Annotated in this window: 214 protein-coding genes, 1 pseudogene and 1 riboswitch (2 of these 216 running past the window's edge); of the genes and pseudogenes, 68 read left to right on the top strand and 147 right to left on the bottom strand. The window is 71.8% G+C overall.

Annotated elements, in window-relative coordinates:
• The 4 genes from ABR738_RS25715 to ABR738_RS25700 all read left to right on the top strand — a co-directional run.
• Positions 1–197, top strand: the end of a protein-coding gene (locus tag ABR738_RS25715; protein WP_053728283.1) for a gamma-glutamylcyclotransferase family protein. Its footprint begins 241 nt before the window's first position; the window shows 197 of its 438 coding nt (coding positions 242–438); the start codon falls outside the window, past its left edge; its stop codon occupies positions 195–197.
• Between the two features lie 222 nt (positions 198–419).
• The gene (locus ABR738_RS25710) at positions 420–1,244 is read left to right on the top strand and encodes a purine-nucleoside phosphorylase (protein WP_350232312.1); all 825 of its coding nucleotides are present in this window, start codon (positions 420–422) and stop codon (positions 1,242–1,244) included.
• A gap of 52 nt (positions 1,245–1,296) precedes the next feature.
• The gene (locus tag ABR738_RS25705; protein WP_350232311.1) at positions 1,297–2,958 is read left to right on the top strand and encodes a phospho-sugar mutase; all 1,662 of its coding nucleotides are present in this window, start codon (positions 1,297–1,299) and stop codon (positions 2,956–2,958) included.
• Positions 2,959–3,130: 172 nt separating this feature from the next.
• On the top strand, positions 3,131–4,354 hold the full coding sequence (locus ABR738_RS25700; protein WP_502964139.1) for a putative hexosyltransferase: 1,224 nt from the start codon (positions 3,131–3,133) through the stop codon (positions 4,352–4,354).
• Positions 4,355–4,384: 30 nt separating this feature from the next.
• On the opposite strand, the gene ABR738_RS25695 is transcribed toward ABR738_RS25700, so the two are convergent.
• From ABR738_RS25695 to ABR738_RS25685, 3 genes are all read right to left on the bottom strand, one after another.
• Positions 4,385–5,020 carry a PH domain-containing protein gene (locus ABR738_RS25695; RefSeq protein WP_350232310.1) on the bottom strand — a complete coding sequence of 212 codons (636 nt, stop codon included), beginning with the start codon at positions 5,018–5,020 and terminating at the stop codon, positions 4,385–4,387.
• A gap of 37 nt (positions 5,021–5,057) precedes the next feature.
• Positions 5,058–5,681: a class F sortase gene (locus ABR738_RS25690; RefSeq protein WP_350232309.1), complete on the bottom strand. Its 624-nt coding sequence runs from the start codon at positions 5,679–5,681 to the stop codon at positions 5,058–5,060.
• Between the two features lie 83 nt (positions 5,682–5,764).
• The gene (locus ABR738_RS25685) at positions 5,765–6,886 is read right to left on the bottom strand and encodes a hypothetical protein (protein ID WP_350232308.1); all 1,122 of its coding nucleotides are present in this window, start codon (positions 6,884–6,886) and stop codon (positions 5,765–5,767) included.
• 243 nt (positions 6,887–7,129) lie between these two features.
• Between ABR738_RS25685 and deoC the strand changes: the two genes are divergently transcribed.
• The 3 genes from deoC to ABR738_RS25670 are packed head-to-tail and all read left to right on the top strand — an operon-like array spanning position 7,130 to position 10,479.
• Positions 7,130–8,086 (top strand): deoxyribose-phosphate aldolase, encoded by a 957-nt coding sequence (gene deoC, locus ABR738_RS25680; RefSeq protein ID WP_350234740.1) that lies wholly within the window; start codon positions 7,130–7,132, stop codon positions 8,084–8,086.
• A gap of 11 nt (positions 8,087–8,097) precedes the next feature.
• Complete coding sequence (locus ABR738_RS25675) at positions 8,098–9,564, top strand: aldehyde dehydrogenase family protein (RefSeq protein WP_350234739.1); 1,467 nt, start codon at positions 8,098–8,100, stop codon at positions 9,562–9,564.
• Positions 9,565–10,479: an aldehyde dehydrogenase family protein gene (locus ABR738_RS25670; protein ID WP_350232307.1), complete on the top strand. Its 915-nt coding sequence runs from the start codon at positions 9,565–9,567 to the stop codon at positions 10,477–10,479.
• Positions 10,480–10,591: 112 nt separating this feature from the next.
• Here ABR738_RS25670 and ABR738_RS25665 read toward each other — a convergent pair whose 3' ends face one another.
• Positions 10,592–11,002 carry a hypothetical protein gene (locus ABR738_RS25665; RefSeq protein WP_350232306.1) on the bottom strand — a complete coding sequence of 137 codons (411 nt, stop codon included), beginning with the start codon at positions 11,000–11,002 and terminating at the stop codon, positions 10,592–10,594.
• Between the two features lie 67 nt (positions 11,003–11,069).
• Here ABR738_RS25665 and ABR738_RS25660 point away from each other — a divergent pair, with 67 nt between their 5' ends.
• On the top strand, positions 11,070–11,765 hold the full coding sequence (locus tag ABR738_RS25660; RefSeq protein ID WP_350232305.1) for a uridine kinase: 696 nt from the start codon (positions 11,070–11,072) through the stop codon (positions 11,763–11,765).
• A gap of 124 nt (positions 11,766–11,889) precedes the next feature.
• On the opposite strand, the gene ABR738_RS25655 is transcribed toward ABR738_RS25660, so the two are convergent.
• Entirely contained in the window at positions 11,890–12,681 is a 792-nt protein-coding gene (locus tag ABR738_RS25655) for a SigE family RNA polymerase sigma factor (protein WP_350232304.1), read from the bottom strand.
• Positions 12,682–12,874: 193 nt separating this feature from the next.
• On the opposite strand from ABR738_RS25655, the gene afsQ1 reads away from it, so the two are divergent.
• From afsQ1 to ABR738_RS25630, 5 genes are all read left to right on the top strand, one after another.
• Positions 12,875–13,552, top strand: a complete 678-nt coding sequence (afsQ1, locus tag ABR738_RS25650; protein ID WP_189762146.1) for a two-component system response regulator AfsQ1 — start codon at positions 12,875–12,877, stop codon at positions 13,550–13,552.
• A 40-nt stretch (positions 13,553–13,592) separates the two neighbouring features.
• On the top strand, positions 13,593–15,098 hold the full coding sequence (locus ABR738_RS25645) for a sensor histidine kinase (protein ID WP_350232303.1): 1,506 nt from the start codon (positions 13,593–13,595) through the stop codon (positions 15,096–15,098).
• A complete protein-coding gene (locus ABR738_RS25640) occupies positions 15,095–15,718 on the top strand; it encodes a hypothetical protein (protein WP_350232302.1) in 624 nt (207 codons plus the stop codon). Before ABR738_RS25645 ends, ABR738_RS25640 begins: the two co-directional genes overlap by 4 nt.
• 127 nt (positions 15,719–15,845) lie before the next feature.
• Positions 15,846–16,397, top strand: coding sequence for a VanZ family protein (locus tag ABR738_RS25635; protein WP_502964138.1), 552 nt, complete (start codon positions 15,846–15,848; stop codon positions 16,395–16,397).
• Positions 16,398–16,490: 93 nt separating this feature from the next.
• Positions 16,491–16,694, top strand: coding sequence for a PspC domain-containing protein (locus ABR738_RS25630; RefSeq protein WP_350232300.1), 204 nt, complete (start codon positions 16,491–16,493; stop codon positions 16,692–16,694).
• Between the two features lie 57 nt (positions 16,695–16,751).
• On the opposite strand, the gene ABR738_RS25625 is transcribed toward ABR738_RS25630, so the two are convergent.
• The 3 genes from ABR738_RS25625 to ABR738_RS25615 all read right to left on the bottom strand — a co-directional run bounded on the left by ABR738_RS25625 (position 16,752) and on the right by ABR738_RS25615 (position 19,099).
• Complete coding sequence (locus tag ABR738_RS25625) at positions 16,752–17,444, bottom strand: hypothetical protein (protein WP_350232299.1); 693 nt, start codon at positions 17,442–17,444, stop codon at positions 16,752–16,754.
• 76 nt (positions 17,445–17,520) lie between these two features.
• Positions 17,521–17,820 carry a hypothetical protein gene (locus ABR738_RS25620; RefSeq protein ID WP_350232298.1) on the bottom strand — a complete coding sequence of 100 codons (300 nt, stop codon included), beginning with the start codon at positions 17,818–17,820 and terminating at the stop codon, positions 17,521–17,523.
• Positions 17,821–17,944: 124 nt separating this feature from the next.
• Positions 17,945–19,099 (bottom strand): adenosine deaminase, encoded by a 1,155-nt coding sequence (locus ABR738_RS25615; protein ID WP_350232297.1) that lies wholly within the window; start codon positions 19,097–19,099, stop codon positions 17,945–17,947.
• A gap of 129 nt (positions 19,100–19,228) precedes the next feature.
• On the opposite strand from ABR738_RS25615, the gene ABR738_RS25610 reads away from it, so the two are divergent.
• Complete coding sequence (locus tag ABR738_RS25610) at positions 19,229–19,993, top strand: alpha/beta hydrolase (protein ID WP_350232296.1); 765 nt, start codon at positions 19,229–19,231, stop codon at positions 19,991–19,993.
• Positions 19,994–20,021: 28 nt separating this feature from the next.
• On the opposite strand, the gene ABR738_RS25605 is transcribed toward ABR738_RS25610, so the two are convergent.
• Positions 20,022–20,927: a LysR family transcriptional regulator gene (locus tag ABR738_RS25605; RefSeq protein WP_350234738.1), complete on the bottom strand. Its 906-nt coding sequence runs from the start codon at positions 20,925–20,927 to the stop codon at positions 20,022–20,024.
• 120 nt (positions 20,928–21,047) lie between these two features.
• On the opposite strand from ABR738_RS25605, the gene ABR738_RS25600 reads away from it, so the two are divergent.
• Positions 21,048–22,331: an MFS transporter gene (locus ABR738_RS25600; protein WP_350232295.1), complete on the top strand. Its 1,284-nt coding sequence runs from the start codon at positions 21,048–21,050 to the stop codon at positions 22,329–22,331.
• Between the two features lie 92 nt (positions 22,332–22,423).
• Complete coding sequence (locus tag ABR738_RS25595; protein ID WP_350232294.1) at positions 22,424–23,425, top strand: sigma-70 family RNA polymerase sigma factor; 1,002 nt, start codon at positions 22,424–22,426, stop codon at positions 23,423–23,425.
• Positions 23,426–23,579: 154 nt separating this feature from the next.
• On the opposite strand, the gene ABR738_RS25590 is transcribed toward ABR738_RS25595, so the two are convergent.
• Entirely contained in the window at positions 23,580–24,908 is a 1,329-nt protein-coding gene (locus ABR738_RS25590) for an NsdA family TPR-like regulatory protein (protein WP_502964137.1), read from the bottom strand.
• 139 nt (positions 24,909–25,047) lie between these two features.
• Here ABR738_RS25590 and ABR738_RS25585 point away from each other — a divergent pair, with 139 nt between their 5' ends.
• Both ABR738_RS25585 and ABR738_RS25580 read left to right on the top strand, forming a co-directional pair.
• Positions 25,048–25,299 carry a hypothetical protein gene (locus ABR738_RS25585; RefSeq protein ID WP_350232292.1) on the top strand — a complete coding sequence of 84 codons (252 nt, stop codon included), beginning with the start codon at positions 25,048–25,050 and terminating at the stop codon, positions 25,297–25,299.
• Entirely contained in the window at positions 25,296–25,625 is a 330-nt protein-coding gene (locus tag ABR738_RS25580) for a hypothetical protein (protein ID WP_350232291.1), read from the top strand. Before ABR738_RS25585 ends, ABR738_RS25580 begins: the two co-directional genes overlap by 4 nt.
• A gap of 544 nt (positions 25,626–26,169) precedes the next feature.
• Here ABR738_RS25580 and ABR738_RS25575 read toward each other — a convergent pair.
• Both ABR738_RS25575 and ABR738_RS25570 read right to left on the bottom strand, forming a co-directional pair.
• Entirely contained in the window at positions 26,170–26,490 is a 321-nt protein-coding gene (locus tag ABR738_RS25575) for a hypothetical protein (RefSeq protein ID WP_350232290.1), read from the bottom strand.
• A gap of 100 nt (positions 26,491–26,590) precedes the next feature.
• Positions 26,591–27,412: an NAD(P)H-binding protein gene (locus tag ABR738_RS25570; protein WP_350232289.1), complete on the bottom strand. Its 822-nt coding sequence runs from the start codon at positions 27,410–27,412 to the stop codon at positions 26,591–26,593.
• Positions 27,413–27,499: 87 nt separating this feature from the next.
• On the opposite strand from ABR738_RS25570, the gene ABR738_RS25565 reads away from it, so the two are divergent.
• A complete protein-coding gene (locus ABR738_RS25565) occupies positions 27,500–27,919 on the top strand; it encodes a winged helix-turn-helix transcriptional regulator (protein ID WP_350232288.1) in 420 nt (139 codons plus the stop codon).
• Between the two features lie 110 nt (positions 27,920–28,029).
• Here ABR738_RS25565 and ABR738_RS25560 read toward each other — a convergent pair whose 3' ends face one another.
• The 14 genes from ABR738_RS25560 to ABR738_RS25495 form a co-directional block, all read right to left on the bottom strand.
• Positions 28,030–28,356 (bottom strand): STAS domain-containing protein, encoded by a 327-nt coding sequence (locus tag ABR738_RS25560; RefSeq protein WP_350232287.1) that lies wholly within the window; start codon positions 28,354–28,356, stop codon positions 28,030–28,032.
• A gap of 30 nt (positions 28,357–28,386) precedes the next feature.
• A complete protein-coding gene (locus ABR738_RS25555; protein ID WP_350232286.1) occupies positions 28,387–28,710 on the bottom strand; it encodes a hypothetical protein in 324 nt (107 codons plus the stop codon).
• A 145-nt stretch (positions 28,711–28,855) separates the two neighbouring features.
• Entirely contained in the window at positions 28,856–29,443 is a 588-nt protein-coding gene (locus tag ABR738_RS25550) for a Uma2 family endonuclease (RefSeq protein ID WP_350232285.1), read from the bottom strand.
• A gap of 109 nt (positions 29,444–29,552) precedes the next feature.
• A complete protein-coding gene (locus tag ABR738_RS25545) occupies positions 29,553–30,830 on the bottom strand; it encodes a thymidine phosphorylase (protein WP_350232284.1) in 1,278 nt (425 codons plus the stop codon).
• A gap of 140 nt (positions 30,831–30,970) precedes the next feature.
• Complete coding sequence (locus ABR738_RS25540) at positions 30,971–31,363, bottom strand: cytidine deaminase (RefSeq protein ID WP_350232283.1); 393 nt, start codon at positions 31,361–31,363, stop codon at positions 30,971–30,973.
• Positions 31,360–32,649, bottom strand: a complete 1,290-nt coding sequence (locus ABR738_RS25535) for an ABC transporter permease (RefSeq protein ID WP_350232282.1) — start codon at positions 32,647–32,649, stop codon at positions 31,360–31,362. Before ABR738_RS25535 ends, ABR738_RS25540 begins: the two co-directional genes overlap by 4 nt.
• Positions 32,646–33,770 carry an ABC transporter permease gene (locus ABR738_RS25530; protein ID WP_350232281.1) on the bottom strand — a complete coding sequence of 375 codons (1,125 nt, stop codon included), beginning with the start codon at positions 33,768–33,770 and terminating at the stop codon, positions 32,646–32,648. Before ABR738_RS25530 ends, ABR738_RS25535 begins: the two co-directional genes overlap by 4 nt.
• Entirely contained in the window at positions 33,767–35,302 is a 1,536-nt protein-coding gene (locus ABR738_RS25525) for an ABC transporter ATP-binding protein (protein WP_350234737.1), read from the bottom strand. The genes ABR738_RS25530 and ABR738_RS25525 overlap by 4 nt, the downstream gene beginning before the upstream one ends.
• Before the next feature lie 256 nt (positions 35,303–35,558).
• On the bottom strand, positions 35,559–36,623 hold the full coding sequence (locus ABR738_RS25520) for a BMP family lipoprotein (RefSeq protein WP_350232280.1): 1,065 nt from the start codon (positions 36,621–36,623) through the stop codon (positions 35,559–35,561).
• Positions 36,624–36,763: 140 nt separating this feature from the next.
• On the bottom strand, positions 36,764–38,020 hold the full coding sequence (locus ABR738_RS25515; RefSeq protein WP_350234735.1) for an amidohydrolase: 1,257 nt from the start codon (positions 38,018–38,020) through the stop codon (positions 36,764–36,766).
• Between the two features lie 227 nt (positions 38,021–38,247).
• Entirely contained in the window at positions 38,248–39,324 is a 1,077-nt protein-coding gene (locus tag ABR738_RS25510) for a hypothetical protein (RefSeq protein ID WP_350232279.1), read from the bottom strand.
• Between the two features lie 26 nt (positions 39,325–39,350).
• A complete protein-coding gene (locus ABR738_RS25505) occupies positions 39,351–40,310 on the bottom strand; it encodes an N-acetylneuraminate synthase family protein (RefSeq protein WP_350232278.1) in 960 nt (319 codons plus the stop codon).
• Positions 40,311–40,362: 52 nt separating this feature from the next.
• Positions 40,363–41,574 (bottom strand): cytidylyltransferase domain-containing protein, encoded by a 1,212-nt coding sequence (locus tag ABR738_RS25500; protein WP_350232277.1) that lies wholly within the window; start codon positions 41,572–41,574, stop codon positions 40,363–40,365.
• Complete coding sequence (locus ABR738_RS25495; RefSeq protein WP_350232276.1) at positions 41,574–42,947, bottom strand: DUF6716 putative glycosyltransferase; 1,374 nt, start codon at positions 42,945–42,947, stop codon at positions 41,574–41,576. The genes ABR738_RS25500 and ABR738_RS25495 overlap by 1 nt, the downstream gene beginning before the upstream one ends.
• 188 nt (positions 42,948–43,135) lie before the next feature.
• Here ABR738_RS25495 and ABR738_RS25490 point away from each other — a divergent pair, with 188 nt between their 5' ends.
• Both ABR738_RS25490 and ABR738_RS25485 read left to right on the top strand, forming a co-directional pair.
• Positions 43,136–44,119: a glycosyltransferase family 2 protein gene (locus ABR738_RS25490; protein WP_350232275.1), complete on the top strand. Its 984-nt coding sequence runs from the start codon at positions 43,136–43,138 to the stop codon at positions 44,117–44,119.
• Positions 44,119–45,492, top strand: coding sequence for an alpha-2,8-polysialyltransferase family protein (locus tag ABR738_RS25485; RefSeq protein WP_350232274.1), 1,374 nt, complete (start codon positions 44,119–44,121; stop codon positions 45,490–45,492). The genes ABR738_RS25490 and ABR738_RS25485 overlap by 1 nt, the downstream gene beginning before the upstream one ends.
• Positions 45,493–45,514: 22 nt before the next feature.
• Here ABR738_RS25485 and dnaN read toward each other — a convergent pair whose 3' ends face one another.
• Positions 45,515–46,690, bottom strand: coding sequence for a DNA polymerase III subunit beta (gene dnaN, locus ABR738_RS25480; protein ID WP_350232273.1), 1,176 nt, complete (start codon positions 46,688–46,690; stop codon positions 45,515–45,517).
• A gap of 289 nt (positions 46,691–46,979) precedes the next feature.
• Between dnaN and ABR738_RS25475 the strand changes: the two genes are divergently transcribed.
• Complete coding sequence (locus ABR738_RS25475) at positions 46,980–48,161, top strand: acyltransferase family protein (protein ID WP_502964136.1); 1,182 nt, start codon at positions 46,980–46,982, stop codon at positions 48,159–48,161.
• Here the strand turns inward: ABR738_RS25475 and leuE are convergent.
• Together leuE and ABR738_RS25465 are read right to left on the bottom strand one after the other, a co-directional pair.
• Positions 48,148–48,810: a leucine efflux protein LeuE gene (gene leuE / locus ABR738_RS25470; protein ID WP_350232272.1), complete on the bottom strand. Its 663-nt coding sequence runs from the start codon at positions 48,808–48,810 to the stop codon at positions 48,148–48,150. The two genes, ABR738_RS25475 and leuE, sit on opposite strands and share 14 nt — an antisense overlap.
• A 340-nt stretch (positions 48,811–49,150) precedes the next feature.
• Positions 49,151–50,731: an acyl-CoA mutase large subunit family protein gene (locus ABR738_RS25465; protein WP_350232271.1), complete on the bottom strand. Its 1,581-nt coding sequence runs from the start codon at positions 50,729–50,731 to the stop codon at positions 49,151–49,153.
• A 197-nt stretch (positions 50,732–50,928) separates the two neighbouring features.
• On the opposite strand from ABR738_RS25465, the gene ABR738_RS25460 reads away from it, so the two are divergent.
• A complete protein-coding gene (locus ABR738_RS25460; protein ID WP_350232270.1) occupies positions 50,929–51,864 on the top strand; it encodes a L,D-transpeptidase family protein in 936 nt (311 codons plus the stop codon).
• A 376-nt stretch (positions 51,865–52,240) separates the two neighbouring features.
• On the opposite strand, the gene ABR738_RS25455 is transcribed toward ABR738_RS25460, so the two are convergent.
• The 3 genes from ABR738_RS25455 to ABR738_RS25445 all read right to left on the bottom strand — a co-directional run bounded on the left by ABR738_RS25455 (position 52,241) and on the right by ABR738_RS25445 (position 56,135).
• On the bottom strand, positions 52,241–53,269 hold the full coding sequence (locus ABR738_RS25455; RefSeq protein WP_350232269.1) for a hypothetical protein: 1,029 nt from the start codon (positions 53,267–53,269) through the stop codon (positions 52,241–52,243).
• The gene (locus tag ABR738_RS25450) at positions 53,269–53,931 is read right to left on the bottom strand and encodes an RNA polymerase sigma factor (protein ID WP_350234733.1); all 663 of its coding nucleotides are present in this window, start codon (positions 53,929–53,931) and stop codon (positions 53,269–53,271) included. The genes ABR738_RS25455 and ABR738_RS25450 overlap by 1 nt, the downstream gene beginning before the upstream one ends.
• Positions 53,932–54,572: 641 nt before the next feature.
• A complete protein-coding gene (locus ABR738_RS25445; protein WP_350234732.1) occupies positions 54,573–56,135 on the bottom strand; it encodes a beta-N-acetylhexosaminidase in 1,563 nt (520 codons plus the stop codon).
• Between the two features lie 681 nt (positions 56,136–56,816).
• Here ABR738_RS25445 and ABR738_RS25440 point away from each other — a divergent pair.
• The 5 genes from ABR738_RS25440 to ABR738_RS25420 all read left to right on the top strand — a co-directional run bounded on the left by ABR738_RS25440 (position 56,817) and on the right by ABR738_RS25420 (position 61,044).
• On the top strand, positions 56,817–57,446 hold the full coding sequence (locus tag ABR738_RS25440) for a 2-oxo-4-hydroxy-4-carboxy-5-ureidoimidazoline decarboxylase (RefSeq protein ID WP_502964243.1): 630 nt from the start codon (positions 56,817–56,819) through the stop codon (positions 57,444–57,446).
• A gap of 167 nt (positions 57,447–57,613) precedes the next feature.
• Positions 57,614–57,994 carry a succinate dehydrogenase, cytochrome b556 subunit gene (sdhC, locus tag ABR738_RS25435; protein WP_350232268.1) on the top strand — a complete coding sequence of 127 codons (381 nt, stop codon included), beginning with the start codon at positions 57,614–57,616 and terminating at the stop codon, positions 57,992–57,994.
• Positions 57,995–58,002: 8 nt separating this feature from the next.
• Positions 58,003–58,482, top strand: coding sequence for a succinate dehydrogenase hydrophobic membrane anchor subunit (locus tag ABR738_RS25430; protein ID WP_350232267.1), 480 nt, complete (start codon positions 58,003–58,005; stop codon positions 58,480–58,482).
• Positions 58,483–58,513: 31 nt separating this feature from the next.
• The gene (sdhA, locus tag ABR738_RS25425; RefSeq protein WP_350232266.1) at positions 58,514–60,268 is read left to right on the top strand and encodes a succinate dehydrogenase flavoprotein subunit; all 1,755 of its coding nucleotides are present in this window, start codon (positions 58,514–58,516) and stop codon (positions 60,266–60,268) included.
• Positions 60,268–61,044 (top strand): succinate dehydrogenase iron-sulfur subunit, encoded by a 777-nt coding sequence (locus ABR738_RS25420; RefSeq protein WP_350232265.1) that lies wholly within the window; start codon positions 60,268–60,270, stop codon positions 61,042–61,044. Before sdhA ends, ABR738_RS25420 begins: the two co-directional genes overlap by 1 nt.
• Positions 61,045–61,155: 111 nt before the next feature.
• On the opposite strand, the gene ABR738_RS25415 is transcribed toward ABR738_RS25420, so the two are convergent.
• Positions 61,156–61,608, bottom strand: coding sequence for an Lrp/AsnC family transcriptional regulator (locus ABR738_RS25415; protein WP_350234729.1), 453 nt, complete (start codon positions 61,606–61,608; stop codon positions 61,156–61,158).
• A gap of 85 nt (positions 61,609–61,693) precedes the next feature.
• On the opposite strand from ABR738_RS25415, the gene ABR738_RS25410 reads away from it, so the two are divergent.
• Both ABR738_RS25410 and ABR738_RS25405 read left to right on the top strand, forming a co-directional pair.
• Positions 61,694–62,620 (top strand): SMP-30/gluconolactonase/LRE family protein, encoded by a 927-nt coding sequence (locus ABR738_RS25410; protein WP_350232264.1) that lies wholly within the window; start codon positions 61,694–61,696, stop codon positions 62,618–62,620.
• A 142-nt stretch (positions 62,621–62,762) separates the two neighbouring features.
• Positions 62,763–63,470 carry a TetR family transcriptional regulator gene (locus tag ABR738_RS25405; RefSeq protein WP_502964242.1) on the top strand — a complete coding sequence of 236 codons (708 nt, stop codon included), beginning with the start codon at positions 62,763–62,765 and terminating at the stop codon, positions 63,468–63,470.
• Positions 63,471–63,522: 52 nt separating this feature from the next.
• On the opposite strand, the gene ABR738_RS25400 is transcribed toward ABR738_RS25405, so the two are convergent.
• From ABR738_RS25400 to ABR738_RS25390, 3 genes are all read right to left on the bottom strand, one after another.
• Positions 63,523–65,745: an alpha-N-acetylglucosaminidase gene (locus ABR738_RS25400; RefSeq protein WP_350232262.1), complete on the bottom strand. Its 2,223-nt coding sequence runs from the start codon at positions 65,743–65,745 to the stop codon at positions 63,523–63,525.
• Between the two features lie 171 nt (positions 65,746–65,916).
• Complete coding sequence (locus ABR738_RS25395; RefSeq protein ID WP_350232261.1) at positions 65,917–67,479, bottom strand: ABC transporter substrate-binding protein; 1,563 nt, start codon at positions 67,477–67,479, stop codon at positions 65,917–65,919.
• Positions 67,480–67,611: 132 nt separating this feature from the next.
• A complete protein-coding gene (locus ABR738_RS25390) occupies positions 67,612–67,884 on the bottom strand; it encodes an SCO4848 family membrane protein (RefSeq protein WP_350232260.1) in 273 nt (90 codons plus the stop codon).
• A gap of 188 nt (positions 67,885–68,072) precedes the next feature.
• Between ABR738_RS25390 and ABR738_RS25385 the strand changes: the two genes are divergently transcribed.
• Complete coding sequence (locus ABR738_RS25385; RefSeq protein ID WP_350232259.1) at positions 68,073–69,311, top strand: D-alanyl-D-alanine carboxypeptidase family protein; 1,239 nt, start codon at positions 68,073–68,075, stop codon at positions 69,309–69,311.
• On the opposite strand, the gene ABR738_RS25380 is transcribed toward ABR738_RS25385, so the two are convergent.
• Genes ABR738_RS25380 through ABR738_RS25365 form a run of 4 tightly spaced genes read right to left on the bottom strand, consistent with a single transcriptional unit; the run spans position 69,280 to position 72,168 of the window.
• Entirely contained in the window at positions 69,280–70,197 is a 918-nt protein-coding gene (locus tag ABR738_RS25380) for a YihY/virulence factor BrkB family protein (RefSeq protein WP_350232258.1), read from the bottom strand. The two genes, ABR738_RS25385 and ABR738_RS25380, sit on opposite strands and share 32 nt — an antisense overlap.
• Positions 70,185–70,679, bottom strand: a complete 495-nt coding sequence (locus tag ABR738_RS25375; RefSeq protein ID WP_350232257.1) for a GtrA family protein — start codon at positions 70,677–70,679, stop codon at positions 70,185–70,187. Before ABR738_RS25375 ends, ABR738_RS25380 begins: the two co-directional genes overlap by 13 nt.
• A complete protein-coding gene (locus ABR738_RS25370; protein ID WP_350232256.1) occupies positions 70,676–71,632 on the bottom strand; it encodes a decaprenyl-phosphate phosphoribosyltransferase in 957 nt (318 codons plus the stop codon). The genes ABR738_RS25375 and ABR738_RS25370 overlap by 4 nt, the downstream gene beginning before the upstream one ends.
• Positions 71,629–72,168, bottom strand: a complete 540-nt coding sequence (locus ABR738_RS25365; protein ID WP_350232255.1) for a phosphatase PAP2 family protein — start codon at positions 72,166–72,168, stop codon at positions 71,629–71,631. Before ABR738_RS25365 ends, ABR738_RS25370 begins: the two co-directional genes overlap by 4 nt.
• Positions 72,169–72,456: 288 nt before the next feature.
• On the opposite strand from ABR738_RS25365, the gene dprE1 reads away from it, so the two are divergent.
• A complete protein-coding gene (dprE1, locus tag ABR738_RS25360; RefSeq protein WP_350232254.1) occupies positions 72,457–73,866 on the top strand; it encodes a decaprenylphosphoryl-beta-D-ribose oxidase in 1,410 nt (469 codons plus the stop codon).
• Positions 73,867–73,961: 95 nt separating this feature from the next.
• Positions 73,962–74,717 (top strand): decaprenylphospho-beta-D-erythro-pentofuranosid-2-ulose 2-reductase, encoded by a 756-nt coding sequence (dprE2, locus tag ABR738_RS25355; protein WP_350232253.1) that lies wholly within the window; start codon positions 73,962–73,964, stop codon positions 74,715–74,717.
• Positions 74,718–74,723: 6 nt separating this feature from the next.
• Here dprE2 and ABR738_RS25350 read toward each other — a convergent pair whose 3' ends face one another.
• The 3 genes from ABR738_RS25350 to glyA form a co-directional block, all read right to left on the bottom strand.
• The gene (locus tag ABR738_RS25350) at positions 74,724–75,302 is read right to left on the bottom strand and encodes a 2'-5' RNA ligase family protein (RefSeq protein ID WP_350232252.1); all 579 of its coding nucleotides are present in this window, start codon (positions 75,300–75,302) and stop codon (positions 74,724–74,726) included.
• Positions 75,303–75,447: 145 nt separating this feature from the next.
• Entirely contained in the window at positions 75,448–76,515 is a 1,068-nt protein-coding gene (gene trpS / locus ABR738_RS25345) for a tryptophan--tRNA ligase (protein WP_502964135.1), read from the bottom strand.
• 567 nt (positions 76,516–77,082) lie between these two features.
• Positions 77,083–78,345 carry a serine hydroxymethyltransferase gene (gene glyA, locus ABR738_RS25340; RefSeq protein ID WP_350232250.1) on the bottom strand — a complete coding sequence of 421 codons (1,263 nt, stop codon included), beginning with the start codon at positions 78,343–78,345 and terminating at the stop codon, positions 77,083–77,085.
• Between the two features lie 28 nt (positions 78,346–78,373).
• Positions 78,374–78,463, bottom strand: a riboswitch (ZMP/ZTP riboswitch).
• Positions 78,464–78,554: 91 nt separating this feature from the next.
• Here glyA and rocD point away from each other — a divergent pair.
• Positions 78,555–79,790: an ornithine--oxo-acid transaminase gene (gene rocD / locus ABR738_RS25335; protein WP_350232249.1), complete on the top strand. Its 1,236-nt coding sequence runs from the start codon at positions 78,555–78,557 to the stop codon at positions 79,788–79,790.
• A gap of 9 nt (positions 79,791–79,799) precedes the next feature.
• On the opposite strand, the gene ABR738_RS25330 is transcribed toward rocD, so the two are convergent.
• From ABR738_RS25330 to ABR738_RS25310, 5 genes are all read right to left on the bottom strand, one after another.
• Positions 79,800–80,780, bottom strand: a complete 981-nt coding sequence (locus ABR738_RS25330) for a serine/threonine kinase C-terminal domain-containing protein (RefSeq protein WP_350232248.1) — start codon at positions 80,778–80,780, stop codon at positions 79,800–79,802.
• 7 nt (positions 80,781–80,787) lie between these two features.
• Positions 80,788–81,192, bottom strand: coding sequence for a hypothetical protein (locus ABR738_RS25325; RefSeq protein WP_350232247.1), 405 nt, complete (start codon positions 81,190–81,192; stop codon positions 80,788–80,790).
• 1 nt (position 81,193) lies between these two features.
• Positions 81,194–82,951: an AbeC-like domain-containing protein gene (locus ABR738_RS25320; protein ID WP_350232246.1), complete on the bottom strand. Its 1,758-nt coding sequence runs from the start codon at positions 82,949–82,951 to the stop codon at positions 81,194–81,196.
• Between the two features lie 250 nt (positions 82,952–83,201).
• Entirely contained in the window at positions 83,202–84,386 is a 1,185-nt protein-coding gene (locus ABR738_RS25315; RefSeq protein ID WP_350232245.1) for a glutathionylspermidine synthase family protein, read from the bottom strand.
• 106 nt (positions 84,387–84,492) lie between these two features.
• Positions 84,493–84,759, bottom strand: coding sequence for a hypothetical protein (locus ABR738_RS25310; protein WP_350232244.1), 267 nt, complete (start codon positions 84,757–84,759; stop codon positions 84,493–84,495).
• A gap of 198 nt (positions 84,760–84,957) precedes the next feature.
• On the opposite strand from ABR738_RS25310, the gene ABR738_RS25305 reads away from it, so the two are divergent.
• The gene (locus ABR738_RS25305; protein WP_350234728.1) at positions 84,958–85,806 is read left to right on the top strand and encodes a hypothetical protein; all 849 of its coding nucleotides are present in this window, start codon (positions 84,958–84,960) and stop codon (positions 85,804–85,806) included.
• Between the two features lie 18 nt (positions 85,807–85,824).
• Here ABR738_RS25305 and pdxR read toward each other — a convergent pair whose 3' ends face one another.
• Positions 85,825–87,240, bottom strand: a complete 1,416-nt coding sequence (gene pdxR, locus ABR738_RS25300; protein ID WP_350232243.1) for a MocR-like pyridoxine biosynthesis transcription factor PdxR — start codon at positions 87,238–87,240, stop codon at positions 85,825–85,827.
• Between the two features lie 47 nt (positions 87,241–87,287).
• Here pdxR and ABR738_RS25295 point away from each other — a divergent pair, with 47 nt between their 5' ends.
• From ABR738_RS25295 to ABR738_RS25285, 3 genes are read left to right on the top strand one after another with little or no spacing between them, the layout of a single operon-like run.
• Positions 87,288–87,800: a carboxymuconolactone decarboxylase family protein gene (locus ABR738_RS25295; protein ID WP_350232242.1), complete on the top strand. Its 513-nt coding sequence runs from the start codon at positions 87,288–87,290 to the stop codon at positions 87,798–87,800.
• Complete coding sequence (locus ABR738_RS25290; RefSeq protein ID WP_350232241.1) at positions 87,797–88,282, top strand: carboxymuconolactone decarboxylase family protein; 486 nt, start codon at positions 87,797–87,799, stop codon at positions 88,280–88,282. The genes ABR738_RS25295 and ABR738_RS25290 overlap by 4 nt, the downstream gene beginning before the upstream one ends.
• Entirely contained in the window at positions 88,279–88,998 is a 720-nt protein-coding gene (locus ABR738_RS25285; protein WP_350234727.1) for an isocitrate lyase/PEP mutase family protein, read from the top strand. The genes ABR738_RS25290 and ABR738_RS25285 overlap by 4 nt, the downstream gene beginning before the upstream one ends.
• 51 nt (positions 88,999–89,049) lie before the next feature.
• Here the strand turns inward: ABR738_RS25285 and ABR738_RS25280 are convergent, their stop codons facing one another.
• Both ABR738_RS25280 and ABR738_RS25275 read right to left on the bottom strand, forming a co-directional pair.
• Positions 89,050–89,556, bottom strand: a complete 507-nt coding sequence (locus ABR738_RS25280; protein ID WP_350232240.1) for a hypothetical protein — start codon at positions 89,554–89,556, stop codon at positions 89,050–89,052.
• The gene (locus tag ABR738_RS25275; protein ID WP_328310759.1) at positions 89,553–89,798 is read right to left on the bottom strand and encodes a helix-turn-helix transcriptional regulator; all 246 of its coding nucleotides are present in this window, start codon (positions 89,796–89,798) and stop codon (positions 89,553–89,555) included. Before ABR738_RS25275 ends, ABR738_RS25280 begins: the two co-directional genes overlap by 4 nt.
• Before the next feature lie 64 nt (positions 89,799–89,862).
• On the opposite strand from ABR738_RS25275, the gene ABR738_RS25270 reads away from it, so the two are divergent.
• Entirely contained in the window at positions 89,863–90,198 is a 336-nt protein-coding gene (locus tag ABR738_RS25270) for a hypothetical protein (RefSeq protein ID WP_350232239.1), read from the top strand.
• A gap of 72 nt (positions 90,199–90,270) precedes the next feature.
• Here the strand turns inward: ABR738_RS25270 and ABR738_RS25265 are convergent, their stop codons facing one another.
• From ABR738_RS25265 to ABR738_RS25240, 6 genes are all read right to left on the bottom strand, one after another.
• Entirely contained in the window at positions 90,271–91,260 is a 990-nt protein-coding gene (locus ABR738_RS25265; protein WP_350232238.1) for a malate dehydrogenase, read from the bottom strand.
• 185 nt (positions 91,261–91,445) lie between these two features.
• A complete protein-coding gene (locus ABR738_RS25260) occupies positions 91,446–92,390 on the bottom strand; it encodes a helix-turn-helix domain-containing protein (RefSeq protein WP_350232237.1) in 945 nt (314 codons plus the stop codon).
• Positions 92,391–92,496: 106 nt separating this feature from the next.
• Positions 92,497–93,162, bottom strand: a complete 666-nt coding sequence (locus tag ABR738_RS25255; protein WP_350232236.1) for a response regulator — start codon at positions 93,160–93,162, stop codon at positions 92,497–92,499.
• A complete protein-coding gene (locus ABR738_RS25250) occupies positions 93,159–94,325 on the bottom strand; it encodes a sensor histidine kinase (RefSeq protein ID WP_350232235.1) in 1,167 nt (388 codons plus the stop codon). Before ABR738_RS25250 ends, ABR738_RS25255 begins: the two co-directional genes overlap by 4 nt.
• 140 nt (positions 94,326–94,465) lie before the next feature.
• Complete coding sequence (locus tag ABR738_RS25245; protein WP_350232234.1) at positions 94,466–94,933, bottom strand: DUF3017 domain-containing protein; 468 nt, start codon at positions 94,931–94,933, stop codon at positions 94,466–94,468.
• Between the two features lie 18 nt (positions 94,934–94,951).
• Positions 94,952–95,809 (bottom strand): bifunctional methylenetetrahydrofolate dehydrogenase/methenyltetrahydrofolate cyclohydrolase, encoded by an 858-nt coding sequence (locus ABR738_RS25240; protein ID WP_350232233.1) that lies wholly within the window; start codon positions 95,807–95,809, stop codon positions 94,952–94,954.
• Positions 95,810–96,015: 206 nt separating this feature from the next.
• On the opposite strand from ABR738_RS25240, the gene ABR738_RS25235 reads away from it, so the two are divergent.
• Positions 96,016–96,621 (top strand): hypothetical protein, encoded by a 606-nt coding sequence (locus ABR738_RS25235; RefSeq protein ID WP_350232232.1) that lies wholly within the window; start codon positions 96,016–96,018, stop codon positions 96,619–96,621.
• Between the two features lie 133 nt (positions 96,622–96,754).
• Here the strand turns inward: ABR738_RS25235 and purH are convergent, their stop codons facing one another.
• On the bottom strand, positions 96,755–98,398 hold the full coding sequence (purH, locus tag ABR738_RS25230) for a bifunctional phosphoribosylaminoimidazolecarboxamide formyltransferase/IMP cyclohydrolase (protein WP_350232231.1): 1,644 nt from the start codon (positions 98,396–98,398) through the stop codon (positions 96,755–96,757).
• Positions 98,316–98,930: a phosphoribosylglycinamide formyltransferase gene (gene purN / locus ABR738_RS25225; RefSeq protein WP_350234726.1), complete on the bottom strand. Its 615-nt coding sequence runs from the start codon at positions 98,928–98,930 to the stop codon at positions 98,316–98,318. Before purN ends, purH begins: the two co-directional genes overlap by 83 nt.
• Positions 98,931–99,370: 440 nt before the next feature.
• Here purN and ABR738_RS25220 point away from each other — a divergent pair, with 440 nt between their 5' ends.
• A complete protein-coding gene (locus ABR738_RS25220; protein WP_350232230.1) occupies positions 99,371–100,291 on the top strand; it encodes a hypothetical protein in 921 nt (306 codons plus the stop codon).
• Between the two features lie 19 nt (positions 100,292–100,310).
• On the opposite strand, the gene ABR738_RS25215 is transcribed toward ABR738_RS25220, so the two are convergent.
• Positions 100,311–102,164, bottom strand: coding sequence for a cell division protein PerM (locus ABR738_RS25215; protein WP_502964134.1), 1,854 nt, complete (start codon positions 102,162–102,164; stop codon positions 100,311–100,313).
• A gap of 155 nt (positions 102,165–102,319) precedes the next feature.
• On the opposite strand from ABR738_RS25215, the gene ABR738_RS25210 reads away from it, so the two are divergent.
• Positions 102,320–104,107, top strand: coding sequence for a helix-turn-helix domain-containing protein (locus tag ABR738_RS25210; protein WP_350232228.1), 1,788 nt, complete (start codon positions 102,320–102,322; stop codon positions 104,105–104,107).
• Between the two features lie 100 nt (positions 104,108–104,207).
• On the opposite strand, the gene sucD is transcribed toward ABR738_RS25210, so the two are convergent.
• The 5 genes from sucD to ABR738_RS25185 all read right to left on the bottom strand — a co-directional run bounded on the left by sucD (position 104,208) and on the right by ABR738_RS25185 (position 111,569).
• Entirely contained in the window at positions 104,208–105,092 is an 885-nt protein-coding gene (gene sucD / locus ABR738_RS25205; protein ID WP_120721826.1) for a succinate--CoA ligase subunit alpha, read from the bottom strand.
• Positions 105,093–105,114: 22 nt separating this feature from the next.
• Positions 105,115–106,308 carry an ADP-forming succinate--CoA ligase subunit beta gene (gene sucC / locus ABR738_RS25200; RefSeq protein ID WP_350232227.1) on the bottom strand — a complete coding sequence of 398 codons (1,194 nt, stop codon included), beginning with the start codon at positions 106,306–106,308 and terminating at the stop codon, positions 105,115–105,117.
• Between the two features lie 232 nt (positions 106,309–106,540).
• Positions 106,541–107,710: a VWA domain-containing protein gene (locus tag ABR738_RS25195; RefSeq protein ID WP_350232226.1), complete on the bottom strand. Its 1,170-nt coding sequence runs from the start codon at positions 107,708–107,710 to the stop codon at positions 106,541–106,543.
• Positions 107,707–110,343 (bottom strand): DUF5682 family protein, encoded by a 2,637-nt coding sequence (locus ABR738_RS25190; protein WP_350232225.1) that lies wholly within the window; start codon positions 110,341–110,343, stop codon positions 107,707–107,709. The genes ABR738_RS25195 and ABR738_RS25190 overlap by 4 nt, the downstream gene beginning before the upstream one ends.
• Entirely contained in the window at positions 110,340–111,569 is a 1,230-nt protein-coding gene (locus ABR738_RS25185) for an ATP-binding protein (protein ID WP_350232224.1), read from the bottom strand. Before ABR738_RS25185 ends, ABR738_RS25190 begins: the two co-directional genes overlap by 4 nt.
• Before the next feature lie 137 nt (positions 111,570–111,706).
• Here ABR738_RS25185 and ABR738_RS25180 point away from each other — a divergent pair, with 137 nt between their 5' ends.
• Together ABR738_RS25180 and ABR738_RS25175 are read left to right on the top strand one after the other, a co-directional pair.
• Positions 111,707–113,068: an SWIM zinc finger family protein gene (locus ABR738_RS25180; RefSeq protein WP_350232223.1), complete on the top strand. Its 1,362-nt coding sequence runs from the start codon at positions 111,707–111,709 to the stop codon at positions 113,066–113,068.
• Between the two features lie 139 nt (positions 113,069–113,207).
• The gene (locus ABR738_RS25175) at positions 113,208–114,827 is read left to right on the top strand and encodes a DUF5691 domain-containing protein (protein ID WP_350234725.1); all 1,620 of its coding nucleotides are present in this window, start codon (positions 113,208–113,210) and stop codon (positions 114,825–114,827) included.
• A gap of 715 nt (positions 114,828–115,542) precedes the next feature.
• Here the strand turns inward: ABR738_RS25175 and icmB are convergent.
• On the bottom strand, positions 115,543–115,947 hold the full coding sequence (gene icmB, locus ABR738_RS25170; RefSeq protein WP_350232222.1) for a coenzyme B12-dependent isobutyryl CoA mutase small subunit: 405 nt from the start codon (positions 115,945–115,947) through the stop codon (positions 115,543–115,545).
• A 346-nt stretch (positions 115,948–116,293) separates the two neighbouring features.
• Between icmB and ABR738_RS25165 the strand changes: the two genes are divergently transcribed.
• Both ABR738_RS25165 and ABR738_RS25160 read left to right on the top strand, forming a co-directional pair.
• Positions 116,294–117,172 (top strand): alpha/beta hydrolase, encoded by an 879-nt coding sequence (locus tag ABR738_RS25165; protein WP_502964133.1) that lies wholly within the window; start codon positions 116,294–116,296, stop codon positions 117,170–117,172.
• 323 nt (positions 117,173–117,495) lie between these two features.
• Entirely contained in the window at positions 117,496–119,112 is a 1,617-nt protein-coding gene (locus tag ABR738_RS25160) for a M23 family metallopeptidase (RefSeq protein WP_350232220.1), read from the top strand.
• A gap of 13 nt (positions 119,113–119,125) precedes the next feature.
• Here ABR738_RS25160 and pcrA read toward each other — a convergent pair whose 3' ends face one another.
• A complete protein-coding gene (gene pcrA / locus ABR738_RS25155) occupies positions 119,126–121,597 on the bottom strand; it encodes a DNA helicase PcrA (protein ID WP_350232219.1) in 2,472 nt (823 codons plus the stop codon).
• 201 nt (positions 121,598–121,798) lie between these two features.
• Here pcrA and ABR738_RS25150 point away from each other — a divergent pair, with 201 nt between their 5' ends.
• Entirely contained in the window at positions 121,799–122,653 is an 855-nt protein-coding gene (locus ABR738_RS25150) for a C40 family peptidase (RefSeq protein ID WP_350232218.1), read from the top strand.
• Between the two features lie 40 nt (positions 122,654–122,693).
• Here the strand turns inward: ABR738_RS25150 and ABR738_RS25145 are convergent, their stop codons facing one another.
• Positions 122,694–123,047: a hypothetical protein gene (locus ABR738_RS25145; RefSeq protein WP_350232217.1), complete on the bottom strand. Its 354-nt coding sequence runs from the start codon at positions 123,045–123,047 to the stop codon at positions 122,694–122,696.
• A gap of 368 nt (positions 123,048–123,415) precedes the next feature.
• Here ABR738_RS25145 and ABR738_RS25140 point away from each other — a divergent pair, with 368 nt between their 5' ends.
• Entirely contained in the window at positions 123,416–124,471 is a 1,056-nt protein-coding gene (locus ABR738_RS25140) for a C40 family peptidase (protein WP_350232216.1), read from the top strand.
• 30 nt (positions 124,472–124,501) lie between these two features.
• Here the strand turns inward: ABR738_RS25140 and ABR738_RS25135 are convergent, their stop codons facing one another.
• The 4 genes from ABR738_RS25135 to ABR738_RS25120 form a co-directional block, all read right to left on the bottom strand.
• Positions 124,502–125,638: an alpha/beta hydrolase gene (locus ABR738_RS25135; protein WP_350232215.1), complete on the bottom strand. Its 1,137-nt coding sequence runs from the start codon at positions 125,636–125,638 to the stop codon at positions 124,502–124,504.
• 81 nt (positions 125,639–125,719) lie between these two features.
• Positions 125,720–126,931 (bottom strand): alpha/beta hydrolase, encoded by a 1,212-nt coding sequence (locus ABR738_RS25130; protein ID WP_502964241.1) that lies wholly within the window; start codon positions 126,929–126,931, stop codon positions 125,720–125,722.
• Between the two features lie 80 nt (positions 126,932–127,011).
• Positions 127,012–127,692 (bottom strand): LuxR C-terminal-related transcriptional regulator, encoded by a 681-nt coding sequence (locus ABR738_RS25125; protein ID WP_350232213.1) that lies wholly within the window; start codon positions 127,690–127,692, stop codon positions 127,012–127,014.
• Positions 127,689–128,966, bottom strand: a complete 1,278-nt coding sequence (locus ABR738_RS25120; RefSeq protein WP_350232212.1) for a PspC domain-containing protein — start codon at positions 128,964–128,966, stop codon at positions 127,689–127,691. The genes ABR738_RS25125 and ABR738_RS25120 overlap by 4 nt, the downstream gene beginning before the upstream one ends.
• A 134-nt stretch (positions 128,967–129,100) precedes the next feature.
• On the opposite strand from ABR738_RS25120, the gene ABR738_RS25115 reads away from it, so the two are divergent.
• The gene (locus ABR738_RS25115; protein WP_350232211.1) at positions 129,101–130,390 is read left to right on the top strand and encodes a PspC domain-containing protein; all 1,290 of its coding nucleotides are present in this window, start codon (positions 129,101–129,103) and stop codon (positions 130,388–130,390) included.
• Positions 130,391–130,546: 156 nt separating this feature from the next.
• Here the strand turns inward: ABR738_RS25115 and ABR738_RS25110 are convergent, their stop codons facing one another.
• The gene (locus tag ABR738_RS25110) at positions 130,547–131,065 is read right to left on the bottom strand and encodes a DoxX family protein (RefSeq protein WP_350232210.1); all 519 of its coding nucleotides are present in this window, start codon (positions 131,063–131,065) and stop codon (positions 130,547–130,549) included.
• Positions 131,066–131,319: 254 nt separating this feature from the next.
• Between ABR738_RS25110 and ABR738_RS25105 the strand changes: the two genes are divergently transcribed.
• Both ABR738_RS25105 and ABR738_RS25100 read left to right on the top strand, forming a co-directional pair.
• The gene (locus ABR738_RS25105) at positions 131,320–131,928 is read left to right on the top strand and encodes a TerD family protein (protein WP_350232209.1); all 609 of its coding nucleotides are present in this window, start codon (positions 131,320–131,322) and stop codon (positions 131,926–131,928) included.
• 132 nt (positions 131,929–132,060) lie between these two features.
• Complete coding sequence (locus ABR738_RS25100) at positions 132,061–132,408, top strand: hypothetical protein (RefSeq protein ID WP_350232208.1); 348 nt, start codon at positions 132,061–132,063, stop codon at positions 132,406–132,408.
• A 71-nt stretch (positions 132,409–132,479) separates the two neighbouring features.
• On the opposite strand, the gene guaA is transcribed toward ABR738_RS25100, so the two are convergent.
• Positions 132,480–134,069, bottom strand: coding sequence for a glutamine-hydrolyzing GMP synthase (gene guaA / locus ABR738_RS25095; RefSeq protein WP_350232207.1), 1,590 nt, complete (start codon positions 134,067–134,069; stop codon positions 132,480–132,482).
• Between the two features lie 321 nt (positions 134,070–134,390).
• Between guaA and ABR738_RS25090 the strand changes: the two genes are divergently transcribed.
• Complete coding sequence (locus ABR738_RS25090; RefSeq protein ID WP_350232206.1) at positions 134,391–134,726, top strand: chorismate mutase; 336 nt, start codon at positions 134,391–134,393, stop codon at positions 134,724–134,726.
• A 324-nt stretch (positions 134,727–135,050) separates the two neighbouring features.
• Here the strand turns inward: ABR738_RS25090 and ABR738_RS25085 are convergent, their stop codons facing one another.
• From ABR738_RS25085 to ABR738_RS37775, 8 genes are all read right to left on the bottom strand, one after another.
• Positions 135,051–136,238, bottom strand: coding sequence for a hypothetical protein (locus tag ABR738_RS25085; RefSeq protein WP_350232205.1), 1,188 nt, complete (start codon positions 136,236–136,238; stop codon positions 135,051–135,053).
• A gap of 280 nt (positions 136,239–136,518) precedes the next feature.
• Entirely contained in the window at positions 136,519–138,354 is a 1,836-nt protein-coding gene (locus ABR738_RS25080) for a GMC oxidoreductase (protein ID WP_350232204.1), read from the bottom strand.
• Positions 138,355–138,444: 90 nt separating this feature from the next.
• On the bottom strand, positions 138,445–140,073 hold the full coding sequence (locus tag ABR738_RS25075) for a succinic semialdehyde dehydrogenase (RefSeq protein WP_350232203.1): 1,629 nt from the start codon (positions 140,071–140,073) through the stop codon (positions 138,445–138,447).
• Between the two features lie 147 nt (positions 140,074–140,220).
• Positions 140,221–141,876 (bottom strand): serine/threonine-protein kinase, encoded by a 1,656-nt coding sequence (locus ABR738_RS25070; protein ID WP_350232202.1) that lies wholly within the window; start codon positions 141,874–141,876, stop codon positions 140,221–140,223.
• A gap of 86 nt (positions 141,877–141,962) precedes the next feature.
• Complete coding sequence (locus tag ABR738_RS25065) at positions 141,963–143,834, bottom strand: serine/threonine-protein kinase (protein ID WP_350232201.1); 1,872 nt, start codon at positions 143,832–143,834, stop codon at positions 141,963–141,965.
• A gap of 97 nt (positions 143,835–143,931) precedes the next feature.
• Positions 143,932–145,605 carry a serine/threonine-protein kinase gene (locus ABR738_RS25060; protein ID WP_502964240.1) on the bottom strand — a complete coding sequence of 558 codons (1,674 nt, stop codon included), beginning with the start codon at positions 145,603–145,605 and terminating at the stop codon, positions 143,932–143,934.
• Positions 145,606–145,859: 254 nt separating this feature from the next.
• Complete coding sequence (locus ABR738_RS25055; RefSeq protein WP_350232198.1) at positions 145,860–148,634, bottom strand: serine/threonine kinase C-terminal domain-containing protein; 2,775 nt, start codon at positions 148,632–148,634, stop codon at positions 145,860–145,862.
• 192 nt (positions 148,635–148,826) lie between these two features.
• Positions 148,827–151,733, bottom strand: coding sequence for a serine/threonine-protein kinase (locus ABR738_RS37775; RefSeq protein ID WP_502964132.1), 2,907 nt, complete (start codon positions 151,731–151,733; stop codon positions 148,827–148,829).
• A 313-nt stretch (positions 151,734–152,046) separates the two neighbouring features.
• Between ABR738_RS37775 and ABR738_RS25045 the strand changes: the two genes are divergently transcribed.
• Positions 152,047–152,760 (top strand): serine hydrolase domain-containing protein, encoded by a 714-nt coding sequence (locus tag ABR738_RS25045; RefSeq protein ID WP_350232197.1) that lies wholly within the window; start codon positions 152,047–152,049, stop codon positions 152,758–152,760.
• A gap of 393 nt (positions 152,761–153,153) precedes the next feature.
• Here ABR738_RS25045 and ABR738_RS25040 read toward each other — a convergent pair whose 3' ends face one another.
• On the bottom strand, positions 153,154–154,860 hold the full coding sequence (locus ABR738_RS25040) for a glycerol-3-phosphate dehydrogenase/oxidase (protein ID WP_350232196.1): 1,707 nt from the start codon (positions 154,858–154,860) through the stop codon (positions 153,154–153,156).
• A gap of 235 nt (positions 154,861–155,095) precedes the next feature.
• On the opposite strand from ABR738_RS25040, the gene ABR738_RS25035 reads away from it, so the two are divergent.
• Complete coding sequence (locus ABR738_RS25035) at positions 155,096–156,340, top strand: nucleotide sugar dehydrogenase (protein ID WP_350232195.1); 1,245 nt, start codon at positions 155,096–155,098, stop codon at positions 156,338–156,340.
• Positions 156,341–156,454: 114 nt separating this feature from the next.
• On the top strand, positions 156,455–156,970 hold the full coding sequence (locus ABR738_RS25030) for a hypothetical protein (RefSeq protein ID WP_350232194.1): 516 nt from the start codon (positions 156,455–156,457) through the stop codon (positions 156,968–156,970).
• A gap of 93 nt (positions 156,971–157,063) precedes the next feature.
• Here ABR738_RS25030 and ABR738_RS25025 read toward each other — a convergent pair whose 3' ends face one another.
• The 4 genes from ABR738_RS25025 to ABR738_RS25010 form a co-directional block, all read right to left on the bottom strand.
• On the bottom strand, positions 157,064–158,188 hold the full coding sequence (locus ABR738_RS25025) for a GuaB3 family IMP dehydrogenase-related protein (RefSeq protein WP_350232193.1): 1,125 nt from the start codon (positions 158,186–158,188) through the stop codon (positions 157,064–157,066).
• Between the two features lie 107 nt (positions 158,189–158,295).
• Positions 158,296–159,801, bottom strand: coding sequence for an IMP dehydrogenase (gene guaB, locus ABR738_RS25020; RefSeq protein WP_350232192.1), 1,506 nt, complete (start codon positions 159,799–159,801; stop codon positions 158,296–158,298).
• 187 nt (positions 159,802–159,988) lie between these two features.
• Complete coding sequence (locus ABR738_RS25015) at positions 159,989–160,573, bottom strand: sigma-70 family RNA polymerase sigma factor (RefSeq protein WP_350232191.1); 585 nt, start codon at positions 160,571–160,573, stop codon at positions 159,989–159,991.
• A gap of 254 nt (positions 160,574–160,827) precedes the next feature.
• Positions 160,828–161,439: a response regulator transcription factor gene (locus ABR738_RS25010; protein ID WP_003948568.1), complete on the bottom strand. Its 612-nt coding sequence runs from the start codon at positions 161,437–161,439 to the stop codon at positions 160,828–160,830.
• 427 nt (positions 161,440–161,866) lie between these two features.
• Here ABR738_RS25010 and ABR738_RS25005 point away from each other — a divergent pair, with 427 nt between their 5' ends.
• The gene (locus ABR738_RS25005; RefSeq protein ID WP_350232190.1) at positions 161,867–162,193 is read left to right on the top strand and encodes a WhiB family transcriptional regulator; all 327 of its coding nucleotides are present in this window, start codon (positions 161,867–161,869) and stop codon (positions 162,191–162,193) included.
• 127 nt (positions 162,194–162,320) lie between these two features.
• On the opposite strand, the gene ABR738_RS25000 is transcribed toward ABR738_RS25005, so the two are convergent.
• The gene (locus tag ABR738_RS25000; RefSeq protein WP_350232189.1) at positions 162,321–163,214 is read right to left on the bottom strand and encodes a LysR family transcriptional regulator; all 894 of its coding nucleotides are present in this window, start codon (positions 163,212–163,214) and stop codon (positions 162,321–162,323) included.
• An 80-nt stretch (positions 163,215–163,294) separates the two neighbouring features.
• On the opposite strand from ABR738_RS25000, the gene ABR738_RS24995 reads away from it, so the two are divergent.
• Together ABR738_RS24995 and ABR738_RS24990 are read left to right on the top strand one after the other, a co-directional pair.
• Positions 163,295–163,963, top strand: a complete 669-nt coding sequence (locus tag ABR738_RS24995) for an MOSC domain-containing protein (protein ID WP_350232188.1) — start codon at positions 163,295–163,297, stop codon at positions 163,961–163,963.
• Positions 163,964–164,138: 175 nt separating this feature from the next.
• The gene (locus tag ABR738_RS24990) at positions 164,139–164,912 is read left to right on the top strand and encodes an SDR family NAD(P)-dependent oxidoreductase (RefSeq protein WP_350232187.1); all 774 of its coding nucleotides are present in this window, start codon (positions 164,139–164,141) and stop codon (positions 164,910–164,912) included.
• Between the two features lie 204 nt (positions 164,913–165,116).
• Here ABR738_RS24990 and ABR738_RS24985 read toward each other — a convergent pair whose 3' ends face one another.
• Positions 165,117–166,973 carry a DUF2264 domain-containing protein gene (locus tag ABR738_RS24985; protein WP_350232186.1) on the bottom strand — a complete coding sequence of 619 codons (1,857 nt, stop codon included), beginning with the start codon at positions 166,971–166,973 and terminating at the stop codon, positions 165,117–165,119.
• Between the two features lie 208 nt (positions 166,974–167,181).
• Here ABR738_RS24985 and ABR738_RS24980 point away from each other — a divergent pair, with 208 nt between their 5' ends.
• From ABR738_RS24980 to ABR738_RS24960, 5 genes are all read left to right on the top strand, one after another.
• Complete coding sequence (locus ABR738_RS24980) at positions 167,182–168,378, top strand: substrate-binding domain-containing protein (RefSeq protein ID WP_350232185.1); 1,197 nt, start codon at positions 167,182–167,184, stop codon at positions 168,376–168,378.
• 139 nt (positions 168,379–168,517) lie between these two features.
• Positions 168,518–169,846 carry an ABC transporter substrate-binding protein gene (locus ABR738_RS24975; RefSeq protein ID WP_350232184.1) on the top strand — a complete coding sequence of 443 codons (1,329 nt, stop codon included), beginning with the start codon at positions 168,518–168,520 and terminating at the stop codon, positions 169,844–169,846.
• 139 nt (positions 169,847–169,985) lie between these two features.
• A complete protein-coding gene (locus ABR738_RS24970; protein WP_350232183.1) occupies positions 169,986–170,846 on the top strand; it encodes a carbohydrate ABC transporter permease in 861 nt (286 codons plus the stop codon).
• Positions 170,843–171,769, top strand: a complete 927-nt coding sequence (locus ABR738_RS24965; RefSeq protein ID WP_350232182.1) for a carbohydrate ABC transporter permease — start codon at positions 170,843–170,845, stop codon at positions 171,767–171,769. The genes ABR738_RS24970 and ABR738_RS24965 overlap by 4 nt, the downstream gene beginning before the upstream one ends.
• Before the next feature lie 58 nt (positions 171,770–171,827).
• Positions 171,828–172,856, top strand: coding sequence for a hydroxyacid dehydrogenase (locus ABR738_RS24960; RefSeq protein WP_350232181.1), 1,029 nt, complete (start codon positions 171,828–171,830; stop codon positions 172,854–172,856).
• A 154-nt stretch (positions 172,857–173,010) separates the two neighbouring features.
• Here ABR738_RS24960 and groL read toward each other — a convergent pair whose 3' ends face one another.
• The 4 genes from groL to ABR738_RS24940 form a co-directional block, all read right to left on the bottom strand.
• Complete coding sequence (gene groL / locus ABR738_RS24955; protein WP_350232180.1) at positions 173,011–174,639, bottom strand: chaperonin GroEL; 1,629 nt, start codon at positions 174,637–174,639, stop codon at positions 173,011–173,013.
• A gap of 145 nt (positions 174,640–174,784) precedes the next feature.
• Positions 174,785–175,093, bottom strand: a complete 309-nt coding sequence (gene groES, locus ABR738_RS24950; protein WP_309053476.1) for a co-chaperone GroES — start codon at positions 175,091–175,093, stop codon at positions 174,785–174,787.
• Between the two features lie 328 nt (positions 175,094–175,421).
• Positions 175,422–176,273, bottom strand: a complete 852-nt coding sequence (locus ABR738_RS24945; RefSeq protein WP_350232179.1) for a polysaccharide deacetylase family protein — start codon at positions 176,271–176,273, stop codon at positions 175,422–175,424.
• 19 nt (positions 176,274–176,292) lie between these two features.
• A complete protein-coding gene (locus ABR738_RS24940; RefSeq protein ID WP_350232178.1) occupies positions 176,293–177,198 on the bottom strand; it encodes a polysaccharide deacetylase family protein in 906 nt (301 codons plus the stop codon).
• 113 nt (positions 177,199–177,311) lie between these two features.
• On the opposite strand from ABR738_RS24940, the gene ABR738_RS24935 reads away from it, so the two are divergent.
• Positions 177,312–178,496 carry a THUMP-like domain-containing protein gene (locus ABR738_RS24935; protein ID WP_502964131.1) on the top strand — a complete coding sequence of 395 codons (1,185 nt, stop codon included), beginning with the start codon at positions 177,312–177,314 and terminating at the stop codon, positions 178,494–178,496.
• A 45-nt stretch (positions 178,497–178,541) separates the two neighbouring features.
• Here the strand turns inward: ABR738_RS24935 and ABR738_RS24930 are convergent, their stop codons facing one another.
• The 10 genes from ABR738_RS24930 to tsaB form a co-directional block, all read right to left on the bottom strand.
• Positions 178,542–178,907 carry a hypothetical protein gene (locus ABR738_RS24930; RefSeq protein WP_350232177.1) on the bottom strand — a complete coding sequence of 122 codons (366 nt, stop codon included), beginning with the start codon at positions 178,905–178,907 and terminating at the stop codon, positions 178,542–178,544.
• Positions 178,908–178,973: 66 nt separating this feature from the next.
• The gene (locus ABR738_RS24925; protein ID WP_350232176.1) at positions 178,974–179,606 is read right to left on the bottom strand and encodes a hypothetical protein; all 633 of its coding nucleotides are present in this window, start codon (positions 179,604–179,606) and stop codon (positions 178,974–178,976) included.
• A gap of 124 nt (positions 179,607–179,730) precedes the next feature.
• Positions 179,731–180,207, bottom strand: coding sequence for a VOC family protein (locus ABR738_RS24920; protein ID WP_350232175.1), 477 nt, complete (start codon positions 180,205–180,207; stop codon positions 179,731–179,733).
• A gap of 485 nt (positions 180,208–180,692) precedes the next feature.
• Positions 180,693–181,049: a YciI family protein gene (locus tag ABR738_RS24915; RefSeq protein WP_350232174.1), complete on the bottom strand. Its 357-nt coding sequence runs from the start codon at positions 181,047–181,049 to the stop codon at positions 180,693–180,695.
• A 161-nt stretch (positions 181,050–181,210) separates the two neighbouring features.
• Positions 181,211–183,379 (bottom strand): RNA polymerase recycling motor ATPase HelR, encoded by a 2,169-nt coding sequence (gene helR / locus ABR738_RS24910; RefSeq protein ID WP_350232173.1) that lies wholly within the window; start codon positions 183,377–183,379, stop codon positions 181,211–181,213.
• A gap of 199 nt (positions 183,380–183,578) precedes the next feature.
• A complete protein-coding gene (locus ABR738_RS24905) occupies positions 183,579–184,430 on the bottom strand; it encodes a polysaccharide deacetylase family protein (protein WP_350232172.1) in 852 nt (283 codons plus the stop codon).
• Between the two features lie 87 nt (positions 184,431–184,517).
• A complete protein-coding gene (locus tag ABR738_RS24900) occupies positions 184,518–184,778 on the bottom strand; it encodes a hypothetical protein (RefSeq protein WP_350232171.1) in 261 nt (86 codons plus the stop codon).
• Entirely contained in the window at positions 184,775–185,917 is a 1,143-nt protein-coding gene (gene tsaD / locus ABR738_RS24895; protein ID WP_350234720.1) for a tRNA (adenosine(37)-N6)-threonylcarbamoyltransferase complex transferase subunit TsaD, read from the bottom strand. Before tsaD ends, ABR738_RS24900 begins: the two co-directional genes overlap by 4 nt.
• Positions 185,914–186,396 (bottom strand): ribosomal protein S18-alanine N-acetyltransferase, encoded by a 483-nt coding sequence (gene rimI, locus ABR738_RS24890; RefSeq protein WP_350234719.1) that lies wholly within the window; start codon positions 186,394–186,396, stop codon positions 185,914–185,916. Before rimI ends, tsaD begins: the two co-directional genes overlap by 4 nt.
• A 65-nt stretch (positions 186,397–186,461) precedes the next feature.
• A complete protein-coding gene (gene tsaB / locus ABR738_RS24885; protein ID WP_350232170.1) occupies positions 186,462–187,115 on the bottom strand; it encodes a tRNA (adenosine(37)-N6)-threonylcarbamoyltransferase complex dimerization subunit type 1 TsaB in 654 nt (217 codons plus the stop codon).
• Between the two features lie 91 nt (positions 187,116–187,206).
• Here tsaB and ABR738_RS24880 point away from each other — a divergent pair, with 91 nt between their 5' ends.
• Positions 187,207–187,806, top strand: a complete 600-nt coding sequence (locus ABR738_RS24880; protein ID WP_350232169.1) for a hypothetical protein — start codon at positions 187,207–187,209, stop codon at positions 187,804–187,806.
• Between the two features lie 65 nt (positions 187,807–187,871).
• Here the strand turns inward: ABR738_RS24880 and ABR738_RS24875 are convergent, their stop codons facing one another.
• From ABR738_RS24875 to glmS, 9 genes are all read right to left on the bottom strand, one after another.
• Positions 187,872–188,057 carry a hypothetical protein gene (locus ABR738_RS24875; RefSeq protein WP_350232168.1) on the bottom strand — a complete coding sequence of 62 codons (186 nt, stop codon included), beginning with the start codon at positions 188,055–188,057 and terminating at the stop codon, positions 187,872–187,874.
• Positions 188,058–188,209: 152 nt separating this feature from the next.
• Entirely contained in the window at positions 188,210–188,719 is a 510-nt protein-coding gene (gene tsaE, locus ABR738_RS24870; protein ID WP_350232167.1) for a tRNA (adenosine(37)-N6)-threonylcarbamoyltransferase complex ATPase subunit type 1 TsaE, read from the bottom strand.
• Positions 188,688–189,923: an alpha/beta fold hydrolase gene (locus ABR738_RS24865; RefSeq protein WP_350232166.1), complete on the bottom strand. Its 1,236-nt coding sequence runs from the start codon at positions 189,921–189,923 to the stop codon at positions 188,688–188,690. The genes tsaE and ABR738_RS24865 overlap by 32 nt, the downstream gene beginning before the upstream one ends.
• 31 nt (positions 189,924–189,954) lie before the next feature.
• Entirely contained in the window at positions 189,955–191,124 is a 1,170-nt protein-coding gene (alr, locus tag ABR738_RS24860; protein WP_502964130.1) for an alanine racemase, read from the bottom strand.
• Positions 191,125–191,181: 57 nt separating this feature from the next.
• Positions 191,182–192,243, bottom strand: a complete 1,062-nt coding sequence (locus ABR738_RS24855) for a L,D-transpeptidase family protein (protein WP_350232165.1) — start codon at positions 192,241–192,243, stop codon at positions 191,182–191,184.
• Positions 192,244–192,324: 81 nt separating this feature from the next.
• A complete protein-coding gene (locus ABR738_RS24850) occupies positions 192,325–193,764 on the bottom strand; it encodes an NAD(P)H-hydrate dehydratase (RefSeq protein WP_350232164.1) in 1,440 nt (479 codons plus the stop codon).
• 205 nt (positions 193,765–193,969) lie between these two features.
• A complete protein-coding gene (locus ABR738_RS24845; protein WP_350232163.1) occupies positions 193,970–194,101 on the bottom strand; it encodes a hypothetical protein in 132 nt (43 codons plus the stop codon).
• Positions 194,102–194,164: 63 nt separating this feature from the next.
• Positions 194,165–194,533, bottom strand: coding sequence for a holo-ACP synthase (locus ABR738_RS24840; protein ID WP_350232162.1), 369 nt, complete (start codon positions 194,531–194,533; stop codon positions 194,165–194,167).
• Between the two features lie 58 nt (positions 194,534–194,591).
• Positions 194,592–196,439: a glutamine--fructose-6-phosphate transaminase (isomerizing) gene (gene glmS, locus ABR738_RS24835; RefSeq protein WP_350232161.1), complete on the bottom strand. Its 1,848-nt coding sequence runs from the start codon at positions 196,437–196,439 to the stop codon at positions 194,592–194,594.
• A 637-nt stretch (positions 196,440–197,076) separates the two neighbouring features.
• Between glmS and ABR738_RS24830 the strand changes: the two genes are divergently transcribed.
• Positions 197,077–198,201: a PLL family lectin gene (locus ABR738_RS24830; protein ID WP_350232160.1), complete on the top strand. Its 1,125-nt coding sequence runs from the start codon at positions 197,077–197,079 to the stop codon at positions 198,199–198,201.
• 193 nt (positions 198,202–198,394) lie between these two features.
• Entirely contained in the window at positions 198,395–199,384 is a 990-nt protein-coding gene (coaA, locus tag ABR738_RS24825) for a type I pantothenate kinase (RefSeq protein ID WP_350232159.1), read from the top strand.
• 90 nt (positions 199,385–199,474) lie between these two features.
• On the opposite strand, the gene glmM is transcribed toward coaA, so the two are convergent.
• From glmM to ABR738_RS24805, 4 genes are all read right to left on the bottom strand, one after another.
• The gene (gene glmM / locus ABR738_RS24820) at positions 199,475–200,833 is read right to left on the bottom strand and encodes a phosphoglucosamine mutase (RefSeq protein ID WP_350232158.1); all 1,359 of its coding nucleotides are present in this window, start codon (positions 200,831–200,833) and stop codon (positions 199,475–199,477) included.
• Positions 200,834–200,954: 121 nt separating this feature from the next.
• Positions 200,955–201,473 (bottom strand): 30S ribosomal protein S9, encoded by a 519-nt coding sequence (rpsI, locus tag ABR738_RS24815; protein ID WP_350232157.1) that lies wholly within the window; start codon positions 201,471–201,473, stop codon positions 200,955–200,957.
• A 44-nt stretch (positions 201,474–201,517) separates the two neighbouring features.
• Complete coding sequence (gene rplM / locus ABR738_RS24810; RefSeq protein ID WP_350232156.1) at positions 201,518–201,961, bottom strand: 50S ribosomal protein L13; 444 nt, start codon at positions 201,959–201,961, stop codon at positions 201,518–201,520.
• 273 nt (positions 201,962–202,234) lie between these two features.
• Complete coding sequence (locus tag ABR738_RS24805) at positions 202,235–203,854, bottom strand: ABC-F family ATP-binding cassette domain-containing protein (protein ID WP_350232155.1); 1,620 nt, start codon at positions 203,852–203,854, stop codon at positions 202,235–202,237.
• Between the two features lie 56 nt (positions 203,855–203,910).
• Between ABR738_RS24805 and ABR738_RS24800 the strand changes: the two genes are divergently transcribed.
• Positions 203,911–204,753, top strand: coding sequence for a hypothetical protein (locus ABR738_RS24800; RefSeq protein WP_350232154.1), 843 nt, complete (start codon positions 203,911–203,913; stop codon positions 204,751–204,753).
• On the opposite strand, the gene truA is transcribed toward ABR738_RS24800, so the two are convergent.
• From truA to rplC, 31 genes and pseudogenes are all read right to left on the bottom strand, one after another.
• Positions 204,724–205,596 carry a tRNA pseudouridine(38-40) synthase TruA gene (gene truA / locus ABR738_RS24795; RefSeq protein ID WP_350232153.1) on the bottom strand — a complete coding sequence of 291 codons (873 nt, stop codon included), beginning with the start codon at positions 205,594–205,596 and terminating at the stop codon, positions 204,724–204,726. The genes ABR738_RS24800 and truA overlap by 30 nt on opposite strands.
• An 86-nt stretch (positions 205,597–205,682) precedes the next feature.
• Entirely contained in the window at positions 205,683–206,153 is a 471-nt protein-coding gene (rplQ, locus tag ABR738_RS24790; RefSeq protein WP_350232152.1) for a 50S ribosomal protein L17, read from the bottom strand.
• A 144-nt stretch (positions 206,154–206,297) separates the two neighbouring features.
• Entirely contained in the window at positions 206,298–207,320 is a 1,023-nt protein-coding gene (locus ABR738_RS24785; RefSeq protein ID WP_010473911.1) for a DNA-directed RNA polymerase subunit alpha, read from the bottom strand.
• A 136-nt stretch (positions 207,321–207,456) separates the two neighbouring features.
• Complete coding sequence (rpsK, locus tag ABR738_RS24780) at positions 207,457–207,861, bottom strand: 30S ribosomal protein S11 (protein ID WP_003956432.1); 405 nt, start codon at positions 207,859–207,861, stop codon at positions 207,457–207,459.
• A gap of 69 nt (positions 207,862–207,930) precedes the next feature.
• Positions 207,931–208,311: a 30S ribosomal protein S13 gene (gene rpsM / locus ABR738_RS24775; RefSeq protein WP_053727621.1), complete on the bottom strand. Its 381-nt coding sequence runs from the start codon at positions 208,309–208,311 to the stop codon at positions 207,931–207,933.
• Between the two features lie 189 nt (positions 208,312–208,500).
• Positions 208,501–208,614 (bottom strand): 50S ribosomal protein L36, encoded by a 114-nt coding sequence (rpmJ, locus tag ABR738_RS24770; RefSeq protein WP_003956441.1) that lies wholly within the window; start codon positions 208,612–208,614, stop codon positions 208,501–208,503.
• Positions 208,615–208,674: 60 nt separating this feature from the next.
• Positions 208,675–208,896 carry a translation initiation factor IF-1 gene (gene infA, locus ABR738_RS24765; RefSeq protein ID WP_003956442.1) on the bottom strand — a complete coding sequence of 74 codons (222 nt, stop codon included), beginning with the start codon at positions 208,894–208,896 and terminating at the stop codon, positions 208,675–208,677.
• A 186-nt stretch (positions 208,897–209,082) separates the two neighbouring features.
• Positions 209,083–209,238: pseudogene (locus ABR738_RS24760) on the bottom strand (type I methionyl aminopeptidase); the annotation flags it as partial.
• Positions 209,239–209,335: 97 nt separating this feature from the next.
• Positions 209,336–210,181, bottom strand: a complete 846-nt coding sequence (gene map / locus ABR738_RS24755) for a type I methionyl aminopeptidase (RefSeq protein ID WP_350232151.1) — start codon at positions 210,179–210,181, stop codon at positions 209,336–209,338.
• A 583-nt stretch (positions 210,182–210,764) separates the two neighbouring features.
• Positions 210,765–211,421 (bottom strand): adenylate kinase, encoded by a 657-nt coding sequence (locus tag ABR738_RS24750; RefSeq protein WP_350232150.1) that lies wholly within the window; start codon positions 211,419–211,421, stop codon positions 210,765–210,767.
• The gene (secY, locus tag ABR738_RS24745; protein WP_350232149.1) at positions 211,421–212,734 is read right to left on the bottom strand and encodes a preprotein translocase subunit SecY; all 1,314 of its coding nucleotides are present in this window, start codon (positions 212,732–212,734) and stop codon (positions 211,421–211,423) included. Before secY ends, ABR738_RS24750 begins: the two co-directional genes overlap by 1 nt.
• A 248-nt stretch (positions 212,735–212,982) precedes the next feature.
• Positions 212,983–213,438, bottom strand: a complete 456-nt coding sequence (gene rplO, locus ABR738_RS24740; protein ID WP_350232148.1) for a 50S ribosomal protein L15 — start codon at positions 213,436–213,438, stop codon at positions 212,983–212,985.
• Between the two features lies 1 nt (position 213,439).
• A complete protein-coding gene (gene rpmD / locus ABR738_RS24735) occupies positions 213,440–213,622 on the bottom strand; it encodes a 50S ribosomal protein L30 (protein ID WP_053682614.1) in 183 nt (60 codons plus the stop codon).
• Positions 213,622–214,224, bottom strand: coding sequence for a 30S ribosomal protein S5 (rpsE, locus tag ABR738_RS24730; RefSeq protein ID WP_350232147.1), 603 nt, complete (start codon positions 214,222–214,224; stop codon positions 213,622–213,624). Before rpsE ends, rpmD begins: the two co-directional genes overlap by 1 nt.
• Before the next feature lie 46 nt (positions 214,225–214,270).
• The gene (rplR, locus tag ABR738_RS24725) at positions 214,271–214,654 is read right to left on the bottom strand and encodes a 50S ribosomal protein L18 (protein WP_114037183.1); all 384 of its coding nucleotides are present in this window, start codon (positions 214,652–214,654) and stop codon (positions 214,271–214,273) included.
• A gap of 3 nt (positions 214,655–214,657) precedes the next feature.
• On the bottom strand, positions 214,658–215,197 hold the full coding sequence (gene rplF / locus ABR738_RS24720; RefSeq protein WP_350232146.1) for a 50S ribosomal protein L6: 540 nt from the start codon (positions 215,195–215,197) through the stop codon (positions 214,658–214,660).
• Positions 215,198–215,217: 20 nt separating this feature from the next.
• Positions 215,218–215,616: a 30S ribosomal protein S8 gene (rpsH, locus tag ABR738_RS24715; protein WP_003966947.1), complete on the bottom strand. Its 399-nt coding sequence runs from the start codon at positions 215,614–215,616 to the stop codon at positions 215,218–215,220.
• A 223-nt stretch (positions 215,617–215,839) separates the two neighbouring features.
• Positions 215,840–216,025 carry a type Z 30S ribosomal protein S14 gene (locus ABR738_RS24710; RefSeq protein ID WP_003948630.1) on the bottom strand — a complete coding sequence of 62 codons (186 nt, stop codon included), beginning with the start codon at positions 216,023–216,025 and terminating at the stop codon, positions 215,840–215,842.
• 5 nt (positions 216,026–216,030) lie between these two features.
• A complete protein-coding gene (rplE, locus tag ABR738_RS24705) occupies positions 216,031–216,588 on the bottom strand; it encodes a 50S ribosomal protein L5 (RefSeq protein WP_053727613.1) in 558 nt (185 codons plus the stop codon).
• Entirely contained in the window at positions 216,588–216,911 is a 324-nt protein-coding gene (gene rplX, locus ABR738_RS24700) for a 50S ribosomal protein L24 (protein WP_053727612.1), read from the bottom strand. Before rplX ends, rplE begins: the two co-directional genes overlap by 1 nt.
• Before the next feature lie 2 nt (positions 216,912–216,913).
• Positions 216,914–217,282, bottom strand: a complete 369-nt coding sequence (gene rplN, locus ABR738_RS24695) for a 50S ribosomal protein L14 (protein WP_053727611.1) — start codon at positions 217,280–217,282, stop codon at positions 216,914–216,916.
• Positions 217,283–217,395: 113 nt separating this feature from the next.
• Positions 217,396–217,680 carry a 30S ribosomal protein S17 gene (rpsQ, locus tag ABR738_RS24690; protein ID WP_100578124.1) on the bottom strand — a complete coding sequence of 95 codons (285 nt, stop codon included), beginning with the start codon at positions 217,678–217,680 and terminating at the stop codon, positions 217,396–217,398.
• Positions 217,680–217,904, bottom strand: a complete 225-nt coding sequence (gene rpmC, locus ABR738_RS24685) for a 50S ribosomal protein L29 (RefSeq protein WP_100578218.1) — start codon at positions 217,902–217,904, stop codon at positions 217,680–217,682. Before rpmC ends, rpsQ begins: the two co-directional genes overlap by 1 nt.
• Positions 217,904–218,323, bottom strand: coding sequence for a 50S ribosomal protein L16 (rplP, locus tag ABR738_RS24680; protein WP_053727610.1), 420 nt, complete (start codon positions 218,321–218,323; stop codon positions 217,904–217,906). Before rplP ends, rpmC begins: the two co-directional genes overlap by 1 nt.
• Positions 218,324–218,328: 5 nt before the next feature.
• The gene (rpsC, locus tag ABR738_RS24675) at positions 218,329–219,171 is read right to left on the bottom strand and encodes a 30S ribosomal protein S3 (protein ID WP_053727609.1); all 843 of its coding nucleotides are present in this window, start codon (positions 219,169–219,171) and stop codon (positions 218,329–218,331) included.
• A complete protein-coding gene (gene rplV / locus ABR738_RS24670) occupies positions 219,171–219,518 on the bottom strand; it encodes a 50S ribosomal protein L22 (protein WP_030359020.1) in 348 nt (115 codons plus the stop codon). The genes rpsC and rplV overlap by 1 nt, the downstream gene beginning before the upstream one ends.
• A gap of 41 nt (positions 219,519–219,559) precedes the next feature.
• Positions 219,560–219,841, bottom strand: coding sequence for a 30S ribosomal protein S19 (gene rpsS / locus ABR738_RS24665; protein ID WP_053727608.1), 282 nt, complete (start codon positions 219,839–219,841; stop codon positions 219,560–219,562).
• A 12-nt stretch (positions 219,842–219,853) separates the two neighbouring features.
• The gene (gene rplB, locus ABR738_RS24660; protein WP_350232145.1) at positions 219,854–220,690 is read right to left on the bottom strand and encodes a 50S ribosomal protein L2; all 837 of its coding nucleotides are present in this window, start codon (positions 220,688–220,690) and stop codon (positions 219,854–219,856) included.
• 39 nt (positions 220,691–220,729) lie between these two features.
• Complete coding sequence (gene rplW, locus ABR738_RS24655; protein ID WP_053727606.1) at positions 220,730–221,044, bottom strand: 50S ribosomal protein L23; 315 nt, start codon at positions 221,042–221,044, stop codon at positions 220,730–220,732.
• Positions 221,044–221,694 carry a 50S ribosomal protein L4 gene (gene rplD, locus ABR738_RS24650; RefSeq protein WP_100578119.1) on the bottom strand — a complete coding sequence of 217 codons (651 nt, stop codon included), beginning with the start codon at positions 221,692–221,694 and terminating at the stop codon, positions 221,044–221,046. Before rplD ends, rplW begins: the two co-directional genes overlap by 1 nt.
• Positions 221,695–221,698: 4 nt before the next feature.
• On the bottom strand, positions 221,699–222,295 hold the 3' portion of the coding sequence (gene rplC / locus ABR738_RS24645) for a 50S ribosomal protein L3 (RefSeq protein ID WP_120721902.1). It continues 48 nt past the right edge of the window; only the last 597 of its 645 coding nucleotides appear in the window; its start codon lies beyond the right edge, outside the window; it ends in the stop codon at positions 221,699–221,701.

The raw sequence follows: 222,295 nt of genomic DNA, 5'->3' as shown, positions 1-222,295 counted from the left end.
TCGGGCTCGACATCTACCGCCGGATGCGGGTGCGGGTGCACACCCTGGACGGCGAGGACGCGGCCTGGCTGTACGTCCTGAACGGGTACGAGGGCGGTCTGCCCTCGGCCAGATACCTCGGTGAGCTGGCCGACGCGGCCGAGTCGGCGGGCGCGCCCCACGACTATGTGATGGAGCTGCGCAAGCGCCCCTGCTGAGCCGCGCCCCAGGTCAGGGGCGTCCGGCGGCGGCGCGGGACCGGGCTTTGGTGCGAAGCCACAAACGGATCCGGCGAGTCCGTTATCCTCGGACATCTACGCGCGTAGGACTTCAGCGGTTACGCTCGTGCGCGTACTTCTTCTTTACCGGGGGAAAACCCCCCGGACCCGGCCGGACAGTCACCGGGCGGGACGACGTTCCTTCGCGAGGCGAGAGACCCAGTGAACGCATCTGCCACCCCGGACCAGCTCCAGGACGACCCTTACGCGGCCGCCGACGCCGCCGCCGCGCGCCTGCGTGAGCTCACCGGCGCCGAGACCCACGACGTCGCCCTGGTGATGGGCTCCGGCTGGGCCCCCGCCGTCGACGCCCTTGGCTCCCCCGAGGCCGAGTTCCCCGTGACCGAGCTGCCCGGCTTCCCGGCCCCGGCCGTCGAGGGCCACGGCGGCAAGATCCGCTCGTACAAGATCGGCGCCAAGCGCGTCCTGGTCTTCCTCGGCCGCACCCACTTCTACGAGGGCCGCGGCGTCGCCTCCGTCTCGCACGGCGTGCGCACCGCCGTCGCCGCCGGCTGCCGGACCATCGTGCTGACCAACGGCTGCGGCGGTCTGCGCGACGGCATGCGCCCGGGCCAGCCGGTCCTCATCAGCGACCACATCAACCTGACGGCCACCTCGCCGATCGTGGGCGCCAACTTCGTGGACCTCACCGACCTGTACTCGCCGCGCCTTCGCGCGCTGTGCAAGGAGGTCGACGAGACGCTGGAAGAGGGCGTCTACGTCCAGTTCCCCGGCCCGCACTACGAGACCCCGGCCGAGATCAACATGGTCCGCGTGCTCGGCGGCGACCTCGTCGGCATGTCCACCGTGCTCGAAGCCATCGCCGCGCGCGAGGCCGGCGCGGAGGTCCTGGGGATCTCGCTCGTGACCAACCTCGCCGCCGGTCTGACCGGTGAGCCGCTCAACCACGAAGAGGTGCTCCAGGCCGGCCGTGACTCGGCGGCGCGCATGGGTGAACTGCTCACCCGGGTACTCGACCGCATCTGAAATCCCTTCACAAGCCCTCCCCCCCGAGCCCCCTCCCCGAAAGGCTGACATCGTGACGCAGGACCTGATCGCGCGGGCCGAGGCCTGGCTGGCCGAGGACCCGGACAGCGAGACGCGCGAGGAGCTGGCCAAGCTCATCGAGAGCGCGTCCGACGCCGGGCACGCCGCGGACCTCGCCGCGCGGTTCAGCGGCACGCTCCAGTTCGGCACCGCGGGGCTGCGCGGCGAGCTGGGCGCCGGGCCGATGCGGATGAACCGTTCGGTCGTCATCCGCGCCGCCGCCGGGCTCGCCGCGTACCTCAAGGCCAAGGGGCAGGGCGACGGGGTCGTCGTCATCGGCTACGACGCCCGCTACAAGTCCGCGGACTTCGCGCGGGACACCGCGGCGGTCATGGTCGGCGCGGGGCTGCGGGCCATGCTCCTGCCCCGGCCGCTGCCCACGCCCGTACTGGCCTACGCCATAAGGCACTTGGGCGCCGTCGCCGGTGTCGAGGTCACCGCGAGCCACAACCCGCCGCGTGACAACGGCTACAAGGTCTACCTCGGCGACGGCTCCCAGATCGTGCCGCCGGCCGACGCGGAGATCGCCGCCGAGATCGCCGCCGTCGCCTCGCTGCACGACGTGCCGCGCCCCGAGAGCGGCTGGGAGGTGCTGGGCGAGGAGGTCCTTGAGGCCTATCTGGCGCGTACGGACGCCGTCCTGACCCCGGGCTCCCCGCGCACCGCCAACGTCGTCTACACGGCGATGCACGGCGTCGGCAAGGACGTCCTGCTCGCCGCGTTCGCCCGGGCGGGCTTCCCCGAGCCGGTGCTCGTGACCGAACAGGCCGAGCCCGACCCGGCGTTCCCGACGGTGGCCTTCCCCAACCCGGAGGAGCCGGGCGCGATGGACCTGGCGTTCGCCACCGCCCGCCGCGTGGAGAGCCGGGACGGCGGGGTGGACCTCGTGATCGCCAACGACCCCGACGCCGACCGCTGCGCCGCCGCCGTCAAGGACCGCGACGGCCAGTGGCGGATGCTGCGCGGCGACGAGGTGGGCGCGCTGCTCGCCGCCCACCTGGTCGCCAAGGGCGTGAGCGGCGTGTTCGCCGAGTCGATCGTGTCGTCCTCGCTGCTCGGCCGCATCGCCGAAGCGGCCGGGCTCGGGTACGAGGAGACGCTGACCGGGTTCAAGTGGATCGCCCGCGTGGAGGACCTGCGGTACGGCTACGAGGAGGCGCTCGGCTACTGCGTCGACCCCGAGGGCGTGCGCGACAAGGACGGCATCACGGCCGCCCTGGTCTTCGCCGAGCTGGCCTCCGTCCTGAAGGAGCAGGGCCGCACGGTCCTGGACCTGCTCGACGAACTGGCCCTGGCGCACGGCCTGCACGCCACCGACCAGCTGTCGGTGCGCGTGGAGGACCTGACGGTGATCTCCGACGCGATGGCGCGCCTGCGCGAGCAGCCGCCCCTCTCGCTCGCCGGCCTCGCGGTGACGAAGGCCGAGGACCTGACGGAGGGCACCGAGCACCTGCCGCCCACCGACGGCCTGCGCTACTACCTGGAAGGCGCCCGTGTGATCGTGCGCCCGAGCGGCACCGAGCCCAAGCTCAAGTGCTACCTGGAGGTCGTCGTGCCGGTCGCGTCGGCCGACGAGCTGGACGCGGCGCGCGCCAAGGGCGCCGAGCTCCTGGCCGGCATCAAGAAGGACCTCGCGGCGGCCGCCGGCATCTGACGGCGCGGGCGAGGAACGCAACCGGGGCGGTGGTCAAGGGACCACCGCCCCGGTCCTGCTTTCGGGTGATTTCGTACGGCGGTTGACGCAGCGGTGCCGCAATCGGCGGGGGCGCGCGCGAAAGGGTGGCATCCACCCCCTCGCGCCCTGTCCGAGCCAAGGAGCTGTCGCAGTGCCCCCGACCGCGCCGTCCCCCGCGACGACCACGGGCCGTCGCGGGCCCGTACCCGCCGCCCGCAGACGACCGGGACCGCGCGGCACACCCGGCCGGCCCCCGGCCACCGCCCTGGCCCGCGCCGCCCTCGCCCACGCGGGCCCCGCGCTCGCCGGCTACCTCGCGGTCCGCCTCCTGGGGACGCTGGTCCTCGCCAAGTGGGCGCACGCGCGCCACCACGGCCTGTGGCCGGTGCTCGCCACGTCCTGGGACTCCAACTGGTACCTCGGCATCGCGGCCCACGGCTATGTGCTGCCCGCCGACCCCAAGGAGACCAGCAACCTCGCCTTCTTCCCGCTGTACCCGGCCCTGGAGAAGGCGGTCGCGGCCGTCACGCCCGGCTCACGTGCCGGCGTGGGGCTGCTGCTGGCCGTGGGCTTCTCGCTGGTGGCCGCGTGCGGGGTGTTCGCGGTCGGGAGCCGGCTGCACGGCCGGCGCGCCGGCACCTGGCTCACGGTGCTGTGGGCCGCGCTGCCGGTCGGGGTGGTGCAGTGGATGGGCTACACCGAGTCCTTGTTCACCGCCCTGACGGCGTGGGCGCTGCACTGTGTGCTGGCGCGGCGCTGGGTCCTGGCGGGCGCCCTCGCGGCGCTCGCGGGCCTGACCCGGCCCACCGGGGTCGCGCTCGCGGCCGCCGTCTCGCTGGCCGCGCTCGCCGCCCTCGTACGCGGCCGCCGCGTGGAGTGGCGCACGGCTCTGGGGGGCCTGCTCGCGCCGGCCGGCTGGTGCGGCTACGTGGCCTGGGTGGGGCTGCGCGTCGGACGCTGGGACGGCTACTTCGCGGTGCAGAAACGATGGGACAACCAGTGGGACGGCGGCATCGGCACCCTGCGCGACATCCGTGAGCTGCTGGTGTACGCCCAGCGCCCGCCGCTGTTCCTGGTCCTGGTGACCCTGGTCCTGATCGGGTCCTGCGCGCTCTACCTGCTCTGTCTCGCCGACCGCCAGCCACTGGTGCTGCTCGTGTTCACCGGGGCGCTGCTCCTGGTCGTGCTCGGCAGCGGCGGGGTCTACTTCCCCCGGGCCCGCTTCCTGGTCCCGGCCTTCCCGCTGCTGCTCCCGGTCGCGCTCGCGCTCGCGAGGGCCCGGCGGGCGCCGGCCCTTGTGGTGCTTGCCGCGGCCGCCCTGTCCTCGGCGTGGGCCGGCGCGTACATGCTGCTCGTGTGGCCGGGCCCGCCGTGAGCGGCCCGGCCCGCGCCCGGCCCCAAGGCCTCAGCCGATGGCGAGCAGTACGGCGAACACGAGCGCGCCGGCCACGGCGGGCGCGATGACCTCGTACGCCCAGCGGACGCTCACGGTGCCCTGCGCGCTCTCGCGGGAGGCGCCCTGTTCGGCGAGGTCGCGCAGGTCCCGGATGGACTGGTCGGCGGCCGCCAGGCGCGCCTTGTCGTCGGTGACGTCGGCGCTCACCGAGGCACCGCGCCGGTCGCCGAGCGCGGCCGCCCTGGCCTGCTGGCGGGCGGCCCGCTTGCGCCCGCGCAGCGACACGGGGATCGCCCACATCTGGTACTTGCGCCCCGAGTGCGCGTAGACCTCGCTCGAATACCCGGCCCGCACGTCCGCCACCGCCGACCAGGGCAGCGTGATCGTACGGAAGGGGTTGCGCACCAGGAGCCGGTCGGCGCTCGCGAACACCGCCGGGCGCAGGCTGAAGGCGACGATCAGCGGCACCACGCACAGCAGGACGGCGAGCGCCAGCCAGGGGGCGTTGCCGTGGCCTTGGAACACGGCGTCGATGCCGAGCCAGAGGCAGAGCGCGAGCAGCAGCGCGCCACCGGCGATACCGGCGGATGAGCGGTAGGTACGGTCGGCGTAGGCCGGCTCGGCGGGCGGCGTGGGGCTCGTCATGGCCCGATTCTGCCTCACACCTTCGGGGGCGGCCGCGCTAGCCCACCAGATCCGCGTACACGATGATGTTGTCGGGCCGGTGCCCGCCGGTCAGTTCGCCGCCGCAGGTGACGATCCGCAGTTCGGGGCGGTCGGTGTTGCCGTAGACCTTCTGCGTCGGAAACGTCTTCTTGTCGACCTGTTCGAGCGCGCGGACCTTGAACTGCGCGGTCTTCCCGTCGGCGCGCTCGACCGAGACGGTGTCGCCCGCCTTGATTTTGGAGACGTTCTTCAGGACCGCGGGCCCCTGGACCGTGTCGAAGTGCCCGATGAGCACGGCGGGCCCGGTCTGGCCCGGGGTCACGCCCTTGTCGTACCAGCCGATCTTGTCGGCGTCGGCGACGGCGGGCACCTCCACGGTGCCGTCGGCGGCGAGTCCGAGGTCGAGAACCGGACTCGCGTCGACGCCGGCCGCCGGGATCCGTACGCGTACCGGCTTGGAGGCGGGCAGGGCGGTCGCGGGGGCGGAGGAGGCGGCGCTGGGTGCGGCGCTGGCGGACACGATGTTCGGGGGCGGGGTGGCGGGCTTCGCGGCGCTCGCGCCACAGCCGGTGACCGAGGCGCCGAGCGTGAGCAGGAACAGAGCGGCGGCGGCCGAACGGGCCACGCGGGTGCGGGACATGGGGCGCTCCGGGAGACGGAAGAGGGGCGGGCCCACTGGGGGCCCGCCCGGGGCGAGACGGTATGAGTGACGGCAGGAGACGGTCAGACGCGGCCGGCCGCGCGCCGGCGCAGCGCCACGAACCCGATCCCGCCGGCTACGGCGGCCGTCGCCGCCCCGCCCGCGACCAGGACACCGGTGTCACTGCCACCCTGCTGGAACTCGGCGCCGGCCGCGACGGCGCCCTTGGGAACGACGGTGGTCTGGCCGCCGTTCTGGACCGGTGCGTTGGCCGGGGTCTTGGCCGCCGCGGCGGTGGCGCCGGTGGCCGCCTTGGCGGGCGTGCCGCTCGCGCACCCGGCCGGGAGCTCGGGGAAGGCGCTGTAGGTGTAGGGGGCGCTGCCGCCCTGGGTGCGCTGGCCGAGCTTGGGCGTGGCGGACTTCGCGCCCTCGATGATCACGCCGGCGCCGAGGTCGCTGGGGTGGGCGCGGTCGACGGTGGCCCCGGCCTTGAGCGCGCTGTCGCGCAGGACCGCCTTCGGACCCTCGGGGCCGATGGTGAGCTTCACCGAGCCGCCGTCGTGGAAGACGCTGGTGACGACGGTGCTGACAATGCAGCCGGAGCGGCTGTCGGTGTACTCGGAGTACACCTGGCCCGTCTTGGAGCTGAGGGTCACGTGCATCCCCCGGTAGAACCCGTCCGCGTCCCATCCGGTGGCCCGGGTCTGAAGGACCGTCACGGACTTGCCGCCGGCGGCGGCCACGGCGCTGTACTGGCCAGGACCGGACTTGGTCACCTTCACCGACTCGCCGTCGACCAGCTTGTACGTCACGCCCGTCTCCGTGCAGGACTTGGGCAGCGCGGGGAAGGCGTGCGACTGCCAGGCGGTGTCGCCGCCCTGGGAGCGCTGGTAGAAGACGGGCGCGCCGCCCTTGGGCTCCTCGATCTTGATGCCGTCGGCCAGATCGGTGGGGTGGGCCCGGTCCACGGTGGCGACCGCCTTGCCGTCCGCGTCCCGGAGCACCGCGATCGGGCCGGTGCCGGGGTCGCTGGTGAGCGAGACGGACATGCCGCCGAAGGCCGAGGGGATCTTTTCGGTGACCTGGCAGGGTCCGGACTGCGCGAAGGCGGTCGCCGGGGTGAGGAGGGCCCCGGCGACGGCGGCGGTGGCGACGGCACCGGTGGCGATCGCGGCGCGGAGCGAGGTGCGGGTGTAGGTCGACATGAACGACTCCATGACGCAGGCCGGCCGAGCGGCCGGAAGAGGAAGAAGCGGAGGTCGCATGCCGCCTCCTCTGCCGGGTGGGGCCGCTGAGGCTGGGCGGGGCTGCAAGAAGAAACTTATGGAGCAGCTGTGCGAGAAGCGTCCGCCCCGTGTCACGGGCGTGTGACAGGCCTCACCGGCAGCCACCTGCGCCCGGAGGGCTGTACAGGAAGCTACGCGCGTAGATATGCTCATCTGGTGACCATGCCCACCAATGCACCTTCTGCTGCCCTCGCCGACGCGACCGCGTCCGACGGCGCGCTGCGTCGCTTCCTCCACGGGCTCCCCGGCATCGACCCGGTGGGCCTGGAAGCGCGTGCCGCGTCCCTCGGCACCCGCTCGATCAAGACCTCGGCCAAGGCCTACGCCATCGACCTGGCCATTTCGATGATCGACCTGACGACGCTGGAAGGCGCGGACACCCCGGGCAAGGTCCGGGCGCTCGCCGCCAAGGCCGTCAACCCCGACCCGACCGACCGCACCACCCCGCACACCGCCGCCGTCTGTGTGTACCCGGACATGGTGGCGACCGCCAAGGAGGTGCTGAAGGGCTCGGACGTCAAGGTCGCGTCCGTCGCCACCGCCTTCCCGGCGGGCCGCGCCGCGCTGGCGGTCAAGCTCGCCGACGTACGGGACGCGATCGCGGCCGGCGCCGACGAGATCGACATGGTGATCGACCGGGGCGCGTTCCTGGCCGGTCACTACCTCAAGGTCTACGAGGAGATCGCGGCCGTCCGCGCCGAGTGCGGCGACAAGGCCCGCCTCAAGGTCATCTTCGAGACCGGCGAGCTGTCGACGTACGACAACATCCGCCGCGCCAGCTGGCTCGGCATGATGGCCGGCGCCGACTTCATCAAGACGTCGACGGGCAAGGTCGCCGTCAACGCCACCCCCGCCAACACCCTGGTCCTGCTCGAAGCCGTACGCGACTTCCGCGCCCAGACCGGCACCCAGGTCGGCGTGAAGCCGGCCGGCGGCATCCGCAACACCAAGGAAGCCATCAAGTTCCTGGTCCTGGTCAACGAGACCGTGGGCGAGGGCTGGCTGGACAACCACTGGTTCCGCTTCGGCGCCTCCTCGCTGCTCAACGACCTCCTGATGCAGCGTCAGAAGCTGGCGACCGGCCGTTACTCCGGCCCCGACTACGTGACGGTGGACTGATCACCATGGCAATGGAAAAGCAGAAGGCCGCGTTCGACTACGCGCCCGCTCCCGAGTCCCGCTCGGTCGTCGACATCGCGCCGTCCTACGGCCTGTTCATCGACGGCGAGTTCACCGAGGCAGCCGACGGCAAGGTCTTCAAGACCGTCTCGCCCTCCACCGAGGAGGTCCTGTCCGAGGTCGCCCGGGCCGGCGCCGAGGACGTGGACCGGGCCGTCAAGGCCGCCCGCAAGGCGTTCGTGAAGTGGTCGGCGCTGCCCGGCTCCGAGCGCGCCAAGTACCTGTTCCGCATCGCCCGGATCATCCAGGAGCGCAGCCGCGAGCTGGCCGTCCTGGAGACCCTGGACAACGGAAAGCCGATCAGGGAGACCCGCGACGCGGACCTCCCGCTGGTCGCCGCGCACTTCTTCTACTACGCGGGCTGGGCCGACAAGCTCGACCACGCCGGGTTCGGTGCGAACCCGCGCCCCCTCGGCGTGGCCGGCCAGGTCATCCCGTGGAACTTCCCGCTCCTGATGCTGGCCTGGAAGATCGCCCCGGCGCTCGCCACCGGCAACACGGTCGTCCTGAAGCCCGCCGAGACCACCCCGCTCTCCGCGCTCTTCTTCGCCGACATCTGCCGCCAGGCGGGCCTGCCCAAGGGCGTCGTCAACATCCTCACCGGTTACGGCGACGCGGGCGCGGCCCTGGTCGAGCACCCGGACGTGAACAAGGTCGCCTTCACCGGCTCGACCAACGTCGGCAAGGCCATCGCGCGTTCCGTCGCGGGCACCGACAAGAAGGTCACCCTGGAGCTGGGCGGCAAGGGCGCCAACATCGTCTTCGACGACGCCCCCATCGACCAGGCCGTCGAGGGCATCGTCACCGGCATCTTCTTCAACCAGGGCCAGGTCTGCTGCGCGGGCTCGCGCCTGCTGGTGCAGGAGTCGATCCAGGACGAGCTCCTGGACTCGCTCAAGCGCCGCCTGTCCACGCTGCGCCTGGGCGACCCGCTGGACAAGAACACCGACATCGGCGCGATCAACTCCGCCGAGCAGCTCGCCCGTATCACCGCGCTCACCGCGACCGGCGAGGCCGAGGGCGCCGAGCGCTGGAGTGCCCCGTGCGAACTGCCGTCGGCTGGTTACTGGTTCGCGCCGACGCTGTTCACCAACGTCACCCAGGCGCACACCATCGCCCGTGACGAGATCTTCGGCCCGGTCCTCTCGGTGCTGAGCTTCCGCACCCCCGACGAGGCCGTCGCCAAGGCCAACAACAGCCAGTACGGCCTCTCCGCCGGCATCTGGACGGAGAAGGGCTCGCGCATCCTCGCGGTCGCGGGCAAGCTCCGCGCCGGCGTGGTGTGGGCCAACACGTTCAACAAGTTCGACCCGACCTCGCCGTTCGGCGGCTACAAGGAGTCGGGCTTCGGCCGCGAGGGCGGCCGGCACGGCCTGGAGGGCTACCTCGCCCCGTCGAGCCCGGAGGGTGAGCGCTAAATGAGCACCGTTGACAAGAGCCAGAAGAGCGAGCCGACGCGGCTGAGCGTCTTCAAGACCTACAAGCTGTACGTGGGCGGGAAGTTCCCGCGTTCCGAGAGCGGCCGGGTGTACGAAGTGGTCGACAGCAAGGGCACGTGGCTGGCCAACGCTCCCCTGTCCTCCCGCAAGGACGCGCGGGACGCGGTCGTCGCCGCCCGCAAGGCGTTCGGCGGCTGGTCGGGCGCGACCGCGTACAACCGCGGCCAGATCCTCTACCGCGTCGCGGAGATGCTGGAGGGCCGCAGAGGCCAGTTCGTGCGGGAGGTCGCCGACGCCGAGGGCATCTCCAAGCACAAGGCCGCCGCCGTCGTGGACGCGGCGATCGACCGCTGGGTCTGGTACGCGGGCTGGACCGACAAGATCGGTCAGGTCGTGGGCGGGGCCAACCCGGTCGCGGGCCCCTTCTTCAACCTCTCCACCCCCGAGCCGACCGGCGTTGTGGCGGTCCTGGCCCCCCAGGAGTCGTCCTTCCTCGGCCTGGTCTCGGTGATCGCGCCGGTCATCGCGACCGGCAACACCGCGGTCGTCATCGCCTCCGAGAAGGCGCCGCTCCCGGCGCTCTCGCTCGGCGAGGTGCTGGCCACGTCCGACCTGCCCGGCGGCGTGGTCAACGTCCTGTCCGGCCGCACGGCGGAGATCGCGGCGCCGCTGGCCGCGCACCAGGACGTCAACGCCATCGACCTGACGGGCGCGGACGCCGATCTCGCGCGCGACCTGGAGATCGCGGCGGCGGACAACCTCAAGCGCGTGCTGCGCCCGGGCCCCGTGGACTTCACCGCGGACCCGGGCACCGGCCGCCTCACCGCGTTCCTGGAGACCAAGACGGTCTGGCATCCGACGGGTTCGCTCGGCGCGTCCGGCTCGGCGTACTGAGCCGGCGCGTCCTCGCGCACGTCACACGGAAGGGCCCCGCCGGCGCCGGCGGGGCCCTTCTCGCGCCCTCCCGTGGCTTCCCCGCATCTCCCCCGTACGTTCCCCGTGTCCGTCAGCGCGGGAGCGCGCCGACCGCCGTGTCCACCACGGGCAGGTCCTTGAGGGCGGCGCCGCTCGTGAGGACGCCGGTGGCCGAGGTCGTCGAGACAGGCTTGAAGTCGGCGATCTGGGTGCCCACTCCATTGGTCAGCGGGTCGACGCCGGTGTTGGCCAGCGGGTCGAGCCGCAGGCCCGCCACGGGGCCGACGGTGTGGCCGACCGCGCCGGTCAGGCCCTGGGCCGCGGCCGTGAGGTCGTCGGCGCCCGCGTCGCGGCCGAGGGCGGGCGCGGGCATCGGCAGGGCCTGGGCGGCCTGGCCGGCGCCCACGAGGGCCACACCGGCGGCGGTGACGGTGAGCCCGGCGCGCAGCAGCGCCCTGTGACGCCGGGTGCCGGCGACGCCGGGGGCCTCGTGATGTGCCATGGGTTCCCACTCACTCTCGTAGCGTTCGAAGCGTAATCAGGCGAACACGAAGCGTAGTTGAGATGTGATGCTCGATACCACCGGCCTCCCCGATGGATCCCACTCCCGGGTGCATGGCCCACACTGGTGTCCCGTGAGCTCTTCTGCCGTGGCGACGCGCGTCGTCCTCCTCTCGGGGCCCTCCGGCTCCGGCAAGTCGTCCCTCGCCGCCCACACGGACCTGCCCGTGCTGCGCCTGGACGACTTCTACAAAGAAGGTGACGACCCGACCCTGCCGGTGGTGGCGGGCAGTTCGGACATCGACTGGGACTCCCCGCTGTCCTGGGACGCCGACGCGGCGGTGGACGCCATCGTGGAGCTGTGCCGCACGGGCCGCACCTCGGTGCCGCTCTACTCGATCGCGACGAGCTCCATCACCGGCACCACCACGCTCGCCATCGAGCGCACCCCGCTGTTCATCGCGGAGGGCATCTTCGCCGCCGACATCGTGACCCGCTGCCAGGAGCTCGGTGTCCTGGCCGACGCGATCTGCCTGCGCGGGCGGCCGAGCACCACCTTCCGCCGGCGCCTCCTTCGTGATCTGCGCGAGGGCCGCAAGTCGGTGGCGTTCCTGCTGCGCCGCGGCTGGCGTCTGATGCGGTCCGAGCGCGCGATCGTGGCCCGCCAGTCGGCCCTGGGCGCGCACCCCTGCGGCAAGCAGGAGGCACTTGGCCGCATCGCGGGCGCGGCGGCGGGCCGCTCCCGTACGGCCGCGGCGGCCTGAGCGGGCCCGGCGGGCGGCACACAACAGAGCGGCGGGGCCGATGGCCCCGCCGCTCCCCCCGATCCCCCCGGGGGTCCCCGTGTCCCCCGTGGACCCCCGTTTCCCTTTCCCCTCCCCCGGACCTTCAGGCCACCAGCTCGCCGAAGGACTCCTCCTCGTCACGGCCGAAGCTGAGGACGTCGTCCTCGCGCAGCCGGCGCAGCGAGCGCCAGATGCTTGACTTCACCGTGCCGACACTGATGTTGAGTATGTCCGCGATCTCCGGGTCGGTGCGGCCCTCGTAGTAGCGCAGGACCAGCATCGTGCGCTGCGTCTCGGGAAGGCGGGCCAGCGCCTGCCAGAGCACGGCGCGCAGTTCGGTGCCGCGCATCGCGTCCGTGTCGCCCGCCGTCTCCGGCAGTTCCTCGGTCGGGTACTCGTTCAGCTTGCGCCGCCGCCAGGCGCTGATGTGCAGATTGGTCATCGTGCGGCGCAGATAGCCGCCGACCGCCGCCTTGTCGCTGATGCGGTCCCACGCCCGGTAGGTGGAGAACAGCGCGCTCTGCAACAGGTCCTCGGCCTCGAAGCGGTCGCCGGTCAGGTGGTAGGCGGTGGCGTAAAGGGAGGCGCGGCGCTCCTGGACGTAGGCGGTGAACTCCGCCTCCGACAGGCTCGCCGGCTCCCCCGAGCCCTCCCGGTACGCCGCTTCTCCGCCGGTTCGCCACGCGTCGCCCCCGGACGGAACCGAAGGGGCCTCCACCACCGTCATGTAGGGCAGCGTCATGCGAGGGTCCTGCTGCGCGGAGGGCGTGTGCTGACGCCCGGCGCCGCGAGCGCACCCCCGCATGCTCGCGGCACCGGACTTCTCGGTGCTCCGTACGACGTCGTGGAGACGCGTCACAACTGCGCTGGAGTTGGTGCTGTGCAGTGCTTTCATCTCGCGCCCCCCGTCGGGTGGAGTCTGTGTTTCATCGGCGTGCTCGGTTACGAGGAAGAGCCTGCCCGGGCAGTTTCATGGGGTTGTCCTGCGACTGTCACAGAGGCGTCACAGCCGTCGTGGCGCACGTCCGCGCGGTCCGGGGGCAGGACGGGGGTCGTACTCCTTCCCCCCATGGGCCAGAATGACCTCTGTGCCTTTCCTGTTGCTGATCGAGGACGACGACGCCATCCGCACGGCCCTCGAACTCTCCCTGTCACGCCAGGGCCACCGTGTGGCCACCGCGGCGACGGGAGAGGACGGCCTGAAACTGCTGCGCGAGCAGCGGCCGGACCTGATCGTGCTGGATGTGATGCTGCCCGGGATCGACGGCTTCGAGGTGTGCCGCCGCATCCGGCGCACCGACCAGCTGCCGATCATTTTGCTGACCGCGCGCAACGACGACATCGATGTGGTGGTGGGCCTTGAATCCGGGGCCGACGACTACGTTGTCAAGCCGGTCCAGGGCCGGGTGCTCGACGCCCGGATCCGGGCGGTGCTGCGTCGCGGCGAGCGGGAGGCCACCGACTCGGCGGCGTTCGGCAGCGTGGTGATCGACCGGGCCGCGATGACCGTCACCAAGAACGGCGAGGACCTGCAACTCACCCCCACCGAACTGCGGTTGCTGCTCGAACTGAGCCGCCGTCCCGGACAGGCGCTCTCCCGCCAGCAGTTGCTGCGGCTCGTGTGGGAGCACGACTACCTGGGCGATTCCCGGCTCGTCGACGCCTGTGTGCAGCGCCTGCGCGCCAAGGTCGAGGACGTGCCGTCCTCACCGACGCTGATCCGTACGGTCCGTGGCGTGGGCTACCGCCTGGACACCCCCTCGTGAACCTGTCACACCGTCCCCGTACCCCCCAGAAGCAGGGCAAGTGAAGCGAGCTGTACTCGCCGGTCTGCGCTGGACCAGTCTGCGGCTGCGGCTCGTCGTCGTGTTCGCACTCGTCGCGCTCACCGCCGCCGTCTCCGCCTCCGGCATCGCGTACTGGCTCAACCGCGAGGCCGTGCTGGTGCGCACCCAGGACGCGGCCCTCAACGACTTCCGCCAGGGCATGCAGAGCCGGGCGGCGTCCTTGCCGTTGCAGCCGGCCGAGCACGACCTCCAGAGCGCCGCCCAGCAGATGGCGGACAGCTCCAACTCCCGGTACAACGTGGTCCTCGTGGATGAGCGCGCCCCGGGCAAGCCGATCGTGGGCGCGTCCGACCTGGACGTCTTCACGCTCGATGACGTGCCCGCCTCGCTCCAGGACGCGGTCACCAAGAAGCAGAAGGTCACCCAGACCAACGCCTACCCGTACCACCTCTTCTGGCAGCGCGTCACGCTGCACGGCCATCCCTACCTGGTCGGCGGCACCAAGGTGATCGGCGCCGGGCCGACCGGCTACATGCTGGCCCCGCTGGACCAGGAGCGGCGCGACCTCAACTCCCTGGCCTGGTCGCTCGGCATCGCCACCTTCCTCGCGCTGCTCGCCTCCGCGCTGCTCGCGCAGGCCGCCGCCACCACCGTGCTGCGGCCGGTACGGCGCCTCGGGGACGCGGCGCGCAGGCTGGGCGAGGGCAAGCTCGACACCCGGCTTCGAGTGTCCGGCACGGACGAACTCGCCGATCTGTCAAGGACGTTCAACCGCACGGCGGAGGCTTTGGAGAAGAAGGTCACCGACATGAGCGCGCGCGAGGAGGCGAGCCGCCGTTTCGTCGCCGACATGTCGCACGAGCTGCGTACGCCGCTGACCGCGCTGACGGCCGTCGCCGAAGTCCTCGACGAGGAGGAGGACAGCCTCGACCCGATGATCGCGCCCGCCGTGCGGCTCGTGGTCTCCGAGACGCGGCGCCTGAACGTCCTGGTCGAGAACCTGATGGAGGTCACCCGCTTCGACGCGGGCACCGCGCGTCTGGTCCTGGACGACGTGGACATCGCCGACCAGATCACCGCGTGCATCGACGCCCGGGCCTGGCTCGACGCCGTCGAACTGGACGCGGAGCGCGGCATCATGGCCCGCCTCGACCCGCGCCGCCTGGACGTGGTCCTGGCCAACCTGATCGGCAACGCGCTCAAGCACGGCGGGTCCCCGGTGCGGGTCTCGGTGCGGGTGGAGGGCGAGGAGCTGGTCATCGCGGTACGCGACCACGGGCCCGGCATCCCCGAGGACGTACTGCCGCACGTCTTCGACCGGTTCTACAAGGCCAGCGCCTCACGGCCGCGTTCGGAGGGCAGCGGGCTCGGTTTGTCCATCGCCATGGAGAACGCGCACATCCACGGCGGCGACATCACCGCCACCAACTCCCCCGAGGGCGGCGCCGTGTTCGTGCTGCGCCTGCCGATCGACGCCACGCCGCCCGCCGGCCCCCGGACGCCGGAAGGAGACGCGGCGCAGTGAGAGGACCCCTTCACCGGCCGGCCGTCGTGCTGGCCGGGCTCATGACGCTGGGCGCGGCCGCGTCCGGCTGCGGCATCCGTCCCACGTCCGTCCCCGTCGACGCGGGCCCCGCGCCGTCGCGGGTGGCGTGCACGGTGTCGCAGGACGCGCTGACCCCGCAGTTCGAGGGCGTCACCGTCCAGGTGTATCTGGTGTGCGGCGCCCAGCTGGTCACGGCCGAGCGTTCGGTACGCATCCCCGAGAGCAAGGGCGCGGCCGACCGGGTCCGTTTCGCGCAGGCGCTGCTCGACGCGCTCATCGCCCCGGCGTCGGGCGAGGAGAAGGACGCCGGGTACACCACGGCCCTCAAGGGACCGCTGACCGTCTCGGCGGCCCGCCCGGGCGACCCGGCGGGCACGCTGCGCCTGAGCCGCGAGCCCGAGGCCCTGTCCGCCCGGGCGCTCTCGCAGGTGGTGTGCACGTTCGCGGAGAACACCCCGGCCGCGCCTGACGCCCAGCAGATCCTGCTCGGCGGGCCTGGCGGGGATCCGGCGCGCGGCTACAGCTGCACCTCCGAGATGAAGTCGCGCCCCGACAGCACGGCCACCCTCGGCGAGATCGCCCCCTCCCCGCGGGCCTAGGGGGTGGCTGGTGGATCAGGGTCGGCACCCCCGGCCATGGTCCACCAGAGACCCCCTAGAGGAGCACTCGGGGGAATCACCCGGCCGAGGCGGAACCGTTCCCGCCGCCGTCCGCGTCTTGGGCAGCGTGCAGCAGCGTGAAGGTCAGGGCGGCGACGCCGTCATCCGGTTCCGCGTGGTGGGATGCGTGCTCCTCCTCGCGCATCTGCTGCTCGTGGCATGGGTCACCCTGCGTCCACGGGACGTGCTGTGGGTGACCGCCACCAATCTGACCCCGCTCGCCGGCATCAAGGCCGATCTGGCGCTCGGCCCCCTGGAGGCCGCCCACCGGATCGGCGAGGGGCTTCTGCTGCTGGCGCCGCTCGGGATACTGCTCCCGCTGGCCGGCGGCCGCCTCTGGGTCTCCCCGCTCGCCTCGCTGGTCCGCACCGTCCTGGCGGGCGCGCTGATCTCCCTCGGCATCGCCCTGCTCCAGACGGCCGTGCCCGGACAGGTGCCCGATGTCGACGCGCTGCTCCTGAACACCACCGGAGTGGCCCTGGCCCACCTCGCGGTGGTACCGGCGGGCCGGCGCGGCATACGCCGCAGGAACCAGCGCGTGGGCCCCGCCCCCGTCCTTCGGGAGGACTCCGCTCAGGGGCGCACCCCGACGATTCCCAGGGTCGGGATCGCCCCGTAGCCCGAGGCCGCGCGCCGCGCCGGGCTGGACCATGGAGACATCACGAGGGAGCCCACGCAGAGGGCTCCCCGCCCGCTCCCGAAGGAGCCTTCCATGAGCGCCTCTCTCGTCCGACCCACCGAAGGCCGCATGATCGGCGGGGTGTGCGCCGCACTCGCACGGCGTTTCGGCACCTCCGCGTCCACGATGCGCGTGATCTTCCTGGTGTCGTGTCTGCTTCCGGGGCCGCAGTGCGTGCTCTATCTGGCCCTGTGGGCCCTGATCCCCGGCGAGAAGTCACCCCGCGCCGCCTGGTAGATCACCGCCGACAGGTCAGCGCCGGCAGGTCACCGCCGGCAGGTCAGCGCCGGCAGGTCAGCCGGTCCCGGACCTGGCCAGTTTGGCCAGCTGTACGTCGGCGATCTCGCGGGGCACCCGCACCGCCGGGGCCCGGCGCCCGGACAGGTCGATCGCCATGAACCGCACGATGGTGGCACCCCGGCGCACGACGACGATGTGCACCGGCGCGGGCGCCTGCCGGCTCGGCGCGGTGGCCGTCCAGCTGACCGATTCTCCGCCCAAGACGTCGTAGGGCACCGCCCGCACGTCCTGATAGGTGGCCTCGCGGCCGTCGAGCAGGGTGGCGAAGTCTGTCCCGCAGCGGGTCAGCGCGGTGCGCAGCCGGATCATCAGGTCCCGCGCGTCCGGCTCGGCGTAGGCCGAGAGCGACGCGGACACGGCGAGGCCGGGCACGCTGCGGGAGCCGAGGCCCCGGTTCACGGTCGCGCGGGCGCGGTCGTCGGGGCGTTCGCCCATGACTTCGGCGAGCGGCGCGCAGGCGGCCCGGTCGGCGTGCGGGGTGCCGCGGGTGTCGTCGGGCGAGGGGTCGCCCGACACCTGGTAGCCGGGCACGTCGGCGGCCGCGAGCGCGGCGCGCGCAAGGGCGGCGCGCATCGGGGAGGAAGCGCCCGCGAAGCCGTCGGGCCCACCGCGCGGTCCGGCGCAGGCCGCCGCGGCCACCGCGGTCAGGGTGAGCACCGCCGCTCGGGCGTACGCCGTCGGACGCATGATCCGGACCCTACTCGGACACCCGAGGGGCGCGCACCCGGCTCACGGGTGCCCGCCCCTGGCGGGCCGGTCCAGGTCAGCCGGAGAGACCCGGCAGTCCGCCAGTGTTGAGGCTGCCGGCCACCGGCCCTGTGGGCAGTCCGCCGAGGAGCCCGGCGACCGGGTCGGAGCTGGTGCCCTTCTTCTGGCCGGCCAGCGCCTCGGGGGAGGCCGCGGGCACCGCCCGGGCGACGACGCCGAGCGGGGTGCCGGCGGTCAGGCTCGACACCGTTCCCATCGGAAGCGCGGGGGCGGCGGAGGCCGTACCGGTACCGACGGCAGCGAGGGCGGCGGCGCCGAGGGCAACGACACCGATCGTCTTGGGGGACTGCTTCATCAGAGGTTCGTCCTTGGGAAGGGGAGGGTGGGCGGCTCGCCAAGGTAGTCACGCCGGGACCCGGGGGCAAACACCCGAAAACGGCCGGGCGTTCGGCCACCCGGCCGTTCCCGTCCGCCGGGGATCAGCCGCTCGCGGAGGCGGAACCGCTGGTCGTGGCCGTCTGCTGGAACAGCCATTCGGATTTCAACTCGGCATAACCGGGCTTGATCACCTCATTGATCATCGCGAGCCGTTCATCGAAAGGAATGAACGCGGATTTCATCGCATTGACCGTGAACCACTGCATGTCGTCGAGCGTGTAGCCGAACGCCTTCGTCAGGTGCTCGAATTCCTGGCTCATGCTGGTCCCCGACATCAGCCGGTTGTCGGTGTTGACGGTGGCCCGGAAGTGCAGTGTGCGCAGCAGCCCGATGGGGTGGTCGGCGTACGAGGAGGCGGCGCCGGTCTGGAGGTTGGAGGTGGGGCACATCTCCAGGGGGATCCGCTTGTCGCGCACGTACGAGGCGAGCCGGCCGAGCTTCACGCCGCCGTCCTCGGTGACCTCGATGTCGTCGATGATGCGGACGCCGTGGCCGAGCCGGTCGGCGCCGCACCACTGGAGCGCCTGCCAGATCGACGGCAGGCCGAAGGCCTCGCCTGCGTGGATGGTGAAGTGGTTGTTCTCGCGCTTCAGGTACTCGAAGGCGTCGAGGTGACGGGTGGGCGGGAAGCCCGCCTCCGCGCCCGCGATGTCGAAGCCGACGACGCCCGAGTCCCGGTAGGAGTTGGCCAGTTCGGCGATCTCCAGGGCGCGGGCGGCGTGCCGCATGGCGGTCAGCAGCGCGCCCACCCGGATGCGGTGGCCGCCCGCGCGGGCCCGCTTCTCCCCTTCGCGAAAGCCCTCGTTGACGGCCTCGACGACCTCTTGGAGGGTGAGGCCCCCCTCCAGGTGCTGCTCGGGCGCGTAGCGCACCTCGGCGTAGACGACGCCGTCCTCGGCCAGGTCCTGGGCGCACTCGGCGGCGACGCGGACGAGCGCGTCGCGGGTCTGCATGACGGCGCAGGTGTGCGCGAAGGTCTCCAAGTACCGTTCGAGGGAGCCCGAGTCGGCGGCCTCGCGGAACCAGATGCCGAGCTTGTCGGCCTCGGTCTCGGGCAGGCCTTCGTACCCGACTTCGCGGGCGATGTCGATGATGGTCCCGGGGCGCAGACCCCCGTCGAGGTGGTCGTGGAGCAGCACCTTCGGGGCACGGCTGATCTGATCCGGGGTGGGCACGGATGCGGTCTGGCTCGTCATCTGCGCACTCTAGCCCCTACGCGCGTAGATCGCCGGGTGTCGGGCGTCCGGGCGCCCAGGCGTCGTCGATACGTAACAGTGACCGTGCGGACGGGTGGCGTACACCCGGGCTTCTGAGACTGTTCTGCCATGGCACAGCAAGCGATTCCCCTGCCTGCTGCCCGGCTGGGACGGGCCGTCGGTGCGACCGGCGCCGGCGCGACGGTCAGCGGTGTGGTCCTCGTGCTCCCGGACGGCGACCCCGTCTCGGCACGCCGGCCCTCCCCCTTCTCCTACGCGGCCGCGCTGCCCCTGGCCCGCAGGCTGGCCAGGGACGGCCGCGCGGCGGGCCTGGTGGCGCACGGCGTGCACTACCGCGCGGGCGGCTGGAACGGCGGCGACGCCCGGCTCGCCCTGGACGCCGAGTGGGCGGCCGACGAGGCCGTACGCCGCTACGGCGATGTCCAGGTGTGCCTGGCGGGACACGGCATGGGTGCCCGCGCGGCGCTGCGCGCGGCGGGCCACCCGGCGGTCAACTCCGTTCTCGCGCTCGCCCCTTGGATCCCGCCGGACGACGTGACGGCCGATGGGGAGCCGGTGAAGCAGCTCGTGGGACGGCGGGTGCTCATCGTGCACGGCACCAATGACGCGCGCAGCGACCCCGAGCTCTCCTACCGCCTCGCCGAGCGCGCCAAGAAGGCCAACCGGGACACCTGCCGCTTCGAGGTCCACTCCGACGGCCACGCGCTGCGCCAGCACCGCCCCGAAGTGCACGCGCTCGCCGTGGACTTCGTGCTCGGGACCCTGTGCTCGCGCCCGTACGCCCGCCCGGTCGAGGACGCCTTCGCCGCGCCGCCGCCGCTGGGGCTGCGCATGCCCCTGGCCGCGGGGTTCGGCAAGTCCCTGCACCCGTAAGGGAGTTGCTGGGCCTCGGTCCGGGAACTCACTGCGGGATCAGCTTGCCGCGCCGGGACAGCAGGAAGGCCTTGAAGGCGGCCACCGGCGGGGTGTCGGGGTGGCCGTCGAGCCAGGCCACGCCGATCTCGCGCACCGCGCGCGGCGCGGTGACGGTCAGCTCCACGACCCCGGGCCTGGCCACCGCCGGTGGCGGCAGCAGCGCCACGCCGAGCCCGGCGGCGACCAGACCGCGCAGCGTCTCGGCCTCCTCGCCCTCGAAGGCGATGCGCGGCGCGAACCCGGCCTTGGCGCACAGGTCGTCGGTGATGCGCCGCAGACCGTAACCGGGCTCCAGCGTCACGAAGGTCTCATCGGCGGCCTCCGCGAGCCGCACCCGCTTGCGCCCCGCGAGCCGGTGGTCCTCGGGCACCACAAGACGCAGCCGCTGCTCGTCCAGGCGCCGGGCCACCAGGTCGGGCGCGTCGGGCACCGGCGAGGTCAGACACAGGTCGAGTTCACCGGCCCGCAGCCGCTCGATCATCGCCTCGCCGTAGTTCTGTACGAGGGTGAAGCGGATCCGGGGATGATCGGCCCGGAAGGCGCGGATGAGACCCGGCACGGTCTCGGACCCCATGGTGTGCAGAAAGCCGAAGGCGACCTTTCCGGTGCCCGGGTCGGCGTCCGCGCGCACCGACTCGGCGGCCCTGCCGACCTCGGCCAGCGCCCGCTCGGCCGAGCCGAGGAAGGCGCGGCCCGCGGCGGTCAGCGCCACGGTGCGGCCCTTGCGCGCGAACAGGGCGACGCCCAGGTCCTCTTCGAGACGGACCATGGCGCGCGAGAGGGTCGACTGCGGCACGCCCAGTTCGAGCGCGGCGCGTGTGACGTGCTCGTGGCGGGCCACCCCGACGAAGCAGGCGAGGCGCGGCGCGAGCGCCATCGCGGCGCCCTCCATGGATTCTACGTAACTGTTCAATGACACGCGCGCCTCTGACCTCGGCTGATGCAGGAGTGGATTGATTGTCCCCCATCTGTGCATTGGACGCATCAACGAAGGCGGGCCTACGGTCTTGGCATGCCTCCCGCCAGTACCGGGGCGTCCACCACCGTGGCCGCCTCGACCTCGTCGTCCCCGCTCCAGCTCGCCCCGGGCGCCGCCGGTTACCGCCGGATGAGCTTCGCGCTCTTCGCCGCCGGTGTCGCCACCTTCGCCCTCCTCTACTCCACCCAGGCCCTGCTGCCCCTGATCTCCGCCGACCTCGGGGCCACGGCGAGCGCGGCCAGCTGGACGGTGTCGGCGGCCACCGGCGCGCTCGCCCTGTTCGTCCTGCCGCTCAGCGCCCTGTCCGAGCGGTTCGGGCGCACCCGGATGATGACGGTGTCCCTGGCGGTCGCGGTGGCGGTAGGCCTGTTCGTGCCGTTCGCGCCGAACGTGACCTGGCTGGTGGCGCTGCGCGCCGTCCAGGGCGCGGCGATAGCGGGACTTCCGGCGTCGGCGATGGCGTACCTGGCGGAGGAAGTGCGGCCGAAGGCGCTGGTCGCGGCGATCGGCCTGTTCGTCGCGGGCAATTCGATCGGCGGCATGAGCGGGCGCATCCTGACCGGCTGGGTCGCCCAGGCCCTCGGCTGGCGCGCGGCGCTGCTCGCGGTGGGCGTACTGGCGGCGGTGTGCGCGGTCGCCTTCAAGGTGCTGCTGCCCAGCGCCCGCAACTTCCAGCCGGGTTCACTGAACCCGCGCGCCCTGGCCCACACGGTGCGCGGCCACCTCACCGACCCGCTCCTGGTCCGGCTGTATGTCATCGGCGCGCTGTTCATGACGGTGTTCGGCGCGGTCTACACGGTGATCGGCTACCGCCTCACCGCGGCCCCCTTCCATCTGCCGCAGGGCCTGATCGGCTCGATCTTCCTGGTCTACCTGGTCGGTACGGTCTCCTCGGCCACGGCCGGCAAGCTGGTGGCCCGGGTGGGCCGCAGGGGCGCCCTGTACCTGGCGGTGTCCACGACGGCGGCGGGCCTGCTGCTCTCACTCGCGAGCTCCCTGCCGGCGATCCTCGCGGGCCTTGTCCTGATCACCGCGGGCTTCTTCATGGGCCACTCCGTCGCCTCCTCCTCGGTCAGCCACACCGCCAAGCAGGGCCGCGCCCAGGCGTCCGCGCTCTACCAGTCCGCGTACTACCTGGGCTCCAGCGCGGGCGGCACGCTCGGCGCGGTCGCCTTCCACGCGGCGGGCTGGCCGGCCACGGTGGCGCTGGGCCTCGTCGCGGTCGTCGGCGTCGTATCGGTGACTCTGTACGGCACCCACGCGGCCCGCGCCGAGCGCCGCGTCCAGCGCCTGCGCTTGGCACACGCCCGCCCCTGACCTGCGCTTTCTTCGGTTAAGCGCGCGATTGTCAGTGGGGTCGGGTAGCTTCGCGAGTGCTGGTAGTGCACGGTGCGACACGGGGTGGACCGATGAGTGATCTGGCAGCGGCGGCGGACCTGGACGTACGCCTGGAGGAACACCGCAGGGAGCTGACGGGGTACTGCTACCGCATGCTCGGCTCGGCCTTCGAGGCGGAGGACGCGGTGCAGGACACGCTGGTGCGGGCGTGGCGGAGCATCGACAAGTTCGAGGGCCGCTCCTCCCTGCGCTCGTGGCTGTACCGCATCGCGACCAACGTGTGCCTGGACATGCTGACGGCAGGCAACAAGCGGGCCCGCCCGATGGATCTGACGGCGGCCACCCCGGTGGCCAACGCCCAGCTCAACTCCCGCCCGGAAGTGACCTGGTTGGAGCCGGTGCCGGACGGCCGGGTGCTGCCCACTGTCGAGGACCCGGCGGAGGCGGCGCTGGCCCGCGAGTCGGTGCGGCTCGCCTTCGTCGCGGCGCTCCAGCACCTGCCGCCCAAGCAGCGCGCGGTGCTGATCCTGCGCGAGGTGCTGGCGTGGAAGGCGGCGGAGGTCGCCGAGCTCCTGGACACGACGGTCGCCTCGGTCAACTCCGCGCTCCAGCGCGCCCGTTCGACGCTGGCCGAGTCCGACCCGAAGCAGACGGACGCGGCCGACCCCCTCGACGAGGAGCAGCAGAAGCTCCTGGACCGCTATGTGGCGGCCTTCGAGGGCTACGACATGACGGCCCTGACCGCCCTGCTCCACGAGGACGCGACGCTGTCGATGCCGCCGTACGACCTGTGGCTGCGGGGCCACGACGACATCGTGGGCTGGATGCTGGGCGTGGGCTCGGTCTGCCGCGGCTCCCGCCTCCTGCCGACGGTGGCCAACGGCACGCCGGCGTTCGCCCACTACCACCCGGACCCGGCGGGCGGGTTCGCCCCGTGGGCCCTGATGGTGCTGGAAACGACCGGGGGCAAGGTCTCGGGCATCACGTCCTTCCTGGACACGGAACGCTGGTTCCCCTTGTTCAACCTCCCGGCCCGCCTTGACGCGGAGGGGTACGCGGTGACGGCCGACTGAGGGGGGCAGCCTCTCGGTGCGGGGTGCGCGGAGCTGTGCCTTTTGCGACGCGGCCCCACCGCGACCGCCGTGGCCCCGGCACCGGGTGCTCCTACGGCGCCGGGGAAACCGCGCGGGACGCGAACAGCCGGCACCGAGACCCGGGCCACGACCCCTACCCGTAGAGCCGGCCCGGCATCACCGCACGCGCGCGGTCGAGCAATTCGCGGGCCACCGCGTTCTTGGCATGGGGCCGCAACATCCCCGCCATGCGGGACATCCGGTCATCCGCTCGCCCGGACTGCACCAACGGGTAGTCGTCAAGCGCCAGACCCCAGGTATGGCAAGCCGCTTCAAGGTGTCCGACCTGCAACTGCCGTTCGGCCAGAAGCCCCCGGCGGTGCACACGAGAGCGCCGGTAGACATTGTGCCGCGTCCGATCGGACTCCAGCATCGCCTCGACCGCGCCCGCCACATCACCCAGCTCATAGCGGACCTGGCTCACGTGGTAGTGAAGGGAAGCGGGATCGTACGAGCCGAAGGCCTTCCCCCGGGATTCGGCTCGGTCCATGGCGACCTCGGCCTCACTCATGTACCGCAGCGCGCCGACTCGGTCTCCGGTCTGCGCGGCGGCATGAGCTTGCTGTCCGGCCAGGAAGGCCCGCATGCGCGGCCCTGCGGCAGGCGAGGCCGCAGCTGCCGAGTCGGCCAGCCGCGCCGCCGTTCGGCCGTGCCCCAGATCGACGGCTTGAACGCTCATCCCCCGCAGCGTGGTGCAGTAGGTCAGGTGATCGTCGGCCGCCCCCGCAAGCTCAAGAGCCTTCACGTAGTAGCCCTGCGCCAGCCCGTGCAGGCCCTCGTCCACCGCCATGTATCCGGTTAGGTAGCAGAGGTCCGATGCGGCCGACCGCATGGCGTTCTTGACCGCTTCGGAGCCATCGGCGCGGAGAGCGGGAGCCACCGTGTTGACCAGAAAGGCGGCAGCCATGGGGCGTGCGTACCGTCCTCCGAACTCGTCGTCCAGATCGGAAACGCGCTCGGTCATGGCGACGACCATGTCGACGTCGTGCGGGCCGATACGCGTGGTCTTCCCTGACTGCAGAGCTTCCGCACGACCTACGACGTCCGGCCATCCGGGGATCGTGAGGGCCACGGAGAACAGGCCCGCACCGAGCACGCCTCGCCGTGACGGGCCCATGTCCCCCCTCCCCAACTCGACCAGCCCCTCCACCGCATCGGGCACGGGTGCAGACGGGGCCGAGCAACGCCCGAACCCCGCCTCGGCGTGGGTCACGGGACGCTGAAGCCGTCGCGACAGCGCTTCGACGATGAAGCCCCGCACCCGGTCCCGGGGCGTCGTACCCCCGAGCCAATGATGTGCCGCGGAGGCGATGTATCGCAGGGGCGTGCCGTTCTCGCTCCCGACCAGGTTCACGGCGCGCGCCCATTGGCTGAGCGTCCAGCCGCTTTCCGCGAACAGTCGCCGCAGGTGATCGTTCGGCATGCCTGCCATCGTCGCCAACTCCCCTCGCCAGTAAGCGATTTAAACGTTATAAATCCGCCGCGCCGCATCCACGGTACCGCTGAGCGTGGTCATGCGGTTGCTTAGAGACAGGAGAGACCACCGAGGAAGGAACCGCGCCATGGACGTGGACAGCACCATGCACCGGGCCGAGGACGCCACCGAAAGCACCGCCGAATACGCGGTGGACACGGCGAACGACAACAGAATCGGCGTCGTACAGGAACGCTTCGAGGGGAGCGTGTACCTTCGGCCGCCGGGTGGCGGAGTGGAGTGGACCACCCGGCCCGAGGCCCTGCGCCACCCCTCGGCCACCGAACTCGTCCAGGCACACGTCCTCGACACTCCCGTCCAGGGGCGACGGAACCGATGAGCATCAGGAGCGCCGCACGGTTCGTGCGCTACCGCGTCATGGCCCACCCGGACGGACCCTTCAGCATCTCGGCTACGTGCGTGAAGGGGGCCTGCCACTTCGTGGTCCTTCCGACGGACCAGGTCGACAAGGCGAGCCAGGCCATGCGGCAGCACACGGCGAACACCGGCCACGCCGTCTTCACCCGCACGGTCCAGGACACGGCCGTCGTGGTCCTGGCCGACCGGGCCGAACAGGAACGACGGGCCCAGGCCAACGCCTTGGAATACAGGCACCTCGGCGGCGCCGCCGAGGACGCGCGGGCCGACACCCGAAGCATTGAGTAACCCCCAGACCGCGTCCAGTACCGGTCGCAAGGGGGCCGAACTGGCGGGCACGGTCGGCGCGTTGCTCACCGGACAGTGGCGCACCGCCCACGCGGGAGGCCCACCGCGTGGCAAACGAAGCGAAAGCGAAGTAAAAAAGGAGGGTCAACTGGCATGGAAGGCGTGTCCGGCACCGAGACAGTCCGGTTCGAGTACGTGACCTACACCGCGAGGCGCGAAACGTGCCCGGCCTGTCGCGAACCCATCCCCTTGGACCTGCCCGCCCAGCGAGGGACGCGCGCTCACGGGGACGGAACGCGTCGTATCGCCCATTGGCACCTTCGGTGCGTCAAGGCCGGCGAGACCCGGCCTAGGGTTCCGTAGTACGGCACGCCGAACACCGAATCATCCCGGCGCGGGAGCCCCGCACCCACCGTGGTGGCGAGCTCCCGCCACAAGGACTGGGCAGCCAGTGCCGAGCAGTTCAACCGACTTCCGGTCGGCGATGGCCGTCTGCCATCGACGCGCCCCGCCACTTCGGCGGGGTGGGATGGCGGGCCTCCCCTCACCCCTGGATCTCACGCATGAGCATGCGCAAAGTGAGGCTGTGCTTCTCGGGCAGCAATGCGTCCATGGCCGCCAGCGCGTAAGCGGCGCCTCCCTGCCGGTCTCCGGCACGCGCCAGCATCAAGCCCCGGTGCATATCCAGATGCGTGGCGGAGCGTGGCAGAGCCGGGGGGAGCTCCGCGCGGACCGCGTCCTGTGCGGCGACCGCCCCTGGCTCATCACCGAGCCGGGCCAGCAGCAGGGAACGGAATACGTTCAGCCGCGCCGGATCGCCCCGCAGGGCCGGAGCGTTGACCGGCGGGCGGTACCCACCGTGCATGGAGGAGGCCAACCGTGCGGCGACATGGGACGCAGGTTTCCGCCGTTCGACCTGCGTCCCACCCGTACGGGGAGTTCACTGATCAGCACGGGGTGCGGTGCTAGAGGCTTGCCTCTGCCCGTGTGGCGGACGCGACGGCGACCGCCGTGGTCAACGGGTCGCGGGCCGGGCGGCCGAGAAGATGCGCGAGGTCGGGAGTGGTGCCGTTCAGGAAGCCGTGGCGGATGCCCGTGGCGATCGACGCGAGCATGGGGGGCTGGAACGGCAGGAGCCCCGGCGTCTCATCGAGAAGCCTTCGGCGGTACTCGCCCAGGCCGATGGTGTGGTGCGGGACGCCGAGTTCGTCCGCCACCTGCCCCGCCGTGATCGGCGTGCCGACGAGGTCGTAGACCATGCCGTCGTGCCGCGCCGGATCCGCCGCCACGTTCGCCGCGGCATCGGCGAGGTCTTCCCGCGCGACCGCCGCCAGAGCGCCCTCTGCGAACGGGGATTCCACCGCGTCACCGGCCCACATCAGCAGGCCGCCGAAGAGCTCGGCGTACAGGCCGTTGCGCAGGATCGTCCACGGCAGGCCGCTCGACCGCACCAGGCGCTCGGTGGCCCGGTGTGCCAGGGCGAATCCGAGGTGGTCGCCGGCCGTGGTCAGGCTCGTGTACACGACGTGGCGCACGCCGTCACGGACGGCGGCGTCCAGGACAGCCGTGTGCCGGCCGACGACCTGATCGTCCTCGCCGTAACCGGCGGAAATCAGCACCAGGGTCGACACCCCGGTGAGATCGAGGCTCGCCGGATCGTCGAAGTCGAGGTGCCGCGTTCCCTCGCCCGGCGTGCGGCTGCCGCCCGTGGCGGTGGCGCCGCCCGCACGCAGCGCCGCGAGGGTGGCCGCGCCGAGGTTCCCGTTTGCGCCCGTCACCAAGATCATGTGATTCGCAGTCTTCCGTCGTGGTTCTCATCAGTAACTACGCTTGATCCTTCATCGCACGCCCACCCGCCACAAGAAGGCACTTTGATGTCAGCCACGCACACCGGGGTAACCACTCCTGCCGCCCTTGGCCCCTGTGGCCGCGAAGACCACCCCGACTGCGGGATCCGGGACGTCCTGGACCGCATCGGCGACAAATGGTCGGTGCTGGTGATCGTCGAACTCGCGGGCGGGCCGCGCCGGTTCCGCGAACTGCAACGCGCCGTCGACGGCATCTCCCAGCGCATGCTCACCCTCACCGTCCGCAGACTCGAACGTGACGGCCTCGTACTGCGCACCGTGTATCCGACCGTCCCGGCGCAGGTCGACTACCGGCTCACCGAGACCGGAGCCGGCCTGACCCACCTGGTCAAGGCACTCGCCGACTGGTCTCTGGCCCACCGGGGCGCCATCGCCGAAGCCAGGCAGGCGTACGACCGGACGCACCCCGACCACGACATTCATTGACATTGACGAGGAAGGCCGTCATCGCACGTCGGCCGTCCGCTCGCCGGACCCCGTGTCGGGACGTCCACCGGGCCCCGCACCGGGACGTTCGGCCGCGTGCGGCCCGGGTGTTACGGGGAGTCCAGCCCCAGCCCCGCCAGATCGAGCAGCGCCACCAACCCCGCCCCCGCGTTGCGCAGCACCACCCGTCCCCCGGCCCGCCGAGCCGTGAGCCGCAGCCGGGCCACGGCCTCGACCACGGCCAGGTCGGCCCGGGTCACCGCGCCGAAGTCGCACACCACCTCCCGCGCCCCGGCCCCGTACAGCCCACGCAGCCGCTCGCACAGGAGGGGTACGTCGGCGAAGGTGAGGGGGTCGGGCACGCTGAGGACGGCGGGCCGCTCCGGGGGATCGATGGGTTCCACACCGATGAGACCCCGGCGGGTCGCGGAAGTCATCGGTAGGCCGGAGCGAGCGGCCCGCCCCGCCTAGAGGACCGGGAATTCCCCGGTGTCGACTTCCAGGTCGAAGGGTGCTGGAAGCGTCAGCTTCGCGCCGTACTCGACGATGTCGAGGACCCGGTAGGTGCCGTGTTCGGGCGCGCGGTAGAGCGTCGGGGCCGGCCTGTCCGAGTGCCAGGGGTCGAGGAGCACGGCGTCGACGTGTCCCCCGGACGGCATGGGCGCCACGGTGATCACCCCGTCAAGGATCTCCACCTTCCGGCCCTCGGGTGCGTCCGTCCCCTCCCAGGTCCGGAGGACGTCGTCCCACTCATCGCCACTCCCCGAGTGATCGACGGCAATCGCGCCCACGGCGGCCCCCTACGTCGGTTCAACACGCAGTCCAGCACGCCGAACGGGACGATGACGGGTGCACGATCTCGTTCACCCGGACGTGGCCTCACAGTGCGTCGCGGTCCCAGCAGGGCCGTGGCCCCGGTCCTGCTGGGACCGGCTCCTAGTCGACAGGAAAAGCCCCCGTGTCCAGCCCCGGTCCGAACGGCGCGGGCAGCCGGATCACCTCACCGAACTTGACCGTCTCCAGAACCCGGTAGACATCGCCCTTCGGCTCGCCATAGAGCGTGGTCATGGGGCCGGCCGGAGCCCAGCGGTCGATGAGGAGGTAGAGCGGAACGCCCGCGGAGGCATAGCCCGCCGCCTTCGTCACGCGGTCGTGGACCGCGTTGGCCTTCGAGGTGATCTCCACGACCAACTCGGCTGCGGCCGCCGAGATGTAGCTGCCGGACCCTTCGTGCAAGAGGCCCTTCGGCACCACGGCGAGGTCGGGGATGTACAGACTGCTGCGGGAGGGCACTGCCGCTCCCAGCGTCTGATAGATCCCCCAGTCTTCGGGGATGGCCCCGTACAAGCGCCGCTGAACACTGTCGGCGATGTCGTTGTGGGCATTGGACGGCGGTGGTGACACGGTGACGATCCCCTCGATGATCTCCACCTTGCAGCCCTCGGGCCAGTCCGTCCCCTCCCAGAGGCGGACGACGTCGTCCCAACCCTGGCCGGGGTCGTGGCCAACCGTGAGTGCGCTCATGGCGGTCTCCCTACGTCGGTTCGTCACGCAGTCCAGCATGCCGAACGGGACCGGCGATGGTCCACCGGTCCCGTTCACCCATACGAGGGCGTCAGCCCAAACGCGCAGGTCAAGCGATACGTTCCCGCACGATCGGGGTCGCCGAGAAGGCCGTTCCCGCCGGCGCCACGTCGTAGGAGCCACCCAACGACTCCAGCGCGTACGCGAACTTCTCCGGCGTGTCCGTGTGCAGGGTCAGCAGCGGCTGGCCGGCCGTCACCGTGTCGCCGGGCTTGGCGTGGAGCTCGACGCCCGCGCCCGCCTGCACCGGGTCCTCCTTGCGGGCGCGGCCCGCGCCGAGGCGCCAGGCGGCGACGCCGATGTCGTACGCGTCCAGGCGGGTCAGGACGCCCGAGGAGGGCGCGGTCACGACGTGCTGCTCGCGCGCCACGGGGAGCTTCGCGTCCGGGTCGCCGCCCTGCGCCGCGATCATCCGGCGCCACACGTCCATCGCGGAGCCGTCCGCGAGGGCCTTGGCCGGGTCGGCGTCCTTGATGCCCGCCGCGTCCAGCATCTCGCGGGCCAGCGCGATGGTGAGCTCGACGACGTCGGCGGGGCCGCCGCCCGCCAACACCTCGACGGATTCCCGCACTTCCAGGGCGTTGCCCGCCGTGAGGCCGAGCGGGGTGGACATGTCGGTGAGCAGGGCCACCGTCTTGACGCCGCTGTCCGTGCCCAACGCGACCATCGTGGAGGCGAGTTCACGCGCGTCCTCGATGGTCTTCATGAACGCGCCGGTGCCGACCTTCACGTCCAGGACGAGGGAGCCGGTACCCTCCGCGATCTTCTTCGACATGATGGACGAGGCGATCAGGGGGATCGCTTCCACCGTGCCGGTCACGTCGCGCAGCGCGTACAGCTTCTTGTCCGCCGGGGCCAGGCCGTCGCCCGCCGCGCAGATGACCGCGCCGGTGGTGTCCAGGACGTTCAGCATCTCCTCGTTGGAGAGCAGCGCGCGCCAGCCGGGGATGGACTCCAGCTTGTCCAGGGTGCCGCCGGTGTGGCCAAGACCCCGGCCCGAGAGCTGCGGCACGGCCGCGCCGCACGCGGCGACCAGCGGGGCGAGCGGCAGGGTGATCTTGTCGCCGACTCCGCCGGTGGAGTGCTTGTCGGCGGTCGGGCGCGAGAGGGAGTCGAAGTTCATGCGCTCGCCGGAGGCGATCATGGCCGCCGTCCAGCGGGCGATCTCCTTGCGGTTCATGCCGTTGAGGAGGATCGCCATGGCCAGGGCGGACATCTGCTCATCGGCGACCACCCCGCGCGTGTACGCGTCGATGACCCAGTCGATCTGCTCGGGAGACAGCTCGCCCCGGTCTCGCTTGGTGCGGATGACGGAGATGACGTCCATGGCATTCCTTCCGGCTTGGTGCAGGTGGGTACGTACACACACGTTGGTACGTCCGCACACATGGGTACCTACGCGACTCTACGCGCATAGAGGGGAGTTGAGAGTGCGGCCCCCGCACGCGTGGTGCGGGGGCCGCGAGGTTACTTCAGGTGGTCCGGGCCGAAGGCCTGGGGCAGCATCTCGGCGAGCGTGAGCACACCCTTCGGGGTCTCCAACAGGAGGTCCGGGCCGCCGAATTCGAAGAGCAGCTGACGGCAGCGGCCGCACGGCACCAGCACGTCGCCGTGGCCGTCGACGCAGGTGAAGTGCGTCAGGCGGCCGCCGCCGGAGAGCTGGAGCGCCGAGACGAGCCCGCACTCGGCGCACAGGCCGATGCCGTACGAGGCGTTCTCGACGTTGCAGCCGGTGACCGTGCGCCCGTCGTCCACCAGGGCCGCCGCGCCGACCGGGTAGCCCGAGTACGGCGCGTAGGCGCGGGACATGGCCTCGCGCGCGGCCGTGCGCAGGGCCTCCCAGTCGGGCGTGGGCGTCATTTGCCCTGGCCCTTCCGGTAGCGCATGCCGTCCGCCTTGGGCATCCGCAGGCGCTGGGCGGAGAGCGAGAGGACCAGCAGCGTCACCACGTAGGGCGTCGCGCCGACGAAGTCGCCGGGCACGTCGTCGGTGACCAGGTACCAGACCAGGATGAGCACGGCCATCACCGCGCTGATCGCGGCCTGGATCATGGCCTTCTTGTACGCCTTCCAGCCCGCCAGCGCCGCGAGCAGCACGACGAGCAGGAGCAGCAGGGCGTGCACCGTGGGGCCGCCATTGCGCAGCTGGAGCGCGTCGGAGAAGCCGAACAGGCCCGCGCCCATGGCGAGTCCGCCCGGCCGCCAGTTGCCGAAGATCATCGCGGCGAGGCCGATGTAGCCGCGGCCGCCGGTCTGGTTCTCCAGGTAGATGTGCGAGGTGACCAGGGCGAGGAAGGCGCCGCCGAGGCCGGCGAGGCCGCCGGAGACGGCGACCGCCGCGTACTTGTAGGAGTACACGTTCACGCCGAGGGATTCGGCCGCGATCGGGTTCTCGCCGCAGGAGCGCAGACGCAGGCCGAAGGCCGTCTTCCACAGCAGCCACCAGGTGCCGACGAACAGCGCGACGGCGATGACGGTGACCCAGGAGACGTCGGTGAGCAGGCCGCCGATGATGCCGGCGAGATCGGAGACCAGGAACCAGTGGCGGTTCTGGATCGATTCCAGGCCCGAGGACAGGCCCGGGACGCTGAAGCTGGGCAGGGGGTCGGCGGGCGGCGACTGCTTGGGGTTGCCGCCCTTGACCTGGGCCTCGCCACCGTTGAAGAACAGCTTGGCCAGGTACTGCGTCACGCCGAGCGCGAGCAGGTTGACCGCGACACCGGAGACGATGTGGTCGACGCCGAAGGTGATGGTGGCGACCGCGTGGATCAGGCCGCCGAGGACGCCGAAGCCGATACCGGCGAGCAGGCCGAGCCAGGGGCTCGACTGCCAGCCGACCCAGCCGGCGCCGAACGTGCCGAGGATCATCATGCCTTCGAGGCCGATGTTGACCACGCCGGCCCGCTCCGACCACAGGCCGGCCAGGCCCGCGAGCCCGATCGGCACGGCGAGCCCGAGCGCGGCGCTGATCTGGCCCTCGCTGGTGAGCTGTTCGGCGCCGGTGATGACGCGTACGGCGGAGACGAGGATCAGCGCGCCCGCGATGATCATCAGGACCTGCGCGAGGGAGAACTTGCGCGTGGCGTTGCCCCGCTTGACCCCGGCCGGAGGCGGTGGGGTCGTGGTCGTGTCGGTCGTGACGCTCATGCCGTCACCTCCGTCTCGGTCTTGGCGGCCTGGGCCGCGAGCTCGGCGCCGACGCGCTGCTGCTGGCGCTTGAGGCCGTAACGGCGGACGAGTTCGTAGGCGATCACGACGCACAGGACGATGACGCCCTGGATCACGCCGAGGATCTCCTTGTCGTAGCCGATCACTTCGAAGTGTCCTGTGGTGCGCTCCAGGTAGCCCCAGAGCAGGGCGGCGAGCGCGACGCCCACCGGGTGGTTGCGGCCGAGCAGGGCGATGGCGATGCCCGTGAAGCCGAGGCCGAGCGGGAAGCTGTTGTCGAACTGGTGGCTGTCGTTGAGCAGCGTCGGCATGCCGACGAGACCGGCCACGGCGCCCGAGATGATCATGCTGGTGACGATCATCTTCTTGACGTCGGCGCCGCTGGCGGCGGCGGCCGACTCGGACTGGCCCACGGCCCGCAGGTCGAACCCGAAGCGGGTACGGCCGAGGGTGAACCAGTACGCCACGCCGACCAGGACCGCGACGACGATGAAGCCCCACAGCTGTCCGGCCGGGCCCATGTCCAGGGTGAAGAACCACGACGAGCTGGGCAGCGGCTTGGTGGAGACCAGGGTGCCGGCCTGGTCGAGCTGGCCGAGCCGGTCGGGCTGGAGCAGATAGGCGATGATCGCGGTCGCGATGGCGTTCAGCATGATGGTCGAGATGACCTCGCTGACGCCCCGGGTGACCTTCAGGACGCCCGCGACCGCCGACCACATCGCGCCGACCAGCATGGCGACGACGATGATGACCGGGATCTGCACGATGCCGGGCAGGTTCAGCGCGCCGCCGACCACCGCGGCGAGGAAGGCCGCGAGGCGGTACTGGCCGTCCACACCGATGTTGAAGAGGTTCATCCGGAAGCCGATGGCCACCGCGATGCCCGCGAGGTAGTACGTCGTCGCCTTGTTGAGGATGTAGACCTGGCTGTCGCTCGCCGAGCCGTACGACAGCATGTCGTTGAAGGCCGGGAACGGGTTCCTGCCGGTGGCGAGGATGATCAGGGCGGTGACGACAAGGGCCGCGACGAGCGCGAGCAGCGGCGCCGCGATCGCGAGGAGCAGCTTCTCCTTGTCGATGCGGGAGGTGAGCTTCTTCATCGGTCCTCTCCCCCAGTGTTGTGCTGGTGCTCCAGGTGGCCGCTGGCGGCACCGGTCATGGCGGAGCCCAGTTCCTCGGGGGTGATCGTGGCGGGGTCGGCGTCGGCGACCAGACGGCCCCGGTACATCACCCGCAGGGTGTCGGACAGGCCGATCAGCTCGTCCAGGTCGGCGGAGATCAGCAGGACGGCGAGGCCTTCACGGCGGGCCTCGCGGATCTGGTCCCAGATCTGCGCCTGGGCGCCGACGTCCACGCCCCGGGTCGGGTGCGCGGCGATCAGCAGCTTGGGGTGGTGGCTCATCTCGCGGCCGACGATCAGCTTCTGCTGGTTGCCGCCGGACAGGGACGCCGCGGTGACCTCGATGCCGGGGGTGCGCACGTCGTACTCGCGCACGATCCGCTCGGTGTCCTTGCGGGCGGCCCCGTTGTCGAGGAGGGCGCCCCTGGAGTTGGGCTTCTCGGTGACGTGGCCGAGGATGCGGTTCTCCCACAGCGGCGCTTCCAGGAGCAGGCCGTGGCGGTGGCGGTCCTCGGGGATGTAGCCGATGCCGCCCTCGCGGCGCTTGCGCGTGGGGGCGGTCGAGATGTCGGCGGTGTCCAGGGTGATGACGCCGCCGTCGGGCAGGCGCATGCCCATGATGGCCTCGACCAGTTCGGCCTGGCCGTTGCCCTCGACGCCCGCGATGCCGAGCACCTCGCCCTTGTGGATGGTGAAGGACACCGAGGACAGCACCTCGCGCACCACGCCGTCGGGGTCGGTGGCCGCCAGGCGCAGGTCGCTGACCTGGAGCATGGGCACCGTGGTGACCGTCGACTCGCGGGTCTCGGGCGAGGGCAGCTCGCTGCCCACCATGAGCTCGGCGAGCTGCTTGGTGGTGGTCGTGCGGGGATCGGCGGTGCCGACCGTGGTGCCGCGCCGGATCACCGTGATCTCGTCGGCGACCGACAGCACCTCGCCGAGCTTGTGCGAGATGAAGATGACGGTCAGACCCTCGGCCTTGAGCTCGCGCAGGTTGTCGAAGAGGGCTTCGACCTCCTGGGGCACGAGGACCGCGGTCGGCTCGTCGAGGATGAGGGTGCGGGCGCCGCGGTAGAGGACCTTCAGGATCTCCACGCGCTGGCGGTCGGCCACACCCAGGTCCTCGACCAGGACGTCGGGTCGCACGCCGAGGCCGTACGCGTCCGAGATCTCCTTGATCTTGTTGCGGGCCTTGGAGCCGATGCCGTACAGCTTCTCGCCGCCGAGGACGACGTTCTCCAGGACGGTCAGGTTGTCGGCCAGCATGAAGTGCTGGTGGACCATGCCGATGCCGAGCGCGATGGCGTCCGCCGGGCCGGCGAAGGAGGCCTGGGTGCCGTCGATGGTGATGGTGCCCTCGTCCGGCTTCTGCATGCCGTAGAGGATCTTCATCAGGGTCGACTTGCCGGCGCCGTTCTCACCGCACAGGGCGTGCACGGTGCCCTTGCGGACGGTGATGTCGATGTCCTTGTTGGCGACGACACCGGGGAATCGTTTGGTGATGCCGCGCAGTTCGACGGCGGGAGGGCTGGACGCGTTGATGGCGCACTCTCCTCGTGGGCAGGAGCAGGGGGGCGGGGAGCTTCCGGGGAAGCCGGGAAGCGTACTGGTGTGCCACGCCGGGTCCCGGCGTAGTAGTTCAGCACACTCACGGCGCGCCAACTCCGGCCTACGCGCGTAGAGTTGACACTTCGTTACGGCCCGGTGGGCAGGGCGGTCCCTGCCCACCGGGCCGGTTCGTGACGGGGCGGTCAGCGACCGCCATGGATCACGGGGTGGTCTTGACCTTGATGGTGCCGTCGACGATCTTCTTCTGGGCCGCGTCGAGCTGCGGCTTCAGGTCGTCGATGAAGCCACCGCTCGTGGCGAGCGAGACGCCGCCCTTGGCCAGCGGGTAGCTGTTGGTGCCGACCAGCGGCTTGCCGTCCTTGATCGACTTGATCAGGTCGTAGACGCCGATGTCGACGTTCTTGACGACCGAGGTCAGGATCGAGTTCTTGTACTTGGACAGCGAGGCCTGCTGGTACTGGTCGGAGTCGACACCGATCGCCCAGGCGCCCTTCTTGCCCGCGACGGCCTCGATCGCGCCGGTGCCGGAGGAGCCGGCCGCCGTGTAGATCACATCGGCGCCGTTGTCCAGCATGCCCTGCGCGGCTTCCTTGCCCTTGTCGGGGCTGGCGAAGCCGGAGGTGTCCGAGCCGTGCGACAGGTACTGGTTGTCGATCTTGACGTCCGGCTTGGTGTCCTTGACGCCCTGGTTGAAGCCCGCCTCGAACTTCTTGATCAGGGGGACGTCCACACCGCCGATGAAGCCGACGTGGCCCGTCTTGGACTTCAGCGCCGCGGCGACACCCGCGAGGTAGGAGCCCTGCTCCTCGGTGAAGACGATGTTGTCGATGTTCTTGGGGCCCTCGACGACGGAGTCGACGATGCCGAAGGTGGTGTTCGGGTACTTGTCCGCCACCTTCTTCATCGAGGTCGCGTACGCGTAGCCGATGCCGATGACCGGGTTGTAGCCCGCGCCCGCCAGGTCGGTGAGCCGCTGCTCGCGGTCCGCCTCGGTGTCGGTCGTCTTGGCGGTCAGCTCCTTCACGGAGCCGCCGAACTCGGACTTGGCCTTGTCGATGCCGCGCGCGGCGGAGTCGTTGAACGAGTGGTCGCCACGGCCGCCGACGTCGTACGCGACACCGATCTTGACGCCCTTGCCGCCCGTGGAGGACGACGAGGAGGTGCCCGAGTCCTTCTGGGAGGACGTGGAGCCACAGGCGGTGGCGGAAAGCGCGAGCGCTGCGGTGGCGACACCCGCGGCAGCGATCTTGGATACCCGGCGCAAGAGGAGGTCCCTTCAAACCTGAACCGAGGCGCCCCTACCGGCGCTGGTTTCGCGTCGGATCGTAACGCGCGTAGATGTCGCGTAAAGCCCTGTTCGGAAGCCGTTATCGGATCGTCGCGAACAGGGGATGAAGTGTCCGGTTACGAGCGGTTGCCATCCAGGAGCGCGGCGGCGGTGAAGAGCTCCACCCCGACCTTGATCGCGGCTTCGTCCGCGTCGAAATCACCCCGATGGAGGTCAAGCCGGGCATGGGAGCCGGGCGTACGGACCCCGAGCCGGGCCATCGCCCCAGGTACGTGCTCCAGGTACCACGAAAAGTCCTCGCCACCCAGTGACTGCTCCGTGTCCTCGACCGAGAAGGCGCCCCGGCGGGCGGTCATGGCGTCGTGCAGCAGTTCGGTGATGGCGGGATCGTTGACGACCGGGGGCACCCCTCGGACGTAGTTGATCTCCGATTTGGCCCCGTGCAGGGTGGCCACCTCGTCGATCGCGGCGTGTACGAGGTCGGGCGCGTCGCGCCAGGCCGCGAGGTCCAGGCAGCGCACGGTGCCGGCCAGCTCGGCGTGCATCGGGATCACGTTGCAGGCGTGGCCCGACTCGATGCGGCCCCAGGTCAGGGCGAGGCCCGCGCGGGCGTCGACGCGGCGGGCGAGCAGCGCCGGCACGTCGGCGGCGACCCGCGCGACGGCGGTCACCAGATCGGTGGTCAGGTGCGGGCGGGCGGTGTGTCCGCCGGGCCCGTCGAGGGCGACCTCCAGGCGGTCGCAGGCGGAGGTGATGGCGCCGGTGCGCAGCCCGATCCGGCCGGCGTCCACGCGCGGGTCGCAGTGCACGGCGATGATCCGGCCCACCCCGTCGAGGACGCCCGCCACGATGGCGTCGGCGGCGCCGCCCGGCAGCACCTCTTCTGCGGGCTGGAAGAGCAGCCGTACGGGCGCGGGGAGGCGGCCCTCGCGGTGCAGGGCGGCCAGGACCAGGCCGGCGCCCAGGACGGTGGTGGTGTGCACGTCGTGACCGCAGGCGTGCGCGCGGTCGGGCACGGTGGAGCGGTAGGAAACGCCCGCCTTGGCGTCGGGGATGGGCAGGGCGTCGATGTCCGCGCGCAGGGCGAGCATCGGGCGGGGGGCGCCGCCCTTGCTCGCGCCGCCGCCCTTCGGCCCGGTCGCGGTCCCGATGTCACAGATGAGTCCGGTGCCGCCCGGCAGGACGCGGGGTTCCAGGCCGGCCGCTTCGAGGCGGGCTCTGATCGCGGCGGTGGTCCTGAACTCCTGATTGCCCAGCTCGGGATGCATGTGCAAGTCCCGGCGGAAGGCGATGAGTTCGGCACACAGGGCCTCGCTCAGCTCGCCGGGCAGCGGTGCTTCGCCGGGCAGATCGGCTTCGGACTCACGGGACATCAAGTGGTTCACTCGTTGAGGGTAGGCCTTTTCGAGGGTCAACTCGCTCGCGATCAACAAAAGTTCAGTCGCATAGGGGAAAGAAAGCGGGTCACCTGGCGCATGGCGATCGCGTCGCCTGGGTACTGTATTTCGTCCTTTTGCCCGATGCCCGGGGCCGGCCCTCCCCTTCGCGCACAGCCTCGGCGCACAGCCTCCGCGTGGAGCCGGGCCGGTGCGCGCAAGATTCAGGCCGCCACCGTCGCGAGCCCGTGGGCCTTGCGCGCCGCCCCCGTCACGCCGTCGAGGAAGCCCTGCGCCCGGGGGGACGCCCGCTCGGTCAGCCAGCGCGGGTCGATGTCGCAGACCACGACGGACACGCCCGTGCCCGCGAGCGCGAGGGGCAGCGTGTGGACGACGGTGGAGGGAAAGCTGAGGACCGTACGGCCCACGGGCCCGCGCCGGGCTATCAGTTCGAGCGGCAGATCGGGCCGGACTATTTCGAGGCCCGTGCGGGCGTGCAGGGCGTGCAGTTTGTCCGCCGACTCCCTGCGGTGCGCGAAGTAGCGGGTCACCCCGTGCCTGGCGGCCAGCTGGCCGACGGCGTCGAGATAGCTCCCGGGGTCCACGACGCCGGTCTCCACCAGCGAAGTCCCCACCAGATCGGCCCCCTTGGTCAGCCTCGGCGGCCCGAAGCGCGCACGGGTCCAGCCGAAGGTGTTGGCCGTGACCGTGACCCCGTCGGGCGCCTCTATGGGCATCGCGCTGAACACTTCGACGCCGTGCCGCGCCCCGGGGGTGAGCCGGCGCCGGGCGGCGGCGGAGACCGGCGCGAACACCAGGTCGCGCGCGCCGGCCCTGCTGCCGCGCCGGTGCCAGCGCACCAGGCGTTCTCCGCCCGCGAGTTGGGAGACGAACTCCATCGTGGCCGTGCCGTCGTCGACGACCACCAGGTCGCGGGCGCCGGCCACGGTCAGGAGCAGTTGTACATAGCGCGAGAAGGGGTCGCCGATGACGATCCGCTCCGCGCGCCGCAGCGTCGGGGTGAGCCCGGCCACCGTGTGCAGCGGCGCCGTGAGACCGCCGCGCGCCTCCTCCCACCGCACCGTCGCGCCCGCGTCACGGGCCAGTTCGGCCATCCGGCGCAGCTGGCCGCGTGACATGGGGTCGGTCGGCGAGAGCACCACGACGGTCAGGCCCGCCAGGTCCTGCGTGGCGCGCTGCTGCACGGGCACGCCGTCCAGCAGCGGCCCTGGCGCGTGCGCCCACTCCAGGACGTTGAGCAGCTGGACCGGGCTCTCCACGAACGCGACGGTGGCGGCCATCTCCCGGGGCACGGTGGGCGGCCCGCTCAGACCGCGGCCGGAGCGCGGTCCTCGGTGGCGCTGCCGGCCCGCTCGGCGTCCTGGTCCGCTTCGGTCTGGGCGACGACACCGGCGACGCGGCGCAGCTTCTTCATCGGGGCGAGCTCGGAGTCGTAGACCTTCTTGACGCCGTCGCCGAGCGCCGCCTCGATGGTGCGGATGTCGCGGACCAGGCGGGCCAGGCCGCCGGGCTCGACGGAGGCGGCCTGGTCGGAGCCCCACATCGCGCGGTCCAGGGTGATGTGGCGCTCTACGAAGGTGGCGCCGAGGGCGACGGCGGCGAGCGTGGTCTGGAGGCCGGTCTCGTGGCCGCTGTAGCCGATCGGCACGTTGGGGTACTCGGCCATCAGGCTGTTGATCACCCGCAGGTTGAGCTCTTCGGCCTTGGCGGGGTAGGTCGAAGTGGCGTGGCACAGCAGGATGTTGGCGCTGCCGAGCACTTCCACCGCATGCCGGATCTGCTGCGGCGTGGACATGCCGGTGGAGAGGATGACGGTGCGTCCGGTGGCCCGCAGGGCACGCAGGAGCTCGTCGTCGGTGAGCGAGGCGGAGGCCACCTTGTGGGCCGGCACGTCGAACTTCTCCAGGAAGGCGACGGCCTCGGTGTCCCACGGGGAGGCGAACCAGTCGATGCCGCGCTCCTCGCAGTGCGCGTCGATGGCGCGGTACTCGTCCTCGCCGAACTCCACCCGGTGGCGGTAGTCGATGTACGTCATCCGGCCCCACGGGGTGTCGCGCTCGATGTCCCACTGGTCGCGCGGGGTGCAGATCTCCGGGGTGCGCTTTTGGAACTTGACCGCGTCGCAGCCGGCGTCGGCGGCCGCGTCGATCAGGGCGATCGCGTTGTCCAGGTCACCGTTGTGGTTGATGCCGATCTCGCCGGTGATGTACACGGGCCGGCCCGGACCTGCGGTGCGGCTGCCGAGGGTGCGCAGACGGTTGCTCATGAGGGCGTTTCCTTAGCTGTGCGGGGTGGGGTGTGGCTGGGGGTGCGTCGGGTCACGGGGTGGATGAGATGGCAGGTGAGGGGGTGCGGTCGAGCTCGGGTCCCAGGAGCCAGGCGGCGATCTCGCGGACGGCTCCCGCGCCACCGGGGGTGCGGGTGACGGCGCGCGCGGCGGCGCGCACCGAGTCGTGGGCGTCGGCGACGGCCACGGGCCAGCCGGCGAGCGCGAAGCAGGGCAGGTCGTTGACGTCGTTGCCGGCGTAGAGCACGCGCTGTGGATCGACGCCCTGCTCCTCGCACCACTGCTTGAGGGCGAGGTCCTTGCGGTCGATGCCGTGCAGGACGGGGATCTTCAGCTTGCGGGCGCGAGCGGCGACCACGGGGTTCTGCTCGGTGGACAGGATGAGCAGCTTCAGGCCGGCCCGGCGCAGGGCGGCGACGCCGAGCCCGTCGCCCCGGTGCACGGCGACCAGTTCGCGTCCCTCGGAGTCGATGAGCACCCTGTCGTCGGTCTGGGTGCCGTCGAAGTCGAGGACGACCGCGTCGACGTCGTCGAGTACGGGGGTGGTCGCGGGGTCGATGAGGGGGGCGAGCGCGCGGGCCCGCGCCAAGTCGTGCGGCTCGTCGATCTCCAGGACCCGCGCGGGGTCGGTGCGCACGAGCGCGGTGCGGCCGAAGAAGCGGTGCTGGTGCTTGCGGAAACCCGCGGCGTCCATGGCGTAGGCGGCGCCGGTCTCCAGGAAGTCCTGGGGGCGGTCCTGGCGGCGCGGCCGGAACGCCTTGTCGTGGCCCATGCCCTGGCCGCCGCCGAGTTCGTCCTCGCGCCACAGGAAGCCGTGGAAGGGGGCGACGGTCACCGCGCTGTCGGCGCCGTCCTCGACGACCGCGGCCGCCACGCCCTCGACGTCCTCGCGGGCCAGGAAGGGGCTGGTGCACTGCACGAGCAGCACGACGGCGGTGGAGGGGTAGGCGTCGAGGGCGTGCAGGACGGCGGCCTCGCTGCTGGCGGTGTCGCCCGCGATGGCGGCGGGCCGGACGACCACGTCGGCGCCGGCGGCGCGGGCCGCGGCGGCGATCGCCGGGTCGTCGGTGGAGACGGCGACGTCGGTGACGTGGCGCGCGGCGCGGCAGGCCAGCACGGCCCGTACGACGAGCGGGACACCGGCGACGGGGGCCAGGTTCTTGCCGGGCACCCCCTTGGAGCCGCCGCGCGCGGGGATCACCGCGAGGACCCTGGTGGCCGGGGTGGCCGTCGCTGGACTCATCACAGTTCTCCCATCCGGCGGATCACGGGCGCGATCCGCTGTACGCCGTGGCGGTAGGCGCCGCGCGCCGCGTCGCGCACGGCGTCCCTGAACACCCGGCGCAGCCCGTTCGGCTCGCGCGCGGGGGCCGCGCCGGGCAGCGGGGTGCCGTCGGGCGCGAGGTGGTGGCGGGCGAGGACACCGGGCAGATAGCCGGGCGCGGTGGCCGGGGTGTAGTACGGCGCGATGGGTGGCAGGCTCCGGCGCGTGAGCAGGCCGTCCAGGCGCTCTCGTACGCCGTCGAAGGCGCGCTGGTGGGCCTCGCCCGGCGCGACGCCGTGGGCGGCGAGCCAGCCGGCGTCGGGCGCGGGCCGGTGCCCGGCGTCGAGCCGGTCCCAGGAGGTGAGGCAGCCGGAGCCGACGAAGTGGTGGTTGCCGAGGTTTTCGCGTACGCCGAGGTCGGTCAGGACGGCGGTGGGGACCGAGCGGTGCAGGGACTCGAGGGCGGCGGTCGAGGAGACGGTCACCAGGAGGTCGGTGCGGTCGAGGACCTCGCCCATGTTTCCGTACGCCAGGCGGAAGTTGGGCGGCAGGTCGACACCGCGGGCGAGCTTTTGGAAGGGGTGCTCCTCGATGTGGGTGGTGTGCTCGCCGGGCTGTGAGCGGAGCTTGAGCACGACCTCGCGCCCGGGGTGGCGCCGGGCGTGCGCGACCAGGCGCCGCAGCAGGTACTGGCGGTCGGCGCGGGACTCCGGCACGGAGGGCTGGGCGGCGAAGACGACGGTGTCGCGTCCTGGTTCGGCGCGGTGGGGGGCGCCGCCGAGGAAGGGCAGCGCGGCCTCGGTGACCGCGCCGGCGTCGGCGCCCACTCCCTCGTACACGGCGCGGAAACGCTCCGCGTCGTGGCGGGAGTTGGCGAGTACGATGTCCGCGCCGTGCCGCAGGAGCAGGCCGTCGGCCAGCTTCTCGTAGACGACGCCGACATAGCCGGTGACGACCACGGGCCGGCGCGCGCGTCCCCGCCACCGGGCGGCGAGTCCGTGCAGCGCCGCCTGGGCCGCGCCGCCGACGAGCGCGAGCACGATCACGTCGTACGCGGGCTCCTCGGCGCACCCTGTGGCCGACTTGGCGGCCCTGTCCAGGAAGTGAGCCATCGTCAGCTCGACCGGCGCGCCCGTGTCCGCGCCGACCTCGGCGAGCTGGCGTGAGGTGGGGGTGGCGCGGCCGCGCAGCAGGAAGCCGTCGAGGTCACAGGCGGCGGGCCGGGACGCGTCGGCCTCGGATCCGGGCATCTGTCCGGCGAGGCGGCGCGCGGTGAGCGCGCCCCATTTCCACCGGGTGTCCGAATCCGCGAGGACCGCGATCCGCAGCCGTGAAGGTGTACGTGATGGCACGCCGTAGAAACTAGGAAGCCCGGCGGATTCGCGGCCCAACTCGGCCGCAACAAAGGGTTAACAGCGTGACTACGAATGGCGCCCGGTGCATACGGACGGACCGGTTAACGAATTCGCCGTCCGTCGTTCATCCGGCATCCGGCCGCCGGACAGGACGAAGGACGCGCGGCGCGCCTAGCGTCACGGCCGTGGTCAAGCTCTCCGTCATCGTGCCGTTCTACAACGTGCGCGCCTACGCACCCGACACCCTGCGAAGTCTGCGCGCGAACACCCGCGACGACTTCGAGTTCGTGCTCGTCGACGACTGTTCGTCGGACGGCACGATCGAGCTGCTCGAACGCGCCGAGCGCGAGCTGCCAGGGGCGGTGCTGCTCAGACACGAACGCAACGGCGGTCTGGCCACGGCGCGCAACACGGGTCTGAACGCGGCGCGCGGCACCTATCTGGCCTACCTGGACGGCGACGACTGGGTGGCGCCGGGCCACTTCGCTCAACTCCTCTCCTCCATCGAGGAGTTGGGCTGCGACTTCATACGCGCCGACCATGTCCAGGTGACGGGGCAGGAGCGTACGGTGCACCGGGTGCCGCACGGGCGGCGCGGCGAGGTGATGTCGCCGCGCGAGGCGATCCTGCCCGCCACCCGCTCCACCTCGGTGGACTACGCCTTCGCGTGGGCCGGGATGTACCACCGCAGGCTCGTCGACCAGGGCCTGCTGCACTTCACCGACGGCCTGCGCACCGCGGAGGACCGGCCGTGGATCTGGCGGCTGCACCGCGAGGCGCGGACGTTCGCCGTCACGGGCGCGCTCGGCGTCTTCTACCGGCGCGGCGTGGCTTCCTCGCTCACGCAGATCGGCGATGTCCGGCAACTCGATTTCATTCGCGCATTCGACCAGGTAATAGAAGAGACGGCAAAGGACCGAAATGCGGCCGATCTGCTCCCGAAAGCGGTACGGACGTACTGCGCGATCATTTCCCACCATATGAGCGGCATCGAAAGGTTCGAACCCGCCGTGGCCAGAAAGCTGCGGGCCCTGAGCGCGGACGCCCTGAGAAGGCTGCCGCAGGACCATCTCAGGGACGCGCTGGACTCCATGGACTCCCGCCGCGCCGCCCGGCTGCGCAGGCTGCGCCGCCGGCCGGCCACCGTCTCGGCGGGGGCGGCCGCCTGATGCCCACGACCCCGGCCGTACGCACCACGCAGATCTTCGCCGCGTCCACCCTGTACGGGGTGGCCACGCTGGCCGCCGCGCTCGACAGCGGCTGTTTTCCGGCGGCCGACCGCCGGCTCCTGCTGATCAGCAACAACGCGCCCGTGCCCGAGACGTCGGCGCCGCTGGACACCATGCCGGGCTTCGAGCCGCTGCGGGAGCGCTTCGACGGTGTGCTCTCCTGGAACGCCACCATCGCGCCCTTCCACCCCGGCGGCTGGTCCCCGAGGGCCGACGATGTCCCGCTGTGGGAGCGGCAGTTGAGAGCCCTGTGGGGGCTTGGCGAGGACCGGATCGAGCTCGCCGTCGAATCCATCCAGGTGAACCCGGCCCAGGCCGTGGCCCAGCTCTTCCCCGACGCGCCCCTGACCGTCTACGCGGACGGCCTGATGACGTACGGCCCCACCCGCAACAAGCTCGACCCGCTGATCGGCGGGCGGGTGCGCCGGGTGCTCCACCTCGACCTGGTGCCGGGCCTGGCTCCGCTGCTGCTCGGCGAGTTCAAGGTGCCGTGCGAGCCGGTGCCGACGGCCGCGTTTTTGAAGGTGGCGAGCGAACTGGGCGCCACCGAGGGCGAGTTGGGGGCGGTTGCCGGGGGCGAGCCGGTGGCGCTCCTGCTCGGCCAGTACCTGTCCGCGCTGTCCATCCTCACCCCGGAGCAGGAGGAGGAGCTGCACCTGCGGATGCTGCGGGGCGCGGCGGCGCGCGGGCACCGTCACATCGTGTTCAAGCCGCACCCCTCGGCGCCGCTCGCCGGAACGCGGGAACTCGTGCTTGAGGCGGACGCGCTTGGCGTCCAACTGACCGTCGTTGACCGCCCGTTGCTCGCCGAGGTGCTGTACGAGCGGCTGTCCCCCGCGCTCGTGGTGGGCTGCTTCTCCACCGGTCTGCTCACCGCGTCGGCTTTCTACGGCATCCCCACCGCCCGGGTCGGCACCGAACTCCTTCTCGACCGGCTCGCGCCCTACCAGAACAGCAACCGGGTGCCGGTGACCATCGTGGACGCGCTGGTCCCGCCCCTGGAGAAGGAGCCGGCGCCCTCCGTCGACCTGCCGGAACTCCTGAGCGCGGTCGGCTACGCGATGCAGCCCGAGATCCGCCCGGATCTGCGGGGCGCGGCCGAGCGCTACCTCGCGGGGTCGCTCGACGCGTACACGTGGCGCTACTTCAAGCGGCGCCGCCTGACCGCGCTCGCCCTTCCGGGCGCGATACCCGGGCGGCTCGCTTTCGTGCCGCGCAACGCGACGGTCCGCAGACTCGCCCGCCGAGCCCGCGCCCTGACCCGCACCCGCACCGTGACCCGAGCGCGCACCCTGGCCCGCCGCCGCGCCTGAGCGGGGGGCGGCCGGAACGGCGTCAGGCCAACTGCCGTACGGACATGAGCAGATGGCGGTGTTCGCCCGACGCCGGGGCCACCGCGCCGTCCGCCCGGCTCGTGCCCTCCGCCGCCGGGGCGCCGCTGAGCAAGGCCCGCTGTCCGGGGCCCAACAGTTCGAAGCGGACCCGGGGCGCCCGCAGCGAGGTGAGGGCGTCCAGCAGATAGGCGGGATTGAAGGCCACGGTCAGGTCGTCGGCGCCGGTCAGCGCGCAGGGCAGGCGCTGCGCGGCGATGTCGTCCTCGTAACCCGCCTGGAGGAGCACCGTCTGGTCGGCGCGAAAGCCGAGCCGGACCGGGCTGTTCGGCTCCGCGACGACCGCGACCCGGCGGACCGCCTCGGCGAGCATTTCGCGTCCGGTGACGGCGACGGCCGGGTCCGCGAGCGCGAAGAGCTTGTCGTAGCGCGGCAGCCGGCCGTCCAGGAGGCGCAAGGTGGTGCGCGCCCGGGAGCCCTCGAAGGCGATCAGGCCCCGGCCCGAACCGCCGCCCCCCACAGGTGCGTCCAGACCCACCGTGAGCGTTCCCGCCTTCGCCAGGGAGCGCGAGAGCTCGGCGAGCCTGCGGCCCGGGATCACCACCTGGGCGGGCTCCGGGTCCGGCCGGTCGGGCCGCCACGGCAGGGTGCGCACGGCGTACCGGTAGCGGTCGGAGGCCGCCAGGGTCATCGAGGCGCCGTCCAGACGGAGCTGGATGCCGCTCAGGACGGGCAGCGCCTCGTCGCGCCCGGCCGCGACCGACACCTGGGCGACGGCCGTCGCGAACGCCGCCGCGTCCACCGACCCGCGCCGCGCGGGCAGCGCGGGCAGCGCCGGGTACTCCGCCACCGGCAGGGTGGACAGACCGAAGCTGATCCCGCCGCCCTCGACGGTGAATCGGGAGCCCTCCATCGCGCAGGTCAGCGTCGCCTCCGGCAGCACCTTGCAGATGTCGAGCAGCCTGCGGCCCAGCACGAGGACCTGCCAGGCGGCCCCGGTCCCGGCCGCGACCTCGATGTGCGCGGACGCCTCGTGGTCGAACCCCGACAGGGCGAGCCGCCCCTTCCCCGCCGTCAGGAGCAGCCCGCCGAGCACCGGCACCGGTGAGCGCGCGGGCAGCGATCCGGCCGCCCACGCCACCGCGTCGGCCAGCACGCCCCGTTCGATCCGGAACTGCATCCCGTCGTCCCCGTTCCTCGCCGTTCGTGGTCCGCGCACGCTATCGGCCGCCACTGACAACAAGCCCCCGCCACAGGCCCGTCGGTCCCGTCCGCGCGCCCGTCGGCCCGGTGCCGCCGCTGGTGCCCCTGGAATCGACGCCCAGGAGAACGCGCCGGGGCGTGAGATGAACATGCCGCGTCAAGCGTGGGAACTCCCGGGCGGTGGGCCTTTTTTCGGCGTTCGGCGGTTCTACGCTGTCGACGCCGAGGCCCACCGGGCCGCAGGAGAACCGGGCCAGAGGAGAACCGTGACCAACACCCTGCCGGTGGCCGGCGTCGCCGCCGGCCGTCCGACGCACCGGCCGACTTCCGCGAGAGCGCCGGTGGCGGCCCCGGTCTCGCGGCTTCGCGCGCTCGACGGACTGCGACTGATCGCGGCCCTGATGGTCGCGCTCTACCACTACGGCGGCCGCTCGGGCGACATCAGCAGGGGCTGGGGCGCCTCCCCCAAGAAGCTGTTCCCGGACGCCCACGAGTGGTTCTCCTACGGCTGCCTCGGGGTGCAGATCTTCTTCGTCATCAGCGGCTTCGTCATCTGCATGAGCGGCTGGGGCCGCCCGCTGCGCTCCTTCTTCGCCTCCCGCGTCTCGCGGCTCTACCCGGCGTACTGGGCGGCGCTGATCATCGTCACGGCGGTGTTCGCGCTGCCCTGGGTGGTCTACAGGACGGTCACGCCCAGCGAGTTCGTGGTGAACCTGACCATGCTCCAGATGCCGGTCGGCGTGCACCGGGTGCTCGGGGTGTGCTGGACGCTCTGGGCCGAGCTGCGTTTCTACACGCTGTTCGCGCTGTGTGTCGTACTGCCCGGCGCGACCCGGCGCCGCGTGGTGCTGTTCTGCGCGGGCTGGACGCTGGCGGCCGCGCTCACCTCGACGGCCAAACAGCCTTTCCTGGACGCGGTGTTCATGCCCGAGTACGCGTCCTTCTTCATCGGCGGCATGGGCCTGTACCTGCTGCACCGCAACCGGCGGGACGTGACCGCCTGGGGCATCGTCGCCGTCAGCTGGGCCATCGGCCAGCACTGGGCGGTCGCGGGCCTGTGGCACAAGCCGAACCCGGCGGCCTTCTCCAACCGGCACGTGTGGGTGATCGTCGCGATCGTCACGCTCGGCTTCCTGCTCGTCGGCGCGATCGCGCTGGGCCACCTGCGCTGGGCGAACTGGCGCTGGCTCACCGTGGCGGGCGCCCTCACCTACCCGTTCTACCTGGTGCACGAGCACCTGGGCTGGGTGGTGGTCGGCGTGCTCCACCGCGAGCTGCACGTCCCCGCGCCTGCCACCTTCGCCCTGACCATCGCGGCGATGCTGCTCCTCGCCTGGCTGCTCAACCGCTATGTGGAGCGCTGGGCCACGCCGTTGCTGCGCCGGGCGCTGACAGTCCGGCCCGCCACACCCCGGCCCGTCACACCCCGGACCGTCACACCCCGCTGAGGGACAGCTTCACCGCGAAACCGAGGAAGAGCGCGCCCGCCGCCGACGCCGCGCCCGCCGAGAGCCGCTTGCGGCGGCGGAACGCGGCCGCGAGGCGGGTGCCGCTGAATATGAGCGTCGACAGATACAGGAAGCTGCCGAGCTGGAGCAGCGCGCCGAGCACCAGGAACGACAGGGCGGGGTAGGCGTAGTCGGGCGACACGAACTGTACGAAGAAGGAGATCATGAACAGGATCGCCTTCGGGTTGAACAGGCTCAGCATCAGCGCCCGCCGGTAGGGGCGCTCACCCGCCGCGCCCGCCGCGTCCTGCGCGGGGGCAGCGGACTCCTGCGCCTTGTCGTGCCGTGAGCGCCACATCGCCACCGCCTGACGCAGCATGCCGAGCGCCAGCCAGCTCAGATAGCCCGCGCCCGCGTACTTGACGGCGGCGAACAGCAGCGGCGTCGTCTGGAGCAGCGAGGCCGCGCCCAGCGCGGACAGCGTCATCAGCACCGTGTCGCCGGTGAACACCCCGGCGGCGGCCGCGTACCCCGTCCGCACCCCGCGCCGGGCGGCGACGGACAGCACGTACAGCGAGTTCGGCCCCGGCAGCAGGACGATCAGCGCCACGCCGGCGAGATAGGTCGGAAGATCGGTCACACCCAGCATGGGGGTGAGTCTCGCACGGGGGTACGACAGCGGGCACGCGCGTTTCACAGAGCGGAACACACCCCTCCGCCCGGGCCCGCATCCCCGCCTTCGGGGCTGGTCCCTCCGGCCGGGGCTCGGCCCCTCGGCCCGGGGGCCGGATCCCACCGGCCGGGGGCCGGGTCCCACCGCCCGGGGCTGGTCCCTCCGGCCGGGGCCGGTCCCACCGCCCGGGGCCGGTCCCGCCACCCCGGCCCGTCCCACCGCCCGGGGCCGGTCCCGCCACCCCGGCCCGTCCCACCGCCCGGGGGCCGGCCCCACCGCCGGGGCCCGGTCCCGCCGCCCCGGCCCGGTCCCACCCTCAGAACGCGTCCGTGGGCACATACGTCCCCCACACCTCGCGCAGCGCGTCGCACACCTCGCCGACCGTCGCCCGGGCCTTCAGGGCGGTCTTCATCGGATACAGGACGTTGTCCTCGCCCATGGCCGCCTGCTTCAGCTCCGCCAGGGCCGCGTCCACCGCCGCCCGGTCGCGGCCGGCCCGCAGCGCGGCGAGGCGGGCCGCCTGCTGGGCCTCGATCGCCGGGTCCACCCGCAGCGGCTCGTAGGGGTCCTCGGTCTCGGCCCGGAAGCGGTTGACGCCGACCACGACGCGCTCGCCCGCGTCGGTCTCCTGCGCGACGCGGTAGGCCGAGCGCTCGATCTCGCCCTTCTGGAAACCCCGCTCGATCGCGCCGACCGCGCCCCCCAAGTCCTCGACGCGCCGCATCAGTTGGAGCGCCGCCTCCTCCACCTCGTCCGTCATCCTCTCGACCGCGTACGACCCGGCGAAGGGGTCCACGGTCGCGGTCACATCGGTCTCGTAAGCGAGGACCTGCTGGGTGCGCAGGGCAAGGCGCGCGCTCTTGTCCGTCGGCAGCGCGATCGCCTCGTCGAAGGAGTTGGTGTGCAGCGACTGGGTGCCGCCGAACACGGCCGCGAGGCCCTGGACGGCGACGCGCACGAGGTTGACCTCGGGCTGCTGCGCGGTGAGCTGCACGCCCGCGGTCTGGGTGTGGAAGCGCAGCATGAGCGACTTGGGGTTCTTCGCGCCGAACTCCTCGCGCATCACCCGGGCCCAAATCCGGCGCGCGGCACGGAACTTGGCGACCTCTTCGAGGATCGTGGTGCGGGCCACGAAGAAGAAGGACAGGCGCGGCGCGAAGTCGTCCACGTCCATTCCGGCCGCGACCGCCGTGCGGACGTACTCGATGCCGTCGGCCAGTGTGAACGCGATCTCCTGCGCGGGCGAGGCGCCGGCCTCGGCCATGTGGTAGCCGGAGATCGAGATCGTGTTCCACTTGGGGATCTCGGCCCCGCAGTACTTGAAGATGTCGGCGATCAGCCGCAGCGAGGGCTTCGGCGGGAAGATGTAGGTGCCCCGCGCGATGTACTCCTTCAGGACGTCGTTCTGGATCGTGCCGGTCAACTGGTCGGCAGTTACGCCCTGTTCCTCGCCGACCAGCTGGTACATCAGGAGCAGCAGCGCCGCCGGGGCGTTGATCGTCATGGACGTCGACACCTTGTCGAGCGGGATGCCGTCGAACAGGACGCGCATGTCGTCCAGGGAGTCGATGGCGACGCCCACCTTGCCGACCTCGCCGGAGGCGATCGGCGCGTCGGAGTCGTGGCCCATCTGGGTCGGCAGGTCGAAGGCGACCGAGAGGCCCATGGTGCCGTTGGCGATGAGCTGCTTGTAGCGGGCGTTGGACTCGGTTGCGGTGCCGAAGCCCGCGTACTGGCGCATGGTCCAGGGGCGGCCGGTGTACATCGACGGGTAGACGCCACGGGTGAAGGGGTAGGCGCCGGGCTCGCCCAGCTTCTCGGCGGGGTCCCAGTCGGCGAGGGCGTCCGGCCCGTAGACCGGCTCGATGGGCAGACCGGATTCAGACTCGCGCGCCATGTGCAGTGCCTCCCGTTGAAGCCGTATTACTCGCTGGTACCCGACCCTCGCGACGGACTGTAGCGGCGAGGGCGCGCGGGGTGGGCGGACGCGCGCTGGGAGCTTGCTCACAACGCGCCCGATGCGGACGGGCGCTTTTGCAACCGTTCGCGCCGGGAAACTGTCTAGGGGGACACCAGAGAATCAGGGGGCGACGCATGCGCCGGAACCACCGCACCACTCTCATAGCCCAAACCCTCACCGCGACCGCCGTCATCGCGGCGGCCGTGGGATGCGGTCCACAGAGCGCCGGGGCCGGCGCGAAAGCTCCGGCCGCCCCGGGCGCACCCTCGGCGCCGTCCACCGCGCCGTCCACACCCGCGCCACCGGCCGCGTCCGCGTCGGCGGCCACCGACGACAAACCCGCGACTCCGGCCGGGGCCGTCGCCGAACCGGCGGCGGAGCCGACGGCCAAAGCGGCGGCCAAACCGGCGGCCAAGGCCGACCCCGAGCCCGCGCCCAAGGTCTTGATGGCGAACGGCTCCAAGGGCGCCCAGGTCAAGGAGCTCCAGGCCCGGCTCGCCCAGATCGGCTGGTTCGACGACACCCCGACGGGCACATACGGCGCGGCGACCACCGCCGCCGTCAAGGGCTTCCAGGGCAAACGCGGGCTCCCGGCGACGGGCAGCACGGACAGCGTGACCTGGGCCAAGCTGCTCGGCATGACGACCGAGCCGACGGCCGGGGAGCTGGCGGGCCGCGCGGTCAACAAGCCGGCCGTCAAGCTCGACCCGCGCTGCCTGACGGGCCACGCGATCTGCATCAGCAAGACGAGCCGCACCCTGTCCTGGGTGGTCGACGGCACGGTGCGCTCGACGATGGACGTGCGTTTCGGCTCGCAGTACACGCCGACCCGCGAGGGCGTCTTCAAGGTCTTCGAGAAGAGCCGTGACCACGTCTCGACGATCTACCACACGGCCATGCCGTACGCGATGTTCTTCAGCGGCGGCCAGGCCGTGCACTACTCGTCCGACTTCGCCGCCCGTGGCTACAACGGCGCCTCCCACGGCTGCGTCAACGTCCGGGACAAGGCGAAGGTCGCGGCGCTGTTCGACCAGGTGAACATCGGCGACAAGGTCGTCGTGTACTGGTAGCGGCGCTCGGGCTCGGCGCGCGCCCGACGGTCACGAAGGGGGGCGCGGGCGGGACCGGGGGAACGTGTCCCGCCCGCGCCATTCGCGCGGAGCCGTGGGTACGGGGGGAACCCCGGCTCTTCTGCGCCGCCGATGACCAGTCGGCTCACTCAGTACTGCGCCGGCATCCCGAAAAACGTTACTGCGGGTTCTGGGAGGGGTTCTCGGACCGGTCCCGGGCCTGTTCCAGGCCGGCGCTCGGAGTGATGTCCGGTCCGGCGCTCGGACCGGTCCCGGGCCGGTTCCAGACCGGCTCGGACTGATTCCCGGACCGGCGCTCGGATTGGTCCCGGGACTCGGTCCGGCGCTGCGGCCAGGGCCACGTGTGCCCCGCCCCTCAGGTGCCGGCCGCTGTGCCGAGCGTGGGCGTGAGCAGGCCGAGGAGCGGACCCGGGCGGGCCATCGAGTTCTGCTTGCCGCCGCCACCGCCGCCGTTCTTGTTCCCGGCGCCGTCACCCTTGCCCTTGCCGCCGTCCGCTCCCCCGTGCTTGCCGCCCTTGCCACCGTCACTGCCGCCGCCGCTGCCGCCCTTGGCGCCACCGCCGCCCGCGCCGCCCTTGTCGTCGAGCAACAGGTCGCAGAACGCCTTCACGGCGGCCGGCCCGTGCGCGGCGGACTCCAGGTCGCGGCGCTTGTCCTGGTCGAGCCGGCCCGAGCGGTAGTCGCGGCAGTCCTCGGCCGTCCTGGCGAGCCACTGGCCGCCGCCCGCGTTCTCGTCGCTGTCGCCGGAGCCGCCCTGACGGGTGCCGTCGTCCGTTCCCCGGTCCGGGCTCGCGGCGGCGCTCGGCGCACCCTGGGTGCCCGAGGGGCCGGCGTCGTGCGTGGGCGCGGAAACGGAGGGCGTGGGCCGGCCCGGCGCCGGGGAGCCCGAGGGCAGCGGGTGCGAGGGGGAGGCGTCGAGGGGGCTGGGGGTCAGGTCGGCGGAGACGGTGGACGCGGGGGTGGGGTCCTGCTCGTCGGAGGCGAACGGCCCCGGCAGCACCCCGGTGCCCGCGGCGACGGCGACCCCGCCGAGCGTGCAGCAGGCCACCGCGGCGGCGATGCCGAGACGTACCGGCGCGAAGCGGCGCCGGCGCGGCGCGGCCACACCGGCGCCGTCCTTGACGTGTCCGATCCGCACGACGCCGAGGGCTTCGCCGGCGGTCGCGCTCGCGCTCCCGGCCCGGGCTTCGCGGAAGGCGGCGAGGGCGGCCGCCTCGCCGGGGAGTTCGGTGGTGGCCTGCTCGGGGCCGCGCAGGGAACGCAGCAGCCCGGCGAGCTCGGCGGCCTCGGCGCGGGCCCGCTCGTCGCCGGGCTCGGCTCCTTCGCCGCGCAGCAGTCGCTCGGCGGCATCCCCGTCAAGCCACTCGTGCCGCTCGTCAGCCATCACATGTCCTTCTGCGTCCGGGCCCGCGATTGCGTCACACCGCGTTCCGGCGCACGCTGCGACGGCACGGCACCCAGCTCCTCCGCGTCCTGGGCCACATCCCCCGGGGGGCCGTCCGCGCCGAGCAGTTCAGCAAGCCGCTTCAGGCCCCGGTGCGCGGCGGTCCGCACCGCGCCGGGCCGTTTGCCCAGGGTCAGCGCCGCGCTCTTCGCGTCGAGGCCGACCACCACGCGCAGGACCACGGCCTCGGCCTGGTCCTGCGGGAGCTGGGCGATGAGCGCCATCGTACGTCCGGTGCCGAGCGCTTCCATCGCCTCGTCGGCGGTGTCCGACTCCGCGGGCCGGTTGGCCAGCTCGCTCTCGTCGCCGCCGCCCGCGGGCCTGCGGCCGCGCATCCGGATGTGGTCGAGGGCCCGGTTGCGGGCGATGCGGGCGGCCCAGCCCCGGAAGCGGTCGGCGTCGCCCTCGAAGCGGTCGAGGTCGCGCGCGATCTGGAGCCAGGCCTCGGAGGCCACGTCCTCGGTGTCGGGTTCGCCGACCAGTGTCCGGATGTAGCCGAGCAGGCGTGGGTGCACAGCGCGGTAGACGGTACGGAAGGCTTCCTCGTCCCCGTCCTGCGCCCTGAGCACCGCGGCGGTCAGCTCCGCGTCGTCCCCCAGCAATCCCTGCACCTTGTCCTGGCCGACTTTTCCGATGTCACCGCTGGTCGTCACGGCCGCGTCCCCGAACGCGAATCTGCACGCTACGGCCTCGGCGCCCCATAAGTCCACGACTTGTACAAGCTGCAACCAACCCGACAACCCGCTGTCACGACCCGCTGTCACAGCGCGCTGTGACAGAAAACGCACGCACGGCGCTGAAGAGAGTACGGGGTCGCCACAACGGCCCCGCCGGACGACGGCCGGGGCCTCTCCTGTGGGGGGTGGCGGCCCCGGCCGTCCTCCGGGCTCACCTGCCCTGACCTGGGGCGATGCATGCTTGCTGAGGTGAGTACCGACCTGCCCCGGCAGCGATCTCTGCCGACACGGCTCGAACCGAGCCGGCACGGCCTGGTCCAATACCGGCCGCCGCCGGCCACCCAATCCAACAGCAGTCAGGAAAAGTCAGGCCGGGCAGCAGGGCGTAGCGGCGGGTCCTCGCGCAGCGGGTACTCGGTCTCGGTGCGCGAATACACCGCCCGCCCCGGGTCCAGCGGCGTCCGGGCGCCTGTCAGGGGCCATCCGCAAAGCCCGGCAGGCCAGGGTCGGCGGGTCCGATCGTCGTCCTTGGGCCGGGCTGCCCGGGCTGCCCGCGCTGCGCGGGCTCAGCCCAGTCGGTCCGCGAGGGACTTGAATTCCTCCCAGGCCATGGCCGGCGGGCGGGTGTCCCAGAGCTTCTGGGCCGTCGCGCGCAGCGGCATCCGGATGCCGCGCGCCACCTGTTCCTCGGTCTGGGCGCCGGGGATGTCGCCCCAGACCGCGAAGCGGCCGCCCAGGATCTGGCCCGCGTACTTGGCGTCCACCGGCTTGGTCCCGCGCAGGACCAGCGGGGTCCACTCCTCGTAGATCCGCTTGCCCGTGGGGTACTTGAACGTGTTGGGCTCACCGAGCACGTAGTACAGGTACTCGTCGTTGAGGTTGACCATCCGGCGGCCCTCGGCGAGGAAGTCCTCGGGCGGGCGCGCCCCGTTCTCCTTGCCCGTCCAGTACTCCACCTCGCGGCCCTGGTCCGCGGCCACCTGGCCGTCGGGGAAGAAGCCGTCGTTCCACGCCTTGAAGGTGAGCCCCGCGTCGGCCGACCGCAGGGTCTCGGCGCGGTCGTTGAGCCAGCCCGTCGCCAGGTCCTTGATGTCCGCCTTCGGCCCGTACTTGTCACGGGCCGCGGCCGCGAGACCCGGATAGGTGGTTTCGGGAGTGGCCGGGGCCCGCACCACCAGCGCCTGGTACTCGTCACCGCCCAGATGCCAGTACGGCCCGGGGAAGAGATCGGCGTACTCCCGCAGCAGGTCGTCGACGATGCGCGCGGACGCGGGGTTGGCGATGTCGATGGCGCCCTTGACCGCCCTGCCGTCCTTGTCACGCAGCTGGAGGTCGGGGTGGGCGGCGATCACCGCGCCCAGGTGGCCCGGCGAGTCGATCTCGGGGACCACCGTGATGTGCAGCTTGGTGGCGAGCGACACGATCCGCTGGACGTCGCGCTTGCTGAGGTGGTCGCGCGAGACGATCTCGGGGTGGCTCTCGGATTCGATCCGGAAGGCCTGGTCGTCGGAGAAGTGCAGCCCGAGCTGGTTCATCTTCAGATCGGCCATCTGCCGCAGCTGGCCCTCGATCCAGGTCTCGGTGTACGGCTTGCGCGCGATGTCGAGGTTGAGGCCGCGCTGCGGCTTGTCGGGCCGGTCCTTGACGACGCCCTCGGGCATCACGCCGCCGCCCTTGAGCGCCTGCTTGAGGGTGCGGGTGCCGTAGAAGACCCCCGCGTCGTCGGCGCCCGTGATCCAGGCCCGGCGGTCGTGGGTGGTGAGTGTGTACGACTCGGGGACCACCTGCTGGCCGGCGGGCGGCGGGCTCAGGGAGAGCTCGATGTCCCCCGCGCGGGGCTGCCCGCCCAGCGCGTATGCGGCGCCCAGCTCCTGCGCGAACAGCTTTCCCTCGTCGGCGAGGCTTTCACTGCCGACGGCCACGATGACCCGGGACGAGCCGCCCGGCCGGAAGCCGGGGCCCCGGGCGGCGCGGTGCTCGCGCACCGAGGGGATCGTGCGGGGCGGGGAGGAGATCGGGTAGATCGAGGGCGTGGGCAGCGCCGACGCGAGGCTTCCGCTGTCGATGGGCCCGCCGTGGCCGCCCTGGGTGTCGTCGTCCGGCCAGACCGCGACGATCAGGGCCAGCATCGCCAGACAGACCAGAGCCACCCGAAGGACCAGCGCGCCGCGCCCCCGGGGCCGGTGCAGCCAGGCGGGCCTCGACCATGGCGCCCGGGGCCGGGAGGCGCGCACCCGGGACGGCGTGGGCGCTCGCTCGGGACCCCGCGACCACGGCATCCGGGGCCGTGACATCCTGAAACGCGACATCACTCAGAAACCTCCCGTCCTGCAAGAGTAAGGGCGGAACCGGCTCCGCCGGATACGGAACCGGCGTCCCCGGACGTGGATCCGGTTGCCCCGGATGTCGATCCGGCGTCCCCGGACATGAATCCAGTCGCCCCGGATGTCGTTCCGGCGTCCCCGGACGTGAATCCGGTCGCCCCGGGCTTGGGTCCGGCGTCCCCGGACGTGGATCCGGGCGTCCCAGGCATGAATCCGGCGTCCCGGGCATGGATCCGGTTGTCCCGGTCCCTGCCCGTACTGCCGGGCGGTGCTGGAATGCCGTGCCGGGAAGCTCGTCCACCGCGCGTCGCCCGGTTTTCACGTCCGGGTGAAATTTCGCGCAACAGTCGGGCGTCTCCCGCTCCACGTGGATAGCGTGGCGGCACTCCCACCTCTCGCGCCACTCCAGTCCCGCGGTCCGAGCCCGTCCGTCCCGCACCGCACCGCCCGCACCGCACCGTCCCGCGTGCATTCGAGGAGCCCACGCTGTCCAGCGATTCCCACCCCGGTCCCCGGAAGCGACCGCCGCCACTCCATCACACTCCTCGTGCCCAGGGGTGCGCGGCCATACCGCATCAGGTCCGTGGCACATCCGTTCCGCCGGCCCCGCAGCGCCCCGGCGGGCTCGACCGGTTCAACCACGCGGCACCCGGCGCCGCCGAGACCGCGCTGCTCGCCTGCTGCGCCAGCCGCCGCTGGGCCCTGCGGATCGCCGCCCACCGCCCCTACCCCGACCTGGACTCCCTGCTCGCCGCCGCCGACGAGGCCAGCTACGACCTGAGCGCGGCCGACCTCGCCGAGGCCCTGGCCGACGAGGTCTCGCCCTGCCTGCACGACAGCGCCCCGCAGGCCGCCCAGACGGCGCTCGCCGCGGCGCACGCCGCGTACGAGAGCAGCTTCCGGCACGCCTTCGTGATCTGCCTGGACGGCGTCGAGGCGGCCGAACAGCTGGACCGGGTGCTGACCGGGATCCGGGTCCGGATGAACAACGAACCGGACGAGGAGCGCTCGATCGCCGCCGACGAGCTGCGCCGCCTCGCGCGGGCCCGGCTCGCCCATCTCGTGGCATCCCATCCCGAACCCGGCACGGCGAGCACGGCCCACCGCGTCCTTTAGGCCGTACGAGGCTGTTTGATTGCCTGTTTGATCACACCTATGGACCCGGCGCGAGGGAACCGACATCGCGTCGCTACGATGACCGGGGCCGGTGGACCGTACCCGGCCGGGTCAGACCGACACTGAAGCCGGCCGACCCTCGAATACCGCTCCCGGAGGGTTCTTCCGTGCCGGCTGGAACGCTGTACCGCGGCCGGGAAGGAATGTGGTCCTGGGTGGCTCATCGAGTCACCGGCGTCCTCATTTTCTTCTTCCTGTTCGTCCACGTCCTCGACACCGCTCTCGTGCGCGTCTCCCCCGAGGCGTACGACAAGGTCGTGGCCACCTACAAGACGCCCATCGTCGCGTGTCTGGAATACGGCCTCGTCGCCGCCATCCTGTTCCACGCACTGAACGGCCTCCGCATCATCGCCGTCGACTTCTGGGCCAAGGGCCCGCGCTACCAGAAGCAGATGCTCTGGACCGTCGTCGGCGTCTGGGTCGTGCTGATGATCTGCGCGATCCTGCCGGTGCTCGGCCACGCCGCTCGTGAACTGTTCGGGAGCTGAGGACTGAGATGTCTGCCGAAACCTCTTCCGCCGCGATCGGTGAAGTCGAGGGCGCGAGCCTGTACGACGCCGAGCACCCGGCCCCGCTCATCGAGGCCCCGCGCCAGCGCACCAGGAAGACCCCGAAGTCGACCCGTACGAACTTCGAGCTGTACGGCTGGATGTTCATGCGGCTGTCCGGCATCGTGCTGGTCGTCCTGGTCCTTGGCCACCTGCTGATCCAGCTCGTCCTCGACGGCGGCGTCACCAAGATCGGCTTCGCGTTCGTCGCGGGCCGCTGGGCGTCCCCGTTCTGGCAGGTGTGGGACCTCGCCATGCTGTGGCTGGCCATGCTGCACGGCGCCAACGGCCTGCGCACCGTCATCAACGACTACGCGCAGCGGGACAACACCCGCTTCTGGCTGAAGATGCTGCTCTACACCGCCACGGTGTTCACCGTCCTGCTGGGCACGCTGGTGATCTTCACCTTCGACCCGAACATGCGCTAGTCCACGGGCTGAGGGACTGAGGAATTCAACGATGAAGATCCACAAGTACGACACCGTCATCGTCGGCGCCGGCGGCGCCGGTATGCGCGCGGCCATCGAGTCGACCAAGCGCAGCCGCACCGCGGTGCTGACCAAGCTCTACCCCACCCGCTCCCACACGGGCGCGGCGCAGGGCGGCATGGCCGCCGCGCTCGCCAACGTGGAGGAGGACAACTGGGAGTGGCACACCTTCGACACGATCAAGGGCGGCGACTACCTGGTCGACCAGGACGCCGCCGAGATCCTGGCGAAGGAGGCCATCGACGCCGTCCTCGACCTGGAGAAGATGGGCCTGCCCTTCGGCCGTACGCCCAAGGGTGAGATCGACCAGCGCCGGTTCGGCGGTCACTCCCGCAACCACGGCGAGGCCCCGGTCCGCCGTGCCTGCTACTCGGGCGACCGCACCGGCCACATGATCCTCCAGACCCTCTACCAGAACTGCATCAAGGAGGGCGTGGAGTTCTTCAACGAGTTCTACGTCCTCGATCAGCTCCTGGTCGAGGAGGACGGCGTCAAGAAGTCCGCCGGCGTCGTCGCCTACGAGCTGGCGACCGGCGAGATCCACGTCTTCCAGTCGAAGTCGGTCATCTACGCCTCCGGCGGCACCGGCAAGTTCTTCAAGGTGACGTCCAACGCCCACACCCTGACCGGTGACGGCCAGGCCGCGTGCTACCGCCGCGGGCTGCCCCTGGAGGACATGGAGTTCTTCCAGTTCCACCCGACGGGCATCTGGCGCATGGGCATCCTGCTCACGGAGGGCGCCCGCGGTGAGGGCGGCATCCTGCGCAACAAGGACGGCGAGCGCTTCATGGAGAAGTACGCGCCGGTCATGAAGGACCTCGCGTCCCGTGACGTCGTCTCGCGCTCCATCTACACCGAGATCCGTGAGGGCCGCGGCTGCGGTCCCGAGGGCGACCACGTCTACCTCGACCTCACGCACCTGCCGCCGGAGCAGCTGGACGCCAAGCTCCCGGACATCACCGAGTTCGCGCGCACCTACCTGGGCATCGAGCCGTACACGGACCCGATCCCGATCCAGCCCACCGCGCACTACGCCATGGGCGGCATCCCGACCAACGTCCAGGGTGAGGTCCTCAGCGACAACACCACGGTCGTGCCGGGTCTGTACGCGGCCGGCGAGGTCGCCTGTGTCTCCGTGCACGGCGCCAACCGTCTGGGCACCAACTCGCTCCTGGACATCAACGTGTTCGGCAAGCGCGCGGGCATCGCCGCCGCCGAGTACGCGCACACCGCGGACTTCGCCGAGCTTCCGGAGAACCCGGCGGCCATGGTCGAGGCCCAGGTCGCGAACCTGCTGTCGGCGACCGGCACCGAGCGCGTCGCGGTCATCCGCAAGGAGCTCCAGGAGACCATGGACGCCAACGTCATGGTCTTCCGCACCGAGCAGACGATCAAGACGGCGGTCGAGAAGATCGCCGAGCTGCGCGAGCGCTACAAGAACGTGTCCGTCCAGGACAAGGGCAAGCGGTTCAACACCGACCTCCTGGAGGCCATCGAGCTGGGCAACCTGCTCGACCTGGCCGAGGTCATGGCCGTCTCCGCCCTGGCGCGCAAGGAGTCCCGCGGCGGTCACTACCGCGAGGACTACCCCAACCGCGACGACGTCAACTTCATGCGCCACACCATGGCGTACCGCGAGGTCGCGGACGGCGGCAAGGACTCGATCCGACTCGACTACAAGCCCGTCGTCCAGACCCGCTACCAGCCGATGGAGCGTAAGTACTGATGGCAACCCCGACGATGGACAAGCCCGCCGCGGCCGGCGCGCCCGAGCCCGGCTTCGCCGACTCGCCGTACATCACGGTCACCTTCCGCATCCGTCGCTTCAACCCGGAGATCTCCGAGGAAGCGACGTGGGAGGACTTCCAGCTGGAGATCGACCCGAAGGAGCGCGTGCTCGACGGTCTCCACAAGATCAAGTGGGAGCTGGACGGTTCGCTGACCTTCCGTCGCTCGTGCGCCCACGGCATCTGCGGTTCCGACGCCATGCGCATCAACGGCAAGAACCGGCTCGCCTGCAAGACGCTGATCAAGGACATCAACCCCTCCAAGCCCATCACCATCGAGGCCATCAAGGGCCTCACGGTCCAGAAGGACCTGGTCGTGGACATGGAGCCGTTCTTCCAGGCGTACCGCGACGTGATGCCCTTCCTCATCACGAAGGGCAACGAGCCGACGCGCGAGCGTCTTCAGTCCCCCGAGGACCGCGAGCGCTTCGACGACACCACCAAGTGCATCCTGTGCGCGGCGTGCACGTCGTCCTGCCCGGTGTTCTGGAACGACGGGCAGTACTTCGGCCCGGCCGCGATCGTGAACGCGCACCGCTTCATCTTCGACAGCCGTGACGAGGCGGGCGAGCAGCGCCTGGAGATCCTGAACGACAAGGACGGCGTGTGGCGTTGCCGCACCACGTTCAACTGCACCGACGCGTGCCCGCGTGGCATCGAGGTCACCAAGGCCATCCAGGAAGTCAAGCGCGCTCTGATCACGCGCCGCTTCTGATCCCTGTACGGCTCGACGAGGGCCCCGCACCCGGGAGTTCGCTTCCGGGGGCGGGGCCCTCGTGCGTGCGACGGGTGCGCGCGGAGGGCGCCCCGGCCGCGCGCCCCGGCCTCACGTCCCAACGGCGCGCTCCGGTGAGAGGGGCCGCTCGAAGAACGTCTCCAGGGACACCGTCGCGTGGGTGCCGCTCACGCCGTCGATCGCGTAGAGGCGGCGCAGCACGTCCTGGAGCTGTTCGGTCGTCACCGTGCGGACCTTCACCAGGACCGAGGCGCTGCCCGCGATGACATGGGCCTCTTGGATCTCGGGTATCGCCGCGAAGGCGGCCGCCGATTCGCCCATCCACGCCGTCGAGTCGACCATCACGAACGCCAGCACGCCCTGGCCGAGGGCCCCGGGGTCCACCTCGATCGTCGTACGCCTGATGACGCCGCGCTCGCGCAGCTTGCGCACCCGCTCGTGGGCGGCGCCGGCCGACAGGCCCACCTCCTTGCCGAGCGCCGCGTACGCCGTCGTCGCGTCGTGTTGCAGCAGGGCGATCAGCCTTCGGTCGATCTCATCCACGTTTCCCATGGCCGAACCATATCTCGTTCTGACATAGTCGTCCTCGAACGAATGTGGTTCGGCATCACAGCACCTAGGGGAAATCGTGTCCGATCAGCTCCGCACTCCGTTGTACGAGATCCTTGACGAGCGGTTCCGCACCGGGCGGTGCGCCGCGGGGGACGACCGGCTCGAGACCCTGTACGACGGCTGCCGCTGGGCCGAAGGGCCGCTCTACCTGCCGGCCTGGCGGCAGTTCATCTGGAGCGACATTCCCAACGACCGGATGCTGCGCTGGGACGAGGAGAGCGGCGCGGTCTCGCTGTTCCGCTCCCCGGCCGGGCACCCCAACGGCAACACCCTCGACCGCGAGGGCCGGCTCATCACCTGTGAACAGGGCAACCGCCGGGTCACCCGCACCGAGCCCGACGGGCGCGTCACCGTGATCGCCGACCGCTTCGGGGGCAAGCGGTTCAACTCCCCCAACGACGCGGTCGTCCACTCCGACGGGTCCGTCTGGTTCTCCGACCCCGACTTCGGCATCACCAGCGACTACGAGGGCATCCGCGCCGAGCCCGAGCTCGACGGGTGCCACATCTACCGGGCCGACCCCGCGAGCGGCGAGGTACGGCTCGTCGCGGACGGGTTCAAGGCGCCCAACGGGCTGGTGTTCTCGCCCGACGAATCCCAGTTGTACGTGTCCGACACCCGGGGCGGCGTGATCCGCGTCTTCGACGTGCGGGCGGACGGCACGCTCGGCGACGGGAAGGTCTTCGCCGAGACCGCCGACGGCGTCAGCCGGTTCGACAACATCCGCTTCGACGACGGCGGGCGGCTCTGGGCGGCCGCCATGGCGGGCGGCGTGCACTGCTACGACCCCGACGGCACCCTCATCGGACGGCTGCGCGTCCCCGAGCCCGTCTCCAACATCACCTTCGGCGGCCCCAAGAACAACCGTCTGTTCATCACCGCCACCACCTCCCTCCACTCCCTGGTGATGAGCGTGACCGGGCTGCCGCGCGTGCGGGTCTGAACCCTCGCCGCCGGGCCGGGCCGGGTCCGATTAGGCTCGTGCCGTGCCAGCACAGAACGCGCCCGACGAGAGCGCCCGCGACGAGGACGGGCCGCGCCCCGCCAAGGGCGAGCAGACCCGCACCCTGATCCTGGAGACCGCGATGCGGCTCTTCCAGGAGCGGGGGTACGACAAGACCACGATGCGGGCCATCGCCCAGGAGGCGGGGGTCTCGGTCGGCAACGCGTACTACTACTTCGCCGGCAAGGAACACCTGATCCAGGGTTTCTACGACCGGATCGCCGCCCAGCACCAGGCCGCCGTGCGCCAGGTCCTCGACACCCAGACCGGCCTGGAGGCGCGGCTGGCCGGGGTGCTGCGGGCCTGGCTCGACATCGCGTCGCCGTACCACGAATTCGCGGCGCAGTTCTTCAAGAACGCGGCGGACCCGGACAGTCCGCTCAGCCCGTTCTCCACCGAGTCCGAGCACGCGCGCCAGGCCGCGATCTCCGTGCACCGCGAGGTGCTGGCCGGCACGAAGACCAAGGTGCCGGCCGAACTCGCCGACATCCTGCCCGAGTTGATGTGGCTCTCCCACATGGGACTCGTCCTGTACTGGGTCTTCGACCGCTCGCCCGGGCGCGAGCGCAGCTACCGCCTCGCGGCACGCGGCGCGGGGCTCACCACCCGGGGCGTCGCGCTGGCCCGGTTCCGAGTGCTGCGCCCCCTCGTGCGCGAGGTGCACGAGCTGTTCACCGATTTCCTGCCCGGCATGTCCCAGGCGGCGGCCGCCCGCAAGACGCGCGAAACCCGCACGACCCGCGAGGGGGGCACCTCCCAGCAGCCCCAGGACACCTCGGCCGCTCCGTAGGAGCGCCATAGTTTGCTGGCGCCGGGCGCGTCCGGGACCAATTGGCGCCGCCTCACAGGCCGAGTGCCCGGCTCACCTCGGCCGCCACCTTCACGATGTCGCCCCGGGGCTCGGCCGCGAACGGGGGGTGGGTGCGCAGCCACTGGTCCTCCAGGGTGTACCAGTCCACCGGGACCGGGGCGCCGCCGGTGCTCAGGGCGGCGGACAGGGTGGTGAAGTAGGTGCGCCAGCGCAGTGTGTAGAGGCCGCCGACCAGACCCGACCACTCCCGGTTGGCGTAGTCCCGCAGATGGCCCTCCTCGGCGGACCGGCGAGGACCCCACACCGTGAGCAGCGACAACGCGTCGTACTCCAGGCGGTCCTTGTCCTGCGCGGTGTCGCCCCACGACCGCGCGTCCGCGATCCAGCGGCCCACGAGGTGGCCCCGGTCGGTCGCCACGACGCGCTCCAGCAGACCGAGGTCGCGCAGCCACTCCCCCGTCAGACGCGCGAACTCCTTCTCGTCCTTGGCCTCGTAGGCGGCGCGGAGGGCGGGCAGCAACAGCCGGGAGCGGTTGGAGAGGACCTGGCGGGCCACGTCCATCAGGTCGTAGCGGTAGGCGGACGAGGTCCGCAAGGCCGGGGAGACGGCCAGGAGGGCGGGCAGCGCCCGCGCGAACTCGGCGGCGTCGTAGCGCAGTTGGGTCGGCGACCAGTAGGAGGCGGTCAGGGCGTTCAGATCGGGGCGGGCGCCGAACAGGCCGTCCGCGCCCTCGCTCCAGGAGTCGGCGCGGGTGGTGCCGTAGACGGTGCGGCGCAGCACGTCCCACGCCTGCGCCGCGTGCGCGTCGTCGCCACCGTACCGGTAGCGCGGCCACTGACGGAACCAGTCGCCGAGGTCCAGGGGACCCTCGGTCCAGGGCAGGTCGGAGAAGAGGGCGAACGCGGCGGGGTTGTTGTCGGCGCCCTCCGGCATGAGCGCGATGCCGTCCAGCGCGCTGTCCGGCTTGGTACGCCAACTCTCGTACAGGGACGCCCAGTCGGGGGTGTTGGCGCCCATCACCGTGTGCCCGCCGAAGTTCCAGATGGAGCCGAAGGCGTACGGCGTGTCCAGCCACGTCTTCTCGCGGTCGGTGACGGAGGGGTAGTGGTCGGAGAGCCCGTCGACGATGAACAGTTTCGACCGGTCGACGGCCTCGATGATGGCGCGCTGCGGGTTGTTCTGCCAGCCCAGGATGGTCCACAGCGCCTCGGGGTGCGCCGCGCGCAGCGCCGCCTCGACGGCCCGGGCGGCCTCCCCGACGGGGACGTCGCCGGGGGTGCCGCCCTCGTGCAGCAGGTCCATCTTGTACATCGGGGCGGCGCCCAGCAGCTCGTCCTGTACGCGGTAGAAGGTCTCGGCGACGCGGTCGAAGGCGTCGGTGCGCGGGTCGAGCCAGTCGGGCCGGGCGAAGCCGCCCCAAACGCCCTGGGGCACCACGCGCGCGCCGGGTTCGCGGTCGGCGAAGCCGGGCGGGACGGTCCCGAAGTAGCCGGGCAGCACCGGGTTCATGCCGAGCTCACGCAGCCGGGCCACCACGCGCCGCGCCAACTCGGCTCGCTCGTCCAGTAGTTGGGCCGAGACCGGACCGCCGAAGCCGGACATGTTCTGGAGCAGCCACCAGGGCTGGTGCGCGGGTCCGGGGATCCAGGCGCGCAGCTCGGTGTCGTCGTAGCCGTGCTCGAGGAAGGTGCGGTGGTAGACGGTGTCCGCGCCGAGATAGACCAGCACGTCGTTGTAGCCGTGCAGGGCCAGGACGTCGAGCTCGCGCTCCCAGTACGCCCAGTCGTGGAAGGGGCCCGTGTAGCCGTCGTTGGTGTCGTTGAAGGCGAAGCGGTGGGTGACGTCGGCCGTTCTGGCCAGCGGCGCGGGCACCGGCGGCAGGGTGGCGGGCAGCGAGGTCTGTTCGCCCGCCCAGGAGATGTGGGCGTGGGCGACATGGCGCGCGTACCAGTGGAATCCGGTGAGCTGGACGGCCGGGGTGCTGCCCTCCACCAGGATGCGCCCGGCCCCGCCCGAGACGCGGAAGCGGTCGCGGCCGGCGGCGGGAGCCAGGGCGCGGAAGGTGACCTGGTCCGCGTGGCGGGGCAGCAGCCGGACCAGCGCCCGCGCGGCGGGCCCGGGCGCGGCATCGGCGGGCGTGGCATCGGCTGACGCGGCCAGGGCCTGGGCTGCGGGCCCGGTCCCGGCGGCCGCCCCGACGGCGAGGGCCGATCCGGCGAGCGAACTCAGGAGCGTACGGCGGGAAAGGCGCATCCTTCGACGGAAGCAGCGCGTCCGGGCGCGGTCAATGGAGCAGAACCGGTGGCCCCTTGGACAGAAGCCCTTTGGGTCAACCCCGATGGTTCACCACCGCCCCAGGGGCCGCACCGGTTCCATCGCCGGGGCCGCACCGGTCCGCCCATCGGGGCCGGCGGGCGCTCGGGCTCAGATCCAGCCCAGCTCCCACAGCCGCCACACGCCTGTGCCGTCCGACAGGTACTGCGAACCGCTGACGTCCTTGCTGCCGAGGACGTAGTTCTTGCCCTGCCACAGTGGGATCAGCGGCACGTCCTCGGCGACCTTCTCCTGAAGTGCCTTGAAATCGTCGGCGGTCCGGCCGCGGTCGGTGTACTCCTGGGTCTGGCGGATGAGTTCGTCGGCCGTCTTGTCGGAGTAGTTGTTGTGGAGGCTGTTGCCGGTGCCGACGAGCGGCTGGCTGAAGTTGTCGGGGTCGGGGAAGTCGGCGAGCCAGCCCGCCGTGTACGCGTCGTACTTGCCCTCGGCGTAATTCTGCTGCATCTTCGGCCAGTCGGCCTCGGCGATCAGATCGACCTTGAACAGGCCGTCCTTCTCCAGTTGCCGCTTGATCTCCTCGGCCTCCGCGCCGTCCGCGCCGAGTTTGCGGTAGGCGAGGTCGAAGCGGACCGGCAGTTGCTCGCCCTTGAGCAGGGTCCTGGCCCTGGCCGGGTCGGGCTGGGGGTAGGCGTCGAAGAACGCGGTGCTGTGGCCGGTGAAGCCCTGCGGGATCATCGAGTAGAGCGGTTCGACGGTGCCGCTGTAGACGGACTTGGCCAGCGCCCCCCGGTCGATGAGGGCGGCGGCGGCCTGACGCACCTTGGTCTTGGCGACCGGGCTCGACGACTTCAGATTGAAGTTGATCTCCCGGATGTCGTACCCGGGCGAGGTGGTGATTCGCAGATCGGGCCCCGGCGAGAGCTTGGCGAGGACCGCGGGGGGCATCTCGCGGTGGGTGACGTCGACCTGCTTGGCCTGCCAGGCGTCGTTGAGCTGGTCGGCCTCGGCGAAGTAGCGGACCGTGATGGGCAGGCCCTTCCTGGTCACCGCGCCCCTGTACTGGGGGTTGGGCTCAAGGCGCGCGCTGACCGGATGCCCCGAGGAGTCCTTCGTGTACCCCTTGAGCAGATAGGGACCCGAACCGGTCACCGAGTCGCCCTTGCGCAGCGCGTCCGCCGGGTACTGGCTGCTGTCGACGATGGAGCCGGCGCCCGTGGCGAGCTTGGAGGGGAAGGTGGCGTCCTTCGTCTTCAGGTTGAAGGTCACCGTGTTCCCCTCGGCCTGGACCGAGCCGAGCACGGAGAACAGCGGTCCGGGCCCGAGGTCCGAGCCGATCTTGACGATCCGGTCGAAGGAGAACTTCACGTCCTGGGCGGTGATCTTGTGCCCGCTGGAGAAGGTGAGGTCGTCACGGAGCACGCACTGGTACGTCTGGAGCTTCTGCCCGATGAAGGCGCAGCTCTGGGCGGCATCCGGGACCGGCGTCGAGCTGCCCTCCCGGAAGGTGAGCAGCGACTGGTAGACGTTGTTGTAGATCGCCCAGGAACCGGCGTCGTAGGCGCCCGCCGGGTCGAGGGAGGTGATCACGTCGGTGGTGCCGACGACGATGGGGTCCTTCTTCTCCTGGCCGGAGGGCAGCAGCTGCCACCCGCCCACGCCCGCGACCACCACGGCCGCGCCCATTGCCACCCATCGCATACGGATCGACCGCATCGCCGTGCTCTCCTCGGAACGCCCCACCCTGGCCGGGCGCGCGGAGTCCCCACACTGCGCCCGTGATGGGCCTCACCCAATCACACGACCTTCACATTGTGGAAGAGACAACCATTTCCTCACAGGGACTCGTTAGCCGAGCGTGACGGAACTCTCCGTGACCGCCCGCTCACGCCGGAGCCGGCGCAGCGAGACGAAGCCGATCGCGCCGACGGCCGTGCCAAGGAGGAAGGAGGAGATGGCGAGCAGCAGGTGGACCCAGAAGTAGGCGGTCGGATCGCCGGCGGCGTCGAACGCGAGGCCACTGGCGTCCGCCCACAGGTTCTTCACAAACGTGGTCCAGATGACCCAGCTCCACGCGCCGAAGGCGAGCAGGAACCAGGAGAGGGGGCGGCTGAGTTTCATGGCTCCAGTATCGACGCCGGCCGCCCGGCACCACCTCCGGGTGGGTGGGAGTCGTCGGCGGGTCATCCGTACGATGATCGGATCGGTGGCCGGGGGCCTGTACGTTCGCGGACGTGCCTCCCGTGAACGTGAACCAGAGCGCCCCGCGTCCAGCCCCGCGTCCATACGTCCCGGCCGCGCCTCCCCGTGTGCCGAAGCGGGCCGCCGGGCTCGTCCTGTCCGCCGCCCTGTGCGCGGCCGTGCTGCCATCGGTTCCCGCCGCCGCACTGCCCGGGGACGACAAGCCGGCCCCATCGGCGGGCCCCGGCCGGCGCGAGGACGCGCCCCCGGCCGGCATGTCGAAGGTCGGCGGGGACCTCCTCGGCGAGCCGGGGACCCAGGTGCGGCTCGGCGCGGGCGCGCCGGTGCTGCCCAAGGACGTGACCGGGCGGTCCTGGATCGTCGCGGACGCCGAGAGCGGCCAGGTGCTCGCCGCGCACAACGCGCACTGGCGCCTGCCGCCCGCCTCCACCCTGAAGATGCTCTTCGCCGACACCGTGCTGCCCAAGTTCCCCAGGGACCAGGAGCACCTGGTCGTGCCGAAGGACCTCGACGGGCTCGGCGCGGGCAGCAGCCTGGTCGGCGTCAAGGCGAACCTGTCGTACTCGGTGCGTGACCTGTGGCTCGGCGTGTTCCTGCGCTCGGGCAACGACGCCGTGCACGTGCTGTCCTCGATGAACGGCGGCGTGGCCAAGACCGTCCAGGACATGCAGGCCGAGGCCGACAAGCTCCAGGCCCTGGACACCCAAGTCGTCTCGCCGGACGGTTACGACATGCCGGGCCAGGTCTCCAGCGCCTACGACCTGACACTGTTCGCCCGGGCGGGGTTGCAGAACAAGGACTTCCGCGAGTACTGCGCGACCGCGACCGCGAAGTTCCCCGGCCCCGAGAACAAGGACAAGAAGCGCGAGATGGTGGACATCCAGAACACCAACCGGCTGCTCACCGGCGACTTCGGGCTCAATCCGTACAAGGGCATCGCGGGCGTCAAGAACGGCAACACCACCAACGCGGGCGCCACGTTCACCGGCGTGGCCGAGCGGGACGGCAAGGTGCTGCTCGTCACCGTCATGAACCCCGGGGCCCGGGAGAGCCAGGCCGTCTACAAGGAGGCGGCGCGCCTGCTGGACTGGGGATTCGCGGCACACGGCAGGGTCACTCCGGTCGGTGAGCTGATCGCGCCGAAGAACGCGACGGCCAAGACCGTCAAGGACACCGCGAGCGCCGGCGCGCAGGGCGGCGCCAGGAGCAGGCCCGGGCAGGCGGCCGCCGCCAAGGACGGGAGCGGCGGCGCGGGCATCGCGCTCGGGATCGCGGGCGGCGCGCTCGTCGTCGTCGCGGGCGCGCTCTTCCTGATCAACCGTCGCTGGCCGCTCCGGCGGCGCTGACACCGGGGTCCGCCGAGAGCGCCGGGTCGTCCTTCTTGGACGGGGTGGCCGTCCACGCCGCGCAGAACAGGAGCAGCTTCGCCGTGAAGTTGATCCACAGGAGCAGCGCGATGGGCACCCCGAACGCCCCGTACATGCTCTTGGCGGCGACGCCCTTCATATAGCCGCCGAGCAGCATCTTCAGGAGTTCGAAGCCGACCGCGCCGAGCAGCGCGGCCACCATCAGGCGCCGGCGCGGCGGGCTCACGCCGGGCAGCAGGGTCAGGACGTACAGCAGGAGCAGGAAGTCGGCGAGGACGGCGACGGCGATCGCGGCGACGCGCAGGAACACCCCGCCCATGCCGCCCTCGTCGATGCCGAGCCGGCCGGCGGCCCAGCCGATGGCGGTGGAGCCGATGGAGGAGGCGGCCCAGGAGGCGAGCCCCGCGCCGCCGAGGCCGAGGAGCACACCGCCGTCCTTGAGCTTGCGCAGGACGGGGTTCTCGCCCTCCTCGTTCTCCGGGACCTCCCACACCACGCGCAGACAGCCGCGCATCTGGGAGACCCAGCCGATGCCGGTGAACAGCAGCAGGGCCCCCGCGACGACGCCGACGGTGCCCGCGTTGTCGATGAGCGCCTTCAGGTCGAGCTGGTCGGAGATGCCCGGGACCTGTTCGGCGATGGTGTTCTGGAGCTTGTCCACCTGGCCGGTGGACAGCAGCGCGGCCGCGACGGCGGCGCCGACGGTGAGCAGCGGGAACAGGGCGAGGAAACTGATGAACGTGATGGCGGCGGCCAGCCTCGCCCAGGAGACCCGGTCGAGCCGTTCGTAGGAGCGCCAGACGTGCGTCCGCGTGAGACGGGTGATCCAGGGCCCGACGACGGGGAGTTTCTTCAGCCAGTCCATGACGTACGACTACCCTCTCCGGCCCCGCCGTGTCCCCGAGGCCGGGGCGTGTCGTCGGGCGTCCTGGCGCCGCGCCCGGCGTCGGGGGCCGCGCCGAAGACCAGGGTTCTCGTTCCCCAGAAGCGCAGGCAGGTGGCGAGCGCCATGCCGAGGACGGCTCCCGAGAGGGTGTCGGCGCGCGCGGAGGTCAGGCCGAGGCCGTAGTGCGTCACGGCGATGCACAGGAGCTGGACGAGGGCGCCCGCGAGGTTCACGGCGAGGAACACGGCGTAGGCGCGCCGCCCTGCGCGGCGGCCCCGGTAGGTGCCGAACGCGTTGCCGAGGTAGGCCAGGGTGCAACCGCCCACGAACGAGAGGGACTTGGCGGTGACCGGGTCCCAGCCGAGCCCGGAGCGCAGCCACACGAAGAGCCCGAGGTCCACGGCGTACGCGCAGATCCCGGCCAGCGCGAACCCGATCACCTCGGACCTGGTGACGCTCACAGGCCCGCCACCGCGAGCGCGTACAGGGCGATCCAGGACAGGCCGATGACCGCGAGCGCGCGGTCGTGCAGGACGACGTCCTCGGGCGCGCCTGCGCTGCCCCGGTCGGCGAAGACCGCGTAGCGCAGGATCGCCCCGATGAAGGGGACCATCGACAGCTGGCGCCAGGGCAGCAGCGACCCCTTGACCATCCCGCCGGCCTCCAGCGCCCACATGCAGTAGGCCAGGACGGCGACGCCGGCGGCGAGCTGCCACACGAAGCGCAGATAGCCGGTGGTGTAGGCGTCGAGCAGCGCGCGGGTCGCCGCGCCCTTGCCCTCCATCCTGAGGGCTTCGGAGTAGCGCTTGGCGGAGACCATGAACAGCGCGCCGAACCCGGCGGTGATCAGGAACCAGCGCGACAGCGGGATGCCGAGCGCGACGCCGCCGGTCATCGCCCGCATCAGGAAGCCGCTGGTGACCACCACCAGATCGACGACGAGGACGTGTTTGAGCTTGACGCAGTACGCGAGCTGCATGACCAGGTACGCGGACAGGAGCGTGGCCGTCATCGCGTTGCAGGTCAGCGCGGCGCACAGCGGCGCGAGCACGGCGAGGACGGCGCCGGTGGCGTAGGCGGCGCCCACCGGTACCAGGCCCGCCGCGACCGGGCGGTGGCGCTTGTCGGGGTGGGCGCGGTCGGCCTCGGCGTCGCGGGCGTCGTTGATGAGGTAGACGGCGGCGGCCGCAGCGGTGAACAGGCAGAAGACCAGGGCGAGTCGGACCACCACGTGCGGGTCGCGCAGCCGTCCGGCGGCGGCGGGGGCGGCCACCACGAGCAGATTCTTGATCCACTGGCGGGGGCGCGCGGTACGCACGAGGGCGCCCGGTAGCGCGAGCAGGCGCCGAGGGGCCGTCGCCGCGCCCGCGCCCGCTCCGGATTCGTCGAGGATGACCACGCCGGGCTCGGTCATCGGCGGCTCCCTTCGAGCGGCCCGCGCATCCAGGCCGCGCCGGCCCGCGCGGTGACACCGCCGAGCAGGGCGCCCGCGGCGATGTCGCTCGGATAGTGGACCCCGGCGACCAGACGGGACACGCACACCGCGGCGGCGAGCGGCGGCACGAGACGCGCGCCCACCGGGCGCAGGGCCCCGTAGGCGACGCATGCGGCCGCCGCCGAGCTGGCGTGCGAGCTGGGAAAGGAGTGCCGCCCAGCGGTGGGCACCAGGGGCTCGGCCCCCGCCAGGAGCGGCCGGGGTCTGCGCACCACCCGTTTGACGCCCATGCTGGCGAGGTGGGCCCCCGCGACCAGGGCGGTCGCACGCAGCCAGGCCGCTCGCCGGTGCCGGTCGGCCACGGCCCCGGCGAGCCCGGCCGCCAGCCAGAGCGCGCCGTGCTCCCCGGCGAAGGACAGCGCGCGGGCGCCGGCGGCCACCTGTGGGTCCCTGGCGCAGTCGCGCAGCGCGGCCAGGAGCCGCCGCTCGGCGTCGGCGTACGACGGCTTGTGCATCTGCCACCCCTCTTCCCTGACGTCGGCCCGCCAACTGGCCCAGGCCACCGGCGACTCTGCTGCGCCCGAGGGGACGAATACGGGACAAATGGGGCTGACACCCGGGCAATCACCCGTTTCGCTGAGTGATTATCGGGGTGAGTGACTTACGCACCCCGGGCTTGCCCGCGCCGCACGGCCGGGCACGGCCGACGAGGGGCGCGCGCGGCCGGGCGGGGGACGCGCGCCGCCGAGACAACCGCGCGTGACTAAGACAAAGGGGATGAGAGAGGCGATACGGTCACATTCATGTCCCCCGACACGTCACCGTCCCCCAACACGGCGCCCGACACGGCGCCCGTGCCCGCGCCCCCCGGCCCGCCGACGTCCGTGAGCGGCTGGGGCCGCACCGCCCCCACCGCCGCCCGTCTGCTGCGCCCGCGCACCTACGAGGAGGCGGCGGACGCCGTGCGGGCGTGCGGGGCGCGCGGCACGATCGCCCGGGGCCTCGGCCGGGCGTACGGGGACGCCGCGCAGAACGCGGGCGGCGCGGTCCTCGACATGACCGGACTCGACCGCATCCGCACCCTGGACGTCGAGGCGGGCGTCGTCGTCTGCGACGCGGGCGTGAGCCTGCACCGCCTGATGGAGGTGCTGCTGCCGCTCGGCTGGTTCGTCCCCGTCACCCCCGGCACCCGCTACGTCACGGTCGGCGGCGCGATCGGCGCCGACATCCACGGCAAGAACCACCACGTCTCCGGCTCCTTCACCCGCCATGTCCGCGCCCTGGAACTGCTGCTGGCCGACGGCACGGTACGCACCGTCACCGCGGACAGCGAGCTCTTCGAGGCGACGGCCGGCGGCATGGGCCTGACGGGCGTGATCCTGCGGGCCACCCTTCAACTGCACCCCGTCCAGACGTCGTTGATGGCCGTGGACACCGAACGCGCGGTGGATCTGGACGACTTGATGACGCGGCTCGAAGCGGGGGACCATCGCTACCGCTACTCGGTGGCATGGATCGACCTGCTCGCTCGGGGCGCCGCGATGGGGCGCTCGGTACTGACCCGGGGCGAGCACGCGCCGCTCGACATGCTGCCGCCCCGCGCCGCCCGCGCCCCGCTCGCCTTCCGGCCCCGCCGGCTGCCGGCCGCGCCGTCCTTCCTGCCCGAAGGGCTGCTCGGCCGCTCCAGTGTGGCGGCCTTCAACGAGTACTGGTACCGCAGGGCGCCCAGGCACCGCACGGGCGAACTCCAGCCCATCCCGGCGTTCTTCCACCCGCTCGACGGGGTGCCGCACTGGAACCGCGTCTACGGGCGCGGCGGCTTCGTGCAGTACCAGTTCGTCGTCGGGTACGGGCAGGAGGACGCCCTGCGGGCCATCGTGCGGCGCATCTCCCGGCACGGCTGCCCCTCCTTCCTCGCCGTCCTGAAACGCTTCGGCGAGGCCGACCCCGGCTGGCTGTCCTTTCCCCTCCCCGGCTGGACGCTGGCCCTGGACATCCCCGCGAACCTGCCGGGCCTCGGCGCCCTCCTGGACGAACTCGACGAGGACGTGGCGGGCGCGGGCGGGCGCGTCTACCTGGCCAAGGACGCGCGGCTGCGCCCGGAGCTGGTGGCGCACATGTATCCGCTGCTGCCCCAATTCCGGGCACTGCGGGCCGAGTTGGACCCGCGCGGCGTCTTCACGTCCGACCTGAGCCGGCGCCTGGGCCTGTGACAGGTGCCGGACGCCGGCGCGTGGGCCCGGGCGTTCGGCCGGACACCGGGCGCGGCCCGCGACCTCTCCCCACCCCACCACCCCAAGGAGCCCTGATGAAGGACGCGTTCGGCACCCCGCAGTCGCTGCTCGTGCTCGGCGGCACATCCGAGATCGCCCTCGCCACCGCCCGCCGGCTGGTGGCCCGGCGCACCCGCACGGTCTGGCTCGCGGGGCGCTCCTCACCCGCGCTGGACTCGGCGGCGGCCGGTCTGCGCCGCCTCGGCGCGGACGTGCGCACGCTCGACTTCGACGCGCTGGACTGCGCCGCGCACGAGGTCGCGCTCGGGAAGGTCTTCGCCGAGGGCGACATCGACATGGTGCTGCTCGCGTTCGGGGTGCTCGGCGACCAGGCCCGCGACGAGAGCGAGCCGATGGCGGCGGTGCGGGTCGCGGGCACCAACTACACCGGCGCGGTATCGGCCGGGCTCATCTGCGCCAAGGCCCTCCAGGCCCAGGGCCACGGCTCGCTGGTCGTGCTGTCGTCGGTGGCCGGCGAACGCGCCCGGCGCGGCAACTTCATCTACGGGTCGAGCAAGGCGGGCCTCGACGCGTTCGCACAGGGCCTCGGCGACGCGCTGCACGACAGCGGGGTGCACGTCATGGTCGTACGCCCCGGATTCGTGCGTACGAAGATGACGGCGGGCCTGGCCGAGGCGCCGCTCGCCACCACGCCGGAGGCGGTGGCCCTGGCCATCGAGACGGGGCTGCGCAGGCGCTCGGAGCTGGTGTGGGTGCCGGGGGCGCTGCGGGTGGTGATGTCGGCGCTGCGGCACGTGCCGCGCGGGGTGTTCCGGCGGCTGCCGGTTTAGGCCGCGCTAGCGCAGCGAAGGGTGGTCCAGGCAGGCGCCCTGGGCCGGGACGCCGAGCGCCCCGATGCCGAAGGGGTAGTCGCGCAGCTTGCGCCACACCCCGTCGGCGCCCTGCTCGTAGAGGGCGAACCCGCCGCACGTCCAGGACGCGGAGAACTGGGCAAGGGACGCGTACGCCAGGTCCATCGCCTCGTCCGAGATGCCGTGCGCCACCGTGACGTGGGGGTGGTAGGGGAACTGGAGCTCGCGCACCAGCGGGCCCGCCTCGTCCCGCACCCGCTGCTGGAGCCACGCGCACTCGCCCGCGCCCTCGCTGACCTTGACGAAGACGACCGGCGAGAGCGGGCGGAAGGTGCCCGTGCCGGCGAGGCGCATCGTGAACGCGCGGCCCTCGGCCGCGACCGAGGCCAGATGCGACTCGATCTCCGGCAGGCACTCCGCCTCGACCTCGTGCGGCGGCAGCAGCGTGATGTGCGTGGGGATGCCGTGCGCGGCGGGGTCACCGAAGCCCGCGCGCCGCTCCTGGAGCAGGCTGCCGTAAGGCTCCGGGACCGCGATCGAAACGCCGAGCGTTACGGTCCCCACGTCGTTCTCCTCCGTGCTGTGGTGGTTGCTGGTGTGCAGTGTGACGGCCCCGGCGCCCCCTGACCAGAGGCCGGGGCCGGGCTCCGGCCACACCGGTGTGGCGGTGGCCGGAGCGTGGCCGGTCAGGGGCGCGCCCGGGGCGGTGTCAGTGCTTGGCGGGCAGCATGCCGACCTTGTCGTACGCCGTCGCCAGCGTCTCGGCGGCGACCGCGCGGGCCTTCTCCGCGCCCTTGGCGAGCAGTGCGTCCAGCGACTCGGGGTCGTCCAGATACTGCTGCGTACGGGTGCGGAAGGGGGTGACGAACTCCACCATCACCTCGGCGAGGTCGGTCTTGAGCGCGCCGTACATCTTGCCCTCGTAGTCCGCTTCGAGCTCGGCGATCGTGCGGCCGGTCAGCGTCGAGTAGATGGTCAGCAGGTTGGAGACACCCGGCTTGTTCTCGGTGTCGTACTTGATCACCGTGTCCGTGTCGGTGACCGCGCTCTTGACCTTCTTGGCCGTCGTCTTCGGCTCGTCGAGCAGGTTGATGAGCCCCTTAGGCGTCGAGGCCGACTTGCTCATCTTGATCGACGGGTCCTGGAGGTCGTAGATCTTCGCCGTCTCCTTGAGGATGTACGGCTCCGGGACGGTGAACGTGTCGCCGAAGCGGCCGTTGAAGCGCTCGGCGAGGTCACGGGTGAGCTCGATGTGCTGGCGCTGGTCCTCGCCGACCGGGACCTGGTGGGCCTGGTACAGGAGGATGTCCGCGACCTGGAGGATCGGGTACGTGAACAGGCCCACGGTCGCGTTGCCCGCGCCCTGCTTGGCCGACTTGTCCTTGAACTGGGTCATCCGGCTGGCCTCGCCGAAACCGGCCAGGCAGTTCATGATCCAGGCGAGCTGGGCGTGCTCGGGCACGTGGCTCTGGATGAAGAGCGTGCAGCGCTCCGGGTCGACACCGGCGGCGAGCAGCTGCGCGGCGGCGAGCCGGGTGTTGGCGCGGAGCTCGGCCGGGTCCTGCGGGACGGTGATCGCGTGGAGGTCCACGACCATGTAGAACGCGTCGTGCGACTCCTGCAACGACACCCACTGGCGGACCGCGCCGAGGTAGTTGCCGAGGTGGAACGAGCCCGCGGTGGGCTGGATTCCGGAGAGCACGCGCGGGCGCTGCCGCGTGGCGGAGCCGGGTCCCTGCGGGTGGCTGTGGGCGACGGGCGGGCGAGTGGAGGCCATGCCCATCATTCTCTCAGGTGCGCGCGCTCCCCCGGAAACCCCACACTTGTGACCGCCCCCACAGGCCCCCCCTCCCAGCGCGAGCCGCCCGTGGCCGCCCCCGGCAGGGTTCGTGCCGGCCCGCCCCGGGCACACCTCAGCCCGTCTTGGGGGTCCCTGGCCCATAAGGCCTTGGGGGCGATTGAGGACGAGCGCGTTGAGGCACGAACGGGGTCTGGGGCGGAGCCCCAGGGCCCCCGGCTGCGGACCGTGGGCGCCTCGCGCAGTTCCCCCCCGCCCCTGACAGGGCCCCTGCTGAGGCATACCCAGCCCGTCATGGGGCCCCTGGCCCTTAACGCCTTGGGGGAGATTGAGAACGAGGCCGTCCAGGCCGAACGGGGTCTGGGGCGGAGCCCCAGGGGCCCCGGCTGCGGGCCGTGGGCGCTCCTCGCGCAGTTCCCCGCGCCCCTGAGAGGGCCCCTGCTGAGGCATACCCAGCCCGTCATGGGGCCCCTGGCCCTTACCCCCTTGGGGAGATTGAGAACGAGGCCGTTCAGGCGCGGACGGGGGCTGGGGCGGAGCCTCGGGTCAGAGGGCTGGGGCCGGGTGGGCGGTCAGGAGGGTCGTGACCTCGGCCCGGATCGCCGCGAGGGCCGGCTCGTCGCCGGCCCGGGCCGCGGCGACACCCCGGTCGATCCACTCCGCCACCACCGGCATGTGCTCGACCCCCAGCCCCCGCGACGTCAGGGCCGGCGTACCGATGCGGATCCCGGACGGATCGAAAGGCTTGCGGGGGTCGTAGGGGACGGTGTTGTAGTTGACGACGATCCCCGCCCGGTCGAGCCCCTTCGCCGCGATCTTGCCGGAGACGTCACGCGAGGTGAGGTCCATCAGGATCAGATGGTTGTCCGTGCCGCCGGACACCAGATCGAAGCCCCGCGCGAGGAGCGCGTCCGCGAGCGCCTTCGCGTTGGCCACCACCTGATGGGCGTACGCGCAGAAGGCCGGCTGCGCCGCCTCGTGCAGCGCGACGGCGATCGCCGCGGTCGTCTGGTTGTGCGGCCCGCCCTGGAGCCCGGGGAAGACCGCCTTGTCGATGGCCTTCGCGTGCTCCTCGCGGCACATCAGCATCGCCCCGCGCGGACCCCGCAGGGTCTTGTGCGTGGTGGTCGAGACGACATCGGCGTACGGCACCGGGGACGGGTGCGCCCCGCCCGCGATCAGCCCCGCGATGTGCGCGACGTCCGCGACGAGCACCGCGCCCGCCTCCCGCGCGATCTCGGCGAACGCGGCGAAGTCGATCGTGCGGGGCAGCGCCGTGCCCCCGCAGAAGATCACCTTGGGCCGCTCCTTGAGCGCGAGATCGCGCACCTCGTCCAGGTCGACACGGCCCGTGTCGGCCCGCACGCCGTACCGCACGCCGCGGAACCACCGGCCGGTCGCAGAGACGTCCCAACCGTGCGTGAGGTGGCCGCCCATCGGCAGGGCCATGCCCATCACGGTGTCGCCGGGCTCGGCGAAGGCGAGGTACACCGCGAGGTTGGCCGGCGAGCCGGAGTACGGCTGCACATTGGCGTGCTCGACGCCGAACAGGGCCTTCGCCCGCAGCACCGCAAGCCGCTCGATCTTGTCGATGTTCTGCTGGCCCTCGTAGTAGCGCCGCCCCGGATAGCCCTCGCTGTACTTGTTCTGGAGCACCGTGCCCGACGCCTCGAGAACCGCCGCCGAGACGTAGTTCTCGCTGGGTATCAGGCGCAGGGTGTCCGACTGGAGCTGTTCCTCGGCGGCGACGAGCGAGGCGAGCTCGGGGTCGGCGCTCAGCAGGGCGGGGTGGGAAAGGGGAAGGCTCATGGCGTCCTCCGGGTCCGTTGACAGGTTCCCGGGGTGCCCAGGCGGGCGGCACCTCTGCGGCAGGCCGCGCACGGCTCCCCCGGGGTCGCTTCCCCGCTCGCCAGTCGCCGCGCGTACCGGACACCCTACCGGCGACCCCCTACGGCAAGGTTTCCGCGTCCGGCATCCGAGCGACGATAGAAAAGGGCACCACCAACGCCCCATGCCGCATGACGATCGGAGAACCCGTGTCGACACACGCATCGACCGAAGACGCCATCCGTTCCGCCGAGGCACACAGTGCGCACAACTACCATCCGCTGCCCGTCGTGGTGGCCTCCGCCGAGGGCGCCTGGATGACGGACGTCGAGGGCCGGCGCTACCTGGACATGCTGGCCGGTTACTCGGCGCTCAACTTCGGCCACGGCAATCGCCGTCTCATCGACGCCGCCAAGGCCCAGCTGGAGCGCGTCACCCTCACGTCGAGAGCCTTCCACCACGACCGGTTCGCCCAATTCTGCACGGAGCTGGCCGAGTTGTGCGGCAAGGAGATGGTGCTGCCCATGAACACGGGGGCGGAGGCGGTGGAGACCGCCGTGAAGACCGCCCGCAAGTGGGGATACAAGGTCAAGGGCGTACCGGACGGCCAGGCGAAGATCGTCGTCGCCCGGGACAACTTCCACGGCCGTACGACCACGATCGTCAGCTTCTCCACCGACCCGGAGGCCCGCGCGGACTACGGCCCCTACACGCCGGGCTTCGAGATCGTCCCGTACGGCGACCTGACCGCGCTGCGGGCCGCCGTCACCGACACCACCGTGGCCGTCCTGCTCGAACCCATCCAGGGCGAGGCCGGCGTGCTTGTCCCGCCGCCCGGATATCTGGCGGGCGTACGGGAGTTGACCCGCGAGCGGAACGTGCTGTTCATGGCCGACGAGATCCAGTCCGGGCTCGGCCGCACCGGCAGGACGTTCGCGTGCGAGCACGAGGGCGTGGTCCCCGACGTGTACATCCTGGGCAAGGCGCTGGGCGGCGGTGTGGTCCCGGTCTCGGCCGTCGCCGCCTCCCGTGACGTGCTCGGCGTGTTCCGGCCGGGTGAGCACGGCTCGACGTTCGGCGGGAACCCGCTGGCCTGCGCGGTCGCCCTTGAGGTCATCGCGATGCTGCGCACCGGCGAGTACCAGCAGCGCGCCACCGAGCTCGGCGACCATCTGCACCACGAGCTCGGCCTGCTGACCGGCGCCGGCGCGGTCGAGGCGGTCCGGGGGCGCGGCCTGTGGGCGGGCGTGGACATTCATCCCTCGTACGGGACGGGGCGCGTCATCTCGGAGAAGCTGATGGCCCGCGGGGTCCTGGTCAAGGACACCCACGGTTCGACGATCCGGATCGCCCCGCCCCTGGTCATCAGCAAGGAGGACCTGGACTGGGGACTCGACCAGCTGCGCGCGGTGCTCGCCGAGCACTAGCCGGTCGGCTCAACCCGGGGTGCTGGAGGGGCAGTTGGCGCCCGCGCAGAACACGCTGAGCGCCGTCTTGAGGGTGTCCTCCTGTTCCGGCCAGGTGTCGGTGGGGGCGGCGGACAGCACGGCGTACTGGGTGCCGTCCGGCGTCAGGAAGGCATAGTCCGCCACCTGGCGCCGGTGGCCGAGCTCCTGGTTGTCGTAGGCGTACACCAGGCGCGCCACGGGCCCTGCGATCCCGGGCACGGTGGCGTCGTCGGCCAGGCTGATCTCCTGGTAGTCGGGGTGCTCCCGGGCCAGCTCGCCGGAGGTCGCCTTGAGCGCGTCATAGGGGCGAAGCCCCGCCCCGCCGACCCGGTACACCTGGATCAGACGCTTGTGGTCGGCGGAGTTGTAGAAGACACCATGGCTGCCCTGGTCCTCGCGGGTCCAGCCCTGCGGCACGTAGAGCCTGAACCCCTGGGGATCCTGAGTGAGCCGGTATCCGGCGGGGACGGTCGCGCTCGGCGAGGCCGAGGAGGACTCCGTCGGCGACGGGCTGTCCTTGCCGTCGCCGGTACGGTCCGGCGTGTCCAGGGCCGGACCGCTCGCGGACGTGGTGGGTGCGGCCTTCGCGCCGCCGTGCCCGCCACGGGCGAGGAGATAGCCGCCGCCCGCGCCGGCCACCGCGACGACGACCATCGCGATGAGGACGGCGAGGGGCACGCGCCGCAGGCGCCCCGGCTCAGAGGGCGGCGGGGGCTCGGTGCGGGGCCCGGGGGCGTACCCGTCCGGCGCGAACGCGTCCGGCGCGAACGCGTCGGCCGGCGGCCGGGGCGGAAGCGGCGGGGGCGCGAACGGCGCGGCCGGTGGCGGTGTGGCCGAGGGTGACGTGGCCGAGGGTGACGTGGCCGAGGGTGACGTGGCCGTCGGCGGCGTCGCTTCGGGCGCGGCCGTCACGGGCTCCCACTTCTGCGTCGCCGCGTTCCAGCGGACCTCTCCTCTGCCGCCGCTCACCTCGCCCTCACCGCCCGATCAGATCGTGGACGCGCTGGACCAGCGTCTCGCCCGAGGCGAGCAGGCCCGTGAGGGAGGTCGCGCCCGCCAGGATGTCGCCGAGCCGGGCCAGGCGGCCCGGCGTGGCCCGTCCTACGGTACGGATCTCGCCCTCGGCGTCCGCGAGTTCGGCGTCCAGGACGCGCGTGCGGTCGTTGACCACGAGCTGGGCGAGGCCCGCCCTGAACTGCACGATGGCTTCCATGAGTTGGCGGTGCGCCTCGTCGTCGGCGCCGCCCGCGTGGTAGGCGCTGTGCACCGTGTTGTGGTCGCCGACCGAGACGGAGCCGGTCACCCCGCTGATGTGCACGGACCGCTGGGGGTCGCGGCGTGCGTGGTCGCGCTGCGTGCTGTCGTCACCCGGCATGCTCATCTCAGCCCTCGTTCTTGACGGTGTTGTGGTCGCCGACACTGATCGCTCCCCGGGAGTTCTCGATCATGACACCGCCCTGGGTGACGTTGACGATCTTCTGCTCGAACTGCCCGGTGTCGTAGCCGGCTTCGTACAGGGCGCTGCGTACGCCGCTGGTCACCCGGTCCTCGATGGACTTCACATATCGGCGGCAGTCCATCACCTGGAAGAGTGAGGCCTCGGGCGCCGCGGCCAGCTCGCGCACCGAGCACGCGGGGCCGTCGGGCAGCGCCTGCCCGTACCCGCCGGTGAACCGGGCCCAGCCGGAACGGGCCGCTCGGCCCACGACGAGGAAGGAGGCCACCAGCGAGCCCGGAGTGCGCCGCAGCGCCCAGGCCGCCTTCCCCAGCGGGGTGCGGCAGCGGAACGCGTGGGCCACGCGATCGGCGCGGATGAAGTCCTCGCGCAGCGGGGCCAGGACGTGCGGCGCGATCTCCAGGACCAGCATGCCGCCCTGGGTGTGGACGCGGACGAACACGGTGGTGACGAGGTGTTCCTCCCAGCCACCGACCCGGATCCGCAGGAAGTGGCGGCGGGCCTCGCCGCCCTCTTCGAGCGCGGCCGCGTGATGCTGCTCGAACTGGTCCTCGCCATAAGGGGCTTGAGCCCGCGAGGGCAGCCCGTCGACCGGCAGGAAGACGTACTCGGCCACTTCGAGCTGGCGCAGCCGGTCGCGTACGGCGAGGGCCTGGGCGGGCGCCGTGGGCGCCGGAATACGCAACTGCGTGATGAGGAGTTCGACGATGCGCAGGATCTCGGCGTTGCTGATCGGCTCCGGTGCGCGCTCGCCCAGGGACTTGCGCGGGCGCAGTTGGATGGAGACCGACCACGCGTCGAGCAGGTCGCCCGCGCCCCGGAAGGGGGCGTCGGCGCGGTAGACCGCGAGCGGGGCGTGCTGCTCGGCGCGGATCAGGGCGCTGAGCCGCTGGAGCCGTCCGTTGTCGTTGTTCTGGGCGGGGTCACCGGCGGAGTCCTGGAAGCCTTCGGGGGACAGTTCGCCCGCCATGACGCGGGTGAACTGGACGTGGCGCAGGGCGACGCAGAGCGCGAGAACACCGAAGCAGGCGAGGATTCCCCAGGCGTAGCCGCGCCCCGTTTCGACGAAGGCGCCGCCGCCGACGAGCCGGGCGGGGCCCGCGATGGACAGCGGGCCGGCGTCCGACAGGCTCGCGCCGGAGTCCCCGTACATGTCCGCATAACTCCCGTACCCGGACGGGTAGGTGCGCGACGGCGAGTCGGAGCCGCCGAACAGGGCCGTCGTCTCGGCGACGGCGAGCCAGACCAGCGTGCCGCGGCCCCACCAGCGCGCGAGGAACGCGGGCACGGTGCGGTACCACGGCGCTGTCCTGGCCGTTCCACGAAGGAATCGGGCCGCGCCGATCAGCAGGGACGCCATCATGAACATGACCATGGCGTAGTGGACGAGGACCACGCTGAGCAGCCACAGCGCCAGGATGCCGAGCGACCAGGCCAGTTCGAGGGTCCGGGCGCGCAGCGCGTGCGCGAGGACGCGGGCCGCGTCGAAGCCGAGCGAGGGCGCGACGATCCGCTCCTCGTGGACGTACAGCTCGTCGATGACGGCGTCGCGGTACTCGGTGTCGAGGTAGGTGCCCGCGGCCATCAGACGGGTGGCCTCGCTGAGCGAGGGGTGCACCGGCGGCAGCCCGTCGGCCTCCGGCCCCGCCGGCTGGGCCTGCCGCGGCACATGGGCCTGCGTCATGTTCTTCTCCCCCGGGAACGAGGGCGTGCGCCCCGTGCCGATCCGCTTGGGCGGAGGGGGTGTTCGCGGGCGCCCGCCGGCTGGACATGGTAGCGGCGCGCCACCCCGCACGGCGCCCCGTCCACATCCTCCCCACAGCTTCTTGCGAGGCATGGCACGGGGCAGCGGGCGCACGCGGGGGCGCAGGGGCCGCCCGGCGTCGTCGGAACGCATGCGCCACCCGGCCGGACGCGCCACCCCACCGGACGCGTCATCTGATCAGGTGAGGCACGAACCGCGCGTACTCGTCCGTGACCAGGCCTGCGGACTCCCGGATGCCGAGCCCCGCCGCCTCGTCCTCCACGACCCACGCCCCGAGCACGGTCCGGTTCCCTTCGAAGTCGGGCAGCGGGGCCAACTCCTGGTAGCAGCAAGGCTCTTCGGGGCGCGGGGCCGGGCCGGAGCCGGGCGGGTGCAGCGTGACGCCCGCGCCCTCGCGGCCGAGCAGGGGTTTCGCCACGTACCCCCGCCCCGTGGCGAGCTCGCGCGGCCCGTCCAGATAGGCGGGGAGCAGATGGGGGTGGCCGGGGTAGAGCTCCCACAGCACCGCGAGGAGCGCCTTGTTGGAGAGCAGCATCTTCCACGCCGGTTCCATCCAGCACGTCGTTCCCGTGCCGCCACCGTTGTCGAGGGTGTCGAGGACCTGCGGCCCGAACGCGTCCGAGGCCAGCCACTCCCACGGGTACAGCTTGAAGCAGGCGCGGATGAAGCGGAGCCGGTCGTCGACGAAGCGGCCGGTGACGCTGTCCCAGCCGATGGTCTCCATCGACAGCGCCTCCGTGTCCAGGCCCGCCTGCTCGGCGGTCTCGCGCAGATAGGCGACGGTCATCAGGTCCTCGCCGAGCTCGTCGCCGTCGGAGTGGGCGAAGTGCACCGGTCCCGGCGGCAGCAGCCGTGCCTGTCGCCGCCAGGCGTCGACGAGGCGTTCGTGCAGCGAGTTCCACTGGTCGGCGCCGGGGAAGCGGTCCTCCATCCAGAACCACTGCGCGCTCGCCGCCTCGACGAGCGAGGTCGGGGTGTCGGCGTTGTACTCCAGCATCTTGGCCGGGCCCGTGCCGTCGTACCGCAGGTCGAACCGCCCGTACAGGGAGGGGAGTTCGGCCCGTCTGCGCCAGGATTCGGCGACCAGGTCCGCGAGGCGGCCGTCCATGATGCCGAGGTCGGCGAAGCGCCCCTTCTCGACGATGTGGGCCGCCGCGGCCAGGCACATGCCGTGCAGCTCCTCGACGGTCTCCTCCAGCGCCTCGACCTCGGGCCCGGTGAAGGAGTAGTACGCGCTCTCGTCCCAGTAGGGGCGCAGGGAGTCGTCGGGGTGGCGTGTCAGGGGATAGATGACGCCCTGCTCCTCGACGGTGCGCTGCCAGTCGGGGCGCGGCTGTATGCGATGGCGTTCCATGTCCCTGGTCCCTCGATCCCTCCGTACGGTGTTCCCGCGCTCACCCCACTCACCGCGTCACCGCCTCACCGCGTCCCGGCGTCCCGGCGTCCCGGCGTCATCGCGTTCAGCCGCCGCTGGACCCGCCGTGGCCGAATCCGCCGCGCGAGACGCCGGACTTGTCGAAGGAGCCGCCGGAGACCTTGCCGTTGCGGCTGGTCCCGCCGTAGTAGTACTGGCCCGAGCCGCCGCTCTTGCACTGGTACTTCGGGAGTTCCTTGTAGGTGACCGGGTCGACGCACCGCCGGTCCGGCTCGTTGCCGCACGCCGCGAGCGTCGCGGCCAGCACGCCCATGCCGCCGAGCACCACCGTGGTGGACCTGAACCTGCGCATCGCGCGACCTCCCCCGCTGTCGGTTCGTTGCCCTGCTTCGTTGCTCTTCCCTGTTGCCCTGCCGTGTTGTCCTGTCCCCGCCAGGTCTCCCTGGTGGGACGTGTTCCGGCCACACCCTAGTTCCCGGCCCGCGCCGCCCCCACCCCCGGGCTTTCGCGGGGCCGCAGGGCCTGCGACTACAGTCCCCCTGTGTTCGGGATGATCTGCGCGCTCGCGTCCGCGCTCTGCTTCGGTACGGCCACCGTCCTCCAGGCCGCCGCGACGCGCGCGGCCGAACCCGGTACGGGGGCGGGCTCGGGCGTGGACGCGGCGCTGCTGCTGCGCGCCGTGCGCCAGTGGCGCTACGTCGTGGGGCTCGCGCTGGACGGTCTCGGGTTCGTCTTCCAGGTCATCGCGCTGCGGTCGGTGCCGATCTACGCGGTGGGCGCGGCGCTCGCCGCCTCGCTCGCGGTGACGGCGGTGGTCGCGGCCAGGATCCTGCGGGTCAGCCTCTCCGGTACGGAGTGGGCGGCGGTCGGCGTCGTCTGCGCGGGGCTCGCCATGCTGGGCCTGTCCTCCGGCGCGGAGGGCGACGGGGCGGGCCCCGCGTCCCTGCGCTGGTGGCTGCTCGGGGTGGCCGCCGCGGTCCTTGCCGCAGGCGCGGCCGGCGGAAGGCTGCCGGGACGCGCCAGGGCGCTGGTGCTCGGGCTCGGCGCGGGCTGCGGGTTCGGCGTGGTCGAGGTGGCCGTGCGCCTCATCGACGACCCCTTCGACCTGACGAACCCGGCGTTGTACGCGCTGCTGGCCGGCGGCGGCGCCGCGTTCCTGCTGCTGACCTCGGCCCTGTCGCGCGGCTCGGTCACCACGGCGACGGCGGGCATGGTCATCGGCGAGACCATCGGCCCGGCCCTGGTCGGCGTCGCCTGGCTGGGCGACCACACCCGCGCGGGGCTCGGGTGGCTGGCGATCACGGGTTTCGCGGTGGCGGTGGCGGGCGCCCTGGCCCTGGCCCGCTTCGGTGAGGCGCCGGAGACGGCGCCCGCGCCGCCGGACCACCCCGAGGCCTAGTTCTTCCCGCCACGGGGCTCACGGAAGCACCCCCATCAGCGCGTCCAGCGCCCCCGTCCACCCCGAATCCGGGGGCGTCCCGTACCCGACCACCAACGCGTCGCGGTCCGGCGGGAGTTGGGGGTGGCGGAAATGGGAAAGGCCCTCCAGGGCCAGGCCCTGCCATGCGGCGCCCTGGACCACGGAGCGTTCGGTGCCGGGGGGCAGTTCGAGCAAAGCGTGCAGGCCGGCGGCGATGCCGCTCACCCGCACGTCGGGGGCGCGCTCGGCGAGGGCTGCCACCAGTTGGTCGCGGCGGCGCCGGTAGCGCAGCCGCATGGTGCGCACATGGCGGTCGTACGCTCCGGAACTGATGAACCGCGCCAGCGTGAGCTGGTCGAGCGCGCCGCACGCCCAGTCCCCGCGCTTGGCACGCTCGACCTCCTCGACCAGACGCGCGGGCAGCACCATCCAGCCGAGCCGGAGCCCGGGCGCGAGGGCCTTGCTCGCGGTGCCGAGGTAGACGACGTGCTCGGGGTCGAGTCCTTGCAGGGCGCCCACGGGCTGGCGGTCGTAGCGGAACTCCCCGTCGTAGTCGTCCTCCACGATCAGGCCGCCGGTGGCGCGCGCCCAGTCGACGGCCGCCGCACGCCGGTCGGGCGGCAGCGGAAGCCCGATCGGGAACTGGTGCGCCGGCGTCATGAGCACCGCGCCCGCGCCCTTCAGCTCCCCCAGCTCCCCCAACTCCTCGGTGCGCGTGCCCCGTTCGTCCAGGGCGAGCGGCGGCGTGCGCAGGCCCGCGTCGGTCAGCGCCTTCCGGTGGAAGTCGAGCCCGTACGACTCGACCGCCACCTCCCGCACCCGGCGCGCCCGCAGCACCGCAGCCATCAGCATCAGGCCGTGCAGGAACCCCGAGCACACCACGATGCGGTCCGGCGACGCGTACACACCGCGGGCCCGGGCCAGATAGTCCGCGAGCGCCGTACGCAGCTCGATGCGGCCGCGCGGGTCGCCGATGCCGAATGCCTCGTGCGGGGCCTCGGTCAGCGCGTGGCGAGCCGCCCTCAGCCACTCGGCGCGCGGAAACGAGGCGAGGTCGGGCGAGCCGGCCATCAGGTTGTACGCGGGCTTGCGCCGGGCGGTGGGACGCGGCGCATGGGCTCGGTCCTGGCGCGCCCGCGAACGCTGGGCGACCCGGGTGCCGGAGCCCTGGCGCGCGGTGAGCCAGCCCTCGGCGACCAGCTCGGCGTAGGCGTCGGCCACCGTGTTGCGGGCGATCCCGAGGTCGGCGGCGAGGGTGCGCGAGGAGGGCAGCCGGGCGCCCGGCGCGAGCCGTCCGGTGCGTACGGCCTCGCGCAGCGCGTCCATGAGGCCCGAGCGCAGGCCCGCGCCGCCCACGTCGATGTGCAGATCGACACCGAGGGTTTCCGGAGAAGTGGCCCAGGATTTCACCATGGGAGTGGACCATACCGGGGTGCCATCCGCGCCCTACGGTCGTACTCATGACGACGACGGAGAACACGACGGACGAGACCATGGCCTACGTGCCCGAGCGAGCCCCGCGTCTGCGCTGGGCCAAGGCGGCGCCCGAGGTCTACCGGGCCATGATGAAGCTGAACGAGGCAGCCGAGCGAGGGCTCGACCCGGCCGTCGCCGAGCTGGTCAGGATCCGCGCCTCGCAGCTGAACCGCTGCGCCTTCTGCCTGGACATGCACACCAAGGACGCGCTGGCGGCGGGCGAGTCGGTGGAGCGGATCACCCAGCTCAGCGCGTGGGAGGAGTCCGCGCACTTCTACACGGCCAAGGAGCTGGCGGCCCTCGCGCTGACCGAGGCGATCACCGTCCTGACCGAGGGATTCGTGCCGGACGAGGTGTACGAAAGGGCCGCCGAGCACTTCGAGGAGGGCGAGCTGGCGCAGCTCGTCTCCACCATCGTCGTGATCAACGCCTGGAACCGCTTCGGTGTGACCACGCGTGCGACGGCGGGCCACTACAAGCCGGGGATGTACAAGTGAGCGTTGCGGTGCGGGAGTTCCGGGTGCCGGGCGCGGTCTACCATGATCTCGCGAAGCTCAGCGCCGTCGCCAAACGGGGTCTTGGCGACCCGGCGCTTGCCGAACTGGTGATGATCCGGGCGTCCCAGCTCAACCGCTGCGCCTTCTGCCTGGACATGCATCTGACGGCCGCCCGCAAGGCAGGCGAGGCGGAGGAACGGCTCGCCCTGATCGCCGCCTGGGAGGAGAGCGGCCGGCTGTTCTGCGCGCGGGAGCGGGCCGCGCTCGCGCTGACCGAGGCGGTCACCGTCCTGGCCCAGGGCGCCTCCCGGACGAAGCCCGGGCAAGGATCCGTCACCGACGCGGTGTACGACGCGGCCGCCGAGCACTTCACCGAGACCCAACTCGCCCACCTCATCGCGGTCATCACCGTCATCAACAGCTGGAACCGGCTGATGGTGACCCGCCGCACGACACCCGGAGACACGCAATGGCACAGCTGAACCCCGCCGCCGCGTTCCGCGCCCTGCACCAGGGCCGCGCCACGGGCGACCCGCTGATCCTGCCGGGCCCGTGGGACGCGGCCAGCGCCCGGGTCTTCGAAGAGGCCGGCTTCCCGGCCCTGGCTACGCCGAGCGCGGGGGTCTCGGCGTCCCTGGGGTACGAGGACGGCTCGACGCCGGCGCAGGAGATGTTCGCCGCCGTGACCCGGATCGTGCGGTCGGTGTCGGTCCCGGTGTCGGCGGACATCGAGGACGGGTACGGGCTCGCGCCCAAGGAGCTGGTGGACCGGCTCCTGGAGACGGGCGCGGTCGGCTGCAACCTGGAGGACTCCGCGGGCGGCGCCCTGAAGGACCCGGCGCGGCACGCGGACTGGCTGGCCGAGGTGCGGGCCGAGGCGGGCGATCGCATCTTCATCAACGCCCGCGTCGACACCTACATCCGGGGCCTGCCCGACCTGGACGCGACCATCGCGCGGGCCCGGGCGTACGTGGCGGCGGGCGCCGACGGCGTCTACCCGTTCGCCGCGCCGGCCGACCACCTGCCCAAGATCGCCGCGGCCGTGCCGGCGCCGGTCAACATGGCGGCCCTGCCCGACGGCCCGACCCCGCGCCGCCTGTCCGAACTGGGCGCGACCCGCATCACGTTCGGCCCCGGCCTCCAACACCGCGCAACCCAGGCCCTACGCGACATCGCCCACCAGGTACGCGCGTTGTAGGCGCCGGGCGCGGCGGTGCCGGGGGCGTCCGGGGCATCGGGCCTGTCGGGGTCAGTCGTCGGTCGGTTCGTTCTGGGTGCGCAGGAGAGCTGTCCACCTCGGGGTCAGGGCGTGGGTGACCAGGAGGGCGGTCAGGGCGGGCAGGGACGGGGGTGCCAGGTCGCCGCCCGTGTGGCCGTACACGGCGGCGGCCACGGCGGTGGCCACCAGCAGGACGGTGGTGACGCGGTGGGCGCGGGCCAGGACCTCGCTGCGTTCGGCGCGCTGGCGCTCGTCCAGGGCCCGGCGGCGCAGTTCGAGCAGGCCCCGGGTGGCGGTGTTGATGGCCCCCATGGCCACGCACCACGGCACCAGCAGGACGAGCATCACCCACAGCGCGGTCACGGAAGGGACCAGGACCGCGGCGAGCCCCGCCGCCACGTACGCGGCGGTCAGCGCGAGGTGGGCGCCGAACAGCACCCTTCTGCGGGCCGCCGTCGCGTACAGACCCTCGTACTCGCGGCGGTTCATGGTCTTGTACATCCACCGGTCATAACGCGTCAGCCGCACGTCGCTCACTGGTTCCTCCCGTAGGCCTCGTCGGTGAGCGGGCGGAACGGTGTCAGGGAGAACAGCGCCTCCACCGGGAGCCCGAAGTGCTCCGCGATCTTCAACGCCAGGTCGAGGCTCGGGTTGTACTGCCCCCGCTCGATGTAGCCGATGGTCTGGTAGTGGACCCCGACCGCCTCGGCCAGGCTCTGGCGCGACACCTTGCGCTCGGCCCGCACCATCGCCAGCCTGTTGTGCACCTGCTCGCTCATGTATAAGAAGTACTACATTGGTGAGTGGAACCACAACAAGCAACGCGACAGCGGGGAGTTCGTCATGTCCGACCTTCGGGGCCTGTTCGGCCGCAAACAGCTCACGGTCCTGTGGCTGCGCGACGCGGACGACATCGCGTCCGAACTGCGCGACGCGCTCGCGGACGCCGGGGAGGCCGAACGGCCGGGCCTCCAGGCGGCACTGGCGATCGCCGAGAAGGCGGCGGCCGAGCCGGACCGGGAGCGCCGGGGCCGCTGGGTGCGCGAGCAGCGGGCGTCGGTCGGCTACACGGGCCCCGACAACGAGTCGGTCCACGCGGTCAAGGCGCTGCGCGACGCCCGGCCCGAGCTCAGCCTGCTCGCCGCCGTCCAGCTGACCCGGGACGCGGCGCGCGGCTAGGAAACGGGCGAAGCCCCGGCAGTGGCTGCCGGGGCTTCGTCGGGCGGTACGCCAAGGGGCGTACCGCGGGGCTCAGATGAGGCCGAGCTCGCGGACCGCGTCGCGCTCCTCGGTGAGCTCCTTGACGGAGGCGTCGATGCGCTTGCGGGAGAACTCGTTGATGTCCAGGCCCTGGACGATCGAGTACTTGCCGTCCTTGACGGTGACCGGGAAGGAGGAGATCAGGCCCTCCGGGACGCCGTAGGAGCCGTCCGAGGGGATGCCCATGGAGGTCCAGTCGCCATCGGCGGTGCCGTTGACCCAGGTGTGCACGTGGTCGATGGCGGCGTTGGCGGCCGAGGCGGCCGAGGACGCGCCACGGGCCTCGATGATCGCGGCGCCGCGCTTGGCGACGGTCGGGATGAACTCGTCGGCCAGCCACTGCTCGTCGTTCACGACCTCGGCGGCGTTCTTGCCGGCGATCTCCGCGTGGAAGATGTCCGGGTACTGGGTGGCCGAGTGGTTGCCCCAGATGGTCAGACGCTTGATGTCGGAGACCGTCGTGCCGGTCTTCTTCGCCAGCTGCGAGATCGCCCGGTTGTGGTCGAGGCGGGTCATCGCGGTGAAGCGCTCGGCCGGTACGTCCGGGGCCGAGGCCTGCGCGATGAGCGCGTTGGTGTTGGCCGGGTTGCCGACGACGAGGACCTTGATGTCGTCCGCGGCGTTGTCGTTGATGGCCTTGCCCTGCGGCTTGAAGATGCCGCCGTTGGCGGAGAGCAGGTCGCCGCGCTCCATGCCCTTGGTGCGCGGGCGGGCACCGACGAGCAGGGCCACGTTGGCGCCGTCGAAGGCGACGTTGGCGTCGTCGGTGATCTCGATGCCGCGCAGCAGCGGGAAGGCGCAGTCGTCGAGCTCCATGGCGGTGCCCTCGGCGGCCTTCAGGGCCGGGGTGATCTCCAGGAGGCGCAGGTTGACCGGCACGTCCGGGCCGAGCAGGTGACCGGAGGCGATGCGGAAGAGCAGCGCGTAGCCGATCTGGCCGGCCGCGCCGGTGACGGTGACATTCACGGGAGTGCGGGTCATGGCGATCTCCGTAAGAAACAGCAGGTGGTGGGGGGTTGCCCCTGGCTTCCGGGCACCCCGTAAACGCCGGCAACCTGACGTGCGACCGTCTGAATCTTGACGTGAAGAGATGTCCAGCGGTCAGGCTATCCGACCCTGGGAGTTCTACACCCCCGCCGCCCTGTGGGACGGCTCACGCTGATCGATCATCGGCCGGTTGTGTCCGTTCCGGTGGCGCAGCCGCTCCTTTTGTCCGTCAGCGTGGCGCAGGCCCGCGCGGCGGCGGGACCCTGGACGGCGAGCATCCTGGTGTACGTGTCGCGGCCCGCCCCCTGCACCACCGCGTCCCGGGCCAGGGCGCCCGCGCTGATCCGCACCCGGTCGCCCGGGACGACCCGCCTCAGCCGCGCCCAGGCCGCCTCGCACGTCCGGCTGTAGCGCACCTCGACGACCGCGACGCCGACCCTGGCGCTGCCCACCGTACGGACCGACGTGTCGGCGCAGCGCGTCGTTTCGGGATCCTGGCCGGTGCACGAGGCGGCCAGGCACGACACGCCGGGAGGGAGCGCGGCCGCCGGGGCGGCGGTGTGGCTGGGCGGCGCGGCGGTGCGGCTGGACGACTGCGCGGCGGCCGGAGGCCTGGCGGTGGCCGGCTTGTCGTCGGCGGGCCCGCCGCGGCCGGTGAGGAGCACGGCCGCCGTGATGACGAGCAGCGCGCCCACCACCCCGGCCAGGAACATGACGATCCGGCTCCGGCCGCCCGGCCCGGCGGGCGGGGCCTGAAAAACGGCGCGGGGCGCGGCGGGCCGTCGCGGCTCGGCCGTCGCGGTTCTCGACCGGTCGGCCCGCACGGCGTCCATGACGCGGTCGTGGCGCTGCTCGGAGCGGGCCCAGGCCCGCTCGGCCGGCTCCCACAGGGTGGTCAGGTGGACCGGGTTCGCGCCGGTCACCTCGGCGAGCGCGACGACGGCCGCCCTGGGGGCGAAGAGCCGGCCGCCCAGATACCGCTCCCAGGACGTCCTGCTGTACCCGGTGCGCTCGGCGACCGCCGCGACACTGAGCCCGCTGCGGTCCACGAGCCGGCGCAGCTGATCCGCGAACTCCCGCACCTGCGGGTCGAGTTGGTCCGGCAGCGCCTTCCAGCGAGGCATCGCTTCCCCCAAGTTCTCGCTTGCCAGGGCGCGGGCGGCACGCGCGGATCCAGGATGGCAGCTCCACAGGTGGCGCGCACCGGCTCGCACAAAGGGCGGCCGGCGCTCAGGGGCGGGCGCCGCCCGGGGTGACAAGGCCGGTCTCGTACGCCAGCACCACCGCCTGGGCCCGGCTGGCCAGATCCAGTTTGCTCATGGCGCGGTTCAGATGGGTCTTGACCGTGGCCTCGCTGATGTAGAGGCGGCCGGCGATCTCCTGGTTCGCCAGGCCGCACGCGATCAGGCGCAGCACCTGGGTCTCGCGGGCGGTGAGGACGTCGAGTTCGGGCGTCGGGCCGGGTTCGGGCCGCCGCGCGAACGCCTCGACCAGGCGGCGGGTGACACTCGGCGCGAAGAGCCCGTCGCCCCCGCCGACGGCGGCCACCGCGGCCAGCAGCCGCTCCGGCCCCGAGTCCTTGAGCAGGAATCCGCTGGCCCCGGCGCGCAGCGCGCCATAGACGTACTCGTCGAGGTCGAACGTGGTGAGGACGAGGATGCGCGGCGCCGGATCGGCGGCCCCGGCCAGGATGCGTTCGGTGGCCTCGATGCCGGTCATGCCGGGCATCCGGATGTCCATGAGGATCACGTCCGGGCGGGTCGCGGCGGCCTGGCGCACCGCTTCGGCGCCGTCGCCCGCCTCCCCGGCCACCTCCACGCCGGGGGCCGCTCTCAGCAGCCCCGTCAGGCCCGCCCGGATGAGGAACTGGTCGTCGACGACGAGCACCCTGATCATCCCGATGCGTCTTCCTCCCCGGGTGGCGCTCCTGCGGAGGTCGGCAGGGTCAGGGTCACCGCGAACCCGCCTTCGCTCCGCGGGCCGGCGCTGACCGACCCGCCGTAGAGCTTGGCCCGCTCCCGCATGCCGAGCAAGCCGTGGCCACCGCCGGTAGGCACTCCGTCCTGATGCGGCCCCCCGCGTCCGCCGCCCTTGTCCCCATTGACGACGGATACCATCAACTGGTTCCGGGCGTACCGGAGTTGGACTTCGGTCTCGGCTCCTCGCGCGTGCTTGAGCACGTTCGTGAGCGCTTCCTGCACCACCCGGTAGGCGCACAGTTCGACGCCGGGCGGCAGCGGCCGCGGGGTGCCGAGGGTGCGCAGGGTCACGGGGACGCCGGCGGCCCCGATCCGCTCCGCCAGCTCCGGGATCCGGCCGAGGCCCGGCATGGGGGCCCCGGGCGCCTCGTCGTCGGCGTCACGCAGCACCTCGAGCATCCGGCGCAGCTCCTCAAGAGCTTCGGCGCTGGTGCCGCAGATGGTGGAAAGGGCGGCGCGCGCGGTGGGCGGATCGGAGGCGAAGACGAACCCGGCGAGCCCGGCCTGCACGGAGATGACGGACATGTGGTGGGCCACCACGTCGTGCAACTCCCGCGCGATACGCCCGCGTTCGGCCGCCACCGCGCGGCGCGCGCGGTCGGCCTGCTCCTGCCGCAGGCGCCGGGCGAGTTCGGCGGTGCGGCGGGCCAGCGCTCCGAAGTGGAGCAGTACCAGGGCGAAGACGAGGGCCTGGGCGACCACGGAGACCATGGCGCTGCGAGGACTCGCCACTCCGGCGTACATCCAGGCCCCCGCCATGAGGGCCGCGCAGGCCGCCGCCGCGGGCAGGGCGCGCAGGGAGGCCACCGTGTACAGCGAGAGCATCGGGCCGAAGCTCGTGACCACGGGCCAGTACCCGCAGGCCACGTACCCGACGAAGACCAGGTGCGACCAGAGCAGCACCGCGACCGGCGCCCTGACGCGGAAGGCGAGCGGCAGTCCGGCCAGCGCGGCCAGGGCGTACCCCCGGGCGTCCAGCGCGTTCCAGCCCTGCCGCGCCGACTCCTGCCCGAGCGCCACCGAGGCACAGGTCAGCGCCACGGCCAGGAGCGCGTCGGCGAACTGGGGGCGGATCCGCATCGTCGCAGCGTAACGATGGTACGGAGCGCGTACGTCAACTCCGCGCGGTACAGCGTGAGTTGCGGCAGCGGCCCGGCGGGGAGACGGGGCGGCCCGCGCCCACCGGGGTGGGCGCGGGCCGTCCGTGTCCGCCGGTACCGCTAACGCACGGTGAAGTGGACCGCGTCCTCAAGGAAGGGGACGTTCAGCCACGGGCGGGGCTGGGCCATCAGGGCGAGCAGCACGATGGCGACGCCGAGCACTCCGTACGTGGAGATGTCGGTGAAGCGGGACCTGACGGCGAGCATGCCCACCGACGGCAGTGTCCAGCGCAGCGCGGCGCCCACCATCAGGGCGGCGCCGACGATGACGAGCCCGATCCGGAACGCCGCCCCGAACGGGTCGATCGCGACCATGAGCAGCCCGAGGCCGACGGCGAGCAGCACGCACAGCAGCGGCCACTGCCGGGCGGGCGCCGGCGCGTCGCCCGCCGCGGCCCGGCCGCCGCCCTCGGGGCGCGCGGTGTCCCGCGTCAGCGAGGGGGGCCGCCGCGAACCGGCCTTGGCGGACGCTGCGTTCTCCGCGTTCCGCGGGTCCCCGGACGCCTCGTGACTCCTACCAGCACCCATGGGTCAGGCCCTTTCCTGTCAGCCCGCGGCGGCGAGCTCGGCCGCCTCGACGACGTTGACGAGCAGTTGGGCGCGGGTCATCGGGCCCACACCGCCCGGGTTGGGCGAGAGCCAGCCCGCGACCTCGGCGACGCCGGGGTGCACATCGCCGACGATCTTGCCGCTCTCGTCACGGCTGACGCCGACGTCGAGCACCGCCGCGCCGGGCTTCACGTCCTCGGGCTTGATCAGATGAGGGACGCCGACGGCCGCGACGATGATGTCGGCCTGGCGCAGGTGCTTGGACAGGTCGCGGGTGCCGGTGTGGCACTGGGTGACCGTCGCGTTCTCCGAGCGCCGGGTGAGCAGCAGCGGCATGGAGCGCCCGATGGTGACGCCGCGTCCCACGACGACGACCTCGGCCCCGTTGATCTCCACGCCGTGCTTGCGGAGCAACTGGATGATGCCGTACGGGGTGCAGGGCAGCGGGCCCGGCTCGTTGAGGACGAGGCGGCCCAGGCTCACCGGGTGCAGGCCGTCGGCGTCCTTGGCCGGGTCCATCAGCTCCAGGATTCGGTTCTCGTCGATGCCCTTGGGCAGCGGCAGCTGGACGATGTAGCCGGTGCACTCGGGGTTGTCGTTGAGCTCCCGCACCACCGCCTCGATCTCCTCCTGCGTCGCGGTCGCGGGCAGTTCGCGCTGGATGGACGCGATGCCGACCTGGGCGCAGTCGCGGTGCTTGCCCGCGACGTACTTCTGGCTGCCGGGGTCGTCCCCGACGAGCACGGTCCCCAGGCCGGGGGTGACGCCTCGCTCCTTCAGGGCCGCCACGCGGACGGCCAGTTCGGACTTGATCGCTGCGGCGGTGGCCTTGCCATCGAGAATCTGGGCGGTCATGTTTCCCATTCTTTCAGGGCGACACGTGATCGCCCAAGTTGCACTTGCACAACACATCCAGCATTCGGCTGGACAAACTTATGTCTTATTTAGAACGATGATCCGCGCAGTGCCGCGGGCAGTGCCGGGGGGCGATCCGCTCAGAACAGCTCTGCTCTCCGCTCGGGCCGCGTCGTCCCCGCACAACCAACGGAGGAAAGCCCGTCATGAGCTTCGGCGACCCGAACAACCCCTATGGGCAGCAGCCCCAGCAGGGTGCCAACCCCTATGGCCAGCAGCCGGGCCAGCCGGGCTACGGCTACCCGCAGGGCCAGCAGGCCCCCCAGGGGGTGCCGCAGCAGGGCTACGGGTACCCGCAACAGCCCTACGGCGGCGCACCCATGGGCCCGCAGACGATGCCCGGAACCGTCTCCGCCGCCCGCGTGATGCTGTGGGTCATCGTCGGCCTCCAGGCCATCGGCGCTGTCATCATGGTGATCGGGGCGATCGGCATGAGCGCCGCGAAGAACCAGGCCGCGGCGCGGGACGATGTCCAGTTCCAGCAGCTCGCCGACTACCCGATCGGCGTGCTCTACGTCATGGCGGTCTTCGCGGTCGCCTGGCTGATCTTCGCCATCGTGCTCGCCGCGAAGTTCGGCACGGGCGGCAACGGACTGCGCGTCACCCTGATGGTTTTCGCCATCGTGACTGCGGTGCTCGGCGTCTATCCGTTCGTCGTCGTCGGGCTCATCCACACGGTGCTGGCCATCCTGATCGCCGTGTTCGTCGGCAAGCAGAGCGGCGCCCAGTGGTTCAAGCGTCCGCAGTACTGAGCCGGTGAGCTCCGGGCCGCCGGGCTCCCCACGCCGAACAGGAGGGCCGCACCCCGCACGGGGTGCGGCCTTCGGCGTACCGGCCGGAGCTACCGGAGTACCGGAGCTACCGGAGCTACCGGAGCTACCAGAGCTAATGGAAGAAGTGCCGCGTGCCGGTGAAGTACATCGTCACGCCCGCCTTCTTCGCCGCCTCGACCACCAGCTCGTCACGGACCGAACCGCCGGGCTGGACCACGGCCTTGACCCCGGCGGCCGCCAGGATCTCGAAGCCGTCGGGGAAGGGGAAGAACGCGTCGGACGCGGCGTAGGAGCCCCGCGCCCGCTCCTCGCCCGCCCGCTCCACCGCGAGCTTCGCGGAGTCGACCCGGTTGACCTGGCCCATGCCGACGCCGACGGACGCGCCGTCCTTGGCGAGCAGGATCGCGTTGGACTTGACGGCCCGGCAGGCGATCCAGGCGAAGGCGAGCTCCTTCAGCTCGGCCTCGCTCAGCGCCTCGCCGGCGGCCAGCGTCCAGTTGGCGGGGTCGTCGCCCTCGGCCTGGAAGACGTCGGTCTGCTGGAGCACCGCGCCGCCCGAGACCGCCTTGAGGTCGCCGGGCTGGTGCGGGGCGCCGTCCACCTCGAGCACCCGGATGTTCTTCTTGCGGGCCAGCACCTCGAGCGCGCCGTCCTCGTAGCCCGGGGCCGCGATGACCTCGGTGAAGATCTCCGCCACCTGCTCGGCCATCGCCACCGTGACCGGCCGGTTGACGGCGATGACGCCGCCGTACGCGGACAGCGGGTCGCACGCGTGGGCCTTGCGGTGGGCGGCGGCGAGGTCGGCGTCCACCGCGATGCCGCACGGGTTGGCGTGCTTGATGATGGCGACGCAGGGCTCGTCGTGGTCGTAGGCGGCGCGGCGCGCGGCCTCGGTGTCCACGTAGTTGTTGAAGGACATCTCCTTGCCGTGCAGTTGCTCGGCGTTGGCGATGCCGCCCGGCTGACCGTCGGTGTAGAGCGCGGCGGCCTGGTGCGGGTTCTCGCCGTAGCGCAGCGTGGACTTGCGCTCCCAGGTGCCGCCCAGGAACTCGGGCAGCGCGGCCCCGCCCTCCTCGGGCGCGTACACATTGGTCATCCAGGAGGCGACGGCCACGTCGTAGGCGGCCGTGTGCTGGAAGGCCTCGGCGGCCAGGCGCTTGCGGGCGGTCAGGTCGAAGCCGCCGTTCTTGACGGCGTCGAGCACGGCCGCGTACCACGCCGGGCTGGTGACCACGGCGACCGAGGGGTGGTTCTTGGCGGCGGCGCGGACCATCGAGGGGCCGCCGATGTCGATCTGCTCCACGCACTCGTCGGGGCTCGCGCCGGAGGCGACGGTCTCCTTGAACGGGTAGAGGTTGACGACGACCAGCTCGAAGGGGCGCACGCCGAGTTCGTCGAGCTGCGCGCGGTGGGCGTCGAGGCGCAGGTCGGCGAGGATGCCCGCGTGCACCTTGGGGTGCAGGGTCTTGACCCGCCCGTCCAGGCACTCGGGGAATCCGGTGAGCTCTTCGACCTTGGTGACGGGCACCCCGGCGGCGGCGATCTTCGCGGCGGTCGACCCGGTGGACACCAGCTCGACACCGGCCGCGTGGAGCCCTTGCGCCAGCTCCTCCAGGCCCGTCTTGTCATAGACGCTGACCAGCGCCCGCCGGATGGGCTTGACGGTGTCCGTGTTAGCGGAGTTGACCGAGTTCACCGATCTGAACCTTTCGTCCCTCAATGCGGTAGCCGTTACGGGCCAGACGCCCCACGACATCGACGAGCAGCGCTCGCTCGACTTCCTTGATCCGCTCGTGCAGAGCGGCCTCATCGTCCTCGTCCCGGATCTCGACCACACCCTGGGCGATGATCGGGCCGGTGTCGACGCCGTCGTCGACGAAGTGGACGGTGCACCCGGTGACCCTCGCGCCGTACGCGAGCGCGTCGCGTACGCCGTGGGCTCCGGGAAAACTGGGCAGCAGCGCGGGGTGGGTGTTGACCACCCGGCCGCCGAAGCGGGCGAGGAATTCCTTGCCCACGATCTTCATGAACCCGGCCGATACGACCAGGTCCGGCGCGTACGCCTCGGTGGCGGCGGTCAGCGCCGCGTCCCACTGCGCGCGCGAGCCGTGGTCCTTGACCCGGCAGACGAACGTCTCGATCCCGGCCCGTTCGGCGCGCTCGAGGCCGGCGATGGCGTCCCGGTCGGCGCCCACGGCCACGATCTCGGCCCCGTACCCCTGCGGATCGGCGGCGATGGCGTCGAGCAGGGCCTGAAGATTCGTACCGGATCCCGAGACCAGCACCACGACCCGGGCGGGACGGGTGCGGGCGGGCGGGACACCGGGGGGAGAGGCGGACGCGGAGGGGGGCGGGGAGGCCACGGCGGGGCTCTTTCTCGCGGTCGTACGTCGTTGTGTGGTCGTACGAACGAATCGTGCCCCTCGATACGGGGAACTCTACGAAAGCGCCGACCGTCAGCAACGATACCGGCACACCGGACGGCCCCCACGGGACGGGGGCCGGACCGCCAGGTAGCGTCTGGGAGGACGCCGCGAGGCGAGACACGTCTCACGTGAGGGAGACGTGATCGAGACCGGAATCGAGACCGGGCTCCGCCACGGGGCCGACTTGCTTGACGTCCTTGACGCGACTGTTTCACTTACAGGCTTACTTGCTTCACTTACTTGCGAGATGCGACCCCTGGCCCGAACCGGCCGGCCGGGTCCGAGGGGAAGACGTTCACCAGATGCCGGACCGACGCCACCAGCTGTTCGCAGCCCGCCAGTCCTCTTCTGCCGGTTCCTCAGGTTCCCCCGGCTCACCCGGCGCCCCCGGTTCTTCCGGCTCCTCCGGCTCTTCCGGCTCCTCCAAGGCGAGGGACCCGGAGGGCTCGGGGGGCGAGGACACGGGGAGCGGCACCGGCGCGGGCCCCGTCAACGGCACCGACGACAATCCCTTCGCGCCGCCGCCCGAGGGCCGGCCCGACCAGCCGTGGCGCCCGCGCCGGCCGGCGGGCCAAGACGGCGGCCCGCACGGCCAGGGCGGTCCCGGACACGGTTCGCCCTGGGGCAGCCAGTGGAGCAACCAGCAGCCCGGCCGCGCGCCCGGCGGGTTCGGGCAGCGCCCCCAGCGGCCCCAGGGCGGCCAGAACCAGAACCCGCAGCCCTCATCCGGCCTGCGCTGGGACCCCACGGACCCGGCCCAGCGCCGCGCCCGCTACGCGCTGCTCTCCGGAATGTGGGCCTTCTTCTTCGCCCTGTTCGACATGCCGGAGATCGCGCTGCTGCTCGGGGCGCTCGGCCTGTACTGGGCGATCAGCTCCCTGCGGGCCAAGCCCAAGCCTCAGGAGGCGTCCGCCGCGAACGCCGTCGGCGGTGCGCCCCGCGCCGCCGCTCCCCCCATGCCGTACGCCGCACCGCAGAGCACCCAGACCGGACCGCCACCCGCGCCCCGGCCCGCGCAAGGCAGGCCGCAGGTGACGGCGGCGGTGACGGGCCTGGTCACGGCGGTCCTTGCGCTGATGGTGGTGGCCTCCAGTTTCACGATGCAGATCGTGTACCGCGACTACTACAGCTGCGTGGACGACGCCCTGACCAAGACGGGGCAGCTGTCGTGCAACGACCACCTGCCGAAGAAGCTGGTCCCGCTGTTCGGCGTGAAGGAGTAGCGCGCGGGCTCGTCGCTCGTCACTCGCCGCCGTCCCGGGGGCGGGTCCCGGCCGGGTCCTTGGGGTCCTGCGAGTCCTCCGGGTCCACCCGGTCCTCCAGGGTTCTCGCGGGAGGCGTTTCCTTCGGCTGGGCCGCTCCGGGCTCGGAGGGCCGTACGGGTTCATGACCGCGTACGGGTTCATGACCTCGTACGGGTTCCGGCGCGGGCGGCCGTACGGGTTCCGGCGCGGGCTTCCCGGGTTCGGGCGCCGGGGCTTGTTCCACGGCGGGCGCCGCTTCCGGTGCGGGCATGGACGCGGGCGGTGCGGGCATGGACGCGGGCGCGGGCGGCGGGGCGTCCGTCGGCGGAATGTCCGCCATCAGACCGCCCGACGCCTCCTTGAGCGCCGCCCAGCGGGCCTCGCGCGCGCCGTCCTCGTGCCACAGGCCACCGCCGCCCACCGGCAGGAAGTCGTACGGTTCGTAGTCGTCGCCTCCTTCGTCCACGGGAGCCGGGGCCGACCCCGGCAGGCTCTTGGGGGTCGCTCCGCGCCGAGGCCACCACGCGAGCATGCCCGTGATCCGGGATCGCGCGGACGCCCGGGGCGCCTTCGGCGCCGCCGCCGCACCCCGGGCCCGCAACGCCCGCAGGGCCACCGCCCCCGGCACCCCCACCACCAGCGTCCACAACAGCGCCGCTCCCCCGGTGCGCCACCAGACCGGGCCGAGCGACGCCAGGGCCTCGCTGCCCAGCGGGCCGCCCGCGAGGGCCGCGAGCGCGGCCAGCGCGCAGCCGCACAGGACCGCGCCGAGCAGCGCGGCCCGCGCGGTCTCGCGCCGCCCCCACCCCTCGGCCACGGCGGCCCGCGCGGTGAACCTGGCCAGGACCGCCCCGGCCACGAGCGGCACCCCGGCCGATACCCAGTTCCACCACGCCCCGTGCACGCCGCCGGGCACCGCCGCGAGCAGCGGGAAGTGCGGCAGGGCGGGTGCGCCCGTCACCCCGAGCGGGCTCGCCACCGCGCCCGCGCCGATGGCGAAACCGGGCCCGAGCCCGTACGCGGCGCCCCACACGGCGGCGTTCGGCACCAGCGCGAGGGCGAGCAGCAGGATCGCGAACCGGCCCGACCAGTCCTCCGCGAGCCGCAGGAAGGCGTCCTCGGCCCCGCCGATGTGCCAGGTGAGCGCGGCGGCCGCGAGCAGCGCGCCGCCCCCGAGCAGCGTCGCGACGGCAGCCCCCGCGGCCCGCGCCGCCACACTCGTACGAACACCCAAGAGGGCGGCGCGCACGCGGGCCGGGACGCGGGCTGGCAGCGGCCCGAGCGGGCGGCCGTGGGCGGTCCAGATCCCGGCGGCGGTCGCCAGCGCCACCGTGAGGGGCAGGTGCAGCGCGGCGCTGAGCGGTGCGGCGGGGAGCGGGCCCGCCGACGCGTACAGCGCGGTGGCGCTCGCGATCGCGAGGTAGCCGCAGGTCACGCCGCCGAACACGGCCCATCCCGAGGGCAGCGGCGCCTCCTCGGTCTCGTAGACGTCCTCCTGACCCGGCATCAGCGCGTCGCGTGCGGCGCGGTGGGCGAGCCAGACGGGCAGCGCCGTCACCAGGAGCGGGACGAGGCCGACCGGGGCCGGCGAGCCGGTCAGCGTCTCGGGTCTGACCAGTCGCGTTCCATGGGCGAGCAGCCAGAGCGAGGCGGCCGTGCGCAGGGCGCCGCCGGGCCCGCTGTCGGGGTAGGGGGAGCTGATCCACAGCACCATCACGAGCACGGCGAGGGCGCCGAGGCCGAGCCCCGCCGCGATCGCGCCGCGCAGCAGACAGGTGACGAGCACGGAGGAGCGCGCCTGGGCGGAAGGCAACGGCAGGCTGCGGTCGGTCACTTGGGTCACGCGGGCCATGCTGCCAACGACACGCGCTTTCTACGCGTAATAGGCGAATGCCCGATGTGTCGCCCAATATACGGTTATGTACTTTTCATCCGGGGTCCGTCGAGCCGCCTCTCCCCGGGTGCACGAGCCGACACGGCCTTCGCGGGGAGTCCTGGGAGCCCTTGATGACACAGAGCACCGCCGGTACCGGTGAATCCGATGCCATGTCCCCCCTGCCCACCCCCAAGGAACGGCGCCGTCTGCGTGAGGCGAAGGCGCTGAGCGAGGCGCAGGTCGCGTCGGCCGTCGGCGTCACACGGGCGACCGTCCGCTCCTGGGAGACCGGCCGCACCGCGCCACGCGGACGCAGGCGCGCGATCTACGCCCGGCTGCTGGCCACGTTCGAAGCGGAGACGGCGCCTCCGCCCGCGTCGAAGGACGCGACCGTCTCCAGAAACGATTCGCCCCGTCACAAGCGCCCCGGCGCCCACCGCTCCCGACCCGCCGATCCGGGCGCCGGCCACCGAGACCACCCGGGACACCCGGAACACCCGGACCAGCCGGACCAGCCAGGTCACCCGGGCGGCACCGACGGCACGGACGCCGATCGCGACGAAGCCGACGGAGCCGTCGGCCGGCGCGGCGACGCATCGGCCGGGCCCGACCAGGGCGACACCGTCCAGGACGGCGACGAGGGTGACACCGCCCAGGACGGCGGCCCGGGGGGTGCGCCGGGCGCCGGGGAGCGCCATGCCGTCGCGGGGCGCGGACAGGGGGCGAGCGCCGGCAAACCGCCGGCCAGGCCGCACGCGGTGAACACCCGGCCCAAGCCCGCCGCCGACGGGTCCGCCGGCAAGTCGTCCAGGCCAGGGGGCAGGACCACCGCCAAGCCCTCCCCCGCGCCCCAGCCGGCCCCCGCCGGCGCCGTGACCGTGCCGGAACCCGCCAAGGAGGCGTCGCAGTCCGCCGCCGCGCTGACCGGCGCGGGAGCGCTGTCCACCGGAAGCGTCCGCACCCTTCCCGAGCGGCCGCCGGACGCGGAACACGATCCCGGCCCCGCCGTGTCGGACGAAGCCGAACCCGGCGCCACGCCCGAGGCGCGCCCGGCGCCCGCCGCCCCGCGTCCCGAGCCGTCGCCCATCACCGGACTCACTCCCGCCGAGGCGTTCGACGCGCTGTACGCCGCCACCGCGCCCGCGCTCGCCCAGCAGACCTATCTGCTCACCGGCCGCATCCGGCTCGCGCGCGAGTCCGTGCAGCGCGCCTTCCATCTGGCCTGGGAGAACTGGCCCGAGGTCGCCACCGACCGGGACCCGGCGGGGTGGGTGCGGACGGCGGCGTACGAGTACGCGATGTCCCCCTGGCACCGCTTCCGGCGCACCCACAAACACCCCGACCGGCCCCCCGTGGAGCCCGAACGCCGCGCCCTGCTCGACGCGCTGCTCGCGCTGCCGCCCGCCTACCGGCACACCGTGCTGCTCTACGACGGGCTCGGACTCGACCTGCCGGAGACGGCGGCCGAGATCCAGGCCAGCACACCGGCCACCGCGAACCGGGTGCTGAACGCGCGCGCCGCCATCGTCGAGCGGGTGCCCGCCGTGCACCACGCCAAGACCCCGGGGGCCTTGTCGGCGGTGCTGCGCGACCGCATCACCGATCTCGCGCTCGCCGGGCCCCCCGCCCTGACCGTGCTGCCTGCGGCCCGGGGCGTACGCGTCGGGGGCGAGCGGCGCCGCCGGTTCTGGACCCGGGCCGCGATCGCGTTCACCGCGATGATCGTGGGCGCGACGGCGTTCACCGTGGTGACCGTGCCGCACTACCACGTGCGGCCGGTCCCCTTCGGCCAGCGGGTCGGCGGCGTGCCCGTCTACGCCGGTCCCCCGCGACTGAGCAGCGAGGACGTCGAACTGCGGGACAAGCTGCGCGCGGAACCCGCCCGTGGCCCCTACCGCCTGGTCCTCGACATCCGCTGACGCGGCGCCGGTACGCATGAGGGCCCGCACCCCTGGAAACCACCAGTGGGGTGCGGGCCCTTCACGCGTACGTCCGGAGCCGGGCTCCGTCAGGCGCGGTTCAGCTGCCGAGGATGGCGCGCGCGAGCTTGGCGGTCTCGGTCGGCGTCTTGCCGACCTTGACGCCGGCGGCCTCCAGGGCCTCCTTCTTCGCCTGGGCGGTGCCGGAGGAGCCGGAGACGATGGCGCCGGCGTGGCCCATGGTCTTGCCCTCGGGCGCGGTGAAGCCCGCGACGTAGCCGACGACCGGCTTGGTGACGTTGGCCTTGATGTAGTCGGCCGCACGCTCCTCGGCGTCGCCGCCGATCTCGCCGATCATCACGATCAGGTCGGTCTCGGGGTCGGCCTCGAACGCGGCGAGCGCGTCGATGTGCGTGGTGCCGATGACCGGGTCGCCACCGATGCCGACGGCGGACGAGAAGCCGATGTCGCGCAGCTCGTACATCATCTGGTACGTCAGCGTGCCGGACTTCGACACCAAGCCGATACGGCCCGGCTTGGTGATGTCGCCCGGGATGATGCCGGCGTTGGACTGGCCCGGCGTGATCAGACCGGGGCAGTTGGGGCCGATGATGCGGGTCTTGTTGCCCTTGGAGTTCGCGTACGCCCAGAAGGCTGCCGAGTCGTGCACGGCGATGCCCTCGGTGATGACGACGGCGAGACCGATCTCGGCGTCGATCGCCTCGACGACGGCGGCCTTGGCGTGGGCCGGCGGCACGAAGAGGACGGAGACGTCGGCGCCCGTCTTCTCCATCGCTTCCTTGACGGAGCCGAAGACCGGGACGTCCGTGCCGTCGAAGTCGACGGAGGTGCCGGCCTTGCGCGGGTTCACGCCACCGACGATGTTGGTGCCGTCGGCCAGCATGAGCTTGGTGTGCTTCATGCCCGTGGCGCCGGTCATGCCCTGGACGATGACCTTGCTGTCCTTGGTGAGGAAGATAGCCATGGTGGTGTCTTAACCTCTTCCCTTACTTCGCAGCCGCGAGCTCGGCGGCCTTGTCGGCCGCGCCGTCCATGGTGTCCACGCGCTGCACCAGCGGGTGGTTGGCGTCGCTGAGGATCTTGCGACCCAGCTCCGCGTTGTTGCCGTCGAGACGGACGACGAGCGGCTTGGTGACCTCTTCGCCCTTGTCGGCGAGGAGGGCCAGCGCCTGGATGATGCCGTTGGCGACCTCGTCGCAGGCGGTGATGCCGCCGAAGACGTTGACGAACACGGACTTGACGTCCGCGTCGCCGAGGATGATCTCCAGGCCGTTCGCCATCACCTGGGCGGAGGCGCCGCCGCCGATGTCGAGGAAGTTGGCCGGCTTCACGCCGCCGCCATTCGCCGATGTGTACGCCTCACCGGCGTACGCGACGACGTCCAGGGTGCTCATGACGAGACCCGCGCCGTTGCCGATGATGCCGACCTCGCCGTCGAGCTTCACGTAGTTGAGGTTCTTGGCCTTGGCGGCCGCCTCGAGGGGGTTGGCCGCGGCCTTGTCCTCAAGCGCCTCGTGGCCGGGCTGACGGAACTCGGCGTTCTCGTCGAGCGACACCTTGCCGTCGAGGGCGAGGATGCGGCCGTCCTTGGTCTTCACCAGCGGGTTGACCTCGACGAGGAGCGCGTCCTCGGCGACGAAGGTCTTCCACAGGGTCACCATGGCCTCGGCGACGCCCTCGGCCACGTCGGCCGGGAACTTCGCCAGGGCCACGATCTCGCGGGCCTTCTCGATGTCGACGCCCTCGACGGCGTTGACCGGGACCTTCGCCAGGGCCTCGGGGGTCTTCTCCGCGACCTCCTCGATGTCCATGCCGCCCTGCACCGACGCCATGGCGAGGAAGGTGCGGTTGGTGCGGTCGAGGAGGTACGAGACGTAGTACTCCGCCTCGATCTCGGGCGACAGCTCGGCGATCATCACCTTGTGGACCGTGTGGCCCTTGATGTCCATGCCGAGGATGTCCGTGGCGCGGGCGACTGCCTCGTCCGCGTCGGCGGCCAGCTTCACGCCGCCGGCCTTGCCGCGGCCACCGACCTTCACCTGCGCCTTGACGACCGACTTGCCGCCGAGACGCTCAGTGGCCTCGCGCGCCGCCTCAGGCGTGTCGATCACTTCACCGGCCAGCACCGGTACACCGTGCTTGGCGAAGAGGTCCCTCGCCTGGTACTCGAACAGGTCCACGCGCGTCCGTCCCTTTTCAGTGGTATCGCGGTTGCGTTGTCTGCTGGGCGTGCCGCGAAGGGCAACGTGACGGCGCTGTCACTGAGGGAGGCGTACACGGTGTCCGAGTACGCGGCATGTCCGTCTCGCAGGTTATCTCCGTGGGCCGCGCCTCCCTAAATCAAGGATCACACCTGAGCGGTGATACCTGTCACAGATCCCCTGCTCAGGGCGCGCCCAGGTATGACTTCCCTCACCCCTGGGGTATCGGCAGCGGCCTTTGCTCGATCGCCGCGGCCATCACCTCGGGGAACAGGTCGGGGGTGCAGGCGAAGGCGGGGGCGCCCAGGGCCGCGAGCGCCGCGGCGTGATCGCGGTCGTAGGCCGGGGCGCCCTCGTCGGAGAGCGCCAGCAGGGCCACGAACCGCACCCCCGACGCCTGCATCGCCGCGACCCGCTTCAGCATCTCGTCCCGTATGCCGCCCTCGTAAAGATCACTGATGAGAACGACCACGGTGTCGGCAGGACGGGTGATCTTCGACTGGCAGTACGCGAGCGCCCGGTTGATGTCGGTGCCGCCGCCCAGCTGGGCTGCGAACAGGACGTCGACGGGGTCGTCGAGCTGGTCGGTGAGGTCGACGACGGCGGTGTCGAAGACCACGAGACGCGTGGCGATCGAGCGCATCGAGGCCAGCACGGCGCCGAAGACCGCGGCGTGGACGACGGACGCGGCCATCGAACCGGACTGGTCGACACAGAGCACGACCTCCTTCCTCACCCCCCGCGCCGCGCGCCCGTACCCGATCAGGCGCTCGGGCACCACGGTGCCGTGCTCGGGCAGGTAGTTCTTGAGGTTGGCCCGGATCGTGCGGTCCCAGTCGATGTCGCGATGGCGGGGCCGGCTGACGCGGGCGCCCCGGTCGAGGGCGCCGGTGAGGGTGGCCCTGGTCCGGGTGGCCAGCCGCTTCTCCAGGTCCTCGACGACCTTGCGCACCACGGCGCGGGCGGTCTCCCGGGTGGTTTCGGGCATCGCCTTGTTGAGCGCGAGCAGGGTCCCGACGAGATGCACGTCGGCCTCCACGGCCTCCAGCATCTCCGGCTCCAGGAGCAGGGCGGACAGGCCGAGCCGTTCCATCGCGTCGCGCTGCATGACCTGTACGACGGACGACGGGAAGTACGTACGGATGTCGCCGAGCCAGCGCGCGACCGACGGCGCGGACGCCCCGAGCCCCGCGCCCCGGTCCTTGGCCCCGCTCCTGGCCGTGTGACCCGCGCCGCCGTAGAGGGCGGCCAGCGCGCCGTCCATCGCGGCGTCCCGTCCGGTCAGGGCGCGGCCGGTCCCCTCGGCGCCCGGCTCCCCGCCGAGCACCAGCCGCCAGCGCCGCAGTCGCTCGTCATCACTTGGTCGCGTGCACGTCGTCAACACCGCACCCCCATAGGGTTGTTGGAGCGGCCAAGGCAGTCGCGACCATCCCCATCGGGGCCGCTGGAACGAACGGGGTCATCGGGATTGTCGGGTCCGGCACAGGCGTCGGTTCCGGCAAGGGTGTCGGATCCCTTCAAGTCGTCGGGTCTGGCACAGGCGTTGGTCCGGAGTGAGCCGGTGGTTGTGGGTGGGGGTGTGAGCGGTGGCGTGGATGCCGGTGCGGGCTCGTACCCGGTGGGCGCCGGCGCGGTGCGGCCCAGCAGCAGGGCCATCAGCGGCAGTACGGCGTCGGCGCGCCCGGTGTCGAGTGCGGCGCCGAATCCGGGGGCGGCCGCGTCGCCGGGACCGGGGCGCTCGGCTGGTCCGCGCCGCACCAGCTCCCCCAGCGTGCGCCGCGCCCCCGCGTCGTACGCGGCGAACGTGCGGCGCAGCAGCGGCAGTACGTCGGTGAACGCGTCCGGTGGCACGCCCGTCAGCCAGCCGTCGACCAGGGCGAGCAGCCGGTCGTCGTGCACCAGGAGCATGCCGCCGCCCGATGCCCCGCCGACGAATCCCTCGATCCAGGCGGCCGCGTCGGCGGGCGCCGTACCCGGGGACAGGGCGAGGCCCATGTACCGCGCCGCGTCCTCGCTCTCGATGCTCCCCTCATCGAGCAACAGCCGGGCCGCCCGGCCCCGGATGACCCCGGGGACGGTGTCCCGCGAGGCGAGCCGGACCAGGACGGCGCTCCAGCGCTCGCGCAACCCGTCCGCGCCGGGGCCGGACGGGCCGGCGAGGAGGCGTGTCGCGGTGTGCACGGCGTCCAGGTGCGTACGCATCTCGGCGGCGCCGTCCGCGTCGAGGCCGGAGCAGGCGGGCGCGAAGCCCACACAAATACGCTCGGCCAGACCTGCGGCGACCTCGGCGAGACCCGCCGTGCCGGTGCCCCTGACGTCGCCGTAGCGCAGGGCGCGGGCGAGGGCGGGCAGTGCCTGGGCGAGATGGGCGACGTCGGTGTCGAGCGCGGCCCGGTCGGCGAGCGCCCGCATCACCACCGCCAGCGCGCCCGGCAGTTCGGCGAGCAGGCAGCGCTCGGCGAGGGCGGTGACGGCGCCGAGCGAGGTCGCGGCGGCCGCGTCGGCCCGCGCCTTGGCGGTCGCGGCGGCCACCACGGTGGTGCCCCACACCCCGGCCTCGGCGACCCGCACCGAGAGCTCGGGCTCCCAGCTCAACCGCCAGCTCTCCCGGAAGGTGCCGGTGGAGCGCGCCTGGACGCGCTCCCCCCAGCCGATGCCGAGCAGCCGCAACCGGTGCAGCAGCCTGCTGCGCCCGGCGTCGGTCTCCTTGCGCAGATCGAGCTCCAACTCCCGCTCGGCGGCCTCCGGTTTGAGCCGCAGGCCGCGCTGGATCCGCACCAGGTCGCGCTGGAGCGGGACGGCGGGCGCCGCGTCGGGCACCTCGCCCAGCACGTCTCCGACGACCAGCCGGTCGTGGATCAGGCCGAGCGGCACGTCGGACCCCTCGCACATCACGGCCCGTACCGCGTCCATGGTCTCGGCGAGGCCCGGCAGCGGCCGGTCGCGCATCGCCGCGAGCGTCCCGGCGAGCCGGACGGCCTCGATGACGTGGGCCGACGAGATCTGGCGGTCCTCCTCGCGGAGCAGGCCCGCCACCTTGGTCATCCAGCGCTCCACCGGCCGGTCGGTGGCCTCGAACAGATGCCGGTACCAGCCGGGTGCGTCCATCCCCGCGCCGTAGCCGCTGCGCCGGGCGAGCCTGCGGTGCGTCCAGGGCACCCAGGTCAGCTCCGCCTTGACCTTGGGCAACCCCTTGAGCAGGGCTCGATCCGCGGCGACGGTGAACCGTCCGGCGAGCGCCGGCACGTGCCAGGCCCCGCAGACAACGGCGACCTCCGCTACCCCGAACTCCCTTACGGCGGCGCACAGTTGCTGCCGCATGTGGGCCTCGCGGATCAGGTCGTGTGCATGACCGCCGTCGCCGTACGTCTCGCGCAGCGCGGCCATGGCCTCGCCGAGCGCGGCGAACGGCGCCAAGGGGTCGGCCACCGCGCCCCGGTGCTCGACGACGTCCTCCCACCAGCGCTCCGGGTCGTCGTATCCGGCGGCCTCGGCGAGCGCGCCGACCGGGTCGACGGAGGCGGCCGGCGCGGCGCCGCCCTCGGGTGCGGGTTCCGGTGTCGCGGGTTCCGTGGTCGCGGGGGCGCCGGGGGCGGGGTCGGGATCGGCCGGATCCGTACCGTCCGCCAGGGCGAGCGAGTGGGCGGCGGGCAGGTCGATGAGGCGGACCTCGGCTCCGTGCGCCAGCGCCCACCGGATCGCCACCCACTCCGGCGAGAACTCCGCCATCGGCCAGAACGCGGCGCGCCCCGGGTCGTCGGCCACGTGCGCGAGCAGCGCGACCGGCGGGCGCATGTCCTTCTCGGCGGCGAGGGCCAGCAGCGCGTCGCCCTCAGGGGGTCCCTCGACCAGGACGACGCGGGGCCGCGCGGCCCCGAGCGCGGCCCGCACCGCACGCGCGGACCCGGGCCCGTGGTGGCGCACCCCGAGCAGCAGCGGCCCGTCCGCGCGGGGCGGGACGGCGTGGGGCGGGACGGCGCCGGGCGGGACGGCGTGGGGTCCGGGCGTGGTCATACGGACACCTCACGGCAGGCGCGGTAGAAGTCCTGCCAGCCGGTCCGCTCCCGGACCACCGTCTCCAGGTACTCCTGCCAGATGACACGGTCCGCCGCCGGATCGCGCACCACGGCGCCGAGGAGGCCGGCGGCCACGTCGGCCGACCTGAGCACCCCGTCGCCGAAGTGGGCGGCGAGGGCGAGACCGCCCGTCACCACGGAGATCGCCTCGGCCGTGGAGAGTGTCCCCGACGGGGATTTGAGCTTGGTACGGCCGTCGGTGGTCACGCCCTCGCGCAGTTCGCGGAAGACGGTCACGACGCGGTGGATCTCCGCCATGCCGTCGGGCACGGCCGGCAGGTCGAGCGAGCGGCCCAGCTGGCCGACCCGGCGCGAGACGATGTCGACCTCGGCTTCGGCGGTGGCGGGCAGCGGCAGGACCACCGTGTTGAAGCGGCGGCGCAGGGCGCTGGACAGTTCGTTCACGCCGCGATCGCGGTCGTTGGCGGTGGCGATCAGATTGAAGCCGCGCACGGCCTGCGTCTGTGTCCCCAACTCCGGGATCGGCAGCGTCTTTTCGGACAGGATCGTGATCAGGGTGTCCTGTACGTCGGCGGGCATGCGGGTCAGTTCTTCGACCCGGGCGGTCATGCCCAGCGCCATGGCCCGCAGGACGGGACTCGGCACCAGCGCCTCACGGCTCGGGCCGTGGGCGAGCAGCCGCGCGTAGTTCCAGCCGTAGCGGATCGCCTCCTCCGGGGTGCCCGCCGTGCCCTGCACCAGCAGGGTGGAATCCCCGCTCACGGCCGCCGCCAGATGCTCCGACACCCATGTCTTGGCGGTGCCGGGCACGCCCAGCAGGAGCAGGGCGCGGTCGGTGGCGAGGGTGGTGACGGCGACCTCCACGATGCGGCGCGGGCCCACGTACTTCGGGGTGATCACGGTGCCATCGGGCAGGACGCCGCCGAGCAGGTACGTGGCGACGGCCCACGGCGAGAGCCGCCAACGGGCCGGACGCGGACGGTCGTCGGCCGCCGCGAGCGCCGCCAGCTCGTCCGCGAAGGCGTGCTCGGCATGGGGCCGCAGGGGCTCGGGCGAGGCGCCGTCGCCGCCGGACCGGGCGTGGCCGGCGGGGGACGTCCCGCCCGCGCCGGCGTGGGACGCGGGGTGGGCGGGCTCGGCTGCGGGCCCGGTTGCGGGCTCGGTTGCGGATGCGACGTCGGACCCGATTTCGGACACGGTCATGGCTCCCCCTCCAGATCGTTCGAGCCGTTCGGCCGGCTGTGGTCCCACCGTGCACCACGCCACTGACAATCGGCCGTGGGCGGCGGATCGTCGCAGGTCGGAGCCGATTGTCAGTGGCCGCCCGTACCTTCGGGGACATGACTCAGCAGGGGGTCCGCTGGACGGCGGAGCAGGTGCTGGCCCTGGCGCCTGACGACGCGTCACGCAAGGCGGGAAGCAGGCTCGGCGCGGCCGGGCCGTGGTCGGGGAGCGGGTGTGACGGTACGGGCGCCGTGTGGGGCCTGTGCGCGGGCAGCGGCGAGCAGCCGTACCGGACGGTGGTCGACACAACGGGCCCCGCCTTCCTGTGCGGTTGCCCGAGCCGGAAGTTCCCGTGCAAGCACGCGGTGGGACTGCTGCTGCTCTGGACGGGCGGCGAGGCGGCGGTGCCGGAGGGGGTGGCGCCGGACTGGGTGGAGCGGTGGCTGGATGCCCGCCGCCGGGGCGGCGAGCGCGGCGGGCGGGACGGTACGGGACCGGCGGGCGGCACCGGCGCCGTCGCCGACCCCGAGGCGGCCAGGCGGCGGGCCGAGAAACGGGCGGGCCGGATCACCTCCGGGGCCCTGGAGCTGGAGCAGCGGCTCGCGGATCTCCTGCGGGGCGGCCTCGCGGCGGCCGAGCGGCCCGGGTACGGCCTGTGGGAGGAGACGGCGGCCCGCATGGTGGACGCCCAGGCACCCGGACTGGCCGCGCGGGTAAGGGAGTTGGGCGCGATACCGGGCTCGGGGCCGGGCTGGCCGGCGCGGCTTTTGGAGGAGTGCGCGCTGCTGCACCTCTTGGACCGGGCGTGGCTCGGCCGGGACGTCGCGCCGGCCCCGTTGGCCGCCACGGTGCGTTCACGCGTCGGCGTGCCCGCCGCCCCGCAGGGCCCGGCGATCCGCGACAGCTGGCAGGTCATCGCCCAGTACGACACGGCCGACGCGAAGCTCACCACGCGCCGGATCTGGCTGTACGGAAGGGAATCGGGCCGCTCGGCGCTGGTTTTGGACTTCGGCGCGGCGGGCCGCGCGCCGTCGGTCGCGCTGCCGGTGGGCCTGGCGATCGACGCCGATCTGACGCCGTATCCCGGCGCGGGGCAGGTGCGGGCCGCCCTGGGCGAGCGGTACGGGACTCCGGTCCCGGCCGGCGGTCCGCCGCCGGGCACCACGACGGCGCAGGCGCTGGAGCGGTACGGCCGGGCGCTCCTGGACGATCCGTGGCTCGACGCGTGCCCCACGACGCTCACCGAGGTCGTCCCGATACCTCCTCAGGGCGACGCCGAGAGGTGGCAACTGGCCGACGTGAAGGGCGCGTTGGCTCTGCCAGTGGCCTCGGGCGGCGTCGGCCGCGCGGGGCTGTGGAAGCTCCTCGCCGTGTCCGGGGGTTCCCCGGTGACCGTGTTCGGCGAATGCGGCCACCGGGGTTTCACCCCGCTGGCGGTGTGGTCCGAAGGGGCCACGGAGGCGGTGGCGTTGACGTGAGGGAGGGCTGCTGGAGCGGGTGCGCCGGGGGCGGGGCGCGGGTCCGCGCACGGACGGCCCGGGCCGAAGCGAAGGGGGAGCAGTGAGCGCGAGTACGAGCACGAACGCAAGTACGCACACGAGCATGGTCGGCGCCGGCATGGACGGCGATGGGGAGCCGAAGGGGGCGACGACAGCGGTTTCCCCGCCCTGGGAGGAGTTGGTGAGCGCGGCGCTCCTCGGTACCGACCGGCGCCCGGCGGCCGGCACGCCCGAGGAGCTGCTGGACACCGCCGCGATACAGACCGTGCGCCGCAGGGCGGGGCTGGTCCCCGCGTCGGCGGCTGGGCGTCCGCCGGCCGCGCCGCCCGATCCGCGCCGTGCGGTACCGCGGGCGGCGCGGCGTCGACTGGCCCAGCTCCTCGCGGACCGTTCGGCGCCCGCCCACGCCGGTGGCCGGCGCGGCACGGCGCCCGATCTCGGCGAGCTGCTGCCGCAGTGGCTGGCCCTCGCCAACGAACGGGGGATGCGCGCGCCCGCCGCGCTGCTGCCCGCGCTCCTCGACGCGGCCCGGGCCCGCACCGATCTGCGCCCGGGGGCCCTGACCTTCGCGGGCCCGCGCGGGCTGTGGCTCGCCCGGCACAACCCGGAGTGGCGGTTCGCGCTGCGGGGCGCCTCGGGCAGCACGGCGCTGCCCGACCCCGGGGACACCGCCGGCGTACAACGCCTGTGGCAGGAGGGCCTGTTCGCGGAACGAGTGGCGGTGCTCGGGGCCGTGCGGGCCCACGGTCCGGACGCGGCGCGCGCGTTGTTGGCCGAGACGTGGTCAACGGAGCGGGCCGAGGACCGGCTGCTGTTCCTCGACTCGTTGCGTGACGGCCTCTCGGCTGCGGACGAGCCGTTCCTCGAAGGGGCCCTGGCCGACCGGAGCCGCAATGTGCGGGCGACGGCGGCGGAGTTGCTTTCGGCGTTGCCCGGTTCGGCGCTCGCGGGCCGGATGGCACGGCGTGCCGCGTCCTGCGTGTCCCTCGACCGGACGGGCGACGGGGCGGCGATCGCGGTGGAGGCGCCGCACGAGTGCGACGCGGAGATGCAGCGGGACGGCATCGCGCCGAGGCCGCCCGGGGGGCGGGGCGAACGGTCGTGGTGGCTGGGGCAGTTGGTGGAGTCCGCACCGCTGGACAGCTGGCCGGCGCGGCTCGGCGGGCGGACGGCTCGGGCCGTCGTCGCGCTGCCCGTGACGGACGGTTGGGGCGTCGAGCTGCACGCGGCGTGGTGCCGGGCGGCGGTGCGGCAGGGCAACGCGGAGTGGGCACGGGCGCTGCTCGGCGCCCCCTCGCAGCCGCCCGGCGAGGGGGCGGGCACGGGATCTTTGGCCGAGCGGGCCAAACTTCTGTCCATCCTGCCGCAGGAGGAACGGGCGGAGTGGGTGGCCCGGTTCATATCGGCGCACGGGTTGTCGGAGGCGTTCCAGCTGCTCGGGGTCTGTGTGGTCCCGTGGGCCGGGGCGCTCGGGCGGGCCGTGGTGGACGCGCTGGAGATCGCGCGGGACGCGGGCAGCTATCCGTGGAGCTTCAGCGGGGTCATGGGCCTGGCGGAGCGCTGCCTCGATCCTTCGGAGTCGCCCCGTCTGGAAGCGCTTACGGCTGCGCCGCCGGAGCGGGAGGGGGCGTCGCCGGGGGCGGGGTCGTACTGGGCGGAGGCGTTTCGGCGGCTGGTCGCGACGTTGTCGCTGCGCTTGGCGATGCGGGAGGAACTGGATGCGTGTCCCCCGCGCTGAGCCCCGGCCCCACGCGCAGTTCCCCGCGCCCCTGACAGGGTCGACGCTGGCCCGCGTCGGCAGCCTCCCAAACGGGCTCTGGTGCAGAGCCCAGGAACCCCGGCTGCGGACCGTGGGTGGCCGGTCGCGCAGTTCCCCGCGCCCCTGGGCTTCCGACGCGGGTCCGGACCGGCACCCTCAGCCTGTCCGGCGCTTGAGGACGAGCGCCTTCAGCGCGAACGGGGTCTGGGGCGGAGCCGCAGGGGCCCCGGCTGCGGACCGTACGTGGCTGAGCGCGCAGTTCCCCGCGCCCCTGGGGGGCGGTGCTGGCCCGCATCGTCAACCCCCCGCGCCCCTGAGCATCCGGCGCAGGCCAGCACAGGCATAGTCAGCCTGTCCGGCGCTTGAGGACGAGCGCCTTCAGCGCGAACGGGGTCTGGGGCGGAGCCGCAGGGGCCCCGGCTGCGGACCGTACGTGGCTGAGCGCGCAGTTCCCCGCGCCCCTGGCAGGGTCCGTGCCTGCCCACCTGGACATACCCCGCCCGTCATGGGGGTCCCCCCTGGCCCTCAAGGCCTTGGGGGAGATTGAGGACGAGCGCCCTTCAGGCGCGAACGGGGTCTGGGGCGGAGCCCCAGGGACCCCGGCTGCCGACCGTGCGTGGCTGAGCGCGCAGTTCCCCGCGCCCCGGGGGGGGGCGGTGCTGGCCCGCGTTGGCCGACCCGGCCCGGGCCGGGTTTACGCGGCTCGGACGTTTTCGCGTACCCATCCGACGATCGCCCCGGTCGTCGCTCCCGGCGTGAAGATCTCCGCCACTCCGAGGTCCTTCAGGGGGGCGATGTCCGCCTCCGGGATGATGCCGCCACCGAAGACCTTGATGTCCTCCGCCTCCCGCTCCTTCAACAGCTCGAGCACCTTCGCGAACAGCGTGTTGTGCGCCCCGGAGAGGATGGAGAGCCCGATCGCGTCGGCATCCTCCTGGATCGCGGTGTCGACGATCTGCTCGGGCGTCTGGTGCAGCCCGGTGTAGATGACCTCCATACCGGCGTCCCGCAGCGCCCGCGCGATCACCTTGGCTCCGCGATCGTGACCGTCGAGCCCCGGCTTGGCCACCACCACGCGGATCGGACCAGTTACACCCATCACTGCCTCCACCTGTCCCACCTGCGCACCCCGCGCCGAAACCCGGGGAAGTGAACGAACGTTATCCACAGCATCCCGCACGCCGCCGTTTCGCGGTGGGGAGGGAGGGGGAAATCACACGTGGGACACGTTCGTTTCGCACCGTACCCGCATCGGCACCCGCACCGCCGCCGCCCCGGCCTGCCCGTCGGCGCGGCAGGAGGCCGGTCGTTCCCGGGCGGGCACGGCGCAGGGGAGCCGCTGTGAAGGCGCCGGACCACCGTGCCGTCAGCCGCACGGCACGGTGGTCCGGCTCCGCGTACCGAGGGGCCGGCCCGGGCGGGCCGGCCCTTGCCGGCGGAGCCCCATGAGGGCACACGGGGGACGGAGCGGTCGTCCGTGTGCCATTCGGGAGGTCGTCGCCGTGCCGCTCTTGTCCTTACTGTCCGGGTGCCTGCGCCGGGCGTGGCTCCCGGTGGCGCTGATCCGCGCCACCGCGCTCGACCTGGCGGTGCTGGCCGGGCACCTGCTCCTCTACCCCACCGGCCTGACCCCCGAGCGCCACCCGGCGACCGGCCCGGACGCCACCACGCTGCCCACAACGGGCCGTTCGCACCCGCCCGTGGTCCTGCTGCACGGCTTCATCGACAACCGGTCCGTCTTCGTCCTGCTGCGCCGCTCGCTTGCCCGGCACGGCTGGCGGCACCTCGAATCCCTCAACTACTCGCCACTGACCGCCGACATCAGGGCCGCCGCCGCCCTGCTCGGCCGTCATGTCGAGGACATCTGCGCCCGCACCGGCCACCCCGAGGTGGACATCGTGGGGCACAGCCTGGGCGGCCTGATAGCCCGTTACTACGTGCAGTGCCTGGGCGGCGAGCGCCGGGTCCGTACGCTGGTCACGCTCGGCACCCCGCATGGAGGGACACGCTCGGCGCAGCTCGCGCACGCCCACCCGATCGGCCGGCAGATGTGCCCGGGCTCCGCGCTCATCGAGGAGCTGCGCGCTCCCGCGCCCGGCGTGCGCACCCGGTTCGTGGGGTTCTGGAGCGACCTCGACACGCTGATGATCCCGGTCGGCACGGCCCGCGTGGAGCACCCGGATCTGATCGCGCGGAACATCAGAGTCACGGGCATCGGGCATCTGGCCCTGCCGGTCCACCCGGCCGTCGCGGCCGGTGTGCGGCAGGCGCTGACCGCCGATGAACCGGAGGCCGCCGGCCAGGACGCGTTCTCGGTGGCCTGAACAGCGGTGGCCTGAACGGCGGAAACTTGAACGCCGGTGGCTGAACCCCGGCGGCCTGAACACGCCCCCGCGCGGCGCGAGTCGGGGCCGCGCGGGGCGTACGCACGTCCGCTCCGCGTCGAACGCGGGCCGAACACAGGGCCAAGGCTGTGCCCAGGGGCCGCCCAAAGGAAGCCGATTGCTCGTTTCCGCGGCCCGCACGAGCCTCGAAGATTGTCGCCGTCACGTACCGCCGGGTACAGTCACGCCACTGCTGCCCCCGGGACCCCCACCCAGCGGGGACCCCGGCCGCAGGTTCTGTTGCCGAGGCGAGAGAGAAGTTGGTGACTGACCAGCACGCCCACGCCGGGTACGTCGGACATGACGGATACCTCAACGGCGGCAGTGGCCCGGGCGGCGACGGCCCCCACGCGCACAGCACGGGCAGTTTCGACGTCGACCCGCTCTTCGGCTCCATGCGGGGCGGTCCCGGCGCCCCCTCCGCGCCGAGCGGCCATGCCCCGGACGGGACCGGGCAGTTCGACACCGGCGCCTTCGCCTCCCCGTACGACACCACCGGCACCTGGACGGTCCCGGCCCAGGCGACGGCGTACGGACACGGCGGCACCCCGCACCACGACCCGCTGGGGACCGGCACGTTCCCGGCCGCCGCCTTCGACACCGCCGCGTTCGACACCGCTGCCTTCGACACCGGCACCTTCACCACCGACACCTTCGCCACCCCCACCGGCACATGCGACACGGGCCAGTTCGACAGCGGTCAGTTCGACACCGGCCAGTACGACACCGGCGGCTTCGACACGACCGGCCAGTGGGACGCCCACGCCTGGGCCCCGGCGCAGGACACCGGCCAGTACGCCACCACCGCCCTCCCCTGCGCGTACGACACCACCGGACAGTGGGCGGTGCCCGGCGCCCACGCCGACACCGGCACGTACGACGCGACCGCCTGGAACGCCACGACCGGCGCGACCGCGTGGAACGCGACGGTCGGCACGACGACCACGACGACCCTGGCGGACGCGGGGGACCAACTCCCGCACGAGACAGCCCAGTTCCCCCAGGTGGAGCTCGCCCAGGTGTCCGGCCCCGGGTCTTGCGATGCGCCGGGCGAGAGCGACGCGCCGGGCGAGAGCGACGCCGGCGCATCGCCGTCCGGCGCGGCGGTCCCGGCCTCGCGGGCCGAGGCGCGGCGCGCCGGCAACCGGCGGCGGCGTACCCCCGCCAAGCGTTCGGCGCTGCTGACCGTCGCGGTGCCGTCCGTGTGCGTGATGGGCGTGGCCGGTGTCGCGGTGGCCTCGGTGGACGGGCTGGGCGGCGGCAAGGACGGGAGCGGCGCCGTGCTGGCCGCGTCCGATCCCGCCTCGGTCAAGCCGGTCGCGGCCAACAAGAACCTGGACACCCAGCTCGCCCATCTCAGCGCCGGCGCGAACAGTTTCGCCGACCGGGCGAGCCGGACGCAGGAACGTATCGACCTCAAGGCCCGCCAGGACGCGGAGAAGAAGAAAAAGGAGGAGGCGGCCGCCGCCAAGGAGGCCGCCCGCCCCAAGTTCGTCCTGCCGGTGACGCAGAAGGGCCTCAGCGCCTACTACGGGCAGGCCGGCGTCAACTGGATGTCGGTGCACACCGGCATCGACTTCCCGGTCTCCTTCGGCACTCCCGTGATGTCGGCGATCGACGGCACGGTGCGCACCCAGTGGAACAGCGCCTACGGCAACATGGCCATAGTGACGGGCGCCGACGGCACCGAGACCTGGTACTGCCATCTGTCCAGCACCAAGATCCGCTCGGGTCCGGTGAAGGCCGGTGACGTCATCGCGTACTCGGGAAGCTCCGGCAACTCCACCGGACCGCACCTCCACTTCGAGGTGCGGCCGGACGGCGGTTCCTCGATCGACCCCCTGCCGTGGCTGCGCGGCCACGGCCTGGACCCGACGTGACGCCCAAGAGGGCTTAGAGCTTTTCGACCGGCGCGTACCGCAGCAGCAGCTTCTTGGGGCGCTCGTCGCCGAAGTCGATCGTGGCCTGGGCGTCCGAGCCGGAGCCCGTCACCGTCATCACGGTGCCCAGGCCGAACTGGTCGTGGGTGACCCGGTCGCCGACCGACAGGGAGATCACCGGCTTGTCGCTGCCGCGCCGGGTCGCGAAGCCCGACGGGCCCGCCTTGGAGCGCGAGGACGACAGTGAGTTGCCGATGCCGCCGCCGAGCGACTTCCCGGACACCGGGCCCGCCGGCGCGGACATCGGCCCGGTCCGCTTCCACTCCAGGTGCTGCACCGGGATCTCTTCCAGGAAGCGCGACGCCGGGTTGTACGAGGGCTGGCCCCACGCGCTGCGCATCGAGGAGCGTGTGAGGTACAGCCGCTCGCGGGCGCGCGTGATGCCGACGTAGGCCAGGCGGCGCTCCTCCTCAAGCTCCTTGGCCTGGCCGAGCGCGCGCATGTGCGGGAAGACGCCGTCCTCCATGCCGGTCAGGAACACGACGGGGAATTCGAGGCCCTTGGCGGTGTGCAGGGTCATCAGGGTGATGACGCCAGAGCCGTCCTCGCTCTCGTCGGGGATCTGGTCGGAGTCGGCGACCAGGGCGACCTTCTCCAGGAACTCCGCGAGCGTGCCCGTGCCCGCACCTTCCCCGCCATCGGCCTCACTGCGTTCCTGCTCGAACTCCAGGGCCACGGCGGCCAGTTCCTGGAGGTTTTCGATGCGGGTCTCGTCCTGCGGGTCGGTCGATGCCTGCAACTCCGCGAGGTAGCCGGTCCGTTCGAGGACGGCTTCGAGCACGACGGCCGGGCCCGCGCCGGAGTCGACGATCGTCCGCAGCTCCTCCATCAGCGTGTTGAAGCGCTTGACGGCGTTGGCCGAGCGGGCGGCCATGCCGTACGCCTCGTCGACGCGGCGCAGCGCCTGCGGGAAGGTGATCTTCTCGCGCAGCGACAGCGCGTCGATCATGGCTTCGGCGCGCTCGCCGATGCCGCGCTTGGGGACGTTGAGGATGCGGCGCAGCGGGACGGTGTCCTCGGCGTTGGACAGGACGCGCAGATAGGCCAGGACGTCCCTGACTTCCTTGCGCTCGTAGAAGCGGACGCCGCCGACCACCTTGTAGGGCAGGCCGACCCGGATGAAGATCTCCTCGAAGACACGGGACTGCGCGTTGGTGCGGTAGAAGACCGCGACGTCGCCCGCCTTGGCCTCGCCCTTGTCGGTGAGCCGGTCGATCTCGTCGGCGACGAACTGCGCCTCGTCGTGCTCGGTGTCCGCGACGTAGCCCGCGATCTGGGCGCCGGGCCCCGCGTCCGTCCACAGGTTCTTGGGGCGGCGGCTCTCGTTGCGCTCGATCACCGCGTTGGCCGCGGACAGGATCGTCTGGGTGGAGCGGTAGTTCTGCTCCAGGAGGATCGTCGTCGCGTCCGGGTAGTCCTCCTCGAACTGGAGGATGTTGCGGATCGTCGCGCCGCGGAAGGCGTAGATCGACTGGTCGGCGTCGCCCACCACGCACAGCTCGGCGGGGGCCTGCGCCTCGCCGGAGGGGCCCACCAGTTCCCGTACGAGGGTGTACTGGGCGTGGTTGGTGTCCTGGTACTCGTCCACCAGGACGTGCCGGAAGCGCAGCCGGTAGTGCTCGGCCACGTCCGGGAACGCCTGGAGGAGATGGACCGTGGTCATGATGATGTCGTCGAAGTCGAGCGCGTTGGCCTCGCGCAGCCTCGCCTGGTACAGCGTGTAGGCCTGGGCGAGCGTCTTCTCGAACCCGTCGGCCGCCTGCCCGGCGAAGGTCTCCTCGTCGATCAGCTCGTTCTTCAGGTTGGACACCTTGGCACTGAACGCCTTCGGCGGGAAGCGCTTGGGGTCGAGGTCCAGATCGCGGCAGACCAGGGCCATAAGGCGCTTGGAGTCGGCCGCGTCGTAGATCGAGAACGACGAGGTGAAGCCGAGCTTCTTCGACTCGCGGCGCAGGATCCGTACGCACGCGCTGTGGAAGGTCATGACCCACATCGCGTTGGCGCGCGGGCCGACCAGCTGCTCGACGCGCTCCTTCATCTCGCCGGCGGCCTTGTTGGTGAAGGTGATCGCGAGGATCTGGCCGGGGTGCACACCCCGGGTGGCCAGGAGGTGGGCGATACGGTGCGTGAGCACCCGGGTCTTGCCGGAGCCCGCGCCGGCGACGATGAGCAGCGGCGAACCCGCGTGCACGACGGCGGCGCGCTGCTGTTCGTTCAGCCCCTCCAGGAGGGCCGCCGCGTCGATCACCGGGCGCGGGGCGCCGCCCCGGTAGTGCGCGTCGCGGTCCACGGGCGCGTCGAACCGCCCGCCGAACAGGTCGTCCGGCACCGCTTCGGGCGCGTGCGACTCCTCAGGCGGGGGCGGGTGCTCCTCCTCGGAGGGCTGGAGGTCCGCCAGGAAGCTGTCGTCAAAGAGGCTGCTCATCGTCTCTCGAGTCTAGGCCGCCCCACTGACAGTCCGCCGCCCCCTTCGGAGAGAGCGCCCGCGACTACGCACCGTGAAGGACAGCGGCACGTATCGGGCCTGTCCGACATCAACCTTCCCAGGGGGCGCGGGAGTTGGCTAGCGTTCCGCAGCAGCCGGGGGCCGCCCCCGGCTTGAACGACGCGGAAGGAGGGTGGTGGCTTGCCCTCCCACCGCAAGGCCCGCACCCGGCGGCGCGAGCGTCCGCGCCACTGCGACGGTGGCGCCGCGCTGCTCACCGCGCACGTGCCCGTCATGGGTGTGACGACGGCCGCGCTCGCCTCGCTGAGTTTGCTCGCGCAGAGCGCGGGCCCAGGGTCCGCCGGGCAGGGGCCGAGCGCCGATGAGGTGCGCAGGAAGGTCGTCGACCTCTACCGTCAGGCGGATCCGGCCACCGCCACGGCCGTCACCGCCACCGGATCCGTCGCCACCGGATCCGTCGCCACCGCGGCCGTCGCCACCGCGGCCACCGTGGCCACCGCCGTCAGGGCGGACGACGCGGCCACCGCCGCACACCGGCGGGCCGAGGCGAACCGGTTGGCGGCCGCGCTGAGCGCCACGCGGCGGTCGCTGCGGGTTGCCAAGCGGGAGGCCCAGCACAAGCTGACGGCGGCCCGCGCGCTGCTCGCCGTCCCGCCGCCCCCGCCCGTCTCCGCGCCCACCCACGGGCTCAAGGCCGCCGGCGCCCTGGCCTTCGCCCGCGCCCAGATGGGCAAGCCGTATGTGCGGGGCGCGGCCGGCCCCGCCTCCTACGACTGCGCGGGCCTTACCCGTGCGGCGTGGAAGGCGGCCGGAGTGGAGCTGCCGCGCGCCGCCCGTGACCAGACGATGGCGGGCGCCGAGGTCGCGCCCGGCGAGCTGGGCCCGGGCGACCTGCTCTTCTTCTACGACGACCGCAGTCACGTCGGCCTCTACAGCGGCCGCGGCATGATGATCCACGCGCCGCACTCGGGGGCGTACGTCCGCGAGGAGCCGGTCGGCTGTCTGCCGGTGCGGGGGGCGGTCAGACCCGGCTAGCGCGCCGGGCCCGCGCCGCCCCGCACGGAGCGCGCCCGGCTCAGTGCCAGAGCAGCGCGATGAAGATGTTCACGACGGTCAGCGCGCCGACGGCGCCGAACACGCCCTTCTCGATCCGCTCCTCGTCCCGCTTCACATAGACGAGCCCGAGGATGACGATCAGGACCGCGAGCTTCACGCCGATCTTGAGGGTGTTCACGCTCTCGCCGTTGGCCTGGGTGAGGCCGACCAGGGCGACGCCGGTGACCAGCATGGTCAGGGCGCCGTGCAGCATGCCGGGGACGAAGCGTGCGGTGCCCGCGCTCATCGCCTTCATCTGCGTGAGGAATCCGCCGAGCAGCGCGGCGATGCCGATGATGTGCAGGCCGACGACGACATTGATGAGTACGTCCATGGGGCGGAGCCTAATTCCCGCGTAGCAGGGCCGGTGCGGCGGGTGGGGCAGGACCGGCACTTCGGTCACAGCCGGCCCACAGGGCGGGGCGGCGATGTCCCCGGTCCGGTCGGATCCGATCAGTACATCGCCGGAAAGCGGCACTTCCCGTCATGACCTCGCTGGGCCGTGTCGCCCAGGTTTAGCGTCCTTGCCCAGGTGACCGACTCCCCACCGCCGCCGCACCACCGGGCGGCTGTCGGACACCCGCGCCGAAAGGACCGGCGGCGGGCCGCTCCCCCTGTGCGGTCCGTCGTCGGAACGGCTCCCCTCGCGGGGCGCCGCAGCAGCGCGCAAGCACTGCCGTACGGAAGGACGTGAAGGCCCTCGTGGCTGCGCACCGCAAGCCCAGGCGGCATCCGCTCACCGGTCCCGCCGCCCGCACCGCCGCGACGCTCGCCCTGGCGTCGGCGGCCACCGCCACGCTTTTCGAGGGCTCCGGGCACGCGGACCCCCAGCTCACACCGGCGCAGGTGAAGGCCAAGGTTGACCAGCTGTACCACGACGCGGAGGTCGCCACGGAGGCGTACGACGGGACGAAGGAGAAGGCGGACGCGACCGAGCGGGCGCTGAACGCGCTGCGGGACGAGGCCGCGCGCAGGACCGCCGAGCTCAACTCGGCGCGCGCCGCGCTCGGATCGATCGCGGCCGCCCAGTACCGCAGCGGGACCATCGCCCCCGAACTCCAGCTCTTCCTGTCCGCCGACCCGGCGCGGTACCTGGACGACGCCGCGCTCGCCCAGCACACCGGGGAGCGCACCGCGAGCGCCGTCGCCGGGGTGCGGGGGCAGCTCGCGGGCCTCGACCGGCTGCGCGCGACCGCCGGCACGAAGCTCGCCGAGCTGCGCGGCCAGCAGTCCACGCTGAGCCGGCAGAAAAGCGCCATCCAGACGAAGATCGCCTCGGCAGAGGCGCTGCTCGCCCGGCTCAGCCGGCCCGAGCGGGCGGCCTACGAGCAGAACGGCGCGGCGCCCGACGCCGCGCGGGCCAGCCGCTCGTCCGACACCCCGCGCGGGCCCCTGGCGGCCGCGCCGAGCTCCCGCGCGGCGGCCGCCGTCGCCTTCGCCTACAGCGCGCTCGGCAAGCCGTACGTCTGGGGCGCGACCGGCCCCTCCTCCTTCGACTGCTCGGGCCTGACCCAGGCCGCCTGGCGCGCGGCCGGGGTGCAGCTGCCGAGGACCACGTACACCCAGATCAACGCGGGGAGCGCGGTCTCCCGTTCCCAGCTGGCGCCGGGCGATCTGGTGTTCTTCTACTCCGGGATCAGCCACGTCGGGCTCTACATCGGCGACGGCAAGATGATCCACGCGCCGCATCCGGGGGCGCCGGTGCGGGTCGCGCCGGTGGACGAGATGCCGTTCGCCGGGGCGGTGCGGCCCGCGTGAGGCACGCGCGCCGCCATAATTGACGCTCCGTCAGACCCCGCGTCCGGCGGCCGGCTTGGCGCCCGCGCCCATCTCCTTGGTCAGCCAGCGGAAGACATCGGGCACCTGGGCCTTCCACACCGAGCTCGCGTGGCCGCCGCCGTTGAGCTTGACCGCGGTCACCGACGTGGGCGCCTTGGCCGCCTTCTTCAGGGCCAGGCCGTCGTTGTAGCCGTCGTTCTGCTCGCCGGAGACGAACAGCGAGACGCGCGGCGGGGTCGCGGCGTGCTTGAGGATCCACAGCGGGTTGGACTCCTCGCGCAGCTTGGGGTCCTTCGCGGTGATCGAGTCCTTCTCGGCGGCCGGGTCGTTGTAGCCGGACAGGTCCACGCCGGCGCGGTAGCGGTCGGGGTGCTCGACGGCGAGCTTGGCGGCGCAGTGGGCGCCCGCCGAGTACCCGGCGACGGCCCAGCCGTCGGCTCCGGTGTCGGCGCGGAAGTTGTCGGTGACCATCTTGCGGACGTCCACGCTCAGCCAGGTGTCCGCGTTGACGACGCCCGGCACATTGGCGCAGCCGGTGTCCTTGCCGCTCAGGAGCGTGGTGCGCGGCGAGACGAGGATGAACGGCGCGACCTCGCCCCGCTCCATCAGCGGCGTGAGCTGTTCCTGCGACTTCAGCGTGCCGAACCAGGCCCCTATCGACCCCGGGTAGCCGGGCAGCAGCTCGACGACGGGGAAGGTCTTGTCCTTGTACGCCGGATCGTCGTACTGCGGCGGCAGCCACACCGCCACATCGCCCTCGACCCCGGAGACCTGCCCCTTGAGCATGGTCTTCATGACGTCCTTGCCGACCTTGTTCGTGTACGGCTCGAACTTCTGCTTCACCTTGGGCTCACTGGCGGCGTTTCGGCCACCGGTGCCGTCGGGGCCGAGGTCGGGGGCCGCGTTGACGTGGTTGGCGCCGCCGAGCAGGTCGTCCCAGGTGTCATAGAGGCCGTTGGCGTCGTTGACGAGCAGGAAGACCACCAGGATCGCGGTGACCTGGGCGAAGCCCAGCATGAGGAGCCGGGAGATCCAGCGCACGATCGCCGGACCGCCGATCCTGGTCCACAGGACGAGGGGCAGCAGCAGGGCGGCCGCGGCCGCGAGGATCGCGGTCACGAAGAAGGGGGTTCCGGTCAGGCTCATCACGCACCCGAAGAGGGGCGCCCATGGACGCCAGTTGCCCTCTTTGCCAGTGTTTTACCAAAGGGTGACGCCTTGCGCCGTTTACTTCTCCCTCCGTACGCCGCCACCGGCCGCGGCCCGCACGACCGCCGCGTGAGCGCCCATCCGGCCGGTGAGCGGCGCGGGCCTGGGGTGCTGGGCGCTCTGGACGCCGCTCACCTGGCCGGACAGCCAGCGGAACAGGTCCGGGACCAGCGGGCGCCACACCGAGTTCAGATGTCCCCCGGCGGTTTCGCGCACCCAGATCCTGGTGGGCGGCTTGGCGGCGGCGCGCAGCGCGAGCCCGTCCTCGTAGCCGTCCCCGGGCTGGCCGGTGAGAAAGAGCGAGGTGCGCGGCGGGCGCTTGGCGTGGGTCAGCATCCACAGCGGGTCGGTCCGGCGCCGCAGCGCCGGGTCGCCGGCCGTGACCGAGCCCGGCTCGGCGGCGGGGTCGTTGTAGCCGGACAGGGCGATGCCGGCGCGGTAGCGGTCGGGGTGTTCGATGGCGAGCTTGGCCGAGCAGTGCGCCCCGGCCGATATCCCGGCGACGGCCCAGCCGTCGGCGCCGGCGAGGGCGCGGAAGTTGTCGGTGACCATCTTGCGGACGTCCACGCTCAGCCAGGTGTCCGCGTTGACGACGCCCGGCACATTGGCGCAGCCCGTGTCGCGCCCCGGAAGCAGCGAGGTGCGCGGCGCGACCAGGATGAACGGCTTGACCTCGCCCTTGTTCATCAGCGGTGCGAGCTGGCCCGCGGCGTCCAGGTTGGTGAACCAGTCCCGGGCCGAGCCCGGATAGCCGGGCAGCAGTTCGGCCACGGGGAAGTCCTTGTCGCGGAAGGCCGGGTCGTCGTACTGCGGCGGCAGCCACACGTACACCTCACCCTCAGCCCCGGAGACCCGGCCGGTCAGCTGGGTGACCCGGACGCCCGCGCCGAGGTCCGGCTCGTCCGCCGCCGTGAAGCTCTGCCGCACCCGGGGCCGGCCGGCGACGCCGTGCCCGCCGGTGCCGTCGGCGCCGAGGTCGGGCGCGGCGACGACATGGCTGTCGGTGCCGAGCAGGTCACCCCAGGTGTCGTAGAGACCGTTGGCGTCGTTGACGGCGACGAACACCACGAGGACCGCCGAGGCCTGGGCGGTGACCACCATGAGGAGCCGCACGGCGCCGCGCACCAGGGCCGACCCCTTGACCCGGTGCCACACGAGGAGCGGCACCAGGACGGCGAGCGCGGCGACCATGATCGCGGTCGCGAAGAAGGGCGTTCCGGTCAGGCTCATCACGACCGCCAAGAGTGACATGCGCGGGCCCGGGTTGCCGGTTTTTCCATGGTTTTACGCGGGTGAACCGCGGCCGCCGGTCAGACCAGCCGCCGCGCCGTCGCCCACCGGGTGAGTTCGTGCCGGTTGGAGAGCTGGAGCTTGCGCAGGACCGCCGAGACATGGGATTCGACCGTCTTGACGGAGATGAACAGCTGTTTGGCGATCTCCTTGTAGGCGTAGCCCCGGGCGATGAGCCGCAGTACCTCGCGCTCGCGCTGGGTGAGGCGGTCCATGTCCTCGTCGGCCGGCGGCGCGTCCGTCGAGGCGAACGCGTCCAGGACGAAGCCCGCGAGGCGCGGCGAGAACACCGCGTCGCCGTCCTGCACCCGGAAGATCGAGTCGATCAGGTCGGCGCCGGTGATGGTCTTGGTGACGTAACCGCGCGCGCCGCCGCGGATCACACCGATCACGTCCTCGGCGGCGTCCGAGACCGACAGCGCGAGGAAGCGCACCGGGTTCTCCGCGTCCGCCATCATCGCCGCCGAGCGGCGCAGCACCTCCACGCCACCGCCCCCGGGCAGGTGGACGTCGAGCAGTACGACCTCGGGGCGGGTCGCGGTTATGACCGTGACAGCCTGGTCCACGTCGGCGGCCTCCCCCACCACCTCGACGCCGGTGGTCGCGGTCTGGCCGATCTCCGCCTGGACCCCGGTGCGGAACATCCGGTGGTCGTCGACGAGGACCACCCTGACGTGGCGGCCTGTCGTTTCCTCGGTCATTCCTGTGCCCTCTCCATCTCCAGCTCGACCTCGGTGCCCCCGCCGGGCACCGAACGCAGCCTGGCGCTGCCGCCGTTGCGCCGCATCCGGCCGATGATTGATTCTCGTACGCCCATGCGGTCGCCGGGCACCGCGTCCAGGTCGAATCCGGGGCCCCGGTCGCGTACCGAGACGAAGACCGTGCGGCCCTCGACCTCCGCGTACACCTGGACGGCGCCGCCCTCGCCACCGTACTTGGCCGCGTTCACCATGGCCTCGCGCGCGGCCTGCATCTGCGCGGACAGGCCGTCGTCCAGCGGGCAGTCGCCGACGACGACCACCTCCAGGGGAACGCCGTGCTTGTCCTCGACCTCGGCGGCCGCCTTCTTCACCGCATCGGCGAGCGTCTGGGGTTCCTCCTCCCTGTCCTTGCCTGTGCCCTCCGGCTTGTACAGCCAGGCCCGCAACTCCCGCTCCTGGGCCCGGGCCAGGCGCCGCACCTCGCCCGCGCTGTCCGCGTTGCGCTGGATCAGGGTCAGGGTGTGCAGCACCGAATCGTGGACGTGGGCGGCGACTTCGGCCCGCTCCTGGGCGCGGATGCGCATCAGGCGTTCCTCGGACAGGTCCTGCGTCATGCGCACCAGGTAGGGCCCGGCGAGCAGGGCGATGCCCGCGAGCACCGCGATCGCGGCGGTCATCACGCTGCCGAGCTGCGCCGCCGAGCCGTTGACCACCACGAAGCCGGTCAGCCCCGTGCCGACCAGGGCGACCCCGGCGAGCCCCCGGGCCAGCGGGAGCCAGCGGCTGCGCCGGGCGCCCTCGGTCCAGCGGGCCCGGCGGGTGTTGTCGGCCTGGCGCCACACCAGGACGACGCCGACGCCGATGAGCAGGCTGGGGAAGACATACGGGTTGGCCCAGCCGCCCACGTCCACCTTGGAGGCGAAGATCGCGGCGCCGAGCACCAGCGCGATCAGCGCGACGACCTGGCCCTTGTCCGGTTTGCGCAACCGGCGCCCGCCGTCCGCGCCGGCCTCGAAGGCGGAGTACCGCTCAGCCGTGCCGCCGAGCCCGAGCGGCACGACGAACCAGAACGCCGCGTACAGCAGCGCCCCCAGGCCGTTGACCGACAGGAGGCCGAGGAAGACGATCCGCACCCACACCACCGGAAGCCCGAGGTGCCCGGCGAGGCCGCGCGCGACGCCGCCGAGCATCCGCCCCTCGGCGGAGCGGTACAGCTTGCGGACCGGCACGTCGTCGGCCTCGGGCGGCGACCGGCGGGGGGTGGCGACTGGCATGCCCCGATCGTCACACGGCCCCGGCCCCCCGGGCATCAGGGTTGCCCCCCAGGCTTCCCCGAGGAAGCGAAATCAGGGTGAGGCCAGGGTCGGGACGGGTGCCGTGGGCCGCGTGGGCCCGTCACCATGGACGTATGAGCACGCCGACCGAGACCCCCCTCGCGCCGCCCGATCCGGACCCCGGGCCACCCCAGGTGCGCCGCAGCGGCCGCAACAAGGTCATCGGCGGTGTCTGCGGCGGCCTCGGCCGGTACTGCGACGTGGACCCGGTGCTCTTCCGGATCGCGCTCGGCGTGCTCGCGGCCACCGGCGGCCTCGGCCTGGTCCTGTACGGCTTCGCCTGGCTGCTGCTGCCGCTCGACGGGGAGGACGAGAACGAGGCCCGCCGCCTGCTCACCGGCCGCGTCGAGGGCGCGGCACTCGTCGCCGTCCTGATGGCCCTGGCCGGCTGCGGCATCTTCCTGACGATGCTGCGCAACGGCCCGGTGATGACGTTCGCCGTGCTGCTCGTCCTGTTGACCGCCGGGGCCGGCGTCTGGTCGCAGCGCCGCGCCGCCACCCCGGCGGACACCCCGCTCGACCCGGTCGCCGCGCAGGCCGCAGCGGACGCGCCGCCGGAGACCAAGGCGCCGCCGGCGCCGTCCCCGCCGTCCTGGTGGCGCGACCCGATCGTCAAGGACGGCACGACGGGGCCGGTGGCCACGGGCTATCTGTGGGGCCCCGCCGACGCGTCCGGGACCCCGCTCGCCAAGACCGGGAAGGCGGCGAGGGCGACGGCGCGCGAAGGCCGGGGCTCGCGCTCCATCGGCGGCCTCGTCTTCCTGGCGGCGCTGCTCGCCTTCGGCGCAGGGCTCGGCCAGGGCTGGGGCCGTCAACCGCTCGGCACCGGCCTGGAGTTCGGCTTCGCGGCCGCGCTCGCGGTGTTCGGGCTCGGGCTCGTGTTCAGCTCGTTCCTCGGCCGTACGGGCTGGGGCACGCTGTTCCTCGCGGTGCTCACGGCGGCCCTGCTCGCCGGGTCCGCCGCCCTGCCCAAGTCGATCGACGCGCAGTGGGTGCGGACCGACTGGGCACCGGCGGTGGCCGGCGAGGTGCGGCCCGGGTACCGGCTCGGCACGGGCGACGCCACCCTCGATCTGAGCCGGATCACCGTGCCGGCCGGAAAGACCCTGACCACCGGCGCCGAGCTCGGCGCGGGCCGCGCCAGGGTCGTCGTACCGAAGGACGTGACCGTGAAGATGAGCTTGGACCTGGGCGTCGCCGGTGTGCGGCTTCCCGGCGAGGGGCCGGACGACATGCGGGTCGCGACGCACCAGAAGCGGACCCTCACGCTGGACCCGCCCGCCGGTGCGAAACCCGCGGGCACCTTGGAGCTGCGGCTCAAGGTCGCCGTCGGTGAGGTGGAGGTGGACCGTGCCGCGTCATGAGTTCCGCCCCGGCCGGGTCGTCGCCGGGCTCGCCCTGATCGCCACCGCCGTGCTGTTCGCGGGGGACGCGGCGGGACGGTGGGACGCCCCCTCCCCCACGGTGATCCCACTGGTGTGCGGGGGCCTTGGCATCGCCTCGCTGGTGGGCTGGATCGACTACGGGGCGCGTCGGCGGCGCCGCCCGGCGAGCAGGGCGTCCAGCGACAGCGACGGCGTCCCGGCCAGCACGAGCGGCAGCCAGGCCATCAAGTAGGCCAGGTCGTTGCCGTAGTAGTACGGGCTGGTCCGCCAGCTCACCGTGAGCCACAGCGAGAGCGAGATGAGGGCGCCGCCCAGCGCGGCGAGCCGCCCGAACAGGCCGAGCAGCGTGCCGATGCCGACGGCGAGCTCCCCGAGCGCGATGGCGTACCCGAAGCCGGCCGGGCTCTTGAGGGCGAGGTCCACGAGCGCGGGGACGGCGGCGCTGTCCCGCACGCCGTGCATCAGCTCGCCGATCGAGCCGGCGCCGCTGGCGTGCGGGAACGCGCTGTCGGTCAGCTTGTCCAGGCCGGCGTAGACGAACGTCACGCCGAGAAAGATCCGCAGCGGCACCAGCGCGTACGTGCGGGCGGTGGCCCGCCACCCCCGGGGCCGGTCCGTCCCGGCCCGCCCCCCGGTCGCGTATCCATGAACCATGGCTGATTCCGCCTCCATCCGTTTTCACCTGTCACCAGACGATACGGACGGGGAGAACGCGTGTCTCAATCCCCCGCGCGACACCGCTCGGCCGCCCCGGCTGGGCGTACGACGTCAGGAACGAGGCAGGGCGGGACTGGTGTTGTTCCGTGCGGGTGTGGTTCCGTCCCTAACTCTGTAGCCCGTCCGAGTGATTGAATAGCCCACAACGGTCCGCACCTTGACAAATCCTGACACCGGAAAGGTTCCACATCATGACTACGCCTTCCACGCCCAACGTCCTCACCCTGACCAAGGAGCACGGCGCAGCCGACCTCGACGGTGTGACGAAGATGGGCATCGGCGCGTCCTGGGACACCACGGCCGGCGGGGGCAACGCCCTGCTGGGCGCCCTGCGCAAGGCGCGCGGCACCGACCTCGACGTCTTCGCCATCCTCATGAACGGCAAGGACCCGGTCCGTTACGCCGGCCTCGATGTGACCGACCCGCTCCAGAACGGCGGCGTGACCTCCACCGGTGACAACCAGACCGGGCGCGGTGACGGCGACGACGAGCTGATCGAGGTCACCTTCGACCGGGTCCCGCCGCAGGTGACCAGCATTGTGTTCGTCTGCGCCGCCTACAAGAAGGGCAGCGACTTCAAGAAGGCCGCGAACGTGTCCTTCAAGGTCTACGACAGCACGGGCGGCACCACTCAGCAGGTCGCCGACATATGGCCCTCGCTCCTCGGCAACGGCAACGCCATCGCGGTCGCCAAGGCGTACCGCGTCGGCGCCTCGTGGAAGCTTGAGGTCATCAACTCGCGCGGCACGGTCAAGCAGGGCGACCAGGAGAGCCTGCTGCGCTTCGCGGTCAACAAGTAACTGCCCTCGCGAGCCCGGGCGTTGAGGGCTTTCTTCCTCTTGCCTCTTCCCCCTTCTCGTCCGGGACGGCTCGTGCCATCGTGACCTGACTGACAGTCAGGTGACGGATCGGGCGAGGGGGAGGGCACCTACGTGGCGCAGGACTGGACGGCGGTCTATCTGGCGCACCGGGAGACGTACGCCGCGTTCTTGACCGCGACGGACATGGAGGCCCGGGTGTCGTGGCGGCGCTGGCGCGGGGAGTACGAGGACCGCCAGCAGGCGCTGGCCGCGACGGACGCGGCTTTCTCCACGACGCAGGCCGCCTTCAACATGATCGACCTGGAGGCGGTCGGCGCGGCGCCGGAGGCCTCGGCGCTGGTCGCGGCGATCCGGGCGATGCATGAGGCGGAGGCGGAGCCGGTGGGGGTGTGGGAGGAGTTCACCCGGCTCCGCGGGGAGTTCGTCGCGGCGGCGCGGGAGCATTTGAAGGCGCACTGAGGTGGGATGTGCGCGTACGGCAACGGCGCCGGCCCGGAAGTGGGCGGCGCCGTCGGCTGAGCGGGGTGGGGTTACTCCCACTCGATGGTGCCCGGGGGCTTGCTGGTCACGTCCAGGACCACCCGGTTGACCTCGGCCACCTCGTTGGTGATGCGGGTGGAGATCTTCGCCAGGACGTCGTACGGCATCCGCGTCCAGTCCGCCGTCATCGCGTCCTCGGAGGAGACCGGGCGCAGCACGATGGGGTGGCCGTAGGTGCGGCCGTCGCCCTGGACGCCGACCGAGCGCACATCGGCGAGCAGCACGACCGGGCACTGCCAGATCTCGCGGTCGAGACCGGCCGCCGACAGCTCCTCGCGGGCGATCGCGTCGGCCTCGCGCAGCAGGTCCAGGCGGTCCTTGGTGACCTCGCCGACGATGCGGATACCCAGGCCGGGGCCCGGGAACGGCTGGCGCTGGACGATCTCGTCCGGCAGGCCGAGCTCCTGGCCCACCATGCGGACCTCGTCCTTGAAGAGCTTGCGCAGCGGCTCGACGAGTTCGAACTCGATGTCGTCGGGCAGGCCGCCCACGTTGTGGTGCGACTTGATGTTCGCGGTGCCGGTGCCGCCGCCGGACTCCACGACGTCCGGGTAGAGCGTGCCCTGCACCAGGAAGGCGACCTCGGGGCCGTCCTCCTGGAGGATCTCGAGCTGCGCCTGCTCGAAGACGCGGATGAACTCGCGGCCGATGATCTTGCGCTTCTCCTCGGGGTCACAGACTCCGGCAAGCGCGTTCAGGAACCGCTCCTGCGCGTCGACGACCTTCAGGTTGGCGCCGGTGGCGGCCACGAAGTCCTTCTCGACCTGCTCGGTCTCGCCCTTGCGCATCAGACCGTGGTCCACGTACACACAGGTCAGCTGCGAACCGATGGCCTTCTGCACGAGGGCAGCGGCGACCGCGGAGTCCACACCGCCGGACAGGCCGCAGATCGCGCGCTTGTCGCCGACCTGCTCGCGGATGAGGGCGACCTGCTCCTCGACGACGTTGTGCGTCGTCCAGGTCGGCTCGATGCCCGCGCCGCGGTAGAGGAAGTGCTCCAGGATCTGCTGGCCGTGCGTGGAGTGCAGCACCTCGGGGTGGTACTGGACCGCGTACAGCTTCTTCTCGTCGTTCTCGAAGGCCGCGACCGGCACGACGTCGGTGGAGGCCGTCACGGTGAAGCCCTCGGGCGCCGCCGAGCAGGCGTCGCCGTGCGACATCCACACCGACTGCTGGTCCGGGGTGCCCTCGAAGAGGGTGGAGGAGGGCCTGGTGACGGTCAGCGCGGTGCGGCCGTACTCGCGGGCGCCGTTGTCGTCGACCGTGCCGCCGAGCGTCGTCGCCATCAGCTGGAAGCCGTAGCACATGCCGAACACCGGCACCCCGGCCTCGAAGAGCGAGCGGTCCAGACGCGGGGCGCCCTCGGCGTACACGGAGGACGGACCGCCGGAGAGGATGATCGCCTTCGGGTTCTTCGCCAGCATCTCGGCCACGGGCATGGAGCTCGGGACGATCTCGCTGTAGACCCGGGCCTCGCGGACGCGGCGGGCGATGAGCTGGGCGTACTGCGCGCCGAAGTCGACAACCAGGACGACGTCCGGGTTGCTGTCGGGCGCGGCTGCGGAGGGTGCTGCTGGCACGGGTGGCGGCCTTCCGGCAGTGGGGAGGGGGTCGGTATTTGTCAATTCTACCGGGGCCGGCGACGGCCGGTTCGTCTCACCATCCGAACCCTGGTTGGCCCGCGCTCGTGGCGTCGGTCCATACTGGGCCCCATGCGCGAGCACCAGACCTTCGTCTTTACCTATGGCACCCGGCCCGCCGGGCGCCATGGGTTCGTCGGTCTCGCCGCATGAGCGACTGACACACACTTCCCAGAGCGCCCCGGGCCGACAAGGCCCGGGGCGCTCTGCGGTGTCCGGTCCTTGCCGGCCGCGGGGCCCCGCATTCCCCGAGGAGCCCCCATGCCCACGACCGCCGCCACCGCGACCACCACGACCTCCGCGACCCCCGTCACCGTCACCGTCACCGAGAAGACCGGCGCCCGCACCGACGAGGCCGCCGCGCTGATCACCGGCGCGCGCGAGCGCATCGACGCGCTCGACGACCGCATCATCGGTCTCATCCAGGAACGCATGGCGGTCTCGGCCGTCATCCAGGAGTCCCGTATCGCCTCCGGCGGGCGCCGGGTCAGCCTCAACCGCGAGATGGAGGTCCTTGCCCACTTCCGCGACGCCCTGGGCCGGCCCGGCACCGCGCTTGCGATGACGATGCTGGAACTGTGCCGGGGCCGTATCTGAGTTCGGGCACTCCTCACCCGTACGGCGCCGTGACCGTCCGCCGCCCGGCTTCGTTGGTGGGGTGTCCGTGCCAGCCAGGGGCGGGCCGAAGAAATCCACGCGTGGCTCCGCTGGGGCGTGTGACGTATCTGCAAGTACGTCGTGGGACCTCGCCCCAGTGTGCGTGACCGGACGGCAGGGGACAGCAGCCCGGTCACACCCAACAGCGGTCGGTTCCCGGGGACGCCCGGGGCCGGCCGCATCCGGATCGAAGCGGGCGCCGGACGCGGCCCCTCCCCTCACCGTTCGCCACGACAGACGGCCCGCACCCGGCCGCTGCCACGCTCAGGTGCGGCTGAGGACGCCGCACTCATCCGCTCCCCGGGAGAGCGGCCCGCTGCGGTTGTACGGATCGACGGCGGGCCCGCTCGGTTCGGCCCCCGTCCTCGGCGTGCCCTCGAACTGTGGGTGCGCGTAGCCGTCGCTGACACCGCAGGCCGTGTTGGCGATGTCCACCTGGTGTTCGCCGATCCAGAGCTTGCCCTTGGTGGACTTCGTCACGGTGGGGTCCAGGACCTTGACGTCGAGGGTGCGGCGCACGATCGTGCGGGCCACGTCGGTCGAGCCGGGCGCCGCCTTCACCAGCGGGTAGACGAAGGTGTAGTCGGCGTGCACGACGGCGCCGCCCCCGGGCCGCGCGTCGAGCGTCATCCGGCCGCGGGTCTTGACCACGTTCCCCACGAGCGCGACCTCCTTCGGATCGAACCGCGTGACGAAGGTGAGCGGATCGTGGTCCTTGTCGGGCCGGTCCAGGCTCGTGGTCAGGTGGTCGACCGTCTGCTTCTCCAACGGATCGATCAGGCCGAGGGCGGCCTCGGGGCGCTCGCCGCGCAGGGTCGCCGGGTTGAGGTTGGTGTCGATGAGCAGGGCGCGCGCATCGGCGAACGCCGCCGCGATCCGCTCCTTGGGCAGGCCTCCCACGGCGGTGACCTCGGGCACCTCGATGCCGGCCGCGCCGTCCGCGTACTGGATCGCCGGGGAGCCGCGGAACGGTTCCTTCAGGGTGGGGCGGTCCGGATCGAAGGACGGCGGGGCGCCGGTGGGGGCCGCGGTCTCCGCCGGGAGCGGGGTCGTGGCCGTGTCGCCGGTGCTGTCCTTCCCGGTCAGCAGGGACAGGGCGCGGCCGGGGTCGAGCGCGACCAGCAGGAGGCCCACGGCGAGGAGGATGCCGATCACGCCCGCGGCTCTGCGCTTGCGCGCCGCCCGCCCGTTCATTTCCTGCCAGGCCGGCCCGGTCCGCCAGCCCGTCGGCTCGGCCGGGCGCCGCTTGTCCTGGCTGCCCCGGCCCCCGGCCTTCCCCGCCTCGCGCTGCTCACGCAGTCGTCCGGCCGCCAGGCGGGCGCGTGCCGAGGGCTCCTTGGGCGCGGCGGACGCCTTGATGTCCAGCTCGCTGTCGCGAATGAACCGCTCCCACACCTCATCCGGCACCTCGCCCCCCGAGGCCCCTCTCGACGGCGGCTGCTTCTCGCTCACTGTGTCCCTCTTCGGCATGTCACGGGCGGCGCGAACGGCCGCGGCAGCCGTTCGACGGGCGGAGCCGGGCGAGGGTTGCCCCCGGGGCGAAGTGGCGTGGATCACATAAGGATTCCGTGAAGAGTGGACAACCATTCACGTCTGTCACGGGTCATGCAGTCGGAACCAACAGCCTCGCCCGTGTTCTGTTCACGCCTGCGGGGCTCCACCAGGTCTCCGCGTACGCGAGAGGCGCTGCACTCGGAGGGGGGTGCAGCGCCTCTTGTCGTGTCCGGTCCCGCTACGGTGTCGGCTCCTGCGCACGCCCGGCGTTCTTCGGCGGGACGGCGGGCATCCCGAGGAACGGCAGCTTCAACGCGCCGAACGCCTCCTTCGGGACCACCGGGGACCTCGGCTCCACGGGGGCGAGGCGGACGTAGGCGGCGCCCTGGGCGGGGCGGGGGTCCGCGTCGCCCTTGTTGGGCCACAGCGACATGGCGCGCTCGGCCTGCGCTGTGATCGTCAGGGACGGGTTCACACCGAGGTTGGCCGAGACGGCCGCGCCGTCGACGACCGAGATGCCGGGATGCCCGTACAGCCGGTGGTAGGGATCGATCACGCCGGTCCCGGCCGAGTCGCCGATCGGGCAGCCGCCCAGGAAGTGCGCGGTGAGCGGGGTGCCCATGAGCTCACCGATGTTCGACCCCGCGAATCCGTTGATTTCGGCGGCGATCGCCGCGGCTCCCTGCGCGGCCGCCCTGATCTGCTTGGGGTTGGGCGCGCCGTGGCCCTGCTCCGCGGTCAGCAGGCCCTTGCCGACACCGTCCCGCTTGAGGTGGGTGGTGAGCGAATTGTCGAGTGACTGCATGACCAGGCCGATGATCGTTCGCTCGGACCAGTGGTGGTTGCTGAGCGAACGAGCCAGAAGCAGGGGGTGTTTGGCCGCGTTGCCCAGCCAGTTGCGTACCCGGTTGACGCCGTAGGGCACCTGGAGGATCGACATGCTGCCCATCGCGTTCGAGCCCTTGCCGTAGCGCACGGGCTCGATGTGGGTGTTCTCGTCCGGGTGGATCGAGGAGGTGATGGCGACGCCCCGGGTGAAGTCGACCCTGGGCACGCCGTGCCGTTTGCGGTAGCGCCGGCTCGTGGTCTGCGCGCCGACAAGCGCCTCGGAGTTGGTCCGGGTCAGCTCGCCCAACCGCTTCGATATGTATGGGAGTTGACCGCCGGCCTTCATGCGGTGCAGCAGGGTCTGGGTGCCGTAGGTGCCGGCCGCGATGACGACATGGCGGGCGGTGAAGAGGCGGCCCGGGGCGTCCTTGCGGTCGGTGGGCAGCGTCGCGACGGCGTGGCCGCCGCGCGAGTCGCCGGTCACCGAGACGACGGTCGTCATGGGGTGGACGGCCGCGCCGGCCTTCTCGGCGAGGTAGAGGTAGTTCTCGTTGAGGGTGTTCTTCGCGCCGTGCCGGCAGCCGGTCATGCACTCGCCGCACTCGACGCACGCCTTGCGCGCCGGGCCCGCGCCGCCGAAGTAGGGGTCATCGACCGCCGTGCCGGGAGCGGCCTTCGCCGTGCCGTCACCGTCCTGGCCGTCGCCGAAGAAGACCCCCACGGGCGCCATGTGGAAGGTGTCGCCGACCCCCATGCGCTGGGCGGCGGCCTTGAGGTGGACGTCGGAGGGGGTCATCGTCGGGTTGAGCCGCACCCCCAGCATCCGCCGCGCCTGGTCGTAGAAGGGCGCGAGCTCGTCCTGCCAGTCGGTGATGTCCTTCCACTGGGGATCGTCGAAGAACTGCCGAGGCGGCACATAGAGGGTGTTGGCGTAGTTGAGGGAGCCGCCGCCGACACCCGCGCCGCCGAGCACCATCACGTTGCCCAGCAGGTGGATGCGCTGGATGCCGTACAGGCCGAGCCTCGGGGCCCACAGGTAGTTCTTGACGTCCCAGGAGTTCTTGGGCAGCGTCGCCGCGGTGAAGCGGCGGCCCGCCTCCAGAACCCCGACGCGGTAGCCCTTCTCGGTGAGCCGCAGCGCCGTCACCGAACCGCCGAAACCCGAGCCGATCACGAGGACGTCGTAGTCGTACCCGTCGTCCTCGCCGGCCTCGTCCGGGTTCTGCGCTGGGGGTACCTGGGACATGGCTCTCCTCGTACACGGGCGGATCGGTCGGTGAGGGGCGGACGCCTTCGGCAAGGGGGCTCGCCCGAGTATTTCGCCGGGCGGTCCCGGCTAGCGCAGGCGCAGGGCCTTCATCGCCCTGAGACTGCGGGTCATGAACGCGGCGTACTTCTCGTCGTCCATGCCGAAGGCGGGGGCGAGCGGGATGACGCGTTGCTGGGCGACGGTCTGGGCCTCGGTGTACTTGAGGATGCCCTCGGAGCCGTGGCGGCGGCCGAGACCGGAGTCCTTCATGCCGCCCATCGGGGACTGCACGCTGCCGTACGCCGGGGCGTACCCCTCGTTGATGTTGACGGTGCCGGTGCTGAGCTTCGCGGCGACCTCGTGGCCACGGCGTGAATCCCTGGTCCACACCGAGGAGTTGAGGCCGTACGGTGTGCCGTTGGCCCGGTCGATGACGTCGTCCTCGTCCTGGAAGCGGTAGACGGAGACGACCGGACCGAAGGTCTCCTCGGTGCACACCGCCATCGGGGCCTCGACGCCGTCCAGGATGGTGGGTTCGTAGAAGAGCGGGCCGATGTCGGGCCGGGCGACGCCGCCCGCGATGAGCCTGGCGCCCTTGGCGACGGCCTCCTCGACGTGCCGGGTGACGGTCTCCAGCTGGCGCTCGCCCACCAGGGAGCCCATGTCCGCCCCGTACGCGAGGGAGCGGCCGAGCCGCATCGCCTTCGTACGTGCGGCGAAACGATCGAGGAAGGCGTCGGCGATCGATTCGTGAACGTACAGTCGCTCGATCGAAATGCAGAGCTGGCCCGCGGAGGAGAAGCACGCGCGGACCGCGCCAGCGGCCGCCTTCTCCACGTCGGCGTCGCGCAGCACCAGCATCGCGTTCTTGCCGCCGAGCTCCAGGGAGACGCCCACCAGACGCGCGGCGGCCCCCTGGGCGACCTCGCGTCCGGTGCGGGTCGAGCCGGTGAAGGAGACGTAGTCGGCGTGCTTGACCACCTCGGGGCCGACGACCGGACCGTCGCCGATGACGACCTGGAACACCTCGGGCGGAAGCCCCGCCTCGATGAGCAGGTCGCGCGCCCACAGCGCGGTCAGCGCCGTCTCGGTGTCGGGCTTCATCACGACGGCGTTGCCGGCGACGAACGCGGGCAGCGCGTCGCCCACCGAGAGTTCCAGGGGGTAGTTCCAGGGGGCTATCTGCCCGATGACCCCGCGCGGCTGGCGCAACTCGGTCACCTTGGTCAAGGTGGGCACCACGCCCGTGTGCCGCCGGGGCTTGAGGTAGGCCGGCGCCTTGCGTCCGTAGTGGCGGGCGGCCACGGCGACCGCCTGCACCTCCTCGTGCGCGTGCAGGCGCGCCTTGCCCGTCTCCAGCTGGATCAGGTCGAGCACTTCGCCCTGGCGGGCCAGGACCAGATCGTGGAAGCGCAGCAGCACGGCGGCGCGGACGCGGACCGGCACCGCGGCCCAGGCGCGCTGCGCGGCGCGGGCGCGCGCGAACGCCTCGGCGACGTCGTCGGGGGTGGACTCGGGCAGGTCGGCCAGCTTCTCGCCGCTGAACGGGGTGTGGTTGGCGGTCCGCCCCGAGCCGACCACGCCTCGGGTGAGCTGGGCGACCAGCCGGCTCGTGACCACGTCGGCCGCGGTGCGGGCGCCCGCTGGGGCGGGGGCGGCCGGGTTGGTGCCGACGCGTGTGCGGGTGGTCGTGGGCGAAGCCTGCGAGTCCGTCATGGGCCGAGCGTATGCCGGGGCTGGGACTTTCGGTACCCGTCGGTAACGGCTTTTCCGGTCCCGCCAACCACGCCAGTGAACACTGGCCGCATAAGTGCTGATCAGCGGGTTACGGCCGGATCGGGGCCGCTCGTACTCCGCTCGTACTCAGAGATCGTGGATCTTGAAACCGTCCGAGACCTCGGTGAACAGCTTCTCGCCGTCCACCGCCGCCCTGCCCGCCGCCGGCGTCGCGACCCGCAGCCGCCAGTAAGCGGTGCCCTTTCCCGGCACCAGGAGTTCGTGGTAGCGGTAGCGGGTCGGACGGGGGGAGGAGGACGCGGTGAGCGGGGTGTAGTCGGTGACGAGGTCGTACGCCTTCTTGCCCTGGTGCGTGACGGTCGTGGTGGTCACCTTGCCGTCCCGGAACTCCGTGCCGTCCTTGCCGCCCTTCTCGTAGTACGCCTTCCACGCGGCGGGGTCGGCGGGCAGCGTGGGGTGGTTGGCACCTGCGGTGTCCTTGGCCGGATCGAGCCGGTCGGCGTAGATCGTGAATACGGCGCTCGGGTCGTCGTAGGTGACGCTGTCGTTCATGCTGCCCTGAGTACGCGCGTAGTCGTCGGGAACGGCCACGTCCGCCCCCAGCACCTCGTTCTCGGGCCTGACCTGCCAGCCCGCGGGCAGCCCGCCGCCGCCGAACGGGTCACCGACGAGCAGCGCGAGCACGGCGGCCAGCGCCACGAGCACGCCGCCGAGGCCGTACTGGGCCCTGCGGTTGCCCACGAGGACCGGTGGCACCCAGCGGTTCGCGCCCACCGGCGCGCCCGCGCCCGCGTCGGCCTGCGGGTGGGCCCGGGTGGCCGGTGCCGGTTCGGGGGAGGCCACCGCCTCAAGGGCGGCCCGGATCTCCTCGGCTCCCGGCCGCGCGCCCGGGTCCTTGCGCAGCAGCCGCGTGACCAGGGCGGCGAACGCGCCGGAGCCGCGCGTGGGCGTCGGCGGTTCTGCGGAGAGCACGGCCTGGAGGGTGGCCGGGGTGTTGCTGCGCCGGTAGGGCGACACGCCCTCGACCGCCGCGTACAGGACGACACCGAGCGACCAGAGGTCGGATGCGGGGCCGGGGCGCTGGCCCAACACCCGCTCCGGGGCGATGAATTCGGGCGAGCCGACGAAGCCGCCGGTCTCGGTCAGACCCTGCTCGCCCTCCACTTGGGCGATGCCGAAGTCGCTGAGCACGACGCGGTCGCCGCCCCCGAGCAGCACGTTGTCCGGCTTGACGTCCCGGTGCAGCACGCCCGCAGCGTGCGCCGCCACGAGCGCGTCGAGCACCGCGAGCCCGATCCTGGCCGCCTCGCGCACATCGAGGGTGCCTTCCTGGAGCCGGTCGGCGAGCGAGTGGCCGTGCACCAGCTCCATCACGATCCAGGGTCTGCCGTCCTCAAGGACGACATCGTGCACGGTGACCACCGAGGGGTGGCCGATGCGGGCGGCGGCGCGGGCCTCGCGTTGCATGCGCAGATGGACGGTGGTGCGCTCGCGCTCCCCCAAGTGGTCGGGAACGCGGGGCTCCTTGACGGCCACCTCGCGGTCCACCACTTCGTCGCGGGCCCGCCAGACCGTGCCCATGCCGCCGTGCCCGAGCCGGCCGAGGAGCCGGTAGCGGCCGCCGAGCAGCCGCCCCGCGCCGTCCTCCACCGTGTGCTGCCGCGTCGGCTCGTAGGCCGCGGGGGCGGCGGGGGCCGGCTCCTGTCGCGGGATCGCGGGGGCCGACGGGGGTCGCAGGCCGTAGCTGGTGGGCTCGTTCGCCCAGCCTCCATCGTTCGTCATGAGCACATCCTGACGAACGGCGGAACCCGGTGCCACGCCGGGCCGTGTGCGGATGCACACCCGTGACACGAGCGGCCGGCGCGGACTCAGAGGCGCGGCACGAAGGAGTCGAGCGCGGTGTCGAAGTCCCGCTTGGCCTCGTCGAGCCGGCCCACGGGCGCCGATACCCACACGTCGCGCAACTGCCCCTGGGCTTCCCAGCACAGGTCGTAGGTGTGCCGGGCGCCCTCGGCCTTGGTGAAGCCGTTCCAGGTGAACTCCCACAGCGCCGCGTCATGTCCCCGGTGGGTGGTCGCGGTGACCTTGCCGTCGCGGTAACCGGGGTTGCTGGCGGACCCGTTGGCGGCCTCCTGCCGCAACACCCCGAGCGGGCCGCCGGCCACCGTGTTCTGCGTCCTGATGCCGACGCGGATGGCGCCGTCCGGCGAGCTGTAGAAGACGCGCTGCGCGTCGGTGGTGCGTACGTAGCCGTCGGGCACGGCGATGCCGAAGCCGTTGGGGTCGCGTACGAACTGGAAACCGTCGGGCACCGGGGGCAGCGCGGCGGTGCGCGGGAGCGGTGGGGGTGGTGGGGGCGGCGGGGGCGGCGGGGGCGGCCGGCGGGGCGCGGCCGCGCCGGGCTCGGGGGCGCCGACTTCGGCGGCCGCGCTCGACGCGGACCGCGCGCCGACGTGGCCCGGGCCGAGGCCGTCGAGCGCGAACACCGCGACGGCCGCGCCCGCTCCGGCCAGCACGATCACGACCGCGCCCGCCGCGAGCAGGCTTCGTGTCCGCCACGGCCGGGCGGCGGTGGCCGTCCGCGCGACGGGGGTCGCCGGGGTCGCTGAGGTCGCGGGCGCGGCGGCGTCCGGGGCTCCGCCCGGGACCCCGGTCGCGCTGGGAGGACGCTCGCCCTCGGGCGCGGGGTGGGCCGGGTCCGGGACGTCGGCCGGGGCGCCATCGGCCCGTGACCCGTACTCGTCCTGGGGCGGCGGGACGCGGTCCGCCGGCGCCGGGCGGGGCCGGGGCATCATGCCCGTCGCCGTGAAGGCGCGCAGCAGCGATTCCGCGTCGGCCGCGCCCAGGCGGTGCCCCGGGTCCCGCTCCAGGAGGCCGCGCACGACGGGAAGCAGCGGGCCCGCGGCCTCGGGCGGCCTGATCTCGTCCAGGACGACGGCGTGCAGGACCCCGCCCAGGGAGTCGCGGTGGAAGGGGGATTCGCCGGACAGAGCCGCGCACAGCAGCGCGCCGAGCGACCACAGGTCCGACTCGGGCCCCGCGCCCGCGCCCTGCATCCGCTCAGGCGCGGTGTACTCGGGCGAGCCGACGAACGCGCCCTCCTCGCTGATCGTGGAGGCGCCCGGCACCTGCGCGATGCCGAAGTCGGTGAGCACGACACGACCGCCGTCCTGCTCGATGAGGACGTTGGCGGGCTTGAGGTCGCGATGGAGCACACCCCGGGCGTGCGCCGTGGCCAGCGCGCCCAGGAGCGCGATCCCGATGCGGGCGGCCTCGTCCACGTCCACGGGCCCCTTGGCGGCGAGCCGGTCGGCGAGCGAGCCGCCCTCGACGAGCTCCATCACGATGTACGAACGGGGCTCCTCACCCCGGCCGCGCCACCGGTCGTCCCAGCCCCCGGCCCCGCGACCGCCCACGCCATCGCTTACGCCCCCGAACCCGCGACCGCCCACACCACCGCTTACGCCGCCGTCCTCGACCACGTCGTGCACGACGATCACATGGGGGTGCTTGATCTGGGCGACCGCGCGGGCCTCGCGCAGCGCGGCCCTGGCCGGGGCGCCGCCCTCGGGGTGCAGTTCCTTGACGGCGACCTGACGGCCGAGCAGTTCGTCGTGGGCCTGCCAGACCGTGCCCATCCCGCCCCGGCCGAGCCGACCGCCCAGGCGGTAACGCCCCGCGATCAGGCGGGAGTCCAGGCGGTGTCGGGGCTGCTGCGGATCCTGCTCTGCTGTGGGCACCGGGTTCCCCCTCGATCTCCCCGCACGCGTGAAGAGCCCATCATGCCGCACCCCGCCGGACGGCGACGGCGTTCGCCACGAGTGACGGCGGGCCCGGTCAGCCGCCCGTGCCCGAACCGGGCTGCCAGCCCTGGAGCACCGTGTCGAACTGCTGGCGCGTGGTCGCCCAGTCCTCATCGGGGCCCGACATGTAGAGGGCGTACTCGGGCTTGCCGCCGTCCCCGTAATACATCTGATCGATGGCGTGCCGCTTGCCGGGGAAGTCCTGCTTCTCGGTGTAGGTGAACTCCCACAGGGACGACTTCACCTGGTCGCGGTAGTTGTTGCTGTGCAGCGTGACCCGCTTGTACTGGGGCAGCCGGTCCTTGAGCGACTTCTCCATGTTGAGCATGTGCATGTACGGGTTCTCGAAGTCCGGCACCTTGTCGACGCTGATCCGGATGCGGTGCTTGCCGTTGTCCGGGGTGTAGTCGATCTCGGCGCCGTCCATCTGGCGCTTCCAGCCCTTGGGCACGAGCAGGCTGAAGCCGGCCTTGTCCTGGACGCGCTGCCAGCCCGCCGGGACCGACCCGTCGCCGGAACTGCCGGAGGGCTGCCCCGCGTCGGGGGAGGCGGAGGGCGCGGGGGAACCGGAGGCGCCCGTGCCGGTCCCGGTGCCCGAACCGCCCTGGTGCTCCTGGTACTTCAGATACCCGAACCCGGTGCCCACGCCGACCACCGCGGCCAGCGCGACCACGAGAGCGACGGTGCGCCAGCGCTGCCGTCGCGGCGCGGGCCGTGGAGCGGGCGCGGGACGCTCCACCACCGGACGCTCGGGGGCCGGTGGTTCGGGGGCCGGCCTGCTGGGGGCAGGCCTCAAGACCGGGTTCGCCACGGTGGACCCGGTCCCGGCGCTCGCGGCCGAGCGCAGTTCTGCCGCCGAGAACCGGTCGGTGGGCACATGCGCCTGGGCGGCAAGGGAGGCGCGTCCCTCCATCGCGTCGAGGAACATCCGCTCGGCCTCCTCGACCGAGGGCCGTTCCTCCGGCGCCTTGCGCAGCAGCGCGACGATGACGGGACCCAGCGCCCCCGCGCGGTCCGGCGCCGGGGGCTCCTCCTCCACCACGGCCTGCATGGTGGAGATCGGCGAGTCACGGCGGAACGGCGAGGCGCCCTGCACCGCCGCGTACAGGGTGGCGCCGAGCGACCACAGGTCGGAGGCGGGACCCGGGTGCGCGCCCTGGACCCGCTCGGGCGCCAGATAGTCGATGGAGCCGACGAGTTCACCGGTCTTGGTGATGGTGACGTCGCCTTCGATGGCGGCGATCCCGAAGTCGGTGAGCAGCACCCGGCCGTCCCTGGCGAGCAGGACGTTGCCCGGCTTCACGTCCCGGTGCAGGACGCCCGCCGAGTGCGCGGCGCGCAGGGCGCCCAGCACGTGCAGCCCGATGCGGGCGGCTTCGCGTGCCTCGATGCGGCTGCCGTCGGCGGCCTTGACCGCGTCGGCGAGCGAGGGCCCGTCGACGTACTGCATGACGATCCAGGGCCGGTTGTCGTGGTCGAGCACGTCGTGGACGGTGACCACGCCGGGATGCGTGATGCGGGCGGCGGCGCGCGCCTCCTTCTGCGTGCGGGCGTGCAGGACCGCACGGTCCGCCTCGGCGACGTACAGGGCGGCGGTCAGTTCCTTGACGGCCACGGTGCGGTTCAGGACCTCGTCGTGGGCGCGCCAGACCTTGCCCATGCCGCCGCGCCCTATCGCGTCCCCGAGCCGATAGCGCCCGGCCAGCAACAGCCCCGCCCCCGAGCCGCTCGTGCTGTGAGTGTTTTCCACGTCCCCCGCCCGCCCAGACCTTTCCTACGGAGCCAGGTTACGGAGCGGAATCCAGCCAGGGAACCTCGGGGCACCCAACCGTACTTCCCGGGACCGGCCACACCACGATGACCAGGGCTTTCACTGGTTCACCCCATAACGCGCACAGCAGGAATCCCGTACCGACGGGGCGATTTCGGGGAGCGCGGAGCGTGACCGGGTGTCAGCGGGCCTCAGCGGGTGGCCCGGTAGGCGCGGGTGGCCTGTCCGTAGATCTCGGTCACCTTGTCGCGCTGCGACTCGGGACCGATGACCTGGACCACGTGATACCGGCCATTGATGATCATCGCGAGGTTGCGCACGTACACCTGCCGGCCGGTGCTGTCCTGCCAGGTGAACTGCCCCTCCGCCATGGACTGCCGCCCCACGTCGATGCGCCGCAGCCCGGTGGAGGTGGACCAGCTGGAGTCCCGGAAGGGCTGGAGTTCGCGCTCCTTGTCCGCCTGGTAGGCCAGCGGATCCGCACCGCCGTCCCGCACGGAGTCCCGGCCGGGAACCACGACAAGGGTGAAGTCGCCCCCGACATAACGGACTTGACCCGCGTCGTTCATCGGCTGCCGCTGCCAGCTCGCGTCGACGCCGACCCGGAAGCCCTCGGGGTCGTCGCGTACCACGTAACCGGCGGCCGGGGAGGGCGTCGGCCCGCCGGATCCCGTCGTCTGCGTCTGCTGGGACGGCGGCGTGCTCCCGGCGGACGGCGTCCGGGGCCCGTCCGTCGACGGATCGGGACTCTGCTGCCCGTTGGTGCGCGGCGGGTTGGTGCCCGCGGTGTCCCGCGCGGAGTCCGACCGGGGCATGAAGAGCATCGCGTACGCGATCGCGGCGGCCAACAGCAGCAGCACGAGCACCAGGAGCAGCCGGCCGAGCGAGCGAGGTTTCCTGGTGGGCGGCGCGGCCTGGCGGTGCCGGTGCCGGCCGTGTTCGGCCACCGGCGCGGCGGGTTTCCTTCTGCGGCGCACCAGTTCGCCCCGGCGGCGCAGCACGGGGAGCTTCTTGGCGTCCGGGACGATCAGCGGGGGGATGCGGGCGCCCGCGTCCGGCTCGGGCGCGGACCGCACGAGCGAACGCAGCCAGCCGCGCAGCTCCTCGAACTCGGGCCGCTCGGTGGGGTCCTGACGCAGCAGCGACTCCACGACCGGACGCAGCGGACCGCACTCCTCCGCGAACGCGGGCGGCTCCGCGCACACCAACTGGACGAGTTCGGCCGCGCTGTCCTCCGGGTAGGGGGCGTGACCCTGCACCGCGCGGAACAGCAGGGCGCCCAGGGCCCAGAGGTCGGTGGCGGGTCCGATCGGCGGTGCGAGCCGCCAGTTCTCGTGTATGGGTCCGGCCTGCTCGGGCGCCCACCGCTCGGTGACGGCCCCCACGACGGCCATCCGGGTCCCCCGGGCCCGCTCGGCGTCGAGCCGGTTGGCGGGGCCGCGGTAGGGCCCGGACGCCGGGTCCTGGGGCGCCGAAGGGGAGGTGCGCGCCGCGTCCATGCGGCGCTCGGCGTCCTCGGGGCCGGCCGCCGGGGGGCGCCCGGGGTCGTCGGCGGCCGGGCGGCGCCGCGTCGCGGAGGCGCGCTCCTGGGCGGGGGCCGGGGCGCCGGGGTGCGGCGTGCGCTGGGAGTCGGCGCGGAAGGCGTCGGCCCGGAACCCCGGGGGCAGCGCGGGCGTCCTTGGCGCGGGCGCGACGGCGGCCCGCGACGTCTCGGGTCCGTCGGAACCGGTGTGGCGGCGGGGGGCGTCCGGTCCTGCGGCACCTCCGGGGTGCGACGGCCGGGGGCCCTCGGCCTGACGCCCGGCGGGGCGCGCCACCCAGCGGCCCGTCACGGGGTCGTACTGGCGCCGGGTACGGCCGGAGTCGGGGCCCTCGTCGGCGTACGGACTCGCGCCGCCGCCGGACACCCGCACCCCCCGCACGGGGTCGTACATGCTCTGCCCGGCCCCGGCCCCGCTGCCCTCGGACCCGCCCTGGCCATCCTGACCTTGGGTGGCCTGATCGGCGGCCGGGTGCCGCTCGGGCCAAGGGTTCTGGCGCGAGACCGGGTGCCGCTCGGGCCCAGGGTTCTGACGCGGGGCCGGGAGGGCGGGGTCCGCGCCGGTGTGCGCGGTGGCGCCCGCGCCCGCGCGGTACGCCGCGATCGCCCCCGGGCGCGGGGCGGCGCCGGGCGGGACGGGGTCAGGACCGGGAACGGGGCCGAGCTCCGGGGCCGAAGTGGCGTTCCCGGAGCGTTCGTTGGGCCCGTCCGGGGCGGGGGGCGGCGGCGTGCCGCCGAACCCGTCGCTGTCCGGCGGCAGCGGCACGGGGGCGTATCCGCACAGCGCCTCCTGCGCGGCGCCCACCGCGAGCCCGGTCAGCACGACCCGGCCGTCGTCGCATATCAGGACCGTACGCGCCGTGATGTTGCGATGCGTCCAGCCGTGCGCGTGCAGGACCCGCAGCGCGGTCAGCACGTCCGAGGCGACCTCTGCGGCGCGAAAGGGGTTCAGCGGGCGGTCGGCGAGCAGCGCGGACAGGGGGCGGGCGGCGATCAGTTCACTGACGATCCACAGCGAACCGTCCTGAGCGAACACGTCGAAGACCTGGTCGAGACGCGGGTGGTCGGGGATCTGCGCGGCCGCCTGCGCCGCTTCGATGGCCCGGCGCACGGCGGGCTCGGGGGGCCGCCGGGTGGTGCGCCCATAGCCGGGTGCCTCGCCGTAACCGCCGCCGTAACCGCCGCCGTGTGCGGTGCCGTGTCCGTGTCCGTGTCCGTCGGCGCCGTACCCATTCCCGTACCCGTACTCGTCGTCGCCGTCCAGCACTTCCGCGTCGACGACCTCGGGCAAGGGGACCTGCCGGACCAGGACCTGCTGGCCGCTGTAGGTGTCAAAGGCGCGTGTCTCGACCAGATCGAAGCCGTCGTCGGCGGGCGAGGGCAGGCGGTAGCGCTCGGCCAGTACCCGGCCCGCGTACTCGTCCACGACGCCTCCCCACAGCGCGCTGTTCCCCCGGGCCACGGCTCTCAATCGCGCCGCAACCGTCAATTACGGTCGATTACCGGCCTGTTGCGGCTGCGTACCGTCCGCGAGCTCTCACGATACGTGGCCCCGCCGCGTCACGTCCGGGGGATACCCGTTTCCCCGGGAGCCACTGGTACCCGGGGATCGCCGGGGTCAGGCGGGCTGGAACGTGGCGAAGAGCGCGGCCAGGGTCTGCTGGGTCTCCGGCTTCGACCAGGCGTCGTCCTTGGCCGAGAACATGATTCCGTAGCCCTGCTTCGTGCTCACGACGAATCCGCGGTCCACCGTGTGGTACTTGGTGCCGCTGTCGTCATAGGTGAACTCCCAGTCGGCGGCGGGCCAGCCCCGGTAGTCCACCGCGGCTATCTTCACCCGCTTGTAGCCCGACCTCGTCATGGACGACTCCTGGTTCATCCAGTCCGCCACCGGGTTGGACTTGGGGGTGTCGGTCCAGCCGATCAGCAGGCGCTGCCCGTCGGGCCCGGTGAACCGGGCGCCCGCGTCGTCGGTCGACTTGTACGCCCACCCCGCGGGCAGCCCTATGGAGAAGCCCTGGTCCGACTTGTACGGCGTGGTGGCCACGCCGCCCGTGCCGCCCGCGCCGCTCCCTTTGCTGTCGTCACCCGTGCCGGCACTGGCGTTGGTTCCGGTGCCCGTGCCGTCACCGGTGCTGTCGTCGCCCTTGCCGTCGCCCTGGCCGCCCGAGGCGACCTGGCCGTTCGCGGAACCCTTGGCCGACGGGGTGCTCCCGCCCGACGACTTCTGGCCGCCCGACCCCTTGTTGCTGCTTGCCGGTGAGGCACCGGCCACCGGTCCGCTGGAGGACGCCTTGTCGCCCTTGGGCTTGCCGGAGGTGTCGTCTCCCCCGCTCAGGGATATGGCCAGCACCGTGCCGAGCACGGCCAGGGCCGCGACCACGGCGATGATCACCAGGGTGCGGCGCGGCACGACGTCGGTGAGCGAGGCACGGGGCGGCGGGACCGGCCCCGAAGGCGACCCGGACCTCGGCCGCCCGGCGGGCACCGCCTTGGACCGGACGTCACGCGCCCGGGCGCCCTGCGCCTTCTCCTTGGCCGACGTCTTGGCCTCGGCCGCCGCGTTCCGTACGGACTTGAGCGCGCCGCGCACCCGCTCGGCGGCCGCGTCGCCCTTGGGCGCGGACGGCAGCGGCGGCAACGGGACCACCCGGGTCGCCTCCGGCGACACCGGCTCGGGCCCGGGCTCGGGGCCGTCCGGCGCGTTGAGCACCGCCGTGAGCAGCTTGCGCGCGGCCGCGTTGTCGAGACGCTGGGCCGGGTCCTTGGCGAGCAGACCATAGATGACCTGCTCCAGGAGCGGCCCCGCGTTCTTGGGCGGATCGACCGGCTCGGTCATGACCGCCGTCAGGGTCGCGATCGCCGAGCCCTTGTCGTACGGGGGTACGCCTTCGACGCTCGCGTACAGCAGCCCGCCGAGCGACCAGAGGTCGGCGGCCGGGCCGGGCTTGTGGCCACGGGCCCGCTCGGGCGAGATGTACGAGGGCGCGCCGACCAGCATGCCGGTGGAGGTGATGGAGGGGTCGCCCTCCACCTGGGCGATGCCGAAGTCGGTCAGGACGACCCGGCCGTCCTCGGCGATCAGCACGTTGGAGGGCTTCACGTCGCGGTGCAGGATGCCTTCGCGGTGGGCCGAGCGCAGGACGTCGAGGATCGCGAGCCCCACCTCGGCGGCCCGACGGGGCGTCAGCGTGCCGTCCTCGCGGACCGCTTCGGCGAGCGACTTGCCCTCGACGAGCTCCATGACGATCCAGGGGCGGTCGTCCTCGTCCACCACGTCGTAGACCGTCACGGCGGCGGTGTTGCGGATCCGGGCGATCGCCTTGGCCTCGCGCAGCGTACGCGTGATGAGCCGGCGCTTCTCGTCCTCGTCGATGCTGGAGGGGAAGCGCAGTTCCTTGACGGCGACGGTCCGCCCCAGCGTCTCGTCCACCGCCCGCCAGACGGTCCCCATCCCGCCGCGTCCGAGCACCCCACCGAGCCGGTACCGCCCGGCGAGCAGCCGCCCTTCCCCACCGACCGCGTCCTCCCCGGCACCGGCTGCCCCACCCCTACCGGCCCCGACCCGGGACGTAACGCCGGAACCAGCGGCACCGGCACCACCGGACTTGCCGTCAGCGGAGCCCGGCTTGGCGCCGGCGGAGCCCGACTTCGCGCCGGAGGCGACCGGGTCGGGCTTCGCGCCGGAAGCGACAGGGTTGGGCTTGGCAGCGGAGGCGGCAGCACTGGGCGTGGCGCCGGAGGCGGCAGCGCTCGTCCTGGCGGCACCCGGCTTGGCGCCACGGTCGACGCCGTCTGCCTCGGGGCCGGACTTGGCCGCCGCCTTGGCAGCGGCCGGCCCGGGCTCGGCGTCGGCGGACTGGGAGTCACGGTTGGCCTCCGCGCCGGCGGAGCCCGACCCGGCAACGGACTTGGCGGCAGCGGAACGCGACGTGGCGTCGGCCGGCTCGGCGGCGCGGTCGGGATTCGCGACCGCGGAACCCGGCGTGCCCGCCGACTTGGCGCCGGCGGAACGCGGCCCCGCGTCGGATACGGCGGCGTTCGGCTCGGCGTCCCGGTTGTCGGTGGGCAGTTGGGGGCCGGCCCCGGCCCCCCGCGCGACCGGCTCGGCGGCCGTGGCCGGGGACGCCATGCCCTTGGCCGGCTTCCCACCCGGCTCGGTTTTGGCCGGGCCGGACACATCGGACACACCGGCGCGCTCGGTGCCTCCGGAAGCGGAGGCCGACTTGGCCTTCGCGCCGCCGGCATTCCGCGCGGCACCCGCCGCGTCCTCGCCTGACGGCGTGGCCGAAGCGCGGCCCTTCGGGTCCGCCGCGTCCCGCCCGACATTGGACGCCTCACCCGCACCGGAGTTCGCCACGGCGTCCGTCGTATCCGGCTTCGCCACCGCGTCCCCCGCACCGGCCGGGCGCCGCCCGGACTTCGTGCCCGCCTCGCCCGAGGCGGATTCTGCGGGCGCCGACGACGCCCCCGGTTCCTGTCGCTCGTCCCGTTGGGGTTCCCGCGACTGCTCCGCCTCCGACATGCGTCCCCTCTGCGATTTCTGATCTTCGCCCGCGCCGGCTTCGGCCAACGGCCCGCCGCTACCTGCCCTCGTGGAGGCGGCCCGGCACACCGCTCCGACCTGTTTGTCCTGCCGGGTGCCCGGCCGTCCGGAGCCGTTGTCCGGCCCGCGTCCGTGCCAGCCCGTAACCCGCCCTGGCAGAGCCCCCATTGTCCCTCACGCCAGGACCGATGATGGTCCCGGGTCCGCCGTCCGCCAAGATGGCCGCGAACGAAGGGAAGCCCATCATGCCAAGGCTCCGGGCCCTGCTCGTCGCAGCGATGACCACAGCACTGTGCGTCATCGTCACGGCGTCGTCGCCCGGCCGGGCAGGCCCCGCGCCCCACGCGCCGCACTGGCCCGACTGGTCACCGAGGGCGGCGCCCCGGCAGCCTCCCTGCTCACCGAAGACCCCTCCGGCACCCGGTACCTGGCCGTCGGCCCCCCTCTTCGCCGCGCGGACCATTTCCGCGCGGGCAGCGTCACCAAGACGTTCGTGGCCACCGTAGTCCCGCAACTGGCCGCCGAGGGCAGGCTCCGGCTCGATGACCGCGTGGACCGGTATCTGCCCGGGCTCGTTCGCGGGCACGGCAACGACGGCCGCCGCCTCACCCTCCGCTCCCTGCTCTCCCACACCAACGGTCTCTTCAACTACACGGCCGACACCACGGTTCCGGTCGCGCTCGGTCCCGGCGAAGCCATCCGTACCGCGCTCGCCCAATCCCCGGGGCGCCTCGGCACGTACGCCTACTCCAACACCAACTACGTACTCCTCGGCCAGATCATCCAGGCCGTCACCGGACGCGCCTATGCGGTCGAGATCACCCGTCGCGTCATCAACCCCCTCCATCTCACCGGCGCCTCGCTGCCCGGCGCCCGTACCACCTTGCCCGAACCCCACAGCCGCGCCTACACATCGAACGGCCGCGACGTCACCGAACTCGACCCCCGCGAAGCGGGCGCATCCGGCGAACCCATCTCCACCCTCGCCGACCTGAGCCGCTTCTAAGCGGCCCTGCTCGGCGGAGCCCTGCTGCCGGCGGCCCAGCGCCACGAACTGCTCGGCACCGCCGCCACCCGGGGCGCGTACGCCCCCGGCATCCATCCCCGGCGCCTGGCCTGCGGCCTGACGGGGTGGGGGCACGGCGGCCACATCGCCGACAGCTATGTGCGCGCCGCCACCACCTCCGACGGCCGCCGCACCGCCGTCCTCCGTGCCAATGTCGGTGCCCTCAGCGATCCCTCCCTCGAACTCGCCGTCCTGAATGCCGTGTTCTGTCCGCAACCGTCCGGCGCACCGCCGGCCGTCCAGGCCCAGGGGCGGGGACCCGCGCCCGCCCACGCCCGCGCGACCGGACCCGGGTCGCCGTCCGCCTGACCGCCCGGCCTCGCCGTCCGTCTCCTAGACCGGCGCGATGTCCGGTGCTCCGAGCCGGGCCGCGTCCGCCGTCAGGTCGTCGGGCTGACGCTGCGACTCCCGCTCGGCCTCCACTCGCTTCTCGTAGTGCTCCACCTCCTTCTCGATCTGCTTGGTGTCCCAGCCGAGGACCGGCGCCATCAGCTCCGCGCACTCCCGCGCCGACCGCGTGCCCCGGTCGAAGGTCTCGATCGAGATCCGGGTGCGCCGGGTCAGTACGTCGTCGAGGTGGCGCGCGCCCTCGTGCGACGCGGCGTAGACGATCTCGGCCCGCAGATAGTCGTCGGCCGCGGCGAGCGGTTCGCCGAGCGAGGGGTCGGCGAGGACCAGTTCCAGCAGGTCCTCGGCCATCGAGCCGTACCGGTTCAACAGGTGCTCCACACGCACCACGTGCAGCCCGGTCCTGGCCGCGATCCTGGCCCGGGCGTTCCACAGCGCCTTGTACCCCTCGGCCCCCAGCAGCGGGACGTCCTCGGTGACGCAGGCCGCCACCCGCTGGTCCAGCGCGTGCACCGCCTCGTCGACGGCGTCCTTCGCCATCACTCGGTACGTCGTGTACTTGCCGCCCGCCACGACCACGAGCCCGGGCACCGGATGCGCCACGGTGTGTTCGCGTGAGAGCTTGCTCGTCGCGTCCGACTCCCCCGCCAGCAGCGGCCGCAGGCCGGCGTACACGCCCTGGACGTCGTCCCGGGTCAGCGGGACCGCGAGCACCGCGTTGACGTGTTCGAGCAGGTAGTCGATGTCGGCGCTGGACGCGGCGGGATGCGCCTTGTCGAGATCCCAGTCGGTGTCGGTGGTCCCGACGATCCAGTGCCGGCCCCAGGGGATGACGAAGAGCACGGACTTCTCGGTCCGCAGGATCAGGCCCGTATTCGAGTGAATCCGGTCCTTGGGCACCACCAAGTGGATGCCCTTCGAGGCCCGTACATGGAACTGCCCCCTCTCCCCGATCAGCGCCTGGGTGTCGTCCGTCCACACCCCCGTCGCGTTCACGACCTGCTTGGCGCGGATCTCGTACTCCCCGCCCGCCTCTCCGTCCTGCACCCGGGCGCCGACCACCCGTTCGCCCTCGCGCAGGAAGCCCACCACCCGGGCCCGGTTGGCGACCCGCGCCCCGTAGGAGGAGGCGGTGCGCACCAGGGTGGTCACAAAACGGGCGTCGTCCATCTGCGCGTCGTAGTACTGCAACGCTCCGACCAGCGCGTCCTTCTTCAACGCGGGCGCCACGCGCAGCGCGTGGCGGCGGCTCAGGTGACGGTGCGTCGGCAGTCCCCTGCCGTGTCCCGACGACACGGACATCGCGTCGTACAGCGCGACACCCGATCCCGCGTACAACCGCTCCCAGCCCTTGTGCTGCAACGGATAGAGGAACGGGACGGGTTTCACCAGGTGCGGGGCGAGCCGTTCGAGCAGCAGGCCCCGCTCCTTGAGCGCTTCGCGCACCAGGGCGAAGTCGAGCATTTCCAGATAGCGCAGGCCGCCGTGGATGAGCTTGCTCGACCGGCTCGATGTGCCCGATGCCCAGTCGCGCGCCTCGACGAGGCCGGTGGAGAGGCCCCGGGTCGCCGCGTCGAGCGCCGTGCCGGCTCCGACCACCCCCGCACCCACGACCAGCACGTCGAGCTCGCCTTCGGCCATGGCGGCGAGTGCCTGTGCGCGCTGCTCGGGTCCCAGTGTCGCTGTCCTCACGGCGTTGCCTCCCGTTGATCGGGGTGGTTCCGCAGACCGGGTGGTCTGGCTCACATCCTCGATTCTGGACGGGACCACCGACATCGGCCACCGCCTGTGGACAACACTCGGGTCCACTCGCCCCCGCAATGCGGCATATCAGTCATATTTCCTCTTAGTCTGACATTCCGGACGCCCATTCTGTCCACAGGGCTTGCGCCCCATGTCCCCTCCGGTTAAGGGAAAGGACGGTCACATGCCCGCAGACCTCGCCGTCATCGGACTCGGCCACTTGGGCCTGCCCCTCGCCCAAGCCGCCGTCGCCGCCGGCATCCAGACCGTCGGACACGACACCGATCCACGTGCCGTCGCGGAACTCAACGCGGGCCGCACCCCGCTCGACGGCTCGCTCACCCCGGCCGATCTGCGCCGCATGGTCGCGGGCGGCTTCCACACCACGAGCGATCCCGCCGAACTCGGCCGGGTCCGCACGGCCGTCATCTGCGCTCCCACCACCCTGGCCGCCGACCGCACCCTCGACCTCGGCGCGGTCGCCGACGCGGCCCGGGCGCTGGCCGGGCGGCTGCGGCCGCACACCACCGTCATCCTGGAGTCGGCCGGACACCCGGGCACCACCGGGGAGTTTCTGCGCCCGCTCCTCGAAGAGGGCTCGGGCCTTCGCGCCGGGCGCGACTTCCACCTCGCCTGCTCGCCGAGCCGCGTAGACCCCGGCAACCGCACCCACGGCTACGCCGCCACGCCCAAGGTCATCGGCGGCCTCACCCCCGCGTGCACGGAATCGGCGGCCGCCTTCTACGGCCGCCTCACCGACAAGGTGGTCCGCGCCCGGGGCCTGCGCGAGGCGGAGATGTCCAAAGTGCTCGAAACCAACTTCCGCCACGTGAACATCGCCCTGGTCAACGAAATGGCCGTGCTCTGCCACGACATGGGCGTCGACCTCTGGGACGTCATCCGCTGCTCGGAGACCAAACCGTTCGGTTTCCAGGCGTTCCGCCCAGGCCCCGGCGTCGGCGGCCACGGCATCCCGCTCGACCCGGCCCCGCTGCCCTACGCGGGCCTGCGCATGGTCGGTCTGGCCCGCGAGATCAACGCGCACATGCCCGGATACGTCATCCAGCGCTCCACCACGCTCCTGAACGAGCACGGCAAGTCGGCGCGCGGTGCCCGCGTCCTGCTCCTGGGCGTGACCTACAAGCCGGACTTCGCCGACCAGGAGGGCTCCCCGGCCCAGGAGATCGCGGGGCGCCTGATGGACCTGGGCGCGCAGATCACGTACCACGACCCCCATGTGCCCGCCTGGCGCGTCCGCGACCAGCCGGTGCCACGCGCGGACTCGCTGTACGAGGCCGCCGCCCACGCCGATCTGACGGTCCTGCTCCAGCACCACCGCACATACGACCTCCAGGGCCTGGCGGTCAAGGCGCAGCTTCTCCTGGACACGCGCGGGGCCACCCCGGCGGGCGCCGCGCACCGGCTGTGAAGCCGCCCTTACCAATTCCTTATGACCAACCGGCTACGGACTGCTACCCTTCGGGGCCGCTCAATCGCACAACCGTGCGCTTGTCCATGTGTGTTTTCCAGGGGGAACGCGAAGATGAGTCAGTCCTTTCCGCCACCGCAGCAGCAGCCGCAGCCGGGCCCGTTCGACCAGGCCCAGGCGCCGCAGGGCGGCTTCGGCTACCCGACGGCGCCGCCGGCCGCTCCGGTGCGGGACAACTTCGCGCTCGGCCTGATCACCGCGATCGTCGCCGCCGTCGTGACGGCCGGCGTCTACGGCGCGATCATCGGCGCCACCAAGCACGAGATCGGTTACGCGGCCGTGGCGGTCGGCTTCATCGTCGGCTTCGCCGCCGGCAAGGTGGGCGGCCGCAACCCCGCGCTGCCCGTCCTCGGCGCCGTACTGTCGCTGGTCGCCGTCTACTCCGGCCAGCTGCTCGGCGAGGCGATCATCGCCAGCAAGCAGCTCCCGGTGACGGTCTCCGAGATGTTCTTCGACCACTTCAGCCTCCTGAACGAGGCCTGGAAGGCCGACGCCGACGCGATCACCTTCCTGTTCTTCGCGCTCGCCGCCGTGGCCTCCTTCTCGGGTGCCAAGAAGGCGTCCGCCTGATCAGTCGCACGGCATACGAAAGGACCCGGATCGATTGATCGATCCGGGTCCTTTCGTATGCGTCACAGGCGGCCGACGCGTCGGTGTCCGGTGTCAGCGCTTGTGCTGCGCGTCCGCCACCGTGACCTCGACCCGCTGGAACTCCTTGAGCTCGCTGTAGCCGGTGGTCGCCATCGAGCGGCGCAGGGCGCCGAACAGGTTCATCGAACCGTCCGGGGTGTGCGAGGGACCGGTCAGGATCTCCTCGGTGGTGCCCACGATGCCCAGGTCCACGAGCTTGCCGCGCGGCACGTCCTCGTGGACGGCCTCCATGCCCCAGTGGTGGCCACGGCCCGGCGCGTCGGTGGCGCGGGCCAGCGGGGAGCCCATCATCACGGCGTCGGCGCCGCAGGCGACGGCCTTGGGGATGTCGCCCGACCAGCCCACGCCGCCGTCCGCGATGACGTGGACGTAGCGGCCGCCGGACTCGTCCATGTAGTCACGGCGGGCCGCGGCGACATCGGCGACGGCGGTGGCCATCGGGACCTGGATGCCCAGGACGTTGCGCGTGGTGTGCGCGGCGCCGCCGCCGAAGCCCACCAGGACGCCGGCCGCGCCGGTGCGCATCAGGTGCAGCGCCGCCGTGTACGTGGCGCAGCCGCCGACGATGACCGGCACGTCCAGCTCGTAGATGAACTGCTTCAGGTTCAGCGGCTCGGCGGCGCCCGAGACGTGCTCGGCCGAGACGGTGGTGCCGCGGATGACGAAGATGTCCACCCCCGCGTCCACGACCGCCTTGGAGAACTGCGCGGTGCGCTGCGGGGAGAGCGCGGCGGCGGTGACGACACCGGAGTCGCGCACCTCCTTGATGCGCTGCCCGATCAGCTCTTCCTTGATGGGCGCCGCGTAGATCTCCTGGAGGCGCCGGCTCGCGGTCGCCTCGTCGAGACCCGCGATCTCGTCGAGCAGCGGCTGCGGGTCCTCATACCGGGTCCACAGACCCTCGAGGTTCAGCACGCCGAGGCCGCCGAGCTCGCCGATGCGGATCGCCGTTCGCGGCGAGACCACGGAGTCCATGGGGGCGGCCAGGAAGGGCAGCTCGAAACGGTAGGCGTCGATCTGCCAGGCGATCGAGACCTCCTTCGGGTCCCGGGTGCGCCGGCTCGGGACGATGGCGATGTCGTCGAACGCGTACGCCCTGCGGCCGCGCTTGCCGCGCCCGATCTCGATCTCAGTCACGTTGTGTGGGCCTTTCCCTCTACGTCTGCATGCTCCAGTATCCCCGACACACGGGTGAGGGGCGGCCCCGGGAACTCCGGAACCGCCCCTGGGACGCTTTGCGGGCGTCAGCGCTTGTTGTAGTTCGGCGCCTCGACCGTCATCTGGATGTCGTGCGGGTGGCTCTCCTTGAGGCCCGCCGAGGTGATCCGGACGAACTTGCCGTTCGCCTGGAGCTCGGGAACGGTGCGGCCGCCGACGTAGAACATCGACTGGCGCAGACCGCCCACGAGCTGGTGGACGACGGCGGAGAGCGGGCCGCGGTAGGGCACCTGGCCCTCGATGCCCTCGGGGATCAGCTTGTCGTCGGTGGAGACGGTCTCCTGGAAGTACCGGTCCTTGGAGAACGAGCGCTGGTCGCCGCGGGACTGCATGGCCCCGAGCGAGCCCATGCCCCGGTAGGACTTGAACTGCTTGCCGTTGATGAAGAGCAGTTCGCCCGGCGACTCCTCGCAGCCCGCGAGCAGCGAGCCCAGCATCACCGTGTCGGCGCCCGCGACCAGGGCCTTGGCGATGTCGCCCGAGTACTGGAGGCCGCCGTCGCCGATGACCGGGACGCCCGCGGCCTTGGCGGCGAGCGAGGCTTCGTAGATCGCGGTGACCTGCGGTACGCCGATGCCGGCGACGACGCGGGTGGTGCAGATGGAGCCGGGGCCGACGCCGACCTTGATGCCGTCCACGCCCGAGTCGATGAGCGCCTGGGCGCCGTCGCGGGTGGCGATGTTGCCGCCGATGAGGTCGACGCCCGAGGAGTTCGACTTGATCTTGGCGACCATGTCGCCGACCAGGCGGGAGTGGCCGTGCGCGGTGTCCACGACGATGAAGTCGACGCCGGCGGCGATCAGGGCCTGAGCGCGCTCGTAGGCGTCGCCCGCGACACCGACGGCCGCGCCGACGAGCAGCCGGCCGTCCTTGTCCTTGGCGGCGTGGGGGTACTTCTCGGCCTTGACGAAGTCCTTGACCGTGATGAGGCCCTTGAGGATGCCGGCGTCGTCGACGAGCGGCAGCTTCTCGATCTTGTGGCGGCGCAGCAGCTCCATGGCGTCCACGCCGGAGATGCCGACCTTGCCGGTGACCAGCGGCATCGGCGTCATGACCTCGCGCACCTGGCGGCCGCGGTCGGACTCGAAGGCCATGTCGCGGTTGGTGACGATGCCGAGCAGCTTGCCCGCCGAGTCGGTCACCGGGACGCCGCTGATGCGGAACTTGGCGCACAGCTCGTCGGCCTCGCGCAGCGTCGCGTCCGGGTGCACCGTGATCGGATCGGTGACCATGCCGGACTCGGAGCGCTTGACCAGGTCGACCTGGTTGGCCTGGTCCTCGATGGAGAGGTTGCGGTGCAGCACGCCGGCGCCGCCCTGGCGGGCCATGGCGATGGCCATGCGCGCCTCGGTGACCTTGTCCATCGCGGCCGAGAGCAGCGGGACGTTCACCTTGACGTTCTTCGAGAGGTACGAAGAGGTGTCGATCTGGTCGGGCGCCATGTCGGACGCGCCAGGCAGCAGCAGCACGTCGTCGTATGTCAGCCCGAGCGTCGCGAATTTCTCGGGCACTCCGTCGACGTTTGCAGTCATGACACCTTCCCCAATGGCCTTGATCGGTGCGGATGTCCATGCTAACGGGCTGTGCGGGTGTCTCATTCCACGAGCAAGATCATCAGGATTCTTTGTACGTTCACACGTGAGCGCGAGGGGTTGGCATCCCTGTCACGCGCCTATGGGTGCGCGTTTCCTCGGCGACGGGCCGCCCAGGGCGTGCGGCCTACTGTTCGGCGAGCGCGCGCAGTCTGCTCAGGGCGCGGTGCTGGGCGACGCGGACCGCGCCCGGCGACATGCCCAGCATCTGACCGGTCTCCTCGGCGGTCAGGCCGACGGCGACCCGCAGCACCAGGAGTTCGCGCTGGTTCTCCGGCAGGTTGGCGAGGAGCTTCTTGGCCCAGGCGGCGTCGCTGCTGAGCAGCGCGCGCTCCTCGGGCCCGAGCGAGTCGTCGGGCCGCTCCGGCATCTCGTCGGAGGGCACGGCCGTCGACCCGGGGTGGCGCATCGCCGCCCGCTGGAGGTCGGCGACCTTGTGCGAGGCGATGGCGAAGACGAAGGCCTCGAAGGGGCGTCCGGTGTCGCGGTAGCGCGGCAGCGCCATCAGGACGGCGACGCAGACTTCCTGGGCCAGGTCCTCGACGAAGTGGCGAGCGTCACCCGGCAGCCGGTTCAGCCGGGAGCGGCAGTAGCGCAGCGCGAGCGGATGCACATGCGCGAGCAGATCGTGCGTGGCCTGCTCGTCGCCGTCGACAGCACGGTGCACCAGGGCACCGACGACCCCTTGCGCCGTAACCTCGTCGTCGCGCATCGGTCCATGGTGCCCCGGCGTCTTCCCGCCCGCGGCACCGCGTCCGTAGTTGTGCACCGAAGCGTTATGAGCGGGTGCGCCGGAACTCATCCCCTGCACCCCCCTCCCGCTCGACCGACCTGTCCCCGAGGAACTCCACACGTACAAGGATGCGGCATCGCGGCGGAAGCAACACCTACTGCTGCCGTTCGCGGGAGGGCCGGGCCCGCCCACCCGGTGGTGGACGGGGCTCCGACCAGCTGTCATACCTGTCGTCAGCGCACCAGGCCCCAGCGGAAACCGAGCGCGACGGCGTGTGCGCGGTCCGAGGCGCCGAGCTTCTTGAACAACCGCCGGGCGTGCGTCTTGACCGTGTCCTCGGAGAGGAACAGCTCACGGCCGATCTCGGCGTTGGAGCGGCCGTGGCTCATGCCTTCGAGCACCTGGATCTCGCGCGCGGTGAGCGTGGGCGCCGCGCCCATCTCGGCCGAGCGCAGCCTGCGCGGGGCGAGCCGCCAGGTCGGGTCGGCCAGCGCTTGAGTGACGGTCGCCCGCAGCTCGGCGCGCGAGGCGTCCTTGTGCAGATATCCGCGGGCCCCGGCGGCGACCGCGAGCGCGACCCCGTCCAGGTCCTCGGCGACCGTGAGCATGATGATCCGGGCGCCCGGATCCGCGGACAGCAGCCGACGGACGGTCTCCACGCCGCCCAGTCCGGGCATGCGTACGTCCATCAGAATCAGGTCCGAGCGGTCGGCACCCCAGCGGCGGAGGACTTCCTCGCCGTTGGCCGCCGTCGTCACACGCTCGACGCCGGGCACGGTCGCAACCGCGCGGCGGAGCGCCTCGCGGGCAAGCGGGGAGTCGTCGCAGACGAGGACTGATGTCATGGCCGCCCTCCGCAGCTGATGCGCGTCACCTTGAGCCTCCAGGCTGGGTACATGTGTCACCTGAGCGATTGACGCTCTCGGACACTTGCCCGAGCGCTTGTTCTTTCAATCGCCTCCGCACTCTCAACGACGGTCACTCGAAAGAGTTACGGGTCCGGCGGGCACGTTCGGCACTCTACGTGAGGAAGCGTGCACACAGGAGAGTGTGGCACGCCATCCGCCCAGCTTTTGACCCTATGCCCCATTTAGCGGCTTTTCTTCCCTTTTGCTGGTGTCTGTGGCTAGATTCCCAATGAGTCATATTTACATCTACTTACACAGGAGATGTACCTTCGTCGGTACGTACGTTTCGGATGAGCCCCCGCGCGCACCCGTCCCGTACCGGCCCGCCCATCCGCCTCAGCACGGTTTCAAGGGGACAAGAGCAATGGCAGATTTTTCCCGCCTTCCCGGACCCAACGCCGATCTGTGGGACTGGCAGCTCCTCGCGGCCTGCCGTGGAGTCGACAGCTCGCTCTTCTTCCACCCCGAGGGCGAGCGCGGCGCGGCGCGGAGCGCGCGCGAGAGTTCGGCGAAAGAGGTGTGCATGCGCTGCCCGGTGCGCGCCCAGTGCGCGGCCCACGCCCTGGCGGTGCGCGAGCCCTACGGGGTCTGGGGCGGGCTCACCGAGGACGAGCGCGAAGAGCTCATGGGCAGGGCGCGCAACCGCCTGGTGTCGGCGGCGCCCATCGGCGGCGGCATGGAGGCCCCCTGACGGTCCCTGCGGCCGATCCGATCAGAAGAAACGTTCCTGCGCCGTTTGGCGCAGCCGCGTCGGCAAAGCGGCGCCCCCAGGGCGACGCCACAAGGGCGCGCCCGGCACAGCTGTCGTGGTGCCGTGCCTAGCCGCGCGCGGCGGCTCCGGTCAGCTCGTCGAGGGTGGCCGCGACGGCCGGGACCTGGGCGAGGTCCGGCAGGGTCAGCGCGACGATCTCCCGCTCGACGGCGGGCTCCACGCTGACGGTGCGCGCGCCCCTGGGGCGTACGGACGCGATGGCGAGCTCGGGCATCACCGCGACACCCAGCCCGGCGCCCACGAGTCCGATGACCGCCGGGTAGTCGTCGGTCGCGAAGTCGATCCTCGGGGTGAACCCGGACTCCTCGCAGACCTCCACCAGCTGGCGGCGGCAGCGCGGGCAGCCCGCGATCCAGGACTCCTCCGCCAGGTCCCTGATGGCCACGGATCCGGCGCCGGCCAACGGATGCCCCTCGGGAATCAGTCCGACCAAACGGTCCACGAGCAGCGGGCGCACCACCAGATCGTCCCACTCCGTGGCGTTGGAGCCGTAGCGGAAGGCGAGCGCGATGTCGCAGTCGCCGTCGCGCAGCATCTCCACCGAACGCGGCGGCTCGGCCTCCACCAGTGAGACCCGGGTGCCCGGGTGGGCGGCGCGCAGGGCCGCGAGCGCGGTCGGCACGAGCGTGGAGGAGCCGCTGGGGAAGGAGACCAGGCGCACCCGGCCGGCCCGCAGGCCCGCGATGGCGGCGACCTCCTCCTCGGCGGCGGTCAGGCCGGCCAGGATGCCCGAGGCATGACGGACCAGGACCTCGCCGGCCTCGGTCAGGCGCATCTCGCGGCCGGTCCGGATGAGCAGCGGGGTGCAGGCGGACGCTTCGAGTGCCTTCATCTGCTGACTGACGGCGGGCTGGGTGCAGCCGAGTTCCCTGGCGGCCGCCGAGAAGGAGCCGGTGGTGGCGACAGCGCGCAGAACGCGGAGATGACGGGCCTCGATCATGGTTCAAGCATAAGCGAATCTTGGGGCGAGTGGAGAAAACAGGGAAGCATCTTTGAGATCGTCTCGGTTAGCGTTCGCTCATGGAGCTTCTGTCTGTGAATGTCGGCCGCGCCAAGGTCGTCCCCTATACCGATGCCAAGGGCGGCCTTACCGGCGTGGACAAGCGCCCCGTGTCCACGCCCGTCCGGGTGTTCGCGCCGGGCCCCAGGGGGGTGGGCGCCAGCGGTGTCGAGGGGGACGACGTCTGCGACCTGCGCCACCACGGCGGCGACCACCAGGCCGTCTACGCCTACGCCCGTGAGGACCTGGACGCCTGGGAGAAGGAGCTCGGCCGCGCCCTGCCCAACGGCTCGTTCGGTGAGAACCTCACCACGTACGGGACCGACGTGAACGACGCCCGGATCGGCGAGCGCTGGCGGATAGGCCGGGACGTGGTCCTGGAGGTCGCGTGCGGACGCATCCCCTGCCGTACGTTCGCCGGCTGGCTCGAACAGACGGGCTGGGTCCGGCGCTTCACGCAGGCGGCGGTCCCGGGAGCGTTCTTCCGGGTGATCGAACCGGGGACGATCCGGGCGGGTGATCCGGTCGAGGTGATCGAACGACCGGATCACGAAGTTTCGGTCGCCCTCTGGTTCCGGGCGTTCACGACCGAGCGGGCGTTGCTGCCCCGCGTCCTGGCGGCGGGTGACGCCCTGGATCCCGAGGCGTACGACACCGCGCGGAAGCACCTGGCGCAGCACGGTTCGTAGGGCCCGGGGCGCGGTGGTCGCGAAGACCGGCGGCGCTGCGGGCCGCCGGCGGCGAGGGCGGCCCGGGGGCGCCGGTGAACCGCCGCTATTGGGGCGGTTCATGGCGGTCACCGCCGGTTCGGCGGCCCGGCGGGGGCGGTCAACGGGCACCGGGCTGGGGCACTAACGTGCGCCTATGACGACTGCACTGATTACGGGAGCGACGGCGGGCATCGGCGCCGCGTTCGCGCGCCGCCTCGCGGCCGACGGGCACGATCTGGTGCTGGTGGCCCGGGACGGCAAGCGATTGAGCGAGCAGGCCACCGAACTGCACGACCGGCACGGCGTCGAGGCCGAGGTACTGACCGCCGATCTGTCCACGGAGGACGGGATCGCCACGGTCGAGTCCCGCCTCTCCCAGCCCAAACGGCCGGTCGATCTCCTGGTCAACAACGCCGGGTTCGGCAATAAGGGCAGCTATCTCGACGTGTCCGTCGCGGACGAGCTGACCATGGTGAAGGTGCACATCGAGGCGGTCCTGCGGCTCACGTCGGCCGCGGCCGCCGCCATGCGCGAGCGGGGGCGCGGCGGAGTCGTCAACGTGGCCTCCGTCGCCGCCTTCGTGCCACGCGGCACCTATGGCGCGTCCAAGGCGTGGGTGGTGCAGTTCACGCAGGGCGCCGCCCGCGATCTCGCCGGGTCCGGGGTGCGGCTGATGGCCCTGTGCCCCGGGTTCGTGCGCACCGAGTTCCACCAGCGGGCCGGCATGGGCACCGACAACATCCCGGGCTGGATGTGGCTGGACGCCGACAAGCTGGTGGCCACCGCCCTGACCGACCTCGCGCGCGGCAAGTCCCTCTCGATCCCCGACCCGCGCTACAAGGCGCTGATGGGCGCGGTGAAGCTGGCGCCGCGCGGTCTGCTCGGCGGGCTCACCTCCAGGACGGGCCGCAAGTACGGCCCTCAGTAAGCCCCTTGGGCCCGCTTCCGGGTAGCCGCGCGAGCGATCGCCGTCCGGAAGCCTGTCGTCCGGGTGGCCGTCGCCCGCCCGGACGGCATCCAGGCGCGTCGCGCCCGGGCCGTGGACGTGCGGTGTCCGGGTCGTGGACGTGCGCCGCACGGGCCGTGGACGCGTGGACCCCGCACCGTGGACACGTCACGTGGTGACGCGCCTTTACTCGTCCTCCGCGCGGACCGTCGCCGCCGCGGGGTCGAACACGAGTCGGCGGACCGTGGCGTCCCGCCAGGTCACGCGGACGGCGGGGCCGCTGATCTCGACGTCGGCGAGGGCGTGCACAGGGACGGGGTCCGGCTCCGCCGTCAAGGAGGCCAGCGCGACGAAGAGGGACGGCCCGGCGCCGGTCGTCCCGTGCAGCGCCCCGACGTCCGATCCGGCGCCGAACAGGGTTGATCCGCCCGCCAGTTGGCAGGCCTCGCCCGCGTAGCCGTGCACGGGGTGCAGTTGCGCGGTGCGGCCCGGGGTGACGGCCCAGCCGGTCTGGCGCACGGGGGTGCCGGGCGCGGCGCCGACCACCAGGTGGGCGCGGACTTCGGCGCGGCCGTGCGCCAGGGTGGCCGAGACGATCCGCACGCCGGGCGGCCCCGGCTCCGGCGTGGCCAGTGACGCCGCCCAGCCGGGGCCGCCTCCGAGCGGTACGGCGGGTCCCCGGGTGGTGGACGCGCCCCGCGCCAGGAGTCCGAAGTGGTTGTCGGGCACACCGTCCGAGGTGGGCCCCGTGCCGGTCGAGTAGGCGAAACGCGTGTACCAGGGGTCGTCGACGCCGCCCTCCAGCTGGTTGTTGCTGCCGTGGTTGTGCAGACGGACCAGGCCGTCCGCGGCGGTCGACTGGATCAGCAGTCCTGGCGGCCCGAGGGTGAGGGTGGCGTCGCCGGTCTCGGCGGGCAGCGGCTCCTCGACCGCCGTCCAGGCCGGGTGTTCGGGCGGCAGGAGGAGCCCGAGGTAGCCCTTGGCCGCCCAGTACGGGGACGCGGGGCCCGAGTAATGCTGAACCGCCGGGGGGTGGGGGCCGTGCCAGCCCAGGGTGAGCAACCCGGCGGCGTCGGCGGCGCCGGCGCCATCGGGCCGGTCGAGGAAGTACTTCAGGGTGCCCGACGCCAGGCGGCGGGTGGCTCCCGGCGTGAGCGGGGTGTGGCCGGTGAGCGTGCCGAGCCAGGGTGCGGCCGCCGCGGCGAAGCGGTAGGTCAGGGAGCGCCCGTACGGCATCGGAGCGCCGTCCGCGCCGAACAGACGGCTGTGGGCCTCGAGCTGGGCGCGCAGCCGGGGTCCGTAGCGGGCCAGGAGTTCCTGGTCGTCACCCAAATGAGCGTGCAGGGCGGGATAGAAGTGCAGGGCCCAGGCGTTGTAGTGGTCGAAGGAGCGGTTGGGTCCGTCGCTGTACCAGCCGTCGCCGAGGTACCACTGGTCGACGCGTTCCAGGGCGCGTTCGATGGTGGCCGCGGCGCGGTCGGTCTCGATACCGGCGTCCAGGAGGAATCCGGCGACGGTCAGGCCGAACAGCCACCAGTTGTTGTCGACCGGGGAGGGACCGAGGGCGGGCAGCAGCCAGTCGACGGCGCGCTGACGGGTGCGGTCGTCGAGCCCGTCCCACAGCCAGGGGCGGGTGAGGCGCAGGCCGAGCGCGATGGAGGCGGACTCGACGAGGGCTTGGCGGACTTCGGCGAGCGACGGCCAGGCGTCGGGAGACGCGGGCGCCAACTTGCCGCTGGGAAGCGGAGGTTGGGCGCCGTTGGCGAGGCCGTGGGCATAGCGTTCCAGGTGGCCGTGCGGATCCTCGCCCCGGGCGCCAGCCACCCGGAGCGCGGCCAGCAGCCAGGTTCGGGCATAGCCTTCGAGGCCGTCCGAGTGCGGCCCGGAACAACTGGAGCGCGCGCCGGGCAGATGGATGAGCCCGTGCCCGGGCGTCGCGTAGGGCCGTACGGCCAGCAGGAGCCGGTCCGCCGACCGCTCCCAGTGCTCGCGGGTCCAGCCGGTGTACGGGCTGAGCTCACGGTTCTCGGACGCGACGCGCATGGTGCGATGCTCCCTCGGGGCGGGGCGGGGCGGGCCTGAGCGAATGGCGGCGTCGGTGTCGGCGGGGCCGCGCGAAATATCTGGGAACGTAAGACCCGGTTTGATCGAACGTCAATGGATCAGACCGAATGATCGAAACTTACGTCGTTCGATCACGATGCCACGTCGGGGCCCGCCGGGCCGCCAACACCGCGAAGGGGATGCCGCCGTGCGGGAAAGCGCCGCTGAACGTCATGACCGACTGCTCGACCTGGTGCGCGGGCGCGGCTCGGCCCGGGTGTCGGAGCTGGCCGCCCAGTTGGGGGTCTCACCGGTGACGGTGCGCCGGGACGTGGAATCCCTGGCCACCGAGGGGCGCCTGGACCGGGCGCACGGTTCGGTCTCGTGGCCGGGCGGCGGGACCAGCGCGCCGGGGCCCGCCGGGGGCCTGGCCGCGCCGCGTCCCGGGCCGCACCCCGGGCCGCACCCCGGGCCGGGGCCCGCCGGGGGCGCTGCCGCCGGCGTCCGCGAGCTCGTCATCGGCATGCTGGCGCCGCACGCCACGTACTACTTCGCCGAGGTCATCCGGGGCGCGCACGAGGCGGCCGAGGCGGCCGGGGCGCGCCTGGTCCTGCGGATCTCGGACTATCGGCCGCAGGAGGACGCGGGCCTGGCGGCGGGGCTGCTCACGGCCGGGGCCGACGGCCTGCTGATCGCGCCGGGCTGGAAGGAGCCGGACGACCCGGTCGAGCACGGCGCCTGGATCGCCGGGCTCCCCGTGCCCACCGTGCTCCTGGAGCGGCGCGGGGTGCCGGGCCGCGAGCTGGACGACCTGGACCGGGTCTGCTCCGACCACGGCCACGGCGTCCTCCTCGCGGTGCGCCACCTGCTGGGACTCGGGCACAGAACACCCGTACTGGTGGCGCGGTCCGACAGCCCGACGGCGATCGCGGTGCGTGCCGGTTACCGGCACGCGCTGGACGCGCTGGGCCTCAAGCCGCCGCTGCCGGTGATCGATTCGGTCCCGGTGGAGGCGGACGCCGACGGGTTCGAGGGGGCCGTGCGGGCGCTGCGTGACGCGGTCGTGGAGGGGCGGGCCACGGCGGCGCTCGTACACAACGACGTGGACGCCATCCGGATCGTGCAGCGCCTGGCCGAGCTGGGCGTGCGGGTACCGGACGACTTGGCGCTAGTGGCGTACGACGACGAGGTGGCGGCGCTCGCGGACACGCCGCTGACCGCCGTCGCCCCGCCCAAGCACGAGGTCGGGCGGTACGCGGCGGACCTACTGGTCGAGCGTCTGCGCGCGGCGGCGAACGGTCACGGCGACGGCGAACAGACACCACGACGCCATGTCGATCTACTGCCGAGGCTGCGGGTGCGGGCGTCATGCGGGGCGCCCGCCGAGACCACGCGGCAGCCATGAGCGTTCGCTCCTGACACGCGAGCATTCACTCGTTCTCTGATCTTTTTTCGATCAATCGAACTTTCGCTCTTGACTTCGGTCGGTGCTGGGCCAAGGATCGCGGCCATCGCCTCGTCCCCTCACGTTCAGGAGCCCTCCCGTGAGCCGCAGTTGGACCAGATCGACCTCCGCCCTCGTCGGCACCGCGACCGTTCTGGCCGTGCTCACGGCCTGCGGCGGCGAGGACGGCAGCACGAGCGACGCGGGCAAGGGCACCGCCGACAAACCCGTCACCGTCACCTTCTGGGCCTGGCAGAAGGGGTCCAAGGACGTGGTGGACGCCTTCAACGCCTCCCACAAGAACGTCCAGGTGAAGTTCGAGGAAATCCCCTCCGGCAACGCCGGCGGCTACGCCAAGATCTCCAACGCGGTGAAGGCCGGCAACGCGCCCGACCTCGTGACCGTCGAGTATCCGATGCTGCCCGAATTCGTCAGCCAGGGCTCCTTCCAGGACATCAGCCAGTACGTGAGCGCCGACGTGAAGAAGCAGTTCCTGCCGCAGGCGATCCAGCAGACCACGCTCGGCGGCAAGAACTGGGCGATCCCCTTCGACGCGGCGCCCCAGGCGTACTTCTACCGCAAGGACTTCTTCGAGCAGCACCACATCCAAGTCCCGCAGACCTGGGCCGAGTTCGAGGCGGCCGCCCAGAAGGCCAAGGATGCCGACCCGAAGGCGCGTATCGGTACGTTCTTCCCCGACGACCCGACCACCTTCGAGGCGATGGTCTGGCAGGCGGGCGCCCAGTGGTTCAAGGCCGACGGTGACACCTGGAAGCTCAACACCGCCGACGCCGCCACCCAGCGGGTCGCCGACTACTGGCAGGGCCTGCTCGACGACAAGCTCGTGCAGAACGCGGTCTCCTTCAGCCCTGAGTGGACGGCCTCGCTCAAGGACGGCTCCACCGTCGGCTACCTCGGCGCGTCGTGGGGCGCGGGCGTGCTCAGCGGCACGGTGCCGGACCAGAGCGGCAAGTGGGCGGTGGCCCCCGTGCCCACCTGGGACGGCAAGCCCGCCAGCGGCATGCTCGGCGGCTCCACCTGGGCGGTGACCAAGGGCAGCACCAAGACCCGGGCAGCGCTCGAATTCGCCACGTGGATGTCGACCACAGAGGCGGGCGTCGACGCCCGCATCAAGTCCGGTACGTCGAGCGCCTTCCCGGCCGACATCGCGCTGCGCCCGGCCGCGCAGAAGGCGTTCGACGCGAAGTTCTACAACGGGCAGGACGTCTACCGGCTCTTCGACGCGGCGGGCAGCTCGATCAACGCCAACTGGGGCTGGGGCCCGAGCATGGGCACCACCAACACCACGCTCAAGGACCAGTTGGGCAAGGTCGCCGGCGGCTCGGTGAAGATCACGGACGCGATCAGGGCCGCCCACGACGCCACGGTGACCGAGCTCAAGAAGCGCGGCCTGAAGGTGGAGGGCTGACGGCGTGCGGCGGACCGGCGCGCGCGGGCGGACCGGCGCGCGGGGGTGGGCCGGCGCACGCGGGCGGACCGGCGCACGCGGGCGGACCGGCGCACGCGGGCGGACCGGCGCACGCGGGCGGACCGGGCGGGCCGCAGGGGTGCTGCTCGCCCCGTTCTTCGTTCTGTTCACCGCCGTGACCGTCGTGCCGGTCGGGTACGCGCTCTGGCTGAGCCTGTTCACCGAGAAGCAGTCGGGGCTGGGATTCGGCGGCGCCACCTCCGTGTTCAGCGGCCTCGACAACTACGCGGCCGCCCTGGCCGACCGCGCCTTCCGCGAGGGCTTCCTGGTACTGGCCGGCTACTGCGCGGTCTACATCCCGCTGATGGTCGCCGCCGCCCTCACGCTCGCGCTGCTGCTCGACTCGGCGCTCGCCCGCGCCCGCCGCTTCTTCCAGCTGGCCCTGTTCCTGCCGCACGCCGTGCCCGGCATCATCGCCGCGCTGATCTGGGTCTACCTCTACACCCCGGGCCTGAGTCCCGTCGTGCGGGCCATGCGCTCCGGTGGCGCCGGCTTCGACTTCTTCTCCTCCAGCGGCACGCTTCCCTCCGTCGTCAACATCGCGCTGTGGGAATGGCTCGGCTACAACATGGTGATCTTCTACGCCGCCCTCCAGGCCATCGACCGCTCCGTCCTGGAGGCGGCCACCATGGACGGCGCGGGCGAGTGGCGCACCGCGCTCGGCATCAAACTCCCGCTGATCCGGGCTTCGTTGACGATGGTCGCGCTCTTCACCGTCATCGGTTCGCTCCAGCTCTTCACCGAGCCGCTGATCCTCAACCAGGGCGGCAGCTCCACGGTCACCTCCACCTGGACGCCCACCCTGTACGCCTACACCGCCGCGTTCAGCCGCAACGACTACGGCCTCGCCGCCGCGTCCGCCGTCCTGCTCGCCCTCGCCTCTGCCCTGCTCTCCTTCGTCGTCACCCGCCTCACCCACCGCAAGGGGGCCACGGCATGACCTCCCCGACCGCCACCGCGCCCAAGCCGGCCGCGCGTCCCTGCGCCACCGCACCACCACCACGTACCGGGACGCCGGGCAGGCCATCGAGCCGCTGGCTGTCCAGGGCCGCCGTCAACGGCGCGCTCGGTCTTTCCGTCCTCTACACGCTCTTCCCGCTGGTGTGGCTGGTCACGGCCGCCACCAAGGACACCGGCGGCCTGCTGTCCGGCGAGGCCTTCTCCTTCAAGGGCTTCGACCTCGGCCACAACCTCTCGCAGCTCGCCTCGTACAACGACGGCGTCTACTTCCGCTGGTACCTCAACTCCCTTCTGTACGCGGGCGGTGGCGCGGCGATCTGCGCCCTCGTCTGTGTCGCCGCGGGGTACGCCTTCGACAAGTACGCCTTCCGCGGCAAGGAGAAGCTCTTCGGGGTCGTCCTGCTCGGGGTGCTCGTGCCGACCACCGCGCTCGCGCTGCCCATGTACCTCCTGGCCAGCGAAGTCGGCCTGGTCAACACGTACTGGTCGGTCCTGATACCCGTTCTGGTCAATCCCTTCGGGGTGTATCTGTCGCGCGTCTTCAGCGCCAGCTACATCCCCGACGAGGCTCTTGAGGCCGCCCGTATCGACGGCGCCGGCGAGCTGCGCACCTTCTGGTCGATCGGTCTGCGCATGGTGATGCCGGGCTTCGTGACCGTCTTCCTCTTCCAGTTCACCGCGATCTGGAACAACTTCTTCCTCCCCCTGGTCATGCTCAGCGACCAGAAGCTCTTCCCGCTGAGCCTCGGTCTGTATGCCTGGAACAGCAACACCCACGCCGAGCCGAGCTACTACCCTCTCGTCGTCACCGGCTCCCTCCTCGCCGTCATCCCCCTGATCGTCGCCTTCGTCTCCCTCCAGCGGCACTGGAAGGCCGGGCTCGCCGCCGGCAGCCTCAAATGACCGGCCACGCCACCCCGTCAGCCCCGGCCAGCGCCTCGTGAGGAGCCCGAGTTCCACCATGCACCACACCACTGACAACCGGCCCGCCCTGCTGCTCGCGATGGGCCCCGGCATCGCGGACCGCCTCCTCACCGAGCACCACCGTGCCCGGCTCGCCGCCCTCACCCGTACCGACCCGTACCTGGTCGCCCACGACCTCACCGCGCCCACCGGACCCGTCGCCGAAGCCCTCGCCGAGGCCCAGGTCCTGCTCACCTGCTGGGGCGCTCCCCCGCTGACCGAGGACGTCCTGGCCGCCGCCCCGAAGCTGCGCGCGGTCGTCCACGCGGCGGGGTCGGTCAAGCACCATGTCACCGACGCCTGCCGGGAGCGCGGCATCGCGGTGACCTCGGCGGCGGCGGCCAACGCCCTGCCGGTCGCCGAGTACACGCTGGCCGCGATCCTCTTCGCGGGCAAGGAGGTGCTGCGCTCCGCCCAGCGCTACGCGGAGCTGCGAACCACACCCGCCTGGCTGAACGAGACGGAGCACACCGGCAACTACCGGCGCACGGTGGGCCTGATCGGCGCTTCCCGCATCGGACGGCGCGTGATCGAGCTTCTGCGCCCCTTCGATTTCGAGGTTCTTCTCCACGACCCGTACGTGAGCGGAACCGAAGCGGGTGCGCTGGGCGTTGAGCAGGTGTCACTCGACGACCTGTGCGCCCGCAGCAGCGTCGTGTCCGTCCACGCGCCCCAGCTTCCCGAGACCCACCGCATGATCGACGCCCGCCGGCTCGCCCTGATGCCGACGGGTGCCACGCTGATCAACACCGCGCGCGGCACCCTGGTGGACGAGCAGGCCCTGCTCGCCGAGCTCCTGTCGGGCCGCCTGCATGCGACCCTGGACGTGACCGACCCCGAACTGCCGCCCCGCGAAAGCCCGTTGTACGACCTGCCGAACGTGCTGCTGACCCCGCACATCGCCGGCTCGCTGGGCAACGAGCTGTACCGCATGGCGGATCACGCCCTGGCCGAACTGGAGCGATTCACCTCCGGCCTGCCCTTCGCGGACCCGGTGCACCCGATGTCGCTCTGGCGCTCGGCGTAGCCGGACCGGGCGCCCAGCCCATGCGCCCATGCACTCACGTGCTCACGTGCTCACGTGCTCACGTGCTCACGTGCTCACGCTGCCAATGCCAAAGGCCCGGCACCCCCGAAAGGGCGCCGGGCCTCAGCTGTGCGGAGCTACTGCTGACCTGGGGTCAGTGGGAGTGGCCGTGACCGTGGCCGTGACCGGCCTCGGGCTCCTCCTCGGCCGGCTTCTCGACGACCAGGGTCTCGGTCGTGAGCAGCAGGGACGCGATGGAGGCGGCGTTCTCCAGGGCGGAGCGGGTGACCTTGACCGGGTCGATGACGCCGGCCTTGACCAGGTCGCCGTACTCACCGGTCGCGGCGTTGAAGCCGAAGCCCTTGTCGAGCTCGCTCACCTTGGAGGTGATGACGTAGCCCTCGAGGCCGGCGTTCTCGGCGATCCAGCGCAGCGGCTCGACGACGGCGCGGCGCACGACCGCGACACCGGTGGCCTCGTCGCCGGTCTTGTCGAGGTTGCCCTCGAGGACCTTGGCGGCGTGCACCAGGGCGGAGCCACCACCGGAGACGATGCCCTCCTCGACCGCGGCGCGGGTCGCGGAGATGGCGTCCTCCAGACGGTGCTTGCGCTCCTTGAGCTCGACCTCGGTGGCGGCACCGACCTTGATCACGCACACGCCGCCGGCCAGCTTCGCGAGGCGCTCCTGGAGCTTCTCGCGGTCCCAGTCGGAGTCCGTGGCCTCGATCTCGGCCTTGATCTGGTTGACGCGGCCCTCGACGTCGGCGCTGTTGCCGCCGCCGTCGACGATCGTGGTGTCGTCCTTGGTGATGGTGACGCGGCGCGCGGTGCCCAGCACCTCAAGACCGGCCTGGTCGAGCTTGAGGCCGACCTCTTCGGCGATGACGGTCGCACCGGTGAGGGTGGCGATGTCCTGGAGCATGGCCTTGCGGCGGTCGCCGAAGCCCGGGGCCTTGACGGCCACGGCGTTGAACGTGCCGCGGATCTTGTTGACGACCAGGGTCGAAAGGGCCTCGCCCTCGACGTCCTCGGCGATGATCAGGAGCGGCTTGGAGGCGCCGGCCTGGATGACCTTCTCCAGGAGCGGCAGCAGGTCCTGGATCGAGGAGATCTTGCCCTGGTTGATCAGGATGTACGGGTCGTCGAGGACGGCCTCCATGCGCTCCTGGTCGGTGACCATGTAGTGCGAGAGGTAGCCCTTGTCGAAGGCCATGCCCTCGGTGAACTCCAGGTCCACGCCGAAGGTGTTGGACTCCTCGACGGTGATGACACCGTCCTTGCCGACCTTGTCCATCGCCTCGGCGATGAGCTCGCCGATCTGCTTGTCCTGGGCGGACAGCGCGGCGACGGCGGCGATGTCGGTCTTGTCGTCGATGGGACGCGCGGTCGCCAGGAGCTCGTCGCAGACGGCCTTGACCGCGGCGTCGATGCCCTTCTTCAGGGCGGCCGGGGAGGCGCCGGCGGCGACGTTGCGCAGGCCCTCGCGCACCAGAGCCTGGGCCAGCACGGTGGCGGTGGTGGTGCCGTCACCCGCGATGTCGTTGGTCTTGGTCGCCACCTCCTTGACGAGCTGGGCACCCAGGTTCTCGTACGGGTCGTCGAGCTCGACCTCGCGCGCGATGGTGACACCGTCGTTGGTGATGGTGGGGGCGCCGAACTTCTTGTCGATGACGACGTTGCGGCCCTTGGGGCCGATCGTCACCTTCACCGTGTCGGCAAGCTTGTTGACGCCGCGCTCAAGGGCGCGACGGGCGTCCTCGTCGAACTTCAGGATCTTCGCCATGGGAGCGGTTCAGCCCTCTCGAAAACTCGGGTTAATGACACTGCGCCCCTCGCCGCCCGGCAATCAGCGGGGTGACCAGGGGCGCAGCTCTCAAAGCATTGGCTTCGAGGAAGTACTTCGATGAATTACCGAATTGCTTCGGTAATTACTTCTCGATGATCGCGAGCACGTCGCGGGCCGAGAGGACGAGGTACTCGTCGCCGTTGTACTTCACCTCGGTGCCGCCGTACTTGCTGTAGAGCACGACGTCGCCGACCTTGACGTCGAGCGGCAGGCGCTCGCCGTTCTCGAAGCGGCCCGGACCAACGGCGAGGACGGCGCCCTCCTGGGGCTTCTCCTTCGCGGTGTCCGGAATGACCAGGCCGGAGGCCGTGGTCTGCTCGGCGTCGAGCGGCTGGACCACAATGCGGTCCTCGAGCGGCTTGATGGCAACCTTGGAGCTGACGGTCGTCACGTTCCGGTCTCCCCCTTCGGAGATCTCACGGGGTTAACTGTCTGGGGTGGCGACCAGGTGGATCCGTCGTCGCGGGTGCCGGACCTGCCCGTCGCTGTGTTGGCACTCTCCGGTGGGGAGTGCCAGAAGCGAGACTAGGACGACGGTTAGCACTCGGTCAAGCGGAGTGCCAATTTCGCGCCTCTGCGGCGGATCGGTCCGGGGGGCACGGGGGACTCGGTCGGGTCAGAGGCGGGGGCAGAGGCGGGGCGCGATCAGGTCAGAAGCGGGGACAGAGGCGGGGCGCGATCAGGTCAGAAGCGGGGACAGAGGCGGGGGCGCGATCAGGTCAGAGATAGTCCTCGATCCGGCCCACCGTGAACCCCCGCGTCCGGATGTGGTCCAGCGCCCGCGCGGTCAGCCGGGTCGCGTCCGCGCCGGGCCCGAGCCGCACCCGCACGATGTCCCCGGGCCGCAGGGACCGGGCGCCTCGGGCATAGCGCGGGCCGTCGGCCGTCATCGTGACGCGGGCCAGGACGACCGCGCCCACCCCGCACTCCTTCGCGGCCCGCAGCGTGGTGGCGTCGTAGGCACCGTAGGGCGGCCGGAACAGTCTCGGACGGCTGCCGAACCGGGCGGCGATACGGTCCCGCTGCCCGCAGATCTGCGCCCGCTGGCCCGCGTGGTCCAGGGTCCGCAGGTCGCGGTGGTCCAGGGTGTGGTTGTAGAGCCCGGCGCCAAGGGCGCGCAGCTCGTCCAGGCGCTCGCGCGTCGCGGCGTCGGGGGCGAGGGCGCCGCCGGGGTTCGCGCTCGTGAGGAACAGCGCGACGGGCAGCTCAAGATCGCGGATCATCCGCGGGAAGCCGGGGTCGGTCACCGGCCCGTCGTCGAAGGTCAGGAAGACCACTCTCGCCCGTACCGGCACCCGGTCCACGACGAAGGGCAGGCGCGCGCCGGCGCGGCCGGACGGCGGGCGCGGGGCGGGGGCGAGCGGGGCGGCAAGGCCCCAGCGCCGGGCGGCGGCCGCCCGCGCGGCGGCCCCGGCGCGCGGCACCGAGGTGGGGTGGGCGGCCCTGCGCCCGAGCCGCTGGAAGGGGGCGACGGGCGCGCTCGGCTCCGAGCACCCGGCCAGCGGGCCGAGCAGCGCACCGACCGCGAGCAGCCCGGCCAGGGCGCCCCGCAGCCGGTGCGCCCACCTCACCCCGTCTCCCTGGACCGGGTCACACGTAGTCCTCGAGCCGGGCCACGGCGTACCCCTTGTCGGTGATCACCTTCATCACCTGGCGGACCATGTCGGGCATGGTGCCGTTCCAGTCCTGACGGCCGCGGAAGTGGGTCAGGATGATGTCGCCGGGGTGCAGGTCGCGGTCCCACTCGCGCCACTCCATGTGGTCGGTGAAGGCCTCCTCGGCCCACAGCGGCGCGGCCTGGATCCCGCAGGACTGGGCGGCCTTGAGGGTGTCCTCGTTGTAGTTGCCGTACGGCGGCCGGAACAGCCGGGGCCGCTTGCCCGCCCACTTGCCGATCTTGTCCTGCTGGTCGCAGATCTCGCGCCGCTGCTCGTCGTAGGAGAGCGCGGGCATGTACCGGTGGTTGAGGGTGTGGTTGTTGAGCGTGACGCCGAGGCTCTGCATCTTCTTGAAGTACTCGTGGTCGTCCTTGACCAGGTAGTCGCTGAGGAACGCGCTGTAGGGGATGCGCAGTTCCTGCATCATCTTCAGGAAGGTGGGGTCCTTCTCGGCGCCGTCGTCGATCGTCAGAAAGACGATCTTGTCCTTGGTGGGGACGGTGGTGAAGACGGGCGGCAGCGAGTCGCCGCCGTCGGTCTCGAACCCCGGGCGGTTGGTGATCTTCGGTTTGACGGCGGGCACGGGGGGCGCGAGCAGGGGCGGCTTGGCGAGACCCCACTTCTTGACGGCCGCGAGGCGGGCGGCCTCGGCCTGCTTGAGCTGCGTGGAGTAGTCGGCGAGCGCGCCGGCGGGCCCCTGCTTGGCGGCCCCCGGCCCGGGCCGGCCGTGCCCCGCGTCCTCGGAGGAGCACCCGGAGGCGAGCAGGGCGGCGGCGAGCCCCAGGACGGCACAGGCGACCTTGGTCCTGTTTTTTCCCTTTTGTCGTACTAGTTGCATGGCGCCGCATCCTGTCAGGCGCGCGCCCGCCGACCCCGGCGACACCGCCGCCACGGTCCCCACCATCGCCCGCCTGGCCCACAGCGGGTCGCGCGCTGGACGACAATGACGGGGTGAACGACCTCGACACCTTCGCCCTGCTCCTGACCGACGAGGGCCGGGCGCTGCTCGCATCCCTGCGCGAGTACGACCCGGCCCAGGAGCTGGCGGTGGCCACCCGGCTGCGCCGCGAGCACGACGCGGGGCTGGTGTCGGCGGCGCTGGGGCAGGCGCGGCTGCGGCAGCGGGCGGTGGCGAAGTTCGGCGCGGCGGACGCGTACCGGATGTTCTTCACGCCCAACGGCGTCGAGCAGTCCACCCGTGCCTCGGTGGCCACGCACCGCGCGAAGACCTTCAGCGCGCGGGGAGTGCGCGCGGTCGCGGATCTGTGCTGCGGCATCGGCGGCGACGCGCTGGCGCTCGCGCGGGCCGGGATCCGCGTCCTCGCGGTCGACCGCGACCCGCTGACGGCGGCGGTGGCCCGCGCCAACGCGGAGGCACTTGGCCTCGGGGACCTGATCGAGGTGCGCTGCGCGGACGTGACGGACATCGACACGGCGCCCTACGACGCGGTCTTCGTGGACCCGGCGCGACGAGGCGGGCGGGGCAGGATTTTCGACCCGGAGGCGTACGCGCCGCCGCTGTCCTGGGCGACCTCGGCGGCCCTCGCCGCGCCCTTCGCGGCGCTGAAGGTCGCCCCGGGCATCCCGCACGAGGCGATCCCGCCGCGGGCCGAGGCGGAGTGGATCTCGGACGGGGGCGACGTGAAGGAGGCGGTGCTGTGGTTCGGCACGGGCGTGACGCCCGGCGCGGTCCGCGCCACACTCCTGCCCGCGTCCGCCTCGCTGTGGACGGCCGCGCCGCTCGCCGCGCCGCCGGTGGGGCCGGTGGGGCGCTATCTGTACGAGCCGGACGGCGCGGTCATCCGCGCGCATCTGGTCGCCGAGATCGCACAGCGGTGCGGGGGGAGGCTGATCGACGAGACGATCGCGTACGTGACGAGTGACGAGCCGTACGCGTCTCCCTACGCCTCCGCGTACGAGATCACCGACCAACTCCCCTTCAACCTCAAGAAGTTGAAGGGGCTGTTGCGGGAGCGGGAGGTGGGGGTGCTGACCGTGAAGAAGCGGGGGTCGGCGGTGGAGCCGGAGGAGGTACGCCGACGGGTGAAGCCGGCCGGACCGCATTCCGCCACGGTCTTCCTGACCAGGGTGGCCGGCGCCCCCACGATGCTCATCGGCAATCCGGTACGCCCCTGACGTGAGGCGACGCGCCCGTACGCCCCTGACGTGAGGCGACGCGGGTCAGGACAGGTCGGTCAGGGGATCCGCGTAGACCTGGGAGAGGGGCTGCGGCCCGACGTATTGCTGACAGTTGCACTGGCCGGATTCAAACCGCAACGGCTTCTTGCTCTCGTCCCACGCGACCGGAACCTCCACCCGCTCATGGCACTTGCCGGCCTTGTCGTGCTTGGCCAGATGGTGCGTGCAGCCGCACACCGGCTCGGGCGCCTTGTGCGCGGATTCCAGGGCGAGGCGTTCCTGCTTCGCCGCCTCAAGACGCTCCATCTTGCGCTCGTGCCGCGTACGCAGGGCGGTACGGGCGTTGTCGATCGCCCACCCGAACCCCCCCATCCAGAACACGATCAGAATCCACCAGTACCACTGCACAGCGGCTGCCCTTCCCCCGGAATGTGTTGCCGCGTGACGCCGCGGCCTCCCCAGAATAGAGCCGGGTCACCCGCGCAGGCCCAGCGTGGTACGCGCCCCGAGGCAACGCTGCACCCAGCGCCGGTACGCCGCCGCCTTGGCCACGCCCACGAGCCCGGTGAGCCAGCAGATCAGGCCGAGCCCCATGCCGTAGACGACGAGGGCGTACGTGTCGTGGCCCGGGTCGGCGGTCGCGGGCAACACGAGGCAGAAGGCGAGACCCGCCCCGCACAGCAGCACCGATGGTATGAGCCACGCCAGGTTCAGGGCGGGCCTGACCAGGTTCCGGTCGAGCACCGGATCGCGGTCCAACTCGGCCCATTGACGCAGGAGTTGGCGTATAAGGCGGTCCTTGCGCAGGCCGAACCCGACGGCGAGTCCGGCCGGGATCATCACGCCGAGGCCCAGCAGCAGGAAGAGCCCTCCCACGATCGCGCTCAGCACATCGGTGAGGGAGGTCAGCGCCGCGCCGACCAACGACCAGCCCAGCGCGAAGAGCGCCGCCCACAGCCAGAGCAGCCACAGCCGGCCCGCGCCCAAGTACCCCCGGACCAGCACCTCCAGGGCCTGGGCCCGGTCGGCGAGCAGCGCGTTGCGGTCGCGCCAGGCGCGCATTGCGACCGGGGGCGGAGAGGGGGGCAGCGGCGAACTCGGCGACATGCGCCAGAGGTTATCCGGGGCGCCCCTGACACGGGCGCCCACCCTGGGTCATGCTCAGCGCGGTCGGCCGGATCCCGTCGTCCGCCGGGGCCCGGCCCGCGCGTCCCGCCCCTTGCGCTTGCGCTTACGCGTCCCGCAGCGTCTTCAGGTCCAGCTTCTTCATGTCCATCACGGCGGCCATGACCCGGTCGGCCTTCTCCGCGCCGGAGCCCAGCAGCTCGGGCAGTTCGGCGGGGACGATCTGCCAGGACAGCCCGTACTTGTCCTTGAGCCAGCCGCAGGGTCCTTCCTCGCCGCCCTCGCCCAGTCGCGTCCAGAACCGGTCGATCTCCTCCTGGTCCGCGCAGCTCACCGCGAGCGAGACCGCCTCGGTGAAGGTGAACTGGGGGCCGCCGTTGAGCGCGGTGAACCGCTGGCCGGCGAGCTGGAAGTCGACCGTCATGACCGTGCCGGTCTCGCCGGGGGCTGAGGCGGCGTAGTGCGTGATCCCCAGGATCCGGGAGTCGCCGCCGAAGATGGCGATGTAGTGGTTCGCCGCCTCCTCGGCCTGGCTGTCGAACCAGAGGAAGGGGGTGATCTTCTGGGTGATCTTCGCGGTCATCGTCGGCCTCCTCGGCGTTGCCGGACCCGGGGGTGGGCGGCTGCGACAGATAAGACCGCGCTCGCCCGCGAAACTCATCGCTGAACGCCGCCCCGCCCGGCTGCGGACCGTGCGTGGCTGGTCGCGCAGTTCCCCGCGCCCCTGACACGTCCATCCTGACCCACACCGGTCGCCTCGGCCCGCCCGGGCGGAACCCCAGGGACCCCGACTGCGGACCGTGGGGGGCCGCTCGCGCAGTTCCCCGCGCCCCTGACAGGGTCCGTGCCGGGCCGCACCGACAACCTCAGCCCATCCGGGATGAACCCCAGGGACCCCGGCTGCGGACCATGGGTGGCCGCTCGCGCAGTTCCCCGCGCCCCTGACAGGGTCCGTGCCGGGCCGCACCGGCATAGTCAGCCTGTCCGGCAATTGAGGACGAGCGCCTTCAGCGCGGACCGGGTCTTGGGCGGAGCCCCAGGGGTTTGGGGTGGGCCGGGTGGGTGGGGTCAGGCCTCGGCGATCTCGCGGAGCTCCGACGTGATGTCCCACTCCTCCCCGTGAATACGAAGAAACCGCTTCGTCCACTCAAGCGCCTCCCCCCGATCCTTCGCCTGGATGATCGCGTAACCCCCCACAACCTCCTTGGACTCCGTGAACGGCCCGTCCGTGACGGTCAGTTCACCCTTGTTCCAGCGGAGCCGGGCGCCCTCGGCGGTCGAGGTGAGTCCGGCGGTGTCGAGCAGGACCCCGGCCTTGGTCATCTCCTCGATCAGCGCGCCCATCCGCTCCATGAGCTCGGGGCTGGGCCCGCCCTCGGGGCCGTTGTTCTCGTCGACGCGGATCATCGTCAGGTAGCGCGGCATGGCCGGCCTCCGTTCGGTTGAGTACGGCTCGGTTGTGTACGGCGTACGGAACGCGGGGTGGTTCTCCCCGCCTCTCACTCCTACGTCGAACGAGGGCCCACCGGATCGACACCACCCCGGCATTCCGTCGGAACACCGCACGCCATCAGGACGTCAACACATCAGGACGTCAACACGACGAGCCGCTGTGTCGCCCTGGTCATCGCGACATAGCGGTCCACCGCCCCCTGGATCCCGGTACCGAACTCCTCCGGGTCGACGAGCACCACCAGGTCGAATTCGAGGCCCTTGGACAGCTCCGGGCTCAGCGAACGCACGCGGGGCGTGGCACGGAAGCCGGGGTGTCCGATCACGCAGGCGATCCCGTCCGCGTGGTCGGCGAGCCAGCCCTCGACGACCGCGTCGAGCTCCGCGACCGACCCGTACGTCACCGGGACGCCGCTGCCGCGCACCGAGGCCGGCACGTTGGCGTCGGGCAGAACGGCCCGGATGACCGGCTCGGCCGCCGCCATCACCTCGCGCGGGGTGCGGTAGTTGATGCCGAGCGTGGCCACCTCGGCCCGGTCGAGCCCGATCCGCGCCAGACGCTCGGGCCACGTCTCGGTGAAGCCGTGCCTGGCCTGGGCCCGGTCCCCGACGATGGTGAAGCTGCGCGAGGGGCAGCGCACCAGCAGCATCTGCCACTGCGCGTCGGTGAGCTCCTGCGCCTCGTCCACGACGACGTGCGCGAACGGGCCGGCGAGCAGGTCGGGCTCGGCGCCGGGCAGGGCGCTCTCGTCGATCAGGGCGTCCTGGAGGTCCTTGCCGCGCAGCATCCGCAGCGCGCCCTCGCTCTCGTCTCCACCGGACTGGAAGTCGGACGCCGAAAGGATCTCGTCGATGACGCCGGACATCCGCTCCCGCTCGGCGGTGACCAGCGCGTGGTGGCGCTGCTTGCGCCGCTCCGCCTCGGGGTCGCCGAGGCGCTGGCGGGCGGCGTCCAGGAGCGGCAGGTCGGACACGGTCCAGGCCTGCGCGTCCGTGCGCCGCAGCAGGCGTACGTCGTCGGGCCCGAGCCAGGGCGCGCACATCCGCAGGTAGGCGGGGACCGTCCACAGGTCGCCGACCACGTCGGCCGCTTCGAGCAGCGGCCACGCGCCGCCCAGCGCCTGGGCCAGTTCCGGGTCCTTGAGCAGTGTCTTGCGCAGTTGCGCGGGGGTGACGTCGTCACCGTCGTACTGGTCGAGCAGGATCGAGACCAGCGCCTCCCGCACCAGCTCGCGGCCCTCGTTGTGCGGGGTGCCGGGGCCGGGCGCCGCGAAGGCCTCGGCCCAGTCGTCGGCGGTGAGGCGCAGGTCGCCCCAGGGGGTGGTGAGGGTCAGCGCCGAGGTGGGCGGCTCCTCGTAGAAGGCGACGGCCTTCTCGACGGCCCCGACCATGGCGACGGACGCCTTGAGGCGGGCCACCTCCGGGTCGTCCTCCTCCTTGGCGCCGGCGCCCTCGGCCACCAGGTCGCGTAGGACGCAGGTCTGTACGCCCTCCTCGCCGAGGCTCGGCAGCACGTCCCCGACGTAGTCCAGGTAGGGGCGGTGCGGGCCGACGAAGAGGACACCGCCGCGCCGATGGCCCAGGCGCGGGTCGGAGTAGAGGAGGTAGGCGGAGCGGTGCAGGGCGACGACGGTCTTGCCGGTGCCTGGGCCACCGTCGACGACGAGCGCGCCGCGCGATCCCGCGCGGATGATGGCGTCCTGGTCGGCCTGGATGGTGGAGAGCACATCCCGCATGCGCGCCGAGCGGTTGGTGCCGAGACTGGCGATGAACGCGGACTGGTCGTCGAGGGCGGCGTGCCCTTCGAGCCCGTCGGCGGTGAACACCTCGTCCCAGTAGTCGCTGATCCGGCCGCGCGTCCAGCGGTACCGGCGCCGGCTCGCCAGGCCCATCGGACCGGCGTGGGTCGCCGCGAAGAACGGTTCGGCGGCCGGGGAGCGCCAGTCGATCAGGAGGCGGCGGCCCTCGCTGTCGGTGAGGCCGAGCCGGCCGATGTAGAGGGGTTCGGGTGCGTCGGCCGCGACCACGCGTCCCAGGCAGAGGTCGAGGCCGAAGCGGCGCAGGGTGCGCAGCCGCGCGGTGAGCTGGTGGACCTCGTTGTCGCGGTCCATGGCGGCCCGGCCGACGCCGCCGGGTGCCCGGCGCAGTTCGTCGAGGCGGCCGGAGAGTTCGGTGATTGTCTGGTCGAGGGTGCGGGCGATGGCGGCGAAGTGCCGCTCGTCGCCCCCGGTCAGCGCCGGATCGGCCTTGGCCGCGAGACGGTCGGGAAGGTCGAACGCGCTGGAGGATTCAGAAACCGACAACTGCCCACGCACTTCGTGAAACTCCCATTTCCGCAGGTACTGGCCCGAGGCCAGTGATTCTGCGGCACGATGGGGGCCTTGCCGCAAGCCCCCCGGTGCGCTATATCTTGATAGTGGCAAGGAGAGCACGCGCTCCTTGCCTTTTTGTTTTTCCGATTCCGCGTGCGCGTTCCGGACGGGCCCTCGTCCCGCCCGCCGCTCAGACGTAGTCCTCCAGGCGGGCCACCGTGAAGCCCTGTTCCTGGATGTGACGGAGCATATTGGCCGTCATCTGCGTCATGGATGTGCCCTTGAGCTCCTTGGGGCCGCGGAAGTGCGCCAGGATGATGTCGCCGGGGTGCAGCTTCTTGTCGCCGCGCTGGTACTGCATGTTCGTGATCTGCATCGTCTCGCGCCACAGCACCAGGGCGCGGATGTCGCAGGACTTGGCCGCGGTGCGCGTGTTCTCGTTCCAGTTGCCGTACGGGGGCCGGAAGAGGCCGGGCGCCTTGCCGTACTCCTTGCCCAGTTTCGTCTCCTGGGCGCATATCTCGTTCTTCTGCGCGGCCGCACCGAGCGTGCGCAGATTGGGGTGCGAGAGCGTGTGGTTCTCGATGGAGTTGCCGAGATCCTGGAGCGGCTTGAAGTAGCCGTAATCACTGCGAATGATGTCGTCGGTCAGGAACATCGTGAACGGCACCTTCAGGTCCCGCATCATCTCGACGAACTTGGGGTCCTTCTCGGCCCCGTCGTCGAACGTCACGAAGACGATTTTCTCGTTGGTGGGAATGTCGCTCACCACCGGGACGTCGCCCGGCTTCGTCTTCACCGGCTTCTCGGCCGGCGGTGCGGGCGGCGGGGCGAACGGCTTGAGACCCCACTTGCGGTACGCGGCCTCGGTGGCGGCCGCGTCGTCGCCCGGGGACGCCTTCGAGGACGCGCCGCCGCCCGTGCCGGACGGGGTGGCGGCCGAGGGGGCGCTGCCCGATCCCCCGCCGGAGGAGCAGCCCGCGACCATCAGCAGGCCGAAGAGCGCCGCGCCGACCGCTTTCCTGCGTACGAGCCAACCCATGTCCACTTACCGCCCGTTTCTGTCATCAGCTACTCCTAGCTTGATGCCAGAAACGGTCAGAGGGTTGCTTGAATTGATCGGAGGCCGTCAGTAGGGCTCCGGGCCCAGCGACTCGAAGCGCCAGCGGTGCACCGGCCGGGCCACCAACTCGGCGTCCGGGTCCGGGAGTTCGGGCAGCTCGGCGTCGAAGGACGCGTCCCACCAGGTGATGACGAGGACCCGGTCGCCGGGCGCGCGCAGGATCTCCCGACGCTCCGGCGTCCCCGCGGGCTGCTCGCGCACCCAGGCCAGAAGGTCGGCGCCCCGGCCGTCGGCGGCCCGGGCCTCCCACATCAGGGCGACCGTCATGAGTACAGGTTCTTCTTGCTGACCTCGTGCACATGGTCGTGGTCGTGACTGTGCCCGCCATCGTGGCCGTGCGCGTGGGCGTGGGCGTGCGCCTCGCCCGGCACGTGCGGCTCGGTCACCGGCAGCGAGGAGTCGGCCGAGAGCTCCAGGTCGGAGGCGGGCCGGTTCCTGGCCACCATCTCCGCGCCGAGCGCGGCCACCATCGCGCCGTTGTCGGTGCACAGACCCGGCCTCGGCACCCGCAGCCGGATCCCGGCCCGCTCGCAGCGCTCTTCGGCGAGCGCGCGCAGCCGGGAGTTGGCGGCCACACCGCCGCCGATCATCAGGTGGTCGACGCCCTCGTCCTTGCAGGCCCGTACGGCCTTGCGGGTCAGCACGTCCACCACGGCCTCCTGGAAGGACGCCGCCACATCGCGCACCGGCACCTCCTCGCCCGCGTTGCGCCTGGCCTCGATCCAGCGGGCCACCGCCGTCTTCAGGCCGGAGAAGGAGAAGTCGTACAGCGGGTCGCGCGAGCCGGTCAGACCGCGCGGGAACGCGATCGCCTTCGGGTCGCCCTCGCGCGCGAGCCGGTCGATGACCGGGCCGCCGGGGAAGCCGAGGTCGAGCACCCGGGCGATCTTGTCGAAGGCCTCGCCCGCGGCGTCGTCGATGGTGGCGCCGAGCGGGCGCACATCGGCGGTGATGTCGGGGGCGAGCAGCAGGGAGGAGTGGCCGCCGGAGACGAGCAGCGCCATCGTGGGCTCGGGCAGCGGCCCGTGCTCCAGCTGGTCGACGCAGATGTGCGAGGCGAGGTGGTTGACCCCGTACAGCGGCTTGTTCAGGGCGTACGCGTACGCCTTGGCGGCCGAGACGCCGACGAGCAGCGCGCCCGCGAGCCCGGGGCCCGCGGTGACCGCGATGCCGTCGAGGTCGCGCGCGGAGATCCCGGCGGTCTTCAGGGCGCGCTCGATGGTCGGCACCATCGCTTCGAGGTGGGCCCGGGAGGCGATCTCGGGCACCACCCCGCCGAACCGGGCGTGAGTGTCCACGCTTGAGGCCACGGCATCGGCGAGCAGCGTCGTCCCGCGCACGATGCCGACGCCGGTCTCGTCGCAGGAGGTCTCGATGCCCAGTACGAGCGGTTCGTCAGCCATCAGTCAGTCTCTTCTGTTCCTTGGACGTATTCCTGGACGGTCAGTCGCATGACGAGCGCGTCCACGTTGCCCGGCTGGTAGTAGCCGCGCCGGAAGCCGATGGGCTCGAAGCCGAAGCGCTCGTAGAGCTTCTGGGCCCGGGTGTTGTCCACGCGCACTTCGAGCAGGACCTCGTCGCACTCGAAGGCGGTGGCGTGCTTGAGCAGGTCGCTCAACAGGCGCGCGCCGAGCCCGGTGCCCCACTGGTCGCGGGCGGCGGCGATGGTCTGGACGTCGGCGAGGTCACCGGCGGCGGCGAGCCCCGCGTACCCCACGAGCCGCGCCCGGCCCTCCTCGAAGGACTCCGCGACCACATAGCGGCGGGTGGCGCCGGGGCCGCGCGCGTGGGCGAGCTCGGACCAGAACATCCCCACCGACCAGGCGTCCTCGGGGAACAGTTCGTGTTCGAGGTCCAGCACGGGCGCGATGTCCCACCAGCGCATCTCGCGCAGCACGACCCCGCTCGCTCCGGCCCCGCCGGCTCCGGTCCCGCCCGCTCCAACCCCGCTCACTGGGGAGTGACCACCTTGTAGTTCTTGGGCACCTGCGCGTCCGGACGGCGCAGGTAGAGCGGCGTGGGCGGCAGGAAGGGCGAGCCCTCGGCCAGCTTCTCGGCGGCGAGCGAGGCGAGCGCGGCCGCCGACTGGTGCTCGGGGTCCCGGGCGTCGGGGAAGGCCTCCGGGTACAGGAGGGCGCCCGCGCCGACGACGGGCAGGCCGCTCAGCTGTTCCGCGATGTCGCCGGGCCGGTCGACGGCGGGCTCGCCCACGCGCGTACGGAAGTCGTCGTAGCGGGCCCAGTAGACCTCCTTGCGGCGGGCGTCCGTGGCGACCACGAACGGCTCCTCGATGCCGGAGGCGTGGGCGAGCCCGTCCAGGGTGCACAGACCGTGGACGGGGACGCCCAGCACCGAGCCGAAGGTCGCGGCGGTCACCAGGCCGACGCGCAGCCCGGTGTAGGGGCCGGGGCCGACGCCCACGACCAGGTCCGTCACGGCGTCCAGTTTCAGGCCGGCCTCGGCGAGCACCCGGTCGACGGCGGGCAGCAGCAGCTCCCCGTGCCGGCGGGCGTCGACCTGCCGGGCCTCGGCTAGCACGGAGGTGCCGTCGTGCAGGGCGACGGTGACGGCGGGGGTGGCGGTATCAACGGCGAGCAAGAGCACGCGAACAGCCTACGACCAAGCCGGCGGAGGCACGGCGTCCCGCCCGAGCCGTCACCTGCTGCTACCGTCAGCCGCAGGTATGACCGTAGGCATGCACGTACGTACGAAAGGGGAAGCCCAGGTGGCAAGGAGCAGCACGGGGTTCGTGGCCGGGCTCACCGCGGCCGCTCTCGCGGTGGTCGGCTTCCTCGCCTACCAGGCGTCGGCGAGCGCGCCTCCGGCCGCCCAGCTGGCCGCCCCCACCGGGAAGGCGTCGGCGTCCGCCAAGCCGTCGAACCTGCCGCCGGCGGGCTCCCCCGCCACCAAGCCGGATCTGTCGGTCCCGGCCAACTCGGGCACGGGCGTGCGCGTGGTGTACTCGCTCGGCGCGAAGCGGGTGTGGCTGGCGGGCGTGACGAAGACGCCGAGGACGTTCGCCGTCATGCCGTCCGCGATCAGCCCGAAGCCCGGCACGTACATCGTGACCTCGCGCACCGGCCACACCACCGGCTCGGACGGCGTGGCCATCGAGCACGTCGTGGTGTTCACGACGGCCCAGAACGTGGTGGTCGGCTTCAGCGCGGCGGTGGACGACTCGATGGCGAGCCCCACGACGGCGAAGAAGACCGGCGGGATCCGCATGAAGCGGGCGGACGGCGACGCGATGTGGGCGTTCGCGACGCACAACTCCAAGGTCGTCGTCGTCCCCTAACGGGCACGGCGCGCCGGGGCGCGGGGGCGCCACCCGATGGACGCGCGGTACGCCACCCGATGGAGCTACGCGGCGTCCTGCCGGGCGTCACCCTCGGCGCCCTCGTCGGCGGTCCCGGTCTTCCCGCGCGGCGGGGTGGACACCGCGCTCGCCGCGGCGCACGAGGCGAGCAGATCGCGGATCGACACCCCGGACGGCACCGGCACGCCCCGCGGGGCCCCCGGCTTCGCTTCGCGTTCCGGCACGGTCATGGCGGCCTCCTGAGGCTGCGGAAGAAGGCGCGGTTAGGTAGACCTAACCAGGTCTCTTCCTCCATGTGACCACGCCCGGTGGGACCGGCGCAACATTTTGCCGACGTCTTGTCGGAATGTACGGAGCCGCGTGGCCGGACGCGGCCGCCGCGCTACAGGTTCTCGATGCCCGCGCCGGCCCAGCGGGACCCGATCCCGGTGACGGTGACCGTCCTGCGGTCGTCGTCGCTGTCGCCCACGGCCCGGTGGATGAGCACCTGGAGCCGGTCCTCGGACAGCTCCTCGACCTTGCCCTCGCCCCACTCGACGACCACCACGGACTCCGGCAGCGACACGTCCAGATCCAGGTCCTCCATCTCGTCGAGCCCTCCGCCCAGCCGGTACGCGTCCACGTGCACCAGGGCGGGACCGCCGGTCAGGGAGGGGTGGACCCGGGCGATGACGAAGGTGGGCGACGTCACGGCCCCCCGTACGCCAAGACCCTCGCCGAGGCCCCGGGTCAGGGTCGTCTTGCCCGCGCCGAGCTCCCCGGTGAGCATCACGAGGTCGCCGGGGCGGAGCAGCTTGGCGATACGGCGGCCCAACTCCTGCGTTTCGGAAGGGGAGTCGAGGGTCAGGCGGGCGCCGGCGTCAGCCGCCGGGCTGGTGTGCGGTGCTTCCATACGTCCCAACGTTAGCGGCCCCGGGGACCGCGCCGACCCGGGCGAGGAGGTCGGCGAGGCGGTCGGTGACCGTCTCGGGGTGCTCAAGCATCACCAGATGGCCGCCGTCCGGCACGATGACCAGCTCGGCGTCGGGCAGCAGATCCGCGATGGCCTCGCTGTGCGAGCTGGGCGTGACCAGATCGCGGTCGCCGGCCAGGACCAGGACGGGCACCTCGGCGAAGATGGCGAGCGCCGAGGTCTTGTCGTGCTCCGAGAAGGCCGGGTAGAACTCCGCGACGACGTCGATGGGGGTGCCCTCGATCATCCGCTCGGCGAACCGGGCGACCGCCGGGTCGACGTCCTTGGAGGAGAAGCTGTACCGCTTGATCATGCCCGCGAACAGGTCGGCCGTCGCCCGCCGCCCCCGCTCGACCAGCTCGGCCTGCGAGCCGAGCGCCCTGAGTATCCCCGGCAGCACCCGGCGCACCGCGTTGACGCCGGCCACCGGGAGCCCGTAGTTGACCTCGCCGAGTCTGCCCGACGACGTGCCGACGAAGGCGACGCCGACCACCCGGTCGCGGATGAGCTCGGGGTACTGCTCGGCGAGCGCCATGATCGTCATGCCGCCCATGGAGTGGCCGACCAGGACGAGCGGGCCCTCGGGCGCCGCCGCGTCGATGACGGTTTTCAGATCGCGGCCGAGCTGGTCGATGTCGATGGGCACGCCCTCGCGCTGGGCCTTGCCCCGGTCGGAGCGGCCGTGGCTGCGCTGGTCCCAGTGGACCGTGCGCAGCACTCCGCGCAGCGCCGCCCGCTGGAAGTGCCAGGAGTCCTGGCTGAGGCAGTAGCCGTGCGAGAACACCACGGTGACCGGGGCCGGCACCTTGCGCCCGAACAGGCGGCGCTTGCGCGGGGCGTTGGCGCCCGGCTCCGGCTCGACCTCGTCGCTCTCGTAGTAGAGGACGGTGCCGTCGTCGGCCACCGCCTTGCCCGGCATGCCGCGCAGCGCGCCGTAGGGGCCCGTCGCGTCCAGCGCGAGCCGTGCCTTCCGGCGCATGCCGCGCCCCACGGTCAGCCGCTCCATGGCGACGCCCGCCGCCGCCCCGGCCGCGACCACGCCTATCGCGGCGCCCGCGATACCGGCGCGGCGCCAGTTGCCGGCCGCCGACTGGACGTCCTTGACCGCGGATACGACGGCGTCCCCCGTGCTGGTCTCGCTCACCGTGCCGCTCCGCTCCTGCTCGTCGCCGCTCTTACGCTTCCTCGTGCACCGATGCGTCCACCGCTTCGTTCACATAGACGCGCGGAACCCGGGCGCCGATGCGCGTGACGATCTCGTACGCGATGGTGCCGGACGCCCGCGCCCAGTCCTCGGCCGTCGGCTCCCCCTGATCGCCCGGGCCGAACAGGACGGCGCGCGCGCCCGGCTCGACCATGTCCCCCTCAAGGTCGACCACGAACTGGTCCATGGCAACGCGGCCCGCCGCGGTGCGCACCTTTCCGCCCACCAGGACCGGGCCCCGGCCCGAGGCGTGCCGGGGAATGCCGTCGGCATACCCGAGCGGGACCAGACCGAGGGTGGTCTCGCCTTCGGTGACGTACTGATGCCCGTAACTGACGCCGTGACCCGCCGGTACGTGCTTGGCGAGCGCGACGGACGCCGAGAGCGTCATGACGGGCCGCAGGCCCAGCTCGCGCGAGGTGCCGACCTCGGGCGACGGGGAGACGCCGTACAGGGCGATACCGGGGCGGACGAGGTCGAAGTGCGACTCGGGGAGTGTGAGGGTGGCCGGGGAGTTGGCGATGTGCCGCACCTCGGGGGTGACGCCCGCCTTCTCCGCGTACGCCGTCATCTCCTGGAACACCGCGAGCTGGGCCGCGATCGAGGGGTGGCCGGGCTCGTCGGCGCACGCGAAGTGCGACCACAGGCCGGTGACCTCGACGCCAGGGGCGGCCAGGGCCGCGTGCACCAGTTCCGGCCAGTCGGCGGGCTGGCAGCCGTTGCGGCCGAGGCCGGTGTCGGCCTTGAGCTGGACCCTGGCCGTGCGTCCGGCGGCGCGGGCGGCGTCCGTCACCTCGCGCAGCGCCCACATCCCGCTCACCGAGACGTCGATGTCCGCCTCGATCGCCTCGCGCCAGGGGTCGCCCGGCGTCCACAGCCAGCACATCATGGGGCCGGCCACTCCGGCCGCGCGCAGCGCCAGCGCCTCCTGGGGCGTCGCGGTGCCGATCCAGTCGGCGCCGGCCGCGAGGGCCGCCCGCGCGCACGGCAGCGCGCCGTGCCCGTAGCCGTCCGCCTTCACCACGGCCATGAGCCGCGCGCCCGGTGAACAGGCGCGCAGCGTCCGGACGTTGGCACGCAGCGCGCCCAGGTCGATCTCGGCGCGGGCGCGCGCGGCGGGGTATTGAGTCATCGCGGTCATCGCGCCCAGTCTCTCAGAGCGTACGAGGACCGGGCCTGTGCCCCGGGCCACACCCGCTCAGGTGCCCTCGCGATGCCCCCACACATAGACACCGTCACCGGTGCGCAGGGCGCCCCACAGGCCGCGCGCGTCGGGCAGCGTGAGATTCACACAGCCCTGGCTGCCGACAGTCGTGTACACGCTGTGGTAGATCGCGTGGAAGGCCTGGCCGCCGTCGAAGAACTGGGCGTACGGCATGGACTGGTGGTAGATCGTCGACCAGTGGTTCTTGTGCCGCCAGTAGATCTTGTGCCAGCCGCCACGGGTGGGCAGGGAGGCCCGTCCGCTGCGGATGGGGACGGGACCGAACGTCACCTTCTTGCCGGTCTGCACCCACATCAGCTGCCGCGCGAGGTCGACGCACGCCACCCGGGTCTTCTTCACGGGGCACTTGTGGGCGGCGTTGGGGTTCTTGCGCGCGGACAGGAACTGCATCCGCGACCAGGTGACCGGGCCCGCGAATCCGATGGCCGGTGAGATGTGCTGCGCCAGCTGGAACTTGCGGATGGCGGCGCAGTCGGCGGGCGACTGCCGGCCGTCCGCCCTGAGCCCGAGCCAGCGCTCGATCTGGCGCTGGTGCGGCCCGGTCTTGGCGGTGCAGCTGCCCGGCTTGGCGGCCGTCTCACTGGCCGGCACGTACTCGACGAGCCGGTAGGCGTCCGCGGCCGCCTCGGCGGGCTCGGCCCGGTCCTCGTCGGAGCTTGGCTGGTAGACGACCGGCGCCAGCGCCTGGTCGGGGGTGTCGAGCGGCCCCGCGGACGTGTTCTGCGGCACGCCCGGCACGAGCGCGTCGCCCGCCGCGGTGCCGGGGGCGGGCGCGGTGCCGGGGGCGGGCGCGGTCCCGGGTTTGGTGGCACCCGGCGCAGTGCCGGCCGGGGGTGTGGTGGCGGCCGGGGCCGTGGTGCTGTTCGGCGTGGTGGTGCCGGGGTTCGGCGGGGCGGGGGCCACGGGTCTGAGGTTGGCCGGGGGCGGGGGGTCGCCGGGGGCGGGCGCGGCGGCGCCGAGGGCGAGGGCGGCGGCGAGCACGAGGCCGCACGCGCCCCATTTCTTGCCTTTTGTAGGCAGATGTTCTTTTCTCATATGCCCAGAGAACCCCGGGCGTACGGCGTGTCGCGGAAGCCGCGCGGCAGATGTCACCCTGGGAGTCCTCGCGGGCGGGGCCTACCGCCGGCTCAGGGTCGAGGCCGCGTCCCGCCACGCGTCCGGAACCGCCTCCGCCACCGCGTACGCGCTCGTCGGTGCGCCCCGCGCCGCCAGCCGCCCGGCCAGCCCGTGCAGATACGCCGCCACGGCCCCGGCGTCCCGTCCCCCGAGCCCCGCCGCGAGCAGCGATCCCGCGAGCCCGGACAGCACGTCCCCGCTGCCCGCCGTGGCCAGCCACGCCGTCCCCGTCGCGTTGGCCCGCACCGGCGAACCCGCCTCGGCGACCAGCGTGGTCGACCCCTTCAGGAGCACCGTCGCGCCGAACCGCTCGGCCAGCTCCCGCACCGAGGCCAGCCGTTCCGCCTCGACCCGCTCGCGCGCGACCCCTAGCAGCGCCGCCGCCTCCCCCGCGTGCGGCGTGAGCAGGGTGGCCGCCGAGCGGGCCCGTACCGCCTCGGGGTCCAGCCCGCGCAGCCCGTCCGCGTCCACCAGGACCGGCACGTCCGACGCCAGGACTTCGGCCACGGCCTGCCCCTGGCCCTCGCCGAGCCCCGGCCCCACCACCCACGCCTGCACCCGCCCGGCTTTGGCTGGCGAGCCGTCCGACACCAGGGTCTCGGGGAAGCGGGCGATCACCGCGTCGCCGCCGGGCCCGACGTACCGCACCGCCCCCGCACCGCCCCGCAGCGCGCCGGCCACCGCGAGCACGGCCGCCCCCGGGTAGCGCGCGGACCCCGCGACGATCCCGACGACCCCCCTGCGGTACTTGTCGCTCTCGCCGCCAGGCGTGGGCAACAGGCCGGCCACGTCGGCGTGTTGCAGCGCCTCGATATCCGGCACGGAGGGCAGGTCGAGCCCGATGGGGATCAGCCGTACGGTCCCCGCGTACTCCCGTGCGGGGTCGATGAGCAGGCCCGGCTTGTACGCGCCGAAGGTGACGGTCACGTCCGCCCGCAGCGCCTCGCCCGCCACCTCGCCGGTGGAGGCGTCCACGCCGCTGGGCAGATCGACGGCGACGACCAGCGCGCCGGAGCCACGGGCGGCCCGGGCGAGGGGGACGGCGTCGGGACGCAGACCGCCGCGGCCTCCGATGCCGGTGATGCCGTCCAGGACGAGGTCGGGGGCGGCCAGTACGTCGAACGGGTCGTCGGCGACGCGGCCGCCGGCCCGCTTCAGGGCGGCGAGGCCGTCGGGGTGGGCGCGGTCGGGGCTGAGCAGCACGGCGTGCACGGCGGCGCCCCTGCGGGCCAGGCGGGCCCCCGCGTACAGCGTGTCGCCGCCGTTGTCCCCGCTGCCGACGAGCAGCACGACGCGGGCGCCGTAGACCCGGCCCAGCAGGTCGGCGCAGGCCGCCGCGAGGCCTGCGGCGGCGCGGTGCATGAGGGTGCCGGCGGGGACGCGCCGAATGAGGTCGGCCTCGGCGGCCCGAACGATGTCCACGCGGTAAGCAGTACGCATACGCCCACTCTTACCCCCGTCCGACCCGGTGGCCATATCCACACCGCCCACCCCCAACCCCACCAGGCACACGGGGCGGTCCCCCGTGCGGGCCAGCACCAGCCCCGCCAGGGGCGCGGGGAACTGCGCGAGAAGCGACCACAGCCCGCAGCCAAGCTCCCTGGGGCTCCGCCCCAGACCCCGTTCGCGCTGAACGCGCTCGTCCTCAATCGCCGGACAGGCTGGGTATGCCCATGCAGGCCAGCACGGCCCCTGCCAGGGGCGCGGCGGGCAGGCTGAGGTCCCCCGTGCGGGCCAGCACCAACCCCGCCAGGGGCGCGGGGAACTGCGCGAGCAACCACCGCAGGGTCCGCGGGCTACGTACCCCCGGAGGGTCTGGGGAAGGGGCGGGGTGGGGAAACTACCCCTCCGCGATCACCACCGCGGACGCCACCCCCGCATCATGGCTGAGCGAAACATGCCAATGCCGAACCCCCAGCTCCGCCGCCCGCGCCGCCACCGACCCGCGGACGCGAAGCCGCGGCTGCCCACTCCCCTCCACATACACCTCCGCATCCGTCCACAACAGCCCCGCCGGCGCCCCCAGCGCCTTCGCCAGCGCCTCCTTCGCCGCGAAGCGGACCGCCAGCGAGGCGACGCCGCGCCGCTCGCCCCCGGGCAGCAGCAACTCGCTCTCCACGAACAGCCGCCGCAGCATCGCGGGCGTCCGCGCGATGGACGCCCCGAACCGCTCGATCTCGGCCACGTCGATCCCGACCCCGATGATCACTCGACCCCTCCCTCAACCACGTCGTCCCGCACCCACCCGCCGGCGCCCGCCCGCCCGCTCACTCCACCGTCACGGACTTGGCCAGGTTGCGCGGCTGGTCCACCTCGTTGCCGCGCGCCGTCGCCAGCTCGCACGCGAAGACCTGGAGCGGCACCGTGGCCACCAGCGGCTGGAGCAGCGTGGGCGTCGCCGGGATGCGGATGAGGTGATCGGCGTAGGGGACGACCGCCTCGTCGCCCTCCTCGGCGATCACGATGGTCCTGGCCCCGCGCGCCCTGATCTCCTGGATGTTGGAGACGATCTTGTCATGCAGGACCGAGCGCCCGCGCGGTGAGGGGACGACCACGACCACCGGCAGGTCCGGCTCGATCAGCGCGATCGGCCCGTGCTTCAGCTCCCCCGCCGCGAACCCCTCCGCGTGCATGTACGCCAGCTCCTTGAGCTTGAGCGCGCCTTCAAGGGCGACGGGGTAGCCCACATGCCGGCCGAGGAAGAGCACCGTGTTCTTCGCGGCCAGCGAGCGCGCCAACTCCCGTACGGGCTCCATGGTTTCGAGTACCCGGTCGACCTCGGTGGCGATCTCGGCGAGGTCGCGCACGACGTCCCCGACCTCGTCGCCCCACTTGGTGCCGCGCACCTGGCCGAGGTACAGCGCGACGAGGTAGCAGGCCACCAGCTGGGTCAGGAACGCCTTCGTCGAGGCGACCGCCACCTCGGGGCCCGCGTGGGTGTACAGGACGGCGTCCGACTCGCGCGGGATGGTCGAGCCGTTGGTGTTGCAGATCGCGAGCACCTTGGCGCCCTGCTCACGGGCGTGGCGCAGCGCCATCAGGGTGTCCATGGTCTCGCCGGACTGCGAGATGGCGATGACCAGGGTGCGCTGGTCGAGGATCGGGTCGCGGTAGCGGAACTCGCTGGCCAGCTCCGTCTCGCAGGGAATTCGCGTCCAGTGCTCGATGGCCAGCTTCGCGATCATGCCCGCGTGGTAGGCGGTCCCGCACGCCACCACGACGACCTTGTCCACCTCGCGCAGCACCGCGTGCGGGATGCGCAGCTCGTCCAGGGTGAGCGAGCCCGCCCCGTCGATCCGCCCGAGCAGGGTGTCGGCCACGGCCTTGGGCTGCTCGGCGATCTCCTTGAGCATGAAGTAGTCGTAGCCGCCCTTCTCGGCGGCGCTCGCGTCCCAGTCCACGCGGTAGGCCCGGGTCTCGGCCGGCGCGCCCTCGAAGTCGGTGACCACCACCGAGTCCCGGCGCACCTCCACCACCTGGTCCTGGCCCAGCTCGATCGCGGAGCGGGTGTGCGCGATGAACGCGGCGACGTCGGAGGCGAGGAAGGCCTCGCCCTCGCCGACGCCCACCACGAGCGGCGAGTTGCGCCGCGCGCCCACCACCACGTCCGGCTCGTCGGCGTGCACGGCGACCAGCGTGAACGCGCCTTCCAGGCGGCGGCACACCTGGCGCATGGCCTCGGCCAGGTCCTGCGCGGAGGAGCAGCACTCGGCGAGCAGGTGCGCCACGACCTCGGTGTCCGTCTCGGACTCCAGCTGGTGGCCGCGCTCGGCCAGTTCGGCCCGCAGCGCCGCGAAGTTCTCGATGATCCCGTTGTGCACGACGGCGACCCGCCCGGCGTTGTCCAGGTGCGGATGCGCGTTGGCGTCCGTCGGCCCGCCGTGCGTGGCCCAGCGGGTGTGTCCGATGCCGGTCGCCCCGGCGGGCAGCGGCGCCTCCAGGAGCGCCTTCTCCAGATTGACCAGCTTCCCGGCCTTCTTCGCCCCGGCGAGCCCGCCGTCGGCGAGCACCGCGACACCCGCCGAGTCGTACCCGCGGTACTCAAGGCGCTTCAGGCCCGCGAGCACGACGTCAAGCGCCGACTGCCCGCCCACATAACCCACGATTCCGCACATAGAAACCCCTCCGTGGCCGCCTGACCAGCGGCTTAAGGTGTCACTTAGCGCCCCTGACACCCGCTGGGGAGGCGGTGGGGAAGCGACTCCCACCGGCCCACGCAACGAGCGCTTCGAGGCCAACCAGTGCCCGGGTCCGGCATCACCCGCGGGTACGTCCGCGTACGCTCGCGCACGTTCACCGCATGAAGGCCGGGTCCTCATGACCGAGCCACCTTGCCACGAGAACCGGCGGCTCCCCTGCTCAAGCGGTGTCGCGGCGCGGGTGTGGCGCGGAACAGGGAGCCGCCGCACATCGCCCAGCTCCCTCGCGCACGGCTCCCCACGCCTGGCATCGACGCGGCCTCGGCCCGCCGGGCCCCCGGCCCCCAGGGGGCGCGGGTTGCCACTGGGGCGGGGCGAGAAGCCTCGCGGTGTCCGGATCGGCTCTGCGCGGCGTCGCCTTCCTTCGCGTGGTGGTGACAGGCCATGGAATGCGGTGCAGAGTGTGCGGCCACACCCCCCGTTGCGGGACTCCGGCCGGACCCCGTCCTTATCGCCTCCCGGTGCCGCCGTCCGCGGTGCCGGGTTCCTTGGAACACGCCTCAGCATGCCCCGCCGGTGTCACGCCGGGCCGCGGGCCGGAGAGGGAAACGCGATGGGTTCATGGCAGTGGAACAACCAGCAAAGGCCCACCAGCACGGTCGGCGTCCGGGCCACGGCCGGCGCCGTCACCATGAAGGACGATCCGCACGCACCCCAGCGGCCGTACGTCTTCGTACGCGGCCTGGACTCGAAGCTGCACGTCAACTGGTGGGACGGCAAGGCGTGGCACTGGAGCGACCAGGGTGCGCCGAGCGGGCGCGGCATCATCGAGAAGGTCGGCGCGGTCACGGTCCAGGACGGCCCGAACGCGGCACAGCGGCCGTACGCCTTCGTCATCGGTGACGATTCGAAGCTGTACGTGAACTGGTGGGACGGCTCCAAGTGGAACTGGAGCGACCAGGGCGCGCCCAGCGGCCGGCTGGTACGTGAAGGCGTCGGGGTCGTCACGGTGCAGGACAATCCCCAGGCGCCGCAGCGGCCGTACGCGTTCGTCATCACCGACGACTTCCGGCTGTGGGTCAACTGGTGGGACGGCTCCAAGTGGAACTGGAGCGACCAGGGCGCACCGCCCAGCCGCACCATCTCCCGCCCCCTCGGCGTCACCGCCATACGGGACAACCCGAACGCCTCCACCCGCCCGTACGCGTTCGTCATCACGGACGACTCCCGCGTCTGGGTCAACTGGTGGGACGGCTCGAAGTGGAACTGGAGCGACCAGGGCGCACCGTCGGGCCGGCCCGTCAAGAAGGGCGCCGGCGTCATCAGCGTCCAGGACAACCCCACCGCGGCAGAGCGACCGTACGCCTTCGTGCAGGGTTACGACTCGAAGCTGTATGTGAACTGGTGGGACGGCTCGAAGTGGAACTGGAGCGACCAGGGCGCCCCCAGCGGCCGGCTCATCCTCGACTCCGTGGGCACCATCACCGTGAAGGACGACCCCAACGCCTTCAGCCGCCCCTACGCCTTCGTCATCGGCGACGACTCCAAGCTGTACGTGAACTGGTGGGACGGCAAGGCGTGGAACTGGGCCGCCCAGGGCACCCCGGCGGGCCGGGGCATCGAGCGCCCCGGTGAAGCGATCACGGTCCAGGACAACCCGAACGCGGCGCAACGCCCCTACGCCTTCGTGATCACCGACGACTCCGACCTCCAGGTCAACTGGTGGTCCCTCCCGTAGCACTCATCCGGCCGTGAGCCCCGTCGCGGGTGACCGGATCCGCCGGACGGACACCGGCTCACGGCCACTGGCGGGCTCCCTGGGGGGCCGCCGTCCGGTATGCCTCGCCGTCCGTCCGGGTTCAGGACGGCGGGCGCCGCCACGTGACCCACCCCACCCCCCACGCACGTCATACAACCGCAACAATGGAGGCGTGATCACTTCGCCGCCACGGAGCGCCCACCGCAAGCCGGAGGCGACTCCCTACGTGGACCTGACGCGCGCAGAGTGGAGCGCGCTGCGCGACAAGACGCCGTTGCCGCTGACCGCCGAGGAGGTCGAGCGGCTGCGCGGGCTCGGCGACGTCATCGACCTCGACGAGGTGCGCGACATCTATCTGCCGCTGTCGCGGCTCCTGAACCTGTACGTGGAGGCCACCGCCCATCTGCGCGGCACCCTCAACACCTTCCTCGGCGACGCGGGCAACGGGCACGGCACCCAGCGCGGCACCCCGTTCGTCATAGGGGTCGCGGGCTCCGTGGCGGTCGGCAAGTCGACGGTGGCGCGTCTTTTGCAGGCGCTGCTCGCCCGCTGGCCCGAGCACCCGCGAGTCGAGCTGGTCACCACGGACGGCTTCCTGTACCCGATGGCGGAGCTGGAGCGGCGCGGCCTGATGTCGCGCAAGGGCTTCCCCGAGTCCTACGACCGCCGGGCGCTCACCCGGTTCGTCGCGGACATCAAGGCGGGCAAGGACGAGGTCACCGCCCCCGTCTACTCGCACCTCATCTACGACATCGTGCCCGACGAGCGCCTTGTGGTGCGTCGGCCCGACATCCTCATCGTCGAAGGCCTCAACGTCCTCCAGCCCGCCCTGCCCGGCCAGGACGGCCGCACCCGGGTGGGCCTCGCGGACTACTTCGACTTCAGCGTCTACGTGGACGCCCGCACCGAGGACATCGAGACCTGGTACCTCAACCGGTTCCGCAAGCTGCGCGACACCGCCTTCCAGAACCCGTTCTCCTACTTCCGCAAGTACACCCAGGTCTCCGAGGAAGAAGCGCTCGACTACGCCCGTACGACCTGGCGGACCATCAACCGGCCCAACCTGGTGGAGAACGTGGCGCCCACGCGCGGCAGGGCCAACCTCGTCGTGCGCAAGGGACCCGACCACAAGATCCAGAAGATCTCCCTGCGCAAACTCTGACGGCGCGAGACCTTCTGACGCCTCGTCGGGCACGAAAGCGCCGGCCCTCGCCCGGCGTTCCCGGGGAGGGCCGGCGCTTCGTCAACTCACCTAGCCCAGCGTCGACTTGACCACATCGGCGAGGCGGCCGGCGACCGAGCGGGCGTGCTCGATGTCGGCGGCCTCGACCATCACGCGCACCAGCGGCTCGGTGCCCGAGGGCCGCAGCAGCACCCGCCCGGTCGCGCCCAGCTCGCGCTCGGCCTCGTTGACCGCGACACCCAGCTCGGCGCAGGTGGCCACGCGGGACTTGTCCACGTCGGGGACGTTGACCAGGACCTGCGGCAGGCGCGTCATGACCCCGGCGAGGTCGGCCAGCGTACGGCCGGTCGCGGCGAGGCGGGCGGCCAGCATCAGACCGGTCAGCGTGCCGTCGCCGGTGGTGGCGTGGTCCAGGATGATCACGTGGCCGGACTGCTCGCCGCCCAGCGCGTACCCGTGCTCCTTCATCGACTCCAGGACGTAGCGGTCGCCCACGCCGGTCTGGACGAGCTGGATGCCCTCGCCCTCCATGGCGATCTTGAAGCCGAGGTTGGACATCACGGTGCCGACGACGGTGTTGCCGCGCAGCGTGCCCGCCTCGCGCATGGCGAGCGCGAGCACCGCGAGGATCTGGTCGCCGTCGACCTCGTTGCCGTGCGCGTCCACGGCGAGGCAGCGGTCGGCGTCGCCGTCGTGCGCGATGCCGAGGTCGGCGCCGTGCTCCACGACGGCCGCCTTCAGGAGGTCGAGGTGGGTGGAACCGCAGCCGTCGTTGATGTTGAGCCCGTCCGGCTCGGCGCCGATCGTGACGACCTCCGCGCCGGCCCGCGCGAACGCCTCGGGCGAGACCCGCGCGGCCGCGCCGTGCGCCTCGTCCAGGACGACCTTCAGACCGTCGAGGCGGTTGGGCAGCACCCCCATGAGGTGGGCCACGTACCGGTCGAAGCCCTCCTTGTACGAGCGGACCCGGCCCACGCCCGCGCCGGTCGGCCGCTCCCACGGCTCGCCCGTGCGGTGCTGCTCGTAGATCGACTCGATGCGGTCCTCCAGCTCGTCGGCGAGCTTGTGGCCGCCGCGCGCGAAGAACTTGACACCGTTGTCCGGCATGGCGTTGTGGCTGGCGGAGAGCATCACGCCGAGGTCGGCGCCCAGCACACCGGTGAGGTACGCCACCGCGGGGGTGGGCAGCACACCGACCCGCAGGACGTCCACGCCCGCGCTCGCCAGGCCCGCCACGACCGCGGCCTCGAGGAACTCTCCGGACGCCCGGGGGTCACGCCCGACCACGGCGGTCGGCCGATGCCCCTCGAAGGTCCCCGCTTCGGCGAGCACATGTGCCGCCGCGACCGACAGACCGAGCGCGAGCTCAGCCGTCAGATCCGAGTTGGCGACACCGCGCACGCCGTCCGTGCCGAAGAGTCGTCCCACGTCTGTCCTCCGAGAAACTGAAAATGCGGGGTAGATAACTGCGGGGGGTGAATAGACGAACGCCCCGGCAGCACGGAGAGTGCTGCCGGGGCGAACGAGAGCCGTAGTGGCAGGCGCGGATTTAGCGCTTGCTGTACTGCGGAGCCTTGCGGGCCTTCTTGAGACCGGCCTTCTTGCGCTCGACCGCACGGTCGTCGCGGGAGAGGAAGCCGGCCTTCTTCAGGGTGGCGCGGTTGTTGTCCACGTCGGCCTCGTTCAGCGCGCGGGCCACGCCGAGGCGCAGGGCGCCGGCCTGACCGGACACGCCACCACCCGAGATGCGAGCGACGACGTCGTAGCGGTTGTCGAGCTCGAGCACCTTGAAGGGCTCGTTGACTTCCTGCTGGTGGACCTTGTTCGGGAAGTAGTCCTCGAGCGTACGCCCGTTGATCTTCCACTTGCCGGTGCCCGGAACGATCCGGACACGGGCGATGGCGTTCTTGCGACGGCCCAGGCCGGCGGCCGGCTGCGGGTCGCCGAAGCGGGACGCCATCGACTCGGTGGTGTACTCGCCCTCGACGGGGACCTCGGACTCGAAGGTGGTGACCTCCGCGTAGGTCTCTTCGCCCTCGATGGGGGTCTCGACAGTGGTCTCGGCCACGATGCTCCTCAGATTCTTTTCTGTCTTAGGGGGTGTGGCCGGAACTACTGCGCGACCTGGGTGATCTCGAACGGCACCGGCTGCTGGGCAGCGTGGGGGTGCTGGTCGCCCGAGTAGACCTTCAGCTTCGAGAGCATCTGACGGCCCAGGGTGTTCTTGGGGATCATGCCCTTGATGGCCTTCTCGACGGCCTTCTCCGGGTTGTTCGCCAGGAGGTCGTCGTAGCGGACCGCGCGGAGACCGCCCGGGTAGCCGGAGTGACGGTAGGCCATCTTCTGGGTCTTCTTGTTGCCGGACAGGTGGACCTTGTCGGCGTTGATGATGATGACGAAGTCACCCATGTCCATGTGGGGCGCATACACGGGCTTGTGCTTGCCCCGGAGGAGGTTCGCGGCGGTGGTCGCCAGACGACCCAGGACGACGTCCCGGGCGTCAATGACGTGCCACTGGCGAGAGATGTCGCCGGGCTTGGGGCTGTACGTACGCACTTAGTAGCCTTCGCTTCTTCAGTGGATGGGGTCCAGACACATTGCACCCTGAAGCGATATGCAGCTGGGACTCACAGTGCCGGGGACACTGCCCGTATGCGAGTCACTGGTAACTGCTCCAGAGAACCTGCGTAGAGGCCCCTCGCGTGCAACCGCCTGAGCCAATACGCATAACAAACCAGAAGACTACCCGGGCGCACCCGGGTGGGTCAAAACCACCCCGGCGCCGCCCGACCGGAATCCGGCGACACCCCCTCTGGCCTGCGCGGACGCCTAACGGGCCCGCTCCACCCGGCGCTCGTCCCACACCGGCTCCGGCGTCTCGCGCACCACCCCGTCCGAGCCGAAGACCAGATAGCGGTCGAACGACTTCGAGAACCAGCGGTCGTGGGTGACGGCGAGCACCGTCCCGTCGTAGGACTCCAGGCCGTCCTGGAGCGCTTCCGCCGACTCCAGGTCCAGGTTGTCGGTGGGCTCGTCCAGGAGCAGCGCGGTGGTGCCGGCCAGTTCGAGGAGCAGGATCTGGAAGCGGGCCTGCTGGCCGCCCGACAGCTTCTCGAAGGGCTGGTCGCCCTGGCGTTCCAGCTCGTAGCGGCGCAGCACCGCCATCGCGGCCCCGCGGTCCTTGGCGAGCTCGGACCACAGGATGTCCACCAGGGTGCGCCCAAGGAGCTCCGGGTGGGCGTGGGTCTGCGCGAAGTGTCCTGGAACCACGCGCGCGCCGAGCTTGAAGGTGCCGGTGTGGGCCACGTCCTGCCCCGCGAGCAGCCGCAGGAAGTGCGACTTGCCCGAGCCGTTGGAGCCGAGGACCGCGACGCGCTCGCCGTAGAAGACCTCCAGCGAGAACGGCTTCATCAGACCGGTCAGCTCAAGGTTCTCGCAGGTCAGCGCCCGTACGCCGGTGCGGCCGCCGCGCAGCCGCATCCGGATCTCCTGCTCGCGCGGCGGCTCGGGCGGCGGGCCCGCGTCCTCGAACCTCTTGAAGCGGGTCTGCATCGCGTGGTAGCGCGAGGCCATGTCCGGGCTGCTCGCGGCCTGGTTGCGCAGCCTGAGCACCAGCGCCTTGAGCCGCGCGTGCTCCTCGTCCCAGCGGCGCTTCAGCTCCTCGAAGCGCGCGAACCGCTCGCGGCGCGCCTCGTGGTAGGTGTCGAAGCCGCCGCCGTGCACCCACACGTCCGTCCCCGCCGGGCTCGGCTCCAGGCTCACGATCCGCTCGGCGGCCCGCGACAGCAGCTCCCGGTCGTGCGAGACGAACAGGACCGTCTTACGGGTCTCGCCCAGCCGCTCCTCCAGCCAGCGCTTGCCGGGCACGTCCAGATAGTTGTCCGGCTCGTCCAGGAGCAGCACCTCGTCGGGCCCGCGCAGCAGCGCTTCGAGCACGAGCCGCTTCTGCTCGCCGCCGCTGAGCGTGCCCACCTCGCGGAACTGCGCCTTGTCGTACGGCATCCCGAGCGCGGCCATGGTGCACATGTCCCACACCGTCTCGGCCTCGTAGCCGTGCGCTTCCGCCCAGTCGCTGAGCGCCTGCGCGTACTTCATCTGCGCGGCCTCGTCGTCCACCGTCATGATCAGGTGCTCCGCCGCGTCCACCTCGGCCGCCGCCGCCCTGATCCTCGGCTGCGCCACGGAGACCAGCAGGTCACGCACCGTACGCTCGTCGCGCACCGAACCGACGAACTGCGGCATGACACCGAGCCCGCCACTCACCGACACCGAGCCGCCGTGCGGCTGGAGCTCGCCGGAGATCATGCGCAGCAGCGTCGTCTTGCCGGCCCCGTTGGCGCCGACCAGGGCCACCACCGAGCCCTCCGCCACCCGAAACGATGCGTCGCCGAGCAGCACCCGCCCGTCCGGCAGGTAGTACTCCAGGTGTGCGGCCTCCAGATGTCCCATGGGCGGATTGTCGCCCACCCGCCGCCCGCTTGAACAATCGAATTAGGATGCGCGGCATGAGCTTTGGGCACGGGGGACCCGGATGGGGCCCGGGGGATCAGCAGACACCGGACTGGGCGGCGCTCGCCGACGCGTCGGCCGCACGCAACAGGCGCCGAAAGTGGCTGTTCCTGGGCGGCGGCGCACTCGCGACGGCGGTGGTCGTCGCGGTGGTGGCCACCGTGATCGTCCAGGCCGGCGCCAAGGACGACGGCAAGTCCACGAGCGCGCTGCCCTCCGCCCCCGCGCTGCCCAGCGACAGCGCGCGGCCCCAGCCCTCGTTCTCGCGGGTGGCCCCGCCGCCCCCGCCCAACCCCTACGACTACGTCTCGGACGCCAAGAAGGACACGGCCCCGCTCAGCGCCGACACCCTCTTCCCCGGCAAGGACGTCACGCTGGGCAGCGGCGTCTACGCCAAGGGTCCCACCGACAAGGTGACCGCCTGCGCCGCGGCGACCCAGGGCGCGCTCGGCCCGGCGCTCACCAACAACGGCTGCCGCCAGGTCATCAGGGCCACCTTCACCAAGGACGGCGTCGCGGTCACCGTGGGCGTCGCCGTCTTCGACACGGACACCGCGGCCAAGAAGGCCAAGGAGCAGGCGGCGGGCGGCATCGAGTCGCTGTCCGGCGCGGGGGTCGCCACCTTCTGCCGGGACGGCTCGGTCTGCCGCAGGACCACCAACTCCTATGGCCGCTATGCCTACTTCACCACCGGCGGCTTCGCCAACGGCAAGAACGTGACGAAGGACGACACCGCCGTCTTCAGCGCGGGCGACGACCTCGCGCAGTTCGTCTTCAACCAGATCGTCGCCCGTGGCCGCAACCAGGCCTCAGCAGCAGCCGCCAGGCCCGCCGGCTGAACCGCCGGGCAGCGTCCGCAGGTTGCGCGCCTCCTTGCTGCGCGCGGCAAGCAACTCGTCGGCGGGATAACCGACTTCCTCCAGGGTGAGACCGTGCGGCTTCACCACGTGCACGGAGGAGTCACGCACCGCCGCCGCCAGGACCGTGCCGGGCCACTCCACGCCCCGGTGCCCGTCACCGACGTGCAGGAGCGCGCCCACCAGGGAGCGCACCATGTTGTGGCAGAAGGCGTCCGCGCGCACGGTGGCGGTGATGATCCCGTCCTCGCCGCGCGTCCAGGACAGCTCCTGGAGGGTGCGGATGGTGGTGGCACCCTCGCGCTTCTTGCAGTACGCCGCGAAGTCGTGCTCGCCGAGCAGCGCCGAGGAGGCCGCGTTCATCGCCTCGACGTCCAACTCCCAGTCGTGCCACAGGACATGACCGCGCAGCAGCGGGTCGACGCCGCCGGTGTTGTCGGTCACCCGGTAGGCGTACCGCCGCCAGATCGCCGAGAAGCGCGCGTTGAACCCGCTCGGCGCCTCGGCCACCCGCCAGATCCGCACATCGTGGGGCAGCCGCCCCGCCAGGCGCCGCAGCAGCTTGTCACGGTGCTCGGCCCACACGTCCTCCGGCAGGTCGACGTGCGCGACCTGGCCGCGCGCGTGCACCCCGGCGTCCGTACGCCCGGCGACGGTCAGGTCGTAGTTCTCCTCGGACCGCGTCACCGTGCGCAGCGCGTCCTCGATCTCGCCCTGCACGGTCCGCCGGCCGAACGGCTGCCGGGCCCAGCCGGAGAAGTCCTTGCCGTCGTAGGACAGGTCAAGACGCGCCCGGACGCGGCCGGGCTCCACCTCATCGCTCACGTAACCGTTCCTCTCAAAGCATCCACATAGCGGAACGGGCCCGCCCCCCGAAGGGAACGGGCCCGTCCAATCAGCCTTCGGAACGCTTACGCGTCCTTCGCCTCGTCGGCCGACTCGGTGTCGTCGGCCTTGGCCTCGGACTCCTTGACGGCGCGCACGGTGGCGGCCTCGGCCTCGGCGACGGTCGCCTTCTTGGCGATCTCGCCCTCGACCAGCTCGATCACGGCCATCGGGGCGTTGTCGCCACGACGGTTGCCGATCTTGGTGATACGGGTGTAACCACCCGGACGCTCCTCGTAGCGGGGCGCGATCTCGGTGAAGAGGGTGTGGACGATGCCCTTGTCGGTGATCGTCTGGAGCACCAGGCGACGGTTGTGGATGTCGCCCTTCTTCGCCTTGGTGATCAGGCGCTCGGCGACCGGACGCAGGCGGCGGGCCTTGGCCTCGGTCGTCGTGATGCGGCCGTGCTCGAAGAGCGACTTCGCCAGGTTGGCGAGGAGCAGACGCTCGTGCGCGGCGCTGCCGCCCAGACGGGCACCCTTTGCGGGACGCGGCATGGTGATTCTCCTAGTGATCTGCACCGGCCGTATGAGGTACCGATGTCAGTGTCCGAGCAGGCGGCTGCCTGTCGGAGACCCGCGCCCCGTTAGGGGCGCGGGGAACCGCGCGACCAGCCACAGCCGGCCCGCGGTCGAAGACCGTCAGTACTGCTCGGTCTCCACGAACCCGGCGTCCGCGTCGTCATCGGCGCCGAAGGCGTCAGCCGCGGCGGTCGGGTCGAATCCGGGCGGCGAGTCCTTCAGCGCGAGGCCCATACCGGCCAGCTTCGCCTTGACCTCGTCGATCGACTTCGCACCGAAGTTGCGGATGTCGAGCAGGTCGGCCTCGGAGCGCGCCACGAGCTCACCCACGGAGTGGATGCCCTCACGCTTGAGGCAGTTGTACGACCGAACGGTGAGCTCAAGCTCCTCGATCGGCAGGGCGAGATCGGCGGCGAGCGCGGCGTCCGTCGGGGACGGGCCCATGTCGATGCCCTCGGCGTCGATGTTGAGCTCGCGCGCCAGACCGAACAGCTCGACCAGGGTCTTGCCGGCCGACGCCATGGCGTCACGGGGACGCATGGCCTGCTTGGTCTCGACGTCGACGATCAGCTTGTCGAAGTCGGTGCGCTGCTCGACACGGGTCGCCTCGACCTTGTACGTGACCTTGAGCACCGGGGAGTAGATGGAGTCGACCGGGATGCGGCCGATCTCCTGGCCCAGCTGCTTGTTCTGCACGGCGGAGACGTAGCCGCGACCGCGCTCGACGGTCAGCTCCATCTCCAGCTTGCCCTTGCCGTTGAGCGTGGCGAGCACCAGGTCGGGGTTGTGCACCTCGACGCCGGCCGGCGGGGCGATGTCAGCAGCGGTGACCAGGCCGGGACCCTGCTTGCGCAGGTACATCACGACCGGCTCGTCGTGCTCCGAGGAGACGACCAGCTGCTTGATGTTCAGGATGAGGTCGGTGACGTCCTCCTTGACGCCCGGCACGGTGGTGAACTCGTGCAGGACACCGTCGATCCGGATGCTGGTGACAGCGGCACCGGGGATCGAGGAGAGGAGCGTACGACGCAGGGAGTTGCCGAGCGTGTAGCCGAAGCCGGGCTCCAGGGGCTCGATGACGAACCGCGAGCGGTACTCGTCAACGACCTCTTCGGTCAGCGAAGGGCGCTGAGCGATAAGCATGGGGAGATCCTTCAGTCATGGGCACCCACTATTTGATGCCCTGCTGGGTACTGCGGGGTACTGCGTACTGCAAGGGTACGGGCGGCACGCCTCGAAAGAGCCGTACCGCCCAGAACCTCAGGTCAAGCGACGTGCGTCAGACGCGGCGGCGCTTGGGGGGACGGCAGCCGTTGTGCGGCGTCGGGGTGACGTCCTGGATCGAGCCGACCTCGAGGCCAGTGGCCTGGAGGGAGCGGATCGCGGTCTCGCGACCGGAGCCCGGGCCCTTGACGAAGACGTCAACCTTGCGCATGCCGTGCTCCTGCGCGCGGCGGGCGGCCGACTCGGCGGCCATCTGCGCGGCGAACGGAGTCGACTTGCGGGAGCCCTTGAAGCCGACGTGGCCGGCGGACGCCCAGGAGATCACGTTGCCCGAGGGGTCCGTGATCGAGACGATGGTGTTGTTGAACGTGCTCTTGATGTGCGCGTGGCCGTGAGCGACGTTCTTCTTTTCCTTGCGGCGCACCTTCTTGGCAGCGCCCTGACGACCCTTGGGGGGCATGTCTTACTCCAGATGGAGGGGAGGTGATCGGTCCTACAGCGAAGACCGCTGAAAAGCGTCCGCTGTGGACTACTTCTTGCCCGGCTTCTTCTTACCGGCGATGGCGCGACGCGGGCCCTTGCGGGTACGAGCGTTCGTGCTGGTGCGCTGGCCGTGGACCGGCAGACCACGACGGTGGCGCAGACCCTGGTAGCAGCCGATCTCGACCTTGCGGCGGATGTCGGCGGCGACCTCACGGCGCAGGTCACCCTCGGTGCGGAGGTTGGCGTCCACGTACTCGCGGATCTTGACCAGGTCCTCTTCGGCCAGGTCACGAACGCGGGTGTTCGGGTTCACGCCGGTCGAGGCGAGGATCTCCTTGGACCGGGTACGCCCGATACCGAAGACGTAGGTGAGTGCGATCTCCACGCGCTTTTCGCGCGGGATGTCGACACCGGAAACGCGTGCCATTTACTGGCTCCAGTTGATTTCGGGGGTCTTCCACAGCACCGTTCCCGACCGCCGTACTAGGTACGTTTCGGGTCCCCGGCCCCCGCCGGAGGTGTCACCAGCCGGGGGTGCCGGCCAGGTGGATGCTGCGTATGTACGTTTTGCTCGCGTCGCTTGAAGAACTGCGCAGTGCAGGTCGGTCGGCGTGCGTCAGCCCTGGCGCTGCTTGTGGCGCAGGTTGTCGCAGATGACCATGACCCGGCCGTGACGGCGGATCACCTTGCACTTGTCGCAGATCTTCTTGACGCTCGGCTTGACCTTCATGGGATGTCAGGTTCTCCGGGTCAGTGCCACCGCCGCCGCTGAGGGCGACGTGGGCAAGATCTACTTGTACCGGTAGACGATCCGGCCACGCGTCAGGTCATAGGGAGAGAGCTCCACCACGACCCGGTCATCCGGGAGGATGCGGATGTAGTGCATCCGCATCTTGCCGCTGATGTGCGCGAGGACTTTGTGACCGTTCTGGAGTTCCACCTTGAACATGGCGTTCGGGAGGGACTCGATCACGGTGCCCTCGATTTCGATGGCACCTTGCTTCTTGGCCACGCTTCGCCTTTCGAATCGGCTACCTTGATCGACTCCCGCAGCCGTGCGTGGACACACGGGTACACGAGAGCCGACGCATCAGTCTACGACAGGCCACTCGAAAAGACGAATCCGGGGAGTTTGCCCGCCATGGTAGATCCTTAAGCGGCCGGACGTACGTGTCCGAGCCAGCAAGTCGCGCGCCGGTCAGCCCAGCGGGTCCGGCGCGGTCGTGATCCCGAACTCGGCCAGCTTCGCCCTGCCACCGTCCGGCATCGTCAGAACCAGCGGACCGTTCTCGGTCAGAGCCACCGAGTGCTCCCAGTGCGAGGACCAGGACCCGTCCGTCGTGATGACGGTCCAGCCGACCCATCCCCCACGCCCCCCTCGCGGGCTCGGCGCCAGGGCGCCTCACAAGCTTCGCGCGGCTGCGCCGGCCTCCGACCGGCGACGGTCCACCTCAGCCCAGCGGGTCCGGCGCGGTCGTGATCCCGAACTCGGCCAGCTTCGCCCTGCCACCGTCCGGCATCGTCAGAACCAGCGGACCGTTCTCGGTCAGGGCCACCGAGTGCTCCCAGTGCGAGGACCAGGACCCGTCCGTCGTGATGACGGTCCAGTCGTCCTCGAGGACCTCGGTGCGGGGGGTGCCGAGCGAGACCATCGGCTCGATGGCCAGGCAGAAGCCGGGGATCAGCTTGGGGTTGTGGCGGCCCAGCATGCGGCGCTTGTCGACGTAGTTCAGGAGGTGCGGGTCCATGTGCATCTCGGACCCGATGCCGTGGCCCCCGTAGTCCTCGACGATGCCGTACTTGCCGGTCGAGGGGCGGGGCTGGCGGCGGATGTAGGACTCGATCGCGCGCGAGACGTCGATGAGCTTGTTGCCCTTCTTCACCGCGGCGATGCCGGCCCACATCGACTCCTCGGTGACCCGGGAGAGCTCGACCAGCTCGGGCGCGTGCCCGGAGCCCACGAACGCGGTGTACGCGGCGTCGCCGTGCCAGCCGTCGATGATCGCGCCGGCGTCGATGGAGATGATGTCGCCGTCCTTCAGGACGGTCTTGTCGTCCGGGATGCCGTGGACGACGACCTCGTTGACCGAGGTGCAGATGGTGGCGGGGAAGCCGCCGTATCCCAGGAAGTTGGACTTCGCGCCGTGCTCGGCGATCACCTTGCGGGCGACCTCGTCCAGGTCCTTCGTCGTGGCGCCCGGTACCGCGGCCTCGCGAGTGGCGGCGTGGATCGCGGCGACGACCAGCCCCGCCTCGCGCATCTTCGCGATCTGCTCGGGGGTCTTGATCTCCACCATGTGCGGCTCACGCCTTTCTGGTCAGGTACGGGTCACCCTCCACGATAAGGCTTCGCCCCCCGGCCCCGGCCCGGAGCCCGTGCGTGGCTGAGCATCCTGTGCGGGCCTGCATGAGCGCCCTCAGCCCGTCCGGCGTTTGAGGACGAGCGCCCTTCAGGCGCGAACCGGGGTCTGGGGCGGAGCCCCAGGGACCCCGGCTGCGAGCCGTGGCTGGCTGGGCGCGCAGTTCCCCGCGCCCCTGACAGGGCTGGTGCTGGCCCGCATGCACATCCTCACAGCCCGTCCGCCCCGGCAGGGTGCGCGCTGGCCCACATGTGCATACCCAGCCCGTCCGGCGATTGAGGACGAGCGCCCTTCAGGCGCGAACGGGGTCTGGGGCGGAGCCCCAGGGACCCCGGCTGCGGACCGTGGGTGGCTGGTCGCGCAGTTCCCCGCGCCCCTAACTACTCGGCGCCGGCCAGGACCGGCCTTCTCAGCCGGTCCGGCGCTTGAGGACAGGCACCCGTCACCGGGGCCAGGACGTGCGACGGCCGCGGCACCCCGCCAGGGGCACCGCGGCCGTCGCCGACGCCGGCTACCGCGACTACGCCGCCTCGCGGCGCAACGCGTCCATCGCCTTCTTCGTAACCTCATCCACCTTGCCAAGCGCGGTGATCGTGATGACCAGCCCCTGCGCCCGGTAGTAGTCGATGATCGGCTCGGTCTCGCTGTGGTAGACCTCGAGCCGCTTGCGCACCGTGTCCTCGGTGTCGTCCCCGCGCTGGTACAGCTCCCCGCCGCACTTGTCGCAGACACCGTCCCGCTGCGGCGCGTTGTACGCGACGTGGAAGACGTGCGCGCTGTCGTTGCGGCAGATCCGCCGGCCGGCGATCCGCTTGACGACCTCGTCCTCCGGGACTTCCAGGTCGAGCACCGCGTCCAGCTTCATGCCGTCCGCCTTCAGCACCTCGTCCAGCGCTTCGGCCTGCACCACATTGCGCGGGAAGCCGTCGAGCAGGAAGCCGTTCACGGCGTCCGGTGCTTCCATGCGGTCCTTGGCCATCCCGATGGTGACCTCGTCGGGCACCAGGTTGCCGGCGTCCATGTACGCCTTGGCCTGCTTGCCGAGCTCCGTGCCCTGGCTGATGTTGGCACGGAAGAGGTCGCCCGTGGAGATGTGCGGGATCGCCAGGTTCTGGGCAAGGAACGCGGCCTGCGTTCCCTTGCCGGCACCGGGCGGTCCGACGAGGACGATTCGCATCAGCGGAGGAACCCTTCGTAATTGCGCTGCTGAAGCTGGCTCTCGATCTGCTTAACGGTTTCCAGACCCACACCCACGATGATGAGGATGCTCGTCCCGCCCAGCGGGAAGCTCTGGACGCCGCCGAAGATGATCAACGCCATTGTCGGTACGAGCGCGATCAGCCCCAGATACAGCGACCCCGGCCAGGTGATCCGGTTGAGTACGTAGCTCAAGTACTCAGCGGTCGGTCGGCCAGCCCGGATGCCCGGGATGAAGCCACCATACTTCTTCATGTTGTCGGCGACTTCCTCGGGGTTGAACGAGATCGCCACGTAGAAGAACGCGAAGAACACGATCAGCAGGAAGTAGCTGACGATGTAGTAAGGGTGGTCGCCCTTGGTCAAGTTGTCCTTGACCCACGTCGCCCAGCCGGCCGTCGAGTTCGAGAACTGGACGATCAGCGCCGGGATGTAGAGCAGCGACGAGGCGAAGATGACCGGGATCACACCGGCCTGATTGACCTTCAGCGGGATGTACGTCGAGGTGCCTCCGTACGACCTGCGCCCGATCATGCGCTTGGCGTACTGCACCGGGACCCGGCGCTGCGCCTGTTCGACGAAGACCACGAGCCCGACCATGACCAGGCCGACCAGCAGCACGGTGCCGAACTCGATCCAGCCGCCGGCCAGGTGGCCCTGCTTCTTGATGGCCCACAGGGAGCTCGGGAAGCTGGAGGCGATCGAGATGAACATCAGGATGGACATGCCGTTGCCGATGCCGCGGTCGGTGATGATCTCACCGAGCCACATGACGCAGGCGGTACCGGCGGTCATCGTGATGACCATCGTGATCGTGGTGAAGATCGAACGGTTCGGGATGATCTCGGTGGCGACCTGGCAGCCGCTGAAGAGCGCGCCGTTGCGGGCCGTGGCCACGAGACCGGTGCCCTGGAGGATCGCCAGCGCCACGGTCAGATAACGCGTGTACTGCGTGATCTTGGCCGTACCCGCCTGGCCCTCCTTCTTGAGGGCTTCCAGGCGTGGGATCACCACGGTCAGCAGCTGCAGAATGATGCTCGCCGTGATGTACGGCATGATGCCGAGCGCGAAGATCGTGATCTGTAGCAGCGCACCGCCGCTGAACATGTTCACCAGGCCGAACAGACCGCTGTTCTGCTGTGCCTGGTCCACACAGGTCTGCACGTTCTTGTAGTTCACGCCGGGCATGGGTACATGCGTACCGAGCCGGTAGATCACGATGATGCCGAGTGTGAAGAGCAGCTTCTTGCGCAGGTCAGGCGTCTTGAACGCCTGGGCGAACGCGGTGAGCACGGTGCCTCCTGCGACCCCCGCGCACGTGCGTCAGGGTGACGGTCTTGAGGTTCGACGAATGAAGGAGTGAAGGTCTTGACGAGGTCTTGATCTGCCAAAAAACCGTGCCGGAGCCGTCCAGGCACACAGCACGGAACTTAGACAGTGCACGCCACCATACCGGCGACCGTGCCCCCCTAGGAACGACCAACCGGGGATGCCCCATTTGAGAGGCATCCCCGGTCGGATGTTCAAGCCATCAAGCTGTCTCAGACAAGCTCGGTGACGGTACCGCCGGCGGCGGTGATCTTCTCCTTGGCGGAGCCGGAGACGGCGTCAACCGAAACCTGAAGCGCCACGGAGATCTCGCCCTGGCCCAGGACCTTGACGAGGCTGTTCTTGCGCACCGCGCCCTTGGCGACCAGGTCGGCCACCGTGACCTCTCCACCCTCGGGGTAGAGAGCGCCGAGCTTGTCCAGGTTCACGACCTGGAACTCGGTGCGGAACGGGTTACGGAAACCCTTCAGCTTCGGCAGGCGCATGTGGAGGGGCATCTGGCCACCCTCGAAGCGCTGCGGAACCTGGTAACGGGCCTTCGTACCCTTGGTACCACGACCAGCGGTCTTACCCTTGGACGCCTCACCACGACCCACACGGGTCTTGGCGGTCTTGGCGCCCGGGGCAGGACGGAGGTTGTGGGCCTTCAGCGGGCTGTTCTCACCCATGTCAGTCAACCTCCTCAACCGTCACGAGGTGGCGGACGGTCTGCACCATGCCGCGGAACTCGGGGCGGTCCTCCTTGACAACCACGTCGTTCAGGCGCTTGAGCCCGAGCGAACGCAGGGTGTCGCGGTGGTTCTGCTTGCTGCCGATGTACGACTTCGTCTGCGTGATCTTGAGGCGGGCCATCAGACACCCGCTCCCGCACGCGCACGAAGCAGAGCCGCGGGGGCGACGGCCTCGAGGGGCAGACCGCGGCGGGCCGCGATCTCCTCGGGACGCTGCAGGCCCTTGAGGGCCGCCACGGTCGCGTGCACGATGTTGATCGCATTGTCGGAGCCGAGCGACTTCGACAGGATGTCGTGAACGCCGGCGCACTCGAGCACCGCGCGCACCGGGCCACCGGCGATAACACCGGTACCGGGGGAAGCAGGCTTCAGCAGGACAACGCCGGCCGCCTTCTCGCCCTGGATCGGGTGCGGGATGGTGCCCTGGATGCGCGGAACCTTGAAGAAGTTCTTCTTGGCTTCCTCGACACCCTTGGCGATGGCCGCGGGAACTTCCTTGGCCTTGCCGTAACCGACACCTACGGTGCCGTCACCGTCGCCCACCACGACCAGCGCGGTGAAGCTGAAGCGGCGACCACCCTTGACAACCTTGGCAACGCGGTTGATCGCGACAACGCGCTCAACGTAAGCGGTCTTCTCGGCGGCAGCGCCACCGTCGCGACCCTTCCGGTCCCGCCGCTCGCCGCCACCGGCACCGCTTCCGCGGCGCTGGGGTCCAGCCATTGGATTTACCTCTCTCTGTTACGTCCGTTAGTCCCGGAACCGGGGCTTAGAACTTCAGCCCGGCTTCGCGGGCGGCGTCAGCCAGAGCGGCAATGCGCCCGGCGTACCTGTTGCCACCACGGTCGAACACGACGGCCTCGACGCCGGCGGCCTTGGCGCGCTCAGCGACCAGGGCACCGACCTGCTTGGCCTGCGCGGACTTGTCGCCCTCGCCACCGCGGATCGAAGCGTCCAGGTTCGACGCCGACGCCAGGGTGTGACCCTTGAGGTCGTCGATGACCTGAGCGGTGATACCGCGGTTGGAACGCGTCACGACGAGGCGCGGACGCTCCGCCGTACCCGACACGTGCTTGCGGATGCGGACGTGGCGACGTGCCTTGGCGGCACGCTTGTAAGCGTCGCCCTTGGCGATCTTCACACCGTATGCCATGGCTTACTTACCAGCCTTTCCGACCTTGCGGCGGATGACTTCGCCGGCGTACTTGACACCCTTGGCCTTGTACGGGTCGGGCTTGCGCAGCTTGCGGATGTTGGCGGCGACCTCGCCGACCTTCTGCTTGTCGATGCCCTCGACCGAGAACTTCGTGGGCGACTCGACCTTGAAGGTGATGCCTTCGGGGGCCTCGACGGTGATCGGGTGGCTGTATCCGAGCGCGAACTCCAGGTTGGAGCCCTTCGCCTGGACGCGGTAACCGACACCGCTGATCTCGAGCGCCTTGATGTATCCCTGGGTCACACCGGTGATCATGTTGGCCACCAGCGTGCGGGACAGGCCGTGCAGGGCCTTGTTCTGACGCTCGTCGTTGGGGCGGGTGACGTTCAGAACGCCGTCCTCACCCTTCACGATCTCGATGGGAGCCGCAACGGCGTGCGTGAGGGAACCCTTGGGGCCCTTCACGTGAACCGTACGGCCATCGATGGTGACGTCCACACCGGCGGGAACCTGGATGGGGAGCTTGCCGATTCGCGACATTGCTTTTCCTCCGTTCCCTACTACCAGACGTAGGCGAGGACTTCCCCACCTACGCCCTTCTTGCCTGCCTGCTGGCCGGTGAGCAGACCGTGGGACGTGGAGATGATCGCCACGCCCAGGCCGCCGAGCACCTTCGGCAGGTTGGTGGACTTCGCGTACACACGCAGACCGGGCTTCGAGATCCGCTTGATGCCCGCGATGGAGCGCTCACGGTTCGGCCCGAACTTCAGCTCGAGGACGAGGTTCTTGCCGACCTCGGCGTCCTCGACCTTCCAGCCGGTGATGAAGCCCTCCTGCTGGAGGATCTCCGCGATGTGCGACTTGATCTTGCTGTGCGGCATCACGACGGAGTCGTGGTACGCCGAGTTAGCGTTGCGCAGACGAGTGAGCATGTCTGCGATCGGGTCAGTCATGGTCATGAATCGGCCTTCGGCCTCTCTCGCCGCGGTTTCCTGTATGCGCCATCCCTCTCCCCACTCAGTGGCGGGACGGGTGCGGTGCGGGGACCTACGGCGTAGTAAGTCGTTATGGGCGGCGGACGCCCAACCCCACAAGCCTACGGCATGGGGAGTCGGGCCTCCGCCGACCAGATACTTACCGAGAGCGTCGGGTAATTCCCAAGTCCCAAGGGACTGGGGGGAATTACCAGGAGCTCTTGGTCACGCCCGGCAGCTCGCCACGGTGAGCCATCTCACGGAGGCAGACGCGGCACAGGCCGAACTTGCGGTACACGGAGTGGGGACGACCGCAGCGCTGGCAGCGGGTGTAGCCACGCACACCGAACTTGGGCTTGCGGGCAGCCTTCGCGATGAGAGCCTTCTTCGCCATCTCGCTTACGCCTCCTTGAAGGGGAAGCCGAGGTGACGAAGGAGGGCACGGCCCTCGTCGTCGTTGGTCGCCGTGGTGACCACGGTGATGTCCATACCCCGGGTACGGTCGATCTTGTCCTGGTCGATCTCGTGGAACATGACCTGCTCCGTGAGACCGAAGGTGTAGTTGCCACGGCCGTCGAACTGCTTCGGCGACAGACCGCGGAAGTCACGGATACGCGGCAGCGCGAGCGACAGCGTACGGTCCAGGAACTCCCACATGCGGTCACCGCGGAGGGTGACGTGGCAGCCGATCGGCTGACCCTCGCGCAGCTTGAACTGCGCGATGGACTTGCGGGCCTTGGTGACGGCCGGCTTCTGTCCGGTGATCGTGGTGAGGTCGCGAACCGCGCCGTCCATCAGCTTGGAGTCGCGGGCGGCGTCGCCGACACCCATGTTGACCACGATCTTGACGAGGCCGGGAACCTGCATGACGTTCTCGTACGAGAACTCCTCACGCAGCTTGCCCGCGATTTCCTCGCGGTACTTCGTCTTGAGACGCGGAGTGGTGGTGGTAGCCATCAGATGTCCTCACCCGTCCGCTTGGCAACGCGGATCTTGTTGCCCTCGTCGTCGAAGCGGAAACCGACGCGGGTGACGACCTTGTTGCCGTCCTTCTCCACGACGAGCTGAACGTTGCTCACGTGGATCGGGGCCTCGGTCGTCACAATGCCACCGGTCTGCGAACCGCGAGCGGTCTGGCCGGCCTTGGTGTGCTTCTTGACCCGGTTGACACCCTCGACCAGGACGCGGTCCTCGCGGGGGAAGGCCGCGATGACCTTGCCCTGCTTGCCCTTGTCCTTACCGGTGATGACCTGAACCAGGTCGCCCTTCTTGATCTTCATGCTTACAGCACCTCCGGCGCGAGCGAGATGATCTTCATGAACTTCTTCTCGCGCAGCTCCCGGCCCACCGGGCCGAAGATGCGGGTGCCGCGGGGGTCGCCATCGTTCTTGAGGATGACGGCCGCGTTCTCGTCGAAGCGGATGTACGAGCCGTCCTGACGACGACGCTCCTTGACGGTGCGCACGACGACAGCCTTGACGACGTCGCCCTTCTTCACGTTGCCACCGGGGATCGCGTCCTTGACGGTGGCGACGATGACGTCACCGATACCCGCGTAGCGGCGACCGGAGCCACCGAGCACACGGATGCAAAGGATTTCCTTTGCACCAGTGTTGTCGGCGACGCGCAGTCGCGACTCCTGCTGGATCACGTCTATCTCCTGATCGTCTGCCGGTTCCCGGTGGGGGCCACGGACCTCTTACGAGGTGCGGCCCCCACCGAGCCTGGCGGAACCACTCTGAGGGAAACCCCGCAGAGAATTCTTTACTTGGCCTTCTCGAGGATCTCGACGATGCGCCAGCGCTTGCTCGCCGACAGCGGACGCGTCTCCATGATGAGGACGCGGTCGCCGACGCCGGCAGCGTTCTGCTCGTCGTGCGCCTTGAGCTTGTTCGTACGGCGGATGACCTTGCCGTACAGCGCGTGCTTCACACGGTCCTCGACAGCGACGACGACGGTCTTGTCCATCTTGTCGCTGACGACCAGACCCTCACGGGTCTTGCGGAAACCGCGCGCTTCAGTCGTCTCAGTCACATTCTTCTCGCTCATCAGGCGCTCTCCACCGTCTCGATGCCCAGCTCGCGCTCGCGCATCAGGGTGTAGATCCGGGCGATGTCCTTGCGGACGGACTTGAGCCGCCCGTGGTTCTCGAGCTGGCCCGTCGCCGCCTGGAAGCGGAGGTTGAACAGCTCTTCCTTGGCTTCGCGGAGCTTGCCGAGAAGCTCCTCGTCACCCAGCTCGCGCAGTTCGGACGCCTTGGTTCCGGCCGACATCACGCCTCACCTGCCTCGCGCCGGACGATGCGGCACTTCATCGGGAGCTTGTGAGCGGCTCGGGTGAGCGCCTCACGAGCAATCTTCTCGTTCGGGTAGGACAGCTCGAACATCACCCGGCCCGGGTGAACGTTCGCGACCCACCACTCCGGAGAACCCTTACCGGAACCCATGCGGGTCTCGGCAGGCTTCTTCGTCAGGGGGCGGTCCGGGTAGATGTTGATCCAGACCTTGCCGCCACGCTTGATGTGGCGGGTCATCGCGATACGAGCCGCCTCGATCTGGCGGTTGGTCACGTACGCCGGCGTGAGGGCCTGAATGCCGTACTCGCCGAACGCAACCGTCGTACCACCCTTGGCCATACCGCGGCGCTTGGGGTGGTGCTGCTTGCGGTGCTTGACCCTACGGGGGATCAGCATTTCGGTCAGGCCTCCGTTCCGGTGCTCTCAGCCGGAGCGGCGGCGGCGGGAGCCTCGGCCTTGGGGGCCTCGGCAGCCGGCGCAGCCTGCTGCGGCTTGCGGCCGCGACCGCCACGCTCGCCGCCACGACCACCGCGGCCACCGGCCGGACGGTCGTTGGCGCCACCACGGGCCGGGCGGTTACCCGCACGGGCCGCTGCGTTCTCGGCGCGAACCTCGGCGATGTTCTTGACGTCGCCCTTGTAGATCCAGACCTTCACGCCGATGCGGCCGAAGGTCGTCTTGGCCTCGAAGAAGCCGTAGTCGATGTTCGCGCGCAGGGTGTGCAGCGGCACACGGCCTTCGCGGTAGAACTCCGAGCGGGACATCTCGGCGCCGCCGAGACGGCCGCCGCACTGGATCTTGATGCCCTTGGCGCCGGCCTTCATGGTGCCCTGCATGCTCTTGCGCATGGCACGACGGAAGGAGACGCGGGAGGAGAGCTGCTCGGCAACGGCCTGCGCGACCAGCTGAGCGTCCATCTCGGGGTTCTTGACCTCGAGGATGTTCAGCTGGACCTGCTTGCCCGTGAGCTTCTCGAGGTCGCCGCGGATGCGGTCGGCCTCGGCGCCACGGCGGCCGATGACGATGCCGGGACGCGCGGTGTGGATGTCCACCCGCACGCGGTCACGGGTGCGCTCGATCTCAACCTTCGAGATGCCGGCGCGCTCCATGCCGGACGTCATCATCCGACGGATGGCGACGTCTTCCTTGACGTAGTCCTTGTACAGCTTGTCGGCGTACCAGCGGGACTTGAAGTCCGTGGTGATACCGAGCCGGAACCCATGCGGGTTAACCTTCTGGCCCATTACCGGGTTCCTTCCTTGCTGCTGACGACCACGGTGATGTGGCTGGTCCGCTTACGGATCCGGTAGGCACGGCCCTGAGCACGCGGACGGAACCGCTTCAGGGTCGGGCCCTCGTCCACAAACGCCTCGCTGATGAACAGCGAAGAGGCGTCCGTGTGGTCGTAGTTGTGCGCGGCGTTGGCAATGGCGCTGTCAAGCACCTTGCCTACCGGCACGCTCGCGGCCTGCGGGGCGAAACGCAGGACCGCCTGAGCCTCCGTGGCATCCATGCCACGGATAAGGTCCACCACTCGGCGGGCCTTCATGGGCGTAACGCGGATGTACCGCGCCTGGGCCCTGGCTTCCATGGTTGTCCTTCCAGTGTCTGTCATGGTCATTCCACCCCGCGTTAGCGGCGCTTCGACTTCCGGTCGTCCTTGACGTGGCCGCGGAAGGTGCGAGTCGGCGAGAACTCACCGAGCTTGTGGCCGACCATCGACTCGGAGACAAACACCGGGACGTGGGTCTTGCCGTTGTGCACCGCGATCGTGTGGCCGAGCATGGCCGGGATGATCATCGAGCGACGGGACCAGGTCTTGATGACGTTCTTGGTACCAGCTTCGTTCTGAGCGTCCACCTTCTTGATGAGGTGTCCGTCGACGAAGGGTCCCTTCTTGAGACTGCGCGGCATCTAAACCCGCTCCTAGCGCTTCTTGTTCGTCTTGCGGCGGCGGACGATGTACTTGCTCGATGCCTTCTTCGGCGAGCGAGTACGACCCTCCTTCTGACCCCACGGGGAGACCGGGTGGCGACCACCACTGGTCTTGCCCTCACCACCACCGTGCGGGTGGTCAACCGGGTTCATCGCGACACCGCGGACGGTCGGGCGGACGCCCTTCCAGCGCATGCGGCCGGCCTTGCCCCAGTTGATGTTCGACTGCTCGGCGTTGCCGACCTCGCCGATGGTGGCGCGGCAGCGGGCGTCGACCAGGCGAATTTCGCCGGACGGCATACGAAGGTGGGCCATCGTGCCCTCCTTCGCCAGCAGCTGCACCGAAGCACCCGCGGAGCGGGCGAACTTCGCACCGCCACCGGGACGCAGCTCGATGGCGTGGATGGTCGTACCGACCGGGATGTTGCGCAGCGCCAGGTTGTTGCCCGGCTTGATGTCGGCCCCGGGGCCGTTCTCAATGCGGTCACCCTGGCTCAGGCCACGGGGCGCGATGATGTAGCGCTTCTCGCCGTCCGCGTAGTGCAGGAGCGCGATGCGCGCGGTGCGGTTCGGGTCGTACTCGATGTGAGCGACCTTGGCCGGCACGCCGTCCTTGTCGTGACGACGGAAGTCGATCACGCGGTAGGCGCGCTTGTGGCCACCGCCCTGGTGTCGGACGGTCACACGACCGGTGTTGTTACGGCCGCCCTTGCTGTGCAGGGGGCGGACCAGCGACTTCTCCGGCGTGGACCGCGTGATCTCGACGAAGTCGGCGACGCTGGAGCCACGACGGCCCGGAGTCGTCGGCTTGTACTTGCGGATACCCATTTCTCAGTCCTCGTCCGATATTCGGACCAGGGCGCTCCGTTAGGAGGCCTGGCCGAAGATGTCGATACGGTCGCCCTCAGCAAGGGTCACGATGGCGCGCTTGGTGTCGGCGCGCTTGCCGAAACCGGTCTTCGTGCGCTTGCGCTTGCCCTGGCGGTTGATCGTGTTGACCCCGGTGACCTTGACCGAGAAGACCGCTTCCACGGCCTGCTTGATCTGGGTCTTGTTGGAACCCGGCTTCACGATGAACGTGTACTTGTTCTCGTCGAGCAGCGCGTAGCTCTTCTCGGACACAACCGGCTTGACAAGAATGTCGCGCGGGTCCGTGAAGGTCTTGCTGGTGATCTCGGCCATCAGGCCTCGCTCCCCTCGTTGTCATCGGCCTTGGGGCCAGACACGAAGGACTCGAAAGCGGCCTGGGTGAAGACCACGTCGTCGGAGACGATCACGTCGTACGTGTTCAGCTGGCCCGGCTCCAGGATGTGGACCTGGGGCAGGTTGCGGGCGGACAGCCACGCGGCCTCGTCGGCGCGCTCGACGACCAGGAGCAGGTTGGCGCGCTCCGAGATCTTGCCGAACAGCGTCTTGGCGGCCTTGGTGGAAGCCGTGCCCTCGACCACGCCGGTGACGACGTGGATGCGGGAGTGGCGCGCCCGGTCGGAGAGGGCACCGCGCAGGGCGGCGGCCTTCATCTTCTTCGGGGTGCGCTGCGAGTAGTCACGCGGCTGAGGGCCGTGGACGACGCCACCGCCGGCGAACTGCGGCGCACGGGTCGAACCCTGGCGCGCGCGGCCGGTGCCCTTCTGGCGGTACGGCTTGCGGCCACCACCACGGACTTCGCCGCGGGTCTTGGTCTTGTGCGTGCCCTGACGGGCAGCTGCCAGCTGTGCGACGACGACCTGGTGGATCAGCGGAACGCTGGTCTTCGCGTCGAAGATCTCCGCGGGGAGCTCGACGGTACCGGCCTTGTCGCCTGCCGGCGAAAGGATGTCAATGGTGCTCATTACCTCAAGCCCCCTTGGCCGCGGTACGGACCAGGACGAGGCCGCCGTTCGGACCGGGGACCGCGCCCTTGATGAGGAGCAGACCCTTCTCCGCGTCAACCGCGTGGATGGTCAGGTTCTGGGTGGTGACACGCTCGTTGCCCATGCGGCCCGCCATGCGGACGCCCTTGAACACGCGGCCAGGGGTGGCGCAGCCACCGATGGAACCGGGCGAGCGGTGCTTGCGCTGGACGCCGTGACCGGCGCCGAGGCCCTTGAAGTTGTGACGCTTCATGACACCGGCGAAGCCCTTGCCCTTGCTCTTGCCCGTGACGTCGACCTTGACGCCGGACTCGAACACCTCGGCAGTGATCTCCTGGCCCAGCGTGTACTCGCTGGCGTCAGGGGTGCGGAGCTCCACCAGGTGGCGGCGCGGGGTCACGTCGGCCTTGGCGAAGTGACCCTTGAGGGGCTTGTTCACCTTGCGCGGGTCGATCTCGCCGAAGGCGATCTGGACCGACTCGTAGCCGTCGACGTCGTTCGTGCGGACCTGCGTCACGACACACGGCCCGGCCTTGATGACGGTGACCGGGACAACCCGGTTGTTCTCGTCCCAGACCTG

The organism is Streptomyces sp. Edi4, from assembly GCF_040253615.1.
Lineage (GTDB): Bacteria > Actinomycetota > Actinomycetes > Streptomycetales > Streptomycetaceae > Streptomyces.
The sequence above is the reverse complement of the archived record's forward strand: the minus strand, read 5'-3'. Positions and strand labels throughout refer to the sequence as shown.

What these genes read in the sequence shown, in the direction of transcription:
- dnaN (WP_350232273.1), bottom strand. Translation starts at nt 46,690, where the DNA reads ATGCAGTTCCGGATCGAACGGGGCGTGCTGGCCGACGCGGTGGCGTGG.
- ABR738_RS25105 (WP_350232209.1), top strand. Translation starts at nt 131,320, where the DNA reads ATGACTACGCCTTCCACGCCCAACGTCCTCACCCTGACCAAGGAGCAC.
- rpsQ (WP_100578124.1), bottom strand. Translation starts at nt 217,680, where the DNA reads ATGAGCGAGAAGAATGTGACTGAGACGACTGAAGCGCGCGGTTTCCGC.
- rpmJ (WP_003956441.1), bottom strand. Translation starts at nt 208,614, where the DNA reads ATGAAGGTCAAGCCGAGCGTCAAGAAGATCTGCGACAAGTGCAAGGTG.
- ABR738_RS25275 (WP_328310759.1), bottom strand. Translation starts at nt 89,798, where the DNA reads ATGAGCGAGCAGGTGCACAACAGGCTGGCGATGGTGCGGGCCGAGCGC.
- dprE1 (WP_350232254.1), top strand. Translation starts at nt 72,457, where the DNA reads ATGTCCCCCGACACGTCACCGTCCCCCAACACGGCGCCCGACACGGCG.
- rpsM (WP_053727621.1), bottom strand. Translation starts at nt 208,311, where the DNA reads ATGGCACGCGTTTCCGGTGTCGACATCCCGCGCGAAAAGCGCGTGGAG.
- ABR738_RS24830 (WP_350232160.1), top strand. Translation starts at nt 197,077, where the DNA reads ATGGGTTCATGGCAGTGGAACAACCAGCAAAGGCCCACCAGCACGGTC.
- ABR738_RS25320 (WP_350232246.1), bottom strand. Translation starts at nt 82,951, where the DNA reads ATGACGCAGGCCCATGTGCCGCGGCAGGCCCAGCCGGCGGGGCCGGAG.
- ABR738_RS25605 (WP_350234738.1), bottom strand. Translation starts at nt 20,927, where the DNA reads ATGGAGGGCGCCGCGATGGCGCTCGCGCCGCGCCTCGCCTGCTTCGTC.
- ABR738_RS25110 (WP_350232210.1), bottom strand. Translation starts at nt 131,065, where the DNA reads ATGGTTCATGGATACGCGACCGGGGGGCGGGCCGGGACGGACCGGCCC.
- ABR738_RS25030 (WP_350232194.1), top strand. Translation starts at nt 156,455, where the DNA reads ATGAGTCAGTCCTTTCCGCCACCGCAGCAGCAGCCGCAGCCGGGCCCG.
- purH (WP_350232231.1), bottom strand. Translation starts at nt 98,398, where the DNA reads ATGTCGTGGGGCGTCTGGCCCGTAACGGCTACCGCATTGAGGGACGAA.
- ABR738_RS25295 (WP_350232242.1), top strand. Translation starts at nt 87,288, where the DNA reads ATGACGACGACGGAGAACACGACGGACGAGACCATGGCCTACGTGCCC.
- ABR738_RS25420 (WP_350232265.1), top strand. Translation starts at nt 60,268, where the DNA reads ATGGCAACCCCGACGATGGACAAGCCCGCCGCGGCCGGCGCGCCCGAG.
- ABR738_RS25430 (WP_350232267.1), top strand. Translation starts at nt 58,003, where the DNA reads ATGTCTGCCGAAACCTCTTCCGCCGCGATCGGTGAAGTCGAGGGCGCG.
- ABR738_RS24805 (WP_350232155.1), bottom strand. Translation starts at nt 203,854, where the DNA reads ATGGGACATCTGGAGGCCGCACACCTGGAGTACTACCTGCCGGACGGG.
- ABR738_RS25380 (WP_350232258.1), bottom strand. Translation starts at nt 70,197, where the DNA reads ATGGACTGGCTGAAGAAACTCCCCGTCGTCGGGCCCTGGATCACCCGT.
- glmS (WP_350232161.1), bottom strand. Translation starts at nt 196,439, where the DNA reads ATGTGCGGAATCGTGGGTTATGTGGGCGGGCAGTCGGCGCTTGACGTC.
- ABR738_RS25185 (WP_350232224.1), bottom strand. Translation starts at nt 111,569, where the DNA reads ATGACCGTGTCCGAAATCGGGTCCGACGTCGCATCCGCAACCGAGCCC.
- ABR738_RS25260 (WP_350232237.1), bottom strand. Translation starts at nt 92,390, where the DNA reads ATGCCTCGCTGGAAGGCGCTGCCGGACCAACTCGACCCGCAGGTGCGG.
- ABR738_RS25000 (WP_350232189.1), bottom strand. Translation starts at nt 163,214, where the DNA reads ATGATCGAGGCCCGTCATCTCCGCGTTCTGCGCGCTGTCGCCACCACC.
- alr (WP_502964130.1), bottom strand. Translation starts at nt 191,124, where the DNA reads ATGACCGCGATGACTCAATACCCCGCCGCGCGCGCCCGCGCCGAGATC.
- ABR738_RS25325 (WP_350232247.1), bottom strand. Translation starts at nt 81,192, where the DNA reads ATGAGCATGCCGGGTGACGACAGCACGCAGCGCGACCACGCACGCCGC.
- ABR738_RS25405 (WP_502964242.1), top strand. Translation starts at nt 62,763, where the DNA reads ATGCGGCTCTTCCAGGAGCGGGGGTACGACAAGACCACGATGCGGGCC.
- ABR738_RS24875 (WP_350232168.1), bottom strand. Translation starts at nt 188,057, where the DNA reads ATGACCGTGCCGGAACGCGAAGCGAAGCCGGGGGCCCCGCGGGGCGTG.
- ABR738_RS24800 (WP_350232154.1), top strand. Translation starts at nt 203,911, where the DNA reads ATGAGCTTTGGGCACGGGGGACCCGGATGGGGCCCGGGGGATCAGCAG.
- ABR738_RS25660 (WP_350232305.1), top strand. Translation starts at nt 11,070, where the DNA reads ATGCTCGATACCACCGGCCTCCCCGATGGATCCCACTCCCGGGTGCAT.
- ABR738_RS25080 (WP_350232204.1), bottom strand. Translation starts at nt 138,354, where the DNA reads ATGTCCCAGGTACCCCCAGCGCAGAACCCGGACGAGGCCGGCGAGGAC.
- ABR738_RS25090 (WP_350232206.1), top strand. Translation starts at nt 134,391, where the DNA reads ATGCCCACGACCGCCGCCACCGCGACCACCACGACCTCCGCGACCCCC.
- ABR738_RS24940 (WP_350232178.1), bottom strand. Translation starts at nt 177,198, where the DNA reads ATGCAACTAGTACGACAAAAGGGAAAAAACAGGACCAAGGTCGCCTGT.
- ABR738_RS25245 (WP_350232234.1), bottom strand. Translation starts at nt 94,933, where the DNA reads ATGGGTGCTGGTAGGAGTCACGAGGCGTCCGGGGACCCGCGGAACGCG.
- ABR738_RS25165 (WP_502964133.1), top strand. Translation starts at nt 116,294, where the DNA reads ATGAGGGCACACGGGGGACGGAGCGGTCGTCCGTGTGCCATTCGGGAG.
- ABR738_RS25305 (WP_350234728.1), top strand. Translation starts at nt 84,958, where the DNA reads ATGATCTGCGCGCTCGCGTCCGCGCTCTGCTTCGGTACGGCCACCGTC.
- rplE (WP_053727613.1), bottom strand. Translation starts at nt 216,588, where the DNA reads ATGGCTACCACCACCACTCCGCGTCTCAAGACGAAGTACCGCGAGGAA.
- ABR738_RS25015 (WP_350232191.1), bottom strand. Translation starts at nt 160,573, where the DNA reads ATGCGCGACGACGAGGTTACGGCGCAAGGGGTCGTCGGTGCCCTGGTG.
- ABR738_RS25395 (WP_350232261.1), bottom strand. Translation starts at nt 67,479, where the DNA reads ATGCGGTCGATCCGTATGCGATGGGTGGCAATGGGCGCGGCCGTGGTG.
- ABR738_RS25675 (WP_350234739.1), top strand. Translation starts at nt 8,098, where the DNA reads ATGGAAAAGCAGAAGGCCGCGTTCGACTACGCGCCCGCTCCCGAGTCC.
- rocD (WP_350232249.1), top strand. Translation starts at nt 78,555, where the DNA reads ATGACGATCGGAGAACCCGTGTCGACACACGCATCGACCGAAGACGCC.
- ABR738_RS25075 (WP_350232203.1), bottom strand. Translation starts at nt 140,073, where the DNA reads ATGACGGACTCGCAGGCTTCGCCCACGACCACCCGCACACGCGTCGGC.
- ABR738_RS25235 (WP_350232232.1), top strand. Translation starts at nt 96,016, where the DNA reads ATGAGCTTCGGCGACCCGAACAACCCCTATGGGCAGCAGCCCCAGCAG.
- ABR738_RS25685 (WP_350232308.1), bottom strand. Translation starts at nt 6,886, where the DNA reads ATGTCGACCTACACCCGCACCTCGCTCCGCGCCGCGATCGCCACCGGT.
- ABR738_RS25695 (WP_350232310.1), bottom strand. Translation starts at nt 5,020, where the DNA reads ATGACGAGCCCCACGCCGCCCGCCGAGCCGGCCTACGCCGACCGTACC.
- ABR738_RS25175 (WP_350234725.1), top strand. Translation starts at nt 113,208, where the DNA reads ATGGACGGCGATGGGGAGCCGAAGGGGGCGACGACAGCGGTTTCCCCG.
- ABR738_RS25250 (WP_350232235.1), bottom strand. Translation starts at nt 94,325, where the DNA reads ATGCGGATCCGCCCCCAGTTCGCCGACGCGCTCCTGGCCGTGGCGCTG.
- ABR738_RS25365 (WP_350232255.1), bottom strand. Translation starts at nt 72,168, where the DNA reads ATGCACAAGCCGTCGTACGCCGACGCCGAGCGGCGGCTCCTGGCCGCG.
- ABR738_RS24965 (WP_350232182.1), top strand. Translation starts at nt 170,843, where the DNA reads ATGACCTCCCCGACCGCCACCGCGCCCAAGCCGGCCGCGCGTCCCTGC.
- rpsS (WP_053727608.1), bottom strand. Translation starts at nt 219,841, where the DNA reads ATGCCGCGCAGTCTCAAGAAGGGACCCTTCGTCGACGGACACCTCATC.
- ABR738_RS25535 (WP_350232282.1), bottom strand. Translation starts at nt 32,649, where the DNA reads ATGAGCGTCACGACCGACACGACCACGACCCCACCGCCTCCGGCCGGG.
- trpS (WP_502964135.1), bottom strand. Translation starts at nt 76,515, where the DNA reads ATGGCCTCCACTCGCCCGCCCGTCGCCCACAGCCACCCGCAGGGACCC.
- ABR738_RS25180 (WP_350232223.1), top strand. Translation starts at nt 111,707, where the DNA reads ATGACTCAGCAGGGGGTCCGCTGGACGGCGGAGCAGGTGCTGGCCCTG.
- ABR738_RS25120 (WP_350232212.1), bottom strand. Translation starts at nt 128,966, where the DNA reads ATGCCAGTCGCCACCCCCCGCCGGTCGCCGCCCGAGGCCGACGACGTG.
- rpsH (WP_003966947.1), bottom strand. Translation starts at nt 215,616, where the DNA reads ATGACCATGACTGACCCGATCGCAGACATGCTCACTCGTCTGCGCAAC.
- sucD (WP_120721826.1), bottom strand. Translation starts at nt 105,092, where the DNA reads ATGGCTATCTTCCTCACCAAGGACAGCAAGGTCATCGTCCAGGGCATG.
- ABR738_RS25035 (WP_350232195.1), top strand. Translation starts at nt 155,096, where the DNA reads ATGCCCGCAGACCTCGCCGTCATCGGACTCGGCCACTTGGGCCTGCCC.
- ABR738_RS37775 (WP_502964132.1), bottom strand. Translation starts at nt 151,733, where the DNA reads ATGTCGGAGGCGGAGCAGTCGCGGGAACCCCAACGGGACGAGCGACAG.
- ABR738_RS24995 (WP_350232188.1), top strand. Translation starts at nt 163,295, where the DNA reads ATGGAGCTTCTGTCTGTGAATGTCGGCCGCGCCAAGGTCGTCCCCTAT.
- ABR738_RS24855 (WP_350232165.1), bottom strand. Translation starts at nt 192,243, where the DNA reads ATGAGAAAAGAACATCTGCCTACAAAAGGCAAGAAATGGGGCGCGTGC.
- rplP (WP_053727610.1), bottom strand. Translation starts at nt 218,323, where the DNA reads ATGCTGATCCCCCGTAGGGTCAAGCACCGCAAGCAGCACCACCCCAAG.
- ABR738_RS25510 (WP_350232279.1), bottom strand. Translation starts at nt 39,324, where the DNA reads ATGGCCGCCACCGTCGCGTTCGTGGAGAGCCCGGTCCAGCTGCTCAAC.
- rplF (WP_350232146.1), bottom strand. Translation starts at nt 215,197, where the DNA reads ATGTCGCGAATCGGCAAGCTCCCCATCCAGGTTCCCGCCGGTGTGGAC.
- ABR738_RS24990 (WP_350232187.1), top strand. Translation starts at nt 164,139, where the DNA reads ATGACGACTGCACTGATTACGGGAGCGACGGCGGGCATCGGCGCCGCG.
- ABR738_RS25210 (WP_350232228.1), top strand. Translation starts at nt 102,320, where the DNA reads ATGACACAGAGCACCGCCGGTACCGGTGAATCCGATGCCATGTCCCCC.
- ABR738_RS25500 (WP_350232277.1), bottom strand. Translation starts at nt 41,574, where the DNA reads ATGAGTCCAGCGACGGCCACCCCGGCCACCAGGGTCCTCGCGGTGATC.
- ABR738_RS25610 (WP_350232296.1), top strand. Translation starts at nt 19,229, where the DNA reads ATGGCACAGCAAGCGATTCCCCTGCCTGCTGCCCGGCTGGGACGGGCC.
- leuE (WP_350232272.1), bottom strand. Translation starts at nt 48,810, where the DNA reads ATGCTGGGTGTGACCGATCTTCCGACCTATCTCGCCGGCGTGGCGCTG.
- ABR738_RS25125 (WP_350232213.1), bottom strand. Translation starts at nt 127,692, where the DNA reads ATGACCGAGGAAACGACAGGCCGCCACGTCAGGGTGGTCCTCGTCGAC.
- ABR738_RS25530 (WP_350232281.1), bottom strand. Translation starts at nt 33,770, where the DNA reads ATGAAGAAGCTCACCTCCCGCATCGACAAGGAGAAGCTGCTCCTCGCG.
- groL (WP_350232180.1), bottom strand. Translation starts at nt 174,639, where the DNA reads ATGGCGAAGATCCTGAAGTTCGACGAGGACGCCCGTCGCGCCCTTGAG.
- rpsC (WP_053727609.1), bottom strand. Translation starts at nt 219,171, where the DNA reads ATGGGCCAGAAGGTTAACCCGCATGGGTTCCGGCTCGGTATCACCACG.
- rplV (WP_030359020.1), bottom strand. Translation starts at nt 219,518, where the DNA reads ATGGAAGCCAGGGCCCAGGCGCGGTACATCCGCGTTACGCCCATGAAG.
- ABR738_RS25600 (WP_350232295.1), top strand. Translation starts at nt 21,048, where the DNA reads ATGCCTCCCGCCAGTACCGGGGCGTCCACCACCGTGGCCGCCTCGACC.
- ABR738_RS25130 (WP_502964241.1), bottom strand. Translation starts at nt 126,931, where the DNA reads ATGAGCCTGACCGGAACGCCCTTCTTCGCGACCGCGATCATGGTCGCC.
- rplX (WP_053727612.1), bottom strand. Translation starts at nt 216,911, where the DNA reads ATGAAGATCAAGAAGGGCGACCTGGTTCAGGTCATCACCGGTAAGGAC.
- ABR738_RS25515 (WP_350234735.1), bottom strand. Translation starts at nt 38,020, where the DNA reads ATGTCCCGTGAGTCCGAAGCCGATCTGCCCGGCGAAGCACCGCTGCCC.
- ABR738_RS25620 (WP_350232298.1), bottom strand. Translation starts at nt 17,820, where the DNA reads ATGAAGCAGTCCCCCAAGACGATCGGTGTCGTTGCCCTCGGCGCCGCC.
- ABR738_RS24905 (WP_350232172.1), bottom strand. Translation starts at nt 184,430, where the DNA reads ATGGGTTGGCTCGTACGCAGGAAAGCGGTCGGCGCGGCGCTCTTCGGC.
- ABR738_RS25655 (WP_350232304.1), bottom strand. Translation starts at nt 12,681, where the DNA reads ATGAAAGCACTGCACAGCACCAACTCCAGCGCAGTTGTGACGCGTCTC.
- ABR738_RS25070 (WP_350232202.1), bottom strand. Translation starts at nt 141,876, where the DNA reads ATGACGAACGATGGAGGCTGGGCGAACGAGCCCACCAGCTACGGCCTG.
- rpmD (WP_053682614.1), bottom strand. Translation starts at nt 213,622, where the DNA reads ATGGCCCGCCTCAAGATCACGCAGACGAAGTCGTACATCGGCAGCAAG.
- deoC (WP_350234740.1), top strand. Translation starts at nt 7,130, where the DNA reads ATGCCCACCAATGCACCTTCTGCTGCCCTCGCCGACGCGACCGCGTCC.
- map (WP_350232151.1), bottom strand. Translation starts at nt 210,181, where the DNA reads ATGGTGGAGATCAAGACCCCCGAGCAGATCGCGAAGATGCGCGAGGCG.
- ABR738_RS25690 (WP_350232309.1), bottom strand. Translation starts at nt 5,681, where the DNA reads ATGTCCCGCACCCGCGTGGCCCGTTCGGCCGCCGCCGCTCTGTTCCTG.
- ABR738_RS25575 (WP_350232290.1), bottom strand. Translation starts at nt 26,490, where the DNA reads ATGCACGGTGGGTACCGCCCGCCGGTCAACGCTCCGGCCCTGCGGGGC.
- ABR738_RS25190 (WP_350232225.1), bottom strand. Translation starts at nt 110,343, where the DNA reads ATGACCACGCCCGGACCCCACGCCGTCCCGCCCGGCGCCGTCCCGCCC.
- ABR738_RS25445 (WP_350234732.1), bottom strand. Translation starts at nt 56,135, where the DNA reads ATGCTGGCCCTGATCGTCGCGGTCTGGCCGGACGACGACACCCAGGGC.
- ABR738_RS25625 (WP_350232299.1), bottom strand. Translation starts at nt 17,444, where the DNA reads ATGCGTCCGACGGCGTACGCCCGAGCGGCGGTGCTCACCCTGACCGCG.
- ABR738_RS25565 (WP_350232288.1), top strand. Translation starts at nt 27,500, where the DNA reads ATGTCAGCCACGCACACCGGGGTAACCACTCCTGCCGCCCTTGGCCCC.
- ABR738_RS25215 (WP_502964134.1), bottom strand. Translation starts at nt 102,164, where the DNA reads ATGGCCCGCGTGACCCAAGTGACCGACCGCAGCCTGCCGTTGCCTTCC.
- ABR738_RS24925 (WP_350232176.1), bottom strand. Translation starts at nt 179,606, where the DNA reads ATGTCGCCGAGTTCGCCGCTGCCCCCCTCTCCGCCCCCGGTCGCAATG.
- ABR738_RS24710 (WP_003948630.1), bottom strand. Translation starts at nt 216,025, where the DNA reads ATGGCGAAGAAGGCTCTCATCGCGAAGGCTGCCCGCAAGCCCAAGTTC.
- rpsE (WP_350232147.1), bottom strand. Translation starts at nt 214,224, where the DNA reads ATGGCTGGACCCCAGCGCCGCGGAAGCGGTGCCGGTGGCGGCGAGCGG.
- tsaE (WP_350232167.1), bottom strand. Translation starts at nt 188,719, where the DNA reads ATGGAAGCACCGCACACCAGCCCGGCGGCTGACGCCGGCGCCCGCCTG.
- rimI (WP_350234719.1), bottom strand. Translation starts at nt 186,396, where the DNA reads ATGCGCTGGTGGGACATCGCGCCCGTGCTGGACCTCGAACACGAACTG.
- ABR738_RS25585 (WP_350232292.1), top strand. Translation starts at nt 25,048, where the DNA reads ATGGACGTGGACAGCACCATGCACCGGGCCGAGGACGCCACCGAAAGC.
- ABR738_RS25580 (WP_350232291.1), top strand. Translation starts at nt 25,296, where the DNA reads ATGAGCATCAGGAGCGCCGCACGGTTCGTGCGCTACCGCGTCATGGCC.
- ABR738_RS24880 (WP_350232169.1), top strand. Translation starts at nt 187,207, where the DNA reads ATGCACGTACGTACGAAAGGGGAAGCCCAGGTGGCAAGGAGCAGCACG.
- ABR738_RS25370 (WP_350232256.1), bottom strand. Translation starts at nt 71,632, where the DNA reads ATGACCGAGCCCGGCGTGGTCATCCTCGACGAATCCGGAGCGGGCGCG.
- rpmC (WP_100578218.1), bottom strand. Translation starts at nt 217,904, where the DNA reads ATGTCGGCCGGAACCAAGGCGTCCGAACTGCGCGAGCTGGGTGACGAG.
- ABR738_RS25240 (WP_350232233.1), bottom strand. Translation starts at nt 95,809, where the DNA reads ATGACCGCCCAGATTCTCGATGGCAAGGCCACCGCCGCAGCGATCAAG.
- ABR738_RS25485 (WP_350232274.1), top strand. Translation starts at nt 44,119, where the DNA reads ATGCCCACGACCCCGGCCGTACGCACCACGCAGATCTTCGCCGCGTCC.
- rplW (WP_053727606.1), bottom strand. Translation starts at nt 221,044, where the DNA reads ATGGCCGAGATCACCAGCAAGACCTTCACGGACCCGCGCGACATTCTT.
- ABR738_RS25595 (WP_350232294.1), top strand. Translation starts at nt 22,424, where the DNA reads ATGAGTGATCTGGCAGCGGCGGCGGACCTGGACGTACGCCTGGAGGAA.
- ABR738_RS25005 (WP_350232190.1), top strand. Translation starts at nt 161,867, where the DNA reads ATGGCAGATTTTTCCCGCCTTCCCGGACCCAACGCCGATCTGTGGGAC.
- ABR738_RS25145 (WP_350232217.1), bottom strand. Translation starts at nt 123,047, where the DNA reads ATGGACGTACTCATCAATGTCGTCGTCGGCCTGCACATCATCGGCATC.
- rplD (WP_100578119.1), bottom strand. Translation starts at nt 221,694, where the DNA reads ATGAGCACCATTGACATCCTTTCGCCGGCAGGCGACAAGGCCGGTACC.
- ABR738_RS25550 (WP_350232285.1), bottom strand. Translation starts at nt 29,443, where the DNA reads ATGAGCGCACTCACGGTTGGCCACGACCCCGGCCAGGGTTGGGACGAC.
- ABR738_RS24900 (WP_350232171.1), bottom strand. Translation starts at nt 184,778, where the DNA reads ATGACGGTCGCCCTGATGTGGGAGGCCCGGGCCGCCGACGGCCGGGGC.
- ABR738_RS25265 (WP_350232238.1), bottom strand. Translation starts at nt 91,260, where the DNA reads ATGACCCGCACTCCCGTGAATGTCACCGTCACCGGCGCGGCCGGCCAG.
- ABR738_RS25665 (WP_350232306.1), bottom strand. Translation starts at nt 11,002, where the DNA reads ATGGCACATCACGAGGCCCCCGGCGTCGCCGGCACCCGGCGTCACAGG.
- ABR738_RS25505 (WP_350232278.1), bottom strand. Translation starts at nt 40,310, where the DNA reads ATGAGCAACCGTCTGCGCACCCTCGGCAGCCGCACCGCAGGTCCGGGC.
- ABR738_RS25590 (WP_502964137.1), bottom strand. Translation starts at nt 24,908, where the DNA reads ATGCCGAACGATCACCTGCGGCGACTGTTCGCGGAAAGCGGCTGGACG.
- ABR738_RS25220 (WP_350232230.1), top strand. Translation starts at nt 99,371, where the DNA reads ATGCCGGACCGACGCCACCAGCTGTTCGCAGCCCGCCAGTCCTCTTCT.
- guaB (WP_350232192.1), bottom strand. Translation starts at nt 159,801, where the DNA reads ATGACTGCAAACGTCGACGGAGTGCCCGAGAAATTCGCGACGCTCGGG.
- ABR738_RS25615 (WP_350232297.1), bottom strand. Translation starts at nt 19,099, where the DNA reads ATGACGAGCCAGACCGCATCCGTGCCCACCCCGGATCAGATCAGCCGT.
- ABR738_RS25465 (WP_350232271.1), bottom strand. Translation starts at nt 50,731, where the DNA reads ATGGCGCGCGAGTCTGAATCCGGTCTGCCCATCGAGCCGGTCTACGGG.
- ABR738_RS24920 (WP_350232175.1), bottom strand. Translation starts at nt 180,207, where the DNA reads ATGACCGCGAAGATCACCCAGAAGATCACCCCCTTCCTCTGGTTCGAC.
- ABR738_RS25460 (WP_350232270.1), top strand. Translation starts at nt 50,929, where the DNA reads ATGCGCCGGAACCACCGCACCACTCTCATAGCCCAAACCCTCACCGCG.
- ABR738_RS24915 (WP_350232174.1), bottom strand. Translation starts at nt 181,049, where the DNA reads ATGCCGCGCTACCTGACGATGATCCGCGTCGACGAGAACAACGGCCCC.
- rplO (WP_350232148.1), bottom strand. Translation starts at nt 213,438, where the DNA reads ATGGGTGAGAACAGCCCGCTGAAGGCCCACAACCTCCGTCCTGCCCCG.
- ABR738_RS25270 (WP_350232239.1), top strand. Translation starts at nt 89,863, where the DNA reads ATGTCCGACCTTCGGGGCCTGTTCGGCCGCAAACAGCTCACGGTCCTG.
- ABR738_RS24750 (WP_350232150.1), bottom strand. Translation starts at nt 211,421, where the DNA reads ATGCGAATCGTCCTCGTCGGACCGCCCGGTGCCGGCAAGGGAACGCAG.
- ABR738_RS25630 (WP_350232300.1), top strand. Translation starts at nt 16,491, where the DNA reads ATGAGCGCCTCTCTCGTCCGACCCACCGAAGGCCGCATGATCGGCGGG.
- rplQ (WP_350232152.1), bottom strand. Translation starts at nt 206,153, where the DNA reads ATGCCGCGTCCCGCAAAGGGTGCCCGTCTGGGCGGCAGCGCCGCGCAC.
- ABR738_RS25115 (WP_350232211.1), top strand. Translation starts at nt 129,101, where the DNA reads ATGAGCACGCCGACCGAGACCCCCCTCGCGCCGCCCGATCCGGACCCC.
- icmB (WP_350232222.1), bottom strand. Translation starts at nt 115,947, where the DNA reads ATGGGTGTAACTGGTCCGATCCGCGTGGTGGTGGCCAAGCCGGGGCTC.
- rplR (WP_114037183.1), bottom strand. Translation starts at nt 214,654, where the DNA reads ATGGCATACGGTGTGAAGATCGCCAAGGGCGACGCTTACAAGCGTGCC.
- ABR738_RS25560 (WP_350232287.1), bottom strand. Translation starts at nt 28,356, where the DNA reads ATGACTTCCGCGACCCGCCGGGGTCTCATCGGTGTGGAACCCATCGAT.
- pdxR (WP_350232243.1), bottom strand. Translation starts at nt 87,240, where the DNA reads ATGGTGAAATCCTGGGCCACTTCTCCGGAAACCCTCGGTGTCGATCTG.
- ABR738_RS24960 (WP_350232181.1), top strand. Translation starts at nt 171,828, where the DNA reads ATGCACCACACCACTGACAACCGGCCCGCCCTGCTGCTCGCGATGGGC.
- ABR738_RS25315 (WP_350232245.1), bottom strand. Translation starts at nt 84,386, where the DNA reads ATGGAACGCCATCGCATACAGCCGCGCCCCGACTGGCAGCGCACCGTC.
- pcrA (WP_350232219.1), bottom strand. Translation starts at nt 121,597, where the DNA reads ATGAGCAGCCTCTTTGACGACAGCTTCCTGGCGGACCTCCAGCCCTCC.
- ABR738_RS25310 (WP_350232244.1), bottom strand. Translation starts at nt 84,759, where the DNA reads ATGCGCAGGTTCAGGTCCACCACGGTGGTGCTCGGCGGCATGGGCGTG.
- ABR738_RS24985 (WP_350232186.1), bottom strand. Translation starts at nt 166,973, where the DNA reads ATGCGCGTCGCGTCCGAGAACCGTGAGCTCAGCCCGTACACCGGCTGG.
- rpsK (WP_003956432.1), bottom strand. Translation starts at nt 207,861, where the DNA reads ATGCCCCCCAAGGGTCGTCAGGGCGCTGCCAAGAAGGTGCGCCGCAAG.
- ABR738_RS25010 (WP_003948568.1), bottom strand. Translation starts at nt 161,439, where the DNA reads ATGACATCAGTCCTCGTCTGCGACGACTCCCCGCTTGCCCGCGAGGCG.
- ABR738_RS25390 (WP_350232260.1), bottom strand. Translation starts at nt 67,884, where the DNA reads ATGAAACTCAGCCGCCCCCTCTCCTGGTTCCTGCTCGCCTTCGGCGCG.
- ABR738_RS25135 (WP_350232215.1), bottom strand. Translation starts at nt 125,638, where the DNA reads ATGAGCCTGACCGGAACCCCCTTCTTCGTGACCGCGATCCTCGCGGCC.
- glyA (WP_350232250.1), bottom strand. Translation starts at nt 78,345, where the DNA reads ATGAGCCTTCCCCTTTCCCACCCCGCCCTGCTGAGCGCCGACCCCGAG.
- ABR738_RS25540 (WP_350232283.1), bottom strand. Translation starts at nt 31,363, where the DNA reads ATGACGCCCACGCCCGACTGGGAGGCCCTGCGCACGGCCGCGCGCGAG.
- ABR738_RS25545 (WP_350232284.1), bottom strand. Translation starts at nt 30,830, where the DNA reads ATGGACGTCATCTCCGTCATCCGCACCAAGCGAGACCGGGGCGAGCTG.
- dprE2 (WP_350232253.1), top strand. Translation starts at nt 73,962, where the DNA reads ATGAAGGACGCGTTCGGCACCCCGCAGTCGCTGCTCGTGCTCGGCGGC.
- ABR738_RS25255 (WP_350232236.1), bottom strand. Translation starts at nt 93,162, where the DNA reads ATGATCAGGGTGCTCGTCGTCGACGACCAGTTCCTCATCCGGGCGGGC.
- sdhA (WP_350232266.1), top strand. Translation starts at nt 58,514, where the DNA reads ATGAAGATCCACAAGTACGACACCGTCATCGTCGGCGCCGGCGGCGCC.
- ABR738_RS25400 (WP_350232262.1), bottom strand. Translation starts at nt 65,745, where the DNA reads ATGCGCCTTTCCCGCCGTACGCTCCTGAGTTCGCTCGCCGGATCGGCC.
- ABR738_RS25670 (WP_350232307.1), top strand. Translation starts at nt 9,565, where the DNA reads ATGAGCACCGTTGACAAGAGCCAGAAGAGCGAGCCGACGCGGCTGAGC.
- ABR738_RS24850 (WP_350232164.1), bottom strand. Translation starts at nt 193,764, where the DNA reads ATGCGTACTGCTTACCGCGTGGACATCGTTCGGGCCGCCGAGGCCGAC.
- ABR738_RS25570 (WP_350232289.1), bottom strand. Translation starts at nt 27,412, where the DNA reads ATGATCTTGGTGACGGGCGCAAACGGGAACCTCGGCGCGGCCACCCTC.
- ABR738_RS24785 (WP_010473911.1), bottom strand. Translation starts at nt 207,320, where the DNA reads ATGCTTATCGCTCAGCGCCCTTCGCTGACCGAAGAGGTCGTTGACGAG.
- rplB (WP_350232145.1), bottom strand. Translation starts at nt 220,690, where the DNA reads ATGGGTATCCGCAAGTACAAGCCGACGACTCCGGGCCGTCGTGGCTCC.
- ABR738_RS25455 (WP_350232269.1), bottom strand. Translation starts at nt 53,269, where the DNA reads ATGGCTGACGAGCGGCACGAGTGGCTTGACGGGGATGCCGCCGAGCGA.